The organism is Paenibacillus sp. PvR133 (assembly GCF_017833155.1).
Lineage (GTDB): Bacteria > Bacillota > Bacilli > Paenibacillales > Paenibacillaceae > Paenibacillus > Paenibacillus polymyxa_B.
On sequence record NZ_JAFIBS010000001.1, the window covers coordinates 1,124,043 to 1,354,728 of the forward strand.

222 protein-coding genes, 1 tRNA gene, 3 rRNA genes, 2 pseudogenes and 1 riboswitch (2 of these 229 only partly in view) are annotated in these 230,686 nt (G+C 45.3%); of the genes and pseudogenes, 114 read left to right on the forward strand and 114 right to left on the reverse strand.

The genetic code is table 11. The annotated features are described in order from the left end of the window. From rhaB to JOE49_RS04965, 5 genes are all read left to right on the forward strand, one after another. A protein-coding gene (gene rhaB, locus JOE49_RS04945) for a rhamnulokinase (RefSeq protein ID WP_209940667.1) crosses the window boundary here: on the forward strand, nucleotides 1-1,364 show its 3' portion. It extends 118 nt beyond the left edge of the window; the window shows 1,364 of its 1,482 coding nt (coding positions 119-1,482); its start codon lies off the left edge, out of view; its stop codon occupies nucleotides 1,362-1,364. A 12-nt stretch (nucleotides 1,365-1,376) separates the two neighbouring features. Further along, nucleotides 1,377-2,633, forward strand: a complete 1,257-nt coding sequence (rhaA, locus tag JOE49_RS04950; protein ID WP_053326424.1) for an L-rhamnose isomerase — start codon at nucleotides 1,377-1,379, stop codon at nucleotides 2,631-2,633. 52 nt (nucleotides 2,634-2,685) lie between these two features. After that, nucleotides 2,686-3,531, forward strand: a complete 846-nt coding sequence (rhaD, locus tag JOE49_RS04955) for a rhamnulose-1-phosphate aldolase (RefSeq protein WP_209940668.1) — start codon at nucleotides 2,686-2,688, stop codon at nucleotides 3,529-3,531. Nucleotides 3,532-3,729: 198 nt separating this feature from the next. Then, nucleotides 3,730-4,620, forward strand: a complete 891-nt coding sequence (locus tag JOE49_RS04960; protein WP_075154949.1) for a helix-turn-helix domain-containing protein — start codon at nucleotides 3,730-3,732, stop codon at nucleotides 4,618-4,620. A 138-nt stretch (nucleotides 4,621-4,758) separates the two neighbouring features. Further along, nucleotides 4,759-7,029, forward strand: a complete 2,271-nt coding sequence (locus JOE49_RS04965) for a GDYXXLXY domain-containing protein (RefSeq protein ID WP_209943543.1) — start codon at nucleotides 4,759-4,761, stop codon at nucleotides 7,027-7,029. Nucleotides 7,030-7,139: 110 nt separating this feature from the next. On the opposite strand, the gene mmuM is transcribed toward JOE49_RS04965, so the two are convergent. Continuing rightward, the gene (gene mmuM, locus JOE49_RS04970) at nucleotides 7,140-8,087 is read right to left on the reverse strand and encodes a homocysteine S-methyltransferase (RefSeq protein ID WP_209940669.1); all 948 of its coding nucleotides are present in this window, start codon (nucleotides 8,085-8,087) and stop codon (nucleotides 7,140-7,142) included. 334 nt (nucleotides 8,088-8,421) lie between these two features. Between mmuM and JOE49_RS04975 the strand changes: the two genes are divergently transcribed. Beyond that, a complete protein-coding gene (locus tag JOE49_RS04975; protein ID WP_025720201.1) occupies nucleotides 8,422-9,477 on the forward strand; it encodes an AEC family transporter in 1,056 nt (351 codons plus the stop codon). Between the two features lie 17 nt (nucleotides 9,478-9,494). Continuing rightward, nucleotides 9,495-10,514, forward strand: a complete 1,020-nt coding sequence (locus tag JOE49_RS04980; RefSeq protein ID WP_209940670.1) for a 2-hydroxyacid dehydrogenase — start codon at nucleotides 9,495-9,497, stop codon at nucleotides 10,512-10,514. A 50-nt stretch (nucleotides 10,515-10,564) separates the two neighbouring features. Here the strand turns inward: JOE49_RS04980 and JOE49_RS04985 are convergent, their stop codons facing one another. Together JOE49_RS04985 and JOE49_RS04990 are read right to left on the reverse strand one after the other, a co-directional pair. Continuing rightward, entirely contained in the window at nucleotides 10,565-11,302 is a 738-nt protein-coding gene (locus tag JOE49_RS04985; protein ID WP_023990998.1) for a response regulator, read from the reverse strand. After that, complete coding sequence (locus JOE49_RS04990) at nucleotides 11,299-12,948, reverse strand: ATP-binding protein (protein ID WP_146255830.1); 1,650 nt, start codon at nucleotides 12,946-12,948, stop codon at nucleotides 11,299-11,301. The genes JOE49_RS04985 and JOE49_RS04990 overlap by 4 nt, the downstream gene beginning before the upstream one ends. Nucleotides 12,949-13,176: 228 nt before the next feature. Between JOE49_RS04990 and JOE49_RS04995 the strand changes: the two genes are divergently transcribed. Then, the gene (locus tag JOE49_RS04995; protein ID WP_103744497.1) at nucleotides 13,177-13,359 is read left to right on the forward strand and encodes a DUF2524 domain-containing protein; all 183 of its coding nucleotides are present in this window, start codon (nucleotides 13,177-13,179) and stop codon (nucleotides 13,357-13,359) included. 98 nt (nucleotides 13,360-13,457) lie between these two features. Here JOE49_RS04995 and JOE49_RS05000 read toward each other — a convergent pair whose 3' ends face one another. The 3 genes from JOE49_RS05000 to rlmN form a co-directional block, all read right to left on the reverse strand. After that, on the reverse strand, nucleotides 13,458-14,390 hold the full coding sequence (locus tag JOE49_RS05000; protein ID WP_023991001.1) for a dihydroorotate dehydrogenase: 933 nt from the start codon (nucleotides 14,388-14,390) through the stop codon (nucleotides 13,458-13,460). Continuing rightward, a complete protein-coding gene (locus JOE49_RS05005) occupies nucleotides 14,371-15,072 on the reverse strand; it encodes a dihydroorotate dehydrogenase electron transfer subunit (protein ID WP_023991002.1) in 702 nt (233 codons plus the stop codon). Before JOE49_RS05005 ends, JOE49_RS05000 begins: the two co-directional genes overlap by 20 nt. A 139-nt stretch (nucleotides 15,073-15,211) precedes the next feature. Next, nucleotides 15,212-16,309, reverse strand: a complete 1,098-nt coding sequence (rlmN, locus tag JOE49_RS05010; RefSeq protein WP_023991003.1) for a dual-specificity RNA methyltransferase RlmN — start codon at nucleotides 16,307-16,309, stop codon at nucleotides 15,212-15,214. Between the two features lie 316 nt (nucleotides 16,310-16,625). On the opposite strand from rlmN, the gene JOE49_RS05015 reads away from it, so the two are divergent. Beyond that, complete coding sequence (locus JOE49_RS05015; protein ID WP_209940671.1) at nucleotides 16,626-17,495, forward strand: AraC family transcriptional regulator; 870 nt, start codon at nucleotides 16,626-16,628, stop codon at nucleotides 17,493-17,495. 90 nt (nucleotides 17,496-17,585) lie between these two features. Here JOE49_RS05015 and JOE49_RS05020 read toward each other — a convergent pair whose 3' ends face one another. Next, a complete protein-coding gene (locus JOE49_RS05020) occupies nucleotides 17,586-18,491 on the reverse strand; it encodes a LysR family transcriptional regulator (protein WP_209940672.1) in 906 nt (301 codons plus the stop codon). Between the two features lie 157 nt (nucleotides 18,492-18,648). On the opposite strand from JOE49_RS05020, the gene JOE49_RS05025 reads away from it, so the two are divergent. Beyond that, entirely contained in the window at nucleotides 18,649-19,389 is a 741-nt protein-coding gene (locus tag JOE49_RS05025; RefSeq protein WP_209940673.1) for an SDR family NAD(P)-dependent oxidoreductase, read from the forward strand. Nucleotides 19,390-19,478: 89 nt separating this feature from the next. On the opposite strand, the gene JOE49_RS05030 is transcribed toward JOE49_RS05025, so the two are convergent. After that, on the reverse strand, nucleotides 19,479-19,967 hold the full coding sequence (locus JOE49_RS05030; protein ID WP_209940674.1) for a DUF2798 domain-containing protein: 489 nt from the start codon (nucleotides 19,965-19,967) through the stop codon (nucleotides 19,479-19,481). A gap of 161 nt (nucleotides 19,968-20,128) precedes the next feature. Next, on the reverse strand, nucleotides 20,129-20,479 hold the full coding sequence (locus tag JOE49_RS05035; RefSeq protein WP_103744503.1) for a winged helix-turn-helix transcriptional regulator: 351 nt from the start codon (nucleotides 20,477-20,479) through the stop codon (nucleotides 20,129-20,131). Between the two features lie 163 nt (nucleotides 20,480-20,642). Here JOE49_RS05035 and JOE49_RS05040 point away from each other — a divergent pair, with 163 nt between their 5' ends. Both JOE49_RS05040 and JOE49_RS05045 read left to right on the forward strand, forming a co-directional pair. Then, the gene (locus tag JOE49_RS05040) at nucleotides 20,643-21,194 is read left to right on the forward strand and encodes an NAD(P)H-dependent oxidoreductase (RefSeq protein WP_103744504.1); all 552 of its coding nucleotides are present in this window, start codon (nucleotides 20,643-20,645) and stop codon (nucleotides 21,192-21,194) included. Between the two features lie 32 nt (nucleotides 21,195-21,226). Further along, entirely contained in the window at nucleotides 21,227-21,937 is a 711-nt protein-coding gene (locus JOE49_RS05045) for an SDR family oxidoreductase (protein ID WP_053326432.1), read from the forward strand. Between the two features lie 113 nt (nucleotides 21,938-22,050). Here JOE49_RS05045 and JOE49_RS05050 read toward each other — a convergent pair whose 3' ends face one another. After that, nucleotides 22,051-22,779 (reverse strand): YheC/YheD family protein, encoded by a 729-nt coding sequence (locus JOE49_RS05050; protein WP_023991010.1) that lies wholly within the window; start codon nucleotides 22,777-22,779, stop codon nucleotides 22,051-22,053. A gap of 281 nt (nucleotides 22,780-23,060) precedes the next feature. On the opposite strand from JOE49_RS05050, the gene JOE49_RS05055 reads away from it, so the two are divergent. The 4 genes from JOE49_RS05055 (at nucleotide 23,061) to JOE49_RS05070 (ending at nucleotide 25,661) form a co-directional block, all read left to right on the forward strand. Then, nucleotides 23,061-23,606 (forward strand): glutathione peroxidase, encoded by a 546-nt coding sequence (locus JOE49_RS05055; RefSeq protein ID WP_068939186.1) that lies wholly within the window; start codon nucleotides 23,061-23,063, stop codon nucleotides 23,604-23,606. A gap of 132 nt (nucleotides 23,607-23,738) precedes the next feature. After that, nucleotides 23,739-24,317 carry a TetR/AcrR family transcriptional regulator gene (locus JOE49_RS05060; RefSeq protein ID WP_209940675.1) on the forward strand — a complete coding sequence of 193 codons (579 nt, stop codon included), beginning with the start codon at nucleotides 23,739-23,741 and terminating at the stop codon, nucleotides 24,315-24,317. A gap of 30 nt (nucleotides 24,318-24,347) precedes the next feature. After that, on the forward strand, nucleotides 24,348-25,088 hold the full coding sequence (locus JOE49_RS05065) for an SDR family oxidoreductase (RefSeq protein WP_209940676.1): 741 nt from the start codon (nucleotides 24,348-24,350) through the stop codon (nucleotides 25,086-25,088). 36 nt (nucleotides 25,089-25,124) lie between these two features. Beyond that, nucleotides 25,125-25,661, forward strand: a complete 537-nt coding sequence (locus JOE49_RS05070; protein ID WP_209940677.1) for a Crp/Fnr family transcriptional regulator — start codon at nucleotides 25,125-25,127, stop codon at nucleotides 25,659-25,661. On the opposite strand, the gene JOE49_RS05075 is transcribed toward JOE49_RS05070, so the two are convergent. The 9 genes from JOE49_RS05075 to JOE49_RS05115 form a co-directional block, all read right to left on the reverse strand. After that, nucleotides 25,594-26,115 (reverse strand): DinB family protein, encoded by a 522-nt coding sequence (locus JOE49_RS05075; RefSeq protein WP_209940678.1) that lies wholly within the window; start codon nucleotides 26,113-26,115, stop codon nucleotides 25,594-25,596. The two genes, JOE49_RS05070 and JOE49_RS05075, sit on opposite strands and share 68 nt — an antisense overlap. A 67-nt stretch (nucleotides 26,116-26,182) precedes the next feature. Further along, nucleotides 26,183-27,127, reverse strand: a complete 945-nt coding sequence (locus JOE49_RS05080) for a helix-turn-helix transcriptional regulator (RefSeq protein ID WP_053326435.1) — start codon at nucleotides 27,125-27,127, stop codon at nucleotides 26,183-26,185. A gap of 109 nt (nucleotides 27,128-27,236) precedes the next feature. Then, nucleotides 27,237-27,593: a nucleotide excision repair endonuclease gene (locus tag JOE49_RS05085; protein ID WP_023991017.1), complete on the reverse strand. Its 357-nt coding sequence runs from the start codon at nucleotides 27,591-27,593 to the stop codon at nucleotides 27,237-27,239. 156 nt (nucleotides 27,594-27,749) lie between these two features. Then, a complete protein-coding gene (locus tag JOE49_RS05090) occupies nucleotides 27,750-28,490 on the reverse strand; it encodes a YheC/YheD family protein (protein WP_160788318.1) in 741 nt (246 codons plus the stop codon). 16 nt (nucleotides 28,491-28,506) lie between these two features. After that, the gene (locus tag JOE49_RS05095) at nucleotides 28,507-29,619 is read right to left on the reverse strand and encodes a 2-aminoethylphosphonate aminotransferase (protein WP_160788319.1); all 1,113 of its coding nucleotides are present in this window, start codon (nucleotides 29,617-29,619) and stop codon (nucleotides 28,507-28,509) included. After that, complete coding sequence (gene aepY, locus JOE49_RS05100) at nucleotides 29,616-30,776, reverse strand: phosphonopyruvate decarboxylase (protein WP_160788320.1); 1,161 nt, start codon at nucleotides 30,774-30,776, stop codon at nucleotides 29,616-29,618. Before aepY ends, JOE49_RS05095 begins: the two co-directional genes overlap by 4 nt. Next, on the reverse strand, nucleotides 30,776-31,675 hold the full coding sequence (gene aepX / locus JOE49_RS05105; RefSeq protein ID WP_209940679.1) for a phosphoenolpyruvate mutase: 900 nt from the start codon (nucleotides 31,673-31,675) through the stop codon (nucleotides 30,776-30,778). The genes aepY and aepX overlap by 1 nt, the downstream gene beginning before the upstream one ends. 42 nt (nucleotides 31,676-31,717) lie before the next feature. Then, nucleotides 31,718-32,446 (reverse strand): YheC/YheD family protein, encoded by a 729-nt coding sequence (locus JOE49_RS05110; RefSeq protein WP_160788322.1) that lies wholly within the window; start codon nucleotides 32,444-32,446, stop codon nucleotides 31,718-31,720. Between the two features lie 325 nt (nucleotides 32,447-32,771). Continuing rightward, nucleotides 32,772-33,440: a hypothetical protein gene (locus JOE49_RS05115; RefSeq protein ID WP_028540903.1), complete on the reverse strand. Its 669-nt coding sequence runs from the start codon at nucleotides 33,438-33,440 to the stop codon at nucleotides 32,772-32,774. Between the two features lie 266 nt (nucleotides 33,441-33,706). Here JOE49_RS05115 and JOE49_RS05120 point away from each other — a divergent pair, with 266 nt between their 5' ends. From JOE49_RS05120 to JOE49_RS05150, 7 genes and pseudogenes are all read left to right on the forward strand, one after another. Continuing rightward, nucleotides 33,707-34,330 (forward strand): acetate uptake transporter, encoded by a 624-nt coding sequence (locus JOE49_RS05120; protein ID WP_053326442.1) that lies wholly within the window; start codon nucleotides 33,707-33,709, stop codon nucleotides 34,328-34,330. A gap of 176 nt (nucleotides 34,331-34,506) precedes the next feature. After that, nucleotides 34,507-35,926 (forward strand): annotated as a pseudogene (locus JOE49_RS05125) (FAD-dependent oxidoreductase). Between the two features lie 98 nt (nucleotides 35,927-36,024). Beyond that, nucleotides 36,025-36,276, forward strand: coding sequence for a spore gernimation protein GerQ (locus tag JOE49_RS05130; protein ID WP_160788323.1), 252 nt, complete (start codon nucleotides 36,025-36,027; stop codon nucleotides 36,274-36,276). Between the two features lie 40 nt (nucleotides 36,277-36,316). Next, complete coding sequence (locus JOE49_RS05135; protein WP_160788400.1) at nucleotides 36,317-36,697, forward strand: spore coat protein; 381 nt, start codon at nucleotides 36,317-36,319, stop codon at nucleotides 36,695-36,697. Then, complete coding sequence (locus tag JOE49_RS05140; RefSeq protein WP_160788324.1) at nucleotides 36,694-37,830, forward strand: zinc-dependent alcohol dehydrogenase; 1,137 nt, start codon at nucleotides 36,694-36,696, stop codon at nucleotides 37,828-37,830. Before JOE49_RS05135 ends, JOE49_RS05140 begins: the two co-directional genes overlap by 4 nt. A gap of 32 nt (nucleotides 37,831-37,862) precedes the next feature. Beyond that, nucleotides 37,863-38,072: a hypothetical protein gene (locus tag JOE49_RS05145; RefSeq protein WP_160788325.1), complete on the forward strand. Its 210-nt coding sequence runs from the start codon at nucleotides 37,863-37,865 to the stop codon at nucleotides 38,070-38,072. After that, nucleotides 38,069-38,368, forward strand: a complete 300-nt coding sequence (locus JOE49_RS05150) for a spore coat protein (protein WP_025719163.1) — start codon at nucleotides 38,069-38,071, stop codon at nucleotides 38,366-38,368. The genes JOE49_RS05145 and JOE49_RS05150 overlap by 4 nt, the downstream gene beginning before the upstream one ends. Before the next feature lie 100 nt (nucleotides 38,369-38,468). Here JOE49_RS05150 and JOE49_RS05155 read toward each other — a convergent pair whose 3' ends face one another. After that, the gene (locus JOE49_RS05155) at nucleotides 38,469-39,455 is read right to left on the reverse strand and encodes an aldo/keto reductase (RefSeq protein WP_028540908.1); all 987 of its coding nucleotides are present in this window, start codon (nucleotides 39,453-39,455) and stop codon (nucleotides 38,469-38,471) included. Nucleotides 39,456-39,695: 240 nt separating this feature from the next. On the opposite strand from JOE49_RS05155, the gene JOE49_RS05160 reads away from it, so the two are divergent. Beyond that, entirely contained in the window at nucleotides 39,696-40,403 is a 708-nt protein-coding gene (locus tag JOE49_RS05160; RefSeq protein ID WP_209940680.1) for a phosphodiester glycosidase family protein, read from the forward strand. Between the two features lie 53 nt (nucleotides 40,404-40,456). Here the strand turns inward: JOE49_RS05160 and JOE49_RS26275 are convergent, their stop codons facing one another. After that, on the reverse strand, nucleotides 40,457-40,948 hold the full coding sequence (locus tag JOE49_RS26275) for a hypothetical protein (protein ID WP_237448875.1): 492 nt from the start codon (nucleotides 40,946-40,948) through the stop codon (nucleotides 40,457-40,459). Between the two features lie 116 nt (nucleotides 40,949-41,064). On the opposite strand from JOE49_RS26275, the gene JOE49_RS05170 reads away from it, so the two are divergent. Then, the gene (locus tag JOE49_RS05170; protein WP_076264587.1) at nucleotides 41,065-42,249 is read left to right on the forward strand and encodes an RCC1 domain-containing protein; all 1,185 of its coding nucleotides are present in this window, start codon (nucleotides 41,065-41,067) and stop codon (nucleotides 42,247-42,249) included. A 204-nt stretch (nucleotides 42,250-42,453) separates the two neighbouring features. Here the strand turns inward: JOE49_RS05170 and JOE49_RS05175 are convergent, their stop codons facing one another. Continuing rightward, nucleotides 42,454-43,083, reverse strand: a complete 630-nt coding sequence (locus JOE49_RS05175) for a YfbR-like 5'-deoxynucleotidase (RefSeq protein ID WP_023991029.1) — start codon at nucleotides 43,081-43,083, stop codon at nucleotides 42,454-42,456. Nucleotides 43,084-43,270: 187 nt separating this feature from the next. Between JOE49_RS05175 and JOE49_RS05180 the strand changes: the two genes are divergently transcribed. The 5 genes from JOE49_RS05180 (at nucleotide 43,271) to JOE49_RS05200 (ending at nucleotide 48,341) form a co-directional block, all read left to right on the forward strand. Further along, entirely contained in the window at nucleotides 43,271-43,966 is a 696-nt protein-coding gene (locus tag JOE49_RS05180; protein ID WP_069081196.1) for a response regulator transcription factor, read from the forward strand. Further along, nucleotides 43,959-44,963: a sensor histidine kinase gene (locus tag JOE49_RS05185; protein ID WP_209940681.1), complete on the forward strand. Its 1,005-nt coding sequence runs from the start codon at nucleotides 43,959-43,961 to the stop codon at nucleotides 44,961-44,963. The genes JOE49_RS05180 and JOE49_RS05185 overlap by 8 nt, the downstream gene beginning before the upstream one ends. A gap of 102 nt (nucleotides 44,964-45,065) precedes the next feature. Beyond that, nucleotides 45,066-45,827 (forward strand): ABC transporter ATP-binding protein, encoded by a 762-nt coding sequence (locus tag JOE49_RS05190; RefSeq protein WP_053326448.1) that lies wholly within the window; start codon nucleotides 45,066-45,068, stop codon nucleotides 45,825-45,827. Further along, entirely contained in the window at nucleotides 45,817-47,757 is a 1,941-nt protein-coding gene (locus JOE49_RS05195) for an FtsX-like permease family protein (RefSeq protein WP_028540914.1), read from the forward strand. The genes JOE49_RS05190 and JOE49_RS05195 overlap by 11 nt, the downstream gene beginning before the upstream one ends. 188 nt (nucleotides 47,758-47,945) lie before the next feature. Next, complete coding sequence (locus tag JOE49_RS05200) at nucleotides 47,946-48,341, forward strand: hypothetical protein (protein WP_209940682.1); 396 nt, start codon at nucleotides 47,946-47,948, stop codon at nucleotides 48,339-48,341. 80 nt (nucleotides 48,342-48,421) lie between these two features. Here the strand turns inward: JOE49_RS05200 and JOE49_RS05205 are convergent, their stop codons facing one another. Beyond that, nucleotides 48,422-49,396 carry an aldo/keto reductase family protein gene (locus JOE49_RS05205; protein WP_209940683.1) on the reverse strand — a complete coding sequence of 325 codons (975 nt, stop codon included), beginning with the start codon at nucleotides 49,394-49,396 and terminating at the stop codon, nucleotides 48,422-48,424. A 162-nt stretch (nucleotides 49,397-49,558) separates the two neighbouring features. Further along, nucleotides 49,559-50,521, reverse strand: a complete 963-nt coding sequence (locus JOE49_RS05210; protein WP_103047134.1) for a radical SAM protein — start codon at nucleotides 50,519-50,521, stop codon at nucleotides 49,559-49,561. A 233-nt stretch (nucleotides 50,522-50,754) separates the two neighbouring features. Between JOE49_RS05210 and JOE49_RS05215 the strand changes: the two genes are divergently transcribed. The 5 genes from JOE49_RS05215 to JOE49_RS05235 all read left to right on the forward strand — a co-directional run bounded on the left by JOE49_RS05215 (nucleotide 50,755) and on the right by JOE49_RS05235 (nucleotide 54,921). Then, nucleotides 50,755-51,201, forward strand: a complete 447-nt coding sequence (locus JOE49_RS05215; RefSeq protein ID WP_160788330.1) for a MarR family winged helix-turn-helix transcriptional regulator — start codon at nucleotides 50,755-50,757, stop codon at nucleotides 51,199-51,201. A gap of 69 nt (nucleotides 51,202-51,270) precedes the next feature. Then, nucleotides 51,271-52,086, forward strand: coding sequence for an NAD(P)H-binding protein (locus JOE49_RS05220; protein ID WP_160788331.1), 816 nt, complete (start codon nucleotides 51,271-51,273; stop codon nucleotides 52,084-52,086). A 124-nt stretch (nucleotides 52,087-52,210) separates the two neighbouring features. Next, on the forward strand, nucleotides 52,211-52,687 hold the full coding sequence (locus tag JOE49_RS05225) for a DsrE/DsrF/DrsH-like family protein (protein ID WP_023991039.1): 477 nt from the start codon (nucleotides 52,211-52,213) through the stop codon (nucleotides 52,685-52,687). 135 nt (nucleotides 52,688-52,822) lie between these two features. Then, on the forward strand, nucleotides 52,823-54,331 hold the full coding sequence (locus tag JOE49_RS05230) for an aminotransferase class V-fold PLP-dependent enzyme (RefSeq protein WP_209940684.1): 1,509 nt from the start codon (nucleotides 52,823-52,825) through the stop codon (nucleotides 54,329-54,331). Nucleotides 54,332-54,411: 80 nt separating this feature from the next. Further along, on the forward strand, nucleotides 54,412-54,921 hold the full coding sequence (locus JOE49_RS05235) for a DUF1036 domain-containing protein (RefSeq protein ID WP_160788402.1): 510 nt from the start codon (nucleotides 54,412-54,414) through the stop codon (nucleotides 54,919-54,921). Nucleotides 54,922-55,023: 102 nt separating this feature from the next. Here the strand turns inward: JOE49_RS05235 and JOE49_RS05240 are convergent, their stop codons facing one another. After that, nucleotides 55,024-56,076, reverse strand: a complete 1,053-nt coding sequence (locus JOE49_RS05240) for an LLM class flavin-dependent oxidoreductase (RefSeq protein ID WP_209940685.1) — start codon at nucleotides 56,074-56,076, stop codon at nucleotides 55,024-55,026. Between the two features lie 250 nt (nucleotides 56,077-56,326). Here JOE49_RS05240 and JOE49_RS05245 point away from each other — a divergent pair, with 250 nt between their 5' ends. Then, entirely contained in the window at nucleotides 56,327-57,082 is a 756-nt protein-coding gene (locus JOE49_RS05245; protein ID WP_068939217.1) for an AIM24 family protein, read from the forward strand. A 42-nt stretch (nucleotides 57,083-57,124) separates the two neighbouring features. On the opposite strand, the gene JOE49_RS05250 is transcribed toward JOE49_RS05245, so the two are convergent. Both JOE49_RS05250 and JOE49_RS05255 read right to left on the reverse strand, forming a co-directional pair. Further along, the gene (locus JOE49_RS05250; RefSeq protein WP_013312677.1) at nucleotides 57,125-57,463 is read right to left on the reverse strand and encodes a zinc ribbon domain-containing protein YjdM; all 339 of its coding nucleotides are present in this window, start codon (nucleotides 57,461-57,463) and stop codon (nucleotides 57,125-57,127) included. A 293-nt stretch (nucleotides 57,464-57,756) separates the two neighbouring features. Then, a complete protein-coding gene (locus tag JOE49_RS05255; protein ID WP_209940686.1) occupies nucleotides 57,757-58,623 on the reverse strand; it encodes an SDR family oxidoreductase in 867 nt (288 codons plus the stop codon). Between the two features lie 138 nt (nucleotides 58,624-58,761). Here JOE49_RS05255 and JOE49_RS05260 point away from each other — a divergent pair, with 138 nt between their 5' ends. Continuing rightward, on the forward strand, nucleotides 58,762-59,652 hold the full coding sequence (locus JOE49_RS05260) for a diacylglycerol/lipid kinase family protein (RefSeq protein WP_209940687.1): 891 nt from the start codon (nucleotides 58,762-58,764) through the stop codon (nucleotides 59,650-59,652). 18 nt (nucleotides 59,653-59,670) lie between these two features. Here JOE49_RS05260 and JOE49_RS05265 read toward each other — a convergent pair whose 3' ends face one another. Beyond that, nucleotides 59,671-60,213 carry a hypothetical protein gene (locus JOE49_RS05265; protein ID WP_023991046.1) on the reverse strand — a complete coding sequence of 181 codons (543 nt, stop codon included), beginning with the start codon at nucleotides 60,211-60,213 and terminating at the stop codon, nucleotides 59,671-59,673. A 95-nt stretch (nucleotides 60,214-60,308) separates the two neighbouring features. Here JOE49_RS05265 and JOE49_RS05270 point away from each other — a divergent pair, with 95 nt between their 5' ends. Next, a complete protein-coding gene (locus JOE49_RS05270) occupies nucleotides 60,309-61,223 on the forward strand; it encodes a phosphatidate cytidylyltransferase (protein ID WP_025719205.1) in 915 nt (304 codons plus the stop codon). 106 nt (nucleotides 61,224-61,329) lie between these two features. Here JOE49_RS05270 and pdxR read toward each other — a convergent pair whose 3' ends face one another. Beyond that, entirely contained in the window at nucleotides 61,330-62,703 is a 1,374-nt protein-coding gene (pdxR, locus tag JOE49_RS05275) for a MocR-like pyridoxine biosynthesis transcription factor PdxR (protein ID WP_209940688.1), read from the reverse strand. A gap of 109 nt (nucleotides 62,704-62,812) precedes the next feature. Here pdxR and JOE49_RS05280 point away from each other — a divergent pair, with 109 nt between their 5' ends. Continuing rightward, the gene (locus tag JOE49_RS05280; protein ID WP_209940689.1) at nucleotides 62,813-63,712 is read left to right on the forward strand and encodes a DMT family transporter; all 900 of its coding nucleotides are present in this window, start codon (nucleotides 62,813-62,815) and stop codon (nucleotides 63,710-63,712) included. 88 nt (nucleotides 63,713-63,800) lie between these two features. Here JOE49_RS05280 and JOE49_RS05285 read toward each other — a convergent pair whose 3' ends face one another. Both JOE49_RS05285 and JOE49_RS05290 read right to left on the reverse strand, forming a co-directional pair. Beyond that, a complete protein-coding gene (locus tag JOE49_RS05285; protein ID WP_209940690.1) occupies nucleotides 63,801-65,807 on the reverse strand; it encodes a PTS fructose transporter subunit IIABC in 2,007 nt (668 codons plus the stop codon). A gap of 169 nt (nucleotides 65,808-65,976) precedes the next feature. Next, the gene (locus tag JOE49_RS05290) at nucleotides 65,977-67,929 is read right to left on the reverse strand and encodes a BglG family transcription antiterminator (RefSeq protein ID WP_160788336.1); all 1,953 of its coding nucleotides are present in this window, start codon (nucleotides 67,927-67,929) and stop codon (nucleotides 65,977-65,979) included. Between the two features lie 149 nt (nucleotides 67,930-68,078). On the opposite strand from JOE49_RS05290, the gene JOE49_RS05295 reads away from it, so the two are divergent. From JOE49_RS05295 to JOE49_RS05315, 5 genes are all read left to right on the forward strand, one after another. Beyond that, nucleotides 68,079-68,807 carry an SDR family oxidoreductase gene (locus tag JOE49_RS05295; RefSeq protein ID WP_160788337.1) on the forward strand — a complete coding sequence of 243 codons (729 nt, stop codon included), beginning with the start codon at nucleotides 68,079-68,081 and terminating at the stop codon, nucleotides 68,805-68,807. 26 nt (nucleotides 68,808-68,833) lie between these two features. Continuing rightward, a complete protein-coding gene (locus JOE49_RS05300; protein WP_160788338.1) occupies nucleotides 68,834-69,271 on the forward strand; it encodes a MerR family transcriptional regulator in 438 nt (145 codons plus the stop codon). Nucleotides 69,272-69,362: 91 nt separating this feature from the next. Beyond that, nucleotides 69,363-70,235 (forward strand): GNAT family N-acetyltransferase, encoded by an 873-nt coding sequence (locus tag JOE49_RS05305; protein WP_160788339.1) that lies wholly within the window; start codon nucleotides 69,363-69,365, stop codon nucleotides 70,233-70,235. A 314-nt stretch (nucleotides 70,236-70,549) separates the two neighbouring features. After that, nucleotides 70,550-71,671: an RDD family protein gene (locus JOE49_RS05310; protein ID WP_209940691.1), complete on the forward strand. Its 1,122-nt coding sequence runs from the start codon at nucleotides 70,550-70,552 to the stop codon at nucleotides 71,669-71,671. Nucleotides 71,672-71,957: 286 nt separating this feature from the next. Beyond that, nucleotides 71,958-72,998: a CdaR family transcriptional regulator gene (locus JOE49_RS05315; RefSeq protein ID WP_028540929.1), complete on the forward strand. Its 1,041-nt coding sequence runs from the start codon at nucleotides 71,958-71,960 to the stop codon at nucleotides 72,996-72,998. Nucleotides 72,999-73,171: 173 nt separating this feature from the next. On the opposite strand, the gene JOE49_RS05320 is transcribed toward JOE49_RS05315, so the two are convergent. Continuing rightward, on the reverse strand, nucleotides 73,172-74,317 hold the full coding sequence (locus JOE49_RS05320) for a glycerate kinase family protein (protein ID WP_160788342.1): 1,146 nt from the start codon (nucleotides 74,315-74,317) through the stop codon (nucleotides 73,172-73,174). A 21-nt stretch (nucleotides 74,318-74,338) separates the two neighbouring features. Continuing rightward, nucleotides 74,339-75,634, reverse strand: a complete 1,296-nt coding sequence (locus JOE49_RS05325) for a GntP family permease (RefSeq protein WP_023991056.1) — start codon at nucleotides 75,632-75,634, stop codon at nucleotides 74,339-74,341. A 316-nt stretch (nucleotides 75,635-75,950) separates the two neighbouring features. Here JOE49_RS05325 and JOE49_RS05330 point away from each other — a divergent pair, with 316 nt between their 5' ends. From JOE49_RS05330 to gnd, 4 genes are all read left to right on the forward strand, one after another. Further along, on the forward strand, nucleotides 75,951-76,682 hold the full coding sequence (locus JOE49_RS05330; RefSeq protein WP_160788344.1) for a GntR family transcriptional regulator: 732 nt from the start codon (nucleotides 75,951-75,953) through the stop codon (nucleotides 76,680-76,682). Beyond that, nucleotides 76,675-78,213, forward strand: a complete 1,539-nt coding sequence (gntK, locus tag JOE49_RS05335) for a gluconokinase (RefSeq protein ID WP_209940692.1) — start codon at nucleotides 76,675-76,677, stop codon at nucleotides 78,211-78,213. Before JOE49_RS05330 ends, gntK begins: the two co-directional genes overlap by 8 nt. A gap of 27 nt (nucleotides 78,214-78,240) precedes the next feature. Then, a complete protein-coding gene (locus JOE49_RS05340; protein ID WP_209940693.1) occupies nucleotides 78,241-79,587 on the forward strand; it encodes a GntP family permease in 1,347 nt (448 codons plus the stop codon). 107 nt (nucleotides 79,588-79,694) lie between these two features. Next, the gene (gene gnd / locus JOE49_RS05345; protein ID WP_209940694.1) at nucleotides 79,695-81,098 is read left to right on the forward strand and encodes a decarboxylating NADP(+)-dependent phosphogluconate dehydrogenase; all 1,404 of its coding nucleotides are present in this window, start codon (nucleotides 79,695-79,697) and stop codon (nucleotides 81,096-81,098) included. Nucleotides 81,099-81,211: 113 nt separating this feature from the next. Here the strand turns inward: gnd and JOE49_RS05350 are convergent, their stop codons facing one another. The 5 genes from JOE49_RS05350 to JOE49_RS05370 all read right to left on the reverse strand — a co-directional run bounded on the left by JOE49_RS05350 (nucleotide 81,212) and on the right by JOE49_RS05370 (nucleotide 85,677). Further along, entirely contained in the window at nucleotides 81,212-81,583 is a 372-nt protein-coding gene (locus JOE49_RS05350) for a DMT family transporter (protein WP_209940695.1), read from the reverse strand. Further along, nucleotides 81,583-82,134: a TetR/AcrR family transcriptional regulator gene (locus JOE49_RS05355; RefSeq protein WP_209940696.1), complete on the reverse strand. Its 552-nt coding sequence runs from the start codon at nucleotides 82,132-82,134 to the stop codon at nucleotides 81,583-81,585. Before JOE49_RS05355 ends, JOE49_RS05350 begins: the two co-directional genes overlap by 1 nt. Before the next feature lie 240 nt (nucleotides 82,135-82,374). Continuing rightward, nucleotides 82,375-83,331, reverse strand: coding sequence for an endo-1,4-beta-xylanase (locus tag JOE49_RS05360; protein WP_160788349.1), 957 nt, complete (start codon nucleotides 83,329-83,331; stop codon nucleotides 82,375-82,377). A gap of 321 nt (nucleotides 83,332-83,652) precedes the next feature. Further along, nucleotides 83,653-84,591, reverse strand: a complete 939-nt coding sequence (locus JOE49_RS05365; RefSeq protein ID WP_209940697.1) for an alpha/beta hydrolase — start codon at nucleotides 84,589-84,591, stop codon at nucleotides 83,653-83,655. Nucleotides 84,592-84,615: 24 nt separating this feature from the next. Further along, nucleotides 84,616-85,677: an LLM class flavin-dependent oxidoreductase gene (locus JOE49_RS05370; protein ID WP_028540938.1), complete on the reverse strand. Its 1,062-nt coding sequence runs from the start codon at nucleotides 85,675-85,677 to the stop codon at nucleotides 84,616-84,618. Between the two features lie 318 nt (nucleotides 85,678-85,995). On the opposite strand from JOE49_RS05370, the gene JOE49_RS05375 reads away from it, so the two are divergent. The 3 genes from JOE49_RS05375 to JOE49_RS05385 all read left to right on the forward strand — a co-directional run bounded on the left by JOE49_RS05375 (nucleotide 85,996) and on the right by JOE49_RS05385 (nucleotide 89,098). Then, a complete protein-coding gene (locus JOE49_RS05375; protein WP_028540939.1) occupies nucleotides 85,996-86,577 on the forward strand; it encodes a TetR/AcrR family transcriptional regulator in 582 nt (193 codons plus the stop codon). 226 nt (nucleotides 86,578-86,803) lie between these two features. Next, a complete protein-coding gene (locus tag JOE49_RS05380; protein WP_076264598.1) occupies nucleotides 86,804-87,250 on the forward strand; it encodes a GNAT family N-acetyltransferase in 447 nt (148 codons plus the stop codon). A gap of 402 nt (nucleotides 87,251-87,652) precedes the next feature. Then, nucleotides 87,653-89,098, forward strand: coding sequence for a DEAD/DEAH box helicase (locus tag JOE49_RS05385; protein ID WP_023991069.1), 1,446 nt, complete (start codon nucleotides 87,653-87,655; stop codon nucleotides 89,096-89,098). 63 nt (nucleotides 89,099-89,161) lie between these two features. Here the strand turns inward: JOE49_RS05385 and JOE49_RS05390 are convergent, their stop codons facing one another. After that, nucleotides 89,162-89,674, reverse strand: a complete 513-nt coding sequence (locus tag JOE49_RS05390; RefSeq protein ID WP_028540941.1) for a HEAT repeat domain-containing protein — start codon at nucleotides 89,672-89,674, stop codon at nucleotides 89,162-89,164. A 254-nt stretch (nucleotides 89,675-89,928) separates the two neighbouring features. Between JOE49_RS05390 and JOE49_RS05395 the strand changes: the two genes are divergently transcribed. Further along, nucleotides 89,929-90,519: an RNA polymerase sigma factor gene (locus tag JOE49_RS05395; protein ID WP_209940698.1), complete on the forward strand. Its 591-nt coding sequence runs from the start codon at nucleotides 89,929-89,931 to the stop codon at nucleotides 90,517-90,519. Beyond that, a complete protein-coding gene (locus tag JOE49_RS05400; RefSeq protein WP_209940699.1) occupies nucleotides 90,480-91,547 on the forward strand; it encodes a DUF4367 domain-containing protein in 1,068 nt (355 codons plus the stop codon). The genes JOE49_RS05395 and JOE49_RS05400 overlap by 40 nt, the downstream gene beginning before the upstream one ends. A gap of 92 nt (nucleotides 91,548-91,639) precedes the next feature. Here JOE49_RS05400 and JOE49_RS05405 read toward each other — a convergent pair whose 3' ends face one another. Next, complete coding sequence (locus JOE49_RS05405; RefSeq protein ID WP_023991073.1) at nucleotides 91,640-92,215, reverse strand: histidine phosphatase family protein; 576 nt, start codon at nucleotides 92,213-92,215, stop codon at nucleotides 91,640-91,642. A gap of 189 nt (nucleotides 92,216-92,404) precedes the next feature. On the opposite strand from JOE49_RS05405, the gene JOE49_RS05410 reads away from it, so the two are divergent. Together JOE49_RS05410 and nudK are read left to right on the forward strand one after the other, a co-directional pair. Then, entirely contained in the window at nucleotides 92,405-93,589 is a 1,185-nt protein-coding gene (locus JOE49_RS05410) for a MerR family transcriptional regulator (protein ID WP_023991074.1), read from the forward strand. Between the two features lies 1 nt (nucleotide 93,590). After that, nucleotides 93,591-94,553, forward strand: coding sequence for a GDP-mannose pyrophosphatase NudK (gene nudK, locus JOE49_RS05415; protein ID WP_076156729.1), 963 nt, complete (start codon nucleotides 93,591-93,593; stop codon nucleotides 94,551-94,553). 69 nt (nucleotides 94,554-94,622) lie between these two features. Here the strand turns inward: nudK and JOE49_RS05420 are convergent. Continuing rightward, nucleotides 94,623-95,544: pseudogene (locus JOE49_RS05420) on the reverse strand (AraC family transcriptional regulator). Between the two features lie 185 nt (nucleotides 95,545-95,729). On the opposite strand from JOE49_RS05420, the gene JOE49_RS05425 reads away from it, so the two are divergent. Further along, complete coding sequence (locus tag JOE49_RS05425; RefSeq protein ID WP_034095129.1) at nucleotides 95,730-96,476, forward strand: SDR family oxidoreductase; 747 nt, start codon at nucleotides 95,730-95,732, stop codon at nucleotides 96,474-96,476. Between the two features lie 10 nt (nucleotides 96,477-96,486). Here JOE49_RS05425 and JOE49_RS05430 read toward each other — a convergent pair whose 3' ends face one another. From JOE49_RS05430 to JOE49_RS05450, 5 genes are all read right to left on the reverse strand, one after another. Beyond that, on the reverse strand, nucleotides 96,487-96,627 hold the full coding sequence (locus JOE49_RS05430) for a hypothetical protein (protein ID WP_233903811.1): 141 nt from the start codon (nucleotides 96,625-96,627) through the stop codon (nucleotides 96,487-96,489). Between the two features lie 271 nt (nucleotides 96,628-96,898). Beyond that, complete coding sequence (locus JOE49_RS05435; RefSeq protein WP_209940700.1) at nucleotides 96,899-98,398, reverse strand: malate:quinone oxidoreductase; 1,500 nt, start codon at nucleotides 98,396-98,398, stop codon at nucleotides 96,899-96,901. An 888-nt stretch (nucleotides 98,399-99,286) separates the two neighbouring features. Next, entirely contained in the window at nucleotides 99,287-100,711 is a 1,425-nt protein-coding gene (gene araA, locus JOE49_RS05440; RefSeq protein ID WP_209943547.1) for an L-arabinose isomerase, read from the reverse strand. A 34-nt stretch (nucleotides 100,712-100,745) separates the two neighbouring features. Further along, entirely contained in the window at nucleotides 100,746-101,441 is a 696-nt protein-coding gene (locus tag JOE49_RS05445; RefSeq protein ID WP_068939259.1) for an L-ribulose-5-phosphate 4-epimerase, read from the reverse strand. Nucleotide 101,442: 1 nt separating this feature from the next. Continuing rightward, nucleotides 101,443-103,056, reverse strand: coding sequence for a xylulokinase (locus tag JOE49_RS05450; RefSeq protein ID WP_209940701.1), 1,614 nt, complete (start codon nucleotides 103,054-103,056; stop codon nucleotides 101,443-101,445). A gap of 290 nt (nucleotides 103,057-103,346) precedes the next feature. Between JOE49_RS05450 and JOE49_RS05455 the strand changes: the two genes are divergently transcribed. From JOE49_RS05455 to JOE49_RS05465, 3 genes are all read left to right on the forward strand, one after another. After that, entirely contained in the window at nucleotides 103,347-104,435 is a 1,089-nt protein-coding gene (locus JOE49_RS05455; RefSeq protein WP_023991084.1) for a GntR family transcriptional regulator, read from the forward strand. A gap of 120 nt (nucleotides 104,436-104,555) precedes the next feature. Further along, nucleotides 104,556-105,443 (forward strand): LysR family transcriptional regulator, encoded by an 888-nt coding sequence (locus JOE49_RS05460; RefSeq protein ID WP_209940702.1) that lies wholly within the window; start codon nucleotides 104,556-104,558, stop codon nucleotides 105,441-105,443. Nucleotides 105,444-105,534: 91 nt separating this feature from the next. Then, nucleotides 105,535-106,476, forward strand: coding sequence for an NmrA family NAD(P)-binding protein (locus JOE49_RS05465; protein WP_209940703.1), 942 nt, complete (start codon nucleotides 105,535-105,537; stop codon nucleotides 106,474-106,476). Nucleotides 106,477-106,552: 76 nt separating this feature from the next. Here JOE49_RS05465 and JOE49_RS05470 read toward each other — a convergent pair whose 3' ends face one another. Continuing rightward, nucleotides 106,553-107,014 (reverse strand): phage tail protein, encoded by a 462-nt coding sequence (locus JOE49_RS05470; RefSeq protein WP_071644079.1) that lies wholly within the window; start codon nucleotides 107,012-107,014, stop codon nucleotides 106,553-106,555. 178 nt (nucleotides 107,015-107,192) lie between these two features. Beyond that, a complete protein-coding gene (locus tag JOE49_RS05475) occupies nucleotides 107,193-108,899 on the reverse strand; it encodes a CocE/NonD family hydrolase (protein WP_209940704.1) in 1,707 nt (568 codons plus the stop codon). 368 nt (nucleotides 108,900-109,267) lie between these two features. Between JOE49_RS05475 and JOE49_RS05480 the strand changes: the two genes are divergently transcribed. Beyond that, entirely contained in the window at nucleotides 109,268-109,945 is a 678-nt protein-coding gene (locus tag JOE49_RS05480) for a TetR/AcrR family transcriptional regulator (RefSeq protein ID WP_209940705.1), read from the forward strand. 77 nt (nucleotides 109,946-110,022) lie between these two features. Here JOE49_RS05480 and JOE49_RS05485 read toward each other — a convergent pair whose 3' ends face one another. From JOE49_RS05485 to JOE49_RS05535, 11 genes are all read right to left on the reverse strand, one after another. Next, entirely contained in the window at nucleotides 110,023-110,559 is a 537-nt protein-coding gene (locus JOE49_RS05485) for a YceI family protein (RefSeq protein ID WP_160788367.1), read from the reverse strand. A gap of 256 nt (nucleotides 110,560-110,815) precedes the next feature. After that, nucleotides 110,816-111,418: a class I SAM-dependent methyltransferase gene (locus tag JOE49_RS05490; RefSeq protein WP_023991092.1), complete on the reverse strand. Its 603-nt coding sequence runs from the start codon at nucleotides 111,416-111,418 to the stop codon at nucleotides 110,816-110,818. A gap of 164 nt (nucleotides 111,419-111,582) precedes the next feature. Next, nucleotides 111,583-112,917, reverse strand: coding sequence for an SMI1/KNR4 family protein (locus tag JOE49_RS05495; RefSeq protein WP_209940706.1), 1,335 nt, complete (start codon nucleotides 112,915-112,917; stop codon nucleotides 111,583-111,585). Nucleotides 112,918-113,257: 340 nt separating this feature from the next. Then, entirely contained in the window at nucleotides 113,258-113,785 is a 528-nt protein-coding gene (locus JOE49_RS05500; protein WP_076295163.1) for a hypothetical protein, read from the reverse strand. Between the two features lie 141 nt (nucleotides 113,786-113,926). Then, complete coding sequence (locus JOE49_RS05505) at nucleotides 113,927-114,394, reverse strand: DUF4303 domain-containing protein (RefSeq protein ID WP_235322478.1); 468 nt, start codon at nucleotides 114,392-114,394, stop codon at nucleotides 113,927-113,929. A gap of 151 nt (nucleotides 114,395-114,545) precedes the next feature. Continuing rightward, nucleotides 114,546-116,510: an elongation factor G gene (locus JOE49_RS05510; RefSeq protein WP_209940707.1), complete on the reverse strand. Its 1,965-nt coding sequence runs from the start codon at nucleotides 116,508-116,510 to the stop codon at nucleotides 114,546-114,548. A gap of 622 nt (nucleotides 116,511-117,132) precedes the next feature. After that, complete coding sequence (locus JOE49_RS05515; RefSeq protein WP_209940708.1) at nucleotides 117,133-117,816, reverse strand: MAE_28990/MAE_18760 family HEPN-like nuclease; 684 nt, start codon at nucleotides 117,814-117,816, stop codon at nucleotides 117,133-117,135. Further along, nucleotides 117,809-118,921 carry a GmrSD restriction endonuclease domain-containing protein gene (locus tag JOE49_RS05520; protein ID WP_209940709.1) on the reverse strand — a complete coding sequence of 371 codons (1,113 nt, stop codon included), beginning with the start codon at nucleotides 118,919-118,921 and terminating at the stop codon, nucleotides 117,809-117,811. Before JOE49_RS05520 ends, JOE49_RS05515 begins: the two co-directional genes overlap by 8 nt. A gap of 18 nt (nucleotides 118,922-118,939) precedes the next feature. Then, nucleotides 118,940-120,496: an Eco57I restriction-modification methylase domain-containing protein gene (locus JOE49_RS05525; protein WP_209940710.1), complete on the reverse strand. Its 1,557-nt coding sequence runs from the start codon at nucleotides 120,494-120,496 to the stop codon at nucleotides 118,940-118,942. A gap of 95 nt (nucleotides 120,497-120,591) precedes the next feature. Next, nucleotides 120,592-121,071, reverse strand: coding sequence for a 23S rRNA (pseudouridine(1915)-N(3))-methyltransferase RlmH (rlmH, locus tag JOE49_RS05530; RefSeq protein ID WP_209940711.1), 480 nt, complete (start codon nucleotides 121,069-121,071; stop codon nucleotides 120,592-120,594). A gap of 161 nt (nucleotides 121,072-121,232) precedes the next feature. Next, a complete protein-coding gene (locus tag JOE49_RS05535; protein WP_209940712.1) occupies nucleotides 121,233-122,084 on the reverse strand; it encodes a DNA-binding protein in 852 nt (283 codons plus the stop codon). 165 nt (nucleotides 122,085-122,249) lie between these two features. Between JOE49_RS05535 and JOE49_RS05540 the strand changes: the two genes are divergently transcribed. Together JOE49_RS05540 and JOE49_RS05545 are read left to right on the forward strand one after the other, a co-directional pair. Beyond that, nucleotides 122,250-122,597, forward strand: coding sequence for a helix-turn-helix domain-containing protein (locus JOE49_RS05540; protein WP_068939283.1), 348 nt, complete (start codon nucleotides 122,250-122,252; stop codon nucleotides 122,595-122,597). 58 nt (nucleotides 122,598-122,655) lie between these two features. Then, entirely contained in the window at nucleotides 122,656-123,000 is a 345-nt protein-coding gene (locus JOE49_RS05545; RefSeq protein WP_209940713.1) for a helix-turn-helix domain-containing protein, read from the forward strand. 82 nt (nucleotides 123,001-123,082) lie between these two features. Here the strand turns inward: JOE49_RS05545 and JOE49_RS05550 are convergent, their stop codons facing one another. The 4 genes from JOE49_RS05550 to JOE49_RS05565 form a co-directional block, all read right to left on the reverse strand. After that, on the reverse strand, nucleotides 123,083-123,571 hold the full coding sequence (locus tag JOE49_RS05550) for a DinB family protein (RefSeq protein WP_209940714.1): 489 nt from the start codon (nucleotides 123,569-123,571) through the stop codon (nucleotides 123,083-123,085). A 28-nt stretch (nucleotides 123,572-123,599) separates the two neighbouring features. Then, nucleotides 123,600-124,535, reverse strand: coding sequence for an AraC family transcriptional regulator (locus tag JOE49_RS05555; protein ID WP_209940715.1), 936 nt, complete (start codon nucleotides 124,533-124,535; stop codon nucleotides 123,600-123,602). A gap of 122 nt (nucleotides 124,536-124,657) precedes the next feature. Next, nucleotides 124,658-124,825 (reverse strand): CxxH/CxxC protein, encoded by a 168-nt coding sequence (locus JOE49_RS05560; RefSeq protein ID WP_007433184.1) that lies wholly within the window; start codon nucleotides 124,823-124,825, stop codon nucleotides 124,658-124,660. Between the two features lie 105 nt (nucleotides 124,826-124,930). After that, complete coding sequence (locus JOE49_RS05565) at nucleotides 124,931-125,695, reverse strand: class I SAM-dependent methyltransferase (protein WP_209940716.1); 765 nt, start codon at nucleotides 125,693-125,695, stop codon at nucleotides 124,931-124,933. Between the two features lie 233 nt (nucleotides 125,696-125,928). Between JOE49_RS05565 and JOE49_RS05570 the strand changes: the two genes are divergently transcribed. Continuing rightward, entirely contained in the window at nucleotides 125,929-127,650 is a 1,722-nt protein-coding gene (locus JOE49_RS05570; protein WP_209940717.1) for a cellulase family glycosylhydrolase, read from the forward strand. A gap of 86 nt (nucleotides 127,651-127,736) precedes the next feature. On the opposite strand, the gene JOE49_RS05575 is transcribed toward JOE49_RS05570, so the two are convergent. Next, complete coding sequence (locus tag JOE49_RS05575; RefSeq protein ID WP_023991119.1) at nucleotides 127,737-128,972, reverse strand: S1C family serine protease; 1,236 nt, start codon at nucleotides 128,970-128,972, stop codon at nucleotides 127,737-127,739. A gap of 503 nt (nucleotides 128,973-129,475) precedes the next feature. Here JOE49_RS05575 and JOE49_RS05580 point away from each other — a divergent pair. Then, nucleotides 129,476-129,682, forward strand: coding sequence for a hypothetical protein (locus JOE49_RS05580; RefSeq protein ID WP_025723164.1), 207 nt, complete (start codon nucleotides 129,476-129,478; stop codon nucleotides 129,680-129,682). Here JOE49_RS05580 and JOE49_RS05585 read toward each other — a convergent pair. The 32 genes from JOE49_RS05585 to rpsF form a co-directional block, all read right to left on the reverse strand. Continuing rightward, nucleotides 129,651-130,457 (reverse strand): MBL fold metallo-hydrolase, encoded by an 807-nt coding sequence (locus JOE49_RS05585; RefSeq protein WP_023991120.1) that lies wholly within the window; start codon nucleotides 130,455-130,457, stop codon nucleotides 129,651-129,653. The genes JOE49_RS05580 and JOE49_RS05585 overlap by 32 nt on opposite strands. Nucleotides 130,458-130,463: 6 nt before the next feature. Continuing rightward, the gene (yycI, locus tag JOE49_RS05590) at nucleotides 130,464-131,228 is read right to left on the reverse strand and encodes a two-component system regulatory protein YycI (protein ID WP_023991121.1); all 765 of its coding nucleotides are present in this window, start codon (nucleotides 131,226-131,228) and stop codon (nucleotides 130,464-130,466) included. Nucleotides 131,229-131,246: 18 nt separating this feature from the next. Continuing rightward, nucleotides 131,247-132,587, reverse strand: a complete 1,341-nt coding sequence (locus JOE49_RS05595) for a two-component system activity regulator YycH (protein ID WP_160788381.1) — start codon at nucleotides 132,585-132,587, stop codon at nucleotides 131,247-131,249. Beyond that, nucleotides 132,584-134,413 carry a cell wall metabolism sensor histidine kinase WalK gene (walK, locus tag JOE49_RS05600; protein WP_160788382.1) on the reverse strand — a complete coding sequence of 610 codons (1,830 nt, stop codon included), beginning with the start codon at nucleotides 134,411-134,413 and terminating at the stop codon, nucleotides 132,584-132,586. Before walK ends, JOE49_RS05595 begins: the two co-directional genes overlap by 4 nt. Then, complete coding sequence (gene yycF / locus JOE49_RS05605) at nucleotides 134,410-135,141, reverse strand: response regulator YycF (RefSeq protein WP_028540971.1); 732 nt, start codon at nucleotides 135,139-135,141, stop codon at nucleotides 134,410-134,412. Before yycF ends, walK begins: the two co-directional genes overlap by 4 nt. Before the next feature lie 232 nt (nucleotides 135,142-135,373). Beyond that, complete coding sequence (locus tag JOE49_RS05610; RefSeq protein ID WP_209940718.1) at nucleotides 135,374-136,897, reverse strand: M23 family metallopeptidase; 1,524 nt, start codon at nucleotides 136,895-136,897, stop codon at nucleotides 135,374-135,376. Nucleotides 136,898-137,220: 323 nt separating this feature from the next. Continuing rightward, on the reverse strand, nucleotides 137,221-137,877 hold the full coding sequence (locus JOE49_RS05615) for a hypothetical protein (RefSeq protein ID WP_160788383.1): 657 nt from the start codon (nucleotides 137,875-137,877) through the stop codon (nucleotides 137,221-137,223). A gap of 147 nt (nucleotides 137,878-138,024) precedes the next feature. Then, a complete protein-coding gene (locus JOE49_RS05620) occupies nucleotides 138,025-138,696 on the reverse strand; it encodes a GntR family transcriptional regulator (RefSeq protein WP_202403923.1) in 672 nt (223 codons plus the stop codon). A gap of 20 nt (nucleotides 138,697-138,716) precedes the next feature. Continuing rightward, entirely contained in the window at nucleotides 138,717-139,775 is a 1,059-nt protein-coding gene (locus JOE49_RS05625) for a CehA/McbA family metallohydrolase (protein ID WP_209940719.1), read from the reverse strand. Further along, complete coding sequence (locus tag JOE49_RS05630) at nucleotides 139,768-140,235, reverse strand: hypothetical protein (RefSeq protein ID WP_076295144.1); 468 nt, start codon at nucleotides 140,233-140,235, stop codon at nucleotides 139,768-139,770. Before JOE49_RS05630 ends, JOE49_RS05625 begins: the two co-directional genes overlap by 8 nt. Further along, entirely contained in the window at nucleotides 140,232-141,746 is a 1,515-nt protein-coding gene (locus tag JOE49_RS05635) for a hypothetical protein (RefSeq protein ID WP_209940720.1), read from the reverse strand. The genes JOE49_RS05630 and JOE49_RS05635 overlap by 4 nt, the downstream gene beginning before the upstream one ends. A 31-nt stretch (nucleotides 141,747-141,777) precedes the next feature. Further along, nucleotides 141,778-142,620 carry an ABC transporter permease gene (locus JOE49_RS05640; protein ID WP_209940721.1) on the reverse strand — a complete coding sequence of 281 codons (843 nt, stop codon included), beginning with the start codon at nucleotides 142,618-142,620 and terminating at the stop codon, nucleotides 141,778-141,780. A 2-nt stretch (nucleotides 142,621-142,622) separates the two neighbouring features. Next, a complete protein-coding gene (locus JOE49_RS05645) occupies nucleotides 142,623-143,792 on the reverse strand; it encodes an extracellular solute-binding protein (protein ID WP_160788387.1) in 1,170 nt (389 codons plus the stop codon). 98 nt (nucleotides 143,793-143,890) lie between these two features. Beyond that, a complete protein-coding gene (locus JOE49_RS05650; RefSeq protein ID WP_034095133.1) occupies nucleotides 143,891-144,922 on the reverse strand; it encodes an ABC transporter ATP-binding protein in 1,032 nt (343 codons plus the stop codon). A gap of 53 nt (nucleotides 144,923-144,975) precedes the next feature. After that, the gene (locus JOE49_RS05655) at nucleotides 144,976-145,800 is read right to left on the reverse strand and encodes an ABC transporter permease (protein ID WP_023991134.1); all 825 of its coding nucleotides are present in this window, start codon (nucleotides 145,798-145,800) and stop codon (nucleotides 144,976-144,978) included. A gap of 203 nt (nucleotides 145,801-146,003) precedes the next feature. Continuing rightward, a complete protein-coding gene (locus tag JOE49_RS05660) occupies nucleotides 146,004-147,290 on the reverse strand; it encodes an adenylosuccinate synthase (protein ID WP_025723148.1) in 1,287 nt (428 codons plus the stop codon). A 377-nt stretch (nucleotides 147,291-147,667) separates the two neighbouring features. Next, entirely contained in the window at nucleotides 147,668-149,026 is a 1,359-nt protein-coding gene (dnaB, locus tag JOE49_RS05665; RefSeq protein WP_023991136.1) for a replicative DNA helicase, read from the reverse strand. A 2-nt stretch (nucleotides 149,027-149,028) separates the two neighbouring features. Beyond that, on the reverse strand, nucleotides 149,029-149,472 hold the full coding sequence (gene rplI / locus JOE49_RS05670) for a 50S ribosomal protein L9 (protein WP_023991137.1): 444 nt from the start codon (nucleotides 149,470-149,472) through the stop codon (nucleotides 149,029-149,031). Continuing rightward, nucleotides 149,469-151,457 carry a DHH family phosphoesterase gene (locus tag JOE49_RS05675; RefSeq protein ID WP_023991138.1) on the reverse strand — a complete coding sequence of 663 codons (1,989 nt, stop codon included), beginning with the start codon at nucleotides 151,455-151,457 and terminating at the stop codon, nucleotides 149,469-149,471. The genes rplI and JOE49_RS05675 overlap by 4 nt, the downstream gene beginning before the upstream one ends. Nucleotides 151,458-151,468: 11 nt before the next feature. Beyond that, nucleotides 151,469-152,386: a DUF2232 domain-containing protein gene (locus tag JOE49_RS05680; RefSeq protein ID WP_068939311.1), complete on the reverse strand. Its 918-nt coding sequence runs from the start codon at nucleotides 152,384-152,386 to the stop codon at nucleotides 151,469-151,471. Nucleotides 152,387-152,391: 5 nt separating this feature from the next. Beyond that, the gene (locus JOE49_RS05685; protein WP_013312791.1) at nucleotides 152,392-152,694 is read right to left on the reverse strand and encodes a MazG-like family protein; all 303 of its coding nucleotides are present in this window, start codon (nucleotides 152,692-152,694) and stop codon (nucleotides 152,392-152,394) included. 121 nt (nucleotides 152,695-152,815) lie between these two features. Next, a complete protein-coding gene (locus JOE49_RS05690; RefSeq protein WP_013312792.1) occupies nucleotides 152,816-153,244 on the reverse strand; it encodes a CBS domain-containing protein in 429 nt (142 codons plus the stop codon). Between the two features lie 45 nt (nucleotides 153,245-153,289). Continuing rightward, complete coding sequence (locus tag JOE49_RS05695) at nucleotides 153,290-154,348, reverse strand: LCP family protein (RefSeq protein ID WP_160788390.1); 1,059 nt, start codon at nucleotides 154,346-154,348, stop codon at nucleotides 153,290-153,292. 236 nt (nucleotides 154,349-154,584) lie between these two features. Further along, nucleotides 154,585-155,526 (reverse strand): D-alanyl-D-alanine carboxypeptidase family protein, encoded by a 942-nt coding sequence (locus tag JOE49_RS05700; RefSeq protein ID WP_160788391.1) that lies wholly within the window; start codon nucleotides 155,524-155,526, stop codon nucleotides 154,585-154,587. A 158-nt stretch (nucleotides 155,527-155,684) separates the two neighbouring features. Further along, on the reverse strand, nucleotides 155,685-156,650 hold the full coding sequence (locus JOE49_RS05705; RefSeq protein ID WP_013312795.1) for an ABC transporter ATP-binding protein: 966 nt from the start codon (nucleotides 156,648-156,650) through the stop codon (nucleotides 155,685-155,687). Further along, on the reverse strand, nucleotides 156,647-157,630 hold the full coding sequence (locus JOE49_RS05710) for an ABC transporter ATP-binding protein (protein WP_023991142.1): 984 nt from the start codon (nucleotides 157,628-157,630) through the stop codon (nucleotides 156,647-156,649). The genes JOE49_RS05705 and JOE49_RS05710 overlap by 4 nt, the downstream gene beginning before the upstream one ends. A gap of 13 nt (nucleotides 157,631-157,643) precedes the next feature. Next, complete coding sequence (opp4C, locus tag JOE49_RS05715) at nucleotides 157,644-158,567, reverse strand: oligopeptide ABC transporter permease (protein ID WP_160788392.1); 924 nt, start codon at nucleotides 158,565-158,567, stop codon at nucleotides 157,644-157,646. 11 nt (nucleotides 158,568-158,578) lie between these two features. Further along, a complete protein-coding gene (locus JOE49_RS05720) occupies nucleotides 158,579-159,541 on the reverse strand; it encodes an ABC transporter permease (RefSeq protein WP_023991143.1) in 963 nt (320 codons plus the stop codon). Nucleotides 159,542-159,609: 68 nt separating this feature from the next. Next, a complete protein-coding gene (locus JOE49_RS05725; RefSeq protein WP_209940722.1) occupies nucleotides 159,610-161,349 on the reverse strand; it encodes an ABC transporter substrate-binding protein in 1,740 nt (579 codons plus the stop codon). Nucleotides 161,350-161,872: 523 nt separating this feature from the next. Further along, complete coding sequence (gene rpsR, locus JOE49_RS05730; protein WP_013312800.1) at nucleotides 161,873-162,145, reverse strand: 30S ribosomal protein S18; 273 nt, start codon at nucleotides 162,143-162,145, stop codon at nucleotides 161,873-161,875. A gap of 21 nt (nucleotides 162,146-162,166) precedes the next feature. Continuing rightward, entirely contained in the window at nucleotides 162,167-162,658 is a 492-nt protein-coding gene (ssb, locus tag JOE49_RS05735) for a single-stranded DNA-binding protein (RefSeq protein WP_013312801.1), read from the reverse strand. 49 nt (nucleotides 162,659-162,707) lie between these two features. Continuing rightward, nucleotides 162,708-162,992 carry a 30S ribosomal protein S6 gene (gene rpsF, locus JOE49_RS05740; protein WP_013312802.1) on the reverse strand — a complete coding sequence of 95 codons (285 nt, stop codon included), beginning with the start codon at nucleotides 162,990-162,992 and terminating at the stop codon, nucleotides 162,708-162,710. A 318-nt stretch (nucleotides 162,993-163,310) separates the two neighbouring features. Here rpsF and JOE49_RS05745 point away from each other — a divergent pair, with 318 nt between their 5' ends. Both JOE49_RS05745 and JOE49_RS05750 read left to right on the forward strand, forming a co-directional pair. Further along, nucleotides 163,311-163,505 (forward strand): YjzC family protein, encoded by a 195-nt coding sequence (locus JOE49_RS05745; protein ID WP_013312803.1) that lies wholly within the window; start codon nucleotides 163,311-163,313, stop codon nucleotides 163,503-163,505. A gap of 366 nt (nucleotides 163,506-163,871) precedes the next feature. Beyond that, a complete protein-coding gene (locus tag JOE49_RS05750) occupies nucleotides 163,872-164,189 on the forward strand; it encodes a hypothetical protein (protein ID WP_013312804.1) in 318 nt (105 codons plus the stop codon). 223 nt (nucleotides 164,190-164,412) lie between these two features. Here JOE49_RS05750 and JOE49_RS05755 read toward each other — a convergent pair. The 3 genes from JOE49_RS05755 to JOE49_RS05765 all read right to left on the reverse strand — a co-directional run bounded on the left by JOE49_RS05755 (nucleotide 164,413) and on the right by JOE49_RS05765 (nucleotide 165,745). Then, nucleotides 164,413-164,503, reverse strand: a tRNA-Ser gene (locus JOE49_RS05755). Nucleotides 164,504-164,598: 95 nt separating this feature from the next. Continuing rightward, complete coding sequence (locus JOE49_RS05760) at nucleotides 164,599-164,805, reverse strand: DUF951 domain-containing protein (protein WP_023991148.1); 207 nt, start codon at nucleotides 164,803-164,805, stop codon at nucleotides 164,599-164,601. Then, on the reverse strand, nucleotides 164,795-165,745 hold the full coding sequence (locus tag JOE49_RS05765; protein ID WP_075155012.1) for a mechanosensitive ion channel family protein: 951 nt from the start codon (nucleotides 165,743-165,745) through the stop codon (nucleotides 164,795-164,797). The genes JOE49_RS05760 and JOE49_RS05765 overlap by 11 nt, the downstream gene beginning before the upstream one ends. Before the next feature lie 251 nt (nucleotides 165,746-165,996). Between JOE49_RS05765 and yyaC the strand changes: the two genes are divergently transcribed. Continuing rightward, nucleotides 165,997-166,602, forward strand: a complete 606-nt coding sequence (yyaC, locus tag JOE49_RS05770; protein ID WP_023991150.1) for a spore protease YyaC — start codon at nucleotides 165,997-165,999, stop codon at nucleotides 166,600-166,602. On the opposite strand, the gene JOE49_RS05775 is transcribed toward yyaC, so the two are convergent. From JOE49_RS05775 to rpmH, 11 genes are all read right to left on the reverse strand, one after another. Beyond that, nucleotides 166,556-167,077 carry a DUF4446 family protein gene (locus JOE49_RS05775; RefSeq protein ID WP_023991151.1) on the reverse strand — a complete coding sequence of 174 codons (522 nt, stop codon included), beginning with the start codon at nucleotides 167,075-167,077 and terminating at the stop codon, nucleotides 166,556-166,558. The genes yyaC and JOE49_RS05775 overlap by 47 nt on opposite strands. A 198-nt stretch (nucleotides 167,078-167,275) precedes the next feature. Continuing rightward, on the reverse strand, nucleotides 167,276-168,118 hold the full coding sequence (locus tag JOE49_RS05780; RefSeq protein WP_013312809.1) for a ParB/RepB/Spo0J family partition protein: 843 nt from the start codon (nucleotides 168,116-168,118) through the stop codon (nucleotides 167,276-167,278). After that, nucleotides 168,111-168,872, reverse strand: coding sequence for a ParA family protein (locus JOE49_RS05785; RefSeq protein WP_023991152.1), 762 nt, complete (start codon nucleotides 168,870-168,872; stop codon nucleotides 168,111-168,113). Before JOE49_RS05785 ends, JOE49_RS05780 begins: the two co-directional genes overlap by 8 nt. Before the next feature lie 186 nt (nucleotides 168,873-169,058). Beyond that, on the reverse strand, nucleotides 169,059-169,877 hold the full coding sequence (noc, locus tag JOE49_RS05790) for a nucleoid occlusion protein (RefSeq protein WP_013312811.1): 819 nt from the start codon (nucleotides 169,875-169,877) through the stop codon (nucleotides 169,059-169,061). A gap of 430 nt (nucleotides 169,878-170,307) precedes the next feature. After that, on the reverse strand, nucleotides 170,308-171,030 hold the full coding sequence (gene rsmG, locus JOE49_RS05795) for a 16S rRNA (guanine(527)-N(7))-methyltransferase RsmG (protein ID WP_028540983.1): 723 nt from the start codon (nucleotides 171,028-171,030) through the stop codon (nucleotides 170,308-170,310). Beyond that, nucleotides 171,030-172,919, reverse strand: a complete 1,890-nt coding sequence (gene mnmG / locus JOE49_RS05800) for a tRNA uridine-5-carboxymethylaminomethyl(34) synthesis enzyme MnmG (protein ID WP_028540984.1) — start codon at nucleotides 172,917-172,919, stop codon at nucleotides 171,030-171,032. Before mnmG ends, rsmG begins: the two co-directional genes overlap by 1 nt. A 95-nt stretch (nucleotides 172,920-173,014) precedes the next feature. Then, nucleotides 173,015-174,391: a tRNA uridine-5-carboxymethylaminomethyl(34) synthesis GTPase MnmE gene (gene mnmE / locus JOE49_RS05805; protein ID WP_013312814.1), complete on the reverse strand. Its 1,377-nt coding sequence runs from the start codon at nucleotides 174,389-174,391 to the stop codon at nucleotides 173,015-173,017. Between the two features lie 128 nt (nucleotides 174,392-174,519). Continuing rightward, a complete protein-coding gene (jag, locus tag JOE49_RS05810; RefSeq protein ID WP_209940723.1) occupies nucleotides 174,520-175,281 on the reverse strand; it encodes an RNA-binding cell elongation regulator Jag/EloR in 762 nt (253 codons plus the stop codon). Next, nucleotides 175,278-176,144 carry a YidC/Oxa1 family membrane protein insertase gene (locus JOE49_RS05815; protein WP_023991157.1) on the reverse strand — a complete coding sequence of 289 codons (867 nt, stop codon included), beginning with the start codon at nucleotides 176,142-176,144 and terminating at the stop codon, nucleotides 175,278-175,280. Before JOE49_RS05815 ends, jag begins: the two co-directional genes overlap by 4 nt. A 71-nt stretch (nucleotides 176,145-176,215) precedes the next feature. After that, nucleotides 176,216-176,566, reverse strand: a complete 351-nt coding sequence (rnpA, locus tag JOE49_RS05820) for a ribonuclease P protein component (RefSeq protein ID WP_013312817.1) — start codon at nucleotides 176,564-176,566, stop codon at nucleotides 176,216-176,218. A 264-nt stretch (nucleotides 176,567-176,830) separates the two neighbouring features. Next, a complete protein-coding gene (gene rpmH, locus JOE49_RS05825) occupies nucleotides 176,831-176,965 on the reverse strand; it encodes a 50S ribosomal protein L34 (protein WP_007433250.1) in 135 nt (44 codons plus the stop codon). A 1,072-nt stretch (nucleotides 176,966-178,037) separates the two neighbouring features. Between rpmH and dnaA the strand changes: the two genes are divergently transcribed. From dnaA to gyrB, 6 genes are all read left to right on the forward strand, one after another. Beyond that, the gene (gene dnaA / locus JOE49_RS05830) at nucleotides 178,038-179,384 is read left to right on the forward strand and encodes a chromosomal replication initiator protein DnaA (protein WP_209940724.1); all 1,347 of its coding nucleotides are present in this window, start codon (nucleotides 178,038-178,040) and stop codon (nucleotides 179,382-179,384) included. A 186-nt stretch (nucleotides 179,385-179,570) separates the two neighbouring features. Beyond that, nucleotides 179,571-180,713 (forward strand): DNA polymerase III subunit beta, encoded by a 1,143-nt coding sequence (gene dnaN, locus JOE49_RS05835; protein ID WP_023986415.1) that lies wholly within the window; start codon nucleotides 179,571-179,573, stop codon nucleotides 180,711-180,713. A 47-nt stretch (nucleotides 180,714-180,760) separates the two neighbouring features. After that, nucleotides 180,761-180,979, forward strand: coding sequence for a S4 domain-containing protein YaaA (yaaA, locus tag JOE49_RS05840; RefSeq protein ID WP_023986416.1), 219 nt, complete (start codon nucleotides 180,761-180,763; stop codon nucleotides 180,977-180,979). 54 nt (nucleotides 180,980-181,033) lie between these two features. Further along, entirely contained in the window at nucleotides 181,034-182,149 is a 1,116-nt protein-coding gene (gene recF / locus JOE49_RS05845) for a DNA replication/repair protein RecF (RefSeq protein WP_013308098.1), read from the forward strand. Between the two features lie 16 nt (nucleotides 182,150-182,165). After that, the gene (gene remB / locus JOE49_RS05850; protein ID WP_007433255.1) at nucleotides 182,166-182,417 is read left to right on the forward strand and encodes an extracellular matrix regulator RemB; all 252 of its coding nucleotides are present in this window, start codon (nucleotides 182,166-182,168) and stop codon (nucleotides 182,415-182,417) included. Nucleotides 182,418-182,447: 30 nt separating this feature from the next. After that, nucleotides 182,448-184,358: a DNA topoisomerase (ATP-hydrolyzing) subunit B gene (gyrB, locus tag JOE49_RS05855; protein ID WP_013308100.1), complete on the forward strand. Its 1,911-nt coding sequence runs from the start codon at nucleotides 182,448-182,450 to the stop codon at nucleotides 184,356-184,358. A gap of 141 nt (nucleotides 184,359-184,499) precedes the next feature. Here gyrB and JOE49_RS05860 read toward each other — a convergent pair whose 3' ends face one another. After that, nucleotides 184,500-185,327 (reverse strand): YheC/YheD family protein, encoded by an 828-nt coding sequence (locus JOE49_RS05860; RefSeq protein ID WP_209940725.1) that lies wholly within the window; start codon nucleotides 185,325-185,327, stop codon nucleotides 184,500-184,502. 466 nt (nucleotides 185,328-185,793) lie between these two features. Between JOE49_RS05860 and gyrA the strand changes: the two genes are divergently transcribed. The 6 genes from gyrA to JOE49_RS05890 all read left to right on the forward strand — a co-directional run bounded on the left by gyrA (nucleotide 185,794) and on the right by JOE49_RS05890 (nucleotide 195,741). Beyond that, nucleotides 185,794-188,358 carry a DNA gyrase subunit A gene (gyrA, locus tag JOE49_RS05865; RefSeq protein ID WP_028540987.1) on the forward strand — a complete coding sequence of 855 codons (2,565 nt, stop codon included), beginning with the start codon at nucleotides 185,794-185,796 and terminating at the stop codon, nucleotides 188,356-188,358. Between the two features lie 215 nt (nucleotides 188,359-188,573). Further along, entirely contained in the window at nucleotides 188,574-189,662 is a 1,089-nt protein-coding gene (locus tag JOE49_RS05870) for an HD-GYP domain-containing protein (RefSeq protein ID WP_028540988.1), read from the forward strand. Between the two features lie 319 nt (nucleotides 189,663-189,981). Next, nucleotides 189,982-191,537 (forward strand): 16S ribosomal RNA (locus tag JOE49_RS05875). Nucleotides 191,538-191,891: 354 nt separating this feature from the next. Next, a 23S ribosomal RNA gene (locus JOE49_RS05880) occupies nucleotides 191,892-194,818 on the forward strand. 152 nt (nucleotides 194,819-194,970) lie between these two features. Further along, nucleotides 194,971-195,087 (forward strand): 5S ribosomal RNA (gene rrf, locus JOE49_RS05885). Together the 16S, 23S and 5S rRNA genes form the textbook arrangement of a ribosomal RNA operon. A 234-nt stretch (nucleotides 195,088-195,321) precedes the next feature. Further along, nucleotides 195,322-195,741 (forward strand): hypothetical protein, encoded by a 420-nt coding sequence (locus tag JOE49_RS05890; RefSeq protein WP_013308104.1) that lies wholly within the window; start codon nucleotides 195,322-195,324, stop codon nucleotides 195,739-195,741. Between the two features lie 373 nt (nucleotides 195,742-196,114). Here JOE49_RS05890 and JOE49_RS05895 read toward each other — a convergent pair whose 3' ends face one another. Further along, nucleotides 196,115-196,642 carry a hypothetical protein gene (locus JOE49_RS05895; RefSeq protein WP_023986421.1) on the reverse strand — a complete coding sequence of 176 codons (528 nt, stop codon included), beginning with the start codon at nucleotides 196,640-196,642 and terminating at the stop codon, nucleotides 196,115-196,117. A 400-nt stretch (nucleotides 196,643-197,042) separates the two neighbouring features. On the opposite strand from JOE49_RS05895, the gene JOE49_RS05900 reads away from it, so the two are divergent. The 10 genes from JOE49_RS05900 to rsmI all read left to right on the forward strand — a co-directional run bounded on the left by JOE49_RS05900 (nucleotide 197,043) and on the right by rsmI (nucleotide 205,059). After that, entirely contained in the window at nucleotides 197,043-197,228 is a 186-nt protein-coding gene (locus JOE49_RS05900) for a sigma factor G inhibitor Gin (RefSeq protein ID WP_023986422.1), read from the forward strand. Nucleotides 197,229-197,372: 144 nt separating this feature from the next. Next, entirely contained in the window at nucleotides 197,373-198,956 is a 1,584-nt protein-coding gene (locus tag JOE49_RS05905; RefSeq protein ID WP_209940726.1) for an aminotransferase class I/II-fold pyridoxal phosphate-dependent enzyme, read from the forward strand. A 103-nt stretch (nucleotides 198,957-199,059) separates the two neighbouring features. Further along, a complete protein-coding gene (gene tmk, locus JOE49_RS05910) occupies nucleotides 199,060-199,707 on the forward strand; it encodes a dTMP kinase (protein ID WP_068938708.1) in 648 nt (215 codons plus the stop codon). A gap of 74 nt (nucleotides 199,708-199,781) precedes the next feature. Next, on the forward strand, nucleotides 199,782-200,111 hold the full coding sequence (locus tag JOE49_RS05915; RefSeq protein WP_007427998.1) for a cyclic-di-AMP receptor: 330 nt from the start codon (nucleotides 199,782-199,784) through the stop codon (nucleotides 200,109-200,111). Between the two features lie 196 nt (nucleotides 200,112-200,307). Beyond that, on the forward strand, nucleotides 200,308-200,751 hold the full coding sequence (locus JOE49_RS05920; RefSeq protein WP_013308108.1) for a YaaR family protein: 444 nt from the start codon (nucleotides 200,308-200,310) through the stop codon (nucleotides 200,749-200,751). 247 nt (nucleotides 200,752-200,998) lie between these two features. Beyond that, nucleotides 200,999-201,994, forward strand: coding sequence for a DNA polymerase III subunit delta' (gene holB / locus JOE49_RS05925; protein ID WP_023986424.1), 996 nt, complete (start codon nucleotides 200,999-201,001; stop codon nucleotides 201,992-201,994). 138 nt (nucleotides 201,995-202,132) lie between these two features. Beyond that, a complete protein-coding gene (locus JOE49_RS05930) occupies nucleotides 202,133-202,933 on the forward strand; it encodes a PSP1 domain-containing protein (protein ID WP_013308110.1) in 801 nt (266 codons plus the stop codon). 27 nt (nucleotides 202,934-202,960) lie between these two features. Next, on the forward strand, nucleotides 202,961-203,335 hold the full coding sequence (gene yabA, locus JOE49_RS05935; protein ID WP_025722558.1) for a DNA replication initiation control protein YabA: 375 nt from the start codon (nucleotides 202,961-202,963) through the stop codon (nucleotides 203,333-203,335). A 90-nt stretch (nucleotides 203,336-203,425) separates the two neighbouring features. Next, nucleotides 203,426-204,181, forward strand: a complete 756-nt coding sequence (locus JOE49_RS05940) for a tRNA1(Val) (adenine(37)-N6)-methyltransferase (RefSeq protein WP_023986426.1) — start codon at nucleotides 203,426-203,428, stop codon at nucleotides 204,179-204,181. Continuing rightward, the gene (gene rsmI, locus JOE49_RS05945; RefSeq protein ID WP_209940727.1) at nucleotides 204,178-205,059 is read left to right on the forward strand and encodes a 16S rRNA (cytidine(1402)-2'-O)-methyltransferase; all 882 of its coding nucleotides are present in this window, start codon (nucleotides 204,178-204,180) and stop codon (nucleotides 205,057-205,059) included. Before JOE49_RS05940 ends, rsmI begins: the two co-directional genes overlap by 4 nt. 124 nt (nucleotides 205,060-205,183) lie before the next feature. On the opposite strand, the gene JOE49_RS05950 is transcribed toward rsmI, so the two are convergent. Beyond that, nucleotides 205,184-205,438 carry an AbrB/MazE/SpoVT family DNA-binding domain-containing protein gene (locus tag JOE49_RS05950; protein WP_007428005.1) on the reverse strand — a complete coding sequence of 85 codons (255 nt, stop codon included), beginning with the start codon at nucleotides 205,436-205,438 and terminating at the stop codon, nucleotides 205,184-205,186. A 331-nt stretch (nucleotides 205,439-205,769) separates the two neighbouring features. Between JOE49_RS05950 and JOE49_RS05955 the strand changes: the two genes are divergently transcribed. The 13 genes from JOE49_RS05955 (at nucleotide 205,770) to JOE49_RS06015 (ending at nucleotide 218,358) form a co-directional block, all read left to right on the forward strand. Then, complete coding sequence (locus JOE49_RS05955; protein ID WP_160788588.1) at nucleotides 205,770-207,053, forward strand: HD domain-containing protein; 1,284 nt, start codon at nucleotides 205,770-205,772, stop codon at nucleotides 207,051-207,053. A 42-nt stretch (nucleotides 207,054-207,095) separates the two neighbouring features. After that, on the forward strand, nucleotides 207,096-207,866 hold the full coding sequence (locus JOE49_RS05960; RefSeq protein WP_013308115.1) for a TatD family hydrolase: 771 nt from the start codon (nucleotides 207,096-207,098) through the stop codon (nucleotides 207,864-207,866). A gap of 201 nt (nucleotides 207,867-208,067) precedes the next feature. Next, nucleotides 208,068-208,350: riboswitch (cyclic di-AMP (ydaO/yuaA leader) on the forward strand. 271 nt (nucleotides 208,351-208,621) lie between these two features. Next, on the forward strand, nucleotides 208,622-209,770 hold the full coding sequence (locus JOE49_RS05965) for a 3D domain-containing protein (protein ID WP_209940728.1): 1,149 nt from the start codon (nucleotides 208,622-208,624) through the stop codon (nucleotides 209,768-209,770). A gap of 146 nt (nucleotides 209,771-209,916) precedes the next feature. Continuing rightward, entirely contained in the window at nucleotides 209,917-210,462 is a 546-nt protein-coding gene (gene rnmV / locus JOE49_RS05970) for a ribonuclease M5 (protein WP_013308117.1), read from the forward strand. A gap of 7 nt (nucleotides 210,463-210,469) precedes the next feature. After that, a complete protein-coding gene (gene rsmA / locus JOE49_RS05975; protein WP_013308118.1) occupies nucleotides 210,470-211,354 on the forward strand; it encodes a 16S rRNA (adenine(1518)-N(6)/adenine(1519)-N(6))-dimethyltransferase RsmA in 885 nt (294 codons plus the stop codon). 55 nt (nucleotides 211,355-211,409) lie between these two features. Continuing rightward, the gene (yabG, locus tag JOE49_RS05980) at nucleotides 211,410-212,306 is read left to right on the forward strand and encodes a sporulation peptidase YabG (RefSeq protein ID WP_023986432.1); all 897 of its coding nucleotides are present in this window, start codon (nucleotides 211,410-211,412) and stop codon (nucleotides 212,304-212,306) included. Between the two features lie 201 nt (nucleotides 212,307-212,507). Further along, a complete protein-coding gene (veg, locus tag JOE49_RS05985) occupies nucleotides 212,508-212,789 on the forward strand; it encodes a biofilm formation stimulator Veg (protein WP_013308120.1) in 282 nt (93 codons plus the stop codon). Nucleotides 212,790-212,951: 162 nt separating this feature from the next. Beyond that, nucleotides 212,952-213,131, forward strand: a complete 180-nt coding sequence (locus tag JOE49_RS05990) for a small, acid-soluble spore protein, alpha/beta type (RefSeq protein WP_007428013.1) — start codon at nucleotides 212,952-212,954, stop codon at nucleotides 213,129-213,131. 144 nt (nucleotides 213,132-213,275) lie between these two features. Beyond that, a complete protein-coding gene (gene ispE, locus JOE49_RS05995) occupies nucleotides 213,276-214,130 on the forward strand; it encodes a 4-(cytidine 5'-diphospho)-2-C-methyl-D-erythritol kinase (protein WP_209940729.1) in 855 nt (284 codons plus the stop codon). A 181-nt stretch (nucleotides 214,131-214,311) separates the two neighbouring features. Beyond that, nucleotides 214,312-215,139 (forward strand): pur operon repressor, encoded by an 828-nt coding sequence (purR, locus tag JOE49_RS06000; RefSeq protein WP_013308122.1) that lies wholly within the window; start codon nucleotides 214,312-214,314, stop codon nucleotides 215,137-215,139. A 175-nt stretch (nucleotides 215,140-215,314) separates the two neighbouring features. After that, a complete protein-coding gene (spoVG, locus tag JOE49_RS06005; protein WP_007428016.1) occupies nucleotides 215,315-215,602 on the forward strand; it encodes a septation regulator SpoVG in 288 nt (95 codons plus the stop codon). 345 nt (nucleotides 215,603-215,947) lie between these two features. Further along, on the forward strand, nucleotides 215,948-217,345 hold the full coding sequence (gene glmU / locus JOE49_RS06010) for a bifunctional UDP-N-acetylglucosamine diphosphorylase/glucosamine-1-phosphate N-acetyltransferase GlmU (RefSeq protein WP_209940730.1): 1,398 nt from the start codon (nucleotides 215,948-215,950) through the stop codon (nucleotides 217,343-217,345). Between the two features lie 59 nt (nucleotides 217,346-217,404). Then, on the forward strand, nucleotides 217,405-218,358 hold the full coding sequence (locus JOE49_RS06015) for a ribose-phosphate diphosphokinase (protein ID WP_013308125.1): 954 nt from the start codon (nucleotides 217,405-217,407) through the stop codon (nucleotides 218,356-218,358). A gap of 68 nt (nucleotides 218,359-218,426) precedes the next feature. Here the strand turns inward: JOE49_RS06015 and JOE49_RS26770 are convergent, their stop codons facing one another. Next, nucleotides 218,427-218,627, reverse strand: coding sequence for a hypothetical protein (locus tag JOE49_RS26770; protein WP_023986434.1), 201 nt, complete (start codon nucleotides 218,625-218,627; stop codon nucleotides 218,427-218,429). A gap of 74 nt (nucleotides 218,628-218,701) precedes the next feature. Here JOE49_RS26770 and pth point away from each other — a divergent pair, with 74 nt between their 5' ends. The 12 genes from pth to JOE49_RS06075 form a co-directional block, all read left to right on the forward strand. Continuing rightward, nucleotides 218,702-219,262, forward strand: coding sequence for an aminoacyl-tRNA hydrolase (gene pth / locus JOE49_RS06020; RefSeq protein WP_023986435.1), 561 nt, complete (start codon nucleotides 218,702-218,704; stop codon nucleotides 219,260-219,262). A gap of 86 nt (nucleotides 219,263-219,348) precedes the next feature. Further along, nucleotides 219,349-219,579 carry an anti-sigma-F factor Fin gene (fin, locus tag JOE49_RS06025; protein ID WP_013308128.1) on the forward strand — a complete coding sequence of 77 codons (231 nt, stop codon included), beginning with the start codon at nucleotides 219,349-219,351 and terminating at the stop codon, nucleotides 219,577-219,579. Between the two features lie 134 nt (nucleotides 219,580-219,713). Then, entirely contained in the window at nucleotides 219,714-223,241 is a 3,528-nt protein-coding gene (mfd, locus tag JOE49_RS06030; protein WP_209940731.1) for a transcription-repair coupling factor, read from the forward strand. After that, entirely contained in the window at nucleotides 223,225-224,343 is a 1,119-nt protein-coding gene (locus tag JOE49_RS06035; RefSeq protein ID WP_023986437.1) for a peptidylprolyl isomerase, read from the forward strand. The genes mfd and JOE49_RS06035 overlap by 17 nt, the downstream gene beginning before the upstream one ends. 167 nt (nucleotides 224,344-224,510) lie before the next feature. Further along, nucleotides 224,511-225,053 (forward strand): stage V sporulation protein T, encoded by a 543-nt coding sequence (gene spoVT, locus JOE49_RS06040; RefSeq protein WP_023986438.1) that lies wholly within the window; start codon nucleotides 224,511-224,513, stop codon nucleotides 225,051-225,053. A gap of 141 nt (nucleotides 225,054-225,194) precedes the next feature. Further along, the gene (locus JOE49_RS06045) at nucleotides 225,195-226,853 is read left to right on the forward strand and encodes a putative polysaccharide biosynthesis protein (RefSeq protein ID WP_209940732.1); all 1,659 of its coding nucleotides are present in this window, start codon (nucleotides 225,195-225,197) and stop codon (nucleotides 226,851-226,853) included. A gap of 159 nt (nucleotides 226,854-227,012) precedes the next feature. After that, the gene (yabN, locus tag JOE49_RS06050) at nucleotides 227,013-228,512 is read left to right on the forward strand and encodes a bifunctional methyltransferase/pyrophosphohydrolase YabN (RefSeq protein ID WP_209940733.1); all 1,500 of its coding nucleotides are present in this window, start codon (nucleotides 227,013-227,015) and stop codon (nucleotides 228,510-228,512) included. Between the two features lie 333 nt (nucleotides 228,513-228,845). Next, complete coding sequence (locus tag JOE49_RS06055; protein WP_007428028.1) at nucleotides 228,846-229,118, forward strand: HU family DNA-binding protein; 273 nt, start codon at nucleotides 228,846-228,848, stop codon at nucleotides 229,116-229,118. Next, the gene (locus tag JOE49_RS06060) at nucleotides 229,118-229,396 is read left to right on the forward strand and encodes an RNA-binding S4 domain-containing protein (protein ID WP_016818913.1); all 279 of its coding nucleotides are present in this window, start codon (nucleotides 229,118-229,120) and stop codon (nucleotides 229,394-229,396) included. Before JOE49_RS06055 ends, JOE49_RS06060 begins: the two co-directional genes overlap by 1 nt. 179 nt (nucleotides 229,397-229,575) lie before the next feature. Continuing rightward, nucleotides 229,576-229,860: a sporulation protein YabP gene (gene yabP / locus JOE49_RS06065; RefSeq protein ID WP_013368685.1), complete on the forward strand. Its 285-nt coding sequence runs from the start codon at nucleotides 229,576-229,578 to the stop codon at nucleotides 229,858-229,860. After that, nucleotides 229,857-230,435, forward strand: a complete 579-nt coding sequence (gene yabQ / locus JOE49_RS06070) for a spore cortex biosynthesis protein YabQ (protein ID WP_023986441.1) — start codon at nucleotides 229,857-229,859, stop codon at nucleotides 230,433-230,435. Before yabP ends, yabQ begins: the two co-directional genes overlap by 4 nt. Before the next feature lie 4 nt (nucleotides 230,436-230,439). After that, a protein-coding gene (locus JOE49_RS06075; protein WP_013308137.1) for an FtsB family cell division protein crosses the window boundary here: on the forward strand, nucleotides 230,440-230,686 show its 5' portion. Its footprint extends 83 nt past the window's final position; the window shows 247 of its 330 coding nt (coding positions 1-247); the start codon lies at nucleotides 230,440-230,442; its stop codon lies off the right edge, out of view.

The window sequence follows — 230,686 nt, forward strand, 5'->3', positions numbered from 1 at the left end:
AAAAAAACGGACACGATTACTGGAATATCGACGAACTATTGAATGAGATTATTCAGGGCTTGAAAAAAGCTAAACAAAATGGGATTCATTCCTGTACGCTCGGCATTGATACATGGGCTGTAGATTACGTACTGCTTGATCAGAAAGGAAACCGCATTCATGAGGTATACGCTTACCGGGATGCACGTACCCTCCATGCGCCCGACAGGCTGCACCAGCTCATCAGTCGAGAGGCTGTGTATGAGAAAACAGGCATTCAGGAACTAAACTTTAATACCCTATATCAACTGTTCGTCCATGATCGGGAACAGCTTGCCCGTGCGGATAAAATATTGATGGTCCCCGATTATCTGTACTATCGCCTGACAGGCATCATGATCAATGAAATGACGAATGCGTCCACGATGCAGCTTCTCAACGTGAACACCCGAGAGTTTGATGAAGACCTGCTGTCCCTGCTCCAACTGCGACGCAATCAGTTTTCAGAGCTTGCCGAGCCTGGACGGGTTCTGGGTTCTCTTTTGCCGGAACTTGTTCAAAAATATGATCTTCCGGACTGTCAGATCATTCTTGCTCCTACTCACGATACTGCATCGGCTGTTGCAGGTGTTCCGTCACAGCGGGAAGAATCTTGGGCCTATATTAGCAGCGGAACGTGGTCACTACCGGGAATGGAACGTTCCAAAGCCTTGAATACCAAGGCAGCCATGCAGGCGAACTACACGAATGAGTGGGGTGCTTACGGTACGTACCGTTTTCTGAAAAATATTATGGGATTGTGGATGATTCAGGAGGTTAGGAGAGAGGGCGGTTCCGCACATAGCTTTGCTGAATTGGCCGAACTGGCTTCAGCAGAGACACCGTTTGTCAGTCTCGTCCTCTGTAACCAGTCATCCTTCTTAAACCCGGATAGTATGACCCTTGAAATCCAGCGATTCTGTGAAGAAACAGGCCAGCCCAGCCCCAGAACGCCGGGTTCGCTCGCCCGCTGTATTTTCGACAGTCTGGCCTTAAGCTACCGCGATGCCTTACACGAACTGCAACGTTTAACAGACGAAACGATTACCAGATTGTACATTGTCGGCGGAGGCGCTAACAACGAATTACTATGTCAGCTTACAGCCGATCTCTTGGGAATTGAGGTTCAGGCAGGTCCTTCCGAATCTACGGCCATCGGCAATATTGTCGTGCAATTAATCAGCTCTGGTGTTCTTGAGGATCTCAAAGCTGCTGGCCGAACCATCGCCCGCTCCTTTCCGACTCGGCTATATGAACCGAAATCGGTGGAAGGCTTGCAAGAACTTCTGGATCGCTGGGAGCGCCTCAAGATACAAGCAACATCCTCTATTCAGATATCTCAATAAAGGAGTAAAGCCATGAATGAAGCTATTGAAGCCAGTTATAACGAAGCGAAAAAGCTGTATGCCCGCCACGGTATTCAAGTTGACGACATTTTACGGAAGCTTTCACAAATCAAAATATCACTGCACTGCTGGCAGGGAGATGATGTTCAGGGATTTCTGTTCAAAGACAAACAGCTTAGCGGGGGGATTGCCGTAACGGGCAGCTACCCGGGCAGAGCAGGCACGCCGCATGAGTTGCGTCAGGATTTAGAAAAAGCTCTATCGCTTATTCCGGGTAAACACAAGGTCAATCTGCACGCAATCTATGCGGACACCACAGAACAAGTGGATCTGGATCAACTGGAGCCACGCCATTTTCAGAACTGGGTAGACTGGGCCAAACAGCAAGGGCTCGGGCTTGATTTTAATCCAACTTTGTTCTCCCATCCCAAAGCGGAAGACGGCTTCACACTGAGTCACAAGGATTCGGAAATCCGCGATTTCTGGATCACACACTGCAAAAAATCACGCAGGATTGCAGAGCATTTTGGCAAAGAACTCGGTCAGCCCTGTGTCACAAACCACTGGATGCCGGATGGCTATAAAGATACTCCGGTTGATCGGTTGGCTCCAAGAGAACGTCTGCGTGATGCGCTGGACGAAATTTTCAGCGAGGAAATCAGTGAGGAATACAACATCGATGCGGTTGAAAGCAAGCTGTTCGGCATCGGCTCAGAAAGCTATGTCGTGGGCTCACATGAATTCTATATGGGTTACGCCCTGACACGCGGTAAATCTATCTGTCTCGACGCTGGTCACTTCCATCCAACTGAAGTCATTTCGAACAAACTGTCCTCTGTGCTGATGTTCACCGATCAATTATTGCTCCATGTCAGCAGACCGGTTCGTTGGGACAGTGATCATGTCGTGACGATGGACGACGAATTGCTGGACATTGCCCGTGAGCTGGTTCGCGGTGAATTGCTTTCCCGAACCCATATCGGTCTTGATTTCTTTGATGGCAGTATCAATCATGTAGCAGCATGGGTCATCGGAACACGCAACACGATCAAAGCGCTGCTTCGCGCTATGCTCGAACCGATTGAAGCATTAAAGCAGGCGGAAGAGGAACGGGATTTCACCACTCGTCTTGCTCTGGTCGAAGAGTTTAAATCGTATCCGTTTGGTGCCATATGGGATTACTATTGCGCTCAAAACGGCGTTCCTGTTCGTGAGGAATGGCTGGCCGAAGTAAAAAACTATGAACAACAGGTACTGCTGAAACGGTAACTACTGCACTGATAATGCTTATATTCATATCATACAAAGGGAGAGATTATCCATGACTACTGTGCTGGAGAATCAAAAAGAACGCAAATCGGGACTGGATATCCCATTTGTTCGCGAGATGGCGGAAATTACACAAAACATGTGGAAATTCGGCTGGGATGAACGCAATGGAGGTAATGTAAGCTATATTCTGGATGAAGCTGAGGTTGCAAAATATATAGATATTCATCAGGTCATTCGGACGATTAAACCTGCTTTCCCAGTGAATGAACTGGCTGGTAAATATTTTATCGTCACCGGATCGGGAAAATATTTCAAAAACGTAATTGCCGATCCGGAAGCCAATTTAGGAGTTCTTCGTGTCTCGCAGGATGGCGAGCAATTGGAAGTCTTGTGGGGCCTCGAGCATGACGCGGTACCTACCAGCGAATTGCCTTCGCATTTTATGAGTCACATTGAGCGTTTGAAGGTTGATCCTAACCACCGTGTCGTGATTCATAATCATGCCACCCATGTCATTGCCATGACCTTCATTCATAGTCTGGACGAAAACCAATTCACCAAAACGCTGTGGGAAATGTGTACCGAATGTATTGTCGTCTTTCCAGACGGTATCGGTGTAATCCCTTGGATGGTACCGGGCTCCAGCGAAATCGGCCGCGAAACGGCTAAAAAAATGAAGGATCATCATGCTGTATTATGGCCTCATCATGGCATTTTCGGAACGGGCAGCTCCATTGATGAAGCGTTTGGCCTGATTGAAACGATTGAAAAAGCGGCGCAAATTTATATGCTCATTGCTCACCATGATATTCAGCAACGGATTACAGATCAGGAATTGGCCGATTTGGCCAAAGCCTTCAACGTTACTCCAAAAGAAGGAATCCTGAACGTATAAATGTAGGCTAATCTTCATCTCATAATACAGAACTTAAAAGGCTTCATGGCTCGTCTCAAACCGGCCATGGAGCCTTTGGCATACCTAGCTTTAATTATATAACCCTAAATTCCAATGAATTAACTTGTAATTATGCTTTCCTTTATATACAATAAAATCAAAATTCCCTTATCTCCACCAAAGGAGAGGTGACAAGTTATGAAAAGAGCAAAAAATGAAGATCACTTCGACATCGTGGAAGACCATTATTTCACAGCTACCGAACTGGAAAAATCCAGCGCCATTTGGCCAGTCAGACTGGGTATGGATATTTCGAAAACAAGCTGCCATGTCGGTCCCAAGGCTGTTCCTTATTTTTATTTGATTTTTGTACTTGAAGGTCAGGCTGAGTTTATTTATAAGCAGCAGAAGTACCGTGTCCAAAAGTCTGATTTATTCTGTTTTTTTCCGCATCTTGCCCATGAATATTACACCGATCAGGAGCACCCGTTGCAAAAGGTATGGATTGCCTTTGAGGGACCTAAATCCCTCGCGCTACTGGAGCGGATCGGAATTAATCCCTCTACGCCATTTATGGCTAACGCAGTGAGCGAGGAAATCCTTGAGCTTATCTCCAACCTGTTTTCCATCGTAAACGACAACAGACAGGGTAGCGATCTGGCCCGCTTGATTACACTGCATCAGATCTTCGAGGAGTTATCCCGCAACACATCTGACGTACTGCGCAACTTTGTATGCTCTGATTATTGGCTCCAGCAGGGGAAAGATTACATTGAAATGCATTATTGTGACCGTGTTACGATTGAGCAAATTGCCGAGCATGTAGGTGTGGATCGTGCGCATTTTTCACGTAAGTTCCATTCCACCTTCCTCATCTCTCCCGCCAAGTATTTGCAAAACCTCAAGATTAACGAAGCCAAAAGATTACTGGAGCAGACAACTTACAATTTGTCGATCATAGCCCAGTCCATCGGCTATACCGATATGTCCACCTTTTCCAAGGCATTTAAGAAAACAGCAGGGATTCCACCGCGTGAGTATCGCTTCCGACATCAGTCCCGGCAAGAGATTCGTACCGTCAACGCTTAGTCGGAATCCAGTAACGTTAAAGAGAGCCGCCGTATACGGTGGCTCTCTTTTTATGACCTGATCCTAATTTACACTTGGTTCTGAACCCTTTCAACGATATAATAGGCTTCAAACCAACAGGAAAGGTACGTGAAATCCATGCTGCGATTCAATGCGATACGTACGGGCTATCTGCTGGGCATCTCACTGATACTGGCCGCAATTATTTATTTTTTCGCCTCCAATTGGGGCGGACTGGATCGGACATCCAAGATTGTACTTGCTGCTGCTCTTATTGTTCTGTTCTATGGCTTGTCTTTTGTATTTGCACGGATACGTGCTGTTCCCGGCCAACAAGCTTTTCTGTCTAATATGTTTTTGGTGGCTGGCTGTATAGCCTTTGGCGTTTCCGTGGCATTGCTCGGTCAAATTTACAATTCCCATGCGGACAGCTACGGATTGTTTTTCATTTGGTCGGTGCCGGCTCTGCTACTTAGCTGGATTACTCGCTACAATCCCTTTTATATGCTGTCTTATGTACTGATTCAACTTGGTTTGTGGCTTTATTTTTACCCTACGATGCAAAGTGTGCCTTATAGCGAACTTCGATCATTGTCGATTGCCGGAGTGTTCGCACTGGTCAATCTGGTGTTGTTTCTATTGGCGTTCCTTCATCGTATACGCTCTGCTCCACTACAATATATGAGCTTTACTGTTTTTCATATAGCCATGTTAGCGATGACCAACTCTTTTGCATTTGATGGGTATGGCCTGATCATGAATATACCGTATATCGCTGTGATTGCTTTAGGATTTTATATATTTATCAAGGTACGACTGAATAAAACGCTACTGACCTTGAATGCATTGGCGCTCTCAGCGTTTGCTGTCTTTAAATTTATAGAGCTGGCAGAGGCGTACTCCTCATCTCTGTTTTTTGTGTTTGGTTTGATTTTTGTGGCGCTGCTGCTGACGGGTAACGTGTGGTTTTTCCGTTATTTGAATCGTTTGGGAAAAACACCGCCGGAAGCAGGGATAACGGACATTAGTACATCAAAGACTGAGACGACCGTTCCCGAGGAACATGGCAGTGAATGGATCAGCAAAACCGTATCCCGTGTAATCAAAGTGGTTGGAGTGCTGATCGGTAGTATATCTCTCATCGGATTGATTATGATTAGCACGAATGTAAACCACACCGAATATGTACTGTTGGTTGTGTCGTTGCTGCTTATGATTTCGATGATTGTCATACCGGAATCCAAGCTGGATTCGGTAATACGTTATACACTGCTGACCATCAGCTATATAACAGGCTTGGCGGCCATTCTATGGTCAGATCAGTCGTTGCTTTCGGTATTATTTCTGATCGTTTCCATCGCTGGATGGTTTCGCTCCAAGGGGAAAAGGCAGTTGTTTTTTGCCTACACCTTTGTAAACCTGAATCTGGCGACCATTTTATTTCAGCAGTATCAGGAGTGGGATGGTTGGAACTGGACCTATAAGTTCATCATCTTCTCTCTTTTCATCGTCAATGCCGTGTTATATGGGGTAAGTTACTTTAAATTCAAGACGGAGTTAAAAGAACATCTGCGGAATAGCTCATTATTTTTCAGCTTGTTGTTCCTTTTTTGGGGAACGTTTTTCGAGGATGTCATTCCACACTCTTATATGTTCATTAACATTTTTTATTTTGTTATCGTTACCGGGATGATCTTTGCCTTTGCCCGTCTGAAACAAAAATCGGAGACCCTCATGAGCGTTGTCTTCTGGTTTATTTTTATCGGCTTCAAATACTATGATTTATTGTGGACGCTACTGTATAAGTCTTTTACGTTGGCGCTTCTAGGGATCATTGCACTCGGCTTGACCTGGTGGGCGGATCGGCGAATGGCCCATAGCGGCAAAGCAGCATTTGATGCCGACCACCGCAGCTTTAGCTTTATGCGCTTAAGCCCGTTACTCATTGCTATTGTCATCGTGCTACAGCTGGGGATCATCGGCTATCAGACGGCGAGAAGTGAAACCCTGCTCGCCACAGGGGCTTCCATTAAGCTCAAACTGGCTCCTATAGACCCGCGCTCCCTGCTGCAAGGCGATTATGTGGCACTGAATTACGACATATCTACCCCGCCTTCCAAGACCCCTCTTCAGGAGGAGGAATGGAGCCGAGGCAAGGTCAAAGTCGTTCTCACACCAGATAGCCAAGGAGTATACGTCGCGGATCGCCTATATCAAGATGGTGAAAAACTTGCCAGTCATGAGGTCGTTCTAAATGGACAATGGTATGGTTCTCGTATTCTGTACGGTATTGAGAATTATTTCATCCCTGAGGGAACCGGACGTACTGTAGAACAGAACGCACATTTTGCCCATATTCGGGTGAGCCGCAATGGGGACGCGCTGCTGGAACGTTTGGCAGAAAGTTGACCGGATCGGCGCAGGTAGTTAACAAAGCAGGCTGAACCAAGCTGCTCCATTGCTGGAGCACAACTTGGTTCAGCCTGCTTGTTTTTTTTCGGACCATCGTTTATCTCCGTTTATACATCTCTCGTCCATGATGCTATTTCCTCAATATCCTGCGGCTGAGTCCGGCAACAGCCGCCAATCAGACGAGCTCCCGCTTCATACCATTGGCGGGCACTTTGTCCGAATGTCTCTGTACAAGTGCTGCCATGCCATGTCTTGGTGACCGGGTCATATTCCTCCCCCAGATTGGGATATACCACCACAGGCTTATCCGTGTGGCTGTGTATTTCGTGAATAAGCGATGGAACGAATTTCGGCAAAGTGCAATTGATTCCTACAGCAGCCACTTGCTCATGTCCATTCAGCCACTCAGCACATGCAGCGGCAGACTCACCATTGCTGATATGCTGTCCATCCTTTGCGCTAAAGCTGATCCAGGCATACGTGCCAGGGAATTCCTTCAGCAATCGGGCGATGGCCTTGGCTTCAACCAGACAGGGTATCGTTTCACAAGCTAAAATATCTGCACCCGCCTCGATCAGAGCTTTCATACGTGGCCTGTGAAACTCCACTAGCTGTTCCTCGCTCAGCTTGTAATCGCCGCGATACTCTGACCCATCTGCCAAAAACGCCCCGTAAGGGCCAACAGAGGCAGCGACTAGCGGCTTGGGACGATGTCGCTGACTAGCAGTAGCCGTCACGTCAGCCCAAAACTCATCGCGTGCCTGCACAGCAATCCGCACCGATGATTGAATCAGTTCCAGCGCCTCATTTTCGCTTAGGCCTCGTTTAACATAGCCTTCAACGGTAGCCTGATAGCTCGCAGTAATCGCACAGTCTGCCCCAGCCTCAAAATAATCCCTATGTACACGCTTGATCGACTCCGGATGCTCATGGAGGATTTTAGCTGACCATAAGCTATCGTTCAGATCATGTCCATGACGCTCCAGCTCGGTCGCCATGGCGCCGTCCAGCACGATCAGTTGAAATTCGTCCAGTATATGTTGTATCGGATTCATGTGGCCCCTCCTGCTCGTCTTTTCTATTTAACCCACTAATCAAGTAGGGTTTAATGATTTACATTATAGCACGGAAGTTGATGAGCACTCACAAAGCCAAGAAATAATCATTCCGTGAAGACGTCCCCTCTCGTTTCATCTGCCATCTGATGTAACGTATAAATTTTTTAAATTAGTTTCATAAGTTAAATTAATTAGATATTGTTCTTTTTTTCACAAAGTCATTTTACTATAAAAGTGCAAACCAACACTTTGGCCAAAAGATCAGGGAATTGCATCGTCACATTCTGCATCGTCATTTATGTGAAAAAAGGTACAAGAGAGGGTTTTATCTATGTCTTTACTAGAAATGATTACAGCGACCTTAACAGATAACAAAATTCTCAGTTCTATCGCTTCCACCGTTTTTATTATCCTTCTTGGTTTCTTTTGCCGGAAGAAGGGGATTTTTAACGCAGCAGTAGGAAAGATGTTATCCAAGGTTGTTCTAACCGTGGCTCTACCTGCACTAGCCTTTAATTCTTTCATGCAGGATATTAATCCTACAATGTTAAAACAAGGCATGAATGTTTTAATATGGGGAGTTCTAATTTATATTATTCTCATCTTTATTTCTAAACCGTTCTTCCTGAGCTACAACAAGGATAAACAGGATGTTTTGCGGGTGTTAACCATTTTCGGTTCTACTACTTTTTTCGGAATTCCAATTGTCGGAGCCATTTACGGTCCTACCGGAGTGATGTACAGTTCCATTTTTAACATAGGGTACCGCATTTTCTTATACTCCTATGGCTATATCAAAATGAGCGGCTTGAAAATGGAGCTTAAAAATCTCAAAACCATGTTTTTGAATCCCATCGTTATCGCCACGTTTCTAGGCTTGTTTGTTTGGTTGTTTCAAGGTTATTTGCCACAGATGAGTGTAGCTACAGAGGATGGGGCCATTCAGCAGTTCGCCTTTCTAAGAATTGATCAAACCGCTGTTTGGCTGTTCAAGCCCATGACCTACCTAGCTGGACTAGCTTCTCCATTAGCCTGGTTATCGATTGGCTCGACATTGGGGGAGATCAGCTTCAAGTCGGCAGCTACTGATAAGACCTCTTGGTATTACAGCATAGTTAAGGTTTGGCTTGTTCCTATTGTTAACATCGTCTTGCTGGCTTTGTTGACTGTATCCCATATTCTGTCAGTCGATTCTGTCGCTTTAGCTACTATTGTCATCATGATGGCTACTCCTACAGCTACCGTAGCCGCAGCCTATGCCATCAGTTTTGATAAGGAAGCCATATTAACTTCTAATGCATCGCTTCTATCTACTATCACTTCTGTCGTCATGATTCCAGTGTGGATCATTACGCTCAATGTCATTGATAAAATTGGAATTTTCTAAATCAGGGGGAAAACAACATGTTAAAAATCATTTGCTATGGTGTCCGTTCTTATGAGAAACCCTATTTCCAGGATCTCAATAAATATAACTTCCAACTAACGCTAGTAGAAGAGTTGTTAACCACCAGCAATGCAGAATTGGCACAGCATCACGATGCCGTTTTGCTAAGAGGAAACTGTGCTGCCAATCGGGAAAATATCACAAAATTCAATGAATACGGCATTCAATATGTTTTCACCAGAACAGTCGGAATCAACCACATTGATTTGGATGCCTGCAGCGAATTCGGAATGAAGGTGGCACGCGTGCCATCCTACTCTCCGAATGCCATCGCCGAGCTCTCCCTAACTTTAGCAATGATGCTGTTCCGACACACCGCTTATATGACTACCAAAAGCTCGTTCAAAAATTTTATTGTGGATGAGCATACATTCAGCAAAGAGATCCATAACTGTAAAGTTGGGATTATCGGGGTTGGTCGCATTGGTCTGACGGAGGCCAAATTGTTTAAAGGATTGGGAGCCTCTGTTATTGGTTATGATGTGTACCAATCAGATGCGGCCAAGGAAGTCATTCCATTCACAACCTTGGATGAATTACTGGCAGAGAGTGATGTCGTTAGTGTGCACGTTCCTTATCTGCCGGGACAGAACGACAAAATGATTAACGCCAGCTTTTTAGCAAAAATGAAAAAGGGATCTATTCTCATCAATACATCACGTGGAGAATTACAAGATAACCAAGCCATTTTGGACGCTTTGCTCAGTAACCATCTGGAGGGCTTCGCTACGGATGTCTTCCCTAAAGAAGATGAATTATTCTTTAGAGCATTTGAACCATGGCAAATGCTCCCAGACCCAACAATCCAGAAGCTTGTGGAGCTGTATCCAAGAGTTTTGGTAACACCTCATGCTGGCTCGAATACCGTTACGGCGTTATCCAACATGATTGAAACTAGCTACGACAACTTCCATGATATCGTTACAAGTCATTCTTCGGATAACCTAGTCCCACTTCCTGTTCTCTCTATGAAATAATTAGGAAGCTCGGTACTCTTGTTGAACAAAAAAGAACCGCTATTTCCAGATTACATCGGAAATGGCGGTTCTTTTATATCAGGATTCAACTGATAGAGCATTAGCGGCCTGCCAACCTTGTGGTATTCTATCGATTCAACTAGAAAGCCATCGTCCACCAGGAACTGAATATATTTTTTTACCGTGATACGGGACAAGTCCACTTCTCTGGCTAATGTTTCAACCGAGAATGGTCCGTCCAGCTCTTGAATATTCTTCAGTATCGTGGTCATGGTTAGTTTGGACAAATTTTTAGATAGGTTTTTCGGTAGATTATGCGATGGATGTTCAACAGGTTTTTTCTTTTCCACACCCGCATGCTCTTCTTTATTAAAATAATGGTCAATAACAGCTTGATTAATTCCGTTCCCTTCCTCCATCACCGTGGCCAGACGCTGGATTTTCTCAACAGCCAGTCTAAAGCGTTCGAATGTAAAGGGCTTAATTAAATAGTCTGCAACACCATAAAAAACAGCTTCCTTCACCGTCTGAATATCTTTTGCAGCCGTAATTAAAATAACTGAAGCATGATACTGATGCTCCTGCATATGTGATAATAAAGTTAATCCGCTTTTTCCAGGTAAATAAACGTCCAGTAATACCAGATCCGGTGACCATTTTTGAAGGCAGTCCTGTGCTTTCTTGACGGTATCTGCCTTACATACAACATCCAAATTGTCCATGCGCTCGATAAACTGTTGATTGAGCTCAGCAACCATCGGATCATCCTCAACAATTAGAACTTTCATTCATTTGTCACCTCCAATGTACAGGGCAACTCTACATATATACTTGTTCCGAGACCCGGTTGGCTATCAAGCTCAATGATTCCTTGATGATTTTCCACCATGGTTTTAACCAGATTCAAGCCGTAGCCTCTGTCTTCTCCTTTGGTCGAAAAGCCATGCTCGAATATTCTTTTTTGCATCTCAAAATCAATCCCCATACCATTATCTTTCACTTTCAAAATGAATACATTTCCCTCACACTCATAGTTCAATTTCAGTTCAATTTTGCCGGGTTCTTTTTTTTGTAAGATGGAATCTATGGCGTTGTCAAAAAAATTGCCCAGGATGTGTATGACATCATGAACGATATCCTGCATCTCCACATTAGAGACATCCGAGCTTTCTGCAAGAAGAACCGAAATATTCTGTTCGCGTGCTTCATTGATTTTACCCATAATAAAACCTGCTAATGCCGGAACTTTAATTCTCTCAGTCAAAAAGCCTACCTCATCTTGATACCGGTGATTTAGCTGCTGAATATATTGACTGACCTCCGCATATTTCCTCATTTCAATCAGGCCGGATATTACGTGCATTTTGTTCATAAATTCATGGGTCTGTCCGCGAAGGGAGTTAATATAATATTTTGTACCACTTAACTGGTTGCTGAGATGGATCATCTCGGATTGGTCGCGCAGCGTTGCAACTGCCCCAAAAAACTCATTTTCAATATATATAGGGGTTACTGTCGCAATGACTTCTATACCATTCACATAAAATGAGCGATCCTTGATTTTCTTTTTATCATCAAACACTCTCTTGAAGAGCACGTTATAAAAGTTGGTATCTAGCTGCTCGCCAATCGGGGCTTTCATCTCTTGGTTCGCCAGTTGATACTTGGCCTGAGCTTCTTTGTTCATGAGCATAATTTTCTTGTCAGCCGAAATGGCTATAATTCCTTCAGCGACCTCATTTTCAATAATTTCTTTTTCGCGCAATCGTGTCGCTATCTCTTGCGGCTCAAGCCCAAATAAAATCGTTTTGATTTTCTGAGCCAGAATGATCGCGCCCAGAACTCCACTAAAGAGCCCAAGCATCAGCCCCCCAAAAATGGTATACTGCGCCTGCATCAAATCATGATTTAGGGTTCTCATGGTCAGCCCTACACATACAATGCCAATGACCTCATGCTGTTGATTAAATATCGGCGTAAAATATCGGTAACCTTTGCCCAAAATACCTATATTCTCAGAAAAATGTCCCTGACCGGATAGCGCTCTTCTGGCATCATTCAAATCAGAGAACGGTTTGCCAACCATCGTTGCATTCGGATGAGATAGCCGAATTAAATCGTGGTTCAAAATGACAACAAAATCCACATTAACGTTGTGCATGACTCCAAGCGAGTAGTCTTGGATCTGCTTCACAGGAACTCCCTGCTCAACATTACGAATAACATCGTTGTCACTGGCAACCATCTTGGCAATACCCGAAAGTTTTTCCTTCGTATTATCAAAATGTTGGTTAATCACGAAATTACGAATGAGAAGCAAGGATATAATTAAAGAAATAATGATAACTAAAACAACCAAAATAATAATCATGAATTGTAGCGAAACTTTGAATTGTCGTCTCGGTTTCGACTTACTTTTTAACCGCAACCCCATCACCTAGCTTCTTTGTTAAGCTCTCCATTAGGAAGAAGAGCTTATCTCTGACCCTATATTCCCTTGATATTCGACATCGTTTGACAATTTCCTTCTTATTCTGCAAGCTCTGCGCGCTCCACTGACAACCAAACGTATCCTTTTATCTGAAATAAAACGATATGCTGAATAAGGAAAGATCAATTCTCCATAATAAGGACGTATACCTAATGAAATGGAGGATATCGGATGATTGACAATCTCGAAAGCAATTACAACTGCGCTAATGCAGGACAAGACCTTCATCAGCTCAAGCAGGAACTCACTGCGCTTCAGGAACAAGGTGCAAACGACCAGGCGTCCGAGGAAGCCATTCATCGGCTGGAAAATCAAATTTCGTTCATCTTGAACAAGTGCGATATTAACCACTAGTTGATGCTTGGCTATTTCAGTAAAATAAATAAAACCGACTTGTCTTTTAAAGACAAGCCGGTTCTATATGAATTAGTGTATGCAAAAAGGTTCCAAATTCACAAAATTCCCCGTATCTCATCCAATGACTGCACCTTTTCCCGCTGCATCCATTGTTCAAGGCCATGTACCAGCTCAGCCCCTGCATGTAAATGAACAAAATTGTACGTTCCCACCTGAATGGCAGCGGCCCCTGCCATGGTGAATTCAATAATATCCTCCACCGAGCTAATCCCGCCCATCCCGATCACCGGAATCGACACCGCCTGTGCCACCTGGTGAACCATGCGCAAGGCAATCGGTTTAATTGCCGGGCCGGAAAGACCAGCATACGTGTTGGCGAAGACACTGCGACGCCGGCGTATATCTATTTTCATTGCAGAAAATGTATTGATCAGCGAAACTCCGTCTGCGCCTTCTTCCTCGCACATAACCGCCATCTGTGTGATGTTCTCTGCGTTTGGAGACAGCTTGACGACCAACGGAAGCGCCGTCACATTGCGCACCTGACGCACAACCTCCCGCGCTACCTCCGTCTGGATACCAAATTGCATTCCACCCTGCTTCACATTGGGACATGAAATGTTCAATTCCAGCATATCAACGCCTCTGCGGTTCATCGTGCGACGCTTTTGTGCGTTTTCCGTAATCATCGCTACGGCCTGAACGTATTCCTCCAGATTGGAGCCGCCCACGTTGGCAATAACAGCCGTGTTCCAGCGTGTCATGTCATCCAGCTCATCCTTCAAAAAGGCGGCAACACCCGGATTCTCCAGCCCCACACTATTGAGCATGCCCGATGCTGTCTCATGTATTCGTGATCCCGTATTACCAGCCTTCGGATGCAGGGTCAGTCCCTTGCCGACGATACCACCCAATAATTCAGGAGAATAAAATTCCGCATACTCACGTCCGAATCCAAACGTACCGGAAGCCATGATGATCGGGTTCTTGAATGGTACACCCGCAATATTACACACCATGGAGATCATCAAACTCCACCTCCTCCACCGGGAATACAGGCCCTTCTTTACATACCCTTCGATTGCCTCCACGGGTACGCATCGTACAGCCCAAACATGCGCCAATACCACAGGCCATGTGTCTTTCAGTTGAAATATATAAACGGGATGACGTATCCACCGTTTTCATGGCGAGTGCTTGCAACATCGGAGTTGGCCCGCAGGAGAACATATTTGCATAAAGCGTCGGATCAACCTGTTCGACGATGCTTCCCCCTACCTTGACCTGCACAGATGCCGCCACAGCTTCGAACGCTTCAACCCCGAAGGCTTGCTGTGCAAACCCCAAATAAACGTGCGCATGCGGGTAATACTTTGCAGCCAACAGCAACGGAGCTGTACCCATGCCACCGCCGATCAAAGCCAAACTACCCTCTACCTGCGGAAAACCGTTTCCGAAAGGTCCTTCTAAATGAATCTCCTGACCAGGCTGTAATTGGGAAAACAAATTTGTCCCCTCTCCAACAACCCGGTACAAAAAGGAAATACTCTCTTCCCCGATATCATAAATGCTGATGGGTCTGGGCAGCAGTGGGTAACCTGTCCCGCTGCGCAGCATGTAAAACTGCCCCATGTTCCCTTTAAACTTTCCCTCTATTTTCATCACATAAATGCCCGGAACGAGCGCCACATTCGAAATTACGTTAGCCATATAACCCCTCCACTAACCACTCACTATAACGTAAAAGCAGCAACTATTACGTGACTATTTTCACATTTTTGGGTAACGTTTCGCCCTGCGGCTCGTGATATAAAAAAGCGTACTCCTGTTAGAGAGTACGCTTGTGTATTTAACTAATGGCTTCGCGCTCCGCATTGCGGCTACCCTTGGCATCCTTGCGGATTTGCTTGCTGCGTAGCTGCCCGCAGGCCGCGTCAATATCGACTCCATGCTCCAGCCGAACACTACAGCTAATGCCTTGTTTTTTCAGAACATCATAGAAGCCAGTAATCGACTCCGACTCACTCCGCTGGTATTGGCTATGCTCATCCACCGGATTGTACGGAATCAGGTTTACATTGGCCAGATTACGGCGATGGCCCACCAGCTCAGCCAGTTCGAGCGCGTGCTCCTTACCGTCATTAACATCCTTCAGCAAGATGTACTCCAGCGTAATCCGACGATTTGTTTTGTCCAAATAATAATCAATCGCCTGCATGAGTTTCTCAATCGGAATCGCCCGGTTGATCTTCATAATGCGAGTACGAATCTCATTATTCGGAGCGTGGAGGGAGATCGCCAAATTGACATGCAGGTCGGAATCTGCAAATTCAATGATTTTATCAGCCAGTCCACTTGTGGAAACGGTAATATGCCGTGGCCCAATCGCTAGCCCTTTGTGATCCTTAATGACCCGAATGAAATCGGACAGGTTCACGAAGTTATCAAACGGTTCGCCAATTCCCATCACAACAACATGACTGACCTGATCGCCCGGTCGTTCCTGATCCAGATACAGCTGGACCTTCATAATTTGCTCTACAATTTCACCGCTGGACAGGTCACGGCTCTTTTTCAACAATCCGCTCGCACAGAAGCTGCACCCAATGTTACACCCTACCTGCGTAGTCACACATACGGATAAGCCAAACTTATGCCGCATCAATACTGTCTCAATCAAATTACCATCCTGAAGCCGGAACAAGAACTTAACCGTCCCGTCTGCTGACTGTTGCTTCACGTGTTCTTCAAGTGTTTCAATGGAAAAGTGCTCGGCCAACAGGCGAGTACAATCCTCATGAACCTCTGCCATCGCTGCAAAATCAGTAACCCGCTTCCGGTACAATGCGTCCCATACCTGCAATGCCCGGGATTTCTTATGTCCATGCTCGATGAGCCATGCTGTCAATTGATCTAGCGTTAATCCATAAATGGATTCTTTTTTCATGTTCGATCCTCTTTTCAAAACATTCAAATTCGTCTTCCTCTATATGAAACTAAGCACGCACCATTCGTCTCAACCATCATTGCATCATAGCATGTTTAAGCAATCTGCGCTATTTAAACGCCTCTTCCATTGTCCCAAATTTTAATTATGAACACAAGGGGGCAGGCACATGGTTTCTCCAAAATTTTAGCGTGAAATTATATCTTGAAACAAAGTACAAGCCACATTAAACTAGGCGACAGAACCTGTTCGATAAGAGCACGCAAAGACAGGATTACAGATACTCCTAATGATATGATTACAACTAAGGAAGGTGATGCGGTTGGAATGGTTGCTTCGGATCAAGAACGCACTGGATCTGATGGAAGAGAGAATGCAGCAGTCACTCGATATCGATGAAATTGCAAAGGCAGCCTACTCGTCTCCTTTCCATTTTCAGCGTATGTTTCATATGCTAACCGGCGTTACGGTTGCAGAATATGTGCGCAAACGTCGATTGACCTTGGCTGCTCAGGAATTGAGTCTTTCTTCCGCCAAGGTGCTGGATGTAGCGTTCAAATACGGATATGATTCCCCCGAATCTTTTTCTAAAGCGTTCCGAAGGGTACACGGTATTTCGCCCTCTGAGGCCAGAAGCCCTGGGGTAAACCTGAAAGCCTTTCCACGTATCACCTTCCATTTATCGTTGAAGGGAGATCAGGAAATGGATTACAAAATTATAGAGAAGGCGGCCTTTACGGTCATTGGCAAGTCCATTCAAGTCACCACTAAGAACGGCGATAATCTTCGAGAAATCCCAAAATTCTGGAACGAACTGGATGCGGATGGTACATCGGATCAGATTCATGCCTTGGGAACAGGCGACGATATCCTCGGTATTTGTTTGGATTTCAAGCATGGGGAAGAGAAATTCACGTACCTGATTGCCGCAGAAGGCAGCGAGGACGTAGCCGCTTCCAGCGGATTAGAAGCCAGAACCATTCCAGCTGCAACGTGGGCTGTGTTTACATCCATCGGCCCTATGCCTCACTCGATCCAAAAGGTATGGCAAAGAATTTTTCAGGAATGGTTCCCTGCCAGTAATTATGAGCATTCAGGCGGCCCGGAACTGGAAGTGTATACTATGGGAGATTCACATGCTGAAGACTACCGAAGTGAAGTTTGGATTCCGATTAAGAAAAAGTAAACAACGAACCGACTGCCTGTTGCAGTCGGTTTTATACCGTACTGCATTTACATCATAAGGTGGCAGAAAACACAATTCCCTGCATACTCGCTACTCTAGCTTAATGCTCCCAGGCAACTCCCCAAGCTCCTGCTTCAACACAGAGTATAGCCTTGAACCTGCCGGCTTTAGCGGATAGTCTGTTGCTTTGCAAAGAAGGCCGAAGGTCATATCGATCAGGCTGCCGCTTAATTCCCTCACCGCTGTTCCTGCTGGGACAGAACTGACCAGAACTTGTGGCACAAGTGCAATACCTAAATCGCTCTCCACATAAAATTTCAGAGCCGTCATGCTGCCAATTTCCATCGTGTTTAATATGGTTATTCCATATTCCTTCATGACCATTTCAAGTTTGCGACGATATGGACAGGTGGCCGACGTAATAAGCAACCGCTGCCCCTGTAAATCCTCCGGCCCAATCTTTTCTTTTTGCGCAAGCGGGTGATTTTCAGGCATCAATACTACAAATCTCTCCCTAAATAAAGGTTCAAAATATAGCTCTGTGCCCAAATCCGGTGCTGAACACAGCGCTAAATCAATATCCCCCTTGAGAACACGCTCGCTTAGAGTAGGGGTATTCCCAAACTCAACAGAAACCCGAATGTTCGGATAATGGGTTAAGAATCGTTTTAAAATTTCTGGTAGTCGGTAACTGGCAGTCGGTTCGGTCACTCCTATACGAAGGTCGCCTGCGGTTCCTCTTTGCAGATTGTCCATATTTTCCTGCAATTGCTCCATATCCTTTACAATATGTAGACTTTGCTCGTAAAACATCCTGCCCGCTTCAGTTAACTTTATTTTCTTGCCCCGTTCGATCAGTTGAATTCCCATATCGGACTCCAGCTTCTGTATTTGCATCGTCACGGTAGATTGTGCATAATTCAACTCTTCCGCTGCACGAATAAAACTCCCGTAATTCACAATCATTTGAAATGTTTTGAGTGTTTTAATGTCCATTCTCAAACTCCTATATGCACAATTAATTCAATTTTATTGAATTATAAATTCAGTTAATTCAATTATACAGAACACAATACATCTTCTACAATGATACATATCAGATCATATTATTTTTCAGACGCAAAATGAACTGGATGGGAAGGAGCGAATATATATGGATTTACATCAAAAAGTAGCACTGGTTACAGGTGGAGGTACAGGAATTGGGAGAGCCGTATGTATGGCCTTGGAAGATCGAAAAGCTACGGTAGTCGTAAACTATTCCCGCTCTAAAAACGATGCTGAGGAAACTGTACGTATGATCCTTGAAAAGGGCGGACGTGCTATCGCATTACAGGCAGATGTTTCCCGAGATCAGGAAGTTCGAACTATGGTTGATCAGATTGTCCATCAATTCGGTACGATTGATATACTCGTGAATAACGCTAGCATTACACATCACATTCCTATGGATGATCTGGAGGCAGCCACGGAAGAGGTATGGGATGATCTATTTGATGTAAATGTAAAAGGCATGTTTTACTGCGCCAGAGCCGTAGCTCCTTTTATGAAGCGTAGTAAACAAGGAGCTATCGTCAATCTGGGAAGTATAGCAGGGCAAACAGGGCTAGGTTCCTCTCTTCCCTATGCGGTATCCAAAGCGGCCGTCCACGGGCTGACCAAATCTTTAGCACGAGCACTGGCACCGGATATTCGCGTCAATTGCATCGTGCCGGGAGCCGTAGCGACAAGATGGTGGGCAGGCAGGGAAGAACAAATGAAGCAACTGTTTCCTCATTTGCTCCTACAGCGCATTTCTACGCCCGAGGATATTGCTAGCATGATCTGCTCTGCTTTGGAACAGGAAGCCATGACAGGCCAGACTATTACGGTGGACAGCGGACAAACGCTGTAAAAATACTGGGATTTCTGCGTAAAAACAAGCCGCCTTCTCAGACAGAAGGCGGCTTTTGAGCTATCGTATACCGTCGTTGACTACGTTTTTTAGCTTAGAGATACCGCAATTCGTGTACCTTTCACGAATTTAACAAATAAGTACCGAACAAGCGGCCCTACAATTAAGAGCTGCAGAGGGAAAGCAAAAATAAAATTCTTAAAAACTAAAGACAAGTAATTTTTAAATAATAAGTCTCCCGAAAGACCATTAAAAAAGTAAGCTGTCCCCAATCCATAAAGTGACATACAGAGAACCATTCCAATGACCATACAGCATGAGAGGGACAGAATCACAAATACCTTTTTAGATTTGTCGTATGGTAATGAGAAGGCTATTTTCTTTGCTAGTGGGCCGACAATAAATAATTCCAATACGAAAGCAATGATAAAACATAAAATAAATTGAAGAAACATTACTTTTAGAGATATTGTGCCAATCAAGTCATTTGTATATAGATTATAAAATGTCATGAATACGACCATCCCCAAGCACATCATTAAACCAAAATAAAAATCTTCTTTCTTCGTTGTTGGCAATTCCATCATCCCTTCTGTGTACCTTGGTAATTATATAAATAGTCAAAACCTCCACATAAGTGAACTTTCTGTGAACTTTATAGTAAGCGCTTCCTTTTTTTGTATATAAGAAATAGGCATCGTTCATCTCAACGATACCTTGGAATACTGCGTCATGTCCCTCAATGATCTGCTTTTAAATCTAAGCCAAATCTCTTCAGCTCAATAAAAACACCTTCCAGTCGCTTCCCTTTTTCCGTTAACGAATATTCAACACGCGGGGGAACCTCGGCATATACCTTTCTTTCTAACAGGCCGTTATCTTCAAGTTCCTTCAGGCGTAGGGAAAGCGTTTTGGGGCTAATCCCCTTCATGGATTTTTGAAGTTGGCTGAATCTCAGTGTTCCTTCGATAAGAAGGTCGCGGATGATTAAAAAAGTCCATTTCGTTCCGATCAAATCAAGTGTTTGGGCAATAGGACACGGCTTGCCTGGTACTCCTTTGGTCAATTCAATAGGTTCTTGGGCGTGCATAGGAACTCCTCCAAAAAAAATATCTGTTAAACCCAATGGTATCACAATAGTTCCTTTTAAGAAACTATATGAATTAAATATCACTACTTCCCTATATGAACTTACTACATATACAATATCGCTGTAGCAAGTCATGTTTTCTCTAATACGAGGAGGTGAAGAGATGAAAAATATACTAATCATTAACGGTCATCAAAAATATGATTCGTCTGAAGGGAAATTGAACCAAACATTGATGGACAATATGGTGCGTCTCTTAAGTGAAGAGAACAAAATCAAAACAACGTCTGTTCAAAATGGCTATACCCTCAGCGAAGAACAAGAAAAATTTTTATGGGCGGATGTAGTCATTTACCAAACCCCTATCTATTGGTTCAGCGTTCCTGGATTATTAAAGACTTATATGGATGAAGTCTATGCTTACGGTGTATTCTTCACGGGTGCTCATGAATATGGTAGCGGAGGTTTATTAACCGACAAGAAATATATGTTCTCCACGACTTGGAACGCTCCAGAAAAAGCTTTTAATGATCCAAATCAATTTTTTAATGGCGCTAGTCTAGAAGCCGCACTCAGGCATTTGCATTCTGCACATACATTTCTCGGCATGGAGCCTTTGAAAAGCTTTGCGTGCTACGATGTTATTAAAAATCCAAATATACCTAAATTTATTACTGATCTTGATATACATCTACAAGCCGTATTACATGATTAACAAATCCAGAGGAACACTAGGAGGGAATCCATTTGCAAAACCAAAAGATTGTCATTATTGGCGGAAGCTCAGGTATTGGTTTAGAAACAGCTAAGCAAGTCATTTCGCTTGGAGCGGAAGTGGTAATCGCCAGCCGCTCGGAGGATAAATTGCACAAGGCCAAAGAAATGCTGGGCCCTCGTGCTGCAATATATGTGCTGGACACGTCAGATGAGCAGCAGGTAAAATCCTTCTTCGGAAAAGTCGGCCCCTATGATCATCTTATCGTTAGCGCGGCAGAAACATCAGGTGGGTCATTCCTTCAGTTGGAGACGGATCAAGCCCGCAAGCTATTCGAAAACAAATTTTGGGGCCAGTATTATGCAGCTAAATACGGTGCTTCCCAACTTTCAACCGAGGGTTCCATTACCTTATTTTCAGGAGTGGTGGCATACAAACCGATGATTGGCTCCTCTGCGCTCGGTGCTGTGAATGCAGCGGTTTCGAATCTTGGTCAAACCTTGGCGTTAGAGCTTGCTCCCATCCGCGTGAATGTCGTCTCACCCGGCATTATTGATACACCTTCACGCAGCAAAATGCCTGAAAATACGCGCAATCAATTCTATGATACGATCGCGCATAAGCTTCCTGTGAAGCGAGTTGGACTTGCCGAGGATGTTGCACGAGGTGTAATTTATTTGATTCAAAATCAGTTTGTGACCGGAACAGTCCTTCATGTGGATGGCGGACACATTTTAACATAAAAGCTTCGTCTTAAATCCGTCAGTCATTTAACAAAAAAACGAAGAACGCTCCCGCATCTTTGCTTGGGCGTTCTCCTCTTTTCTTATCAATGAATGATTTCACAAACTTTATCCTAGTGATGAATACGACGTTTGTTTCTCAAAATGTTGCGAATCATCTTGTGATTGGGGAGCTGCCTGAACAACATATGTCCGGGATGCGGATTGGCCTCGATAATCCAGATTTGACCGCTCTTTTCAATAGCAAGATCGATGCCCAGCTCGCGAACCGGATGATTTGTATCTATCGTGTCGGCAATGATTCTAGAAAGCTCGGTGATCTGGTCCAGAATCTCTTTCATTTTTGTTCTGTCATTTTTAAAGACCCTTAAAAGCACTTTGGACAACGGCGCCGCATGTCCTCCCTTCCGATAGTTGGTAACGACTTTTCGAGGTGCAGCGACACGGCCGGTTATTCCTGAAATGACCCATTCCGATTCCGGCTTCTGCATATACACTCTGGCATCAAAAATGGAACCTTTGTACTTGGCTAACTTAAGTCCTTGCTGTACCAAATAACGGCGATGAGGTCTCCGATAGGTTCTAACTGCTCTTCTTACGGCGTGGGATCTAACGACTCTGCGACTGGAGCCACAACGAATCTCATATTTCCTCCCCAGCTTTTTCGCACGTATGATGCCAGTTCCTCCACTCCCATAATTTGGCTTGATGAAGACTGTGCGATAGGTATCCAGCATCCGTAAAGTCCTTGCATTACTGATCCAGCGGGTTTCGGGCAAGTGAGAACGTAAAATGGGATGTTGTCGCATTTCCTTGTATTGAATCATCTTTCCAATGGGCACGAATATCCCTCGATTCTGTTGGGTTTTTGCACACATTACATGAATATGCATCTATATTCTATCTTGGTAACGGCGAATGCCACAGTTTGCTATGAAAGAGGCAAATCTCCTACTTTCTTTAAGGCGAGTCTTCTTTGATTTCAAGAGAGAAATGAACAATGTGTTCTTTGCATGACGAAGTTATTGCAAATACCTATAAAGTTGATTCCAATAATATATTAGACCAATAATAATTCTGGATATATGATGTATTAAAAAATAACGTGAGGAGGAACGTTAATATGTCTATTTATGATTTTCAGGCAACCTCAATTAACGGGAAACCGATTGAATTCTCAGACTACAGAGGAAAGGTTCTCCTCATTGTAAACACAGCCAGCAAGTGTAGCTTCTCCAGTCAATTCGCTGATCTGCAGAGGCTCTACGAGAAACGGAGGGAACAAGGTTTTGAAATCCTTGCGTTTCCTTGTAACCAATTCAATGAAAAAGAGCCGGGTAGCCATTCGGAGGTTCAGGGAATCTGTCAAATGAACCATGGAGTAACCTTCCCGCTATTTGAGAAGACGGATGTAAGAGGCTTATCTCCTCATCCTTTATTTCAATATCTGACCCAACAGGCACCGTTTCAAGGCTTCGATACCCAGACCAAAGACGGTCAATGGATGGAGGATTTCCTGCGGGATAAGTATCCAGAAATATACGCTGGCGACGGTATCAAGTGGAACTTTTCTAAATTCTTGGTCGATCGCGATGGCCATGTAAAAGGAAGGTTTGAAGTAACAACCGAGCCCTGTGCCATTGATCCTGTCATCGAATCGCTATTGTAATTTTTCCGTTCACTTCTTTGAATTCTTTAAAAAAAGAGTATCAAATGACAAAAATGAATATTTGTCATTTGATACTCTTTGTGTTATCCTGACTTCAAGGAGGTGACTCACACGGCACTTGACCGTGTCCCTATGGAAAAATCCTCAGATGTGCTAACCAAGGAACAGATTCTCATCGCTACAGAAGACACCCTTAGACGTTTTGGTGTAGCCAAAACTTCCGTGACCGATGTTGCCAAAGTACTGGGAGTAAGTCATGGCACCATTTACCGACACTTTAAAAGTAAGGCCGAGCTTCTTGAAGGCGTGACCGAAAAATGGCTGAATGAAAAGATTATTGGCCCGTTAACGGAGGTCTGTCAGAATTCATCTATACTGGGAGCGCCACAATTAAAACGATATATACAGACCTTGGTCGAACTTAAGCAGCATTATGCCCGCGACGACGAGGAAATGTTTGAGATGTATACGAGGGTCACCGAGCAAGCCGCTGATTTAATCGACCTGCATATCACACACATTGTGGATCAGCTCGCTGATATCATTGCACGCGGGGACATCACATCGGATCAGCCAGCCCAACTGGCGCGTACCCTTTTCTATGCCACAGCCCGTTTTCATCATCCCGCTCATGCTTACGAATGGAAGAGTCCAGTGATTAATCAGGAGTTTTCGGATGTGTGGATGCTTTTAGAAAAAGGAATCACTTAAAATAGATATGGAAAGAAGGACAAAACACATATGAAGCATTTGGACGGAAAAACAGCAATTGTCACCGGGTCCTCCAGAGGGATTGGACGTGCCATTGCCGAGCAACTGGCTGATCTGGGCGCTAATGTAGTCATCAATTATGCTAGCAGTCCGGACAAAGCCCAAGAAGTCGTGAAGAGCATTCTTCAAAAAGGCGGCAAAGCCATAGCACTTCACGCTGATCTGGGCAAAATGAGTGATATTGAAGCATTATTTACAAATACGATTGCTGAATTCGGTAAAGTGGATATTCTGGTTAACAACGCTGGGCTGATGATCACCCAACCTCTGGCTGAGGTGACCGAAGCTGATTTTGACAAACAATTCGCACTCAATGTAAAAGGCACTTTCTTTGCATGTCAGCAAGCCATGAAATATATGGAGAACTACGGAAGAATCGTGAACCTGTCTACATCCGTGATCGGACAAATGTTCCCGGCCTATAGCGTATATGCAGGTACCAAGGGCGCAGTGGAGCAATTTACCCGTCAGCTAGCCAAAGAGTTCGGAAGCAAGCAAATTACGATCAACGCTGTGGCTCCCGGTCCTGTGAACACCGAGCTTTTCCAAGCAGGAAAAACCGAGCAGCAAATCGAAGGCATGAAAAAAATGAATGCTATGGGGCGGCTCGGCGAACCGGAAGATATCGCTGATGTGATTGAGTTTCTGGTCAGCGCCAAATCACAGTGGGTTACCGGGCAAACGATCCGCGTCAATGGCGGGTTCATCTAAAAGCTGGAATACATGGAATGGAGGCTGTTTACGTTCATGATATTAAACAAAGGCGAGACCTTATTTCGACAAGGAGAATCCGGCCCTTTATATCACTTAAAGAGCGGCTTGTTAAAAATTGTCCGAGTCCATGAAGACGGCTCGCAAATTTTAGTTAATGTGATTGTGCCCGATGAAATCATCCCACACCACTCCTTAATCAGCCCCAATCCTTATTATGGTACAGCGGTGGCTTTGGTAACCTCTGAGGTCGAGGTTTTGTCGCAAAAAGAATGGTATCAGGCGCTGGAGCAAGATCCGGCTCAATGTCGGGCTATCGCTTTGCAGCTACAGGACAAGTTGCGCATGATGCAGCAAAGAATTGACCAACTCACCGAGGTGTCACCTGCCGAGAAGCTGCGGAAGCTCCAACGCTGGTTCCACTCCTACATCGCACCCGCCACGTTAACGGACGTGCTGACGCAGGAGGAAATCGGCCAGTTTATTGGGCTGCGTCGGGAGACGATTAATCGGCTATTGCGTGCTTCAAGCGCTCCTTCTGCAAAAGATGATGACGATAATGCATCTCGATGAGCGAAAACCACTCTCCAGCATTCAGCGCGCCGAATCTGGGATGAGAGACGGTAGACGGCCCTGTTGATTTCCCAACGGTCGGCTCAATCTCTCTCATCTTGCGGATCACGACGTTTAATCCCTCCACAATTTCTTCTTTGCTAGTGGGTTGTTGGGGAGTGTACTGAGGGGATGGTGGAACTTGGATACGCATTGGCGGAAAGCTCCCCAGATTAAAAATGGCCGTGCCTGCCTCCGTTTTAACTCCTGTCTCCCCATTAGGCTGTAGACAAAGATCAATGTTCTTAAGATGCATATACAGTGCAGAGTTCACCAAATGAAGATACATTTGTCCAAGCGACCATTGACCCTCCTGAGGTGTGTATTGCAGTTCCTCCAAGCTAAAGCTGTCCAATTCAAGAAGATAGTGTTGTGCCGTTTCTTCGAAACGCTGCAATGTTTCAGTTGTATTCATATATTAATAATTGCCCCTCTCTATCAAAGTAGCTTTACTATACAAAAATGCTACTGACAGCATTATGTCAGTAGCATTTCAACATTTTTTCCACTTCCACACGTATCCGCTCCCTGAGCGACTCAGGCTCCAGCACAACCATATCCGCGCCCCATCCAAGTATCCATTGCAGTAGTTCCTCTGGCTGTCTGACGCGGAAGAGTACATGCAGTCCATCTGCACGCTCCTCTATGGCCTCCATATAAAAGTTGTTCGCTTCCTTCACCTTATCTGCGATATCTGAACGTGCTAATATGCGAACAGTTACATGACGGTCATCGGTTTGCTTGTAATCCTGCAAATGAAAATCGACAGGCAACTCAAACCTGTCCTCCAGCACGATAAGCTTGTCCATACGCGACAGACGGAAATGGCGAAGCTGCTGCCGCAATTCGCATTGCCCAATTAACACCCAAGAACCACGGAGCAGTACAAGACCATAAGGAGCGACCACGCGCACACTTTGACGATTCCCGTCAGCCTCTGGCATTCTTTTGGAGTAGCCAAACTGTACTTTCCGTTTTTCCAATACAGCGAGACGCAGCGTTTCCAAACAGGTTTTCTCGCTATGGTTTGCCCCTTCACCCACCGCGAGCAATCTGATGGTCGTACGCACCCGGGAAACTTCCCTGCGAACGCTCTCCGGTAATATGGCTTCAATCTTCCTGCGGGAGGTTTGCGCCTTGATACCGTAATCTGTATCAAATTTTTGTTCGACAAAATCCGTTCCGATTAGCAACGCCACAGCCTCTTCTGCGGTAAAGCTCAGGGGGGGCAGGAAGTACCCCTCCATCAAGGAATATCCAATGCCCGGTGCTCCTACAATCGGTACACCCGATTCACTTAGAGCCTGAATATCCCGATAGATGGTCCTCACACTCGTTTCGAATATGGCTGCCAAATCCTCGGCTCGTAAAATATCCTTACGCTGCAACTCTAGCAAGATCGCTAGCAAACGATCTGTTTTGTTCATACCACGGCCCCTCTCTGGAAGGATCTAAAATGCAGAAATACAAAAAAGCAATAAGGGCAGTACAGTCACTGCGACTTATTGCTCTTTTTTTCATACGGAAGTTACTTCATTATTTAAAAAACACTTTTTCGACGTTATATTTAGCCTTTTGTGAATTGATGATGTAGGTTTCATAGATTTCTCGCTCTACAGCATCTTCCACAATACAAACCTCAATAATCGCTACTTCGTTCCGCTTGTCCTTGATCGGCGATACGGTATCTTCAAAATGCTTTTTGATTCTTTGTCTCAGCTTTCTTGCTTTACCAACGAACAGCAATTCCTCCTGTGTGTTGTAGAACATAAAGATACCAGCCTTATCTCTAGGGATCAGGTGAAAGTCGGTAAATCCGTAAATATGGCTGAGCTCAGGGTTAACCTGTTTGGTAATTGTGATATCCGGAGTTGGAATTGTTATATTAATCACTATGTCACTTCCTCATTCTATATAGGTGTAAATATTATCACAAATCCCGTGGTAACACCATTTAATAATCCTTGTCCCATGACTAAAACTCCCGACTTAGAAACTGTATGAGAAAAAGATGACTCTGTTGAATACAGAGCCACCTTTTTATTTATGTTATCCATTTTTGTAATCCGTAATGCGGTAATACATCGTTTTATCCTTCAACTTACGGAAATGGGACCTTGCCGGATAAAGATTAGCCTCAATAATCCCGATACGTCCTTTCCGGTCTATTCCAATGTCCAGTCCATATATACGATGTCCCGGAAAAAAATTACTTAATCTCTTCGCGGAACGGATGGAAACACGATTAATATGGGACTCTAGGGCACTGGCAGACAGGTGCCGAACAGAAGATTGTTTTATGCCGGATTTAAAACTGAGTAAAGTTCCCTTACTCCGTGTATTGTTGGAAACAATATAACCTTTGCCTGCAACTTTGATAACCTTCCCTGTGACTACCCATACAGGTGAGCCGGTTCTCCGTTGAATGATGACTCTCATATCAAAAGGGCGTTTGTTGATGGTCGGACGGGTAATTCTGCGTTGAACCATATAACTGGCGTTCCCGATTTTTCTTCTAATATAATGATACGTATTGGTTCTACCCCTTACTAAAACTCTTTTATTCTCGTAATGTACGATGTACTTATGGTTTCCTAACCAGGAGACCTGGAAGATCCCCCGTCCACGACTCCCCCACACCGGTTTCACAATAACATGCACGTACTTGGAGAGAAGTTTCGAGAAATTATACCTATCCAGGAGCCTCGTTTCGGGGACATAAGACCTCAGAGACGCATACCTTCTCAATAACAAATATTTGTACCACTTATCTTTTGCTCCTGATGCCATGGGGACTCCACCTTTCTCATCCGCATTTTATGCTACTGAGATAGCCTTCAAGCAATTCCAAAAATAACTCCATTTCCTTATACGTAATATCACCTATATTGGCAATCCGGAACGTATTTAGCTTCTCTAGCTTGCCGGGATAAATCATCATGCCTTTGCTATAAAAATAATCATGCATAGATTGAAAATCATAACCTGCACAATGAGGCTCAAGAATGGAAGTAATGATCTTGGAATGATGCTCTTCGGGAATGATATAGGTTAGGCCTAACCGGGCTAACCCGTTAATTAAGGTTTTCCAGGATGTCGCGTACCTTTCGTACCTTTTATCCACCCCTTCTTGCTTTAATTCCTCAATCGCTTGTCTAAGCGCATATAAGGTTTGGACTGGGGGAGTAAACCGCATCTGCCCATGTTCCACAAAATAGTTATATTGAGCATACAAATTCAAATAATAGCTTCTTGGTTTCTGGCCTTTCAAATTCTCCAATTTGCTTTTTTCGGCGATCACAAACGAAACCCCGGCCATTCCCTGTAAGTTTTTGTTGGAGCTTGCCGCCAGGTAGGCAATGTTCATTTCCTTCAATTGAATTGGAACGGCCGCAAATGAGCTCATGGCATCCACGATCATGTCGATTTGATAGCTTTTGCACAATTCTCCGATATCCTTCACCTTGTTAAGCAGGCCAGTTGTCGTCTCATGATGTACGACGGCCAGATGGGAGACAGTGCGTTCGGAAGATTGGATAAACCTTTCTAATTCAGCCAAATCAATCGCATCATCGGGGGGACTTTTGAATTCAAAATAATCCACTCCATAAACCTTCGCTATCTCGCACATCCGTTTTCCATAGGCCCCATTGCTGACAATGATTACTGCATCGTGATTCGGGACCGAACTGATGATGGATTCCACCGCTGCAGTACCTGATCCGCCAAACAATACGGTCGCATAATCATCCGGGTCAGCAACCAACCGGGTCAGTTCTGTAGAAATGTACTCCATGATTTGACCAAACTCGGCTTCACGAGGACAAATATCCGGAACCACCTGTGAACATTTCACACTTTCTGTAGTCGTTGCCGGCCCAGGTGTTAGCAAAATGTTTTTCTTGACGACAGAACTCATGAACCGCCCACTTCCTTGCCCTTCAAAGGATCGTTATGAATAAAACGCTGCAGACGTTCTTTTACTTCGTGAGGCTTCATATGCGGACGAGCAAGCTGATCCTTAGAATCTTTGGATATTTTCAGACACAAAAACGTAAGTTCTCTATTCATTTTCCATTCTTGTAAAAAGACTTTTAGTTCCTCGAGACTGTGAACAAGAATCGACTTTGTATACCCACAGGAAGCAGCAATATCTATAAAATCAATATTATGCGATACCGTACTTTGCCCGCCTGTTGATTCATGGGCATTATTATCTAGCATGATATGAATCATATTGGCCGTATGGTAGTACCCGTTGGTTGCCAGGCTCCCCATACGCATCAACAGAGATCCGTCTCCGTCAATCACGACAATATTTTTGCTTGGTTGGCTCAGAGCTAACCCCAGTCCAAAAGAACCGATGCACCCCATAGAACCTACCATGTACAGGTTGTTATCTGCATCTTCAATTTCATATAGTTCGCGCCCAGTTTTACCAGTTGTTGCGAGCTGGACGGTATGGCTGTCTTTCATGGAGTTAATCGCACATAATGCATCATAGCGCGTAGGCATTTGATGATTCGCACGACCATGCTGCCGGATCTGATTTAAATGGATGGAGGTTTGCTGTTTTTTCAATGGCTCTTTGTCGAACGTGCCTTTTTTAACGACAAAAAAGAACGGGCGATTCCGGACGATTTGCTCATTAGCCTGGATCAATTGATTTTTTACCTCCTCTAAATCCTTGGAGAGATACTGCCATTCCACATCCATCAAATCCAGCATTTGCGTTGTAATCTGGCCCATCAGTTCATGCTGAGGCTCGTCAGGTATCCCCGGTTCTCCGCGCAGACTGACAAATCCAAGCAGAGGAATACGAAAAGGGTAAGTAAGGGAGGTCAATGGCGAAACAGCGTTGGTCAGCCCCGAATTTTGCATAAGGACTACCGATTTCTTCCCCCCTATATAAGCTCCGGATGCAATGGCGACCGCATCCCCTTCGTTAGCCGCTGCAACATAATCGCATTCGTTTATGGCATAATTGATCAAGCTTTTCAAGAAGGAGCATGGAACACCGCTGAAAAAGGTAAATCCTAATTTTTTCAGCTCTTCTCCTAACAATTTCGTGTCCATTATACGCGCTCACCCGAATCCGGTTCTGACGATGGGAGGTATTTTCGTTCCGCAGCTTGCAGCTCCTCTACCCCTTGAAGCCGGAATACTTCTTCGAGGGTTGCGACGCTCTTTTCGATATGGACAAGGCTTTCATCCCGATAAATTCGGTCAGATAATTGTTTCATGGCTTGAATGGATGCTCTCAAATTATGGTTTGCCCAAATCACAAGGCTAATCCCCATCTCCTGAAACCTGACGGTTGGGGTTGTATAGTATTTGGTAGGTACGATCACTACCGGCAATCTTCCGGCCCATTCCTTCATGAACGCTTCAATCTCTGTGACATCCGATCTTTTACTGTGTATAAATACGGCATCGGCTCCTGCCTTCCGGTACGCCTCTGCCCGCTGCAGCGCCACTTTAAGCCCTTTCCCGGCAATAAATGCCTCTACTCTGGCCACCACCGTAAAATCCGCGTCCGTTTGCGTATCTTTCATTGCTTTAATTTTCCCGGAAAACTCTTCGATATCAGCCAAGGTCTGCCCTTGACCGTTAATGAAAGAATTCATTTTGGGGAACCGCTTATCTTCGATGCATACCCCAGCAATATGACGCTGTTCCAGCTTCTTTACCAGCCGCCTTGCATTATTGAAATTGCCGTACCCCGTATCTCCGTCCAACAAAATCGGGATGGAGGTAGCGTCACTCATGAATTCCAAAACATCCAATACCTGCGTCCAGGAGGCCTCATTGTTGTCTCTGACTCCCATCGCTGCAGAGATGGATAACCCACTGGCCCAAATTCCTTTAAACCCCGCCTCCTCCACAATTTTGGCTGACAGACCATTATGAGCTTCCATGATAAACTCCAGTTTTTGAGAATTGACCAACTCTCTTAGCTGCTTTGTTTTTTTCATTGAGACTTTCTCCTTCTCCCCTAAAAATAACGTGCAAGGAATCTACTTCCAAATAATACTCTTGTTTCTCATGATCGTGTTGATCATAGTAGGATCGGGAAGCTGAGTAAATAGCATATGTCCAGGGTGTGAATTGGCCTCTATAATCCAAATATGGCCTTTTTTATCTATGGCAATATCGACCCCCAATTCGCGAACCGGATGCCGTTTATTAATCGTTTTGGCAATGCTGACGGATAGCTTAGAGATTCTATGATAGTAGGCATCTGCTTTCGTACGGTTGTGCTTAAAAAGGCTGAATAGCACTCGTTGCAAAGATACTGCATGCCCTCCTTTAAGATAATTGGTAACATATTTATGAGGTGCCGCAACACGGGCGGCCGCTCCGGAAATTACCCATTTTCTCCCTGGTTTCTGTAAATATATCCTGGTGTCAAAAATCGACCCGTGGTACTTAGCCAACCGAAGTCCTTTCTGTACCAAATACCGGTGTCTGGATTTCCGGTATGACTTAATTGCTTTTAAGACAGAACGAGATCCAACAAACTTTCGACTTGAACCGCTACGAACCTCATATCCTTTCTTCAATCTCTTGACCCGGATGATCCCGCTGCCACCACTCCCGTGATTGGGTTTTATGAAGACCGATGAATAAGTATTCAGCATCCGCGAGGTCCTTGAATCCGTAAACCAGTGGGTTTCAGGTAAATGCGAACGCAAAACGGGATGTTGCAACATTTCTTTATGCTTTTTCATTTTTCCAATAGGCACTTGTCATCCCTCTTATCTTTTTGGGTTTCTGCGCATACAGTATGCATATGCATCCAGATCCCCTTCTGCGTGGGCCGCTACCTCTGCTAGAAACCAAGATTTATGTTACAAAAAGGCATGTCCCAGCTGTTATAAATACCACCCCCCCTAGGAGACACCCTTTTGGACAGACTCGGGGTTCGGACCACAGAAAATAGGCTGTCACCAAATAATAAAAGCTCCGCAACCTCTTTCGGTAGCGGAGCTTTTATTTCCAGCAAGCGCTGGTGACACAGCCTGCTATTGTGCCAGGTGATATATGACTTTTAGCCGAATAGCTGCTTGGCTAATTATCGATCCCCCGGGACGGTTCCGCCGTTTTTCCCACCATTTTTTCCAGCACCCAGACAAGTCCCCCCACTGCAAGGCTAGCGATGACCGCCATAATCGCCGATCCGCCAGCATGCAGCAGCAGCACGGGAACCCACAGCAGCCCGAGCGAACGATGCACAGTCCGCATCCACTTGTTACGAACTTTGTTAATGAAGAAGCCATACCCGGCGATCGCCAGCAGAATGACAAATCCCGCAATCCCGGTATAGGTTTTGTTATCTTGAAGCTTGGTAATCAAAAAATAAATACCATGAACGGCAATCAGGATCAAGGTCGCCCAACCCAGCAGTTTATGCATAGAATGTAACAATTTCCCAGTCTTTCTAACCAACATCGATGGCGATCTCAACTTCTTCTTAAACCAGAACCAAGAGAAGGTCGCAGCCCCAAGGAACACGGAGATAGTACCCGAAGTCTTGAATAATTCCCCGTTGCCTCCACCTCCTTTTTCACCGGGACGTCCGCCCATGTGCCCTGGCACATTGCTTACCTCGCCTCCCGGCGGTCGCAGGCCAGGTCCGCCCCCGGAAACCGAAGGCATGTAGTAATAGTAGATTACGAGCAGAGCTGCTACCGTAACTGCGATGATTGCCGGAATCCAAACGGTCTTTTTCGTTTTCATTAGTTATGCATCCTCTCCGGGAAAATTGCCTTGATTGTACCCGGTCAAGCTGAAAACAGGATTAAAGCTAGCTGAAAGTATTCCTTTTACCTCAGTCAGTATCGAGGGTGGTTGCAATAACGTTAATACAGGCAACCGTAACAGATAGAAAATCTATGAATTCCCTACTATGCGAGCACGCCGGTTTCCGTTACAATATGTCAGTGTGATTCTGGCATCGGCAGATTGACGCGTACTTGAATATTATTGGAGGCTTCTATTTTTTCATGCAAAATGAATCTCATTCTAACGTAAAAATCATAACGGCCGATCCGAGTGCGATCGGCCTGTTTGGCTTGGCTATTGTAACGCTTGTGGCTTCATCCCAAAAGCTTGGTCTCACCGAAGGCTTAAGCTTCATCATCCCTTGGGCTATATTTCTCGGTGCTTTTGCGCAGCTGTTTGCCTCCATTCAGGATGCAAAACATAACAATACCTTCGGCATGACGGCATTTGGTGCTTACGCCTTCTTCTGGTTAGCCGTAGCTAGTAGCTGGATGATTAAAATGGGCGTATTCGGCCCTGAGCTGGCGTCTGCTGTAGACGGCAAGCAGCTCGGCTTTGCCTTTGCGGGCTATCTCATCTTTACGCTCTTTATGACCATTGGAGCGATGGAGACGCATAAGGTTCTATTCTTTATTTTTGTGTTGATTGATTTTCTGTTCCTCGGTCTTAGCTTCGATGCATTCGGCGTTGCACCAGAGATATTCCATACCATCGCCGCTTATGCTGAAATGGGCATTGGTCTACTCTCACTGTACGGTACAGGAGCTGCCGTTCTAAATGCTCATTTTGGCCGTACATTCCTGCCCGTTGGACGTCCTTTCGGCATTTTCAAGCCACGTCCTTAACTGTATATGTAAACCCACAAAGCCGCCTTTCGCGCCGATCCGCGTAAAGGACGGCTTTATTCCTTTTCCATCACTCCCTCCGTATCAAAAAATACTAAAGAGAGTCGTTTAGTGAATATAAAAGCCCACAATGATAACAATATACATAAATTGCAATCAAAGGGATATTTTAAAAAATGACACAAGACGAATCTCGTACCACATTTCCGCAATTTCCCGAATCGTATTGGTTAGCTTCAACAACTGACATCCCCAATTTCCCCAAACTTAGTGAAGATATTCAGGTGGATGTTGCCATTGTAGGTGCGGGGATTACTGGCATTACCACTGCTTATTTACTTTCTAAAAAAGGACTAAACGTTGCAGTCGTCGACACAGGGCGGATACTTCATGGGACAACGGGCCATACTACCGCCAAAATTACCGCACAGCATGATTTGATCTACAGCGAGTCTCTTTCACATTTTGGCAAGGAAAAAACCCGGCTTTATTACGAAGCGAACCACAACGCTCTTCAATTTATCAAGCAAACGGTAGAAGAGTTTAATATCAATTGTCAATTTACAGAAGAAGATGCCTACGTTTATACATGTGCAGATACGTATGTGGAAAAAATATCTGCTGAATATAAAGCCTAGAGGAACTTGGCATCCCGGGAAGTTATATCGAACAAACGCCTCTGCCGTTTTCAACTAAAGCAGCTATTAAGATGAAAAACCAAGCCCAGTTTAATCCGGTACCTTTCTTAAGATATTTGGCAAACCAAGTCATCCGTCAGGGCGAGAAAATTTATGAACAAACCACCGTTGTAGGTGTGGAAAAAGGAAACCCCGCAATCATGTCGTATCCTCCTCGCATTTTCCATTCAATGATCCAAACGGTCTTTATTTTGCGCGATTGCATGCCGAACGGTCTTATGTACTAGCAGTCAAAACCGATAAAATCTATCCGGGTGGTATGTACCTAAGTGCGGAAACCCCGAAACGTTCGCTTCGCTCCGTAATGGTTAACGGAGAACCGATGGTTATCGTCGGTGGGGAAGGCCATAAAACGGGACAAGGAATCTGTACTTTCCAGTACTATGAAGCTTTACAAAAGTTCGCAGAGCAAACATTTGGATTAAAGGAGATCGTTTATCGCTGGTCGGCTCAAGACTTGTATACGCTAGACAAACTCCCTTATATTGGGCAGGAACTATCTAACACTTCTAACATCCTCGTTGCTACGGGGTATAGAAAATGGGGGATGACCACAAGTGTAGCGGCAGCTTTATTAAATACGAAGCTGATTACCAGAGAGGAAAGCCCGTATCAGGATCTTTTCTCCCCTTCAAGATTTCATATGGACCCTGACATTAAAACATTTGTGACTCAAAATGCGAATGTGGCTAAACATTTGATTGCTGGGAAATTGGGGATCAACTACAAAAAAGCCGAAGAACTGCAGCACGACGAAGGGGCGGTCATTCGGGTAAACGGCAAAAGAGCGGGCGCATGCCCTTGTCATGGCTCACGCTTTTCATATCAAGGCGAAGTCATTGAAGGACCGGCCAAAAAATCGCTTGGCAAGATTGAAGTCGGCAAGAGCCCTACATGAAGAGCTACACCCCGATAACCTAACCTTTTCGTAGCTCTGAATAAACATAGTTACGCTGGACAACATACCTTTGAGAATCATAAAAGAAAGGTGATCCTATGATAAGCCAACAGCCTACATTAGCGGCGCATGAGTCCCTAGAGATCCACGAAGCGCTTAATTTTAAAACGTTATGCTTAGCCAAGTCCAAATTAATGCAGGGCTTAGTATTCGATCAAGAGCTAAAGGATTTAATGGAAAAAGATGTTCAGCAATCTATACAAGCTATTGCCGATTTGCAAGCATTGTATGTTAAAGCACCGTTTCAGGCACCTGTTCCAGAATTCCGACCAACACCAATTTTAAATTGAGGTGAATGATGTGACATTAAATCAGACCCAGTCCGCAAGAATGGATTATGTGGATCCAAAAAACTCATTAAATATGCCGGAAATGGCAGACATGACCTTAGCGATGGACTTTCTGATTCGCGTCAAGGAAGGGGTTCGAAATACAGCCATAGCCTTGACGGAAACCGTCTCCCCAGATGCTAGAACTCTGTTGCGCAATCAATTGCATCAAGGCATCGCGTTTCATCAGGAAATCACTGATCTTATGGTACGAAAAAAATGGTTTCATCCCTATGATCTGCAAAAGCAGTATCAATTGGATCAACTATCAGCCAACAAGACGGTGGACATCAGTAAAATGAAACTGTTCCCAGACGATACCACCCGCAAGGGTATGTTTGATCGCACGCCGGACGAACATATGGGAGGAAACCAGGCATGAAAGCAGTGACCTACCAAGGTATCAAAAACGTTGTGGTTAAAGATGTTCCGGACCCGAGTATTCAAAAAGCCGATGATGCGATTATCAGACTGACAACAACCGCTATTTGTGGTTCAGATCTGCATCTCATTCATGGAATGATTCCGAATCTACAAGAGGATTATGTAATTGGGCATGAGCCGATGGGGGTTGTAGAAGAAGTCGGCAGCGGCGTAACCAACTTGAAAAAGGGAGACCGCGTGATCATTCCGTTCAACATAGCGTGCGGTGAATGCTTTTATTGTAAAAACCAATTGGAAAGTCAATGTGATCATTCTAATGAGCATGGAGATATGGGCGGTTTTTTCGGCTATTCAGGAACAACTGGTGGATATCCGGGTGGACAAGCTGAATATTTACGTGTGCCTTTTGCCAACTTCACTCACTTCAAAATTCCGGAGAGTTGTGAACATCCTGACGAGAAGCTTTGCCTGATTGCTGATGCCATGACTACTGCATTTTGGAGCGTCGATAATGCCGGAGTGAAGAAGGGAGATACTGTCATTGTTATTGGCTGTGGGCCGGTAGGTCTGTTAGCGCAAAAGTTCGCCTGGTTCAAAGGGGCAAAACGAGTCATTGCGGCAGACTATCTGGATTATCGTCTGCAACACGCGAAGCGCACCAATCACGTGGAGATCGTTAATGTGGAATCGCAAGAAAACGTTGGCAACTACCTGAAGGAGATGACCAAAGGAGGCGCGGACGTAGTTATTGATTGCTCCGGCATGAGTGGTAAAATGTCTCCGCTGGAATCCTTGGCTTCTGGTCTCAAACTTCACGGTGGAGCTTTAGGAGGGTTGGTCATAGCCACACAGGCTGTCCGCAAAGGCGGGACCATTCAAGTTACAGGTGTATACGGCGGACGATATAACGGTTTTCCTTTGGGAGACATTTTTCAGCGAAATGTTAATTTACGTACGGGACAGGCTCCCGTTATTCACTATATGCCATATATGTATGAGCTGATTGATACGGGAAAGGTGGACCCAGGAGACGTTGTTACACACGTCATTCCGTTAAGCGACGCCAAACGTGGATATGAAATTTTCGATACCAGACAAGACAATTGCATCAAAGTTGTGCTTAAACCTTAACTATATATTGGAGTATTGGAGGTAAACGTCATATGGTGTATGGCCTGCACGAAACCCTTGAAGTCCATGAACTGTCAGCGTTCAAAACAGTATGTCTTACCAATTCCAAAACAATGCAAGCATTGATCTCTGATCCGACTCTCAAAGCTATATTACAGCAGGATGTTGACTTATCGACCCGCCAATTACAAGAACTCGGCACCCTCTTAGATCAAGCCATTTCACAGGAGGTTAAGCCATGAATACACTGTTGGAGCATTTGACCGGACTGCATACCTTAACGGACCAAGTCATTGCAGCCGATTTTCTGAACGCGGCCAAAAGCGGTGTGAGAAATTACGCTATGGCCGTAACAGAAGCGGGAACTCCAGAAATTAAGGCAATTCTTACAAAGCAACTGGATGAAGCTATTGATACGCATGAACAAATTTCCACATACATGATTGAACGCGGCTGGTATCACCCTTGGAACGTAAAAGAGCAGCTTTCGATGGATCTGCAAAATATCAATACTGCATTGCAAGCTCCCGTTTTGTAAAGAGATAAAGTACGTTCTTGCTTATCTATGAAACCCGCAAAGTCTTCTTTCACGCCGATCCGCGTGAAAGAAGGCTTTTGGGTTTATCTCATTATCTTCATTATTCAGCTTGCCAATTCGGCATCCGCTCTGCAGGATAGCGAAGGCCTGCTGCCATTCCTTTGGGGATGATTGCGTTAATAGTCTCCATTTCTTCTGCGGACAAAACCACATCAACTGCTCCTGCATTTTCCTCTAGATACGTAACCCGCTTGGTTCCTGGAATCGGTACAATTCCCTCCTGCGCAAGCAGCCATGCCAACGCCAGTTGAGAAGGTTTGACCCCTTTTTGGGCAGCAAGGTCCTTAACATGCTGCACGAGATCCAGATTTTTCTGGAAATTCTCAGGTTGAAAACGTGGCACAGAGCGACGGAAATCATCTTCTGCAAAATCATCAAACTTCTGAATTTGCCCGCTCAAAAATCCGCGTCCAAGTGGACTGTAGGCCACAAATTCGATACCCAACTCCTTACACGTCGGTATAACTTCATCTTCCGCTTCCCGGCTCCATAAAGAATATTCCGTTTGCAGCGCTGTAATCGGATGTACCTTGTGAGCGCGTCGAATGAGCCCAGGAGAAGCTTCGGACAGCCCCAAATAGCGGACTTTTCCCGCCTGAACCAAGTCACTCATCGCGCCAACCGTTTCCTCGATAGGTACATTCGGATCGACACGGTGCTGGTAGTACAAATCAATCACATCTACTCCTAGTCTTTGCAGACTGCGGTCACATGCCTCTTTTACATATTCGGGACGGCCACTTACACCCATAAATGCGCCATCTTCCCCACGCATAATGGAAAATTTAGTAGCCAATACGACTTCGTCACGGTGGCTCCGCAGGACTTGGCTAATCAGTTTTTCATTTTTCCCCACACCGTAGACATCAGCAGTATCCCAGAAGTTTATCCCTAGCTCCAGCGCACGATGAAGAGTTTTGATCGACTCCTGATCATTCAACTCACCGTAATATTCGGACATACCCATGCAGCCCAGACCCAGTGCAGATACTTGAAGGTCGCTGTTACCCAGTTGTTTCTTTTTCAATTTTTATCACTCCTAAATTATCAGAATAGTCATCGCATTTCCTAATCACTACGTCACATTCCGTATGTTACTACTTAAAGTTAACTTGAAGTCAAGCATTGTCTTGTATATGCTATTTCAAAATTTTTTAGAAAAATTTGATTTCCGGGTTGTAAGAGGCAGCTGTAAATTTCCTATATATATGAGAAACGAATTATCGCGCGAGGTTCGGTTTCAAAATAATCCAATTGGAGGTTTAACATGCCAGCAAACTACTCTTACACCAAAACGTCCGATGGTTTCCATGTTATCATCACGCCAGCTTCGAATATTCAAAATAAAAATATTCGAAGCCGGATCACACAGCAAACCGATTACGGGATTAATGGGGGCTTCTTTAACCCAATCAGCACAGCAAAGGCGCCGACCGAGTGTTTGTCTATCGCGGTCACACCTAATAATACCCATGATACTAAGGCGAATGCCAAAGGGAATAGCCGTGGTACAGCATTTGTATACACGGAGAGCAACAAAACGAAAATAGGGATTACCCGTGCTTCAAGTGTGACGGATCTCAAAAAACAAATGGGGACTTCGATTACGTATAAGTCTATTATTAGCGGCGGTAGCCTGTCGCTGAAGAAAGAGGAAGAAGCATGGCTTGAGGATTTAAAAGATATTGAAAAATTTGATTTGAACGGAACGTTGCGATACACCGATTCCACCGGGCGAACTGGCCTGGGCTTCAAGGTCGTAAATAATGTTTGGCAGGTCTACCTGGTTGTTCATGAAAATGCGACACTGAAACAACTTCGCAATTATTTTATTAAACAGGATTGCTTTGAAGCCATTCTTCTTGATGGTGGAGGCTCGTCCGGTATTCAAGTTAAGAACTCTGCAGGCACTATGGTTAAGTATGAGCAAACACGTTATATCTACAACATGGTAAAACTCATTAATATCACCTAAGCCCTATGATATAACGTGCTTGTATAGGAGTAAGGAGGCCTTATCGGCCTCCTCTATAAATCATCCAGCACAACGATTTCCAATGCCAGGAAAACAGGTGTTACAGGGTACAGATAAGAAACTTCAATCGGTTGCCCCGCTTGTAATTCTGCTGGATTGATTAATTGCCTCCGCTGACCATCCATCTGCTTATAAATATGTGTATCTGGGACAGATATATAGACCGCTTGGATAGGTTTTTCCGTTGGATCATCACTTTGGGGTAGTTCTTTAGCAAATTGAACAGGCTGTTCAAATCGGACCAAATAGTCCATGGTGGGGGCTGCTAAGGGTTGTTCTACTTCTTTTTCAATTCTTTCAATACTTTCGATTTTGGCACGCCCTGTGTATACCGTTGTGCTTTCCAGACGGACTAAGTCAAAAATAGATTGAGCCACCGCTCCATTAGATTCGTTAACCGGCGTAGCCGATTCTGTTGTAGAACATGCAGGCAGTAATGCTGCCGCAAGCAAGACAAGGACAAGGGCAGAAACTCTATTTTTCATAAGTGATCCTCCCTAATCTGGTTTAAAGAATACGTTCACTATTAAGACGCGGACAGGAACAATTTGGTTGCTTTAGTCTGTATTTATCCATTACATTTTGAAAGGTGTGCAATTATATGTTAAAAAAACTCAGTTTGGTAGCTCTCGCTGCATCAACACTTTTAGTAGGAAGCTCTATTACGGCAAGCGCTGATTCTACTGTAAATTACGATCATTTGCTCTCGGCAGGGACCACTAACGCTTTCCTGGCCATGGAAGATGGATCTTCATTTTATGCAACGGGAAGTAACAGTGATGGCAAGCTCGGCGTAGGCGCTGGCGGAGGGAATAATAAAACAAGCCCAATGCAAGCAGATGTATCCGACATCGCAATGATTGATGCTGGTGATTTGCATTCAACTTTGCTCAAAAAAGACGGAACCATCTGGTCTTGGGGGTTTGCAAGTTACGGCGAACTAGGGACAGGGAATAAGAGGGACACGGCAAGAGTACCTGTTAAAAACAAATATATTGATAATGTTAAGGAAGTGAGAGCAGGAGGTCAATTTACGCTTGCGCTCAAAAATGACGGCACAGTGTGGGCTTATGGAGAAAACAACTTTGGACAGCTGGGGATTGGCACAAAAGGAGTTTCCGCCTTTTCCGTTAAGCCTGTTCAGGTACAAGGTTTAGAAGATATTGTATCCATTGATGCTGGTGACAGTTTTGGCGCAGCCCTGGACAAAAATAATCAGCTATGGGTATGGGGACGTGGTTATGACGGCGCACTGGGGCAGGATGACAAAGAAAACCAGCTTACCCCTGTTCAATATCGAATTGATGATATCAAAACTTTTACTGCCGGAGCTGACCGCATTTATGTACTAACGAACAGCGGAGAAGTATATGCTTCCGGGAGTAACACTTCTGGAAAGCTTGGGGATGGAACCTCTACTTTTAGAAGATCACCCGTATTGATCAATGTTTCCAATGTAAGTAGACTGAAAGCAGGCAAAACTCAAACTTTTGCACTTAAAAATGATGGAACTCTTTGGGGCTGGGGAACCAATAATGAGGGACAGGTAGGTGACGGGACCGATGTATTTTCTGTTAAAGTCCCATCCCAAGTTGTAGATGACACAAACACGCCACTAACCGATGTAGTAGCATTCAGTGCAGCAGGAACCCACTCCCATGCTTTGACAGCCGATGGGACGGTTTGGTCCTGGGGATATAACAAAAACGGCGAACTGGGAATCGGCAACACCAAGGAACAATATGCTGCCACGAAAACGAATTTCCCAAATCCTTTTTCGGAATAACTAATATTCTTATACCTTAATAAATTGTTTAAGGAATACGCTTAGCCCTCCGTTTTTCCAACCCCAAAAAAGCAATAAGGGCAGTTCAATCAACTGCCCTTATTGCTCTTTATTTTCATATAGAAGCTACTTTATTACAAATAAAACTATGATTATGTATGAACAGAAGCGCTTCAGTAGCTTCTGGACGGTAGAGAAATTCATTTACAGAGCTAAGGCTTCTTCCGTAATCTTTTTGATATCAATGGATGAAGGCGTTTCTTCCTTGACCATATCGGGCAGGATATTTTCCAAAAAATAATCAACACAGTGTAACTGAATATTCTTGATTTTCACAAGCGCATTACGATACATGACTATAAATTCTTTTTCAGTATTTCCCCGCTGTAGTTCGGCAAATGCTTCGTACACCTGATCCATCTTGTCAGCAACTTCAAGGATCAAACCTTCTACTGAATTATCTTTGCCTTCACGTAACTGTTTGCGAAAAATAGCTTTAAAATCCTCGGGAATATTCTCTTCAATAAAATACTCAATCATACCTTCTTCGACCTGCTGGATTAACAATCGTAGTTCCTTAGAGGAATGCTTAACAGGCGTTTTGATGTCCCCAATAAAAATTTCCCCGTAATCGTGACTGCTCGTAATCTCGTATAGCTTTTTCCAGTCAATACTGACACCATTTCTCTCTTCAATATCAGCCAGCGTTTTAGCGTATTGTACTACTTTCCAAGAATGTGCCGATACGCTGTGTTCCTCGAATTTAAACTTACCCGGACAACGGATGATTCTTTCCAGCTCATTTAGCGACCGAAAATACGTGTGAATCCCCATCATTGCATCCATCCTTTAATATATATGAGATAGTCAATATAAACCCCACTATAAACCTCAACTATTAACAGCAGATTATCGCAATATCAAGTTGAATCCACACATGTAGCACATATACAATTTTTGCTATACACTTTATAAAAGGGGAGTTGCAAAATCCTAAAAAAAGGTTAAAGTGGTGAAATCGTTGTTCAAAATCCTACTAATTGAAGATGATGAAACTTTGTTCCATGAAATGAAGGATCGGTTAACTCAATGGAACTATGATGTGTATGGCATCCAGGATTTTAATAAAGTCATTCAGGAATTCACAACGATAAAGCCTGACCTGGTCGTGATAGATATTCAATTGCCGAAATTTGATGGGTTTCATTGGTGTCGAATGATTCGATCCCACTCTAACGTGCCCATCCTTTTCTTATCATCACGGGATCATCCTACGGATATGGTGATGTCGATGCAGCTTGGCGCGGATGATTTTATCCAAAAACCGTTTCATTTTGATGTACTCATCGCAAAATTACAGGCGACACTCCGCCGCGTATATAATTACAATACAGAACCTGTCTCTCTGAGAACATGGCGTGGAGCGACGGTCGATTATGAAAAAAATGTAGTAGCCAATGAGGCTGGCTCCATCGAATTAACCAAGAACGAGATTTTTATTTTGAAGCTGCTGATCGAACAAAAAAATAAAATTGTCGCACGAGAGGAATTAATTAAAAGCCTCTGGGATGATGAACGTTTTGTCAGCGACAATACCCTGACCGTCAACTTGAACCGCCTGCGTAAAAAATTAGACGAGCTGGATTTGGGCCGTTTCATTGAAACGAAAGTCGGGCAAGGCTATATGGCTACAGAAGAGGCACCTGCCTATGATTAAAAAATACCTTATAGAGAGGCGGAGCTGGATTCTATTGTTTGTGTGTCAGCAATTCCTGATCCTGTTCATTGCTTATGTGGATGCAGCAATTCCGTTAATGCCGATTCTTTATATCGTCTTCTTATCTATGATGATTTTCTTGGTTTTTTTAATCATTCGCTATCCCAAGGAAACCAAATTCTATACCACACTAGAAGAATGGGAGAGCCCTCTTGAACTAACGGGTATAGGCGAACCGGAGAGTCCGTTTGAGCAAATCATTGAACAAAAAATCACTGACCAGACCGTACGGTTACAACAGATCATCTCGCAAAATCAATTGACATTTGAACATGAAAAAGATGAATTATTATCCTGGATTCATGAGGTAAAAACACCTTTGACCACCATGCATTTGATGATTGAGCGGTTGGACGATAAGCCCCTAAAAGCTCAGTTAACCTATGAATGGCTACGAATTCACTTACTGCTGGATCAACAGCTCCATCACAAACGCATATCCTTTATTGAAAATGATCTGTATGTCGAGCAAGTGGATTTAAAATCTCTTGTTTTTAAAGAGATCAAAGCACTACAGTCATGGTGCATCCAAAAAGGGATCGGTTTTGACATCCAATTGGAGCACATGGAAGTGCTGAGTGATGCCAAATGGCTGGCTTTTATCATCAGACAGCTCTTAACCAATGCCATCAAATATAGCGATGCCAGTGATATTATCATTCACAGCTATGTACAAAGGGATCGAATACAGCTTGAGGTCCAAGACTTTGGGCGCGGTATTGATCCGAAGGATATACCCCGTATTTTCGAGAAAGGTTTTACCTCCACAACCCAACATTCTGATCATACTTCAACGGGTATGGGGTTATATTTAACGAAAAAGGCAGCACAGTCCTTGCTCATACATATAGATGTGCACTCCAAACCGAACGTGGGTACAACCTTCACTTTAATTTTCCCCAAACGAAATGATTTCGTGAGCATGGTGAGCATGTGACAGAGATGTCACATGCTTTTATGTATTGTTCGCCCAATCAAAGGAAAAACATCGGCTCTATTTTTATAATAAGGCTACAAGAACAATAAGGAGTGCATCGAAGTGAATATTTTAGAAGCCCATAAAATTCATAAAAGTTACGGTAATAAGTTAAATATGCAGGAGGTTTTGAAGGGAATAGATATCGTCATTGAAGAAGGAGAATTTGTCAGTATTATGGGAGCCTCCGGTTCAGGTAAAACCACACTGCTGAATGTTCTTTCCTCCATTGATAAAGTGAGCCAAGGCTCCATTAAAATCAATGATATCGAAATGACGAAAATGAAAGAAAAGCAACTGGCTGAATTTCGCAAAAAGCATTTAGGCTTTATTTTTCAAGAGTATAATCTGCTGGATACGCTAACTGTGAAGGAAAACATCCTCTTACCGTTATCCATCACCAAAACCCCTAAAAAAGAAGCCAACCAAAAATTTCAGGAAGTAGCTACAGAACTGGGAATTTATGAGCTCAAGGACAAATACCCCAATGAAATTTCGGGTGGACAGAAGCAGCGTACATCTGCGGCCAGAGCGTTTATTCATGAGCCCAGTATTATTTTTGCCGATGAACCTACGGGTGCGCTAGATTCCAAATCGGCTTCCGATTTACTAAATAAGCTGGGCCAGTTAAATCAAAAACGCAAGGCCACCATTATTATGGTCACGCATGATCCTGTCGCAGCCAGTCATTGCAGTCGAGTCATTTTTATTAAAGATGGGCAAATGTATACGCAGCTTCACAAAGGCGAGCAGGAAAGACAAAGCTTTTTCCAGGATATCATGAAAACCCAAGGGGTCTTAGGCGGGGTCCAATATGAACATTAATCTGCTCATTCTAAAAAATTTGAAAAAAAACCTTAAAAATTATTACCTTTATGTTTTTGCTCTCATTTTTAGTGTTGCGCTCTATTTCGCTTTTGTCACATTACAATACGATCCCTCCATGGACGAAGTGAAGGGTTCTGTTAAAGGTGCAGCTTCCATACGGGCAGCATCCGTTTTACTGGTCGCCATTGTCTGCATCTTCCTTTTGTATGCTAATAATATCTTTATAAAAAGACGCAGCAAAGAAATTGGCCTATTTCAATTGATCGGAATGACTAAAAATAAAATTTTTCGCATCCTGAGTGCTGAAAACTTAATTCTATACTTCAGTTCACTATTCATCGGAATTGGGGTTGGATTTTCCTTTTCCAAATTAGTGATCATGATTTTATTTAAGACGACGGGCGTCGAAGCCATTGCCACTCTATATTTCTCTAACCAAGCACTGACTCAAACACTCATCGTTTTTGGTATCATCTACCTATTGATCATGCTCATGAATTATTCTTTTATCAAAAGACAGAGTATTTTGTCTTTGTTCAGAGTAACCTCAACCACCGAAGGGAAAATCAAGAAAATAACGATCTATGAGATGATCATCGGGATCATTGGAGTTTCATTCATCGCTTTAGGATACTATGTTTCTTCCAAATTGTTTGGTGGAGACTTTACATCCATGAATGAGTTATTTATGGCTATGGTGTTTATTTTGGGCTCTGTCATCATCGGAACACTCCTTTTTTATAAAGGATCTATCCGCTTTATTTCCAATATCATCAGAAAAAGTAAAGGCGGCTATTTGAACATTAATGAGGTGCTGTCTCTCTCATCCATTATGTTCCGCATGAAATCCAATGCTTTATTGTTGACCATTATTACGACGGTATCGGCACTTGCCATCGGTTTACTCTCCTTAAGCTATATCGCCTATTATTCTGCGGATCAAGCAGCTGAGGACAATGTGCCTTCCCATTTTGCAATGACGAATGTACCGGATGCTGAGAAATTCAAAACGTTACTTCAGGAGCATGACATAAAGTATCTAGAAAAGAAAATTGAAGTTATTCAAGTCAGCGTGAACACAGCGCAAATTATGGACACTCCTCTGGAAGGATTAAATATCGGTGCGAATTCCATGACGTTGCCTGTCATAAGCGATCAATCTGTGAAGGGTACGGATGTATCTCCAGGCCAAACGATTTTAACAGGCTATAATGATTTGTTACAGAAATTCATGTCCTTGAAAAACTCAGGTCCATTGGATTTGAAGGGAAAAAAAGAAGTCATACATCAACAATATTTGGGTCTAAAAAAGGAGTACGTGATTCCCTACTATTTCACAGCCGGTGGATTACCCACTGTCATTGTAGACGAAAGTATCTTTGAGCGGCTAAAGAAAGATGCAAATCCTGAGATTCAAAAGAAGTCATCCTTATATATTGGAATTGATATGATAAATACAGAACAGATCAAAGAAGCCGATCGTCTCTTTGCAGCTGCGAATTTTAATGATCAACAAACATCACGCCTTGAAATGAGCAGCAATCAGAAGCGGAACATGGGAGTGATCATGTTTGTAGTTGGCTTTTTAGGACTGACCTTTCTCATTACATCAGGCTGCATCCTTTATTTTAAGCAAATGGATGAGAGTGAAGACGAAAAAGCCAATTACACCGTGTTAAGAAAGTTAGGGTTCACTCAAAGTGACCTGCTTAGAGGCATTAAAATAAAACAACTCTTTAACTTCGGCATTCCACTAGTAATTGGCCTTTCACATAGCTATTTCGCCGTTCAATCTGGCTGGTTCTTGTTTGGAACTGAAATTTGGATGCCTATGATCATCGTTATGGTGCTGTACACCGCCTTATATTCCATTTTCGGGATACTATCCATCCTGTATTATAAAAAGGTCATTAAATCAGCATTGTAATCGGCAAAAAGCAAAAAAAAGCCCCAGGCGAAAGCGCTGGGGCTTTTCCAAATATTTGAGCATTTTCGTTCCTATGTGTACAATAAAATAACTATCATCGTAACCCCAAAGGGGGAGAGCTTATTTTATTATTAATCATCAATGGCATCGGCATCGTAGCCAATATCATACTCGGTTCCTCTGTAGGCGTGGCTATTATCGTAGGAATCGTCTTTTTCCTGATTGGCTTGCCTGAGTTTAAAAGATCGCCGAAACTCACGAAAAAGGCTAAAAAAGATATCACCTATATTATGTCAACCCTATTAACTCTCCTTATATTCGTAGTTATTGTTTCTTGGAATCTCCACACTTCAGGTGACCAGTTTCTTGAAGGTCCGCTAACACCACAAATGAAGTTTCACTGGGGACAAAAGGTGTTGCTGCTAGGTCTACTGGAGGGCTTATGGGCTGTCATCAGCCTAAAATGGCTGTTGCCTATCTTTTTTGATCCGCTGGATCTCAGTAAGAAGCAAATCCTTGTTTTAGTAAGCGGGATTGTATTTAGTGTGGTTTCAGGTATTTATGCCATGCTTGAAGCAAGTTAAAAAGTCTCGCTCTTCTCTGTTAAGGACAGGAAGAGCGAGACTTTTTTATTAATGGTTCCCCTCTACAGAGGCTAGAATGCTTAACGCAAAGGTTCAAAACCTTCTGCTTGCTTGAGAATCCGCTCAATTTCCACGCATGTCTCCGGTTGCAGCGTCACTTCGACTGCTTTTACATTTTCTTCGATTTGTGCCGGTTTAGTGGCCCCAATGAGTGCAGCGCTGATATCCGGTTCTCTCAGAATCCAGGCAAGCGCGAGCTGTGACAGGGTAATACCCAAGTCCTTCGCCAGCTTATCCAGCTCCTGGACACAGTTTAGAACGGTATCGTTCATGTAACTGCTGATGACATTATTGACAGAGGCATCAGCCCCGCGGCTGCCTGTCGGTAAAGGTTGTCCTGGCTTGTATTTACCCGTGAGGATACCTTGGGCTAGAGGCGAAAATACAATTTGGCCGATACCTATCTGCCCGGATACAGGAAGTACCTCATGTTCGATATAACGTTCGAACATATTATAGATCGGCTGATTGGCAATCAGCGGGCGCAAATTCAGCCTTTTTCCAATCCCATGGGCATCCGTGAGCTGGGCAGCACTCCATTCACTGACAGCAGCGTACAGGATCTTACCCTGAGCCTGAAGGTCATCGAGCGCTCGCAACGTCTCTTCCAAAGGAGTATCCGAATCATAACGATGACAGAAGTACATGTCGATATAATCCGTACCGAGACGCTTCAGACTCGCTTCGCATTGCTCCATAATATGCTTGCGTGACAGTCCCCTGTCATTGGGACCGGAGTCCATAGGGAAGTACACCTTGGTAGATAACACATAGCTCTCTCTTCGATAAGGCTTCAAGGCAGCTCCCATAGCCTTCTCGCCTTCTCCCCGGTTATACGCGTTCGCGGTATCAAAGAAATTAATCCCGAGTTCAAAGGCTTTGGCAATACAGGTATGAGCTGCTTCCTGCTCGGCAGCTGTACCGTAGGTTAACCAGCTACCCAGACCGATTTCACTAATTTTAAGACCACTGTTGCCTACATTTCTATATTTCATATCTACTCCTTCTTTCATAAGAAGATCATATTTTTATATTTTAACATGTAAACCCTTTCATTAAAATCATTGATAAAGGACTCATGGAGTTATATGAAGGATATCTACCACCCTAACTGTTAGGGTGGTAGATGCTTATAGTCTCACAATCTCAAATCATATTTACTTGCTTCCTACAGGAAAAAGCGCATCATATGCGGGACAAGGCAGTTTGTCGAGAAACTCCTGAAGCTGCTTCGGTTTATTTTTGTAAATATCCTTTAGGGATGTTCCATTATAAATATTGCCGATGACCACAGGATGGCATAGCTCACAGATCAGGATGTCCCCGTTCCCGTGAAGATGGAGCTGTTTTTTACCATCAACACAGTTGGAAAAATAAACACCAGGCTGTTCCTTGAAGCCCAGCGCTTCTGCAAAACGGTCCATACAGGTGAAATACAACACAGTATCGTCCTTTTTATGTGCAATCAGGTCATGAACGGAACGGACGAGCGCTTCCTTGGTGGAAATAGCATTCCAGTTGGTATGATCCATTACGATGCTGTTTTGGATTTCATGGATGCGCACACCGAGTTCATATACCTTTTCGCTAATCGCTGGCATGTTGTTCTGCGTCTCGGCAAACAGCAACGTCTCCAGCACCGTTTCCAGCTTGGCTTCGGTACATAACCGGATATTTTGAACGATTTTCTCATACATGCGAGGATGAACATGATAATAGGTTGCATATTTATCGGCATCCGTGAAGTTGAAGGAGATATGAATATTGGAAAGTCCTGCATCACGCAGTTTCTCAATTCGTTCAGGGCTGAGCAAGCTGGCATTGGTATTGAGCTGGGTAGCGATGCCCTTGCTTGAGCAGTGAGCCACAATGTCCAGACAATCCTCATACTTCAAGGTCACTTCTCCCCCGGACAGTCGCACACGTTTTAACGTTGGAATGTCATCAATAATATCAATGACCTCTTTGCTGCTAATGCATTGCCCATCGTTCCGCTGATACGCGCAGCAGTAATCACACTTGAAGTTGCAATTAGAGGTGACCCCGACTTCCAGTCCCTCCAGCTCGTAGATGCCCGGCGTTTCCAGTTCAAGTGCTTTATATTTGTTGTCTATACTCACTTTCTCATGATCCTCCCGATCTCAGGCTTATGTCTTGAATTCCCTTGAGATTATACAGAATAGGAGCGGTTTGTAGATATGACATTGGTAACGGTGGGGCCAAACAGATACCATAGCGGTAACGGCCTTGGAATCCTCCTATCAGCGCTAAAAAAATTAATTTGACAAGTACTGCCGAACTTTAGTAAATTCATATTAGTTAAGCCCTTAACTACATTTATGGTGGTGATCGTTTGAAAGACCTACAGGATTATGTACTTGATTTGCCGCTGCATTCTCTGGTTTTCTTTTCACTGGTGGAAACGACAGCCGGATTAGTTGATGTCTCAGAAAAATACTGGCATTCGAAGGGAACCAATGGAGCCAGAATTCGAATTCTAGTTGAAATCATGAAGGAAGGAGGCACAATTCTCCCATCTGTGCTCGCCCAAAGGATCGGAGTCACCAAATCAAATATTAGCCTGCTGCTCACCCCGCTCGAAAACGAAGGGTTCATTCGTCGGGAAGGCCATCCCATGGACGGCAGAAAATCGGTAATTTCTATAACAAGTGAAGGGCAAAGCCTCCTGTTGCGTAATTTACCCGAAAACCGGCAGAGGATTGAGGAAAAAATGCAAGTGTTGAATGATCAGGAATTGAAGCAGCTCCTTTCCCTGCTCAACAAATTAAAGAGGACGTAATGCAGCTTTTTTACTCAATTGGTTAAGTCCTAAACTAAAATCCCATTTGTATAAAAAGGATGATATTCCATGTCAATTGTTATTACTGGAGCCAATGGTCAATTGGGGAGCCTAATCATACAACAGCTCCTTCAAAAAGTCTCACCTCATGAAATTACCGCTTGTGTTCGCCACCTTGAAACCGGAAAACACTATGAGGCACAGGGAATTACAGTACGATTGGGTGACTACGATCAACCCGATTCACTTGAGCAAGCATTCGCGGGTGCTTCCCAACTGTTGTTGATTTCAAGTTCACATCCCGACGATACGATTCGTATTCGTCAACATACCCATATCATAGAAGCAGCTAAAAAATGTGAAGTAGAACACATTTTATACACCAGCTTTGCCTTTTCTGAAGCCAGCTCTATCCCCCTTTCCAATCTGCATTTGGCTACAGAACACGCCATTTGTACCACTGGAATTCCTTACACTTTTCTACGGAATGCATTATATACTGATTTTGTCAAAACTCTTGACCTGAACGCCGCCATAGCGAAGGGCGCACTCGATATTTACCCTGGAGAGTGGAAATTTAACACCGTCACGCGTTGGGATCTTGCCAGAGGGATCGCAGCAGTGCTATCCGATCCAGACCGCCATAAGAACAAGAAATATGAATTTGTCTCCTCCAGTCCCTGGACCTTTTCAGACTTGACAGCAGCTTTGACCGAGCTTACAGGCAGATCCGTCTCCCTCCGTCATGACCCCCAAATCAAAAATTGGATATTTGGGTTCTTGAGCAAAATAGATACGCGCTCCACGTCGGATGATTTGGAACAGTTGATCGGTGGTCCGCTCACTTCACTGAAAGAAAGCATCCGGCCCTTTATCTCCATATGAAAAGCAACGCTAAAAATTTCTTGGCAACACCCACTCCATAAATTGTGAGCAATATGTGAACTGGGCATACTTCTCATTCCCAAATCCATACTGAATATATCTGTTGGTAATGGAGGCGGGAATTATGGATAAAAGGATGAATCTGCTTATGTTCAGCGGCGATTATGATAAGGCAATGGCTGGACTGATTCTGGCAAATACGGCACGGGAATTGGACGTGGACGTGACGATGTTTTTTGCGTTCTGGGGACTATTTCTGGTTCGTGACCCTGACAAGATGACGTTTGAGGACAAGACGATTTATGAAAAAATCATGGGCTGGATGACTCCAAAAGGACCCGAAGAGCTGCCATTATCCAAAATGAATTTTAGCGGCCTTGGCAAGCTGATGCTGACGGAAATGATCGAAGATAATGAAGCCCCGAAGCTCATTCATTTCTTGAAAGGAGCGCGAAAGAAAAATGTAAAATTTTATGCCTGTAAGCTATCGGTCGATATTATGGGTTTTAAACCGGAAGAATTTATACCTGAACTGGAAATTATCGAGGCCAAAACGTATCTAAAAGATGCGCTCGAATCCGATATGCAGTTGTTTATATAAGATAGACCTACTGCCTTATCCCGCTTTTGGATGAGGCTTTTATTGTGACTAAATGATGACACTCGCCTATTTTTTTTAACCCATTCGGGCCTACCTACGTACCCTAAGAAGACAGAACGACTTGGGAGGCGCCGTATGCTCATGGCTCGAATTGGAAGCAGTAATTGTAGGTATCAGCCTTCTAACGAGGCTTATTTTCAAAGGTATCGTGAAAGTACAATCGGATATCACCAGACCTTTGAATCTCCATATGGGCAAAAAAAGCTGATTTATGCGGATTGGGCAGCCAGCGGCCGTCTGTATGGACCCATCGAGTCGAAAATAGCAAATGAATTAGGTCCTTTCGTGGCGAACACACATACGGAGTCTAATTTGACAGGAACTCTGATGACCCAAGCCTATGAAGAAGCGAAACAAATCATTAAAAACCACGTTCATGCCAATGAACATGATATCATCCTGTTCGCCGGGTCTGGTATGACAGGTGCAGTGAATAAGCTTCAGCGACTGTTAGGATTGAAAATACATGAAAATTTAAAGCCCCTCTACCCCATCGCCGAAAAAGAACGTCCCGTTATTTTCGTTACACACATGGAGCACCACTCCAATCATATTTCCTGGGCAGAAACCATTGGAGACGTTGTGTGTCTTCCTCCAGGTCCTGGCGGGATGGTCGATCCAACTCATCTCGAACGACTGCTGCTTCAATTCCGGCATCGCCCTATCAAAATCGGCGCCTTTACCGCCTGCTCCAATGTTACAGGGTTCGAAGTGCCGATTTACCAGCTAGCCCGCAAAATGCACGAACATGGCGGCGTTTGTTTCGTTGATTTTTCGGCAAGCGCACCTTATACCGAGATCAACATGCACCGCACAGATCCCCTTGAGAAGCTGGATGGGATTGTATTTTCACCCCACAAATTTCTTGGGGGTCCCGGTACAAGCGGCGTTTTAATTATGGATTCGAGGCTGTGCCTCAATTGTGCTCCAGATCAGCCAGGAGGGGGCACAGTTAGCTGGACCAATCCTTGGGGTGGATACGAGTATAAAGATAATACTGAAGCCCGCGAGGATGGAGGGACGCCTGCCTTTCTACAGGCCGTTCGAACGGCGCTCTGCATTCGGCTGAAGGAGCAAATGGGATACAACCGCATGTTGGAGCGCAAAAAGGAAGTAACATCATTATTACTAAAAAGCTTGAATACCATACCAGGGCTACACATTTTAGGAGGAAGCAGCCAAGAACGAATGGGAATCGTTTCTTTCGTTGTCGGCCATATTCACTATAACCTGATTGTAAAACTATTGAATGATCGGTTTGGCATTCAGGTCCGGGGCGGCTGCTCTTGTGCAGGCCCCTACGGACATTATTTGCTGGGCATCGACCAGCAAACATCTAAACAAATGACAGACCTGATCCATGCGGGAGACTTATCTCGAAAACCCGGCTGGGTGCGTCTGTCGCTCCATCCCATGATGACGAATCAGGAAGTCTCCTATATCGCCTCTTCCTTACGAGCAATCGTGGAAAACATCACGACCTGGCAAAAAGATTATATCTATCAACCAGATACGAATGAATGGCGATCTATGAATGAACATCACAAAATAGACATCAGCAAATGGTTTAATTTTAGTGATTAAGAGACTCCTGTCCGTTCCCTTCTTTCAAAACTCTCATAGGATACACTGTAAATTACTATATGAGGAAAGAAGTGACGACAATGGGTCTCAATTTTCGCAACAGTACTAGTGCGGCTATCTTTGTGGTCTTCGCCTACCCGGACTTCAGCTGTAGTCCTGTTAACTACTCTAAAACAGGCTGGTACCGCGTTAACCCCGGACAGACTGTTCAGTTGTGGAGCGGCTTCGCAGGAGGTAATACGTTCTTTTATTACGCTGAAGATGATTTTGGACGCGAATGGCGGGGTTCATATTTCACTCAAGTTCCTGAGAATGCCTTCAATTGGTGCTGGGATACAGGCTGTACCACTTGTAGAAGCGTGGGACTGCGGAGAATCGCAGTTAGCCCGTTCGTCTTCGACTATACTATCAACTTTGTAACGAGCAGCAGTCAAAGAAAACCTGCATCTTCCACACTCCGCATGACATTGCCTTCCAAAGCAACCCAAGAGAAACCTATTTTGCGCAGAGTTCCTGCAACACCTAAGAGACTAAAACAAGGGAAGCCTCAATTACAGAAACGCATCACGCATAAAAAACGGACAAAATAAACAACGATCTATCAGCTCACATATAGTTTTTTAGAACCCAAAAAAGGAGCGACCTCACCCCCATGGCCTGCTCCTTTCTCTTTTATCTATGAGGTAACCCGCTTATTTACTCTCGGATTCCCACTTGGATATCTCTTCACGCACCCGTGGTGCTACCTCTGTTCCCAATAGCTCAATAGCTCTCATGACATCATCATGCGGCATCGTCCCGACGGGTACGTGGAGCAGAAAACGTGTAATGCCTACCTGTTTACGCAGATGGATGATTTTCTTGGCAACCGTGTCGGAATCTCCTACATACAACGCTCCTTCAAAGCTGCGTGCGGCATCGAAGCTGGAGCGAGTGTAAGGACCCCAACCCCGTTCACGCCCAAGCACATTCATGCTCTGCTGGGTGGAAGGGAAGAACTTATCCGCTGCCAGCTCAGTCGTCTCTGCGATAAAACCATGTGAGTGTGATGCAACCGGAAGCAGCGATGCTTCATGACCGGCATGCCTAGCGGCTTTTTTATACAGTTCCACCAACGGGGCAAACTGTACAGGACTACCCCCAATAATCGCCAGAACCAACGGCAATCCGAGCAAGCCTGCACGAACCACAGATTCCTGATTACCCCCACTCCCAATCCATACGGGCAACGGATTTTGAACTGGACGCGGGTACACACCCAAATTGTTGATTGCCGGCCGATGTCCGCCTTTCCAGGTAACTTTCTCGGATTCTCGGATTTTCAATAACAGCTCCAGCTTTTCATCGAATAACTCATCGTAGTTATCCAAATCATACCCAAATAACGGGAACGATTCGATAAAAGAACCCCGGCCTGCCATAATCTCAGCTCGTCCATTCGAAATGCCGTCCAATGTAGCAAAATCCTGAAACACACGTACGGGATCATCCGATGAAAGCACCGTAACTGCACTGGTTAACCGAATTCGTTGGGTCTGCGCAGCAGCAGCAGCGAGGATAACAGCCGGAGCAGATGCTGCATAATCTTTACGATGATGCTCCCCCACGCCGTACACATCCAGCCCTACCTGATCTGCAAGCACAATCTCCTCGACAACTTCACGTATTCGTTGTGCATGACTGATGACCTCACCCGTTTGGGGATCCGGCGTTGTTTCTACAAACGTGCTTATCCCTATCTCCACTTGTTCTACCCCCTATTTTCATGCCCTATTCTCATACGGCTGCTTTCGAAGTCAATCATTTTAAAAACCGATATCTTTATATTGAACCTTTTTTGCATCTTTTTCAAGCTCTCTTTTTCTGAGTCTGAAAACCAGCCAAGGGAAGTGTCTAGATTCGCCGCAGGAAAAGAAGTCTCTTTGTCGAATATTGTATGGAATAAAGAAGATTCCCATCCCACAACATGAATACAACAAGGAGGCACATACATTTATGGCTTTTGTCATTAACAATTTAAAGGATAACAGCAATGTTGCCATCACTGACCAATTAGGCGGATTTACGGTACTGGAATACATAACAGATTTGAGTTCCACCTCGGTGGAGGCTGCGAAAAACAATTACTATATGAGCAAAAGTAATATGCGCCGCAAACAACTCATGATCGAAATCAACAATAGTGAGATTATGATGAAGGCGGGAGCCATGCAATATACTGTGGGTAGCATGGAAATGACTACCGGTGTAAAAGGCGTTGGAGGCTTAATGCGAAACTTGGTGTCCGGTGCTGTAACCGGGACAGGTGCCATTAAACCACACTATAAAGGCACGGGTACCATCATGCTGGAGCCTACCTACCAATATATTTGGCTTATTGATGTGGACAATGATGATATTGCCATCGAAGACGGCTTGTTTTTGGCTTGTGACACGACGCTGGACATTTCCGTCGTTGCACGTAGTAATCTTTCCTCTGCTGCACTGGGTGGAGAAGGGTTATTTAATTTAAGCGCCCGCGGAAAAGGAGTTCTGGCACTTCAAGCTCCAATCCCTTCTGAGGAAGCGGTCGTTATAGAATTGCAAAATGATGTGCTGAAGGTGGATGGTAACTTTGCCCTCATGTGGTCCAATACCTTACAGTTCACCGTCGAAAAATCCGGGAAAACCAAAATGGGCTCGGCTGCTTCCGGCGAAGGGCTAGTAAATGTGTACAGGGGAACAGGAACCGTATGGTTAGCACCATTATAAACATAAAAAAGGAGAAGCCCTCGGCTTCTCCTTTCTTACATTTTAATTCTTTTTTACAAACTCCGATTTTAGCTTCATTGCTCCAAAACCATCAATTTTGCAGTCAATATCGTGATCGCCATCCACCAGACGGATGTTTTTTACTTTGGTGCCGATTTTCAAGACGGATGAGCTTCCCTTCACTTTAAGGTCTTTAATGACAGTTACAGAGTCACCATCCTGCAGGATGTTACCATTCGCATCTTTAACAACCTTTACGTCTTCACTGCTTGCTTCTGACTCGGTAGACCACTCATGAGCGCATTCCGGGCAAATGAAAAGACTGCGATCCTCATAAGTGTATTCTGAATTACATTCAGGACAATTTGGTAAATTAGACATGGTATTATGTACTCCATTCATTTTCAAATTCTACTGCTATGCTAAACTTCCTTGATAGACCAAGCCTGCTCCAAGTCTCCCTTGGAGTTCCCTACAAGTATATTGGATAAACAGTCACGATTCCACTCATGGATAAAATTAATCTGAGTTTTGTACCGATACGTAAGCGCCCTGCCTCTGAAAATACCCAGAGGGTGAACATGTAACTAAAACGGATGCTGGCCTCTCTAGGCAGCATCCGTTTTAGTCATAAGCAGTATCATATGTTGAAATTGTACTCTACGGTACGTTTATTATGCTTGGGTTTGCTTGATCAGTTCACTAATTCCTTGGCTAAGCGGCGTAAGGGGGCGTTTCAACAGCTTCTCGAAATCGTTGCTTACGACATCCAAGGCTCCTTCACGAATCGCTTGTTGAATACCGACCACAATAGGGATTGCACCTTCCGGGACTCCCGCACCGAGCATAACCTCGGCATACGTAGCATCATCCACCTGCTGTACAGGAACGTCTTTGCCCAGAACCTCAGCAAGTACCGCTGCAAACTCTTCTTGGGTAATCGGCTTACCGGAGAGCTCGTATATTGTATTCTCATGCCCTTCGCCAGACAAAACGGTTGCAGCTGCTTGCGCATAATCTGCGCGGGTAGCCCAACCTACTTTACCGGACCCTGCCGAGGTTAGCCAAGGAGCCCCCGCGAGTACGGATTGGATCGTGCCTGCCTCATTCTCCAGATACCAATTATTACGCAGGAAGGAGTAAGGAATGCCTGACTCACGAATGAACTCCTCCGTGATGCGATGTACGGGGGCAAGGAATAGAGTGCTGTCAGCGGCATTGGCAGCGCTAGTATAGGCGATGAAGCCTACTCCAGCACGTACAGCAGCATCAACAGCCGCTTTATGCTGACGGATTCTAGTATCATTATCCCCGTCTGCGGATATAATCAGCAATCGGTCTACTCCAGCAAACGCCTGATCCAGCGTCTCCGGTTTATCAAAGTCGCCATGACGAACCTCAACGCCACGAGACCGTAAGTTCTCTGCTTTTTCTGGATTTCTTACACTAACAATAAGATCGTTTGTGGAGACAGATGTAAGCAACGTATCTACCACGATGGAACCCAATTGCCCCGTTGCTCCTGTTAATGCGATTTTCATATGAAATCCTCCATTCAGATTGTATTTACTTTTATATAGTAACTAAAAATATAACGCATGTCTAATCTAGAGTCTAAAGGTCTGCTTTTCGGGTAAGAGTTGGTACAACAAACTCTCCCCAGAGAAAGGAACATGTATATGAAAAAAGCTATGGTCATTGTAAATCCCTCTTCCGGCAAAGAGGAATCTCTCCAACATGTCAGAAACGTAGAAGAAATTCTACGTGACCAAGGATACGTTGTTACGGTTAAAGAAACGGCAAAGGAACTGGACGCCACCCGTTTTTGCGTTAATGCGTGTGAGGAAGCTTGTGACCTAGTCGTATCCATCGGTGGGGATGGCACACTTCACGAAACCATCAACGGCTTCATTGATCAAGACCACCGTCCAAGACTGGGTGTCATCCCCCTTGGGACAGTCAATGATTTTGCCCGTGCCTTACACATTCCGCTAAGTCCTGAGCTGGCGATCCGTACACTGACTTCTGCCCGCGTGAAAAACGTAGATATGGGCCTCTTAAACGGCCGAATGTTTGCCAATGTGGTTGCCACAGGTTCGCTTGCTGAATCGCTCTCAGCTGTATCATCAGACGATAAATCCATGTTTGGCACGTTTGCCTACTTCAAAGAAGGCATGAAAGAGCTTATCAGCCATCCTGCCCACTCACTTATCGTCCGCTATGATGACAAGACCTGGGAAGGCAAATCCCCACTCCTTTTGGCTACGTTAACCAACTCAGTTGGCGGATTCGAGAAACTGGCGCCCGATGCGGCTGTTGACGATGGTCTGCTTCACTGCTTTATTTTCAAAAACCTCAATATATTGAACACCGTGACGGCCAGCATATCCTTATTTTTAGGCAACCTGAAGGATCATAGTGATATCGTTTACTTTACCGCAAAGCATGTAAGTGTCAGCTCCGCTGAACCGGTCAGTACGAATGTAGATGGTGAGGAAGGGCCGTCTTTGCCTATCGAGCTTGGTATTTTACCACGTCATATTGAGGTAATTGTGCCGGAAGAGGTTTAAGTAATGCGGTGCTGGTCCTCAAGCTTGAGGATCATACTCGCTCAATTTCCCCTCGTAGATCAAATGGAATCGATCACTTTGCCGAAAATCGTCTGGCGTAACAAGAGCGGGCAGCTTGTTCCATATTTTTATGCCGGATCGCTGTAAAATTTCTGCGACGAATTGCGAACAAAAATAAGAATTGCTGAACTCGACTGGTTCTTTGAGTGCAATACCAATCAAACCCAGTAAGTTATACATATATTTTTGACGACTTCGGATAAATACATGTAAAACTCGCTTCATTTTTTCAACTTCACGGTCGGTTACTTGAAGCTCGTAGATAACACATGTTGTATTCGGAAATCTGCTGTATGTACCTGTCTTAATATCCTCTTTCACGAAACCACCATCCAGAGGGTTATTAGGGGTCTTTCTCCCGAAGCTGTATAACTCCGAAAGTTCCCGGTTGAAGGAAATGGAGGCGTGATTGTATGGCGCTCTCGTATAGCTTTTAATGACTCTCGTAAGAAACGTTCCCGTATTCGTAAGCAAGATAAAGACGGATTGATCTGCTACCATTTACGAAATTTCCCCTTATCAAGTTTGAATTATTCCTTCATAATAACATAGGAACCTTAATGGAATCCTATTTCGCGATAAGTTGGTGAGTGGTAATGGACAGTTCGCTATTAACGTTAATCCTTATTTTCGCAGCCTTATTGGTCATCCATCTGATTTATATAGTGGTAGTCAAAACACAGCCAGACAAAGACTATGCAGCTATTGGGCTTCGCATCAAGACATGGTGGGGTATGTTCTTTATCTTTTGCTTGGCAACTCTTTTCAATCCGATCGTTTCACTGCTTTCCTTGATGGCACTCACCTTTTTTGCGCTAAAAGAATACTTTTCCATGATTAGATCCAGAAAAGCTGATCGCAGATTGTTTCTATGGGCGTACTTAGCGATTCCCGTACAATTTTATTGGATTTATATCGGGTGGTACGGAATGTTTATTGTCTTTATCCCTATCTATGTATTCTTACTGCTACCGCTCCCGCGATTGATCAACAAAGGAACGGTTGGTTTTTTGCGCAGTGTCAGTTCGACCCAATGGGGGCTCATGCTGATGGTTTTCGGGTTGAGTCATCTGGCCTATTTTCAGTTTGCTACGCCGCAATACGGAGCAAAACTTGTACTTTTTCTAGTGGTACTGACGCAGCTCAATGATGTCGTACACTATCTAGCATCACTCTATTTCGGAAAGCGGAAAATCGTCCCGACATCCAATCCCAATATAACTTGGGAAGGCTTTGCATTCGCTTTTCCCGTAACCATAGCGGCTTCCTATCTTATCTATCCCTATCTGACGCCGTTTGACCTGAAATTTGGAATTATTTTCGGCATGCTGATCAGCTTGAGCGGTTTCTTCGGTAGCTTAACGGTTTCTGTGCTGAAGCGGGATTTATTAATCGGCGATGATGATAAGTTCGATGCTTTGAAAAAAAGCTATTTAAGTCGGGTGGATAGCTTGACCTACACCTCGCCCGTCTTTTTTCACGTGATCCGTTATTTTTTTGACTTTATGTAGCGATTACATGGCTCAAACCTCGTATGAATAGTGATCATGGAACACGATATCTTGTTATGAAAAGGGCAGCCTATCCTCACCCAAGGATAGGCTGCTTTTGCGTGTACTACCGTTGCAGGGCATTCCTAATCCTGCTAACCCCTTCACGAATTTCGTTTTCCCTTAGATGCCCGTAGCCCATTAGCAGTCGATTCCCTTCGAGCTGTGCCGCAAATACATTTTCGCTACGGAGATGTTCTAGCAAATTCTCTCGGAGTGGGAACTGAAACTCTGCTACCAAATGTAAACCAGCCGATCGGCCACATACCCGGTATTGCCCTGTAAATTGCTGCTCCAGGCTATCAAGCAGGACCTGACGACGCTTGGCGTACACTTTTTTCATCTTATGTACATGCTTATGAAGGAGTCGCTTCCTGATATACCGACTCAACACAATTTGCTCCAGGCTCGCTGTCTGGTAATCCGCCAGTTGCTTTAAACGGATAAAATCAGCGACTCGTGACGGGGGAAGAACAATATAGCCGATCCGCAGTGCGGGGAACAGAATTTTGCTAAACGTCCCGACATATAGCACCCGTTCTGAATTCAGACTCTGCAAGGAGTGGACGGGCGCCCCATCATACCGGAACTCACTGTCATAATCATCTTCGAGCAGCAGGCATCCTGTCCGGGCTGCATACTGGATAAGCTCGATCCGCCTTTGGATCGGCAAGATACCTCCCAGCGGGAACTGGTGCGAGGGTGTCAGATATGCCAGCTTGGGGTGTCTCTTTTGCGGCAGATCGGCTGTTATAACTCCCGAATCATCAACAGGCATGCTCCGCAGTGTGGCCCCTGTAGCCGACAGAATGCTTTTTAAATCTTCATTTGTCGGTTCCTCTACCAGAACTTCGTCTCCAGCTGACAGTAACAGACGGGTGACAAGCTGAATCGCTTGTACTGCTCCGCTTGTGATTACAATATGTTCCGGTCTGGCTTTCACTCCTCTGGTGTGAACCAAATAGTCGGCCAGCTCCCTTCGTAACTCAGGCTCTCCAGCAGGGTCGCCATAACCCAGTGCCAGATCAGGAGCCTCTTTGCATACGCTCTGAAGCAAGTCGGCCCATGATTTGCGCGGGAACAATTCCAATGCGGGGAGGCCTGTCCGGAAGGATATTACCGACTCCTCATTTGAATATGAAGTATTCATTGCAGACGCAGACGCCTCGATAGGCGGTGCGGATACATAACCTGGAAGAACGGCCCCCTCGGCTACATAGGTACCTGAACCCGAGCGCGCAATGGCTAAGCCTTCGGCTAGCAGCATTTCATAAGCTTCGAGGATAACATTCCGGGAAACATTCAACTGTAAGGCCAGCACCCGGGTCGAAGGAAGTTTATATCCTGCATGCAGTTCTCCGGCTAAAATACGGTCCCGTATCGCTTGATACACCTGACGCAGCATCGGAACTGTCACATTCTTATCGATAGATAACCACATAGGTTGCCCCCTCAAGCGGTACTGTCAAAAACCTCTTCAACTGGACCTACAAGTGCCCAGTTTCTATTGCTACAGTATATATCAATATCTGTACAAGAGGTGAGATGAAATGAACAAACCAACCTTTTCGACTTACATGGAATTAGTGATCGCAACCTCCATTGTCGGCAGTTCTGTAGTAGTCGGTAAACTGGTCGTGATGCGGCTGCCTGTTTTTTTATCGCAATCTGCCAGTCTGGCCGTTGCCCTTCTGTTCTTGGTACCCATTGTATTCATCAAGAAATATTCACTAAGGATCAGCAAACGGGATGCCTTAATCCTGTTCATTCAGGCCCTGATCGGCATGTTTCTCTTCCGCGTCCTAATGCTGTACGGGCTGGCCTACGCCTCTGCTTCCGAAAGCGGAATTTTAACAAGCTTGACCCCAGCTATCGTTGCACTTCTTTCGTATATACTGCTGAGAGAAAAGATCACGCTACGCCCCGGTCTCGGGATTGCCTGTTCTCTGCTCGGTGTTTTGGCGTTGCAAGTGCCTCACATATCGGCGCTCTGGTTCAATGCTCCCAACGCAACCTCGTTCATTGGCATGCTGCTTGTTCTGTCTGCTGTGTTCGGAGAAGCGGCACTAACGGTATTACGCAAGATGCTATCCAGCGATGTCTCTTCCCTGCTTGGGACTATGTATATAACACTCTTTTCATTCCTTATGTTTCTGGGTTGTTCCTTCGGGGAGGCCCAACAGTTCAACTTTAACCACGTTGGGGCAGGGGATATTGGGCTTGTCTTATATTATGGTATCTTTGTCACCGCATTAGCCTACGTATTATGGTTCCGGGGCGTGTCAAGGGTATCGGCTAGTACAGCAGCTGTATACACGGGTTGTATTCCCGTCAGCACACTACTGCTGTCCTATATCATCCTCCGTGAATCCTTCTCATTGGCTCATCTGGCTGGTGCAGGTTTTGTATTTCTCGGCATCATACTTATATCACGCGGTGAACGCCGCTGACTTACGCAAAGACCTTCTCAAAAAAAGAGGCTCCCGGCTGAAACTTCGGGAGCCTCTTTTCTTTGATTCAAGTTCTTATCGCATTGAATTAATGCACCTGATCCAGCAATTGATATGCTTCTTCCTTCGTTGCAGCTGCTAGAAGCGCCTCTCTGAAATGATCGTCCATCAGCTTACGTGATAACATTTGCAGCACTTTTAAATGCGCATTTTCCTTGCTGTTGCGCGGTACGGCAATCATGAAGATCAGTTTTGCTTCACTTCCGTCTGCACTATTCCAGTCAACACCACCCTGCTTGATGCCGAAGACCACGCTTGGCTTCAGGACAGCTTCCGATTTGCCATGAGGAATGGCAATATTCATTCCAATGCCTGTGGAGCCTTCTTCCTCTCTGGCTAATATTGCCTGTTTGAAATCACTCGCAGAGCTTACGGCTCCAGTTCTCTCAAGTGCTCCGATCATTTCATCAACTACAGCATCTCGTGTCGTTCCTTCCAGATCCAAATTAATCAGATCCATTGTTACAATATCCGTCAGTTTCTCAATGTGAATGGCCTGCGAAGACACGGCTGGCCCGTTATTTGTGACAGTTGTTGAGGCAGATGACTCCGCAGCGGCCATTGTAGTAATCGCAGATTGTCCAGCTCCTGCGGTAGAATGTCCAGGCATCGCTTCCCCAGCAACATCCGAAGTTACAGTTGCTGCAATATCCTTTTTCAGCAAGCTCACCAAGACAACCGATACGGCTACACCGACAATAACGGCGATGAAGAACATAAGCACATGGTCCACTGCACCAAGTACAGCTACAATCGGTCCACCGTGAGCTACCTTATCACCTACATTTCCCAACATGGCGATGACAGAGCCGACCATGGACCCTACCATGATACTGGGAATAACACGCAGTGGATCTTGCGCCGCGAATGGAATCGCACCTTCGGTAATACCGAACAACCCCATCGTGAATGTTGCCTTCCCAGCCTCGCGTTCTTCAGGTGCAAATTTACGTTTGTTGATCATCGCTGCAAGTCCCATCCCAATTGGCGGGATACAAATCGCAACGGCGATTGGCCCCATAATTTCATAATTCCCTTCGCCGATCATAGCCGAACCGAATAAGAAAGCGACTTTGTTCACAGGTCCACCCATATCGAAGGAGATCATCGCACCTAGAATCAATGCCAATAGAATTGAACTTGTACCTTGCATACCTGCAAGCCAACCTGTTAAAGCTTCAAACAATTGTGCGACTGGAGCACCAATCACAAAGACAAAGATTAATCCTACAATTAAAGATGCCAATACAGGGATAATTATAATAGGCATGATCGGCTGTAATGCTCGGCCAACTTTAATTTTCCGAATCCCAAGTGCAACATAACCCGCCAGGAAACCGGCGATAATACCGCCGATAAATCCAGCCCCCGCCTCACTTCCATAAAAGCTGCCGTTCGCAGCAATGAATCCGCCAATCATACCTGGTGCAAGCCCCGGTCTATCCGCAATACTCATCGCGATAAATCCGGCGAGGATCGGTATCATAAAGGTAAACGAAGCTGAGCCGATATCCTGAACCGTCTTCCAGAATGAACCGTCCGGTATAACCAAACCGCCTGGTGTCTTCTCACCGCCAATCGTCAACGCAATGGCAATAAGCAATCCTCCAATGACGATGAAGGGTACCATATAGGACACACCGTTCATCAAGTGGCGGTAGATGGGATTTTGTTTCGGCTTGTTCTCCTGTGAGCTACTTTCGGCAGAACGCGACTCTGCCTGGTATACAGGCACATTCCCCTTCATCACCCGCTGGATCAATTCTTCCGGACGGCGAATCCCATCCTGTACACCAACGACCAGCAGTTTTTTGCCGACGAAGCGGTCTTTAACTACCGTTTTATCCGCTGCAATAATAATGCCATCTGCCTCACGGATCTCCTGCTCGGTCAGTTGATTTTCGACTCCAATGGAGCCTTGTGTCTCAACCTTCATCTCGATGCCCAGCTTTGCTGCTGCCTTTTGCAGATTCTCAGCTGCCATATACGTATGTGCAATTCCATTAGGACATGAGGTAATCGCTAATATCTTCATAGTCATTCCCCTTCTCTCTGTTGTTTCCGCTTACATTGATAGTATAAACGCCTATCTTGCTGTTATCGGACGAACTTTTTACCGGAACTTTCGGAAAAACGGAATTAAACCGACAAAAAACAGGACTTATCTATAAGTCCTGTTCCAGAGCACAGCTTTTGATTTTAGTTTATCCCTTCATTCTCCCTAATAATCTCATCGCATCGGTCTCTTTAGATAAGGCATGAACCAAAGCAGGCTGCTCACTGATCAGGGATAATTCCTTAAATAACTGCCGCATCTCTTCCCGCCCATCCTGTTTGACCGCAAGGAGGAACACAAGCTCTACTTTCTCGGTTCCCCAGGTAAGCGGCTGCTTCAAGGTAGCGATTACAATGGAGGACTGCCTTATCCACTCAGAACCGCCATGCGGGATGGCTATGCCTCCCCCAATCGTCGTAGCCGACATTTTTTCTCGCGCCAGTACGCTGTCCACATAACCGGGCTCCACATATCCTTTGTCCTCCAGTATTTGCGCCAGCTTGGAGATCAATTGTTCCGGATGCTGCACTTCCTGCTGGGGAAAGACCAAAAAAGGTGTTGTATATTTAAAAAATACAGATTCGTCTGCCGCCCTCTGTTCCGGCTCATCTAGTCGTCGGATCACTTGCTCCAGCCGACGCTCGTCCTTGGCATCCAGCAAGGGAGAGACGAGAATATGCGGAACGTTCATCTCTGGGAGATCTACAGTGGTAATGACGAGATCCACCTCCTGGGCTGCCAGATAGTCCTGGACTTCTGCTTTGGAAAGGGTTGTCTCCACATGTACAGCCGGAAATTTACGTTCCACCTTGGTGCGCAGCAGTTGGGACATACCGATGCCCATGTGACACACGATGATGGCTCTCTGGGGGTGACTCTCTTTCTGATGCAATCGCTCCACAGAAGCCTGAAAATGCAGCGTTAAATACGCCGCTTCCTCCTCGGGGAAGGATAGCCGGATCCATTTTCCTACCTCTTCCAGTGTAATAATAACTCGGTCGAACATGTAGGGGTACATCTTCTTGATCTCGGCCAGCATAGGATTGGACACGGTCAACCCATATTGAAGACGGTTCAGGGTCGTATATAAATGGACATTCAACCCTTTCAGCAACATCTTGTCCTTGGAAAAGGCAATCATATTCAGCTCGGACATCCGCCGGACTAACTGCTCAATCAACTCAGGCAAAAGCGGGTGGCTATCTGCCAGCTCACCTTGTTTTCCCCTTCTTTCTTCCTGCTGGTAACGGAACTTCCCGCTAAGCAGATGCAGAGTTAAATACGCCGTCTCTTCCTTGGAAAAAGGCACGGCAAACAACTTTTGCAACTGCTGCAAAAAAGACGTAGCCCATGTAAATTCGCGTCTCTCCTGTAAAAAGGCAATGTCCTGCTTGGAGAGCGAAATGGGTTGTCCCATCTTGGTTCGTTTGACCATTAAGAGAATATGCAGCATTAGAGCTTCGAAAGCTTCGTCAGTAAAGCTGAGCTCATGGCGTTTTTGAAATGCTTTTAATTCATGATTTATGGTTGTAATCTCGTGCGATTCAAACTGTTTGCGCATCATCTGTCCTGTTAACTCAGGACTATCAATCAGCTGGTTCATCCGCGCCAAAGCGATTCGCTTATTTTTCTCAGAGCCTTGAATGGTCAAGCCTACGCGCTGCTTGGTAATTAAGGCTAGATCAAAGCTGTGCAGCCAGCCATCAATCTTCTCCATATCTCTACGGATCACCGTCTTGTTCACATAATACTGTGAAGCTAGATCCTGGATGGTCACAGGCTTGGCATTCATCAAGAGCCGATAGGCGAGATGCAGCACCCTTTCCTCATCAGACTCGTGTTGGGCTGTACTCTCATCCGCATACAGTCGATGGAACAATTCATTCTGATCCGCTTTACCCATCTCCAGATAAATGCCGCGTCCCGGCCTTCTCACCAGATTGGCATCAGAATGTTTAACGATATAATCTTCAATTACTTTCAGATCGTTGCGGATCGTCTTTTCAGAGCAGTCGGTCAGATCCGCCAGATCCTGCGCTAACCACAACCGGTCCGGTTCAGTTAACAACATGCGTAAAATTTCCATTTGCCTTTTATTCATTCCATTCTCCCATCTTCCAAAATAAAGAATGTCTAGGGCACTTCGAGCTATAATTTGCTGGTTTTGTGTTGACTTTAAGTATACTCCAAGTAGTACATTTAAAGCATGGTGGCCGCCAAATTCAAGAATAATGAAAAGAGGAATCGCTCATGACCATTGGGAAAACAGTTCTTATTACTGGGGCCAACAAAGGCATCGGGTATGAAACAGCCAGACAATTGGGGGGTATGGGTTATACAATCCTGATTGGCTCACGGAATGAGCAGAGCGGCCGGGAAGCGGTGGCTAAGTTGGCTAATGAGGGAGTAGAAGCCCGATTGATTTTGTTAGACTTGACGAATCAAAGTACGATTGATTCCGCAATCCATCAGATCAAACAAAAATCTGGTTCCCTTGATGTACTAATCAACAATGCCGGCATATCTTTAGGAGGAGCCACTCCTCCAAGTCAGTTCTCTTTGGACGTTTTAAGAGAAACGTATGAAACAAACTTTTTCGGTTTGGTCGCGGTGACGCAAGCCATGCTGCCTTTACTGCAAGAATCTCCTTGTGGTAGAATCGTTAACTTGTCGAGTGGCCTTGGTTCGTTAACCTATAATAGCGATCCTGAGCATGAGCATGCACAATTTAATTTGCTTGCCTACAATAGCAGCAAAGCAGCGGTTAATATGTTCACCGTCACCCTTGCCAAAGAATTCAAAGACTCACCTCTCAAAATTAATTCGGCTGACCCTGGCTTTACCGCCACTGACTTAAATGGCTTTACAGGACCGGGTTCGGTACAACAAGCTGCTGCTGTCGTTGTTCGTTTAGCCACTTTAAATAATGATGGTCCGTCAGGAGGGTTTTTTGACTCGAATGGAGAAGTGCCTTGGTAATCGTTACAATTAAGGAGTGAGATACTTTGCAGGAAATTCCGGAGACCATAACCTCGATTAGTCAAGCTGCAGAACTAACAGGTTTGACAGAGGATACCATACGCTATTATGAGCGAATTGGCTTGCTGCCTTATGCAGAACGAAAGGCTAACGGACACAGGTTCTACAGTAGAGATCAGATTCTGGGGATTATCTTTTTAACCCGATTAAAAGCCACTGGAATGACCATAGAGGAAATGAAGCATTATCGAGAACTTTCGATGCAAGGCAACAGCACCATTCCCATCAGACACTCCTTACTTGAGAAACATAATCAGAAGATTCAACAAGAAATTTCCAGACTGATGGAAACCCAAAAAATTATTGAATATAAGCTCAACCATTATCGTGACCTCTCTACCAATCCTGATCTTAGCGACACGAATTGCACCCCTACAACACCCAGCACCAATCCCCTTTTTTAAGGGGTTATTTTCATTTTCAGTGGGAGATTGATGGAGCTCCCTTAATTCCCTATAATCCAAATATAGCATGAATTTCTAGGGGGGAATAACGGTGATCACCTATATGAGATGCAATGACGTCAGCATGGAACACATTTTTCAAGCATTTTCGCTTGGGTTCTCAGATTATTCCATTCGCCTGACCATGGATCAGGACGATTTCGTAGCACGGTTTTTTGGTCCAGAGGGGAATACACGGAATCACTCTTTCCTTGCCATGGATGAGAATCAACCGATCGGCTTAATTCTCGGCGGTGTCCGACAGTTCGACGGGTACAAGACGATGCGTTGCGGTACGCTATGCGTCGCTCCGGCTTACCGTGGTCAGGGGATTAGCAACAAGTTGCTGGAATTACATAAACAAACAGCCATCTCCGCGGACTGCCAGCAGCTATGGCTCGAAGTCATCAAGGATAATCATCGGGCCGTCAAATTATATGAAAAGCAAGGCTATCAGCCACGCTATACGCTGAAATACTACAACGGCACTCTGCCCTCCGCCCCACCCGCTGCCCTCTCATCTTCGTATATTCTTAAGGAAGTTACATTTGATGACGTCGCAGCTTTTCGTAAGACCCTCACCGACTGCCACATCCATTGGCAAAGTGACACGCCTTATTACGCCACCAGTACACAAGAAGCTTTTCTCGGCATCTACGAAGTGAATCAAACGTGTCTTGGCATGGTGAGCATGAGTGCTCAGGGTAAAATCAACTTTCTTTGGGTCGATCCTAAGCACCGCAACCAAGGATTAGGACGCGCCCTCCTTCATAGAGCAGCAGAGATCCAAAAGATTGAGAAGGTGTACATTTGTCTGTCCGACAATGACTCTCTTGAAGGCTTTATCCAAAAAATAGGTCTCTCGAAAGACCCCATTGAGCAATATGAAATGTGTATGCCGCTGAATCCAAGCTCCCCCGCTTGATCCACCTATACCTATCATTTCTGAGAACGATTGATATACTCTGATTTGACCAATGCGCACATGTAAAGATCATCATATTTCCCGGACGTAAATTCATATTGGGAGAGGAGCCCTTCTTGCCGAAAGCCCGCTTTTTCAAGCAAACGCAAGGATTGTGCCTTCTCTGGCTCTACTAGCGCCTGAATGCGGTTCAATGAGAGGAAGGGATATTTATAATAATTTCTTTGTTTATAGAATGTTTTCCTAAACATGGATTGTAAAATGACCGTTAATATAAGGAGTGTGTTTTCAATTATTAAGAAGAGGTGTATTTTTTGGACGAACAGCACATATCACACAATCCGCAGGAAACTGCAAGACAGATGTACATTCGGCATGGTCAAAATTATGGGGTAGACACCAACAGGATGGCCGAAATATCAAAAACGTACGGGAATTCCACTCTGTTTAGACGGTGGGGAGCAACGGTTTTTGATTGCATATTTTTTGTAATCGGGTATATTTGTTTTTTTATTTCTGTCATTCAAATAACGGATAGATGGTTTTTGCCTTTAGCGATTGCATCCCGTTGTATTCTGCTTATTGCTTTCTTCAGCTATTATTTGCTTTTGGAAGGTTATACAGGCTATACGCTGGGTAAGTTCGTTTTTCGTATTAAGGTAGTTAACGGGGAAGGAAAGCCTCCTGGTTTTCTTAAATCACTCATTCGTACGCTGCTCAGGCTAATAGACACCAATCCGTTGCTAATGGGTGGTATACCTGCTGGTATCAGCGTGTTAGTAACTGCATCAAGACAACGAATTGGGGATTTAGCTGCAGGTACATATGTTGTAAAGGTACGGGATTTAGAGCCGATTAGCAAAAAGACAATGAAACGTTCGCTCTTTATATTTTTTACCGCAATGGTGATCTTGGGAGCCTCGTTTGTAAATGCTATTTTTATACTTGCAAACAATTACGTGCCTCCTGAAGCTCCGGTGAACAAGAAAGAACAAAGCTATGTAAGTAAAGATGGACGATTTCAAATCACGGCCCCGCTGGACTGGTCAACAGACCCGGACCGTGAAGGAAAAACAGAGATTGCGATATTTAATCCGTACATTCAAAAGTCCGTTGCGGTAGTATCCAATTCGAAAAAGGAATTGGGCAATGTAACTCTCCAGCACTACACAAAGAAAATTCAATACAACATGACCAAAGAGTTTAATCTCTCTACTGTAGGACCTTCATCTAACACAACGATTCATGGATATCCTGCCATTGAGTTTACGATTAAAGGACAAAAAGATGTGAACCATTATGTCACCCATGTGGCGATTATTGAGACCGAAAATGATTATTATCAGGTGCTCGGATATACGCCCGCATCTAAATATAGTCGTTTTAAGAAAGAGCTACATGATATTATCTACAGCTTCCGCGAGGTCCGTCATTAGACAGCGTGGCTGGCAATAAAAAGGATAGACAAAAAGCAGGTGCTCCTATGAGCCCTGTTTTTTTGCGTACAACTATACTCTAGATTACACTCAATACAAAAATATATAACATCGTTTAATGGATTATCATAATACGCTGCAATTTCACACCTATGATAAAATTGACTGACATGCTCGGCGACCTGCCTTATCATATTGTTCAGATGCACAATAAATTGGAAACCCTTTCACAAAGGTAGTACATTAAAACACACTATATCACTATAGATAAAGGAGGAATCCTGATTTGTTTCAGCTCTCCGAAAAACAAGCCCAAGACATCGTAGACAAAATGATGAAGGATATTCCATACAATATCAATATTATGAATGAACGAGGCATCATCATTGGCAGCGGCGAGAGTGAACGAATCGGAACCATTCACCAAGGAGCTGTTCAGGCGCTCGAAACTGGGAAAATGGTTGAAGTGTGGCAGGACGGCCACTATGAGAAAAAGGGAACCAATGAACCGATTGTCATTCATCATGAGTTAGTTGGTGTCATTGGTATTTCAGGCAATCCCGATGAAGTACGTCCTTTTTGCAATATTGTTAAAACTACGGTGTCTCTCCTGATTGAACAGCGGATCTCCTTGGAGCATCTGGCCCACGAAGCCAACCGCAAAAAATCTGTGCTGGAAATGCTGTTAAATCATCAGGGAGCCTACACGCAAAAAATAAAAAAAGAAGCAGCCCAATATCACATTGATTTGCTTCTAAAAACTTCGGCTGTATATGTAAAGTACCTGCCTACTGATCCAGCTCATTTAGCCGAGTTGTCCAATATATTTATGCAGCATCCATCCTTTCGTATGGAGGAAGACTGCTATCTCATCCTAATACAAAATCAGGAGCCGACAGACAAACTGCTAGAGCCACTTGTGCGCAGCCATCCCGATGTGCTGGTTACGGTCAGCAGACAAGAGATCAACATTGCGGATGTTTATATGCAGGCCAAGTCAGCTATGAATGTTTTACTGGCTTTGCGCCCGCCTGTGCAAAAAATTTCTTTTGCGGAAGTCGAATTTCTGGTCAAATTGAGTCAAACGAACCTGACGAACACGATCTATCTGGTTAGCAAGTTGGAAGATACTGTGGATTTGCTGGATACGCTGCGAAGCTTTATTAACCATAACGGCAGTGTCTCCTTTACCGCAGATGAATTAAATATTCACCGAAATACGCTGCAATACCGCCTGAAGCGCATCCATACCTTAACCGGTAAAGATCCCCGGAATCTCCTTCAGCTTTTTGAGCTTACGCACGGCTTATTGGCACTGTATCAATGAACTGCTGTATCACGCCAGACCATGCGCCAGTAACACCATATTTTCGCTCGCCGTCACTCCCAAATTTCTTAGTCAATCCTGCTTTGGCTAAGTTCGGGATTACAGGCGAGCGCTCGTATTATATCGTATTTGTATGATGCCGTTTTATATTTATAGCCCGCTTCTCCATCTGTTCATTTCTCGCTGAATTGAAGTACTCTTGCGATATTCTCGCACGTACGCTCTACGTTTTGCGGCCCTTCGGCCAGCAGCTTACCGAGCTCCGAGGCTCCCGGTACGATGCCGAACACCGCATCTATTCCTTCCTTGTACAACGTGTCGATCCCTTCCCCGATATAACCTGCGACCGCAATGACCTTTTTACCAGACTGCTTTGCCGCCTGGGCTACTCCATAAGGAGTTTTACCGAATTTGGTCTGAAAATCAATACCGCCTTCCCCCGTCAAAACGATATCGGCAGTGGCGAGCTTTTGTTTTAAACCGGTGTATTCAATCACAATTTCAATGCCTTTTTGCAGCGTCGCCTGAGTGAAAATTAATAAGCCCGCACCCAATCCACCTGCTGCGCCTGCGCCTGGGAGATCGCGCACATCCTTGCCCAGCTGCTGCTTCACCACATCGGCGTAATGAGCAAGATTGGCATCCAATTGCTGCACCATTTCCGGGGTTGCCCCTTTTTGTGGCCCGAATACTTGGGATGCCCCATGCTCACCGCACAGCGGATTTGTCACATCACAGGCTACAATTAGTTGTACCTGCTGCAAGCGGTCATCCAGTGATGAAATATCAACACTGGCCAGCTCGCCCAGACTACCGCCGCCGCGCGGAAGAGTATTGCCTTTTGTATCCAGAAATCTGGCGCCCAGCGCTTCCGCCATTCCTGTACCGCCATCATTCGTCGCGCTTCCACCAATGCCGATGATAATTTTTCGAATTCCCTGGTTCAGACATTCACGGATTAACTCCCCTGTTCCGTAGGTTGTTGTCTTTAACGGGTTTTTGTTATCCTTGTTCACCAAATGGATTCCACTGGCGGATGCCATCTCGATTGCCGCTGTGGTGCCGTCTCCCAGCAGGCCGTATGCAGCAGTTACAGGTTCTCCAAGCGGTCCTGTCACCTCGATATAACGAATCTGTCCGCCTGTCGCATCCACCAGTGACTGCACCGTTCCTTCACCGCCGTCCGCCATCGGTACGTGGACATAATTCGCCGCCGGATAGACCTTGCGCAGTCCTTTCTCCATCGCGATACACACTTCTTTAGCCGTCATGCTTTCTTTAAAAGAATCTGGTGCCAGCACAAATGTTTTCTCTCTCATCTTCTCACCCCATCGTGAATATTAAAGTAAAAATCCATACATGATTGTCGCTACAATTGCCATCGTTCCACCCACAATAGCTTCGTAAGGAATCAAGCCCATCCGTTGTTTAATGCTCATTTTCATGCTGTCTGCCGTGACGTGGAAATAGTTGCCCTGCGGCAAGGAATCAATGACTGTAGCTCCTGTATGCACCATCACAGCTGCAGCGAGCGGGGCCGTTCCCATGTTCAGAATGGCTTCCCCAAACGAGCCTGTCGCCAAAATAACTCCCGTCGAGGTGGACGCCGTGGCAGCTGCCATCAGAATGCCTGCAAGCGGTGCCAAAAATGTACCGGAAACTCCTGAAGCTTCAATCAGGCCAACCACCTGAGCAGACAAGTTGGAGGCAGAGATCAGACCCGCAATCCCGCCTGCACCGATCAAAATCAGCACAGTCGCCGTCATTTTATTTAAACCGGAGGCCGAATACTTTAAGATATTACGCCCTTGCCCCATGGCCAGCATACCCACAATCCCAGCGATCGGCAAAATGTACATCGCATCTACCTTGAAACTCGAAAGTGCTTCAATACCGGAAATAGAACCAATCGGGTTAATCATCAGCAAAATAACAGCTACCAGCGGGGCTACAATTGCCCGTCCCAACGCTGGATATTTCGATGTATCGACGTCACTGTCCATGATATCCTGGTCGGACACCTTCACACCTTTGGTTTTCAACATAGATGCCACCAAAACAGTCATGATTAAACCGCATATCGCAGGAACCACTCCTGCCAACATCACGTGGCTTAAATCCAGATTAAATCCGCGCGCCGCTGCAATCGTATTAGGATTGGGAGAGATGATGTTCCCCGCTTTTCCGCCTCCAGACAAAGCCAACAGGAGCGCCAGCTTGGAAATCCCCATTTTGTTACCGACCGACAATGCAATAGGTGCCACAATCAACACGGCAACGGGAATAAATACACCTACCGCCGTAATAATCATCGTCGCCAAGGCTAGTGCGAGTATCGCTTTACTGCCGCCGAACTTCTTTACAATAGCCTGCGCAATCGTCTCCGCTGCCCCGGATTCCATCATTACACCTGCCAATACACCTGCGGCAAGCACACGAATGACCGTCCCCATCACACTTTGCGTACCGCTTATTAACACGCTGATCGTCTGTTCCAAATTGGCTCCGCCCAATAAAGCGCCTACAATAGCTCCCAAAAATAAAGCGTAAACCGGATTCAGCTTTCTTAATATCAGAATAATTGCAATAGCCAGCCCTGCCAGAGCTCCTATCCAACTGATCGTCAATCCTTCCATCTGTCTAACCCCCCGGGTAATTTTTGATTACGCTTTCATTATATCGATTGCCGCACGTTAAAAATATTGAAGAACAGACGAAATTGATTGTGCATTTGAACAAAAAATCCGAACTTCAATTGGAACCTATAGATGAAATCAGTATTGAGTCTAGCATTATATATGAGAAGATCCAAACAGGATCTATGTCTTAATATGAAATTTCATTTTATGTATCGAGGAGTTACAAAACAAATTTAATGTATACGCTTGCAAATTTAAAATTTCAGATTATAATACCTGTATACAAGTATACTTGATTAATTGAGAAGGTGAAATGATGGTCGAATCAGAATTCCTATATCCCTCCAAATGGCTTTTAAAAGCCTCTGCTGGTGATCGCGTAACATCCGAGCTTAGAATGCGCATTATTTCTGGCGTGATTGAAAGCGGTACCATATTATCTGAAAATAAACTTGCTGCTGATTTCACTGTAAGTCGCTCACCCATTCGTGAAGCATTAAAAATACTGGCATCCGAAAATATTATTCGATTAGAAAGAATGGGAGCCGTTGTTAATGGCCTATCAGAAAAAGAAATAGAAGAAATTTATGATGTCCGTCTGCTCATAGAATCCTTCGTATTTGAACGTCTTGTAAAGATGGATACTAATGATTTGGCGAAGGAACTTAGTAAAATACTCGAAATGATGAAAGTCGCCGTTAAATATAGTGATGCTGATGAGTTTTCATATCAAGATGTCTTGTTCCATGAAACGATTATTCGTGCAGTCAATCATTCGCATATTCTGATGATCTGGAATAATTTAAAGCCTGTTATGGAAAGTCTCATTCTTTTGTCGATGCGTATGCGTTTCACTGAAAAGTATGAAGACTTTACACGGATTATAAACAATCACGAACTTTATATTGAAGCAATCAAAGCAAAAGATAGAGACCTCATGATCAAGTCTTTACATGAAAACTTTGATGATGTTCAAGGTAAAGTAGAAGACCTATGGATGTCACAACAAATGCTATCTAAAGGAGTCGTGCAACAAAATGACTAACTATATGTTAGGTGTAGATATCGGAACGACAAGTACGAAAGCCGTTCTATTTAGCGAAAAAGGCGAAGTCATCCAACAAGAGAATATTGGATACCCGCTTTATACACCGGATATAGCAACAGCTGAACAAAACCCAGAAGAGATTTTTCAGGCTGTTCTGCAAGCCACTTCAAATATAATGAAACATCACTCACAAAAAAAGCTATCGTTTGTTTCATTTAGCAGTGCCATGCATAGTGTCATTGCGATGGATGAAAATGACCGCCCACTGACGCCTTGTATTACATGGGCAGATAATCGCAGTGAAGCGTGGGCACATAAAATAAAAGATGAGCTGAATGGCCATGAAGTCTATAAACGAACAGGAACACCCATTCACCCCATGTCACCATTAACAAAAATAGCTTGGATTGTGAATGACCTTCCTGAAACCGCTGTCAAGGTTAAAAAGTATATCGGAATTAAAGAATATATTTTTAAAAAGTTCTTTGATCAATATGTAGTGGATTATTCCCTAGCTTCTGCCATGGGCATGATGAATCTAGAAAAATTAGATTGGGATGAAGAAGCATTAAAAATTGCTGGTATAACCCCTTCTCAATTATCTGAGCTCGTGCCAACAACCAGAATATTTACCAACTGTGATTCAGATTTAGCAAAAAAGATGGGGATCGATCCACAAACATCGTTTGTCATTGGAGCTAGCGATGGAGTCCTTTCTAATCTAGGTGTAAATGCGATACGAAAAGGCGAAGTTGCCGTCACAATCGGGACAAGCGGAGCTATTCGAACCATTATAGACAAGCCTCAAACAGACGAAAAGGGAAGAATATTTTGTTATGCCTTAACAGAAAAGCACTGGGTTATTGGGGGGCCGGTGAACAATGGCGGGATGGTCCTTCGCTGGATCCGTGACGAACTTGCCTCATCAGAAGTCGAAACAGCGAAAAGGCTAGGAATTGATCCATATGATGTACTAACCAAGATTGCTGAACGTGTAAGACCAGGATCTGACGGATTGTTATTCCATCCATACCTGGCTGGTGAACGTGCGCCATTATGGAACCCAGACGTACGTGGCTCATTCTTCGGTTTAACGATGTCACATAAGAAAGAACATATGATTCGCGCAGCCCTAGAAGGAGTCATTTACAATCTGTACACCGTATTTTTAGCATTAACCGAATGTATGGACAGTCCTGTGACCCGAATCCAAGCTACTGGAGGCTTCGCAAGGTCAGCTGTTTGGCGGCAAATGATGTCCGATATATTCGCATCTGAAGTCGTCGTTCCAGAAAGCTACGAAAGTTCTTGTCTAGGAGCTTGTATTTTAGGCTTGTATGCCACTGGACAAATCCAGTCCTTTGAAGTCGTTTCTGAAATGGTTGGCAGTACCAACAAACATACACCAAAAGAAGAAGCGACCAAGGAATATAGGAAATTGCTGCCGATTTTCATTAATCTATCCAGAGTATTAGAAGACGATTATACACGGATTTCCAATTATCAAAGAAGCTTAATTAAACACTAAAAAGATAAAAAGCAGGGGGTAATTACAATGCCATTAGTTATCGTAGCGATTGGAATTTTAGCATTATTAGTTTTAATCATGGGCTTCAAATTGAACACCTTTATTTCATTAATCATTGTATCGTTCGGCGTCGCTTTAGCACTTGGAATGCCATTAGAGGAAATTGTCAAAACCATCGAAGCCGGATTAGGCGGAACCCTTGGTCACTTAGCGTTAATCTTTGGACTTGGAGCGATGTTAGGTAAGTTGATCGCTGATTCTGGCGGTGCTCAACGAATTGCCATGACCCTCGTAGACAAATTTGGTGAAAAAAATATCCAATGGGCAGTCGTAGCTGCTTCATTCATTATCGGTGTGGCGTTATTTTTTGAAGTAGGATTAGTATTGTTAATTCCAATCATATTTGCCATTTCAAAAGAATTAAAGGTTTCTATCTTATATCTCGGTATTCCGATGGTTGCAGCTTTATCCGTAACACATGGCTTCTTACCTCCACATCCAGGGCCAACAGTTATTGCTGGTGAATATGGCGCGAACCTTGGTGAGGTTTTACTTTACGGTTTCATTATTGCCATTCCAACTGTTATTTTAGCTGGACCTGTGTTTACTAAGCTTGCCAAAAAACTCGTACCTGCATCATTTACGAAAACGGGTAATATTGCCTCTTTAGGTGAACAAAAAGTATTTAAATCCGAGGAAACTCCGGGATTTGGTATCAGTGTATTTACTGCAATGCTTCCTGTTATTTTAATGTCTATTGCTACGGTTATTACTTTGCTTCAAAAAACAATGGGCTTTGAAGATAGTAGTTTACTAACAGCGATCCGTTTTATTGGTGATGCATCAACTTCCATGTTAATTTCCTTACTGGTAGCTGTCTACACCATGGGAATAGCAAGGAAAATTCCAATTAAAAATGTAATGGCATCTTGTACAACGGCTATTACTCATATTGGGATGATGCTCTTAATCATTGGGGGTGGCGGCGCCTTCAAACAAGTACTGATTAATGGCGGCGTAGGTGACTATGTAGCTGAATTATTCAATGGAACTACATTATCACCCATCTTGCTTGCCTGGATCATCGCTGCAATATTACGTATTTCCTTAGGTTCTGCAACTGTTGCAGCTTTAACAACCGCTGGTTTAGTTATTCCGATGTTAGGACAATCCGACGTTAATCTTGCTTTAGTTGTGCTTGCAACGGGAGCGGGTAGTTTAATAGCTTCACATGTTAACGATGCTGGTTTCTGGATGTTTAAAGAATATTTTGGTTTAAGTATGAAAGAAACATTTGCAACATGGACATTGCTTGAGACCATCATTTCTGTAGCTGGATTAGGATTTATTTTAGTACTAAGTTTATTCGTTTAAACCATGATTCCTGGGCGGTAGATCCCCCACTTATTTCCCTTAGAATTTTCTAAGCCTATAAGTGAGGATCTACGGCCTATTCATTTCAAATAAAAGGAGCAGAAAAAATGTCCAACACAATTGGTGTCATTGGTTTAGGGGTAATGGGCCGTAATATCGCCTTAAACATGGCTGGTAAGGGTGAGCAAGTCGCTGTCTATAACTATACGAGGGATTTAACGGATGATCTTGTTAAAAAAAGTGAAGGTCACTCTATCCATCCCTACTACGAAATTCAAGATTTTGTTTACTCCTTAAAAACTCCAAGAAAAATCTTCCTTATGGTAACAGCGGGCAAACCGGTCGATTCGGTAATAGGTACATTAGTACCCTTCCTTGAAGCAGGCGATGTGATTATGGACGGTGGTAACTCCCATTACAAAGATACGGAACGTAGATATGATGAATTGAAGTCAAAAGGAATCGGTTATTTAGGAATCGGTATTTCCGGCGGAGCAGTCGGGGCTTTAAATGGACCTTCGATCATGCCTGGTGGAGATAAAAACGTATATGAAAAGGCAGCTTCTATTCTAACAAAAATAGCAGCCCACATGGACGGAGACCCTTGCTGTGTTTATATGGGTCCAAAAGGGTCCGGTCACTTTGTAAAAATGGTACATAACGGAATCGAGTACGCAGATATGCAATTAATCGCAGAAACCTATACATTTTTAAGAAAAAGGTTACGTTTATCTGTGAATGAAATTGCTGATATCTTTGAAATATGGAATCAAGGGGAACTGAAAAGTTATTTAATCCAAATCACAGCAGAGATTTTACGGAAAAAGGATGATGTAACAGGCTTACCACTATTCGATGTGATTCTTGATAAAACAGGGCAAAAGGGCACTGGTAAATGGACAAGCATTCAAGCAATTGACAATGGGATCCCATCATCCATTATTACAGAGTCATTGTTTGCCCGTTACATCTCCTCTTTAAAAGAAGAACGAGTTTATGCAGAAAATATTCTAACAGGACCAGGGATTGACCAGCGAAGTTTAGATAAAGATGTGTGGATTGGGTACATTAGACAAGCTTTTTATATGGGTAAAATTTGTGCCTACGCGCAAGGATTTATACAATATAAAATGACTTCTGAACTTTACGGATGGAATTTACCTTTAAAGGATATTGCCCTTATTTTCCGTGGTGGTTGCATCATTCGTGCCGAATTCTTAAACGTAATAAGCGAAACATATCAAGAACAGCCGAATTTGGCTAATCTATTAATCGCCCCGTATTTTGCTGAAAAGGTTAAAGAGTATCAAAAAGGATTACGAAAAGTTGTCTGTGAGGGTATTAATTCTGGCACTTCGTTTCCATGTTTAAGTGCTTCACTTACTTATTATGATAGTTACCGGACAGGCATTTCGAATGCTAACCTTTTGCAAGCACAAAGGGATTATTTTGGTGCCCATACTTATGAACGAAGTGATGCAGCAGGGTCCTTTCACACAAACTGGCAGTGATCGATAGTGGTAGTAAATCTCCAGTGCCCTAATGAAGTGGTTTTTCCCTTCATTAGGGCACTCCTTTGGAATACATTTTCTCTACGATGTTCTTGTGTCTATACTATTTCATCTCATTTTTGAACGATTGAACTCGTTGCTTCTGTTGTAGCTTTTGCCTCACCATGTCCTGCACCAAATAGGTTCAGTACCACCACGCCAATAACAATTAAAGCAATACCTGCGATACTTCCTGTATTAATTTTTTCTTTCCAAATCAATACTGAAATAAGCGTTGTAGCAACGGCTCCTACACCTGACCAGATGGCATAAGTCATATTTAAGGGGAGCGTCTTAAGGGATAAGGAGATAAAGAAGAAAGAGATCACGAACGCCACAATTGTGAATAGAGTCGGATACAGTCTGGTGAAACCTTCTGAAGCTTTAAGCATTGAAGTTCCAACAAGTTCACCAACAATAGAGATTGCCAAGAAAAGATAAGCCATTATTCATTCTCCTTTATATATGTTTTCAATTCTTCCATCATTTTTTGCCTCATTTCTACATTGGGAGGAGCAAGCCCAAACATTTCAGAAAACCACAAACCGTCTATAGCTAATCGGACTATCGTGGAACGAACGGGGTCCAATTCGTCGTTTTCAATTTTATTTTGGATATTCTCATACTCGTCCTGAAGTAATTTTAGCATGTGAGGGTTCGTAAACTGTGCTGCTGAAAGAGCGGTATACAGGTCACTTGCATTCCGATCGCCAGAAAATGATGTATTCATATACGCGCGAGTCCATCTTCCTTTGGAATGCATATCGTTTTCTGCTCTCTCATTAAATTCGGAGACAAAGCTGGTCGATAGTTGCTCAACCATTCCCAAAACCAATTCATCCTTATTCGGAAAATGGTAAAGCAATCCTCCTTTACTTATTCCCGCTTTCTTAGCCACCGCTTCTAACGTTAACTTCTCTACTCCTTCTTCGTGCACAATCATGGAGGCCGCTTTAAGAATTAATTCTCTTTTTAATGTTTTTTTAGTTGTATTCATATTGATCACCCCTCTTTACTATACCGTCCAGACGGTTTTATTTCAAGTGGGTTAGAGTTATGGATTGGGTATGTAAGCCTAATTGAGTTGGATTAGGTTTTGATACGTTAGGTTTAAGCTAAATAAAAAGAAGCCTTGGGCGTATAACATTTCAGCCAAGACTTCGTCAAATAAACATCTACCCAGCCCAGACATTTGGCAAAAGTTAGCATCTGTTGGGTTTTAAGTGCCACCTATAGTTTAACTCTGCACATATTGTCTCAGCCATTGGAGCGCGGGACGTTCCGTGCCGTTAGAATTCAGCAGATGTGTGTTCGGCTTCCAAGTTTGTCCCTGGATATACCCCCAGAGCGTAACTCCCTTCACCGCAGAATGCTTCCATAATACCGGAAATTTCTCCTTGTATCTGGCAAGCTGGGTGTTGTCGTCACCAGTTATATCCAGTTCCGACACATAGATTGGCAATCCTGTTGCCGCCAGCTTGTTCAGTACAGTGTTCATCGTGTTAACTGAAACAGTGTCCATGCTAAACTGGTGGCATTGAATACCAATTCCGTCAATCAGGCCTCTGCTCTTGAGCTGATTAATAATATTGACATATTGGTCGGTTAACGAGGGATCGTTGATAATTCCATATTCATTAATCATCAGCTTGGCATTGGGAAAAGCTTGTCTTGCCTGTTGGAACGACCATATGACCCAATCCCATCCGGTCGATCCGTCACCGCCTATGGCATTGCGGAAGGATGGCTTCTGATGCAGGGGCTCATTCACCACATCTATAAACTCCGCATTCGGATAGCGTTGACCTGCTGCTTTAATCCACTGGGTTACTTCCGCCTTCTGATCAGCAGCCGACAGTCCGCTAATCCAACCTGGCTCCTGAGCACCCCATACCAATGTATGGAACTTGAACGGGAAGCCATTGTTACGGGCATAATTGTAGGCGGTATCCGCCTGCGACCAGTTCATGTTGTTACGGCTGCCTTCAACTGACCCCCATTTGGTCGAATTCTCTGGCGTCACCTGGTTCCAGTATGTTCCGAAACTTGCAGGGACACTTCCAGCAATGATATTCCCGAGGAATTTACCACCGTTCGCCATACTGGCACTAGCCGGGTTTATCAGAACTGATGATAACAACACACCCGCCAACGCCAAGCTGCTTACCAACTTGCCCACTTTAAATTTCGACATACAATCTCCTCCTCATACATATAGTTTTTAATATTCCTACCTCTAAATAAATCGCTTACATTTCCAATTATAAGAATGAAAGGTTATTGTCCGCTACATGTAAAAGTAAAGATTTTACCCGAAAAACTTTACATCATTGCGGGGCGACTGAACACCTCGTGCTCCTTTAACACATCGTTTCGATTAGAATCTAGTCTCGTATCAAACGACAAAAAGATTACTGCAAAAAGTGATATACTCCCCTTACAGTAGCAAGTTTTATTATTTAACCTGTCTACTTTTTTGGAAGCATATCACTTTGGAGACTGCCCATTTAATAGTTTAAGAATTAAGGGCTCGTGCAATTGCATCTACATAACTTTGGCTAGCACGTTGGCTTACTTCTGCTTGCGGAACCATCCCCTCAAAGTTGTGGAATGTGCCGGGATACAGATGGAATTCAACGTCTACCCCAGCTTGGGCAAGGCGTGCTACATATTCGATCGTCTCATCTCGGAACAGATCGAGCTGGCCTATGCACGTATAGGTCGGCGGTAGCCCAGCCAAGCATTCCGCTCTCGACGGCACAGCGTATAGGGACACCTCGGTGTCTTCAGTACGATCCCCCAAGTACATGTTCCAAGCCGCCAAGTTGTTCTTCCGGTTCCATGGTGCGTTATCGGCCGTAATCTCATGACTTGACGCCGTAATACTACGGTCATCGATCATCGGATACAGCGGCATTTGGAAAATGAGGGCTGGCCCGCCTTTGTCACGGGCCATTAAAGCAAGTGCTGCGGTCAGACCGCCGCCCCCACTTGCTCCGGCAATTGCGACTCGATCTAAGTCGATGCCCAGCAGCTCAGCTTCATCGGTCATCCACGTCAAAGCGGCATAACAGTCATCGATGGCAGCTGGGTAGGGATGCTCGGGAGCAAGTCGGTAATCGACCGATACGACGACGCATTTGGCCGCCTGCACGAAGCGTTCGCACAAAGCATCGTCCATATCAGGATGCCCCATCACATAGCCTCCCCCGTGAATCCACAGCATGGCCGGAAGCCTAACGTCAGTTCGCTGGGCAGGTTCGTAGATTTTAACTAATATCTCGCCTGCTACGCTCGGAATCATCCGGCTTGTCGTGTGTACGTGCTTCGACTGCTCAATGGGAGGACTCGACAAATAGCTTCTACTCAGTTCTAAATTTTCTTCCAATTGAAATCCAGGAAATTGTGCAATTACCGACCTAAATTCTGGGTACAAACGATTTTCAAAATCCATGTGAATCACTCCTATGTTTGGTTTTTATAATCTTTTTTCCGTCTCCGCTTCCCACTGGGCTATTTCCTTCCGAACTCGGGGTGCTACCTCTGTTCCCATCAGTTCAATGGCTCTCATCACCTCGGCATGCGGCATTGTACTTAACGGAACATACAGCATAAAGCGTGTAACACCTACATGTTTGCGAAGGTGAATGATCTTCTGGGCAATAGTCTCAGGATCGCCAACATACAGCGCACCTTCAAAGCTGCGCGCGGCATCGTAGCTAGAACGATCATAATGCGCCCAGCCCCGCTCCCTGCCTAATCTATTCATACCTGCCATCGTAGAAGGGAAATATGTATCTGCAGCTCGTTCATTATTCTCTCCAACAAATCCTATCGAGTGCGATCCAACCTTAAGCTGCGATTCGTCATGACCAGCGTGCGCTGCTGCCTTCTTATAAAGCTGTACAAGCGGTGCAAAATTCATCGGATTTCCACCAATGATCGCCAACATCAAGGGCAGTCCTAACAGACCTGCACGGATAGCAGAATCCTGCCTGCCCCCGCTGCCAACCCATATCGGTAAAGGATTCTGAACCGGCCGTGGATACACACCCAAATTGTTAATCGCTGGCCGATGTCCGCCTTTCCAGGTTACTTTTTCGGACTCCCGTATTTTAAGGAGCAATTCCAAATGTTGTTCAAACAGCTCATCATAGTCTTCCAAGTCATAGCCAAACAGTGGAAAAGATTCAATAAAGGAACCTCGGCCCGCCATAATCTCCGCACGTCCATTCGAAATACCATCCAGCGTAGCAAAATCCTGAAAAACGCGAACGGGATCAGCTGAAGAAAGCACTGTGACTGCACTGGTCAGCCGAATCCGTTTCGTCTGCGCTGCAGCCGCTGACAGCACAATTGCTGGTGAAGATGCCGAATAATCCTTCCGATGATGCTCACCTACCCCAAACACATCAAGTCCCACTTGATCAGCAAGGATAATTTCCTCGACAACTTCGCGCAATCGCTGTGCGTGACTTATCACTTCACCTGTCTGAACGTCAGGCTTTGTTTCTACAAACGAAGTAATACCTATCTCCATGGTCCATCTCTCCTATTCTAATAGCTTTCTTTGTATGACAATCAAATACCGATAAAATATCATACCGATCGGTAATATATTTTTCCCAGTAAATATAACTCATTAAAAAGAATACTGTCAATAAATATAGTAAAAATACTTTGTTTTATCCTCATACTGATATCTCCTTGGTGCGATAAACCAATCTGCATTTGACAATATAACGGGCTAATTATAAGATAATAACATACTAATTGGTACGCAAATAAAAAACCCTGACAATTATAATCAGAGTTATTGAGTTAAGAATAAAATTACGAGCAATGAGAGGTATTGATTATGGGACGAATCCGCGAATTTGACGAAGATAAAGTATTAGATGCAGCAATGCAAATATTTTGGGAGAAGGGATATGAAGCTACCTCGCTGAGTGATTTAACTTCCAGAATGGAAATTCAACGACCTAGTATATACTCCACTTTTGGAGGCAAAAAAGAATTGTTCGAAGCTGCGCTGCGCAAATACATGATGTCCCGTGCTTCTCTGATCCGAGCCAAGCTTCAAAGCAAACCATCTGTAAAAGAAGCATTTCGAGCTTTTTTTGAAGGTGTGGTAGATGAGGAATATACAGAAAACCCTAGAAAAGGATGCTTTTGCATCAATACAATGGTTGAACTTGCACCTCATGATGAGAAATTTGAAATTCTTACAAGGGAACATCAAATGTACCTATCGGTTATATTTCAAGAAACCATTGAACGAGGTATACAATCAGGTGAGCTTGAGATCGGGCTCAATGCGAAGGCTGTATCACAGGCGCTAGTCGTATCGTTAATTGGACTGACCGTAATGATAAAATCTCGTCCAGAACGATCATTTATTAATAACACGATAGAGGTGACACTTACACTTCTTAAGTAATTCGGAGTAAATTCAATTTTAACGAATGGGTGTATTCTCGATGCACATGTCCCTCAGCGCAACAAAGACTGCCGGATACATTTCCTCGGCAGCCTTTGTTGCGCTCATATTACATACTTCTTCGCATTTGCATGAGTTCAAAAGATTCTTTCACTGATCTTAATTTTGCATATATATACTTTACGATGTATATTAATTCAAAACTAATGAAAAGGGAGTACATCTAATGTCATTTTTAATAAGAAACGCTAAGCCTGATGATTTAAACAATTTAACCGAGTTAATGTATGAATACATCGTTGGTTTTTATCAAAACCCTAGGCCACCTATCGAAAAAATTCATAATTTGATTCAAACCCTTTTTGAGCAGCAAAACGGTATACAATTTGTGGCGGAACAAAATGGAGAATTAATCGGCTTTGCTACATTATTCTTTACCTTTAGCACGATGAAAGCAGACAAAATCACCGTTATGAACGACCTATTTGTATTGGAACCATTTAGAGATACAGAAGTAGAATCACAGCTTTTTTTAGAATGTCAAAAGTACTCACAAAATTATGGATATGCTCATATGACCTGGATAACTTCTACTGAGAATAAACGCGCTCAAATTTTCTTTAAAGAAATGGATGCTGTCCAAGGGAGAGATTGGGTTCACTTTTCATCGTAACAATACTTTTGATACGGTTTTCCGCGCTAACGGCAGTTCAAAGGGCACCTAATTGGTGCCCTTTATGCGTAACACATGTTTTCACGCATGCGGATATGGAAATGCCGATACAATTGAAGATAAGTAATTCTCCATGAAATTGTTCAACGTAGATCCATATGGGGTAAAGTTTGTTGGTCGTTAAATTGCGAAATAGCTCAGTCGACCAACACATCAGATACCATACACGAGAAAATGGACGAGCCCTTCGTTAAACGCTCCAAGGATACGATTAGACAAACAGTAACATGGATATGTATTAGAGTAAGCCTGGATATAGAGTATACTAGATGAGTATAAGTTCGATACACGATGACATTATATATGTATTGGTATTCAAATACAGCGCAGAAGAGGTTGAAAATGAGTCAGAAGCATTTTACAGATTACGCATTAAGTGAAGAAATTGTAAGAGCGCTCAATAGCTTGGGCTATGAGACGCCAACAGAGATTCAAACGGAAGTTATTCCTGTTGCGCTTGAGAAGAAGGATCTTGTCGCCAAATCGCAAACAGGTAGCGGCAAAACAGCAGCATATGGTATTCCAATTTGTGAGCTAGTAGATTGGAATGAGAATAAGCCCCAAGCTTTAATCCTGACGCCAACCCGTGAACTCGCGTTACAGGTCACCGAAGACATCACGAATATTGGACGCTTTAAGCGGATAAAAGCAACACCCCTTTATGGAAAACATCCTTTTCATATCCAAAAAGCTGAGTTAAAACAAAGGACGCATGTGGCTGTAGGTACGCCAGGACGTGTACTGGACCATATCGAACGAGGCACGCTATCGTTAGATCGGATTGCCTACCTCGTGATTGATGAAGCTGACGAGATGCTGAATATGGGCTTTATCGAGCAAGTCCAGTCGATTATTCAAGCGCTGCCTAGTGACCGGGTTACCATGTTATTCTCCGCTACCTTCCCTGAGGATGTAGCCACACTGTCACGTAAATATATGAAAGATCCTGTTAGAATTGAGATTAAAGCAACTGGTATAACGACCGCCACAATTGATCACTCTCTTATTCAGGTGAAGGAGTCAGACAAGCTGGCACTACTGCAAGATCTGCTCATTGTTGAGAATCCTGACAGCTGCATTATTTTCTGTCGTACGCAGGAGAATGTAGATACATTATTCAGAGCATTGGCTGATCTCGAATATCCATGTGATCGCATTCATGGTGGCATGGAGCAAGACGAGCGATTTGAGGTAATGAATGCATTCAGAAGGGGTCAATTCCGTTACTTGATTGCGACAGATGTTGCCGCCAGAGGGATTGATATCACGAATATCACCCATGTCATTAACTACGATATTCCCCTTGAGAAGGAAAGCTATGTTCACCGTACAGGACGTACGGGACGTGCTGGCAAAACGGGGAAAGCCATTTCCCTCATCACTCCTAAGGATGGCAGAAGATTAGCTGATATTGAAGCATATATTGGATTCGCGATTCCGCAGGTAAAGGCCCCCTCAGAAGAGGCTGTTGATCTCCGTAGAGAAGATTTTGAGCAGAAACTGCATGTAAAAACCGCACTCAAAAAAGATAAGCGCGAGCAACTAAACCAACAGATTATGAAGCTGAATTTTAACGGCGGTAAGAAGAAAAAACTTAGAGCTGTCGACTTCGTGGGGACCATCGCTAAGCTTGACGGAGTCACCGCAGATGATATCGGGATCATTACGATTCTGGATTATGCGACAGATGTTGAGATTCTGAATGGTAAAGGTCCACTGGTGCTTGAGATTATGAAGAATACGACCGTAAAGGGTAAGCTGTTAAAGGTACGCAAAGGGAATAAGTAGAAGATACGCTGCATAAAAGAGAGTGAGGCAATCCCGCCCAGCATAGCCGATGGTTATCGTTAGCTATACGGGCGGGATTGCCGAGTTTATCTCTTGATCATTTAATTCATCTTTCCATTTTTTCTGCAATGCAATTAATGCCCTTCTTCTGACATATTCGTGCTCATCATTCGAGAGCTTAGACAAAAGACTATTTACTTCATCCCTCATTCCTTTTACTTCACCTAATCCATAGGCTATTTGCCATCTGGCTTCGTAATCAGAGTATGTAATTGCACTGTAGGCTAAAGACAAAAATATTTTGGGTTGTACAATTAACAACTGCAATACATTCTCAACTTCATTATCCCTTGCCAGTGTATATAAGATCAGTTCATAAACTTCTGTCTGCCATTCAGCTAATGAAGTATGTTCTAACACTTCCTCAACAGCATTATAAAGCTTATCCCAATAAAGATAATTCGTTTCCCATTCTCCATGTTTTTCAGCTATGCTAGCTCCCCATTGTTTGAATGTTATGACTTGCTCTTGAAGAGTGCGGAATAAAGCATTTTCTCTATTATCATAAAACCCCATTTCCCATCTCCTTTTTTCTTTACAATCTATTTCCACTTTTTTGATAGGTATATTTTATCATTCTATTTATTTCCACAATAAAAATTCAAGCTCTATGAAATCAACAACGTTGGTGATAATTGTTCTGCTTTATCGTATTCTCTTAGAGAGTTGATTACTACTTAAAAAAATTTTAGAAAAGGTGTCCCTTTCGGTCCTCTTCATTTGTTATACAGACATAGTTTTCTTTTTAATCAGAGGGGGTGCCTAAATCTTTGAATGAGGAAATCGAATATAGAATTAAACGGGTCCAAGCTGGCGAGATCCATGATTACGCCTACATTGTAAAGGAGTATCAGCGTCAGATTTTTGTGTACTGCTGGCGACTACTAGGCAGTGAGCAGGAAGCGGAAGAGGCTGTACAGGATATTTTCGTTAGTGCTTTCGAGAAAATCAGTATGTACAAGCCCACAGTGGGCTTCTCCTCCTGGCTGTATAAAATGGCTTATCATCACTGCCTGAACCTGATTCGCAGGAAGAAATTACAGCGCAAATTTAAAATGACCCTGTTCACCTCAACTAACATGACTTCAGACAGTGCTGCGCAGGTTATGGAACGTCAGCTTTTCAGTGAACCGCTGAGCCGGGCATTGGACCAACTGAATGCAGAGGAGCGAAACCTGTTGGTGCTGCGCATCTTTGAAGAAAAATCGTTTGGAGAAATCGGGGAAATTATGAACAAAAGCGAGGAAGCGATCAAGAAAAAATACGGCAGAACAAAAACAAAGCTCAAAAAAATGATGGAGCCCATAGAGGAGGACCCAAAATGCGTGAATTACAAGACAGAACTCAGGAACAAGGCCTGAAATACACCGATCTAAAAGACAGAGGCTTAAAAAACATGGACATGCTGACAGAACCAGAGAGTGTCCTAAAAATCCAAGCTTTTGACGTCTCTGATAAAGTGATGGAACAGGTCTACCAAAAGGCGAAATCCAAAAAGGGACTCATTGTAAAAATGCGTCTTCAGCCGCGCATCACCGCTCCTATCATGATCTTGCTTTTTGTATTGAGCGCCTCTGTGACTGGATACGCCGCTTCGCAATATCTGGAATTCCGTAACAGTAAAGGCGATGTCGTATTAAATACCGCCAAAACACCAGCCGAAACGGACGCTTCCAAAACGTATACAACCACCTACACACAGTGGAATGAAGAGGTGACAGACCGTCTACAGCCTGGAGAGTATGCCGCCTATTACGTTAAGGACGATTCTATGAATCAACAAAATTCGTCTAATCCCGTCCTGTTTGCCTACAAACCGACTGAACTTTCTAGCTTCAGCAGTCTGCAGGATGAAATCAAGCGGACAGAAGCTCCGCTGTTGCATAGTCCCACTCATCTGCCGAATGGCTACCGGTTTGATATCGGATACGTCTACCCAGTCGCTGCATATCCTGGGATGATGAACAAAGAGGAATATCGGGCTTTAACGGATAAACTGACGCAACAGGCTAAAGCTGCACCGAAAGGTGAAAATCTGTTTATTCAAAAGCTGAGCTGGGACAAGTCAGACTTCACCCTCGCCCGGTATGCGAGAGGAAATGACTATGTAAATATCGCCGTCACCAAATACGCTCCCGAAGTCACAAAGACGACCGTGATGCAAAATGAACAGGATTCGGCTGAGGAACTGATGATTAAAGGAACCAAGGCCTATTACATCAGAGCAAGCGAAACAAGCAAGCCCTTGGAGGTAGGAAAAAATCGACTGGGATGGCTCGATGAAAAAAGACGGTTACACTACAACATATCTGATAACCAGGACAGCCCGCTGAGCAAAGAAGACCTGGTAAAAATAGCTGAAGATTTGCTTAACGGTTCACCGCAATAGCTATAAAAGAAAAATTTTGAAGAGAGACCATCCCTTTTTTAAGGGTGGTCTCTCTTTGAAGAATAGTCCTTATACCTTTTCCTCACAAACTATTACGGCATGTTCCACAATCTTTTTACCTCAACTAATTCCTGATCATTGAATTCCATTCTGTATACGTCTGGTTTGGATGTGTGTAGTAAAAAATTCAAATCATACTGCTTGTCATAATACTCCATCATTAAAGTCATTACAGCTCCATGAGTGCCTAATGCGACTTTCTGTCCTCGGTAGATTTTTAGCAATTCCTTTAAGACTGTTATACTTCGGTTCTGACAAACTGCATTAGACTCTCCTCCCGTTAAAGCAAAGTTGGGATCAGAAAATGACTTATCTAACAAAGGGAATAATTCATCATCGGGGATTCGGTTATCTTCACTAGAAAAAATTCTTTCTTTAAGATCCTCGAATATTAAAACTTCTTGTCCTGAGCATTGAGCTAATTCTTGAATGGTTAGGATTGCCCGTTGATATGGACTTGAAACGAAAACCTCGATCCCCTCTCCTCTCAATAATTCAGTTATTTGAAAAGCATCTGACTTGCCTTTATCAGTCAAACCTCTTGTTCTTTCATTTCCTTCCGTCTTCGGTGATTCGCCATGTCTCACCATGTAAATGAAAGTTTTCATAGTAGCCTCCATGAAGAGCTGATGAATTTTTATTACATGATATTCGTGACTAACTACCAAGTTACCTTTTGCTAGGGTGGTTTTCTCTTGTTTCTTATTGCATAAATTTTTCTTGAAGGTGACGTTACGTCATTTGCTATACTGACTGAGAACGACATGCTAGAGCAATCAATTGGATGTGAGCAATGGATGGACAAAGAGAACTATCTGACGACAGGACAGCTTGCCAAACGTACAGGGATAACGGTCAGGACATTGCGATATTACGACCAAATTGGACTTCTGAGTCCAGGAGGTCATCGCACTGGATCCATAAGACTGTACAACATGAAAGATATGGAAAGACTACAGCGAATTCAGATGTTGAAGTATCTAGGGTTATCGCTTCAAACAATAATGGACATTTTAGATGCAGAGTCGCCATCCAACGGAGAGATCAGACACTCGTTGCAAGCACAACTCGATGTTTTACAAAAGAAAATTGCTCATACAGAGCACGTAGTACATGCAATACGAGATGCTATGGAAATGTCGGCTTATGGCTCCGATTGGAACCATTTGGCGGATGTTATTCAAACCGTGCAGAGTGAGCAAAATTGGGGGGAGCAATATCGGACGGCGAACCGCCTGCAAACGCGGATACATCTTTACGACAAGTACAGTACAAATCCCCAAGGCTGGCATCGTTGGATCTTTGAACAACTGGAGGTCCAACCGGGAGCCCACATTCTCGAGTTGGGCTGCGGCGACGGGACCTTTTGGATAAGAAACGCCGAACGAATTCCAAGCAGCTGGCGTATCACGCTTACCGATATGTCAAGCGGGATGGTGGAAGAAGCACGTTGTCGCTTGGGAAGCAACAATCCGCAGTTTAAGTTTTTATCTGTTGACGCGCAACAGATCCCATTCCATGAAGAGCAATTCGATATGGTTATCGCTAACAACATGCTGTACCACGTGCCGGACATCCCTAGAGCAATCCGCGAGATGCACCGTATCTTAAAGCAAGGAGGTATAGTATGCACCTCTACAATGAGCACTCAACACCTACAAGAGGTCGAACATTTGGCGGTTTCGTTCGATCCTGAGCTTCATGTGTTGGATCATGCTATTAAACGGTTCCACCTGGATAACGGAGGGGACTTGCTGTCTTCTTGCTTTTCCGATCTTCGGTTGCTTCGATACGAGGACTGTTTGTTGGTCGACGAAGCGGAACCCCTGATCGAATATATAATCTCGACTCCGATGAACGCAAGAGAGCGACTTGTCGGAGCGGCTATTGACAAGTTTCGAGACCACGTCAATCGGCTTCTGCAGCAGAACGGAACTCTCGAAATGACTAAAGAGAACGGAATCTTTCTAGGGAGGAAATGAGATGAAGTCACAACAGTATCACCCAAGAGTACGGATTGTAAAAGAGGAGCTTCTATCGGATAACTGGTACATCTTAAATAAGGTCACATTCGAGTTCGAAAAAAATAATGGACAATGGGAGACACAATCCCGTGAAGTGTACGATCGCGGCAACGGCGCAACGATCCTGCTCTATAATCAGCACAAACAAACCGTTGTACTGACCAGACAGTTCCGGATGCCTACTTATCGGAACGGCAATGAAACTGGGATGCTTATCGAAACCTGTGCAGGACTACTCGATAAAGAAACACCGGAAGAAGGTATTCTTCGGGAGACGGAGGAGGAGACGGGATACCGTATCGACCGTGTGCAGAAAGTTGGCGAGGCCTATATGTCACCGGGCTCCGTTACCGAAATCCTGCACTTCTATGTAGCCGAGTATAGTGAAGATATGACAACGGGTGGCGGTGGTGGCCTTGAGGAGGAGCAGGAAAACATTGAAGTGATGGAACTCCCGTTTGCTCAAGTGCTAAACATGGTCGAAAGCGGTGAGATTCGTGACGCCAAGACGATAATGCTGCTCCAATACGCTCAGATCCAAGGTCTCTTGAAAGTGAAATCGAAACCGCTTCATATCCTTATCGCAGGCCCGTATCGATCTGGAACGAATGATGATCATGTATTAATTGAGAAGAACGTCAACTACATGAATGAAATTGCTCTTCAAGTTTACGAGGCTGGTCATATGCCGGTGCTGGGGGAGTGGTATGCTTTGCCCCTTATCGCGACAGCTGGTTCCACTGCTTTAGGAGACGAGACTTTTAACAGAATCTTTCATCCGTCTTCCATTCGCCTGCTTGATTGCTGTAACGCCGTGCTTCGAGTTGGAGGACCTTCTCAGGGTGCCGATGAAATGGTAAGGGTGGCGAAAGAGAAAGGATTGTTGATTTACGAACGGCTCGACGAACTTCCGTTGGTGTGATATATCCTCTTTGACCAGACCAAAGACAACTTGCTCTGGGCCTCCTCCACGGATCACCCGAAGAATCTCTCAATCAACTGAGACACTAAGGGAATTGCGCAAATGTTTAACATCACTCATCGGTGGACGCCCAAACATGCGTCCATATTCCCGGCTGAACTGCGAAGGGCTCTCATAGCCAACGCGAAAGCCTGCATTGGCGGCCTCCACTCCCTCCGAGAGCAGCAAGCGGCGTGCAGTCTGCAGTCGAATGGCCTTCTGATACTGCAGAGGACTTATAGCCGTTACCTTTTTAAAATGCTTGTGTAAGGAAGAAGGGCTCATATTTACTTCCTTCGCCAATTCTTCAATCACAAGAGGCTTAGAGTAATCGCGGGTTATCAGATGGATCGCTTTGGAGATGCTATGTGCATAGCTACCAACTACGGCAAATTGCCTGATTAAAGCCCCCTGCTCACCTTGTAATACACGATAAAGGATCTCGTGCGTGATAAGCGGCGCAAGAAACTGAATATCCGCAGGCGTATCCGAAAGTCTGACAAGCCGAAGCAGCGCATCAAGCAGCAGAGGGTCAAATTGGCTCACCAGTATGCCGCGTAGTCTTTACGTTACATTGAGGAGGACTCTTCTTGATAATATCCAAAATGACGTCTGGACTAATGGATAATTGAAGACTTAGATAAGGGAGCTCCGACGAGGCCTGAGTTATTTTACCAGTTACGGGAAGCTGAACTGATGTGACCATGTAAGTTGTTGGATCGTACACATAGTTTTCTCCAGCCAGCATTGCTGTCTTTGAGCCTTGTGCAACCACGTACAGGGAGGGCATATGGACCGTATGATTTAGCTCCGACACATCGCTTGCACGTCTGAAATAAAGTCCTGGCACAGACGAGACAAACGTACCATCCGAAGACGCATGTTGATGAATTAAATGAATCAGTTCTTGTAGATTCGTAGAAATATCAGAGGGGGGAGGAGACGAAATCATTCATGCTTCACCGTCCTTTCCGTTGAACGCTAATATTGATGTGCTAATTATATGCACGCCGAATAGGATTAGGCAAGAATTGGACTTGATCGGTCTACCTGTCTCAATCGAATTCTACTTAAAATTTACTTGCAAGGCCAACAAAGGGCCTAAGGCAAATAGATTAGAGGAAGAGGGATTGGGCTATGCATTTGGAAGGAAGAATAGAGAACAAAGTCGTCGTGATTACAGGTGCAAGCAGCGGAATTGGAGAAGCAACAGCACTGTTGCTTGCCGAGCGTGGGGCAAAAGTCGTGCTTGGAGCGCGCGGAGCGGATCGCCTTGAAGCGCTGGCGACACGCATTTCAAATGGAGGTGGCGAAGCTGTTTATGCACGCACTGACGTGAGACGGCGCGAGGATCTGTGCAACCTCGTTAATTTGGCTTGCGAACGGTACGGGAAGCTGGATGTTCTCGTCAGCAACGCTGGCGTTATGCCCATTTCCCCTCTCGAAGATCTGTGTGTCGAGGACTGGGAGGACATGATTGACGTCAACATTAAAGGCGTTTTGTACGGTATAGCCGCAGCGTTGCCTATCTTTCATAAGCAGGGTTCCGGACACTTCGTGAACATCGCTTCTGTAGCAGGACATAAGACTGTGCCGAACCAGTCGGTCTACTCCGGTACGAAGTTCGCTGTGCGCGCCATCTCAGAAGGGTTGCGCCAGGAGGCTGGTGACAAGCTGCGCGTGACCATCATTTCGCCTGGTATTGTGCAGACGAATTTCACGGAGGGTATGACCAATCCCGCATTGAGAGATCAACTCGCTGCCATCCGGGATAAACTAGCCATGACACCGGACGCGGTAGCCCGCGCAATTGGATTCGCAATTGAACAACCGGATGATATTGATGTGAACGAAATCGTGATCCGCCCAACCGCACAAATGTAACATAAGTGCTTTACCCTGGAAGCTGATCATCCATGTAATAGAATCTGCCCGTTGGACCATCCTCCGGCAGGGTCGCCAGTCGGACCGCCATTTTCGCTACATCCTCCACCGACAGCTCTGTCTTTTCTCCGCCCATCTGCGTTTTAACCAAGCCGGGGTAGCAATCCGCTGCACCAGTTTATTGGACAACTGGAACTGAATAGAGCCTATAGCGGTCTACATAATTACTGTGATCACTGTAGCAGACACCGAAAATGCAGAAGGATTGCAAAATTTTGTATTGTTAAGCAAGCATTTTAGCGGTGGGGAATTCCTTCCCACCGCTTGGTGTTGTTATTTATTCAACTTTAAAATATATCGTAAGATTACTGCACATTTTATTAAAGAGTAGTGGGATGATCCAGTTACCAGCCATGCAAAAATTAACGATGAAGCGGTTCTTTTTCGCCCAGTCCCAGCACCTCCGTTGTGGAATCGTAAATTTCTTGGTAAAGCTCTGGGTTTTCCGCTAGTGACACCCCATAAGAAGGAATCATCTCTTTTATTTTTGTTTCCCACTCTTCCATATGTTGTGGGAAGCATTTTTCCAATACTTCCAGCATAACGTGAACAGCAGTAGAAGCACCCGGAGAAGCGCCGAGCAGTGCAGCTACCGAACCATCAGCGGCACTAACCACCTCCGTACCAAATTGAAGTGTTCCTTTACCGCCCTCCGTATCTTTGATCACCTGCACACGTTGACCCGCTACCACAATCCCCCAGTCCTCGATTTTGGCGTTCGGAATAAACTCGCGTAATTCTTCCAGACGCTTTTCATTCGATAACATTACTTGCTGGATCAGATATTTGGTCAATGCCATCTCTTTTGCGCCTGCGGCCAACATCGTGATGAGATTATTGGGTTTTACAGAACCGATCAAATCCAAATTTGAGCCCGTTTTCAAGAACTTCGGTGAGAAGCCAGCAAACGGCCCAAATAGCAGTGCTTTTTGGTTACCGATGTATCTTGTATCCAGATGCGGAACAGACATGGGAGGAGCACCAACCTTAGCTTTACCGTATACTTTTGCATGATGCTGGGCGACAATCTTAGGATTGTTACATACCATAAATAGTCCACTTACCGGGAATCCCCCGATATATTTGGACTCAGGAATACCAGTTCGTTGTAGCAAAGGTAGACTTCCACCCCCACCACCGATAAAGACAAATTTGGCATTATGGTATTCGATTTTACCGTTGTCCAGATTATGGACTTTGACTTTCCACGAGCCGTCGCTCGCACGTTTAATATCCTTTACACTATGCTTGTATTTGATGTCGACGTTTTTACTTTTTAAATGCTCAAACAACATGCGTGTTAAAGCACCAAAGTTGACATCTGTTCCTGAGTCGATTTTGGTTGCCGCGATTGGTTCATTCAATGTACGGCCTTCCATAATCAACGGAATCCATTCCTTCAGCTTTTCAGGGTCATCAGAAAATTCCATGCCTTGAAACAGAGAAATAGTTGAAAGCGCTTTAAACCTTTTTTTCAAAAAAGATACATTTTTCTCTCCTGTTACCAAACTCATATGAGGTATTGGTTTGATAAAGTCCTGTGGATTACGAATCAAATTGCTGTTTACAAGAAAAGACCAAAACTGTCTTGAAAGCTGAAACTGCTCATTAATGTCTACAGCTTTACGAATATCTATAGATCCGTCAGCTTTCTCGGATGTATAGTTCAGTTCGCACAGTGCAGCATGGCCTGTACCTGCATTATTCCATTCGTTAGAGCTTTCTTCTCCCGCGTTTGCGAGTTTCTCAAACACTTGAATTTCCCACTCCGGTGCTAACTCTTTCAGCAATGATCCCAGAGTCGCGCTCATGACTCCGGCACCAATTAAGATAATGTCTGTTTTTTTCTGAATGCTATTCATAAAAACCTTCCTTATCTCTTATATTTGCAAAAAAGAGCAGGCCCTCCTGCTTAGATGATACAAGAAGCAAGGCTCCACTCAGGAACATATCTTTTCTGTCTCTATTATAACTAAAATATAATCTTTTAAAAATTATATTGTCTATTATCTGATAATTATAAATCATTTCTGCTAAAAAGTGAGAATTTTCTTTGCAGAAATAATAAGAATTGATCTCAACACGCTGTATTATTTGAGCTTCACTTACTAGCAATAATAACAGACACCAAAAAAGCGTTTAGAAGCAAATGATGTAGAGTACAGATTTCCAATGATCGAATCAACAGTCCATGTATATGAATAATTCGGTAAAATATGTCTTTACGGGATAGGCCCTTTCTAATTGCACTAACGTTTTCTGGAATGAGCTTCACGGTTTATAAATGCTTCATCATAATATTCAAAACGGTCTGTTGTTGATTCTCCCAAGCATAATCGGAGTTATCCATAATAAATGATTGAAAAGGGAGTTGCTCAATGATTTGCAATTCTAGCTCACGTCGATGTTCAAGGAACTGAATATATCCTTCGTACCCGTGCAAGCCCTTCCTCTTTCCATAATCTTGCTCCGTATGGTACCAAATCGCGAAATCTAACCATTCTTGAGATCTCGTTGTTTTAACTCGCTCAATCGTCTCACGCACATTTGGTTGCTTCAAATAGAACAAAATTGGACATAGTATCACATCCTTATGAATTAAATGATTACCTTAAGGAGAAACCAATTATCCCGTTATAATGCCAGATAGCTTAGGAACCTTCCCATATCTATACATTCTTAGAAAACTAATAAAAAGCACTGGGTCCTGAGGACTGACCCAATGCTTTTAGTAGATGACTATCTTCTAGTTACTTAATAATCACGTATTCCAGGTTAACCAGTTTTGCATAAGTAACAATTTGGTCTGTGGTTAGATTCAAGGAAACCACGGTATGGTGACCGCCGCCGTTCTCAATCCATGCTTTAACCCCATCTTGGAAGTTTGGCTTCACGTTCCACAGTACACGGGCCACTGGAAGATTTGGAGCAGGAACTGTCGGTTCAAATGCAGTAACCTCATTGATCAGCAGTTTATAATGCGTGCCAAAGTCAGCCATGGAAACAACTACACCGTCTCCTGCCTTGCCGTCAAACACCAGACGGGCTGGATCTTCACGATCGCCGATACCTAATGGAGAAACGATGATTTTAGGCTTGTTGCTTGCCAACGTTGGGTCAACTTCAAGCATATGGGATTGAAGGATCGATTCCTGACCAGCCGCCAATTCATAGGTGTAGTCTTCCATAAAGCCAGTGGATTGGTTATGGCTCATTACTTTAAGCAGGCGATCGAGCGCTGCCGTCTTCCAGTCCCCTTCACCGGCGAAGCCGTATCCTTGTGCCATCAAACGTTGAACGGCAAGACCAGGAAGCTGTTTCATACCATAGAGGTCTTCGAAGTTCGTAGTGAAGGCAGTATAGCCGCCATTATCCAGGAACCGTTTAAGGGCAATTTCATAGCTTGCTTGCACTCTTACGCTGGCTTCCCAAGCTTCCTTGCTGTAAGTACCATAATCAAATTCATAAAGTTCGGAGTATTCCGCGAACAAAGCATCAATTTCTTCTTCTTTCACAGCATTGACGTACTGAACGAGGTCGCCAATTCCGAAGTAGTCAACGGTCCATCCAAATTGAATTTGGGCTTCGACCTTATCGCCTTCCGTAACGCCAACGTTACGCATGTTGTCGCCAAAGCGGGCAACTTTGATATTGAAGCTTTCGTTATAGGCAACCGCTACATCCATCCACTCTGCGATTTGCTTCTGCACTTCCGCACGTTCCCAGTACCCTACGACCACTTTATTCTGTTTCTTCAGACGGGCATTGATGAATCCATATTCACGGTCACCATGAGCTGCCTGATTGAGGTTCATGAAGTCCATGTCAATCGTAGCCCAAGGAATGCTTTCATTGAACTGTGTGGCAAGATGAAGCAGCGGCTTCTGCAGCAATTTAGTACCGCGAATCCACATTTTTGCAGGCGAGAAGGTATGCATCCAAGTGATGACACCGGCAACCTCGTCACGATAGTTGACTTCTTTCATGAGGTTGGTGATTTTGTCCGCACTAACCGCCAGATCCTGCAATACAAGCGGATAAGGCAGAATGCCACTCTTATTTAAGGCATCGGTCATTTCTTGTGCGTGTGCTTTAACTTCTGCTAATGCTTCTTCGCCATACAGATGTTGTGAACCTACGACAAACCAGAACTGTTTTGTACCTACTGTTGACATCATTCATCCTCTTTTCATAATTTTTTAGTTTATATTACTTTTGCCCGTAGTACGCGTCTTTCCCATGTTTGCGTAAATAGTGTTTATCTAGAATGCGTTGCGGCAATTCTTCAGCAAAATGATTCAATTCTCGTGCGAATAAATTCATTTTCGAAACTTCTTCCAACACGACGCTATTCATGACTGCCGATTTCGCATCTTTGCCCCAAGTAAAAGGAGCATGACCCTTAAGCAGAACACCCGGCACTGCTAAAATATCCAGCCCGCGCTGCTCAAAAGTTTCGATAATGACACGGCCAGTTTCCGCTTCGTAACCACGATCAATCTCCTCTTGTGTCAAGAAACGGGCGCAAGGAACAGAACCATAGAAGGTGTCTGCATGAGTAGTCCCCATTACAGGTACATCCAAACCTGCTTGAGCCCAAATGGTCGCCCAAGTTGAATGCGTGTGTACAATACCGCCGATCTCTGCATAATGCTTATAAAGCACGGCGTGAGTCGGTGTATCTGATGAAGGTCTCATTTCTCCTTCAACAACATTGCCATCAAAATCAACAACCACCATATCGCTAGGTTTCATCGTGTCATAACTAACACCACTAGGTTTGATAACGAATAAGCGGCTCTCACGATCAACAGCGCTTACGTTACCCCAGGTGTATTTCACGAGTCCATGTTTAGGCAAATCCAGATTGGCTTGATATACTTCTTCTTTCAGTTGCTCTAACACGTCAATCCCTCCAGTTTTCCACTAGATTATCTACAGCAGCCTGTTCAATCGCTAGACCTTGTGTATAGCGTTCCATGAATGCTTCGAATCCCTTAACGTCGGAACTGTCAGGAGAAATTTCTTGCCCCTCAGCATCTCTAAATACTTTTTGGTCGAGGAAGTCTTCCAGACTTTCTTGTTGATCCTTGTTCATCATGTAAGAAGCCAGAATGGCAATACCCCACGCCCCGCCTTCTCCAGCTGTTGACATCACTGATACTGGGACATTCATGGCAGCCGCAACAATTTTTTGTCCGACGATAGGGGTTTTAAATAAACCACCGTGAGCCAGTATGCTATCAATTGCGACATTTTCTTTCTTTGTCAAAATATCCATTCCGATTTTCAAAGCAGCAAACGCAGTGAAAAGATGAGTCCGCATGAAATTGGGCAAATTGAAACGGCTCTCAGGGGAGCGGACAAACAATGGCCGGCCTTTCTCTATTCCGGTGATATTCTCTCCTGACAAATATCCGTAGCTAAGTAAGCCGCCGCCATCTGGATCTGCTTCCAAAGCCTTGTTCAGCAACACACTGAATAATTGGTTTGGATCGGCCTTTTGCCCCATTGCCTCATAGAACTCACGAAACAATCCCAGCCAAGCATTGAGATCACTTGAACAGTTGTTGGCATGAACCATTCCGACCGGATTACCATTCGGTGTAGTCACCAGATCAATTTCCGGATATACCGCTGAAAGATCCTTCTCTAATACAAGCATGGCAAAAACCGAGGTTCCCACAGAGACGTTGCCAGTCCGTTTCCTCACACTATTCGTAGCGACCATCCCTGTTCCCGCATCACCTTCTGGAGGACAAAGCGGAATACCTGGTTGTAAATCTTCGGATTTATCTAAGATTTTGGCTCCCGCGGCGGTTAGTACACCTGCCTGCTCGCCTGAAATATAAACTTTAGGGAGAATTCCTTCTAACTTCCAATCGTAACCTTTGGCTGCAATGAGTTCATCGAACTGCTTAACCATCGATTCGTTATAATCATGTGTAGTCTCATCAATTGGGAATATGCCCGAAGCATCTCCGATGCCAATGGACTTATTGCCAGTCAGCAGCCAGTGAATATATCCAGCTAACGTCGTCATAAAATCAATCTGAGGGACATGTTGCTCTTCGTTCAATATAGCTTGATACAGGTGAGCAATACTCCATCGCTCAGGGATGTTGAATTGGAATTTATCAGTTAACACTTTTGCCGCAACACCGGTTGTCGCATTCCGCCAAGTTCGGAACGGAACAAGCAACTCACCTTTGCTGTCAAAAGCCATATATCCGTGCATCATTGCAGAGAATCCTATAGAACCAACGGTACGAAGAGTGATTCCATATTTTCGCTCAACTTCTTGCTTCATTTCACTATAAGCCTCTTGTAGACCCGTAATAATACTCTCTAAGTTGTACGTCCAATATCCGTCTACCAAGAGATTTTCCCACTCATAGCTTCCAGATGCGATTGTTTCAAAATGATGATCAATCAGCACTGCCTTGATACGTGTGGATCCAAATTCGATACCAAGTGAGGTTTCTCCCTTAGTAATCGCTTGTTTAATGTCTTGATCCATGCTCACGTGACTCCTCTCTCTGAACAACTGTTATAATCGCAATAATTGAAAGAAGGCGCTTTCTTTAATTTACAACCTTAGTATATTTTTTGTTCGTACATTTGTCAACACGAATACGTAGTTATACCTACAAATATTCTTAAGAATTGAATGTTTCTCTATTTTTCCTTTAGTATTACTGCATGTTGGGCAATGGATTATAATAAGTTCATAATTATGCTAAAATATGTACATACAAATATTATGGATAGGTAAATTGGTATTAGGACAACCAGGAAAGAAGGAATAAAGTGAAACCAAAGTATCAGGTCATCCTTGAGGATATAAAAAGCAACATTCTATCAGGAGCATACAGCGTAGGAGAACAAATTCCAACGGAATCGGCTTTGCAGGATATGTATAAAGTTAGTCGCCAGACGGTACGAAAGGCTATTTTAGAACTATCCAACGAGGGTTTTTTAAGAAGTGAAAAAGGATCGGGCACTTACGTCAGCAACCAATTCCGATCAAAAACCGGCGGGAATTCCAGTAATAAAACCATCGGAGTCATCACGACCTATATTTCTGATTACATCTTCCCTTCTATTATTCGCGGGATTGAAGCTAGATTGAATGAAGATAATTATTCATTGCTATTAGCTAGTACAAATAATGATGTCGCACAGGAAAAGAAAGCTTTGGAGATGATGTTGTCCTTTGGTGTGGATGGCTTGATCATTGAGCCTACGAAGAGCAATCTATATAATCCCAATATCTCTTACTATTTGACGTTCAAGGAGCAGGATGTTCCGTTCATCATGATTAATGCTTATTATGAAGAGTTGGAAGTTCCCTTCTTTTGTCTCGATGACGTACAATCCAGCTATCTGGCAACAAAAGAATTGATTGCTAACGGACACACACACATTGGTATCATTGCCAAAATGGATGATTTACAAGGAAAGCATCGAATGAAGGGCTATATCAAAGCGCTTGGAGAAGCCAAATTACGGTTTCACCCAGAGCAAGTGCTCTCATTCTATACAGAGACGAAGCAGGACCTGTCCGCCAACTTAAAAAAATTCCTTACCGAACAAAGAGACGGGTTAACCGCAATTGTCTGCTATAACGACGAGGTAGGATTAGAAGTTGTACATGTATGCAGACAACTTGGGATATCTGTTCCCGAAGACATATCCATTATTGGTCAAGATAATTCCTATATTTCCAAAAATGCAAACATCAAGCTAACCACATTAACACACCCACAGGAACAAATGGGACGTGATGCCGCCGATTGGGTTATTAAGAAACTGCAAGGGAAGAAGGATCTACGCAACCACACCTATTATCAGCCCGTGTTGATTGAAGGGGAGACGGTAAAGAAGAAACTGAAGTAGATGGTGCTCACATTACCTCCAATTATGAACCGCCAGTTTGCCATTAACATTAGGGTATGCTGGCTTGAATTTATGGCGGGAACGTAAGTTTTAATAAATTTCATACAATTGGAGGTAAACATGAATCTAAAAAGGATAAAATATTTTATAGATCTCGTTGAATGTAGAAACTTCACAGAAACAGCAAAAAAGAATTTTGTATCGCAAACTACGATTAGCCAACAAATTGCCTCACTTGAGAATGAGTTCAACATTCAGTTAATTGATAGAAAACAAATTCCGATTGAGCCCACCAAAGCGGGATGGCTGTTTTATGCAGAGGCCGTCGTGCTCTGGAAGCAATATAATCATATGAAAACAAGCATGGAAAATTTTCAAAAATATAATACCCAACTATTGAGTATCGAATATGCTGCAATCACAGATATCCAAAGCTTGTTAAAATTTATCCCTTCATTTAAAGAAAATCATCCAAAGATTAAACTTGAATTAAATAAAGTATTGCTAAAGGATATCGCTGAGTATCTGCAAAAAGGAATACATGACATAGCCATTGCCTTTGACTCAGAGTTTAAAGGGAAAGAGGAAATCCTAACCCATACATTATATAGCGGACGATACTGCGCGGCTGTAAGTAAACAACATCCCCTCTTCAGTTTTGATTCCATCTCAAAGGAAGAATTATATAAGTATCCGCTTGTCATGCTGAATCCAATGGTTATTGGAGACTCCTATTATTTAATGATTCAACATGCCATGGAAGATGGTTACCAGCCCAACATCCTTAGAACCGCAGACGATGTCGAAACAAAGTTGTTTTATATCATCACAGAGAATTTAATTGGCTTTTTCCCAGATAACTATGATCTTGCTGACCTGAAAGAAGAGGTCCGACTCATTCCCATACAGGGTTCACACCATACTTTTAAAATCGAAATAGGCTACTTAAAAAATAATTCTAATCCAGCATTATACTCATTCCTGCAACAAATACAAAATTCGTTTTAGCAATAGCCCATAAGTTTTTTGTATTATACTTTGTTATTTTTTTCACATAATATATAAGTATAGTTCATTTCAGCAAGGAGTGACGACAAACATGGGTAAGTTATTATTAACGGGTGTGGATGGCAATCTGGGCAGACAAGCGGCTGAATTTTTATTGAAATTAGTAGAAAAAGACCAAATTATTTTTTGTGCATATGATCCGGCATCTTTACAAGGGTATGCAGAACAAGGTATTGAAACGCATGTGACCAATTTCAATAAAATAGACGGCCTTGCAGAAGCCTTTGCTAATGCAGATAAAATTGCTTTAATCTCCATGCCTTTTGTGGGGGTAAAACGCCAAAATGCGCACAAAAACGTGGTCGATGCGGCGAAAGAAGCTGGAGTAAAACAAATCATCTATACTTCATTGGTTAACGCGGCGGATGAATCCAATCCAAGTGTTGAAAAACTGGACCATGTCTATACGGAAGATTATATCAAAAGTGTCGGGTTAGATTATATTTTCCTGCGTAATTCGCAATATGCGGAGGCTATGGTTACCAATTACTTCACCTATGTGAAGTCTGACGGCGTGTTGAAAAATAACCAGGGTGACGGCAAGATGGCCTATATCTCACGGAAGGATTGTGCAAAAGCTGTCGCTTATGCATTAGCAGCAAGCAATTATCATGAGGCGATATTAAATATAAATGGTCCTGAATTAATAACAATGTCCGACTTTATCGAGATTGGAAATAAAGTAACGGGTCATCATATTACCTACAAGCAGATCACGGATGAAGAAAACTACGCCATATTTGATGCCATGGGTGTTCCCAGAACAACGGATGGCAAATTTGCAGAGGACTCCGAAGCCCCCTTCTCTTCTGAAGGTATGGTTACCTTTGGACAAGCTATTCGCTTAGGAAAAATGGATATATTTACGGACGACTTTAAGAAGCTGACGGGCCAAGATCCCGTAACAGTGAAATATATGTTTGAACATGCGAATGAGTACCAAGTGGGTGAACGACACTCCAAAGATAATTAATCCAAGTCATAATCATGTTACGGAGAGATCGGAAGCTGATTTACATCCGATTTCTCCAATTGCGCTTTTGCCTACTTTAGTATTCTCCTTTAATTACAAAAAACGAACCCCGAATTGTTCCAGCTAGTTTTGACTTCTGCCTAGCAAACTTAAACTTCCCTTCTAGCTCCTTTGGTACCTCCATCCCCTCAGAAAGCTTAAACCCAACGGCCCGCTTCTTAGTGTCATCAACCGTATACATGACGTTGACCTCAAGACCATCCTCATAAAAGACATAAGCAAATTTAATATTTTCCACTTGAAAACGTGACGTTTCTAAAGGTTTGGCCGCAAACTCAATATCACGCTCTTTCAGAATTCGGTTCACATAATCAAGGGTCTCCTGACTTTCACTAGCTGACACAACCGTAAATTCATGCTTGTATTTGTTCATAAAGTAACGGGCTTCATTAGCACGCAAACCAGCAAGCGCTTCTACTACAGGTGAAGACTCTAAACCAACCGTAGACACATTATTAAAATCAACGATATAGGACATTTCCACATCTCCTTTTATCTCATTATTCCCCAAAAAACTTGCTGCTATTTATGTTACGGTTCTGGCGCTCACAACTTACTGTACACATAAATCGTCACCGATCCAAAGGAATATTCTTTCCAACTTCCTTCTGTCTGAGGGAACATGGGCGTTGGGAAGCATGTCAACTTGAACTCAGTTAGGGTATGATCGGCAGCAACAAATAAGAATCAAATTCATCCCCTGTATATAGAGTAATGTCTGCATCCCAAACCCTGTCATCCCCCGTCTGAGTCAGCAGTGCGCAGCCACTTTGATTCTGGCTTCCAATTTCCAGGAGCAATCGGTTCCCTTTAGCTACAACAATTGCGCTATCCCATATCTCAATATCCAAGCAATAGACTTCTCCTGGAACCAGCTTTTGAAACTCATCGAAGGTGTAATAAGGCTTACACTCCGTGGATAATTCATCATCAGTTTTACGTAAGGAAGCGCGCAACCACCCCTGGCTAATTGGAAATTTCTCTGTTAGTGCTCCTGAGTTAACGACCTCATTGCCTAGTGAGTCAATATTTCGCAAAGATACGAAAATGTCCATATCATCTGTAGTTGACGATGCCCACAAACGGAGTTTGATAGGCCCGAGAATTTCTGTTTCGTTATCAAACGGATCGGTTTCAAACAGAACACGCTTTGAATTGTTTTCCTCTCTCGAGAATTCTTTCACCATAAAAGGCTTCGCCCAGTGCTTTGACTCGCACTCCTTATCGCCTTCATAGCAAAGCTGGGCCTTGGCTTGCGGAGGCTCTTGCGAAAGCAAATTCGAGCTTGCATCAAGGTAAAAGCGGGTCCATTGGGTGCGCTTAAGCGGATACTCGTTCTCGTAGCGCCATGTGTAGTTATTGCCTCCGCGAGGAATGGCAAGCTTCACTTTCGGTTCTCTCATTATGCCAGTATCGATTCCTTTAAGCCAATAATCCAGAAATTTTTTCTGCAGTTCCCGACCCTGAGCGGTGTAAAATGCACCAACATGGCTCCCGATATGTACTTCAAGCCACTTGTGCTCTGATACCGCATTCTGAAAACCCAGAAAATTTCCACGGGTATGCATTCCGGCGCTAAACCAGTTGCTTGCGGATAATAAAGGCACCTCTACTTTACTCAAATCAGAAAATCGATTCGTCCACGATTGATCACGTAATGGATTGTTTTTTACCATCTCCGGGAAATCAGTGCGATTGGCTTGCAATTGTTCTTCCGAGAATTTTCCATCGGGATTGTATTGATGCGCCAAAACTCCGTTCTTCCACCAGAATGAAAGAAAACCGTTCGCCTGGATTCCGCCCGGATAACAGAATTCTGCATAATAATCTACTGTACCTTCCCAAGGTATGATACAAGCTAAATGAGGAGGTTGTTCGGATGCTACGGCCCATTGACTCATAGCCAAATAGGAGATGCCCAGCAGTCCTATCTTTCCATTGCTCCATGGTTGCGTTCCAGCCCATTCGATTGCATCATAATAATCCTTCTTCAAAGAATTTGATAATATATCCAGCTTTCCTGGAGAATTACCGATACCACGTTCATCTACTCGCAAGACAGTATAGCCTTGCGGCACCCAAAATTCAGGATTTGGTGTTTCCCAACTAATTAAGGGCCCTTTATCCTGCGAGTGTGTATATTCTATTGCGATTGTTGGATTAGCAGGAGCAAATTGAGAGAAATGAAGATCCTTTCCATACGGACACATCGTCATGATTACTGGAAAACTCCCATCCACATTAGGCTGATAAAGATTTGCGGCGAGATAATTCCCGTCTCTCATAGGAATCTGTACTTCTTTCCAAGTAAGTTCATAAAAGTGATTACTTCTTTCGTTAATGTCGATAGGTAATGGATTCATAGCTTGCCTCCATTTGATAGTTTTTCTTCAAACCAGTCAATCAATAAGCAGCGTGCTTCTGTATCCTGTTCAATCGCATTGTGAACTTTAGGTCTCTTTCTGATTTCTTGCAAGGGGTTCACTCCCTTCAATAATTATTCAGAAAAGTTTTAGTACACGTGTACTAAAATCAGTATATTCCTGCAAATACAGCAACTCAACTCTGGTCTTTATTGGGAATGGCACTCTTGGCTGAGGATTTTCGCAAATTATCTCTCGAATTCTTCCGTATTCTTAATCAAGCTACTTATTTCGGCTTGAAGGAACAATTTATGATATAATGCTTTTGATTTCAAGTGCATAGCACAAACGCTCTAAAGGAGATAGAAATGGATATTAATTTAAGGGATAAGATCCTTGAGACTTCAATTGAATTATTTAATAAAAAAGGATATGCATATGTAACATTGAGGGATATTTCCGATGCGTTAAATATAAGTCCTGGTAATTTGACATACTATTTCAAAAAAAAACATGATCTTATGATTGGTGTTATGGCAATGCAGTATGAAGAATACCAAAACTTAAATTTCTCAGCGGAGGTTTCTATCGAAGGGCTGAATCAGCAGTTTTTAATTCTTAATGAATTCCGTAAAAAATATTTCTTTTATTTCTCCAGTTTTACAGAATTGCCTAAGTTATATCCGGAGATAGCTAAAATGCAAATTAAGGTTGTTAATGATTTCTATACGCTTTTTACCAACATATTTAAGGGGTTTGTTAATAAAGGATTTATGAAAGAAGAATTATATGCCGGGCAATATGAAGATTTGTCTATTTCTTTACTATCGATAAATATGTATGGCACACAGGAAATAATTCTTCTCCAAAAGTTTCTTCCAAATCCCAAAAACATCTTGTCCATCCTATGGAGCCTTATACTGCCTCATCTAACCAAAGAAGGAATGGCCCTGTATTGTCGGATAACGCAGGTTGATAAAACTATCCCCCCCAAGCTATGCTACAAGCCAGATCAATCGGATGGAAGCTTGGAAGGCTCAACATGAGGCCGCCAAGGCATCTACTTGTAGCGGCAAGTTTTTGAATAAGGACCATCCCGATAAAAGGATGGCCTTTAGGACCGCTAATCTACTATTTTAATTGCCTCGATATAAAGTTCGATTCTCACTTCATTCCCGACAACAATCCCGCCTTTTTCCAGATGCGAGTTGAATGTCAAGCCAAATTCATTGCGTTCGATACTGGCTGTTGAATGAAATCCTACACGTTCCCGGCCACGAGGGTCTTTATTTAGTCCTTCAAAAACGGTATGAAAAGTGATGGGTTTTGTTACTCCATGCAAAGTTAGATTGCCCGTAAGCTCATATTGCCTTTCGCCAGCAAGGACGCAGCTGGTGCTTTGAAACGTAATGGTTGGATACTTGGCTGCATGAAGGAAGTCGTCGCTCTTCAGGTGCTCATCTCGTTGCGATTGGCGAGTTGTGATACTATTTGCGTCTATGGAAGCCTGAATACCCATGGTTGTTAAATCGTTGGGGTCAAAACTCAAGATCGCTTGGAAATGCTCGAATACTCCTTTGATTCTATTAATCATTAAATGCGTCACCGAAAACTCGACGGAGCTGTGGTCCCGATCCACTTCCCAATTGATATTGCTCATAATAAATTCCACCTCTATGGTAAGATTTGAGAAAGGTCACCCTATCTCCAAAACACTGCGCTATTCGCATGCTCCTAATATACAAAAACGCTACTGACAACGGGATGTCAGTAGCGTTTTAGCATTTTTTCGGCTTCCTCGTAAATCCGATTTCGGACTGTACAAGAAGCATGGGGCTGTCTCATAAGGGGCGGCCTTTTATTTCGTTGTATTTTAGAATCCCGACTATAACGAGAGCTGATTTCTGCCTAAAAGTTTATTTTCGAGAATCAAGAATAAACATAGATGCATCTTGTCCCATGAATATTTTACTTCCATTATAAAAAGTTTTGGATTGAATATCTCTATACCCTATTTTAGTCATAATGTCAGCCAGCTCTTCTTGATTAAATCCGTTATGAACTAAATCTGAAACTACTTTTTCATTTTTATTAAAGTCTACAATTAGTAAATGTCCTCCTTCATTTAGAACATCCAATAATCTGGATAAAACGAATTCAACATCATGAATATGGAGCAGAACCTGAGCCATAAAAATATAGTCAGCATGAAGATCCGATAGACCTTCCTTTTCAAAATCAAAGCATATTGTATCTGCATTATGAATATGAAGATCAGTAATTTTTTGTTTTATTTGATTAATCATGTTTTGTGAAGTATCCAGAAAAAGCATAGAATTAAAATCGTTTAACAAGTTCATTCCGACAAGACCCGTTCCACACCCAAAATCAATAGCATTCTTACTATTAGCGTCAACTACATATTCACGAATGGCATCAGATGATGCCTTTGCAATTTGAATTCTTTCCGAAGTGTCATATATATTCGCTATCATTTCAAACTTATCCGTATTTCCCATAATTACCTCCCCAATCCGCCTTAATAAAATCCTGAATACAACAATATAGAATGATATTCTATCAAGCATTAGCATTTAGTCCACATTCTTATTCATGCTTATGGAAAACAAAACCTCTGTATGAATGGAGGAGACAACCTTGGGGTGGTTCATGTACACCTTCATTACGATTCGTCTTTGTCGAAATAATCATCTGGCAAATGCAGTTCTCGCAAACAACCGATAAATTTTTCTCTGAAATTCGGATTGCTTTTGTATTCCGGCCATACCACCTTATAGTAAGGCAGCAACTTCTCATGTGGAATAATGTCCCAGTATAAAATCAAGTTATTCAGAACCTGCGGGCCGCCCCCCATCAGCATCTGTTCAATGATCTGCCAGCTTCCCAGCTTGTTTTCGCAATTGCGCGCGGCATAGATGGCAGTAGTTTGCATTTTCGGGTCAGCGTGACACAAGAAAGGCGCAAAGTTCTGGAGAGTAATCGCACCGTAATCCTCCAAGATATACCCTGCATAACGCAACGTTTCCGGGTCGTGAATCCTGTCAAGCCTTTGCAAGATCACTGGAATAAACTCTGTTAAATTCACAGTTTTACTGGAAGCATGCAGAATCTGTAAAGCTTGCAGAAAATCCTCATGTTCATCCGATTGCAACAGCTCCAGAAGATATTTTCTACCCGTGTCAAAGGAAGTTTTGCAGATGAGCCAAATGGCTGTGGTCCGATTTTTGGGGCTTTGCTCCGCAATATTTTTCAAAAAAGCAAGGGTTAGCTGAGAGACCTTCTTAAACTTGAACATTCCATCAAGCGCTTTGACTTGGATTTCTTCGTTTGGAGCGCTCTGATAAATCTGGATCAGTGCATTCTCATCACCCGGCATTCGACTGCCAAACCACCCGATATCATAATCCAGAATAATTTCATCCAGCCAGCGCTCGTACCAATCCAGAAAGCTGCCTTCATAGACAAAGAAAAAAGGATGATCGGGATGAAAATCGGAGGTGTACACAATCCTCCCCCTATATTTCCCTTCAAGTACGAGATACATGTCGTATTCGCAGCCTTGGGTACCTATGCACAACATGCCGCCCAACACCTGATTACAGGTATCGTCGTATTCCTCATCGGGAATGTGCTCGTCCCTGGTCAGGGGCTCAATCAGATGGTTCCATTCCTCTTTGGTCATCCCGGGATGCAGAACGGATTTGGCAAGGAGTGCCTGGCGCTCGGTGTAGGAAGTTGCCTTTCCAATTGAATAAATTCCATAGTAGGGTCCGGCGCCTCCGTTGCCGATTTTCGTTAAAAACAGCGCGTAAGGCTCAGGAAGTGTGACCTGATTGAGGGTTTGCCAGTCCTCCAGCTCTTTTGCTGTAAGCTTCTCTTTAACCCTATATTGATGTGAGGATGCTCCAAACACCGAGAAATCCGCGTCTTTGCGCATAGCTTGACTCAGTTTGTTTTTTATTCGATCCAGTTGCGTTTCTTTCTTCCCAAACCACATATTTGAACCCTCCTGTTGACCATAGCCAGGTTTCCTTTGTTTGCTTATCCAGCAATTTTATTATTTTTTCTATGGGTCGTACCTCTTTAAAATGATATGTATCTTTAATTAATCTTTCATTGTAGCTTCTATTAAGGTCCCCTGGACCACCTTAGATTACCATACAAAAAATGCATATGAAAGGAATCCATATGGGGGCCAACACGAATTTGTTAGGATACGGAAACTTGGCAAATTTAATGACAAAGAACGTGATCATTTTTATTCTTGTTAGAAAGTGATGGTGTGGGCTAGCCCCCTTTGACCACTCAATGGGGGCTTAAAGTTCACAGGGACACGATTATTCGTTATCCGGCGTGGCCGGACTGGCCGGGGGCATCAAACCTTTAACGGCGCCGAGAAACGGGCGAATGGACTTGATCATGCCGTAGCCCATCTTCACGACCGGGACAAATTTCTGGATCATGCCGAACAGCCGCAAGCCGCCGCCGAGCATACCGCCAAGCCCTCCTGCGCCCGCAGTGGAGCCGCCCAGGCCGCCTAATAGCGAGCCCATCATCGGCAGGAATGCCGACACCTTGGCGTCCGGCTTGCGGGAGCGCGAACGGCCAGACGGCTTACGCGCGCCGCCTTTCCGGTTGCCGAGACGGACGCCCGGGGCATGCGCACCAGCTCTGCGTTTGAGAGATCGGGAGTCTTGCTTCCCGGAAGAAGCGCGTGGAGGAGCTCCAGCACTGGCAAGTACCAACCCGCCGTAATTAGCGTCGGTGATGTAGCCGACGTAAGTCTCTCCGCTGTGCAGGGTGACACAGACCGGACGGCCCTGAAACTTCTTAGCCCGTGCACGCATCTCTTTCGATTGTGCCATGGAAGTTCACCTCGCTCACTGATTATAATTCAGTTTACGCCAGGGGCGGGCTGCGTGCTTGTGCGAATGGGACATACGCACGCCAAAAACCGCTTGATGATTAGGCATTTTACAACTCTCCCTCAAGAAACGCGAATGCCCTTACTCCGCCGCTTCTGCCAGCCATGCTTGCATAGCCGGAGACTCCACCCGATTCAAACGTAGGGCGATTTCCGTATTGATCTCATCCGGCGGCATAACCTCGACAAGGACACATACAGCCTCTCGCGGTTGATTCAAGGCAAACACGCCTTCATCATCGAGCGTTTTCATCGCCAGCTCCATTGCCTTCAGCCTCGAATCAAACTCACGATTCCTTTCGTCAGCCTCAAGCTCCGCAATAGAAGGACGCTCCATAAACAATTGTTTAACCTCATCGAAGTTTTCATCCCTGAAACAACAATAGGGTGAATCGGCATAGGACCATTTAATGAGTTCCGCAATCGTTGATCCCGGCGTGTCGCTTTCGTCTCCTTGCCTGACCGCTTCCCTCTCCAGTAGTAAATAGCGTGCAGTAATAGTAACGTTCACCATTTTCAAAAAGAGTACGAAAGGACGTCCTAGCCACATCGGCAATCTCTGCCGCCAGCGCCTCTATTCCTTGCGTCGGTTTCATGACATTCGCCCCTTAGCCCTATAAAATATACATCTTATTTCCATTATAAAAATTGTTTGTCCTAAATCTACCTACTTTCTACCTGAATCCTGGAAATATGGGCGATTAAGGTTCTAATTCAAGGTGCATCTTGGCTTCCGCCTCATCCCATGGCACCGAGTAACCCGCCCCCTTGGCGCAAAAGATGGAGGAGGATGTATACAGCGGGTCCGCCCCTTTGCGGTAGCCCATCCGCTCTATGACTTCCTCCGAATTATGGCAGCGGTCGTAGCCGCTGAACACGCAGCGGATACTGCCTCGTCCATGCGTAAAGGATGCAAATTCGGCACTGTAGTTCATGAAAGTCGACACAGGCACCCTGCCCGTGACCACCGCTTGCGTTCCGGTTGTCTGCGGTGGATTAAAAATACCTGAAGCACGCTGAATATCGGACAGCACCCTGCCCATTTCATCGATAGCGACCTTAATTTTAAAATCGTAAAAAGGCTCCAGCAGCACGTTGTCCGCCTTCTCCAGACCCTGCCGTAGTGCTCGAAAGGCAGCCTCACGAAAATCGCCACCATGGGTATGTTCTTTATGCGCGCGGCCCCTCAGCAGCGTAATGTTTACGTCGGTGACTGGCATGCCGGTCAGCAGTCCGTGATGCTCCCGTTCATAGAGATGATTCCGAATCAGATTCTGATAGCTGACATTCAGATCATCAGCATGACATCTGCTATCGAACAGGATGCCGTTGCCCCTTTCTCCCGGTTCGATCAGCAAATGCACTTCCGCATAATGCCTGAGCGGTTCGAAGTGGCCGTACCCTTTCACAGCCGATTGAATCGTTTCCTTATACAAGATTTCCGGTTGTCCAAAAGAGATAGCAAAGCCAAACCGCTCTCTAACAAGCTGCTCCAGCACTTCCAGTTGAATCAATCCCATGACGCGGATAGAAATCTCCTGCAATTTCTCATCCCAAACGACGTTCAGAGAAGGCTCCTCCGCCTCCAGCGTGCGAAAAGCACCGAGCACCTTCTGTACATGTATCGAATTGTCGAATAATACCTTCGATTGTAACGTCGGCTCCGAGTCGTAAGCTAACTTGTCTGATATCGACCCAAGGCCTTGTCCAGCTTCGGCGGCGGACAAGCCGGCAACCGCAAACAAATCGCCGGCTTCCACCTGTTCCACCGGGTGCGATTTAAGGCCGTTAAACAAGAAGATCCGCGTAATTTTTTCGTCATATTGAACCCCGCCGCTCTCGTAACTAAGCTGTTCTCTCACCTTCAGCCGACCACCCAGCGCCTTAATGAACGTGAGTCTCGCTCCGCCTGCATCGTGCCGAATTTTATAAACCCGCCCCTGGAACGAAGCATTCTCGTCATAAGTGGTTGTCGTCAGCAGATGCAGCTGATCCAGAAATTCAATGACGCCTGTATCTTGAAGCGCAGAGCCGTAAGCACAAGGGAAGAGAAGACCCGCCGCTATCATCCTCTGCAAGGCCTCCAGCCAGAAGCCGGAATCCTCTCTCCCCTCCAGGAATGCTTCCAGCAAGGCTTCGTCCCGCTCCGCCATGGCCTCCCGCAGCGGCTCACCGACTATGCCGTCAGCGAAGCTCTGTGTAATGCAGCATACTTCCCCCGTCAACTGCTGACGGATATCCGCCTCGGTTCTGCCTGCATCCGCACCGATCCGATCCGTCTTGTTGATAAAGAAGAACGTCGGAATCCGATGCTTGCGCAGTAGCTGCCACACCGTCTCCGTATGGCCCTGGACACCTTCAACTGCGCTTACAATCAGGATGGCATAATCAATGACCTGAATCGCACGCTCCATCTCCGGGGAGAAATCGACGTGTCCGGGCGTGTCTATTATATAATAACTGTCTCCTTTATATTCTATTACCGCCTGATCTGCGAACACCGTAATGCCCCTTGCCCGCTCGATGTCGTGGCTGTCCAGAAACGCATCCTGATGATCCACCCGCCCCCGCGACCGGATACTGTTCGTATGGTACAGCAGCTGTTCCGCAAAAGTTGTCTTACCTGCATCCACATGGGCGAACAGGCCAATCGTTAGTCGCTTCATAGAATCCCACTTTCAACGCTTCTTGTTAATACTGCTCATTTTATTAAAGCATACAAATCGGGAGAGTTGGTTTGAGCTCACAACTTGCTGGTAAGCCAATATAACTTCAACTTGGTAGTGGCATGCATCATATTAGAGATAGCAAACATAAGGATATCGGAAAGTAAAATAACTTTTCGATTAATATATAAAGCAATTATTGTAATAAATGGGTCTGAAATCCGAATTGGGGTGTTTCTCGGGTACCGCATAGAAACAAATTTCCTTCCCGATCCTCCCGGGCTCCGGGGTTATCCAGAATCATCATAAGCGTGGCCTTCGGATTTCCTTCAACACAGATGACACGATTCCGCTGCTTGGATAGTTCGCAAATTTCACAATGCTCTATACCATTAGGCGCTTGTTCTTCAGGTAAGATTACATAGGGATGATCTATTCCCTTGTCGTGTCGTGCAGCTCCTTCCCTTCACACACAATGAATCTATTATGCCAACCCAAAACAAAAACTTGCCGTCACTTATGATACGGTTCACCGTAACATCTATAGAGAGAAAATAAAGGTCATCCTACTGGGTGACCTTTTTTTAAAAATCTGTATTATTTTTATGATTTAAGTTTGGAACTATTTTAGATATTGTTTCTTAAAAGCTGCATCAAATACTAATTCTTTAAATTTCTCCATAAGTTTAAGAATCTCATGATATAGATTTTCAAATTCTTCTTTTGCCCGTTTTTCTTCATCGGTTTTATCTTTTTTTGGGTCTACGATTAACACATATTCACCATGGGCAATTTTGTTTCGTTCTAATACTAAATTTTCTTTTACAAAATTATCCTTCATCTCAAAATATTCACAATCCAAGCCCAAACTGAATAATATGTCTTCTAAAATTTCATAAGTTAAGTTTGAATTAGTATCTACAATAAGTTTATCCATTTCATCAACATTAAATATTTTATCGGACTCATACAGTAACTCACTTATTATTTCTGAATGCGATAAGGATTTATTAGATTGCCTCGAATTTACTATCGTTTTCTTCATTGATAGAGTAATGAAATTATCTTTCATATCAGTACATTTTATATTTTGACAGTTTAAATATTTTAAATATTCTCGAGCAGCTGTTTTAATAAATCCTTCCCAATGACCATACAATAGTGTTATTCCTGCTCTTATTGAAGTTACCAATAAATTTTCCTCTGATCCATCAACATTATTTTTTAGTATAGTGAGCTCACGTTTTCTCCAAGAAATATTTTTATCAAGCTTTGTTTGGAACTTCTCGAGCGAGTACTCAGCCATTCATAAATACTCCCTTGCTTAATGTAGCTAGATCTTTCAATCTTGTGATAGGGCGAGCCCCCCCTCTAGTTGTAACACTTAAATATTGAGGAGATTTATATATGTTCTTAATTGTCTGAATTGTTTCCTCTGGGGGCTTGGTAGTAATTTCATTTATATTCTCACTTACACCTGCAATAATTACTTCAAATGCTGGCATTGAAAATGCACCTTTAAATTTCATCTTTTCATCATCAAACTTTCGAAAAGCATCATCAGAAAGAATTCTATCAAGGTAATCAAAGGTTTTGTGGAATATTGTTGTTTCTTTTTGTAGATCTATTGATTTATTTTCAGCTATACCGATAATTTCCTCCGATATAAACTCTCCAATGTCTTCATTACCTTTAATCTTATTTAAATCTGCATGTCGAATAACTAAATAACGCATCAAAATTTCCATATTGAACTGTTCTAATTGTTGTTTTTCTGAAAGAGGAATACAGTTAATAAATGATTGATGCTTCACTAGTTCTGCTGCCCATAAATAAAAGCTCCTATTCACCATTATTAATAGACAATTTCTAATTTCTTGGTCTGATAATTTTGAACCACCTGTATTAATTCTTTGAAAAAGCTCGTACTTTGCATCTTTATCACTAGTTTTTTTTATTATTTTAATATCAAATTTGGATCTTTTAAAATCAATTCTTAATTCTTGGGTAAAAGAATTTTCTAAATCATCAGGGTTATCCCACATTTTATTTTCTAATGATGGTAAAAACTTTGTACCTAATAATTTACTAGCTGGCTTCAACGTATCCTCTGGAGATTTCAATAAACCCATAAATTCAAATATTGTCGATAATCTCTGTAGACCATCAATAACATCCCATATTCCCTTTTCACCATGTGATACAAATATTGGTGGTATTGGTATTCCCAAAAGTATTGATTCAATTAATTTAGTTTTTTGGGAGTCTGACCATCTAAAAAACCTTTGAAATTCAGGGTTAACTTGTAATTCTCCATCCCTATACATATTTGCCAGTTCTCCAATTGACATTGGATAACCGTCAGCTTGAATTTCTTTTGCCTTATTATCTATCTCTTCTTGTAATGACATGAGCTATTCCTCCAATTATTAATAATTACATTCACCATTTTCGAATAATTCATTTATCATTAAATCAATTTTATATTGTTCAGGCAATTGGCTACCTACTCTTTTACCTAATTCCTCTAATTGTTCTATTCGAGGATATTTAAGATTTCTTAAATCAGTTGCATTTACTTGAGTATGACCATTGAATTGACGAAAATATGAGTCAATTAATGAGGAATTCAAAAATACAGTTAGTCCCTTAGCTATACTCTCAGTTAATCCTTCTCCCTCAATGTGATAGAAATTCACATGATTTTCAAATCCAACTTTTGATAACATCACTTTTTCAGGGTCATAGATAGCTGCAACAACTCTTTTAAGTTCTTCTTTTGAGGAAAAGCGCTTTACTACAACATAAAATCCAGAGGGTAATAAAAGTTTTTCTGTGATATCATTCTGAAGAATAAAATCTGCTTTCTTACTATTGAGTTTAGGCCATTTTACAAATCCATCCTCAAAATGAAAAGGGTAAATTAACGGCACTGTTCCATGTAATGGCTGGTTATACAGGTACTCCTTAAATCTAAAGTCAACTACTCTACCCGTAGATACTGAAATCCCTAGATCTTGTATGGAATTCCCCAACCTATCTATTTTATCTGAGATTTTATATCCTGAATCATTTTTTAATATTCTTATAAACAATTCTTTGTCATTAGGATGTACAAATTGATCATAGCGTATAGTGTATTTAACGATCTCATCTGTATTTGCGAAACTAGACGAAATAATTACATTATAATTATTTTTTAATTTTTCCTTTATTAATTTAAAAATTACGTTTTCCTGTTGTACACCATCGTCACTGAATATGCTCCTTCGCGATTCAAAAGTATGAATTTGGAAAAATGTTGTTTCATTTAACATTTCTTTTCGAAAAGATTTAAAATACGGTCCATTGCAAAAACTTCTAGGTGTAATTGCTACCAACTCACCATTGCTCTTTAAAAGGCGTATTGCTAAGATGACAAAGGCAGAATATAAATTAGAAGTTTCAATTGAGATTCTTCTTAAAAATTTCCGTTCCAAAGAACTACTATGGATCTTACGATAGGGTGGGTTCAAAATTGCGCAATCAAATCGTTCAAATTCCCTCCCTTCCAATTTTTCTTTTTCCAAGAGAGTTATGCTTTCATTAATGAAATCGTGGTTCAATATTTCCCAATTTAATTTTATCCCTAATTGCTTGCAGGTATTATTGCAAATATCTCTGGTTTTAAATAAATACGGTAACAGCACTGGGTCTTTTTCATATGCAACAATTGAAATCTCTTTAGGTCTATCTCCTCTACAACACATTTCTGCGATGAATGCTGCGCTTAAGGAACCCACTCCAGCTCCTGCATCAAGTAATCTAATTTCACTTCTACCATCGTTAAACATAGATGCCATAAGAGATGCGATTTTAGTGTTAGTAAAGTACTGTCCTAGTTCAATTTGTTTACTATTCTCTATTGAAACACTCGACTCTCTACGAATTTTATCAACCAACTCAAGAAATTCATTTTTATCAAAAGTGTTATTTTCCAAATGCATAATTTACAATCTCCTTATAGACAAAACAACCAATTTTATTATACATTAAAAATTTTGAGAATTGTAAATTCAACTTGACAAAATGAAATTCCCTCCTACTTGTGGTACGGTTCCCCCCGATTAATCTTCACCGCCCGATAAATCTGTTCCACCAGCACCAATCGCATCAGCTGATGTGGCAAAGTCATCCTTCCGAAGCTCAGCTTCTGTTGGGCGCGGCGGAGGACTTCGTCAGAGAGACCATGACTGCCGCCAATGACGAAGACAACATGGCTTGTACCGTAGGTGCCGAGCTTGTCCAGTTCCCCTGCGAGTTCTTCCGAGCTCCACAGTTTGCCGTCGATGGCGAGTACAATGACGTGTGCTTCGCTTTTCACATGAGCAAGGATGCGCTCGCCCTCTCGTTCCTTGACCTGTCGAACCTCCGCTTCGCTCAGTGTGTCAGGAGCCTTTTCATCGGCTACTTCGATCATTTGAAACTTGATGTATGGCCCAAGCCGTTTAGCGTATTCCTGAATGCCCATGACCAAATACTTCTCTTTTAACTTGCCCACACCTATAAGCTGAATAAACAAATTCCATACCCCTATCTATGTCGAATGATAATGTAAAATCGTATTTACGATCCCTAACTTAAAAACATACCTTTAACATAGTTATTTTAGCACCTGAAACGTCTCTTACCTATCTATTTCCTCTCCACTACGAGCCTATTCCCTGTTCAGGTTATAGCGGATCATTCATTTACGCTCTTCACAATGAAATGCCTATCCGTTTCGTATTCATCAAGACACTGCATTAGCATCTGTCGATATTCTCTGATTTGTTCCGCTGTCGCTGACTCCCGTAATGATTCAAACAATGCCGTACATTTCTTGAAATTACGATCGTTACCCGACTGATCGGCTAGTTGCATCGCCTGCACAGTAAGTCCCACTGCATCCTGTAATCTATTGTACTTCCGATAGTACAAAGCCAAGTGATAGCAGTAGCTATAATAGTAAGATATGTTCTCTGCGTCTTCATAACTCCCGAATTCATCAATCTGCTCTGCAAACGTATGTAAAATATCCCCTACATCCAAATGATACATAAGCGCTGCCTGTAATATGGTATTCAGCCCCGGTAATATTTCCTCTAGATTATCCTGCAAAAAGGCTACGTATTCCTCGACAAGCTCTATATTTCCAGACAAAATATCTACTGCATATAAATTAGTTTTGGCTAAAAACCTGAATTCCTCGACAACCTGAATGTCTTCTTCCTCTAAATCCTCCATCCACCCCAGCTCAGCATACTTATAGATGCACTCCCTTGCCTGCTCATATGCACCCTGGTTCTGGTGAGCCATTCCACACATCAGGTGACTGAAACCAAAATAGTATACCAACGGACGTTCTAAATTGACATGCGGGATGGATAATTTCATTGCTTTATGATACTGCCGTTCTTCATAGATACGCTGTACACATTGGTACAAAATATCCGCCGTCTCCATCACCTTTTTCCAATTTTCAAAAGCCACAGCCATCTCTAACATTTCAACAATGATGTCCGGTTTAAGTGATTTCAGGATAGAAGTTCTCAAGAGTAGCCCCTCCTTGTATTTCCATTCATAACCAATTGTATAGAAAGTGAAAAAGGAGGTCAATATAAATAGTACTTAAAAGTACAGTTTTATATGTGTTTATTTTGTATAAGATGGTCTGTAACGATATTCTCTCCTCTTCTAACCTTAAGTGGAGGTGATTACATGAGTTTACCAGAAAGTGTCGGAAACCGAATACGAGAACTAAGAAAAGCTAAAGGATGGACACAGGAACAATTGGCAGAAGCAGCAGGACTTCATTACAGTTATATGGGTGGAGTAGAACGTGGAGATCGAAATATTTCATTGGAGACGTTGGAAAAAATAATTCTAGCATTAAACGTTCCAGCCTTTGAACTTTTTCAATTCGATGAAAATACGGATCGAAAACAGATCATAAATGAACTTATGTTACTCATAAATTCAAGAGAAACAACAGAGCTCGAAATTCTTACTACTATAACAAAAAATATTGTTGCTTTAGTTGAGTTACAACAAAAAAGAATTGAATAATTCTTTTCTACCTGACTTTTACACTTCATCTTCCATAAGCTTGTTATGAGGTGGTTATATGACAGAATTACGCAAGCAAATGGGTACAAGAATCCGGGCTATTCGAAATGCAAAGGGACTTACACAGCAAAAACTGGCTGACATCGCAAGCTTGGACTATCGATATATTGGTGCATTAGAGCGTGGCGAAAGAAACTTTTCGATTGATACCTTGGAGAAAGTGTTAACTGCCTTAAACGTGTCTATCAGTGAATTAATGTCTTCCAAAGAACATATGACTGAAGACGAAACTATTCGGCAAGAGGCGATAGATGAGTTTGTTGCGTTGACCAGCAGATTGAATGAGGAGCAAATCGGCATTCTCAGACGGGTTAGTAAAGAAGTTTCACGTGCGTTTGAGTAAGGCCATATCATCTCAGAAAAGCTTAATTACAACCAAAAAAGAGCACCGCACAGGTGCCCTCCATAAATCTTCACAAAAATACTCAAGCGTACAGCATAAAAAAGCTCACTTCATGTCCCAGTTGCTTTAGATAATTATAAATCTGCGAACGGTGATGGAACACATGGGTCACGGTCTCAATCTGCCATTGAACCTGCAAATGTCCATGCTCCATATAAAAGGCCTTCGTTGAACGGTTCAGATAATCGTCTTCGCTAAGCGAAAGAATGTAAGCCTTATAAGCCTCAAAATTCTGTCTGAAAGTTGTAGCCAAGCGCTCGGGATCTTCCACCCCGGACAGGCTGGTTTCAATGCTTCCCACTTCACCCTCAGACTTCTCCTGCATTATCGCAAGATCCGAAGCAGGAATAAGTACAAAGTGATGCACTAACTCCAGCAGCGAACGGAAATTATCCTGTGGACGAAAGCTCCAGTCCTCTGGACGAATTTTACGGATTAAGGCTTCCCCCGTCCGTACTCCGGTCTCCAGCTCATTCAGCAAATGATCGCGAACTTGCAGTGTTCCACTCATATTCACATCTCTCCTTTGCCATTCTTGTTCATATTTTGAGTATAGCCGAAGCCTCTGGGCGTGTATTGTAAAAATCGGACAACTTCCGTAAATCCTTAGCCGCAGTAAGCGGAGAATCTCCATAAAACCTGCGGAAATCGCGGATTAAATGCGCCTGGTCGAAAAAGCTGTGCTTCAATGCCAGCTCCGTCCAATCCAGACCCCCTCCGCTTTGAATACTGTGTAGAACGCTCTGGAAGCGGACGACTTCACTGAACTTTTTGGGGCTGATTCCGATCCACTGCCCAAACTTGCGGTTAAGTTGTCTTTCACTGATCGCCTCACACTCCGCAAGCTCCTTAACCCCCACACTCCCGCCGCTCACAAAGATGCGATGCAGCAAGTTTTTCATCAGGTTACAATCGTTCGTGCGTTGGCGCAGCAGAAGCTGGTTAAGATACTCATCCATTATGCGCACCCGTTCATTGAAATTCTGCGCTTCCATAATGCGCTCACCTATCACAGCGATGCTTTCGGGCCAGAGATCTTCCAAGCGATAATTACCACCTGTAAACAAATGAGTCGGCATACCGTGAAAATAGTGTGCCCCACCGGGAAAAAATCGCACCGCAAAAATGCGTGTCTCGGACCCTGCTTGTCTGGCAGACACAAACGGTTGCGTAAATGTCCCACAGTACGAGAGTTCCTGACGCTTACTCACCGGGTCGTATTCAAATAGAATATCCGTACAGCCGTCAGGTAATACCCGCTCCATGGTTTCTTCATGCGGCAAGCTTAACAAAGCGGTGTCTTCGCACGAAGCTGCTAGATTCTCTTCTACCACCCTATTAGCCGGACCGGACTCCCAATAACAGGCCACGTAAGCTTTCAGCGCAGCAGACGGCTTTTGTTCGATATAATACGTGGAGAGATCACTTCCATTGACTTGAAGCGGACGAAATAGTGAATGCAGCAAAGGGTCCATCCATCGTTCACTCCTGTCTCAGCACGTGATGGGAATAAATATAGCTCTATGTATGGGGTATTTTTGCAAAAATTCTGGTATACAAAAAGGACGTTTCTGCCCGAAACGCCCGTGCTTGTTTTTTAGACGACCAAAAACTCTGCTTTGTTCTCACATTCCTTGCACTTCACTGGAGGGTCCCAATCCGAAAATTTCGTTTCCTTGAGATCGACGACATCCGGTGCATCCTCGTATTCATCGACGAACATATCAATTGCCAGTTCCACATGCTCTTTACATACCACGTACATTCCAGTTGCATCCCTTTCCGTTTGAAGCTCTTCCTGTTGTAGGTGTGCCAAAACCGCCTTCTTTTGTTCTACCACACTTGACGCGGAAAGAAAAGGGCTTGCTTTTTACCCCAGACGTCTGGTTGTAAAAATGAGAAAATTACTGACGTTCAGGTCTTCACGGAAATGGGGATATTTCTCCAGCATGTCAGCAGACGGCTTGGGTTCGATCATCCCTTCCAACAGCAAACCCGCCTCAATAATGGTCTGTACATAGCTGCCCAGCGTACGGTGAAAGTACAAAAACTTTTCTTCCTGATCATAAGGGATCGCTTGCTCCAATGGGCCTTCGTTGAAATATTGATCCACTTTCCAATACAGCTTTTTTCCAGTCTCATCCTTCACCCAACCACTCTGCGGCGTCTGAAAGCACGGATGCAGAATAGAAAAAATAAAGCGGCCCCCTGGAACTAATAATCGCTGCATTTCGGCAATCGCCTGCTCATAATGGGCCAAGTCCTGTATGACCATATTGGACACGATCAGATCAAAGCTCTGGTCCCCGAACATCTCCAGCTTTTCCAGATTGCCATGGTGATATGTAATTCCCAACGCTGACGGCGTCCGCTCTTTGGCTAGCCTCAGCATCTCTGTCGAGTAATCGACAGCCTCTACCAACGCACCCGCCCTGGCCATTTTACGGCTTAGATAGCCTTCGCCACAGCCGGCATCCAGCACTTTTTTGCCCCCGAGAGGTCCCATACAGGCTTGTAATGCCGGGTTTAGCAGTACTTCGCGAGATCGATCTCCTTCCTCCGTGTACTTGGCAGTAAAGTTTCCTGCATGCATATCCCAGCGTCGAATGGCCTCTTCCGTGTCCCACTTATTCATATTCATCTCCTTCTTTCTTTTGTATTTACAAATCCGATGCTATACTACAATCCACGTAGGGCCATAGATTCTACACTCATTTCTGTATTTTTTCAATAATAACGCTTACAAAATTAAAATATCTAATTAACACATGATTTTTACATGAATTATACAGGTATTCCATATTCAAATAGTGTGGTAGTGTTTTATTGGAAAGCGCTTTCAAAAATAACTTTGTAAAGGGGCCTGTTATGTTAAAACGAAGACCCGTTTCATTGCTGTCGTTGACGCTTGCCATTACCCTGTTGTTATCTACGTTCGCATCCGTTGCCGCTGCTGCCGAATCTGACGGACAAGCACCACAAGCTGCGGCTGCGAGCAGCATGCAATCGTATGTGGAAGCCATGCAGCCTGGATGGAATTTAGGAAATTCTCTGGATGCTGTGGGGGCGGATGAAACAGCCTGGGGCAATCCGCGCATTACCCAGGCGTTGATCCAGCAAATTGCTGCCCAAGGGTACAAAAGCATACGCATCCCGGTCACCTGGGATAAGCACATTGGAGCAGCACCGAACTATACCGTTGAGTCTGCCTACATGAACCGTGTGGAAGAGGTTGTTCGCTGGGCACTGGATGCTAATCTGTACGTCATGATCAATGTCCATCATGATTCATGGACGTGGGTAAGCAGTATGGAGCCCAAACATGATGAGGTGCTGGCTCGCTATAAGGCATTATGGACACAAATTGCCCAACGCTTTAAAGATCAACCTAACAAGCTGATGTTCGAAAGTATTAACGAACCCCGTTTCTCTGAAGGAGGGACTACGGATGAAGCGAAAATGAATCAGATGCTCCAAGAACTGAATGTATCCTTCCACAAAATTGTCCGCGCCTCTGGCGGTAAGAATGCCACTCGTCCCCTTGTTCTGCCTGGCTTGGATACTTCACCTGCTCAGGCCAAAATCAACGAGCTGTATAACACGATAACCAAGCTGAATGATCCCAATCTGATTGCCACCGTCCACTATTATGGTTATTGGCCTTTCAGTGTAAATATTGCGGGCCATACTACTTTTGATAAAGATACTAAAAACGATATCATCCAAACCTTTGATAACGTCTATAACACCTTTGTAGCCAAAGGTATTCCGGTTATTGTAGGTGAATTCGGTCTACTCGGCTTCGATAAAAATACAGGCGTTATTGAACAAGGCGAAAAGCTGAAATTCTTCGAGTATTTAACCTATTACATGAAAGAGAAGAAAATAACAGGTATGCTCTGGGATAACGGCCAGCATTTTAACCGCACAACGTACAAATGGTCTGATCCCGAGCTCTTTAATGTTATTAAAGCCAGTCTAAAAGGGCGTTCCTCCAATGCAGCCAGTGACCTCATTCACTTGAAGAAGGGCACTCCTGCTCAGGATGCCAAGGTCACCTTAAACCTGAATGGCAATCAGCTGAAAACACTCAGTGTCAACAACAGGCAACTGACACAGGGCACCGACTATACGCTGAGCGGAGATACATTAACCTTAAAAGCCAGCTTGCTCACCAGCCTGACCACTTCCGGTAAATATGGGGAGAATGCCGTCATTACCGCTAAGTTTAACAAGGGGGCAGACTGGAATTTCAAAGTAGTCGTGTATGATACTCCAAAATTAAGTGCTGTCGAAGGGACTACACAAGCCTTTACCATTCCAACGGAATTCCGCGGTAGCCAGCTCGCCACGATGGAAGCCGTTTATACCAATGGTGGCAATGCCGGTCCACAGGATTGGACGCCTTATAAAGAGTTTGGCAATACTTTTGCCCCTGCCTATGATGCCAATGGCATCAAGCTGCTACCTGAATTTTTTAATAGTGTAAAAGATGGTGAAGTCACGCTGAAGTTCCATTTTTGGAGCGGCGATGTGGTGACATACAAAATCACCAAGAGCGGAACCCGTGTAACGGGAACGACATCCTAATCTAAGGCTCAGCAGAAGATCGAAAAAGGCGTTCCCGGAAATGAGCCGGTGAACGCCTTTTTTTATAGTTAAGCCTATAAGTTACCTTAGCCTTCCGGCTTATCTGTTAATTTTAACATCACCGTTTCTTCCTTGCCTGCCCGGTAAAAAGTAACTTTCAGCTCATCGCCAATCTTCTTGTTATCGTACAAGTAGCGACGTAAATCAAGGGTAGAGTTAATCGGTTCGCTATCAAACGCTGTAATGACATCGTTCAGCTTCAAGCCACCCTCCTTGGCAGGACCATGGGCCTCCAGAACGACTGCCCCATTTTTCACGCTGTCCGGCAACTTGAGCTCCTTGCGCTGAGTTTCATCCAGCGGTGCATATTCATTGTTGAGGTCCACCGTGTATACCCCCAGATAAGGGCGGGTGATCTTGCCGTCCTCAACCAGTTCATTCACCGTCTTCATTACCTCATTGGCGGGAATGGCAAAACCAAGTCCCTCAACACCAGTATCAGCGATTTTCATCGTATTGATGCCGATCACACGTCCGTCCAGATCGACCAGCGCTCCGCCGCTGTTTCCCTCATTAATCGCCGCATCAGTCTGGATCACATGCTGCTCCCAGTCATATACGCCATCCTGGTTAATGGAAATCGGAATGATGCGATTCGTATAACTCACAATACCGGAGGTAAGCGTGTCTCCCAGGCCAAGCGGATTGCCAATAGCAATGACCGTCTCACCCAGACGAAGTTTACTGGAGTCGCCGATATCCGCTACCGTGCTAATGCCTTTATCGTCAACTGCGAGTACAGCGATATCACTAATGCGATCCTTTCCGATCAGCTTTGCCTCTTTTCTGACGCCGTCTACCGTTACAATATCCAGATCATCTGATCCTTCGACCACATGGTTATTTGTCATAATGAAGGCTTTGCCTGAACTCACTCGGAAAATGACACCCGATCCAAGCGCGGATTGTTCCGTGCTTTTACCATCTTCCTCTTTCAGATTCACGATGCTGACGACGGCTGGGCGCACCTTGGCTGCCGCCTGCACAATCCGATCATACGGATCACCCGCTGCTTGCCGCAAGGGATAGTGACTGGCTCCCGTTACCGCCGTAGTGGAGGGCAGGCCTGTAATAAAGCTGAACAGAAGCACAGCAACCACTGCACTGACTGCACCGCTAATGACAGCAGCTTGCACCGGACTTACTCCACGCTTCCTGTGTGGCCAACGTCCACGTCCTCCACGGCGCGCCTTAAATGCCATTTTTTTAGCCGCACGTGTGGATACCTTTGTTGAATAAAAATCGTCCTCAAACAAGCCCATGCTAATCCTCTCCCCTTCGTTGTCATGCACCGACACTCACTAAAAAATTAGGGCTATTCGGGCTTGCGCCAACCTATGCTACAGAGAACCTGCTCCGTTGAACATCTCAAATGGATTGAATATCCCTTATCATCGGAATCCAGCAACCAATCGTTCCGGCCTACTTATTAATCACCACAAATGGTGCCTTCCTAAGCAACCGAATCTCATAAATTAGCATACACGCCGAATCTGACCCCGAATAGAGGAAAAAAGAGGAATGATTTCCAAACCAATGGACTACAATAGTAACAAGTCTTCTATTCTATTACAAAATGATCGTCTCATAGAGACGTTCTGGCCTGTTCCCGTCCGCTTAAAGCTGCCTATACTTTCGATGAGAGCCTTCCTTCAGAAAGCTTTCCGTTGTTAGCTTTATTGTATCACAGCACCCAACAAAACCACAGGCAGAACCAAGCTCATTGTACGCCATTTCTAAAATATTTTTACAGGAGGAATATATGATGAATTCACATCGTTCGGCTATGGATGAAGTTCGCATGGCTGCCAAGCTTGCGGATTTGAAAGACGAGCATTACCGCAATACACTGGCGCTAAGTACATTGATTGAACTACTGGTGGACAAAGGCGTAGTGACCCGTGAAGAGGTAGAACGCAAAGCCGCCGAGCTGGACAGCTTTATGGCTCACTTACCTTATCCCAAGGTGTAGGACGATCATAGTACGTATCGCACAATCGAAATTCACTGTCCTTGTAAAAACAGCCGCGGTCTTCCATCGCCCCACGTACAGTCAACTTCGCAAGTTCCATCATATTGTGGTCGCGGCTCAAATGTGCCAAATACGTTCGCTTCGTACGTCCTGTCAATAGCTCGCTAAGAATCGCGCCCGCCATCTCATTGGATAAATGACCGATATCACTGAGAATACGGCGCTTGATGTTCCACGGATAACGACCCATACGCAGCATTTCCACATCATGATTAGACTCCAGCACCAATACATCCGCGTCTGATATCGCCTGTTTCACTTTGTCGCTGACATAGCCAAGATCGGTCGCTACACTGAGCTTCTCTGCCCCATCATAAAAGCTATATCCTACAGGCTCAGCCGCATCATGGGATATGCCAAAAGACTCCACGCGTAATGACTCAAATTCCCGCGTTGCGCCTGTCTCCAATATTCTGCGGTTATCGTCTGCAATTTGCCCAACAGCATTGCTGATGGCAAACCATGTCTTCTCGTTAGCATATATAGGTAAATTATATTTACGCGCCATGGCGCCTAGTCCTTTAACATGATCGGAATGCTCATGCGTGACCAAAATACCATCCAACTCTTCTCCGCTCAGATCGCGTTCTTTCAGCAATTCGTCAATACGCTTCGCGCTGAGACCTGCGTCGATGAGCAATGTCGTGTCTTCGTTCCGCACAACGGTAGCGTTGCCGGTCGAACCGCTCGACAGCACGGTAAATGAAATCCCCATATCTGTTCAAGACCCTTCTGTATGTTCTGTCTTTGGACTAATGACATCTCCGTTCATCTGCACATAGTACACACCTTTCCCGTTATCCATCATAAACCGCCACACGGGGGCAGCCACCTGGCTATCGGAGTTAAAGGTCTGTCCGTAATAACCGAGCCGGATATCCTTCACAATCGAGTCGCGTGGCAAATAGCCATCAATCAGCCTTGCCAGTGCTTTGGACGCAGGCAGCATTTTCTTTGCCTCATCCGAAGGCTGGAGATCGACCTTAATTTTGCGATACCCTGTAATCTTCTGATTGCTGTAAAACAGAGCCAGCTTCACATTAAATAGCGGCCACTTGCCCTGAACCAGCGGATGAAGTACAAAAGCATCTGCTTGTCCGGATGCCAACTCCTCCTGAACATCCAGCGGATCATACTGGAAGTTATCGATATCCTTGATTTGTGGCTCCAATGCCTCAACTAACGCGTCATGGGTGAATACCAGTTTGCTGTCCACCGGCTTCACCAGCTGCACACGATCATCCTTTTCTCCACTATGAACGTATGTGTAAGAAAGTTTAGGCAGCTGCGGGGTATCCCCGGGAATCGGAGCCAGCACCTGAATGCTTTTCTCTTCCATTAAACGCTGCGTATTTTCATCCAATGAAGTAAAATCCAAATTCGGCCCTACCGTTTCCTGCGCGTCATGCCACAGTTGATAACTCAATACCACATTGAGCAGCAAAAATGTACAGATCAGTACGTTTTTGGCGCGGCTCCAATCCATTCCCGTTCCCCCTTCCTGTCACCTCTTTGTCTCCTGGTCTGGCTGTGTTTGTGTTGTATTCGATGCTGTCGTTACAGGGACAGCATGAATCTCAGCAACAGAACCGTCACTGAGCGTAACGCGCCACTCAGGAGAAAGCTTCAATCCATCATTAATCAGCTCCGGCTGATATACGGGAGTCAGATCTCGAATCGTCTTCCCTTTGCCTACAGTCTCCAGTTGCTTCTTCAAGGGCTCGCCACCCGGCAGCATAACCTTCTTCGAGGATTGCTCTCCTCCCTTGAGATACAGTAGCGAACGTTCATAGACAGAAGCCGTTTCTTGCTGGATTTGCAGCGAAATTGTACCAAAGCGGAACGATGGTGTGTCCAGCACCGGATAAGCACCATAATACTGCTGAAACAACACAGTCGTTCGATTTTCATCGCTGCTTCTTAATTTCATTTGGTACGAAGCATCCCAACCGCCATGCTGATTCACAAAATCAACTGCGGCCAGCACATCCCTAATTGGACTGCTTCCACTTGCCCCTGGCGCACTGGGATCGGTATAGCTCATCCATCGTTGCTCCTGCTTGATTTGCAGACTACGCTTGCTGTCCGTGTAAATTTGTGAGCCGTCCTTCTCCTGAATATTGCGCGTAATCCCCGGATCGAAGAACAAGTTCCGCTGCATTTGCTCTGTCGTAAACAACCCGGCATACACCACAGGCTGCACCGTTTCCAGGTCATTCACGGGAATGTAGTACTGATTATCCACCAGCTCGTACAACGGGGCATTTTTACCGAAATTCACATGCTGCCGAATGTCCTCTACCGTCATGTCGAACTGGTTCGCCTCATACACCACATCGCCTCTAGCACTGAAAAAGAGCGCATGCGGCTTGGCATTCTTTTCGTCTATATAAATCCAAATGCGGTTAATCGTCTCTCCCTGAAACACCGAATCCGGCGTCAGACGCATGACCCGCTCCAATAATGAAACCGGGACCCCGCCTGAAAAAGATAATTCAATGCCCTCATTTTCGCTGCGAATCTGCGCCCAGTCTGCCGATTGGATACTTCGACGTTGAAAGTTGTTAAAGCTCCGGCTTTCCAGCCGTGTATAAATTAAATCGTAAAAAGTAACACCCGGATAAAAAACGGTATGCTTCTTCTCACCTTGGTGAATGAGCATTTTATCAGGAAACACAAGGTTCTCAATCTTTTTCTCCTGCCCCATGCTTTCGGTTTTGACATAGTTCGTTTCTGAAGTGAGTACAGAATCACTGCCTGGAAGGCGGTAAATCAAAAAATAAGTCTGTACCAGGCTGGAAGCAACCAGCAAAATAAGCGTCCAGGACTTCAAACGTTCCTTCACTGTGCTTCCCTCCCTTCACTCGACATGGGTAGCGTAAAGGTCGTGCAGGTTCCCTGACCGTATTCCGACTCCAGAAAAATCTGGCCCCCATGCGCCTTTACAATTTCCCGGGCAATCGACAGCCCCAGTCCCGTGCCACCCATATTGCGCGATCTCGCCTTGTCTACACGATAAAACCGTTCAAAAATCCGGTCCAGATCTTTTTTGGGAATACCAATTCCGGTGTCTTGTACCGAAATGGACAGCATTCCCTCACTGTTGCGGCGAGCTTCAATCCGAATACTCCCGCCATCTGGCGTATATTTCAACGCATTGGACATCAGGTTATCCAGCACCTGCTCAATTTGGTCCCGGTCGATCACGACTTTACCGATTCCCTGCTCTACGAACATCCCTGAGCGAATGTGCTTTTGCTTCATTTGAAAAGAAAACCGATCTGCGACCTCGTCCAGCATCTCCATCACATCTGCAGGCTGCATCCGCAAAGGTGCCTCATTGGAATCGAGCCGTGACAGATGCAGCAAATCCGTAACCAACCGGATCATACGCTCTGTCTCGTTGCGGATCACGCCCACGAAACGCTCCGCGAGCTGCGGTTCAGCCATCGCGCCGTCATCCAGCGCCTCAGCATAGCTGCGGATGGTCGTCAACGGAGTGCGCAGCTCATGTGATACATTCGCTACGAATTCCCGCCGTGTCGTCTCCATCTCCTCCTGCTCCGTCACGTCCTGGAGCACGGCAATCGTTCCCGTAATGCCAAATTCCCGCCGATGAATCGGCGTGAATGTCACACGGATGACGATGGGTTCATCCTGACCGGCTGGCTCCAGCTGCAAGAGCGTGGAGGCCGAAGAGCCGCTATACAGGGCCTCGGTTTCCTCCGGGTCGATCCCCAGCAGTACCGCGATATGCCTGCCGGTCATTTCGTTCTCGTTTACGCCCAGCATGGCGCTGGCCCGACGGTTGACCAGAATGACCCGGCCATTGTCATCAGTAGCGACCACACCGTCGCTCATATTGGTCAAGATGGAGGAGAGCTTCTCCTTCTCCTCTTCATTTTGGGACAGCGCCTCACGCAGACGGCCTGTCATATAGTTAAAGGCCACGCTGAGCCTGCCGATCTCGTCATCACCAAATACAGGCATCTGCTGGTCGAATTTGCCCTCGGCAACCTCCGTTGCATGACGTGTCATCACCTTAATCGGGTGCGTAATCGTGTGGGCCAATACCACGCCCAGCACAGCCGTCAACGCGAGCGCAATGAGCATACCTGAGAGAAACACATTGTTAATGCGTTTCATCGTATCGTAGAGCTCGGTCATCGAAGCGGCGATGTACACCGCACCGACAATCTTGCCTTGGCTGATAACAGGTTTGGCGACGACCTTCTTGCGGACATTATCCTCGTCCACCATGTATTCCTCGTTATCACGGATACCTTGGAGTGCGCGGCTGACCACTGTCTGCGTATTTTTGCGTCCGACATAATCGGCGTGTGAACCCTGAGAAGTAATTAATACTTTGCCGCTGGCATCCAGCACCTGAATTTCCGCGCCGCTGAAATCAAACAAATTATTCACGCGTGCACGCAGGCTTTCCACGCTGTCTTCTTCCATTTTGCCGTCACTGCCACTCAGATCCTGCTCCGCCAGCACGGACAGCATCTCCGCCCGTGCTTGCAAATCCTGCGTAAAATTACTCGTGAGAGAGTTCTTCATCGAGCTGACAAAGTAGACCCCAATCAGCTGCATGGCCACCAAGATAAGCAGCACATAGATAATAATCAGCTTTGCATGAATGGTACGAAAGAAAGACAGCCATCTCATGCCCGCAGGCCACCTTTGCCCCCGCTCACGATATATCCAAGGCCACGGCGTGTCAGGATGGTCTCCGGCTTGCTCGGGTTCTCCTCAATCTTCTCGCGCAACCTCCGAATGGTCACATCCACTGTCCGCACATCCCCGTAGTATTCGAAGCCCCACACCGCCTGGAGTAAATGCTCCCGCGTCATGACTTTTCCGGCATTCTTCGCCATGTAGTGCAATAGCTCATACTCACGGTGCGTCAGGTCAAGCGGTGTTCCGTTTTTGTAAGCTGTATACATATCCGTATCAAAAAAGAGGTCGCCCACGCGCAGCCCCTGCTTATCCTCCTGCGGCCGGCTTTCCGAAGCGCTTGCCCCGCCGCGTTGCTGTCTGCGCATCTGTGCCTTCACCCGTGCCAGCAATTCCCGTGTGCTGAACGGCTTTGTCACATAATCGTCCGCGCCCAGCTCCAACCCCAGCACTTTGTCGATTTCGCCGTCCTTAGCGGTCAGCATAATAATCGGCGTCTGGAGCTGATGCCCGCGCACCTCGCGGCATACATCCATGCCGTCCATGCCTGGCAGCATCAGATCCAGCAGAATCAGGTCAGGCTGCTGCTTGACCGCGATATCCACCGCGCTGATTCCATCGAAGGCGCAAATCACCTGGTAGCCCTCTTTTTCCAAATTAAATTTTAAAATATCAGCGATTGGCTGTTCATCATCCACTACCAGAATCGTTCCCTGCATATAGCGTTCACCTCTCTTCACGGATCATAATTTATAATTAACTTACGTTTGTCAGTACCTATAAGATGTTTATTCTATTCTATCATACCCGTGAGCCATTCCATTACTTCTCTAGACCCTTTTCTTTACGCAGAAAAAAACCATGCCTGCACCTAATGTTAAGCATGCAGAAAAACATGGCCTTTCCCTTTGATTCTGATAAATCATGTAACTCTCGATATAAACATCCAATCTATCTTAAATACGTCATTGGATTGCGTGGCGTATTATCTTTACGAATTTCAAAATGCAGATGCGTTCCGGTTGAGCGTCCTGTGTTCCCCATGACCCCAATCGATTCGCCTTGCTGAACCACCTGTCCTACATGAACGCCAATGCTGCTCAAATGCCCGTACACGGTTTGGTAGCCGTTGCCATGATCAATCATAATGACATTGCCGTATCCATTCTGCTGACCTGCAAATGATACCACGCCTTCATCTGATGCGTGAATATCAGCACTACCGACCAAGTCCACACCCTCATGCATACGTCCCCAACGTGCGCCAAAGCTACTCGACATCGATGCGCCGGACACCGGCCAAGCGAACTGTCCTGAGCCTTCTCCCACGACCTTCGTCCCTCTAAGAACCACCTCAGTAACAGACGGCTGCAGCACCTTTTGACCGAGCCATTCCTCTTGCACGACCTCGCCGTTCTCCTTGGTCAAACGATAGTCCATCTCTTTAAGACCTGCTTGTCCCGGTCTGACCACTTTGGTAACTCCTGCCTTCAGTTCATCGCTCTGGCGAATCTCAACCTCAGGCTCGATGGCAATCTGTTCGACGACCTTCTCTACTGTTCGGACCGTAACCGGAACCTTTGGAGCAGTAAGCTTCAATTCGTCTCCAATTTGCAAATACAGCTCACGCGAACCGGGATTGTTCTGCTTAATCTCCCAAGCGGTCATATTAAATTTAGTTGCAATCGAAGACAAAGAATCGCCTTCTTGCACTGTATACGTGATAGGAGCCTCGCGCCCCTCAGTCAACACTTTGACTGCTTCAGCCTCCGTCAGCACCTTGTTCGGGTCTGCTTTCACAGGCTCGTACGCGATTTTTTCACGGATACTGGCAGACTCCAGCCATGCTTTAGGGGTTTTAGTACTAGCACTCGCATGGCTGCTGCCCACGGATGTTTTGCGAACCAGCCCCTTGATGCCTGTAGATGTACCCTCACCCACAGGTGTGTACTTCTTCTGTACTTGTTTTAAAGCCGCTTGTGCAGTCGCTTTGTCCTTTACAATGCCAACCGTCTGACCGTTGACCTTCACTTCTACCCCTTTGGCATACGCTGTCAGCATACCGTCCAGCTTCTTCAGCGTGGCCGCGCTGTCGATATCCGCTTTATATGCCTTCTCAATGCCTGTCGTTACCGCGCTCGTATTGAGCACCATATCGACGCCGGGATACTTGTCCTTATATTGTTTGCTCTTCGTTGCGTACAGCTGTTTAAGTTGTTGCTCATTCAAGATATTCCCGACCTCGACGCCTTTTACATACACTTTATAATAAGGAACTGTGTTAGCCCCGACATACTGATTACTCGCAAAAATAAGACTGCCTGCAATCACCACACCGCCTGCCGTCCAGCTCAACCACTTTCTCCGACCGCTCCACCACTTTGCTATTTTCCCCGCTTCCACAGCAGGCTTGTCTGCAACGTTTGAGTCTGCATTCCTGCTGTCTGGTGAATCCTGCTCCCTCAAAACCTTCATGACTCTCTCCTTTTCAGCATATCTTATCTCTATATAAATGCGTTCGTTATTGGTCTTTCACATTATGAACCTAGCCTGTATTCACAAGCATCTATGATATTAGTCGCTATCTACCATTGCATAGTTGCGTAAAAGGTTTCAAAAATTTAACCTTTTCACAACACTGTTTACTTTAACATAGCCTTTACAAAGAATTCAACTACACTCCAATTCCTTCCTGACACGCAAAAAAATCCGCGCATGGCGCGGATTCTACAGTCCTATTTTGAGCATAAACATTTCCCATGAATTCATCGTTTATTATTCAAGATTTTGCAAAATACTCATTTAAGCAAATCCATCAACTTGTTATATTCCTCTTTGGTCAAATACTTCGCAAGCACCTGCTGAATATCCTGAAGCTCCTGCTCGGTGAGACCGCCTTCCATCGCAGCTGATATTTTCTGCATCTCCTCCGGCGGTAGCTTATTCATCAGAATCGCAAAAATTTCCTGCTTCTGTGCAGCCGGTAAGTTGTTCTTCTTCTCCGTCAAATGGTCGGGCGTAATCACTAAATCATGGCCTTCAATACTCGTTTCGGGTGTAGCTGTACCTTCTGCCTGCTTCCGTGACTCGTTGCCTGATGTTCCGGCCGACGTGGCCCCCTCCTGAGATACCTTGCCATTGGCTACGCCACCAGCCTCACTCCCGCTTTCCTCTAAGCCCTGTCCCATGACAGGCAACGCATCATCAGGCGGTGTTACACTTCCCGAGCCACTTCCTGTCGTCTTGTTCTTCCCCGTGTCTGTGCTTTGGTCCGTACCCGCGCTGCCTTTTAGCCAACCCAATCCCCATATGGGCTGATGATCAAGCTGAATGTTAAACTGCCGCAGCAGCGATTGAACATAAGCATTAACGACTACACCTGTCACTGCCAGCGTTAGTGCGCTAACCAACACCACCGTCATTCCTTTTTTGAGCAGCCATCCAAGCCACCTCATATCCCGTTACCTCCTTATACGCATCCTGCCATGTGTGTATCATCATGAAGTGCATATAGATCAGTATTGACGAGATATGACGATTTTTAACCCATGGAATATGTAAAACTAGCACAATTCAATAGGAGATGCCACATTCTGATTGAATCAGCGCGTACGACGCACCCAGAAACGGAAAATGTCACTGCGGACATAATCCAGAGAATACAGCACCTGCCTGTTCATTTCATCATAGTGAAGCTGCTTCAATAGTAATACCGTAGCCTGCGGATGCTTCAGCAGACGTGTCATATGTGCGTCGTCATAGTTGGGAACGGTAAGCTCGGAATATGCTCCGACGATTCGCACCCCCGCCTTGAACTCAAGACTCTGAAAAAGCGAGCCTGAAAAAGAGTCATCTTCCAGAATGGGTCCGGCTAATTTCTCTGGCATCCAGTTTATAGAGTGGGCTACAGCCTCTCCGTTGGCAGTGCGTGTACGCTCTAGAGCAATCATGGGCTCATTCTCGGAAAGTCTCATCTGTTCGGCAATATCAGGAGGACAAACCGAAATTCTCTGAATGGATTCCAGCTGCTCGTCTTCCCGTAGCCCTGCCGAACGAATCATGTCCCCGATGCTATACAGGCGATCCAGTGAGCTTGGAATACTCGGCAGCGGGCAAGTAGCAAACGTGCCACTCCCGTGTTTTACAAGCAGCTTACCTTCCGATTCCAGTTGGCGGATAGCTCCCCGTAGCGTCGTACGTGAGACACGAAACGATTGGGAAAGTGCAGTTTCCGACGGCAGCCGATCCCCCGGACCCATTTGATTAACCTTCATATATTCTTCTATAAGCTGCTTTATGTTCTCTTGTTTTGTTGACACCGTCCGAAGCCCAGCCTTTCTATTGTGTAAGCCATATAAATCGGATTCGTAAAAGCAATCATCATCACGCAGTCTTCCATGCAGCCGTAAAGCTCGGCTCTTATCCAGCCCTTTCCTAGCGGATCTTGCAATGACAGCGTATATTCTCCTGTTTGAGCAGGGATCTGAATCTCGGAGCATATTCCATGACTACTTGTCAGCAGAAGACGAAGATTCTGAGGCTTGAGGTTATAATGGGATGCTCTTGCTTCCACATCCAATTGAACCGTCACCGATAGTGAATCCTCTACAGTCAGCTCTATACATTCGCCGATGTGATAACGATTTTCTCTGCCCTTAATCTGTGCCCACATCGTCAGTAACGGTCCCATCGTAACTGACACTGAACCGTGGCGAATCGCCTCAACTGCCCGGCCTGCTAAACCTTCTCGCTCTTCTGCTTCATCATGAACACCCAGATACGTAACAGCCGGAAGCGCATCATCTGGTTTAGATACATGCCAGTCCCGACCGCTTACCGCAGTGATGCGATACCCCTGATTCAACAAATCGGTCCACATGGCAAACGCCCGCTGGCTATCCCGCTTAATAGATGGCATAAGCGTTGACCAGACTTCTATATAATCCACCTCATGCCAATCCTGAATCGTGTACTCCCAAAAGCACCCCGTACAGATCGGACTTCCAATCCTGAACGGATGGGCAATCCCTGCAATGCCTCCCTGCTCATGCACCTGCCGAATCCCCTCATGGATGTCATCTGGTCCCAGCACACGCCAGTCGATAAAGCGGTCAACCCCAAGCGTCAGCATGTGCCCGTAAAAGGTCGTCCACTCCATCCCTGAAATGATCGGGAGACCGAACTGCCGCTGAACCCGTTCCTGATCCGCAAGTGCCGATTGCGTGTTGTGATCCGTCATAGCGATGCATTCAAGTCCCAAATCCACTGCGCTTTGAACAAGCTCCTCCAGTGTTTGCTTGCCGTCGCTGTGAAGCGTATGGGTGTGAAGCTCAGCCGGAATCCATTTAAGCATATGCTGCTTCCTCCCCCAATACATGAATTTGGTAGGCAAGCGTCTCGGTCACAACGGCATGCAGACTGACCGTAATCCGCCACATGCCTGGCGGATGATCTCCTGCAAGGAATCCCGGGGAAGCCGCAGACGAACCGAGCCAATGCTCCTGCTGCATCTCGGGACGGTGCGCATTTCCGCGGTGACGGAGAGGATCATCGACAGACAGCGTTAATAAATTTTGCAGCGGTATATACTTCTTCCATAGATCGGATGAATGCCCCGGCTCGTCGTATCCGTATTTGCTCATGCTTTCCTCAATGATTTCTCGTGCTTGCTCTTGATCCTCCAATAACTTGGGCGTGTAAGAGAAGTGAATACGGATCGTTTCAGTCGGCTGTGGAATATGAAAAGAGTACGTAATATGGCTCTGGGTGCAGGTTCTGTCGACCGTTCCTTCCACATACAGTAGTCTGCTCATGACTCCCCATCCTGGCTAGACGGTTCATCCACAACATGTTTCACCATATCATTCACAGTATGTTCTTCATCACCCGACATGTCTTTGTCTGCCGCCCACAAAACACCCACGGGTTGAAGCCGCGTCAGCTCAATCACCCGGTCTGTACGAATACCTGGAAACTGCGGGAGATTATCTTCGTTTAACGTAAAAGCACACAGTCCGACCACTTCCATGCTGTCCGCACCGCCTTCCAGCAATACGGCTCTGATTTCAGCTATATCCTCAAGCACAGCTTCTCCAGACAGCTTGACCGTGGTAGAAAAATGTGACTCTGCACCCTCATAAGCGGCTCTAAATTCCCCGAGTCTCAGATCATGATGGCAGGACGAATACCACTGCTCCGAGCCGTGAAGGCGAAGCTGGACATCGACACAGGCATCTTCCTCGCGCCGATTGAAGCCAGGCTTGAACCCTGGAGACAATTCTCTGCCTGAATCCCGCAAGGGACGTTTTGAAGTCTGGATAAACACATAGCTACGCTGGTGTGCAAGTGTAATGGAAGACGCTTGTGATGGCATTTCCAGCTCCTGCTGACGTTCCATCTCCCACCCAGTGACCTGATAGGCAAAAGGAAAACGGCTCATGACAGCCTCACGCGGCTCTTCCTCTGGTTTCCAATGGAAAGCAGGCGGCAGCATAAAACGATAGTCCGATGAAATGTCATCCTTAAAGTTTCCGTTGGTTGTTGCGGATTGGAGAACAGGATGCCCGCCCAGATCATAATTCCCATTAAACGCAGTCGTAATATGATGTGCCCCCTGGAAAACAGCTTCCAGAACATTGTCCTCTGCATCTAGCTCTACGCGGTACATCCATTCGATATCGGTGGTTCTTCCCCATTTGCTCATAAGCAGCGGCGCGGGCGTTCCCTCATCTTCATGGCTGAACATCATCTGGTATTCGATGACCGTCTTCCCCTCGTTCACTTCTATGGAATAGAACAAAACAAGCGGTGTATCCGTAAAGCGATTCTCATAAGGATGTGACAGATTACGGCCATATAAAAGCGGGGTATGGCGATAAATCAGCGATCTTGGAGAGGAATCAGCCACGCAGCGCAGTTCAACCCCGTCGATCCATGCTCGAGATACAAGCGGAGCCGATTCCAGTTCGCGGAATTCGGCATAGACCTCATAATCGCCTTCTTTTAGATATCCCAACAAACGGGTGTACACTCCCTGACTGCTACCATAGTACAAAATGACATCTTGATTATAGGCTTCATTCAGGTAGAGACGTACGAAGGCAGATTCTCGATCTGTCGCAGCCCAGTCACTGTCTGATCTGGCGAACAGATCAAGCTCCGCGTATCCGTCTTCTGGCATGGAGAACCTAAACCGAAATCCGTTTCCCGGACTGAGCTCAACCTCCGCCTTGTGTAAGGCAATCCGATAACCACAATCCAGCAGATCCTTTTCCCACGCTCGCCCACTAAACCCGGTAATTTGCACCTCTGCTTGGCTGTTCATCCCTGTAACCTCCTTAGTGTATAACGGCGGTCTAGCTGGCATCCGCATCCTTCACCATTGTCCGAATATAAAAGTAGCCCATAAAAGAACACAGTAAAAACATAAACACTGCCATTGCGCTGGCCGTATGCGTCTCCTGATAGCTGGAAAACACCTGCTGCATCGCAACACCCAGCACTTGTGGCGAGTTGGCACCGATCAGGAAAGGAGCCGTAAAGCTGCCCATGATTCCCATAAAAATGAAGGTCACCGCAACCCACATCGTTTTGTAGGAAAGGGGTAAAATAAAGCGCCCAAACAGCTGCATCGTGCTGGCTCCGGCATCTCTGGCACTTTCGACGACAGCGTTTGGAATGCTGGCAAGTGCCGAGCTGAGCAGCATGGTTGCGAACGGAATGTTGAACCACAAATTAGCCAGCACCAGCCCTTTGTAGTCATAAATAATCCTCGGAATCGTCTCAATGCCAAGCGGCAGCAAAAGACGTGCAGCCCAACCGTGATTACCATACATGGTAATGATCGCATACGTTGCAATTACACCGGGAACAAACATCGGAATAAAATACAACCGACCTATCCACTTCACGACAACCCCTTTACCGAATCTCAGATAAACCGCCAAAGCATAGCTGATGACCAGAGTAAGGGCCGTCGAGGCTAACGTGACATTAATGGTATACATGATATTTGTACGCATGGCAGGTTCCGTGAACAACCGAATATAGTTGGCCAGTCCGTAGCCCGTTCCATATTGATCAATCAAGCTTTCCTTCACGGCATAGAGAATCGGAATAATAACGACGACCAGCAAAATGAGAAAAGACGGGATGACCAGGGCAAGCCCCAGCATCCCCCTTTTGGACAATGAACTCATGATCAACCGCCCGCTACTTCACTTTGCCAGCGTTTGTAGATTTCCTGCTGAAGCTCTCCGCTGTTAAAGCTGCGGTATCCAGAAGATACACTGTTAAATTTCTCTTGCAGCTCCGTTGGCATCAGATTCCACTTAATCCCCGGATAGCCGTACATTTTATTAATAACCACCGTTTGCGCTTCGGGCGTCAGTATATAATTCAAGAATTCCTGAGTTGCTTCTTTTTTGGAGGAAAGCGAAGGAACCATCAGATAAGAGGGTCCACCTGTAAAAGCAGGGTCGACCTGTGTCAGCTTCACTGTGTCTGGAAGCAGCCCTTTAGCCAGTTGTTCGAGCGCCATATCAGACCAGGCTGGAACCATGTCTACCTCTCCACTTGCCAAAATATCAAGCGTACCTTGGTTCTTCTTAGGATAGACTCCTTTTTGGTACATTGAAGGGCCCAGTTCCTTGAGCAGTGAGAAGCCTTGATCCCATTTCTTCATATTTGCCGGATCATCACTGTTCATCGCCTCTGGCGGAAGGAAATTATAGATAACCGTGTTCACAAACGAGCTGCCTGATCCACCTGTGGACGGATCATTATAGGCAAACTTGCCCGGATGCTGGCGAATCCACGTGTACAGCTCGTCGGCTGTTTTCGGAGGTGTCGCTACTTTTGCACTGTTATAGGCAAGGACAACCGAAGAGGCACGGTATGGAATGGCCTGATTGTTGACTTGCTTGAGATATGTTTCATCAACATTCTTCAAATTTGGAACCTTGGCAGCATCCACCGTTTCCCACAGTTTCTCGCCTACCCCTTTGGTGATGTCATCCAGACTGCCTTCGTACAGGTCGATATCAGTATCGGTTTGTCCGCTTTTCTTGGCTGCGATCAGACGATCCAGTGTAGATGCGCCTCCGGTCCCTGCTGGCAAATACACCAGTTTGACCTTAACGTGATCATTTTTAGCTTCAAAGTCCTTGATTAACGTTTCCCACAGCTCTTTGACGTTCAGTGACCCTCCAGTGTACAAGGAAATTTCCGTCGTTCCCGTAGCGGCTCCCGCTTCTGTAGACTTGGCTTCCCCTGTAGCCGTGGCGGCATTACCGCCGTTTCCACAGCCAGCCAACAACGATAAACTAAGTACCCCTGCCAAAACCAGACCCATATTCTTTTTCCCAAACACGTTGTTGCCTCCTTTAGATAGTTGCACAAGTTCGCAGCATCACCAGATGATGCGTTCGTGATGGACATTGATGCGATATAGAGGTTGATCGTGAATCTTCACTGTGCTGATGGAAAAGTAACAATTTTACTGAAGCTGAAGCTGATGTGCTCTCCACTGCGCAGCTCGGCCGCTCGTTCACGCGGCACAAACATTTTCAGATGATGGGTACCGCTATCCAGCGAAACTTCCGCATAATGCCCGAGAATCATCACTTGTCTGATCGTTCCGGCTAGAGAGCCATTTTCTTCCGTCGTCAGAACAATATCCTCTGGTCTTACACCAACCATGGATTCACCTGTGTATTCATGCTCTTGTGCAAACGGTATTCCGCTCACAGAGACACTGCGACCTGTGCTCACCCCCTTTAATAAATTAATACGGCCAATAAAACCCGCTACAAAAAGTGACTGTGGCTTGTCATAAATCTCCTGCGGTGAAGAGAGCTGCTCAATTCGGCCCGCATTCATAACGACGATTCGGTCGGAAATGGACAGCGCCTCCTCCTGATCATGGGTGACGAACACCATCGTCATCCCTGTCTGGGTCTGGATATCGCGCAGCTCCTCTCTCATCTCCATGCGCAATTTGGCATCAAGCGCGGAAAAAGGCTCGTCCAGCAGCAATACATCAGGCTTTAGCAGCAAAGCCCGAGCGAGTGCTACCCGCTGCTGCTGACCGCCCGAGAGCTGTCCCGGCGTTTTACGCTCTGCGCTCTCTAGCCGAACCAGCGCTAGCGCTTCCTTCACCTGACGGTCAATTTCTGTCTTCTTCACCTTTCGAATCTTCAACCCGAAAGCCAGGTTGTCATACACGGTCATATGCGGCCACAAATTATAACTTTGGAACACCATAGCCGTCGGACGCTTTTCGGGCGGCAGCTTGAGTACGCTTTTACCCTGAATCTGAATGTCGCCACTGTCCGGGTCCAAAAAGCCGCCAATGGAGCGAAGCACGGTTGTTTTACCACAGCCGGAAGGTCCCAGCAGTGTCACCAGCTCTCCCTTCATCACGTCAAGTGAAATGCCTTTGACTCCGTCTCCTGTCTTGAAGCGCTTGGTTAACTCTTGAATGGATAATTGAATGGGCATTAGCTTAGGCTCCTTTTTCAGGATTTTGCAAACTCCTCTTTTGACCAATTACGTTATTTCACCTGAAATCCGCCTGCCAGTACATCCGCACTTACAAAACGCTTGGCTGCCAATAGCAGAATGATCGTTGGCAGGGTAAGAATGACAGAGAAAACAGCGCCCGTTGTGCTCGGATAATCAGCAATGATGGAATACATGATGACTGGCATTGTTTTATAGTCCGGTGTTCCGACAAGGAGTGTCCCCTGTGCTTCATCTAGTGAAGCAAGAAAGGTAAAGATGGAGGCGACCACAATGCCGGGCAACGCCATAGGAAAGGTGATTTTCCAAAACACCCGAAATGGCCCGGCTCCGGCATCCCGCGCTGACTCCTCCTGTGCACGATGTACGCTGCGGAAGGCAGAGGAAGGAATCCAGGTCATATACATGAGCGTGTTTACCATATGGATAAGCACAATACCTGCAAAGGTGTTCATCAACCCGAATTGGTAGAATAGTACGGCAATGGACACATACAAACCCATTTTCGGAAAAGCATGCGTAAGCAGGAATGAGAAAAGAAACCACTTACTGAGCGGGAAAGAAATTCGTGCAAAGGCATAAGCAGCAGGAATACATACGATAATGGAGCAGACCGTAACGGTAATCGCAATCAGGAAGGATAGGGAAATCGAGCTGAGTACATCATCCTGGGTAAGTACAAACTTCCACCATTCCAGTGACAAGCTCTGCGGGAGCGGTGCAGGATACTGCCATTTTCCCGAAACCGCCAAAAGGAGAAGGTTGGTCAGAGGTCCCAGGAAAAAAATGACGAAAATGACAAGCACGATGAATTCCACAATTTTGCGTGTGCCGAGTGAGCGAAGATACCAGTTCATAATTCATCCCTCTCAAGACGTCTAGACGTCCGAATCTCTTTTCTATTTGGATTATAGAGAGGGTTTGTTATCACAAATCGACAAGGAAGATAAGATTATGTAAAGGGGGAGGAACCATTTAACACTTCACAGAATAAAAAAAGAGAGAGGCTGCTAACAGCCTCTCTCTTTGAACATGTATCAATAGCTATATCATTCTTGTCCTACAAATAAATCGGAAGCACCTGATTTGTTTGATCGCGATTACGCCCAACCGAGAAAATAGCAATTGGGATACCTGTCAGATCAGACACGCGTTGTACGTAATTGCGTGTAGTCTCAGGCAGTTCCTCCAGCGTTTTCACGCCAGTGATGTCTTCGCTCCAACCTGGCATTTCTTCATATACCGCTTCGCATTCCGCTAGCATTTTCAGGCTAGCCGGATAATGCGTAATCACCTCGCCGCGGTACTTGTAACCTGTGCAAATTTTCACCGTTTTCAGGCCAGTCAATACGTCCAGTGAGTTCAGGGAAAGACCCGTTAACCCACTGACACGACGGGCATGACGCACAACGACGCTGTCAAACCAGCCAACACGACGAGCACGACCTGTAACCGTACCGTACTCATGACCTGTTTCACGAATGTAATCGCCGACTTCATCGTTCAGCTCAGTTGGGAAGGGTCCATCACCTACACGAGTTGTGTACGATTTAGCTACACCGATGACTTGTTGAATCTTGGACGGTCCCACACCGGAACCAATACATACGCCGCCAGCCGACGGGTTGGAGGATGTAACGTACGGATACGTACCTTGGTCGATATCGAGCATAACGCCTTGCGCACCCTCGAACAGTACCTTTTGATTTGCGTCAATCGCATCATTCAACACGACAGACGTATCTCCTACATAAGGACGGATAAATTCAGCATACTCCAGATACTGTTTCAGTATTTCTTCTACGTCCAGCGGCTCGCCGCCGTATACTTGTTCAATCACTTGATTTTTTTCTTTCGTTTGATGGCGCAGCTTCTTTTCGAATTCCTCTGCATCCAGCAAATCAGCAATACGAATACCGTTACGTGCAGCTTTATCCATATAAGCAGGGCCGATCCCTTTACGGGTAGTACCAATTTTGTTAGGACCTTTGCGGTCTTCTTCCAGCACATCCAGCGTCATATGGTACGGCATAATCACATGTGCACGGTCACTAATGACCAGATTTTTTGTGGAAAAGCCATTATCATGAATGTAAGTAATTTCTTCAATAAGAGCGGCTGGATTTACTACCATGCCGTTGCCAATAACACACTTTTTATCTTCATAAAAAACGCCGGATGGAATCAGGCTCAGCTTGTACTTTTTACCGTCAATGAGAATCGTATGACCAGCATTGTTTCCGCCTTGGTAACGGGCTACCACTTCAGCGCTTTCCGCCAGATAGTCCGTGATTTTACCTTTGCCTTCGTCTCCCCATTGTGTTCCCACAACGACTACAGTTGACATGTTTCATTCCTCCGTGGAGTGCCCACAGACACTCTGATTTTGAGCTGACACACTACGCATATCCGACTTCAACCGCCTGAGCGAGCAGATATGGAGCGTTCTCGGACAGCAGGAAAAAACGTCCGTCGCAGACATTCCGTAGGTTCGGAAAGCCCCGGGCGTAATGTTCTCCCCACTGCGTTGAAGCAGCACTATAAGTGTAACAGCACCATTTTTTAAAGTCAAATAAAAAGCGAACATTATATTACATGAAAATAGTATTGTTCGTAATTGAGAGTTTCATTCCTTATATGAAAATACGTGAACCCTATAAAAAAGGACCCTTTCGAGATCGCGAAATCCGCGTCGAAAGAGCCTTTTCTAATGATACTAATATGTTATCCGGCGAACGCATCCGAATGGGCACGCTCGTAATTAGCGAATTTATTATAATTTTTGAGAAAGACCAATTCTACCGTACCGACCGGGCCGTTACGCTGCTTGGCAATGATAATCTCAATAATATTCTTCTTTTCTGTTTCCTGATTATAGTAATCATCCCGGTACAGAAACGCCACGATATCAGCATCCTGCTCGATAGAACCTGATTCCCGCAAGTCACTCATCATCGGCCGCTTGTCTTGACGCTGCTCCACACCCCGACTCAGCTGGGAAAGGGCAATTACAGGCACTTCAAGCTCACGGGCGATTTGCTTCAATGTCCGTGAAATTTCGGATACCTCCTGTTGCCGGTTCTCGCCTGCTTTGCCTCGTCCGTGAATAAGCTGCAAGTAGTCGATTACGATCATGCCCAGTCCCTTTTCCGTCTTGAGACGGCGGCACTTGGCACGGATATCAGCTACAGTGATGCCGGGCGTATCATCGATATAGATTTCCGCCTCTGACAAGGCTGCAATGCCCATCGTCAGCTTCGCCCAATCGTCGTCGCCTTTAAATTCACCTGTCCGCATGACGTTCGCGTCCAGATTGGCCTCGGCGCAAATCATCCGCTGCACGAGCTGAGCGGCCGACATCTCCAGACTGAAGATGGCTACTGTCTCTTTTGCCCGAACTGCAACGTTTTGCGCAATATTCAGAGCGAACGCTGTTTTACCTACGGATGGACGGGCGGCCACAATGATCAAGTCATTGCGCTGGAAACCCGCCGTCATCTTGTCCAAATCAACAAACCCGGACGGAATCCCGGTCGTATTGCCCTTGTTCTGATGCAGCAATTCAACGCGGTCAAACACTTCCATCACGACATCGCGGATGGCAATAAAGCCACTACCTGAGCGCCCGTTGGATATCTCCATAATCTTGCGCTCAGCATCGCTCAGCATACCAGCGACATCCTCGCCACTGCTATAGCCTTCGCTCACAATCTGTGTAGCTGCACGAATCAAGCGACGAAGCATCGCTTTTTCTTCAATGATCTGGGCATAGTAATCCACGTTAGCCGCTGTTGGCACCCCGTGAGCCAGCTTCGCCAGATAACTGACACCGCCGATATCCTCTAGCTGTCCCTTGTCCTGAATTTTCGAGGTCAGCGTAACCAAGTCAATCGGCTGTCCGGATTCACCCAGCTCAATCATTGCTTCGTAAATCATCTGATGAGCCTTATCATAAAAGTCCTCGGTTTGCACCCGCTCCATTGCGGTAATCAGTGCTTCAGACTGGAGCAAAATAGACCCGATAACCGCCTGTTCAGCCTCCAGATTTTGCGGAGGAATCCGATCAAAAAATTCGCCGCCCATAATTATTCTTCAGTCACCTGTACTTTCAGCGTAGCTTTGACCTCAGGATGAAGCTTAACGGTCATTTGAGTCACGCCCAACGTACGAATCGGTTCTTCCAGCTCAATTTTGCGTTTGTCCAGCTTGATGCCAGTTTTAGCTACTGCCTCCGCGATTTGCTTGCTTGTAATCGCGCCGAACAGCCGTCCACCTTCACCAGCCTTCGCCTTGAGCTGAATCGTTGTCTCTTCCAGCTTTTTGCCGAGCGCTTGAGCCTCTTCCTTTTCCTCTTGCTTGCGCTTTTCCTCAGCAGCATTCTGATTTTCCAGCGTCTTCATATTTCCTTCTGTCGCTGGACGGGCAACACCACGCGGCAACAGGAAATTCGCTGCATAACCGTCCGACACTTCCTTAATCTGCCCCTTCTTGCCTTGGCCCTTCATATCTTTAATGAATATCACTTTCATTCAAATAACCCCTCTTCCCCATCAATTTCGGCCAGCACGTCGACCACTCTGCGCTTAGCTTCCTCCAGCGGGCAATCCAGCTGAACCGCCGCATTCGTCAGATGTCCTCCGCCGCCTAGCCGTTCCATGACGACCTGTACGTTCATGCGTCCGAGTGAACGGGCGCTGATCCCCACCAGGCCGTCAGGACGTTCACTGACCACAAAGGAGGCCAGTACATCCGTCATATTGAGTAATGAATCCGCCACCTGAGCAATCAGGAGCTGCGGTATTTTCTGTCCGGGCTCAGTTACCGCAATTGCGATATGCCCATATATCATTTTAGCATGCTTAATAATTTCCGCCTTAGCAATATATTCATCCAGGTCCTCTTTTAACATGCGCTGGATCATTACTGTATCTGCCCCACTACGCCGTAAAAAGCCGGCTGCCTCGAATGTACGCGAGCCTGTATGCAGGGAAAAATGCTTGGTATCCACCGTAATCCCCGCCAGCAGTGATGTTGCCTCCAGCGGTGTCAGTTGGACCTTCTCATGGATATATTGCAGCAGCTCGGTCACCAGCTCACAGGCCGATGACGCATATGGCTCCAAGTAGATCAGAACCGAATCGTTAATAAATTCCTCGCCCCGACGATGATGGTCGACAACCACCACCCGGCTGGCCGTTTGCACCAGACGCGGCTCAATCGTCATTGAGGCCTTATGCGTGTCCACCACGACCAGCAGACTGTGCTCAGTCATCAGCTGGAGCGACTGCTCTGGCGTCATGAGCGCTTGCGATAACTTCTCATCCTTGTTTACCTGCTCCATCATTCGGTCGATAGACGGATTGGATTTATCCAGTACGATATGTGCCTCTACATTGTAAAGTGCCGCAGCCTTCCACACACCGATGGCCGCTCCCAATGCATCCATGTCCGGTATTTTGTGTCCCATGATCAGGACGCGGTCGCTCTCCTGCATCAGGTCACGCAGCGCATGTGCAATGACTCGGGCACGCACCCTGGTACGCTTCTCGACAGCATTGGACTTGCCTCCATAAAAGGACAGGCGCTGTCCCGCCTTCACTGCTGCCTGATCGCCCCCACGTCCAAGCGCCATATCTAGACTGGATTGGGCCAGCTCGCCTAGCTCCTTGATGCTCTCTGCACCGAAGGACAAGCCAATACTCAGTGTCATCGGTACTTTCAAATCCGCCGTCATTTCCCTTACGGTATCCAGAATGACGAATCGACTTTGCTCCAGCTCCTGAAGCGCTTTATGATTTAGCATAATGAGATAACGCTCAGAAGATAATCGACGCAAATAAATATTGTACTGATTAGCCCAAGATGTAATCTCGCTCGACACCTTTGCAATAAGCGCGGTGCGTTGCTGATCGTCCATTCCCTGAGCAGCCTCGTCCATATTATCGAGCATGACGATACCGAGCGCCAACCGCTCGTTTTCATACTGCTTGCGTAGCACCGCCAACTCCGTTACTTCATACAAATATATCAGACGCTCATCGGGCACGATCAGAAACTGATAATGACGCTCATCATGCTGTAGCTCCACCTTCAGCTCACGAGCAGGCTCCTTTGTTTCCTTCTTGGTGCTTAGAGCACCTGCGAGTTGAGGAAACAAATCTTGAAGAGACTCACCAATCAGCGATTGCTCCTCGAACATCTCCCCGGCAAACCGATTGTGCCATTCTACCGTTCGATTTTCACTGTATAAAATGATGCCGAACGGCAATGTACTAATCGCTTCCCCTTCCACCCGCTTGATCCGGAAGGAAAGACCGCTGATATATTGATTCAGTTCCCGACGAAAATCCAATTCCGTCTTCAGCATCAGTCCGCCGAGCAAGAATGACAGCAGCAGTCCTATCACACCCAGTTCCCAGTTGTACATGGAAATACATATGACAAGCACCAGCAGCAGTAAAAACGCCCAGACCGTCTGATAGCCGTGCCAGCGTTTTTGTAGAAATTTAGGCATGACTGTTCACCCTATTTCTTTGATCTTGTAATAGCTTCACGCAGCGGAAAGGCCAAATCAATAATACCTATAATGCGGAGCGGCTGGAACACCAGAACGACGAGCGACAGCAGCAACGCAATCACCGGGCTCATTTTACGGCTATGCGTCCAGAAGTATACAAAACCAATCGTCTGGATAATAAAACATGCATGAATCAGCGGTAGCATACTAATGGAAACCATTTGAATCCAGCTGCTATCGGAAGACCCTGCTATCCATTCAATTACAATTGCCAGCAGATAATACCAGATCAGCGCGCGCGGTAACCTCCACTCGCGAGCAGGCTTCATTTTGCGTACCGGTACGTCGAGACTGCTCAATGCCGGACGTGCCAAAGCATGCGTAATCATCGCCAATATGAACGAGGTCATGATCAGCACATACGGAATTTTTCCAATCAGCATTGTACCGAGTTTCTGCGTATCCTCCGCTGTCCAATTCATGTTCGAAAACATCGGATTAGCACTCAAAACCTGCTGTACTATACTTGCCGATATCGCGGCCTGATCACGAAGGTACTGCGAAAGATCAAACCCAAAAGAATACGTAGCGATAAACAGAACAACCAACAACTCGGCTAAAATAATGCCCATTCCGGTCATCAACGCCTGAAAAGCAGGTCCTCCCTTTTTATAAATCCGTCCCATCATTATTGAAGGAATCAGAAAATAAATCGCAGGGAGCAGCGAATACACATCGAGTAGCGCTATAATTAACAGCACCGGTATGACGTGGACCAGAAATCCTTTGAAAGGCAGCGATGAAAACAATACAGCGCCAGGCACAATCAGCAAAAATACGGTAATGATTCTTAATGGTGTCAATAGAGTCAGCAGCAGAAGCAAATAAATGACGCTCCATGCTACAGTTGCCAAGCGGAATTTCAACGTTTTCACCTCTTACGCATATGTTCTTCCAGTGCGGAAATGTCCTGATACCAATCCTCCAGCTGGTGTCCTTCTTTTCTGTGCTTTCTTAGCTTGTCGATGAGTAGATCATCCAATTCACGGTAAGACACTCCAAGGCGCCTCCCCAAAATATAACTGCTCATCACCAAACTCGCCAAACAATCACCAATGCGGGCTGTACTGCCTTCCCACATCGCCTTAAACAGACGGGAGACTTGGTCAAGCACCTCTGTTTTAAGCCATTCAATAACCTTGGCTCGTTTAACTACATCCATTTCTTTAGGCATATGATGAAGAGTCACACCCCTCTGAAAAAGCTTTATTCTCCATTATAGCATATCCTATTCTGAAAATAACTGTTACCCCATAAGGTAAATCGTTATTTTCGGACCAGCTTTGCTGCTTATTTTAGCTTGAAGTATTAAGCGATTCCCTGGACACAAATTTTTCACAATACTCAATAATCTGGCTGCGACGTACAATGCCAATAAACCGTTCCATATCATCTACGACGGGCACAAAATTCTGTACCTTCGCCAAATTAATTAAATCCTCCATGTTCGCGTCAATGGATACGGGCTTCATCGTAACCCGCAACGGAACGTCCTTAAGCATAAACTTAGAAGCGTTTTCAAAGGTGATTTTCCCCTCGGACTCTTTCATATGCCACAACAGATCACCTTCTGTAACTGTACCTGTATATCTACCTTCTTTATCCAAAATAGGAACCGCTGTAAAACGGTGATATTCCATCCGTTCCAACGTTTGCCGTAAAGTAGCATCCGCCGTTACACAAGCAACTTCCTGTTTGGGAAGCAAGAAAAAAGCGATGTTCATGAGAAACGAATCCCCCTCAAAATCAAATATAAATCAATTGATTATTCACTGAATGTCCTGCTTGTCGGGAAGCCTCAGCGTCTGCGGGGTTGTATCGGAATCTAGCCAGTTCGCAATCATAAGTCTGGCATATTCAAGTTCCTGTTCATTAGCCCGGTCATAATACAGGCCCTTCTTCTTGAACCCTTCCCCCGTAATCGTAAAACTTGAAATTTGTGGATTCCCCTGCGAAATAGCCTGCTTGCCAAGCCCAGTAATAAAAGTAGGTTCCATATCGGTTTTGAAATTGGCTCCCATAATATCGAGCAGCTCCGGGATTTTGGTAATTCCGTTGATATTCAGCAGCTTATCGGCCATAGCGTTCAAGAAAATTTGCTGCCGTTTTGTACGGTTGAAGTCGCTATCTTCCCGATATCTAACATAATACATGGCTTCCTCACCATTATAAAGCGGCTTGCCCGCCTCAATACGGAACTTGATATGCAGCGGATTCTTATTCTCAATGGGCTTGTCGATGGGAAGCACAACTCCACCCACTGCGTTCACCGCCTCCTGAATACCCTGGAAATTAATCGTAGCATAATAATCGGCCTTATGCTCCATCAACTTCTCTACTGTAGCCATGGACATATCTGCGCCTCCGAACGCATAAGCATGCCCCAACTTATCAAAATCATCCTCGCCATCGCGATTCGGATCATGTCCGACAATCTGTACGTACGTATCCCTTGGAATGGAAATCAAAAGCAGACGCGATTCTGCGGGCCGTACTACTGCATACATAACCGTATCCGAACGACCACGCGCCTTTTCATTTGGCCTTTCATCTGTACCCAGTAACAGCACCGAAAAGGGCTCCTTACGGTAAGCTACTGTCTCTTGCTGCTGCTGTTCACCGGATTGTCGCGGCTGATAGGATTTCTCCAGCTTGCTCTCCAACGTCGGTGATACAAACCAATCAAAAGCCACCAGTGTCAGCTGTTTGCGGAATAGGTAGCCTCCCACTGCAATCAAAAATAAAACAATACATGAAATATATAGAGCGGTAAACCTCTTTTTCTTTTTGGGCTTTCCACTGGTCCTTCTCTTATGTCTTCTCTCCATAACAGGTACCTTCCTTCTTTCCGTCACAAATCCCATCTCTTCATTAAACCGAATTGGTCCCACATGAAGCGAAAACTTCCCCTCAAAGCATAAAAGGTCTGCTACCCTGTTGTCAAAAGTATCATGGCGTGGTCAGCTTCTCAAATTCATGCCAAAAAAGGCTTCGACCTCACGGTCAAAGCCCCAATTCATGTTTGTATTCGTATCCTATGTAGCTTTCAAAATCATTTTCCCCCTTAATGCGGGGCCAGTTTCACCAAATTTTGCAGTCGCACCGGGAAAGAAGTCGACAGGGCAAAACCATAATCGAACAACCTCCGTGTCTGCTCAAAACGCTCCTCCTTGCTCGGTGCACCCAACACCACAGCAACTAGCCGTCTTCCATGCTGCTCAGCTGTGCCCGTGAAGCAGTATCCAGCATCGCTTGTGTACCCTGCTTTCAGTCCGTCCGTTCCCGCGTAAGAGTACGGTCCAGCCAAGGAAGGCAGCATCCAGTTCGTATTACTAATGTAGATGCCTTTATCCTTCAACTCCATTTGCGTACGACTGGACGTTCTCAAAATCTCCGGGTGTGACGTAATCAAATAGGAGGCCAACTTTGCCGTGTCGCTTGCTGTCATTTTCGTTTCTCCCTGAATATCCTCAGGGTGATTCGGCCCCAGTTCACTCTGACCTGCCCCAGACGCATTGCTAAAACGACTATCGGATGACAACCCAATTTGGGCGGCTTTTCCATTCATACGCTTCACAAAAGCTGATTCATTCCCTGCTGAACGCTCCGCTAACGCGACAGCGGCATCATTCGCTGAATACACAACCATACTCTGGAACAATTCGGATACGGTCATCCTTTCACCATACCGGAGGGAGAGATTTACACCGCCCACCGTACTCGCGTAACGGCTAATTCGCACTTCATCATTCCAGCCTAACCGTCCGGCCCGAATATCCTCCAGCACCAATAGCTCAGTCATGAGCTTGGACATATTTGCGGAAGGCATAGGCGTATCGCCGTTCACATCCATCAGTAATTCCCCAGTATGCATGTCCATCAGCACCGCAGCCTCTGCATCCACATTCGGCTTTCCGATCAACAGGCGGGGTCCAAGCGTAATAAAAATCAATATAATAAGTACCGGGACGACAATAGCCCAACGTAACCAATGTTTTTTCATCATCGTAATAACCTCCATACTTTATTAGACGATGAAAAATCCATTTTGTCTGCAATTTTTCGAAAAAAAGATACAATTTTTTTACCTTTTGTATTCCACGCCAAAATATCCGTCAATTCTGCTTTCAGGATGACGGATATTTTGCTTCCTAATTATATATTTTAGGCAAAGTGACAGGCTACAAAATGCTGATCGCCCGCATCGCGGTATACCGGAATCTCTGTTTTACAACGTGCTTCTGCCATAGGACAACGTGTATGAAACTTGCATCCTGAAGGCGGATTGGCCGGAGATGGGATGTCTCCTTTCAACACAATCCGTTGTCTCTTGATCGTGGGATCGGGAATCGGTACTGCCGATAGTAGCGCCTTTGTGTACGGATGAAGCGGATTACTGAACAGTTCCTCCTTGGAGGAAAGCTCTACCATTGAACCCAGATACATCACACCAATCCGGCTACACAGATGCTCGACTACACTTAGATCATGCGAGATGAACAGATAGGTCAATTGGCGTTCCTGCTGCAAATCACTTAACAAGTTAATAATCTGGGCCTGAATAGACACATCTAGAGCAGATACCGGCTCATCAGCCACAATAAAATCAGGATTCAAAATCAAAGCCCTTGCAATCCCGATCCGCTGACGCTGGCCGCCAGAGAACTCATGCGGATACCGATCATAATGATAAGAGGACAGCCCACAAATATTCAGCGTTTCATTGACCTTCTTCCGCAGCTCACTACGATCAATCAACCCGTGATCCAGCAACGCCTCACCAATGGCTTCACCGACCTTAATTCTCGGATTCAGTGAGCTAAAAGGGTCCTGAAAGACGATTTGCAACTTCGGACGAAGCGCACGAATCTGCTCTTTGTTTAACGCGTGCAAGTCTTCGCCTTTGTATCGTACCGATCCCTCTGTCTTATCCATCAATCTAAGAATCGTGCGTCCAATCGTACTTTTGCCACAACCCGATTCTCCTACCAGACCGAAGGATTCACCCTTATGAATGTTAAAGGATACATCATCGACTGCTTTCACATGTCCGACAGTACGCTGAAAAATCCCGCCTGTGATCGGGAAATACTTTTTCAGCCCTTCCACTTGAATCAAAGGCTCGCTCATATCCGTTGCCCTCCTTCTTTCTCATATAGCCAGCAGGCAACCTTATGACCATTCTCCTTTTCATTCAAAGGAGGAGCCTGATCCTTGCAAATTTGCATACAATGGGAGCACCGATCATGAAAATGACAATTTTCTCCCAGCTCAATTGGGTTTGGAACCTGTCCTGGGATGGAATAGAGTCGGTCCATTTTCTGATTAATGACGGGCTTCGCCTTTAATAAGCCTTGAGTATATGGATGTTGCGGATTTTTAAACAGCTCAATGACAGGCGCCTCTTCAATGACGTTTCCAGCGTACATAACAACTACATAATCAGCCATTTCTGCCACGACGCCCAAGTCGTGCGTGATGAGCATAATGGACGTTTTAAGCTTATCCTTCAAATCCCGCATTAAATCCAGAATCTGAGCTTGAATCGTAACATCCAGTGCCGTTGTTGGTTCATCCGCAATCAATAGCTTCGGATTACAGCTTAATGCGATGGCAATCATGATCCGCTGGCGCATACCGCCACTCAATTCATGAGGATAGGAATGGAATATTTCTTCCGACCGCGAAATCCCCACCAAATTAATTAGCTCAATTGCCCGAGCATGTGCTTCTTTTTTACTCATTAATGTGTGCATCAGCAACGGCTCCGTGATCTGTTCCCCAATCGTAAGCACGGGATTCAGAGAAGACATGGGCTCCTGAAAAATAATCGAGATGTCATTGCCGCGAATCTGCTGCATTTGACCTTTATTGAGTTTTAGGAGGTCCTTGCCCTCAAACCAGATTTGTCCGTCTGAGGTGTGGGGAGAATCAATCAACCGCATCATCGTCATCGCTGTTACACTCTTACCGCAGCCTGATTCTCCTACCACACAGAGCGTTTCACCCTCACGAATTTTAAAACTGACGTCATTGACCGCTTTGACAGTTCCGTTAGAGGTATGAAAGTGGGTTTTCAGGTTACGAAATTCAATCAAAGCATTTTCCATAAACGTTCGTCTCCTACTTTTTCATTTTAGGGTCCAGTGCGTCACGCAAACCATCGCCAATCAGGTTAATCGCTACAACTGTAATGAGAATACACATTCCCGGTGGAACCCATATCCAAGGCCGTTTGCGGAAGTCAATTAGGTTATTCGCAGCCGATATCATGTTTCCCCACGAAGGTGTGGGCGGCACAACGCCAATCCCCAAGTAACTGAGCGCAGATTCTGTAATAATCGCACCCGCCACTCCAAGCGTAGCCGTAACAATAATGGTAGGAATCGTGTTCGGCAGCAAATGTCGGAATATTTTGCGGCGGTCTCTCAAGCCTAGCGCTTCCGTCGCCTGCATGAACTCCTGTTCACGCAGCGTAAGAATCTGCCCCCTGACCAGACGGGACAAGCTAGTCCAGCTCAAGACCCCGATAATGAGCATCAGAAAATAAATGCGATTCGACGGATCGACTTTCAAATCCGACAGAACAGCACCTAAAATAATAAGCAGCGGTAATGTAGGGAGTGCCATGAAAATATCGGCAATCCGCATAATAACCGTATCCACGCCTTTACGATAAAACCCTGCTAGCGCACCCAACGTCGCTCCGATCATGACCGAAATAAACGTGGCGACCAGCCCTACCGTCAAGGAAATACGGCCGGCCAGCATTGTACGCAGCAAAATATCTCTACCAAACTTATCTGTACCAAGCCAGTACTTAGCATTAGGCGATAAATTTTTGTCAGCTAGCTTGTAATCATCTAAATGATAAGGTGAAATCATCGGTCCAAAACTACAAATGACAACCATCAGAATTAATATAACGAGACCAGCCAAAGCCAGACGGTTTTGGTTAAAACGGCGAACGGCGATTCTCCATGGAGACGCTTCAGGACGGATCGCCGCCTTTTGATTCGTTTCAATCGTGACTGTTTCTGCGGACAATAGTATCCCTCCTACTTCAAGCGAATTCTTGGATCTGCCATGCCATACAATACATCAGAGAGCAAATTACCGATAAGCGTAAGCAACGCTAAGAAAATCGTGAAGCCCAACATAAACGGATAATCTCGCATACTAATCGACTCCAGATAGACCTGACCCACACCCGGCCACACAAATACCTTCTCCAGAATCATCGCCCCACCAAATAAGGCCGGAAGCTCGAAGCCGAGTAGTGTGATGGCTGGAATCAGTGCATTGCGCAGTGCGTGCTTGAAGATAACCGTACGTTCCTTCAAGCCTTTGGCGCGTGCGGTACGAATATAATCCTGACGAATGACCTCCAACATGCCTGTACGGAAATACCGGGTCAGACTTCCTGTGCTCAGCATCGTAAGTACGAGTGTCGGCAGGAACATATGCTTGAGAACATCCACCATATAAGCCCACGAGCCTGGCTCCATCCCTGCTGTGGTCATGCCCCCAACCGGGAGAATTCCCCACTCCAGGGCAAATATTTTGATGACCAATAGACCAATAAAAAATGAAGGCAGCGACATACATAAGAAAATGAATAATGTGACAAACTTATCGAATAACGAATATTGAAACTTGGCTGAAAATACTCCTGCAATAACCGCAATCAACCAGCTAAATATAAGACTAAAAAAAGCGATAATAAATGAGTTCCATACATAATTGCCAATGACCTTCGTTACTGGCTGCTTATGCTGTAATGAATCCCCCATATTCCCCTTTAACATATTACCGGCCCATATAAAATAGCGTTGGTATTCCGGTTTATCCAGCCCGTAGATATGTCGTAGCTGCTGCGCCTTTTCGGCCGTCATATTCGGGTTCTGCTTGGCTGTAATATAATCACCCGGCACCATGGCTGAAATCGCAAATACGATAATGGATATGCCAATAAGTGTGGGGATGAGTTGCAGCAGTCTTCGAATAATGTACTGCTTCATATTCATTCCTCCAGACGAATAAAGTGATATGCTCAGCTCGTGAGAGCTGAGCATACGATTGGCAACCCTTATTGAGCGATCTGAGCGTTATGCAGGGTGAACTCAAAATCTTTGTATGGTGTAATTTCCAAGCCGGATACACGTCCATTAACTGGCCACATATCTCTGCGTTGGTACATAAAAATAGTTGGTAGATCCTTATTCAGCTCTTGATAGAGCTGTTTGTAAATCAATTTGCGTTTCTCTTGATCCAGCTCATGCTTACCAGCAAGCGTTAGTTCATCGACCTTCTTATTGGAATAGCCGATATCATTTTGTGCACCATTCGTAATAAAAGTCGTTGTATCCGGGTCTGGAGTTAAGCCCCAAGCCGCGAAGAACATATCAAACTTGCCTGTGTCCTTTTTATCCATAATGGCGTTAAAATCTAAAGTTTCGGAAGTCAGCTTGATGCCTAGCTCCTTATAGTTATTGGACATGATCGGTAGCAAGGCCTCTACTACTGGATTATCAGCAGTCGCAGAGAAGTTAATGGTCAGCTTTTCTCCGTCCTTTTCGCGAATTCCGTCAGCACCAACCTTCCAGCCTGCCTCATCCAGCAAAGCCTTCGCCTTAGCTGTATCAAATTCATATTTGTTGATACCTTCATCCGTATAAGACCAAGATTCTGTAGATTGTGGAATGTTAATAACATTCGCATATGGACCATACACGCCCTGCACAATCTCCTTACGGTTTAAGCCAATCGTTAGAGCCTGACGTACTTTAGGGTCCTTAAATTTCTTTTCCTTATGATTAAACGCAATATATCCATAGCCGTTTGTCGGCATAATATTCACGTCCAAGAAGCCCAACGCCTTTAATTCCTCTACATTGTCTTCAGTAACTGTGATGTTGTCCATGTCCGTTTCACCTGTTTGCAGCATAGACAGGTTTGTTTCTTCTGTTGTTGTTTTGAAAATAACAGACTTCACTTTTGGTGCGCCTTTGAAGTAGTTTGGATTCGCATCAAATACGACTTGTTGACCCGGGGAGAAGCTCTTCAGTACATACTGACCAGAGCCGATTGGCTTATTATTAAGCGCCTTGATGCTGTCCAGGTTACCCTTTTTGAATCCTTTTCCATAATAAGCTTCTGGCATGAAGTATTGCTCACCCAGAAAATCCTTTGTATACGCTGTTGCTTCTGTAACGGTTACCTCTACTGTGTTATCATCAATGACTTTGATACCAGAGATATCATTCGCCTTGCCATCGTGATACTCTTTACCGCCTTTAATCTTAAAAGATAATACATCTGTTTCTCCGTCATAATTTGGATCATGCAGTACCTTGAGGACAAAAGCATAATCCTTCACTGTTACTGGGGTACCGTCACTATACTTCACGCCTGGTTTCAGATGGAATGTATATTTTAGACCATCCGGCGATACATCAACCTTGTCAGCCAAACTATTTTCATATGTACCATCCGCCTTCACCTGTAAGAAGGAATCAAATACTGTTCTGACTACATAAAAATCGTAAGTCGTTTGCCAGAATAGCGGGTTAAATACCCCTTTAGGTGATGTCATACCTACTACAATGTTATCTTTCCGATTAGTCGCTCCCGGAGGATTTTGCGACAGATCAGTTGCTTTAATAACGCCCTCCGTAACAGGTGCACTTCCTTCATTTCCCTCTGTTTTTTTGTCCGCATTGCCTTGCTGTGGCTGTGCCTCATTAGCACCTCCGCTACATCCTGCAAACAGAACACCAACGATCGTAAGCATCATAAGCAAAGAAACCCATTTCTTCGTCTGCATCATCCTGTTAATCCCCCTTAGTCGGTTCTTTATTTAACAGCCTGTCTCATTCCTGCGGTGATTCATTAAAGCTTGAGGTTTGAAAATGAAGTTGCACATCCTCCTTACTGTCTTAATAGCGTAAACACGTGTTTTAGACCTCTGGTCAATTTCGTGCGCTAACAACCATTACATTTTTATTAAGGTTTATCTTAAGTGTAAAATAATATCACGTCAATATCTTTTTTATGTAATATAAAAATGCAAAATATCTATTTATGTAAAGTTTATGAATTTTAATTGTGGAAAATGACAAAAAAACAGGATTTCATGTAATATAAAATAACATTTCAGAAGGCCGAAATGTTTACTCTGGCGAGTTGGGGAGCTTGCAATTTCACAAGCCATTAAAAGGTATACTATGGTTTATGGGTAAACATGGATTGTATTATTAGTAAGTTACAATAGATGGCACTTGTTGTCAATATAAAAAATCACGAAAAAAGACGCTCCCGGGATCGGGAACGTCTCTTTTTTCCACCTACTACTATTCAGTAGTGTAAGGAAGCAATGCGATTTGACGGGAACGTTTAACAGCGATTGTCAACATACGTTGATATTTCGCACTTGTTCCAGTCACACGACGAGGAAGAATTTTTCCACGTTCGCTGATGAATTTTTTAAGCAGGTCTGTATCTTTATAGTCAATGTGAGTAATTTTGTTCACAGTGAAGAAACATACTTTACGACGTTTGTTGCGACCACCACGACGAGCTGGTCTTTTGTTATCGTCTCCGCCTTCTCTTTGTCTGAAGCCCATTCTTTGTCAGTCCTTTCCCAATTAAAATGGTAAATCATCATCCGAAATATCGATCGGTTTTCCGTCATCGGAAAAAGGATCCTGATTGTTTCGCGAGTTATTATTCCCGCGTCCACTATTGCTGTTACCGCCTCCGAAAGGAGACTCCTCACGCGCAGCTCCACCGCTATTGCCGCCACCGTTACCGCCATCGCGGTTAGATTCCAAGAAACGCACATTATCAGCTACAATTTCAGTCACGTATACACGTTTTCCTTCATTGTTCTCATAATTACGCACCTGAACACGGCCTTCAACAGCCGTTAAACGACCTTTGCGAAGATAGTTAGCGCATGTTTCAGCAAGCTGACGCCAGGTTACGATCGGCAAGAAATCCGCTTCCCGTTCGCCGCCTTGACTCGTAAACGGACGGTCTACAGCCAGGGTGAACTGGGTTACTGCTACACCAGATGGTGTATAGCGCAGCTCTGGATCTTTGGTCAAACGACCGATCAGAATGACACGGTTCAACAATCCAATCCCCTCCTTTGAGCGTTGTTCATTACATAATCACGTACAATAATTAAGCTACGTCGTTCGTAATGAGATAACGAATTACTTCGTCAGAAATTTTCATGATACGCTCAAGCTCAGTAACAACAGCAGGTTCTGCTGTGAAGTTTACCAGAACGAAAGAACCATCACGGAATTTCTTGATCTCATACGCAAGACGGCGTTTAGTTACATCGTGACTCGTAATTTCGCCACCGCCGTTAGAGATGATACCTTGGAATTTATCGACTGTCGCTTGAACAGCTTCTTGTTCAATGTCAGGACGAATAATATACATCGCTTCATATTTGCGCATTCTTTACACCTCCTTATGGACATAAGGCCCTCAATCTCAGTTGAGAGCAAGGAACGAGCCTAAACTCGCACTAAAACAGTTTACCAAATCTAACAACTGAATGCAACCTACAAATTCAATACACAAGCCTAAAACGGCTAAAAACACTGCATATCATTAGCTTTATACAATTTTATAGCATATCAAAAATTTCGCATATATAAAGGAAATCATTTGATTCACTCAGTATCTGTATACCCGGTTTCGCATGTTTCTGTTCAAGACAGCGCACAATAACCGTTGCAGTCCAAATTCATTTATCTAAGGAGGCACAATCGCATGGGTGAAAAGACTGAGTTCGAACCAGGGGATAAGGTCCCAAACGACGGCGTATACATGGAGGTCGGAGAAAAGAGCTTCCATACTGAAATCCAAAACCCGCAGCAAGTAACGCTGGAAAGAGGCGATTCTTTTCCGGAGACCGCCAACCATAATCGCAAATGGAAGAAAAAAACGAAAGCTCGTGTCCACTAATGTATATTTCCTCGGAATCCTGGCCATATTATGATTAGGCGATACAACAGAGAGGTGTGGTTCCGTTGGACGACGTAGCCGGACAAACTGTTAGGAGATCCATTCCGGGCATTAGAAGCGTTAGGTTTGTGTAAAAGGACACTGTCTTTTCAACACGGTATTGCTGGTCAGTACACCGAGTTTCATGATGTGATTGGACAGATCGTATCCTGTTAAAAATGTATCGCCTACGATGGAGGACCTTTGTGGTCCTCCTTTGTTGCATTATCGGACTTTTTGCATATCCTGGTAAAATGCAGATTAATTCAGCTCCTTCTGCTAGAATATATCCAAGTACAAAGACCTACTATCTACGGAGGTTTAAAGATGAGCTATTCTCGAATATTAAAGTGGATATCAGGTATATTCGAATTGGTGCTTGCCGTACCGATTGTGGGGGGAGCTATTGTCATGGGGACCGGCTACTCGGCTCTGGGATTTATGCTTGTCCTGCATGCAGTAACACTTATCCTGTCGTTACGCAATCAGGAGGCGATCTACGGCTCCGTATGGGGAGTACTCACTTCTTTGCTGGCCTGGATACCCTTTGTAGGCTGGGCTCTCCATTTGATTGCAGCGATCCTTCTGATGATCTCTGGCTCAAAAAAAACAAAACGCTATCATTACCCGCCTAACCAGCTATAACAAAAGAGTGCTCCTAACGGCAATGTTTCTCTGCTGTCAGGAGCATTTTTTTGTTATCACACCTTATTCATCCCCCAATAGATTCTTAATCATTTCTTCCGTCTTACCTTCATGGTTTATCTTAGTGCTTTTCACTTTATCACAGTCTGTTGAGCTTTTATTCCACAAACAAAAAATCCCCTACGTCACAGACGTAAGAGATTGGTTTATTTAATGAAGTTAGTGGCGGAAAGAGTGGGAGTCGAACCCACGCACGCCTTGCGACGCCTAACTGATTTCGAGTCAGCCCCCTTAGACCTCTTGGGTACCTTTCCGCAGCAAGGATAATTATATCATCATTGCAACTGTGACGCAAGCTGATTCTGGTTCATCGCCATTCATCTTTCTTGGCTCAATTCGCTTCCGTGTTTTAATCGTCGGCGTTGGCCTTTGAGCGCAGCACTTTCTTCATATTCTTTTCGAACTTGGCACGCGGAATCAGCACACTATGCTGGCAACCGACACATTTGATTCGAATATCCATCCCCATGCGGATAATTTCCATTTCATTCGTTCCACACGGATGAGGCTTCTTCATCTGTACAATGTCCCCTAGTTCAAATGACTTACGCTCCACCCTTCTCTCCCCCTTTTATTCCTTGCTCATCTTCTTTTTCTAGGGTTATCGCCGTCTCCAAGGCTGCCTGACGATGTTCCTCATCCTCTAGGGCCTTCTTGATGTTATTCTGAATATCACGCTCTACCACGGCCCCTGTATTTGGCATACATTCTGCCACAACACGCACAATATACTCTGAGGTAGTCATGGACTGAACCCCTAACACATCTGGTATATTAAGTATCTGTACATTGGACTCTTCAATGCCTTGGATTGCCTGTTTTACCAAACCAACTGCTTCCTCCAGACTACGCTCGGCCTTCATTGGCACATCCACTACCGCCAACGCGTTGGACATGGAGAAGTTTGTTACCGTTGTAATTGAGCCGTTCGGTAAAATGTAAACCTCACCTTTCCAGCTCACCAGTCTGGTTGTGCGCAGCCCGATCATTTCCACCGTACCCTTGAAAGTACCTGTCTGAATGACGTCTCCTACGGCAAATTGATCTTCAAAAATAATGAAGAATCCAGTAATTACATCCTTAACCAGGCTCTGTGCCCCAAAACCAACGGCCAATCCAAGCACTCCAGCTCCAGCAATCAGAGGACCAAGATTAATGCCCATTTGAGAAAGCACCAGCATAACCAAGATGAAATTGAATACAATATTGGTTACATTTTTTAGCAATTCCCCAACGGTTGTTAACCGCCTTGTATTCAATCGGAATCTGCCGTTATCTCCCTTTTGTTGCATTGACTTATCTATAATTTTATTAATAACTCGAATAAAGATACGTGTAATAATGAAAATAATTGCAATTTTCAAAATCACAAACAAAAAGGTCGACCACATCTCACCATCTGTAATGAATTTCCATACGATATCCTTCAAGTGGATAGCACCCTTCACTACCTCTTCTGTGCCTGAATCGCCCTCCAGCCAATGCATAAAGGTCATCCTGTACTCCTCCTTAAAAAAGGGAACTACTCTTCCTGCTTCCCGAATTCTATTTCCTACTATATAAGCTTATCTACTGACTTCAAACATATGGCTATGAATAATCTACTTCCTTCGAGTATAAAAGCACAAGTTTATCCATATACTAGCTACTATCTTGAGAATAAATGTTACCCGCAGGCTAATTGTTATTCTCCAAGGTACAGCGAGCGCAACCTTCACACTCCATTACAGAGCGAAAGGAAGATTCCATGACTCATCCATCTGACTTCATTCCGGAGCAAGAACCCCTAAGCTTAAAAATATCACACACAGACCCCGGGATCCAATCAGCCATCATCCATCGTCTGCTGTTCCATCTGCATCAGGCGCCGAGTCTGCAAAATATCGTCATTATTTGCATCGGCACCGACCGTTCTACTGGAGATTGCCTGGGTCCGCTCGTAGGTACGCATTTATCACGCTACAAAAGCCCTCTGTTTAACCTATACGGTACATTAGAGGAGCCTGTACATGCTATGAACCTGCAAACGACGCTGAATGGCATACAAGCCCGATATGAACAGCCTTATATCATTGGTATAGATGCATGTCTTGGACAAACCTCCAGCGTTGGATGCATTCAGGTTTCAGATGGTCCTCTCAAGCCTGGAGCAGGTGTAAATAAAGAATTACCGCCGGTCGGCGATATCCATTTAACTGGTATCGTTAACGTCGGCGGCTTCATGGAATACTTCGTGCTGCAAAATACGAGACTAAATTTGGTAATGAAATTATCAGATATCATTGCTGGCAGCCTATACTCCGCAATTAAGGAGTGGCATTACCGTTCTGTCCTGCTTGCTGCGCAAGAGTAACGGCTTCTTTTTCTTCAGGTGATAAGGAATAGGTGGATTGTCCCGCTTCTAGTGGCTTGGCATACACATATGAGCCATCTCGGTTATAAATGCCGGTTAATACCATACCATCCTGATTGTCGTCTACAATAGCCAGGGAAAAGCTTAAATCGCTTCCTCTCTCACCAAAGGCATTATAACGTTTGATACCTATATGTCCCTTCAAGCCAGCCAGTTTACTACGTAATGATTTCATACTTGCACGATGGGTTTCCTGCTCATCCTCAATCGTATCCATCTGTACCTTCAAATCAATCAGCAGCGTTTCCAAATTCTCGACACCGCTGCCTGCCATCATGGTTTCATACTTTCGCCGCATCTTCTTCAGCTTTGCACCCTGCACGATAATAACAATCAACAGGATGAGCAAAATAAGCACGATCCCTGCAACGATTCCGGCAAGCTGTTCCATGATTAGTCCATTCAATTCAGCCATATGCTTGCTTCTACTCCTCTACCTCAAAAATCATGTTACTGCATACTTATATTTTATACGTTTGAGAACAGCGAAACAAATAACACAAGGCTATTAGTTTATCCATCAAAACCATTCTAATTCCTGCAATTCCAGACAAAGCAAAGACATATCTCACTTTCCATTTTGCTCAAGGAGACATGTCCATATTTCAACAAACTACTGTAATAGCTCCAGTAATCTTTCCAAATCCTGCTGGCTGTAATAATTCAATTCAATTTTGCCTTTATCCTTATTGTGCTTGATCTTTACAGTTGTTTTAAAGCGTTCACGCAGGGACTCTTCCATATGGTCAATATAGGGGTCCTTTTTTCGTACCTTTGTTTTGGCTTTCGCCTCACCAGGCTTATGATCCAACTGCTGTACAGCTTCCTCCAGTTCGCGAACACTCCACTGCTGTTCAATACATTGCTGTGCTAACTGTTTCACCATGTCTGGATCTTTGAGCCCAACAATAGCTCTAGCATGTCCCATAGACAATGTTCCACGTGAAACATGATCTTTAACTTCTTCAGGCAATGCGAGCAAGCGAAGGAAATTGGCAATATGAGAACGTGATTTTCCCACTTTCATGGACAACTCTTCCTGAGTTAAAGAAAACTGATCCATTAATCCCTGATAAGCTACTGCCACTTCCATTGCATTCAAATTCTCACGCTGTAAATTCTCAATCAGGGCAATCTCCATCACCTGCTGATCCGTAAAATTGCGAACAACTACAGGTATAGTCGGATTCCCACAAAATTGAGAAGCCCGAAAACGTCTTTCCCCGGCTATGATTTCATATCCTCGCAATACACTACGTGCAATAATAGGTTGGATAACACCGTGCTGACGAATGGATTCGGCTAATTCCTTAATGGACTCTTCATCAAACGTTTTTCGAGGCTGGTACGGATTCGCACGCAACTGGCTGAGCGGAATGTCAACAACCTTATCCTCTTCATTGACTGTAAGGGAGGGAATGAGTGCATCAAGTCCTTTTCCCAACCGTTTACTCATAAGATACCACTTCCTTTGCCAACTCAATATATACCTCTGCCCCACGGGAACGGGGATCATACGTAATAATGGACTGGCCATGTGATGGTGCTTCGCTGAGTCTCACATTGCGTGGAATAATCGTCTGATAAACCTTGCTTTGAAAATACTTTTTCACTTCTTCAATCACCTGAATACCCAAGTTCGTGCGGGCATCAAACATGGTTAACAACACACCTTCAATTTGCAATGAGGTGTTCAGATGTTTTTGCACTAATCGCACGGTATTCAACAATTGACTTAATCCTTCCAATGCGTAATATTCACACTGGATTGGAATAATGACTGAATCGGAAGCCGTCAATGAATTGAGCGTCAAAATACCCAGCGATGGCGGGCAATCAATTAATATATAATCATAATTATGCTTAACGAGTTGAAGCGATCTTTTTAATCTCAATTCACGAGAAATGGTCGGTACCAGTTCAATTTCCGCGCCTGCTAACTGAATGGTTGCCGGAATAATATCTAATCCTTCAACCTGTGTACTGACAATAGCTTCGCTAGGATCAACCTCGTTAATGAGTACATCATAAATGCAATTTGCCACATCCGCCTTATTGATACCCACACCGCTGGTTGTATTACCTTGCGGGTCGATATCCACGAGCAATACCCTTTTGCCGAGGGAAGCAAGTCCGGCGCCCAAATTAACGGAAGTAGTTGTTTTGCCTACTCCGCCCTTTTGATTGGCTACGGCTATTATTTTTGACACTTCATTCACCTCATAATTTAATCGGAATCCTGCTACACTCCATGATTGCAAAATGCTCTATGGAGACGTTACTTAGTCCTTAACTTACGGATAACGGCAATTTCAGAATAGAATTGAGTATGCTGCGGTTTTATTCGGCGTTAGACAGAAAAAGCGGCAATTGCTGCCGCCTGTACGCTTCATCCCTTACTTACGTTTGGGAATTTGAATGACAATCTCATAGTGATCCTCATGATCAGATTCCTTGGTTTTGATATCCAAGCCTGAGCCAGACACCATATCAATGGATTGACGTATCGTATTCAGCGCAAGCCGGACATCCTTGGTAAAGGAAATCCGCTTCGATTTCTTATTGGTGGATACTTGTTTATAAAAGGCAACTCGTGCCTCTGTCTGCTTCACATTGAGTTCTTTGGCAATGACTTCATCTAAAACCTTGTACTGTAGTTCTTCGGTCTCTAATGACAATAATGCACGAGCATGACGCTCGGACACCTTCCGTTCCATTAGAGCCTCTTTCACTCTCTCCGGCAGATGAAGCAGCCGTATCTTGTTAGCAATAGTGGATTGGCTTTTACCAAGTCGTTGAGCGAGGCTTTCCTGGGTGAGCTGATGTAGATCAATCAGCTTTTGGTAAGCTACAGCCTCTTCAATCGCAGTTAACCCTTCCCGTTGAAGATTCTCAATCAACGCGATGGATGCAGCTTGTGAATCATTAAACTCACGAACAATGGCTGGAATAGTTTCCATACCCAGCTTGGTGACAGCTCTCCAACGACGTTCCCCTGCTATAATCTCATATTGTCCATTACGGAAACGAACGACAATCGGTTGAATTACACCATGCGTCTTAATGGTCTGGCATAGCTCATCAATCTTCTCGTCGTCAAATATGGTACGGGGCTGATAAGGACTGCTGACAATATCCCGAACTGGAATTTGTTTTATTTCGTCCCCAGTAGATCGCTCCGTCAAACCAAATAGCTTGGAAAATTGTTCTTTCATTCCGTATAATACCACCTAATTTCATAATAGCACCATACTAACAGCGCTTCGTGAAAAACAGTTCCTTACGCGGATCGTAGACCCTTTTATATGAAACAGCGCCGTAAGCGGGTACACTCCACGTACTCCCCTGACATTTGTTGTCCCACTCCCCTATATGTATATCTGAATTCATGGGTACAGGAGCAGTCAACTTACATTAAAACGATTATCTCTATTCTATCACTTTTCCAGCCATAATCCTATCGTCTCTACCAGCTTTTCGGAAGGATAAGAGAATAAATTGTGCATCCTCTTTGATAACTATCATCCATCTTCCTCCCCAAATGTAAACAAGGACGCAGTTAGCAAAGAGTCTTTTATGGAAAGAGTCTATCAGCCATAAAAAAAGTGAATGTTTCACGTGAAACATTCACTTTCTTTCAAACATTTACACTAACGGCGTCTTCAAAGGAGTACCCGGCTTACGTGGATATTTTCGTGGTGTCGCCGCTCTTTTTTCAATAATAATCATATGTCTGGCTGCATCTTCAACAGGTAGCTGGAAGGCCTGAACATGTTTGATTTTTCCCTTTAGCTCTTTCAAGCTGTAGGAAGCTTCCTTGATTTCCTCTGTAGGATCACTGCCCTTCATCGCGGCAAAGTGTCCTCCTTCACGGACAAACGGCAAACAAAATTCATTCAATACTGCGAGACGAGCAACAGCTCTGGCTGTCACTAGATCATAACTATCGCGGTATCCTGGTTTACGCCCCAATTCCTCTGCCCTGCTATGAATCAGTTCAACATTTTCCAGACCCAACTGTTCTACCACATGTGCCAAGAATTGTATACGTTTATTCAACGAGTCTACAATAGTCAACTGAATCTGCGGAAAGCATATTTTCAAAGGAATGCCCGGAAAACCTGCACCTGATCCAATATCAGCTAGGCTTTCCACATCTTTTAACGGTACATAAAAGGCCAGGGAAAGAGAATCATAAAAATGCTTGGTGTACACTGCATCACGCTCAGTAATTCCCGTCAGGTTCATTTTTTCATTCCACTCAACCAGCACACGGTAATATGTTTCAAACTGCTCTAACTGACTGTCATTAATCACAATACTATGCTCTGCCAGCCGCTGCTTAAATTGCTGTTGTATCGCGTCCATTATGATCCCCTTGCTGCCGTTACGCGGTTATAATGCTCCAGATAAACCAGCAAAATGGAAATATCCGCAGGAGTTACACCCGAAATACGGGATGCTTGGCCAATCGACATCGGACGGATCTTTTCAAGTTTCTGCTTGGCTTCAATGGCCAGTCCTTGAACTTCACTGTATACAATATCCTCTGGGAGCTTCTTCTTCTCCATCTTTTGCAGACGCTCAACATGCATCAATTGCTTTTCAATGTAGCCCGCATACTTAATTTGGATTTCCACCTGCTCCTGTTCTTCCTCAGTTAGAGCTATAGGTGAAGGTGAGATTTGTGCTACTTGCGCATAACTGATCTCTGGTCGACGCAGCACCGTTAACAGATTACTGCCATCCTGTATTGGTGCAGATCCGCCTTGCTCCAGCATCTCATTTATATCAACCGGACGAACCTTCGCCAAACGTAAACGTTCAATCTCTTGCTCTACCTTTTGCTTTTTATCCAAAAAGCGCTCGTATCGTTCATCCGTAATTAGGCCAATATCATGCCCGATCGGAGTCAATCGCAGGTCGGCGTTATCATGACGCAACAACAGACGATATTCTGCACGTGACGTCAGCAAGCGATACGGCTCATTCGTACCCTTCGTCACGAGATCGTCAATCAGAACCCCAATGTAGCCTTGCGAACGGTCCAATACGACAGGCTCTTTGCCCTGCACCTTGCGAGCTGCGTTAATCCCTGCCATAATCCCTTGACCTGCAGCTTCTTCGTAACCGGAGGTACCGTTAATCTGACCTGCTGTGAACAAGCCCGGGACTTTCTTCGTTTCCAAAGTAGGCCATAACTGCGTAGGTACCATTGCATCATACTCAATAGCATAGCCATTGCGCATCATCTCTACCTTTTCCATCCCCGGAATCGAACGAAGCACAGCTAATTGCACATCCTCTGGCAAGCTGGTGGACAAGCCCTGAACATAGTATTCAGATGTGTTTTTACCTTCAGGCTCCAAAAAGATTTGGTGCTTAGGCTTATCACTGAAACGTACCACCTTATCTTCAATAGATGGGCAATAACGTGGTCCCGTTCCTTCAATCAGACCAGAGAACATGGGTGCACGGTGCAAATTATCATTAATAATCTGATGCGTTTCTATTGAAGTATATGTCAGCCAGCAAGGAAGCTGTTCATTATCTGAAGACTTCGTTTCATAGGAAAAGAACTTCGGTTGATCATCACCCGGTTGTATTTCCGTTTTGCTAAAATCAATCGTGTCCTTATGCACACGTGGCGGCGTTCCTGTCTTAAATCGAACCAGATCAAAACCCAGCTCTCTCAAATGCTCAGACAATCTCAACGAAGGCTGTTGATTGTTCGGACCACTCTCATACATCAGCTCGCCCATAATGATTTTTCCGCGCAGATAAGTGCCTGTGGTCAGGACAACTGCTTTACTTCGATACTCTGTGCCCGTCTTCGTAATTACACCTACGCAATGACCGTCTTCCATAATCAGCTCTTCAACCATACCTTGGCGTAAGGTCAGATTCGGTTCCTTTTCCATCGTTTCCTTCATCGTATGCTGATAAGAGAACTTGTCTGCTTGTGCACGCAATGCATGAACCGCGGGACCTTTACCAGTATTCAACATTCTCATTTGGATAAACGTCTTATCGATATTCCGACCCATTTCGCCGCCCAGTGCATCAATTTCTCGCACCACATGCCCTTTTGCAGGACCGCCAATAGACGGGTTGCAGGGCATGAAAGCGACCATATCCAGGTTAATTGTGATCATCAACGTGCGACAGCCCATCCGTGCTGCTGCCAAGGCTGATTCTACGCCCGCATGGCCCGCGCCTACGACAATTACGTCATAGTCGCCTCCTTGGTAACCCATACCTTTCTTACCTCCTTATACATTCCGGTCTTCACGCCGAATATGCTCTTGTATATATAACGATAGTAGGCTTATATCAGCCATGCTTGAAAGTTCTATTTGCCCAGACAAAATTGTGAAAATATTTGATCTATTAGCGCATCATGCGCAGTATCGCCTACAATCTCACCCAAATGCTCCCATGCCAGCCTTACATCAATCTGGATCATGTCGATCGGAACAAATTGATCAGCGGCTTCATAGGCATCTACCAGCGATTGCCGCGCCTTCTTCAACAAAGCAATATGCCGTACGTTGCTGACATATGTCATATCCGCTGATTCCAGCTTGCCGCTAAAGAATAAATTCGATATAGCCTGCTCCAGTCGGTCCGCTCCCTCATTTTCCTTCACAGACATCGGTACGATAAGCTCTTCGGGAACATAACGCAGCAACAAATCCCGGTCTACTTGGGCCGGTAAGTCCATTTTATTCATAATGACAATCGCTTGTCTACCGCGGATTTGTTCCATTAATGCCATTTCATCCTCATGCAGTGGTTCGTTGGCGTTAATGACGATGAGCAGCAGATCCGCTTCACTAACCGCCGTTCTCGAACGTTCTACTCCGATCCGTTCCACTACGTCCATCGTTTCACGAATCCCGGCTGTATCCAGCAGCTTGAGCGGAATACTATTAATCGTCACATATTCCTCAATAACGTCACGGGTTGTGCCCGGAATATCGGTCACAATTGCCCGCTCGCCCTGAGCCAATGTGTTCAGCAGTGACGATTTGCCCACATTTGGTCTTCCAACAATCGCTGTGGTCAGCCCTTCACGTAAAATCTTTCCCTGCTCCGCCGTATGCAACAGCCGATCAATTTCCGTCATGACCTGACTGCTTTTATCCTTGATTAAGTCAGATGTAAAAGATTCAACATCATGCTCAGGATAATCAATGTTCACTTCAATATGAGCAAGTGTCTCCACCAAAACATGACGCAAGCGACGAATATTCTGGGACAGTTGTCCATCCACCTGCTTCAAAGCCACCGAAAAAGCTTTATCTGATTTGGAACGAATCAAGTCAATGACACCCTCCGCCTGACTCAGGTCAATACGACCATTCAAAAAAGCACGTTTCGTAAATTCACCTGGCTCAGCCAGACGTATATTTTGCAGCAATAGTAAATCCATCACCCGTTTGACGGCTACGACCCCGCCATGCGTGCTGATTTCTACGACATCTTCTGTCGTAAAAGAGCGTGGAGCCCGCATCACTGTAACTAAAACTTCCTCCACCTTTTCCTGGCTTTGAGGATCTATTATATGTCCATAATGTACCGTGTGAGTTGGAGCCTTGCTTAGAGGCGTTTTACTACGGAACAAAGCCTCCACTTCCGTGACCGCTTCTGGACCGCTGATCCGTACAACCGCAATGCCGCCCTCGCCGACAGCCGTTGCAATGGCAGCTATAGTATCGCTCAGCATAAAGTTTCTACCTCCTATCAAGTAGAAACGACATTGCCGTCCTTCATCAAGGACGGCAGCCGTTTCAGCGAGAAATATAAGAAAAAAAGCAATGGCTTCTGCATCTTGCAGAGAGCCATTGCGTCGGATTATTTTTTAGCAATGACGACGCGCCGATTGGGCTCGTCCCCCTTGCTGTATGTTCTAACCAGCGCATGCTGTTGGAGCTTGGCGTGAATCAGCTTCCGCTCCTGTGACGGCATTGGCTCCAGTACCACTTCCTTGCCATAACGAATAGCCTGGTTCGCCAACCGATCTGCCAAATCCTCCAGCGTTTTTTGCCGACGTGCACGAAATTGCTCGGCATCCAGCACAATTCGGATGAATTTGTCAGAATGACGGTTGGCAACGATATTCGTCAGGTACTGTAATGCATCCAATGTCTGTCCTCTGCGGCCGATCAACATACCGAGCGACGGACCGGAGATATCCAGTGTACTTTCATCCTTGCGGTGGCGGACATCAACTTTAACGTCCAATCCCATTCCTGCTGCTGTTTCACGGATGAAACGCACCGCCTCTTCATAAGGATCTATATGTCCCGAAGGTGCTCCCATGTTCATCTGTGCTTCCTGTGCAACAGGCCCAGTTTCTTCTGATAAAGCCAGTCCCACGCTAGAAGGTGCTTGAGCCGATACATGAGGTTCAGCCGCGTGTGTGGTTTCAGGAGACGGCTCAGAGAGCAGCGTAAGCTCCACCTTCGCCTTCTTGACCCCGAGCCACCCCAGGAATCCTTTTGACGGCTGTTCCAACACGCTTACGGTTACCCGTTCACGGCTTACTCCCAGCTGGGAGAGTCCTTGTCTTACAGCATCTTCAACGGTTTTTCCTGATGTCACGACTTTGGTCATCTCGACTTTTTAGCCCCCTTCGTGTTTTTGCCACTTTTTTTCTTACTATTGGAGGAACCTGTTTTCGCGAGACTGGCTGTTTTCACATTCGCCAGTGCTGCTTCTTTATCCTTATTCCGATAAAGGAAATAGTTTTGAATGATCGTGTAAATATTACTGTAGAACCAGTACAACGGCAAAGCGGATGGGAAGTTGTACGACATGAACAGAATCAGCACCGGATAGACGTACAGCAAAAATTGCATTGGTCCCTGCTGCGGCGTCGGATTCATTTTCATCATCATCCAGGTTTGGACAAAAGTCGTAATCGCTGCCAAAATCGGCAGGATAAACAAGTGATCCGGTTTACCTAACTGGAGCCACAAGAAGTCATGATCCCGCAATGCCGAGTTATAATAAATGGCATTATAAAGCGCGATGAAAATTGGCATCTGTACTACCAAAGGAAGACAGCCAGCCATCGGGTTGACCTTATTTTCCTGGAACAACTTCATCGTCTCTTGCTGGACTTTTTCAGGCGTATCCTTGTACTTCGCTTGAATTTCTTTTAATTGCGGCTGAATGGCCTGCATAGCTTTGGAACTACGTACTTGCTTGAGTGTAAGCGGCAAAATAATGGTTCGCACGATAATCACCAGAATCAGTACGGCCAGGCCATACTCTCCAGAGAACCATTGGGCAAATGTATCTAACGCATACGAAAACCAGTAAACGACATATCTTTGCCAAAACGATCCATTGGCCAAGTCTGCCGTCGTGTAAGAATTGTGGGCCGTCTGAGCACATCCGGACAGCACAGCAACAAGTGCCAATAAGGCAATCAGGAGGAACCATTTTCCTCGTTGAGTCTTCAAACGCGACACTTCATAACCCCTTTCTTAACCAATCCATTCCAACGTAAATCATACCATATCCTGTAGGACAAAGATACTGACTATCGGCGTGAAGACTTGAGCAGCGAGGCTTTGCGTAGAACGTGCAGCACGCTTTTCTCCAGCTCTTGATACGACATTGTAACCGCACCCTTACGAACGATAAAAATCAGGTCAATCTGCTCCACCAATTCATGCTCATGATGGCGCACAATTTCCTTAACGATTCTGCGCATCCGGTTGCGAACTACTGCGTTGCCGATCTTCTTGCTGGCCGAAATTCCGACGCGGAACTGCTCTACCTCTCTGCGGCGGAACCAGTACACCACAAACTGATGGTTGGCAAAAGATTTGCCATGGCGGTATACGCGCCCAAAGTCCGCCCGGTTTCGTAGACGCAATTTTTTTTGCACGGCGCTTCTCCTTGCTCATCTCTTTTACACATGTCGGTAAGCTAACCTTTACCTTTTATATAGTAAGAAGTATGGACAACATTCCAACATGGTAATCTCGCTTATTTTATATCCGTTTTCAAAAGCTTCATCTAATATAGGACAGGATGCTGGACTTCTCCCTCTTCTTTCACTACATTTTTTACAACAATAAAAGAAGGAATCCGATCCCTGAATACCTCAATTACGAAAAAAAAGACCACCGTAGTGGTCTTTATGCACGCATTACGCACTCAATACTTTTCTACCTTTTTGGCGACGAGCTGCCAAAACTTTACGGCCATTCTTCGTGCTCATTCTTTTACGGAAGCCGTGAACTTTTTTACGTTTGCTGACATTCGGTCTGAAAGTCGGTCTCATTGTGCTGCACCTCCTTACAAGGAATACGTTTTATATGGAATATACCTAACGTAGCAATCTCCACAAAAAACACCTTTGTACATTTAACCACAAATAGCGGCCAAAGTCAATGTACTTGTGAATCCTCTCCCTCTTTTTCGCATTCAGGAAGCCTCCTCCCCTTCCTCCCGCTCACTCACTTCACTCTTTTATCCCCTTACTTCATAAAACTTCTTTCACCTCTCCCTCCATCATCAGCATTCTATTTGTCGTTTTCGCTCCTCCAAAAACGGTTTTTTACATTTATTCATTCTGTAACTTGAATCCATCCTATTTTCAGATCGACGTTATCAGGTTCGTTCAAAAATAATGTCGGAAACGTTACCGGAAATTTTCAACAGAAAAATAAGCCTCTGTGACCAAAAGGCAACGGCTGTTATACACAGATCCACAAAAAGAACTGAATTGTGATTTAAATGGTCATAACCTGTGCATAACATTTTAGAGTAAAAAAGAGTTATTGTCGAAAACTGAACAAATTATAAACAATATCTTGTGTTGTGAATAAAAATTGTACACAACAGATTGAATTTGTGGATAAATAACCACCAGTCATTGAAATACAAGGCTTCTTTTGCTATGATGATATTACTTTTGAATGTGAATATGTTGTTTTACCCTCCATATTATCAACACCCTGTGGATAAAGTTGTGAACAAGTTCAATTTATCCATCTTTTTATTTTTGTGCGGATTCGGGATTCTGGGGATATATTCTACATTTTTCATTTGATTTCGACATATTGCAGTCCCGTTTTGGCCTGCGGGATCAAGAGAACGGATCGTGCCGCACATTCCCTCCTGAGAAATATCGCCTTTCTTCTGCTGATCAGCAGCGGAATTTCCATTAGCTATTTTTCAGGGTCATTTTGTGCTGCGTTCTCTCACCACACTGCCGCATGATTTAGGCGGCGGTATGTCTTTTTATGGCCTTCAACAACATTTTTGGGATTTAGGCGTTTTGCCGAAGCGCCGAGAGCAGCTCTCTGCAGCTTAATTCGGTAAAATGTCAGGATTTAAAAGGAGTGACGTCTGTGGACAGCCATACCTCTGAACTATGGCAGCAAATTCTATCCATCATACAAACCAAGCTGAGTAAGCCGAGTTACGACACTTGGTTTAAGGCTACCAAGGCAGCGAAACTAAATGACCACTCCATTGTGATTTCTGCACCGACAACTTTTGCCGTGGAATGGCTTGAAAGCCGCTATACCAAGCTAGTCGGAGCAACGGTTTATGAAATTTTGGGCAAACAACTAGAGGTCAAGTTCGTTATTGAAGAGAACAAGCCCGCCGAGGTCGACCTTCAGCAACAACCTCAGCAGCAGCCGGTCGTTCATGAAGAAGCTGTGTCCCATATGCTGAATCCCAAATATACATTCGATACATTCGTCATCGGATCGGGGAACCGTTTTGCCCATGCGGCATCGCTGGCCGTCGCCGAGGCGCCGGCAAAAGCTTACAATCCGCTGTTTTTATACGGTGGTGTGGGGCTGGGGAAAACGCATCTGATGCACGCTATCGGACACTATATTTTGGAGCACAATCCGACCAGCAAGGTCGTTTATTTATCGTCGGAGAAGTTTACGAATGAATTCATTAATGCCATCCGGGACAACCGCGGGGAAAGTTTCCGGAATAAATATCGCAACATTGATATTTTGCTCATTGATGATATTCAATTCATTGCGGGCAAGGAATCGACGCAGGAGGAATTTTTCCACACGTTCAACGCCCTTCATGAGGAACGCAAGCAGATTATAATCTCAAGCGATCGGCCGCCTAAAGAAATTCCAACGCTGGAAGAACGGCTGCGCTCTCGCTTTGAGTGGGGACTTATTACGGATATTCAACCGCCGGATCTGGAGACGAGAATTGCTATTCTTCGGAAAAAGGCGCGGGCGGAGAACCTGGATATTCCTAATGAGGCCATGATGTATATCGCTAATCAAATTGATACAAACATCCGTGAGCTGGAAGGGGCGCTTATTCGCGTTGTCGCTTATTCCTCCTTAACCAATCAGGATGTCACAAGTCATCTCGCGGCTGAGGCGTTGAAAGATATTATCCCGTCCAGTCGTCCAAAAATGATCACGATTCAGGATATACAGCATCAAGTCGGGGAATTTTACAATCTACGGCTGGAGGATTTTAAAGCGCGTAAGCGGACGAAGGCTGTAGCTTTTCCACGACAGATTGCCATGTACCTGTCTCGTGAGCTAACCGACTATTCTTTGCCAAAAATCGGCGAAGCCTTCGGTGGGCGTGATCATACGACTGTCATTCATGCGCACGAAAAAATCTCCAAAGCCATTCAAGTGGATCAGGATCTGTTTAAAGTTATCAACAGCCTAATAGAAAAAATCAAAAATCCAACCTGAATAAGTTCAGAGCCTATACACAATTTATACACATGTGGATAGGCTTCATTTTATTAGGGTTACAGTGACTTATCCACATATTCAGTGCGCCTATTACTATTACTAATATATTTTAAAGATATACATCACCTAAATAAGGCCCGCGTCAACGCGTGCTTGAAGGATTAAAACCCGTAGGAGGAACTTATGAAGATCAGCATTCTGAAAAACGTTTTGAACGAGGCTATACAACATGTATCCAAAGCGATATCAAGTCGGACTACGATTCCAATTCTGAGTGGTATTAAGCTGGATGTGAATCACCAGGGAGTAACGCTGACCGCCAGCGATACAGACATCTCCATTCAATCCTTTATTCCGATGGAGGATGGTGACCAAACTGTTGTTCAGGTCGAACAACCCGGCAGTGTTGTGCTGCCTGCCAAATTCTTTGTCGAAATTATCAAAAAGTTGCCGTCGCAGGAGATCCATATGGAGGTAAAAGACCAATTCCAAACCTTTATCTCGTCCGGCGCAACTGAAATTCAGATTGTTGGCTTGGACCCTGAAGAATTCCCAGTGCTTCCCAACATTGAAGAAAATCAAGTCATCTCTGTACCAGGAGATTTACTTAAAAATATGATTAAACAGACGGTATTCTCCATCTCCACCCACGAAACGACACCGATTTTAACTGGCGTGTTGTGGAATCTGGCTGAGGGTGAATTGAAGTTTGTGGCAACGGACCGCCACCGCCTTGCCACCCGTAGCGCTCATTTGGAGACGTCTGAAGGCTTGCGTTTTAGCAATGTTGTCATTGCGGGCAAAACGCTGAATGAGCTGAGCAGAATTATTCCAGATCAAAATATGCTTGTGGATATCGTAGTAGCGGACAATCAGGTATTATTCAAAGTAGATCGGGTGCTATTTTATTCCCGCATCTTGGACGGCACCTATCCTGATACTTCTAGAATTATTCCGACCTCCTACAAAACAGAACTGATTGTGGATACAAAAAGTTTAAGTGAGTCAATTGACCGTGCTTATTTGCTGTCCCGTGAGGAAAAAACGAATATTGTAAAAATGCAGTCGCTGGAAAATGGCGGTTTGGAGATTTCCTCTAGTTCCTCTGAGCTTGGCAAAGTGCGTGAGGAAGTAACTGTGTCCAAATTTGAGGGAGAGCCGCTCAAAATTTCGTTCAACTCTAAATACATGCTCGACGTGCTCAAGGTGATTGACAGCGAGCAGCTGACGATTGCTTTTACCGGCATTATGAGTCCCATTATTTTAAAACCGGCAGATTCCAGCAATGCGCTGTATATCATCCTGCCATATCGCACAACCAACTGACGTTTAGCTTTAACCCACCCGAGGACAAGCGAAAGGATGAACAAGCCTTGAAACAGATATCTATACAAACCGAATACATTAAGCTCGATCAATTTTTAAAATTAGCCGATTGTGTATCCACAGGAGGCATGGCTAAAGCCCTGCTGCAAGAGGGACAAGTCCGTGTTAATGGTGAACCGGAAGAACGTCGTGGAAGAAAACTGTACCCGGGTGATACGGTAGAAGTAGAGGACAACGGAAGTTTCGAAGTTACAGCAGGAGCATGATCGCCTGGGTAGCAAGGACTCCTTTTAGGTACGGAGTAACAAGGGGGACCCTATGTGTTTGTGAACAACATTGTTTTGCAGCAGTACCGGAACTATGAACAGCTGGAGCTGAATGAATTTGGGCCCGTTAATTTGCTGATCGGACAAAATGCGCAGGGCAAAACGAATCTGGTAGAGGCGATTTTTGTACTGGCTTTAACCAAAAGTCATCGAACGTCCCGCGACAAGGAGTTAATCTCTTTCGGGGCTACTTCCACTCACCTAGCTGCGGATGTGGATAAAAAATACGGGAAAATCAGACTGGATCTCGCGTTATCCACACAAGGCAAAAAAGCAAAGATCAACGGACTGGAGCAGCGAAAACTGAGCGATTTTATCGGTTCGTTAAATGTGGTCATGTTTGCACCTGAGGATCTGGAAATTGTGAAAGGGACACCGGGGGTTCGCCGCCGGTTTCTTGACATGGAAATCGGACAGGTTGCGCCAGGATATCTGTATCATTTGCAGCAATATCAGAAAGTATTGGTTCAGCGAAACAACTTGCTCAAGCAAGCTTGGGGTAAGGATATGGCGTCAGTGCAGCTGATGCTGGAGGTATGGAATGAGCAACTTGTTGAGCATGGTGTTAAAATTGTTAAAAAGCGGAAACAATTTATAACAAAGCTACAAAAGTGGGCTCAGGCCATTCATGAAGGGATCGCAGGTGGGACAGAAGAGTTAAAATTAACCTATGTTCCCTCCTTCAGTGAGCCAGAGGAAGAAGATGAAGCTGTCTTATTGGAGCGATTTATGATAAAGTTATCCCAAATGAGGGAACAGGAAATCCGCCGTGGCATGACTTTGGCGGGACCCCATCGTGACGATTTGGCCTTTGCCATTAACGGCAGAGAAGTGCATACGTATGGCTCTCAGGGGCAGCAGCGGACGACGGCCCTGTCCTTGAAGTTGGCCGAAATAGAGTTAATCCATGAGGAAATTGGTGAATATCCTGTCTTGCTGCTGGATGATGTTTTGTCCGAGCTGGACCCCTATCGTCAGACCCAGCTGATCGAGACTTTCCAAAGCAAGGTACAGACCTTTATCACGGCAACCGGGGTTGAGACTTTGAACGCAGAACGACTCAAGGATGCCAATATTTATCACGTCCACGACGGGCATGTGGAACACTAAGGAGTGAGTGACCGCTATGTATATTCATCTGGGTGGAGAAAAAATCATCCGCTCGTCAGAGCTTGTGGCTATTTTCGATATCTCGATTGAAAAATCCTCTAAAATCTCCAAGCAATACGTGAACCACGCCCAACAGCAAAAGCATGTCGAGATGATTGGCGAAGAGGAAGCCAAGTCCATCGTAGTGACTCAGAATACGGTGTATTATTCCCCCATCTCCTCAACAACACTCAAAAAGCGGGCAAACCAGTTTGTTGCCAATGCTTAACCATAGAATCTATAGAAGTAGGTGAAAGGCATGTCTATGAATCAACCGTCTTATGATGCGGGCGAGATTCAGGTCCTCGAGGGCCTGGAAGCGGTTCGGAAACGTCCCGGGATGTATATTGGCTCCACGAGCGCCAAAGGTCTCCATCATCTGGTCTGGGAAGTTGTGGACAACAGCATTGACGAAGCGCTGGCGGGTTATTGTGACAGCATTCAAGTTGTGGTTCACGAAGATAACAGCGTTACCGTTACAGATAACGGACGCGGTATTCCGGTAAGCGAACACGCCAAAATGAAAAAATCTGCGCTGGAAGTCGTTATGACTGTACTTCACGCAGGTGGTAAATTCGGAGGCGGAGGGTACAAGGTATCCGGTGGTCTGCACGGGGTTGGTGTATCGGTAGTGAACGCTCTCTCCAGCAAAATGATTGTTCATGTTAAACGGGACGGACATCTGTATGAGCAGGAATACCACCGTGGTGCTCCGCAGTATGATGTCAGAGTCATCGGTGATACAGATGAGACGGGTACCCAAACGACCTTCTATCCGGACGATCAAATCTTTACAGAAACGACTGTATACGATTATGATACGCTCCAAACGCGGATTCGTGAGTTGGCTTTCCTGAACAAAGGCATTGCAATCAGCTTGACTGATGAACGGACGGGCGCCAGCGATACATTCCATTACGAGGGCGGAATCAGTGAATATGTGCAATTCTTGAATCAAAAAAGAGAAGCGTTACATGAACAGCCGATTTATGTCGAAGGCTCGCGTGATATGATTCAAGTCGAAGTTGCTTTGCAATATAACGACAGCTATACCGAGAATATTTATTCTTTTGCTAACAACATCAATACCCATGAGGGCGGAACTCACGAATCAGGCTTCAAGAGTGCATTAACCCGGATTATTAACGATTATGCACGTAAAAATGGCTTGATTAAGGACAACAATGCCAACTTGACCGGTGATGATGTGCGTGAAGGATTGACGGCGATTATCTCCGTCAAAATTCCAGAACCACAGTTTGAGGGTCAGACCAAGACAAAGCTGGGGAACAGTGAGGTGCGAGGGATTGTCGAATCCCTATTCGCAGAGAAACTCCAGGAATTCCTAGAGGAAAATCCGTCTGTTTCCCGCCGTGTGGTTGATAAATCATTACAAGCAGCACGTGCCCGGGAAGCAGCACGCAAAGCGCGTGAGCTTACACGTCGTAAAAGCGCGCTGGAAATCAGTTCGCTCCCAGGCAAGCTGGCAGATTGCTCCTCTAAGGATGCTTCGATTAGTGAACTGTACATCGTCGAAGGTGACTCAGCAGGGGGTTCGGCCAAGCAGGGTCGTGATCGTCACTTTCAAGCTATTTTGCCGATTCGCGGTAAAATCCTGAATGTCGAAAAGGCACGCTTGGACCGTATTTTGTCCAGTGATGAAATCCGGTCGATGGTAACAGCAATGGGCACAGGGATCGGAGACGACTTTGACATCGCCAAAGCCCGTTATCACAAGGTCATTATCATGACAGATGCGGATGTCGATGGTGCCCATATTCGTACGTTGTTGCTGACGTTCTTCTATCGGTACATGCGTAAAATCATTGATGCAGGCTATATTTATATTGCTCAGCCACCACTATTCAAAGTAGAGCGTAACAAAGTTGTACGTTATGCGAACTCCGAGGCGGAACGTGATGAGATCATCAGGGAATTTGGAGAAAACGCGAAGTACAATGTACAGCGCTATAAAGGTTTGGGTGAGATGAATGCGACCCAACTTTGGGAAACTACGATGGACCCTGAGAGTCGTACTATGCTTCAGGTAACTGTCAGTGACGCGATGCTGGCTGATACACTGTTCAATACCTTGATGGGTGATAATGTAGAACCTCGTCGTGACTTTATCCAAGAACATGCGAAGTACGTGAAAAATCTTGATTTTTAATGTGTGATGTTCTTTCCTAGTGGCTGTATTACGTGCTCATTAGGTAGTATTTTGTAGGAGTTCACAAGGGGCGCCCAAAGGGGCGTCCCTTTTCTTGTCATTAACCAGCCCGGGTGCATTTGAATATTTAATCTCATTGTTTTAGGCTTTTTTCTTAGAGCGTATGGCTTTACCCGTGGATGAAGAGTACCGGCCGTAGCCTACTGCATATCTGAATATTTTATGATAGAGGCTTTTGTTTGGAAGGGAAGAGAACACCTTGATTGCTGGTCTCGTGTTAACCTCCAGAATCCACGGATAATTTTGCTGATCCAGTCCTACATCTAATCCTATTTCCCTTAAACGTGGGTATCTTTTTTGCAACTGCCATGCTACCCGTTCGCCCATTTTTGATAATTTTTGCTCCAGTCGTACAGCTTCCTTTACATCCATGTATGGAGCGACCAGCTCATTGAAAAAGCGCATTGTCCCACCGCTGTGATGATTGGTGACGACTTTGTCAGGAGCAGCTACGCGTCCTACAATAAGCGTTGTTTCCCATTGGTGTCTTAAGTTCATCTGGGTTAATACCCTCAGATCGAAAGGGCGTGCTTCATGCTGAAGAAGTGGAATTCCACGCTGGATCAGATATGGACGTTTTCGTATGCGGGAAGAAACCACTCTATGCAGATCTTCTAGACTTTCGAAGGTGAAGGTATCTACTTCATAGCGAAGCACATACCAAGTTCTCTCTTCGATGATTCCTTCTTCTGTCGGCGGAAGCGGTTCTGCCAGCCTCTCTGCCCGCATAACCCCTTTTCCATAAGTACCGTTATCAGGCTTAATATAGACAGTACCATACACGGCCAACATTTCGTTCAAGTGATCAAATGTGTACAACCGTGTTTCCGGTACATAAGCGGCCAATGTCGGATTGGGGAGAATGGCATTTGTTTTGGTCCACTTACTGGATACTCGCTGAATAGACAAGTAATCTCATCCCTTTCTTTTCGAAATATGAGTCATGTACTTGGAATCCGCAACACTTTGACAAAACAAGGGAAACTAAAGGACAAGTGCGTAAAACAATGATATAATAGAGAAATACGGCGTTTTTCGGAATTTTGCTAAGTGAACCCTGACCGTATACGTATTGTATGTGGAAAAGGCCCTTAGGGTGGGGGCTAATCCCCAGCTCTGAGGAATTTGTTATAATCAGGGCTTGTGAGTTGTACAAGAGAATAGCGATCTGCTACAGGCAGAGAGAGAATGACGAGGGATTTACGCTGTAAAGAGGACAGATGTGTTTAATTGTGCTCTTTTTGTGAAAGTAATATAATTATACAGATGAGGATTTCAGCCAAAATCCTGCGCAGAGAGCGGAGTGTATAGGCAGTATCTTGTTAGGCTTTTCACATAGAGAGCATTGTATTGAAGGATAAGAAGGAGGACCAGCATGGCGGATCAAAATAACTCGCAAATCATCAATAGGGATATCGGAGTGGAAATGCGCGAATCCTTTATGGATTATGCCATGAGTATTATTGTTAGCCGTGCCTTGCCCGATGTGCGGGACGGACTGAAGCCGGTACACCGTCGTATTTTGTACGCGATGTCCGAGCTGGGCATGTCGCCAGACAAGCCTTACAAAAAATCGGCAAGAATCGTCGGCGAAGTTATCGGTAAATATCACCCTCATGGTGATACGGCTGTATATGATACGATGGTGCGGATGGCGCAGGATTTTTCTTTGCGTTATATGTTGGTGGATGGACACGGTAACTTTGGCTCCGTGGATGGAGATATGGCGGCTGCGATGCGTTACACCGAAGCACGGTTGTCCAAGATTGCCATGGAAATGCTACGTGATTTGAACAAAGAGACCGTTGATTTTATGCCGAACTACGATGGTGAAGAGAGCGAGCCCGTCGTATTACCTGCACGTTATCCTAACTTGCTGGTGAATGGCGTCGGCGGAATTGCAGTCGGGATGGCTACCAATATTCCTCCGCATAACTTGGGAGAGGTTATCGATGGTGTACAAGCATTGATCGAAAACCCCGACATTACGCCGATGGAACTTATGGATTATATTCAAGGGCCCGATTTCCCGACAGCAGGTTATATTTTAGGACGCTCTGGTATTCGTCAGGCGTACCAGACTGGCCGCGGATCTGTGACCATGCGTGCGAAGACCACCATAGAAGAGATTGGCAATAAAGCACGGATTATCGTGCATGAGCTGCCTTACCAAGTGAATAAGGCTCGTCTGGTTGAGAAAATTGCCGAATTAGTACGTGACAAACGTATTGAAGGCATTACGGATCTTCGGGATGAATCGGACCGTACAGGTATGCGTGTCGTTATCGAGTTGCGTAGGGACGTGAACCCGAACGTCGTTCTGAATAATTTGTTTAAACATACGGCTATGCAGTCGAATTTCGGTATTAATATGCTTGCCATTGTAAACAACGAACCGAAGATTTTGAACCTGAAGGATGTCTTGTATCATTATCTCAAACATCAGGTCGAGGTTATTCGTCGCCGGACAGAATTTGATCTGAAAAAAGCCGAAGCCAGAGCACACATTCTGGAAGGCTTGCGCATTGCCCTTGACCATCTGGACGAAGTTATTGCCTTGATTCGTTCTTCCCAAACTGCAGAAGCAGCTCGTGAAGGACTGATTGAGCGTTTCTCGCTCACTCTTGAGCAGTCTCAGGCTATTCTTGATATGCGTCTGCAACGCTTAACCGGTTTGGAACGTGAGAAGATCGAGAACGAATATAACGAGCTAATACAAAAGATTGCGGAATACCGTGAGATTTTGGCGAACGAGCATCTGGTACTCAACATCATTAGCGAAGAGCTGAATGAACTTAAGGAACGTTTCGCTGATGACCGTCGCACTGAAATTACAGTGGGTGAAGAGAGTATTCTGGATGAGGATCTCATTCCGCGTGAAGATGTTATTATTACTGTAACCCATACGGGATATATCAAACGCCTTCCTGTTACTACCTATCGCAGTCAAAAACGCGGTGGTCGTGGTGTAGTGGGTATGGATACCAAAGATGAGGATTTCGTAGAGCATCTGTTCATTACGAATTCACATCATCATTTGTTATTCTTTACCGACAAGGGCAAGGTATATCGGATTAAGGCCTATGAGATTCCTGACCTTAGCCGGACAGCCCGGGGGACACCGATTATTAACCTGATTCAGATTGAACAGGGTGAGTCGATCAATGCGGTAATTCCAATCGAGGAATTTGTGGAGGATAGCTATCTATTCTTTGCGACCCAGCATGGAATCATAAAGAAGACACCACTTGATGACTATGCAAATATCCGCAAAGGTGGCTTGATTGCCATTAACTTGCGTGAAGATGACGCCCTGATCGAAGTGAAGCTGACGGACGGACAGCAGGAAATGATTATTGGTACAGCACAAGGCATGTCTATCCGTTTCCCTGAAAGTGATGTACGGTCTATGGGCCGTAGCGCTACAGGGGTTAAAGGGATCAACCTTGATGAGAGTGATGCTGTAATTGGTATGGACATCGTAGATACCAGCCTGGATATCCTGATTGTAACGGCCAAAGGTTATGGCAAGCGTACCCCTGTTGTGGATTATCGTATCCAAAGCCGTGGAGGTAAGGGGATCAAGACGATTAATGTTACGGATAAAAATGGTCCGGTTGTCGGTCTCAAGGTTGTAAAAACCGAAGAGGATCTGATGATCATTACAGCTAGTGGCACCTTGATTCGGACTAGCATGGGGGAAATCTCCACGATGGGTCGGAATACACAAGGGGTAAGGCTGATTAATATTCGCGATGATGATTCGGTTGCAACTGTTTGTCGAGCGAACAAGAATGAGGAGCAGGATGAACTGCTTGAAGAATTATTAGAGGGTGAGGAAGCTGGAGAGGGCTCATCTCTATCATCTGTTGAACCATCTCTCGAAACGAATACAGAAGGTGCGGAAGGTAACGACCCAGAATCTTCTGAGGGCGAATAAGAGCCTGAATATGGAAACAACAGTAGTTATTAAATTTCAGATGGAACAGACTCTCTGACTATTTGGTCGGGGAGTCTTTTTCTTTTTCTGGCTAACGAATTCAGACAAGTATGCTTTAAATGGCATAAAATGAATGTACAGGATCATTCCCAAGTAATATAATGACATCATAACTGGCAGCTGGAGCAGCTGTTGTGAGAACAGAGAGGTTGACCATGACAACTGTACCCGTATCCGAATTAAAAGCAGGACTTAGATTGCAAAGCGATGTATTTACAGAAATGGGAAGCTTGCTGCTACCGAAAGGGCGCATTCTGCTACCGCGTGACTTGGAGATTTTACAGGCGTTCCTGATCCAGCAAGTTGAGGTAGGGACGGATGATCTTACAAAATCCAGTAGCGAGTCTACGACTGTTCGATCTGGAACATCTGAATCGCAAGGACCTTCGTTAGATGGACGAGATGAATCTGAACAATTTCAGGATGAGTATGACAAAATGGTGATGCTCGTTAAGAATGCATTTCAATCGGTGCTCGTCTCTAATTTATCTATATATGAACTGCGAGGACAATTGGAGTCCTTACTGGTGCACATTCAGCGCTATAATGTAATGACCTATACTCCGCCCGCCATGATCGAAGTGGACTATATTTTTCACAACGCTGTGCTAACCTCCCTTACTTCCTATTCCATTGCACAATGGATCGGATTACCTCAAAAGGATTGGATGCAAGTGGCTTTTGCTGGATTGCTTCATGACATAGGGAACGCTAAAATGGACCCGGTCATTCTGTATAAGCCCTCCAAACTAACGTGGGAAGAGCAAGAAGAAATACGTCGCCATACATCACTAGGATACCAGTTGCTTAAAAATGTGAAAGCTATTAACGAAGGTGTGCGTTTGGCAGCTCTTCAGCATCATGAGAAAGTGGACGGTACTGGATATCCACTGCGTCTTAAAGGGGAACAAATCCACATCTACGCTAAAATCGTTGGAGTGGCTGATGTATTCCATGCTATGACTCTAGAGAAAACATACCGACCTGCCCAATCACCGTATCTGGTTCTAGAGCAAATCAAGTCAGAATCATTTGGAAAGCTGGACCCAAGTGTCGTACAAGTTTTTATTCATAAGTTAACCCAATTCAATAATGGAACCAAGGTGCGCCTCAATGATAACCGTACAGGGGAAATTATTTTTGCTGATCGAGATCATCCGACTCGGCCGTTGATTCAAGTAGATGGGGAAATTATTAACTTAATGCTGCAAAGAGAGCTTTATATCGAGTGTATTGTTACTTAACTAAGTATTTTAAAAAAGAGTTGCATAATGCAAGAAAAGTATGATATATTATTTCTTGTCGCTTCAAGTGTTATCAAGAAGAGCGAAAAACACTTTCGAAAAAAAAGTGTTGACATAACTCTAGGGAATATGATACACTATAAAAGTTGCTGAGGGGTTGAAAGAAACGCCGAGGCGGACATTGAATGTTTGATCTTTGAAAACTGAACAACGAGTGAGTAAAACGGTTTTGCTTGCAAAATCAAACAAGAGATATTTTTATCTCGTCAGTTTCAAAATGAGCTTATCGCTCTTTCTATAAACCAACTTCGGTTGGTCTTTAATGGAGAGTTTGATCCTGGCTCAGGACGAACGCTGGCGGCGTGCCTAATACATGCAAGTCGAGCGGGGTTGATTAGAAGCTTGCTTCTAAACAACCTAGCGGCGGACGGGTGAGTAACACGTAGGCAACCTGCCCACAAGACAGGGATAACTACCGGAAACGGTAGCTAATACCCGATACATCCTTTTCCTGCATGGGAGAAGGAGGAAAGACGGAGCAATCTGTCACTTGTGGATGGGCCTGCGGCGCATTAGCTAGTTGGTGGGGTAAAGGCCTACCAAGGCGACGATGCGTAGCCGACCTGAGAGGGTGATCGGCCACACTGGGACTGAGACACGGCCCAGACTCCTACGGGAGGCAGCAGTAGGGAATCTTCCGCAATGGGCGAAAGCCTGACGGAGCAACGCCGCGTGAGTGATGAAGGTTTTCGGATCGTAAAGCTCTGTTGCCAGGGAAGAACGTCTTGTAGAGTAACTGCTACAAGAGTGACGGTACCTGAGAAGAAAGCCCCGGCTAACTACGTGCCAGCAGCCGCGGTAATACGTAGGGGGCAAGCGTTGTCCGGAATTATTGGGCGTAAAGCGCGCGCAGGCGGCTCTTTAAGTCTGGTGTTTAATCCCGAGGCTCAACTTCGGGTCGCACTGGAAACTGGGGAGCTTGAGTGCAGAAGAGGAGAGTGGAATTCCACGTGTAGCGGTGAAATGCGTAGATATGTGGAGGAACACCAGTGGCGAAGGCGACTCTCTGGGCTGTAACTGACGCTGAGGCGCGAAAGCGTGGGGAGCAAACAGGATTAGATACCCTGGTAGTCCACGCCGTAAACGATGAATGCTAGGTGTTAGGGGTTTCGATACCCTTGGTGCCGAAGTTAACACATTAAGCATTCCGCCTGGGGAGTACGGTCGCAAGACTGAAACTCAAAGGAATTGACGGGGACCCGCACAAGCAGTGGAGTATGTGGTTTAATTCGAAGCAACGCGAAGAACCTTACCAGGTCTTGACATCCCTCTGACCGGTCTAGAGATAGGCCTTTCCTTCGGGACAGAGGAGACAGGTGGTGCATGGTTGTCGTCAGCTCGTGTCGTGAGATGTTGGGTTAAGTCCCGCAACGAGCGCAACCCTTATGCTTAGTTGCCAGCAGGTCAAGCTGGGCACTCTAAGCAGACTGCCGGTGACAAACCGGAGGAAGGTGGGGATGACGTCAAATCATCATGCCCCTTATGACCTGGGCTACACACGTACTACAATGGTCGGTACAACGGGAAGCGAAATCGCGAGGTGGAGCCAATCCTAGAAAAGCCGGTCTCAGTTCGGATTGTAGGCTGCAACTCGCCTACATGAAGTCGGAATTGCTAGTAATCGCGGATCAGCATGCCGCGGTGAATACGTTCCCGGGTCTTGTACACACCGCCCGTCACACCACGAGAGTTTACAACACCCGAAGTCGGTGGGGTAACCCGCAAGGGAGCCAGCCGCCGAAGGTGGGGTAGATGATTGGGGTGAAGTCGTAACAAGGTAGCCGTATCGGAAGGTGCGGCTGGATCACCTCCTTTCTATGGAGAATCGTTTCCTGCAACGGAAACATTCAAATATGAAGCGTAAGCTTCAAAACTCAGGTTTAGGCCTGTTACTCACTCGTTGCTCAGTTTTGAGAGCTCAAACTCTCAACATACTGCATGAATATCATCTACTCGGTTGAGTTAGACCGATATTCACACAGGCTACAGTTTCGATGAAACTGTATTGCACCTTGAAAACTGGATACCGAAACGAAATTGCGTTTTAGAATATTCCTTTAAGCTGATCTTGTGTAAACAAGTGAAATAAAGGTAGCTGCCTTGAATTTCATTCACACGTAAGTGTTGAACCGAAATTCAAAGCGAATCGTATTTACGATGTAAATACTAGGTTAAGCTACAAAGAGCACACGGAGGATGCCTAGGCGCCAGGAGCCGACGAAGGACGTGGCGAACAACGATAAGGCCTCGGGGAGCTGTAAGCAAGCTTTGATCCGGGGATGTCCGAATGGGGAAACCCGGCTGTCTTCATCGACAGTCACTTTCTGCTGAATACATAGGCAGAATAGAGGCAGACCAGGGGAACTGAAACATCTAAGTACCCTGAGGAAGAGAAAACAATAGTGATTCCGTCAGTAGCGGCGAGCGAACGCGGATTAGCCCAAACCAAGGAGCTTGCTCCTTGGGGTTGTGGGACGTCTCACATGGAGTTACAAAGGAACCGGTTAGATGAAGAGGTCTGGAAAGGCCCGCCAGAGAAGGTAAAAGCCCTGTAGTTCAAAACTTGTTCTCTCCGAGACGGATCCCGAGTAGTGCGGGGCACGTGAAACCCCGTATGAATCCGGCAGGACCATCTGCCAAGGCTAAATACTCCCTGGCGACCGATAGTGAAGCAGTACCGTGAGGGAAAGGTGAAAAGCACCCCGGAAGGGGAGTGAAATAGATCCTGAAACCGTGTGCTTACAAGAAGTCAGAGCCCGATCTATGGGTGATGGCGTGCCTTTTGTAGAATGAACCGGCGAGTTACGTTCCCGTGCAAGGTTAAGGTGAAGAGCTGAAGCCGCAGCGAAAGCGAGTCTGAATAGGGCGATCTTGAGTACGTGGACGTAGACCCGAAACCGGGTGATCTACCCCTGTCCAGGGTGAAGGTGCGGTAACACGCACTGGAGGCCCGAACCCACGCATGTTGAAAAATGCGGGGATGAGGTGGGGGTAGCGGAGAAATTCCAATCGAACCCGGAGATAGCTGGTTCTCCCCGAAATAGCTTTAGGGCTAGCCTCGGAAAAAAGAATCGTGGAGGTAGAGCACTGATTGGGTGCGGGGCCCGCAAGGGTTACCAAGCTCAGTCAAACTCCGAATGCCATAGATTTAGTTCCGGGAGTCAGACAGTGAGTGCTAAGATCCATTGTCGAAAGGGAAACAGCCCAGACCATCAGCTAAGGTCCCCAAGTGTGTGTTAAGTGGGAAAGGATGTGGAGTTGCACAGACAACCAGGATGTTGGCTTAGAAGCAGCCACCATTGAAAGAGTGCGTAATAGCTCACTGGTCGAGTGACTCTGCGCCGAAAATGTAACGGGGCTAAACACACCACCGAAGCTATGGCTTGATGCTTGCATCAGGGGTAGGGGAGCGTTGAATGCGGGTTGAAGGTGTACCGTAAGGAGCGCTGGACTGCATTCAAGTGAGAATGCCGGTATGAGTAACGAAAAGATCTGTGAGAATCAGATCCGCCGAAAGCCTAAGGGTTCCTGAGGAAGGTTCGTCCGCTCAGGGTAAGTCGGGACCTAAGGCGAGGCCGATAGGCGTAGTCGAAGGACAACAGGTCGAAATTCCTGTACCACCGTAATCCGTTATGAGCAATGGGGTGACGCAGTAGGGTAGTGACGCGGACTGATGGATGTCCGTCTAAGCAGTGAGGCTGGTGTGTAGGCAAATCCGCACATCGTAAGGCTGGGCTGTGATGGGGAGCGAAAATTATAGTAGCGAAGGTCATGATCTCAGACTGCCAAGAAAAGCCTCTAGCCAGGAGAAGGTGCCCGTACCGCAAACCGACACAGGTAGGCGAGAAGAGAATTCTAAGGCGCGCGGAAGAACTCTCGTTAAGGAACTCGGCAAAATGACCCCGTAACTTCGGGAGAAGGGGTGCCTCGGTAGGGTGAATAGCCCGAGGGGGCCGCAGTGAAAAGGCCCAAGCGACTGTTTAGCAAAAACACAGGTCTGTGCGAAGCCGCAAGGCGAAGTATACGGGCTGACGCCTGCCCGGTGCTGGAAGGTTAAGGGGAGTGGTAAGCCTTCGGGCGAAGCTATGAACCGAAGCCCCAGTAAACGGCGGCCGTAACTATAACGGTCCTAAGGTAGCGAAATTCCTTGTCAGGTAAATTCTGACCCGCACGAATGGCGTAACGACTTGGGCGCTGTCTCAACGAGAGATCCGGTGAAATTTTAATACCTGTGAAGATGCAGGTTACCCGCGACAAGACGGAAAGACCCCATGGAGCTTTACTGCAGCTTGATATTGAATTTGGGTACGATCTGTACAGGATAGGTGGGAGCCGTAGAACTTTGAGCGCCAGCTTGAAGGGAGGCATCCTTGGGATACCACCCTGATCGTATCTAGGTTCTAACTTGGTACCGTGATCCGGTGCGAGGACAGTGTCAGGTGGGCAGTTTGACTGGGGCGGTCGCCTCCTAAAGAGTAACGGAGGCGCCCCAAGGTTCCCTCAGAATGGTTGGAAATCATTCGAAGAGTGCAAAGGCAGAAGGGAGCTTGACTGCGAGACCTACAAGTCGAGCAGGGACGAAAGTCGGGCTTAGTGATCCGGTGGTACCGCATGGAAGGGCCATCGCTCAACGGATAAAAGCTACCCTGGGGATAACAGGCTTATCTCCCCCAAGAGTCCACATCGACGGGGAGGTTTGGCACCTCGATGTCGGCTCATCGCATCCTGGGGCTGAAGTAGGTCCCAAGGGTTGGGCTGTTCGCCCATTAAAGCGGTACGCGAGCTGGGTTCAGAACGTCGTGAGACAGTTCGGTCCCTATCTGTCGTGGGCGTAGGAAATTTGAGAGGAGCTGTCCTTAGTACGAGAGGACCGGGATGGACGTACCGCTGGTGTACCAGTTGTTCCGCCAGGAGCACCGCTGGGTAGCTATGTACGGAAGGGATAAGCGCTGAAAGCATCTAAGCGTGAAGCCCCCCTCAAGATGAGATTTCCCAATTAGTAAGACCCCTTGAAGACGACGAGGTAGATAGGTTGGGGGTGGAAGTGCAGTAATGCATGGAGCTGACCAATACTAATCGGTCGAGGGCTTATCCTAAGAATAAAACGCAAATGAGTTTCGGATCCAGTTTTCAGGGTGTAACCTTGAAAGTATGTACAAGTGACATACGACAAGCGCATGGCTATTCATTCACACGATAAGTGATGAAGCGAATAACCGTACGATAGAATTTGCATAGCAAATTCATGTTTGGTGGCGATAGCGGAGGGGTTCCACACGTACCCATCCCGAACACGACCGTTAAGCCCTCCAGCGCCGATGGTACTTGGACCGCAGGGTCCTGGGAGAGTAGGACGTCGCCAAGCAACAAGTAAAGAGGACCATGATCTCATTGAGATTATGGTTCTTTTTTTGCATATACGTATACTTTAGAAATATCCTTACAAAAGGAAGGTAACATTTTTGTTACGGAATGTAAGAGTAAACCCTGTATAATATAGGTATTGAATCCCATACACACACGCTGCATTATTGCAGAATTATGCAAACTCCATCATAGGATTTTGTATAGTCAATCAGGCTGGTAAGGAGGGAAGATCATGCGGCGAAATAAATGGCTTGCTCTATTGGTGCTATTCAGTGTCGCTGTCGCGATTCTTACCGGGTGCGTGGAGGAGGAGCCTTCTTGGACATCGTTTGAGGGTGCTGCCAATGAGAAGACGTTTCCGGTTCCCAAAGAAGCTAGTAAAACCGATCGGGCCAGCAGTAATTCGGACATGGACTATGTTCGCTATGCACTGCCAGCATTGAAGGAAAGTGATAGTCTACCTGCTCCTTATCTAGAGGAGATTGCAGCTTGGGGCTGGACTGAGGAACCGAATTTATCCACCTCGAATCAGAAGGTGTTTCAGAAAAATAAACACATGGTGCATTTATCTGTGCATGATGGTTCTTTTACTGTATTGGTTCCAAAAGACAGAAAGGCTGTTGTGAAGAGCAAAAGCGTGGATCTTAATTAGGAACACGGTTTTCAACCGAGTAAGCAGCATAGGATTTATTGTAGATCATATTTTTAGTAAACTCATAGCGTATTGTATGCTGTGTATAATGATGAATGAAGAGATCGGATATGGGGAAGCACTCAGAACTGCCGTTGAGTAGGGAGTGGCTTCCTTTTATATATTTGCATGTTGATCAAATGCTCTACATGAATAACGAGGATAATGATGAGGAAAAGTTTACTTGATAAGCGAATATAACGATTATAGTTGTTAAGTCACAAAAAAAGGAGTAACCGGTTGAGGTTGCTCCTTTTTTATTGCTTCGGTCTATATGGGTGTAGGTTAGTTCAGACCTGAATTTTCTATCTGTACAGATAATGAGTGGTTAAATTTACTGTTGATAATATGAGGCATCTTCATCGGTAAACTTCAACATGCCATCTTTTCTCTCGCCTGTAAGCCGACTGAGGATGTATAGACGCGGTGCAATAAGCCATAGATGCCAGAAGAGTAAGGATACAGTAAAAGCTGGTGGAGACCAGAGAATGAATACGGCTGATAAGCAGATACCGATCCAGAGGGTATGTATGTGCACACGACGAAAGATGCTATAGCCTATATACTGGTCTGTCATATAGCCTAGCCAAGGTAATTTACGATGGAATGCCCAGCGTTTGCGGAAGGATGTTCCGCCACCGATGTATAGGACAGATCGTGAGATTACGAAGTGTACCCATAAGGTTAGGAAAAAGGCAAGAGCAAACAAAAACACGCTAGTCCAGGAAAAGGCAAGAAGCAGAAAGAGAAGCATAATAATAGGTAATGTGATGTGACTCCATATTAGTTGACGCGGTATACTGATTTTTTTAATGAGCTTGTAGTGATAGTAGGTAGCTTTGGTTCCGGTTTCCTCTGTCATGCGAACAGTCCTTTCATTAATCTACTGCATCACAAGTGGCTTCCCGTCCACAGCCGGAAAAAGGGACGGTACTTCGCTCATGCCGCTTTAAATAAGCATTTAATCGTTTTTGTAGAAATACAGAATGATCAACATCCAGTGTTAGCTAGCCTACTCTATAATTACTGGAAAAGCTATCACTGATGAAGTGTTCAAGAGCTCCGATGAAAGGGTATCCATACATAAGAGCTTTTCTTATTATATCGGCATAGACGGCTGTTTTTTAAACATACGGGGTACAAACACCATAATGGCCCAGAAGGAATATATATAGAGTATATCGTCGAACTGGGCTATGAAAAGGTTTAAAATAGTAGAAAGTGCCCCATACTAATAGTAAAAGAAACAAGGTGGGATGGATATGCATGATCAAGGCGGCCACCGCTGCATTATATGCGGGCAGCACAAGCATGAAGGCATTTTTATCGTTTCCGAGTTTATCTGTGATACGTGTGAAGCTGAAATGGTGCACACAGATGCAACTGATGCCAAATATCATTTTTTTATTGATCAATTAAAGCAAATCTGGGTACAGAAAAATGCATAATATCCTTTGCTAATTAGTCTTTGAAGGATTGGCATTCCAAGGTCTGTCGATACGGGCCTTTTTTTCTGTGAGTAAAAGTAGGATTCCGCTTGATTTTACGATAAAATAAGGTAGATATAAAGCTTTGTTTGGAAGGATTGCAGAATGATGGGGAAAAAGGCGGTACATGCACCATTAATGGAAGCTCTAATACGTTACCGGACTCAGGGCAATGCTTCTTTCCATGTACCCGGTCATAAAAATGGACAAGTATATGAGCATGAAAATATTGCGTCTCTGTTGCAAGAAGTGATGTCTATTGATGCGACAGAAATTTCTGGACTGGATGATTTGCATCACCCAGAAGATGTGATTCGTGAAGGGCAGGGACTGGCTGCAAAGTGCTTTGGTGCTGAGGAGAGCTTTTGGCTAATTGGAGGAAGCACGGTCGGTAATTTGGCTATGATTTTAACTGTATGTACGGAGCCGGGAGATCTACTGCTGGTACAGAGGAATGTACACAAATCTGTCCTGAACGGTCTCATGCTGTCAGGGGCTAACGCGGTATTCCTGGATCCGGAAATAGATACACTAAGCGGACTGGCGGTTGCCCCAACGACGGATACAATAAAGGCTGCACTGAAGGCCTATCCTTCGGCTAAAGGGGTGTTACTTACACTACCTAATTACTATGGAATGGGGCATGACCTGACGGCAACGGCTAAGGCCTGTCATGCAGCCCATGTGCCGCTATTGGTAGATGAGGCACACGGTGCCCATTATGGGCTGCATCCTCGTTTGCCAGCCTCTGCGCTATCCTGCGGGGCTGATGTAGTCGTCCAGTCGACACATAAAATGCTTCCAGCCATGACCATGGGGGCCATGTTACATGTGCAGGGAGAGAGAATCCATCGGGAACTGCTTCGTCAGCGGTTGGCGATGGTGCAGAGCTCTAGCCCTTCTTATCCGTTAATGGCTTCACTGGATTTGGCAAGATGGTATATAGAGGCGTATGGAGCGGATGCTTTTACAGTGGGCTTAGCGGCGGCAGATGCTTTTAGAAAGGGCCTGGAGCAGCTCCCACGCTTTCGCTTGCTAGAACCTACACAGCAGGTACTAGAGAGGAAAGGCGCTCACAGGGGAATCTCTGAGGTCCTAGAAAGGGCTGAGGAGGGAATAAGCGGATATTCAACCCAGGACCCTTTTAAATTGGTGCTGTATGATACATGGGGGATACTGGATGGGTTTGGACTCAAGCATGAGTTGGAGACTTATGGATGTACTCCAGAGATGAGCGACGAAAAACATGTTGTTTTATTGTTTACGTTAGGCTCTACGCCTAAGGATGCGAGTCACCTGTTGCAGGCTCTTGTGCATATAGATAATGATATAAGATTTAAGGAGACGGCTGGTGAGCCGGGGGCAACGGAAAAAGAGCTGCAAAGACTCGAATTAGATTTTTCCACGTGGAACAATGATAGAATGAAGGGATACTCTAGTCCGGTGCCGTTTGGACTTCGACCGATTAGCCCGGATCAGATAGAGAACGTGTCTGTAGAGGATTCCGCTGGCAGGGTAGCGGCTGAAATGATTATCCCGTATCCTCCAGGTATTCCGCTGTTATATACAGGAGAAACGATCACAGAAGCGATTGCACTGCGGATGAGTCGTCTACGTGAACTGGGAGCCAAGTGGCACGGGATAGCAGATGAAGGTATGCTTACAATTCGGGTATTCCGTTTACAATAAAGATTAGATACTAGAGACTTAACAAATACAGAAGACTGAATAAAAGAAGCATACGTAGCCTGTGGGTGACTTTTATTTTTCAGGCAGGAAAGCAGGGAATAACATGAATCGCAAAGGCATTTTTATCACACTGGAGGGGGGAGACGGCTCCGGTAAAACAACTATGATTCAACGGCTGGCGAAGTTTATGGAGGAAGAAGGCTATCCAGTCATCACGACGAGGGAGCCGGGAGGCATCGAAATTTCCGAAAAGATTCGCTCTATCATTTTGGACCCTGCTCATACCAGTATGGATGCTCGAACAGAGGCACTTTTATACGCGGCGGCGCGGCGTCAGCATTTGGTGGAGAAGGTAAAGCCGGCTATTGAACAGGGAGCTATCGTATTATGTGATCGTTTTGTGGATAGTAGCTTGGTCTATCAAGGATTTGCAAGAGGGATCGGAATTGAAGAGGTAGCTTCAATTAATCGCTTCGCGGTTGATGATTGGGAGCCGGATGCCACATTTTATCTGGATATTGAGCCCGAATTGGGATTGGCAAGAATTAATGCGTCACGAGGAGCAGAAATGGACCGTCTCGACATGGAGAGTATATCGTTTCACCATAAGGTGCGAGAGGCATATTTGGAGTTGGCTCGCAAATTTCCGGAGCGAATTACAATTGTTGATGCATCTCCGGCGCCAGAGCAGGTGGAGCAAGTATTGAGGGATTTGCTGAAAAAGCGGTTTGTTCAGAATTTTAGCATATAATTGTCGAAGGATATACGGTAAAATTGAGCTAGGGACAAGGTTGTCTCTAATATGACTTGAAGGAGGAATACAGGATGAAGCTGATTATTGCGATTGTACAGGATAAGGACAGTAATAGATTATCCAGCGGACTGGTGAAAGCTAATTTCCGTGCTACCAAATTGGCGAGCACAGGAGGATTTCTGCGTGCAGGTAATACGACATTTATGATCGGTGTTGATGACAATCAGGTGGACTCATTAATGAACGTCATTCGCAGCAGTTGCAAGGTTCGTGAACAGCTGGTCACACCCGTTACCCCTATGAGCGGGACGACGGATTCCTATTTACCGTTACCTGTTGAAGTGCAGGTGGGTGGAGCGACGGTATTCGTGATGCCTGTAGACCGTTTCGAGCATTTCTGAATCTACACAATAGGGCCTATTCTGCCGATATGATAGGGGAATCGCCTGTATCTTCTCACATGATGGGAGTGAGGGCAGATCACTAAAACGGCAGCGCTACAGCGCAGTCCCCGGAAAGCCGAAGAAACCCTGAGTTCTAGTTTGAACTGTTCATGAAGGGGGCAAGTGGAAGCATCCGGGGAGAAAGCAGGTTTATATGAAAATAAATCCGGGCTATCGCCCTTTACAAAGTACATTGTCTACAAATGAAATGAGTGCAAAGCCAATTCAGCCCAAGAGCTTCTCCGACGTTATGCAGCAAAATGGGGAGCAGGCTTCGCAGGAGGAATTGAATCGGCGCTTTAAGGAAATACAAATGCAGGGAGATCGTCTTGCACGTTCAATGACGATTCGTGAGCTGAAGGCTTATAAGATGCTGGTTAAACGGTTTTTGGAAGATACAGTTCGGCGAGGCGTGTCCATGAAGGACACAAAGGGTTGGGATCGCCGGGGACGCAGCAAACGTTATAAGCTGATTGATGAAGTGGATGAGCTCTTGCTCAAAATGGCGGATGAGCTGCTTGAAACTGAACAAGGCAAGATTGAGCTTTTGCAAGGGGTCGGTGAGATCAGAGGATTGCTGATTAATCTCTCATTTTAATGCAGACTTATGTTATAAATGAATACAGACGGGCTGTTGCCACGAAGAAATAATCTGCTTGCTGATCATGCTGGCAGATTATTTTTGACTATGTATATGTGGGCAGACGTGATACGGAAATAGCAGCAGTTGCCCCGAAAAACGAGGATTTGAAGTTGGAATCATGAAAATAGCAACAAAGTTTGCCCGGAAGAACAACGGTTTGCTGAGGGATCACAGTTGTTTTCAGTGGAGAAAGTGAGGAAATATGTCTTTTCAACATATAATGGGCCAGGATGTAGCCAAAAAAATGCTGCAAAGTGCACTACGGAATCATACGGTCAACCATGCCTATGTTTTTAGCGGGCCGCCGGGAAGCGGGCAGATGAACATGGCGCAGATCTTTGCTAAGGCTTTATTTTGTGAGCGACAGACGGATGATGCATGTGGGGAGTGCTTGTCGTGCCGTAAGGTAGAGCACGGGAATCATCCAGATTTGCACATTGTAGAGCCGGATGGAGCTACGATTAAAATTGATCAGATTCGCGGGCTTCAACGTATATTTTCTTACAAATCTGAAAGCTCCAATCCGAAGGTATATATTATTCGACAGGCGGATACCATGACAGTGCAAGCTGCTAATAGCCTACTTAAATTTCTAGAGGAGCCCCAGATTCCAGTGGTCGGCATACTCATTTCTGAAAATGGACAGGCGTTGCTGCCTACGATTCAATCACGGACGCAGCAGGTTCCTTTCCACGCTTTACAGCCAGAAGTGATGATGCAGGCGTTAATTGGGGAAGGCTATACGGCAGGGCTTGTCCGGTCGGTCGTTCATATTGCTTCAGGACTGGAATCATGTAGAGAAATTCTCCAGCAGAATTGGTTTGCAGAAATTAGAAACGTAGTGTTACAATTAGTGAAGGAGTCCATGAGTCGGGGGAGCTCGTCTATTATTCTGGCTCAACAGAAGATTTTTAAAACTGGACTTTCTGAACACCTGGATATTCTGTTTCATCTGTTTCATTTGTGGTTTAAGGATATGCTTCATTTCCGTTACGGAAGGCACGAAAGCATTGTTTTCATAGATCATTTGGAGTCCGTCTCCAAATTGGCAATCACCCGCAGCACGGAACAATGGGTCTCTTATATGGATTTGGCCGCGAATTGCAGGAAGAAGCTCCGTTTTCACGTCAACGGGCAATTATGCGTGGAGCAGCTTCTGATTGGGTTGTCCGATACAAGCGGTTCTATCACCGGCTAACAGGAAGGCGCGCTTGTTCCACTCTGCACAATCCGCGACGCCAGGTTCCCGGTTTGTGCGACAGTGAGACTTCAATTGCGGCCATTCGTACAATGTCGGCTTCAAATGAGGTTTAGTGGCATACAAGGGGGTTAATTTTTGTATAGTGTAGTGGGTGTCCGTTTCAAGAAGGCGGGCAAGACTTATTATTTTGATCCGCTGGACCTTCCAGTGGAGAAAGAAAACTGTGTCATTGTAGAGACCGCGCGCGGTATTGAATATGGCAAGGTTGTAGTGGGCAAAAAAGAGGTAAATGATTCGGATGTTGTCCTGCCCTTAAAAAAAGTCATTCGTATTGCTGGGGATGATGACGCTCTTGTTGTAGAAGAGAATAAATTGGCGGCCAAGGATGCATTCGGCACGTGTTTAAATAAAATTAAAGACCATGGCCTTAAAATGAAGCTGGTAGATGTGGAATTTACATTTGACCGCAATAAGATCATTTTTTATTTTACGGCAGAGGGTCGGGTGGATTTTCGAGAGCTTGTAAAGGACTTGGCCAGTATTTTTCGTACACGGATCGAGCTGCGGCAGATCGGCGTACGGGATGAGGCTAAAATGCTTGGCGGAATCGGACCTTGTGGACGTATTCTGTGTTGCTCCTCATGGCTGGGGGATTTTGAGCCGGTATCTATTAAGATGGCGAAGGATCAGAGTTTGTCGCTGAATCCGACGAAGATTTCCGGGTTGTGCGGGAGATTGATGTGCTGCCTCAAGTTTGAACATGATAACTACGAAAGCATGCGAGAAGAGCTACCTCAGGTGGGTAAGATGGTTATCACCTCTTTGGGAGAAGGTAAAGTCGTAGGTGTGAATGCAGGTCATCGCACGGTGCATGTTCAACTGTTTGAGATCAGTAAGGTCAAGGAACTTCCAATGGACGATGTAGTCGTCAAGTAAACCATTAGGTTGCTTCGGGGTGGAAACTTGGATAAATTAAATGTTTTTGCGCGTATTCACGAAATGGAAACCCAAATGGGACAGTTGCATAGCGATCTGGGTGAATTGAAACTGGCAGTAAAAGAGCTGCTGGAGGAAAATCAACGACTAACGATTGAAAACGAACAGGTGCGCAAGATGCTCAAACGTGAAACCTCTGGAGAAGAAAAGACGGCAAACAAGCCGAAGCTTCCTCCTCCGATCGTCATTAAGGATGAAGGGCAAACGGGTGAGGTCGTGGGTGAAGGCTACGACAATCTAGCAAGGCTGTATCATGAAGGATTTCATATATGCAACGTGTATTACGGACATTTGCGAACGGAAGGCGATTGCCTCTTCTGTCTGTCATTTTTGAATAAATAAAAACAAGCCGTAGGAGTAAGATGCCTACGGCTTTTTTGTAAGGAAGTATGAGTGAAAAGCGATTTTGGTTATAAAAGATGGGAGAGCACTATGGACGAAAATGAAAAGAAGTCTGAACGAATTGATGATTTACTTTCACATAATTTGCGCATTATCCAAAGTGATGAAGTATTCAGCTTCTCGATGGACGCGGTCTTGCTGGCACGTTTTGCCGGTATTCCGCAGCGTGGAAAGATTCTGGATCTGTGTACTGGCAATGGGGTTGTCCCGTTGTTGCTAACGACACGAACAAAAGCATCTATTGAAGGAATTGAGATTCAACCACGCTTGGCAGATATGGCTAGACGTAGTGTCAGCTTGAATGGATTAGAAGCAGCAATTCAGATTCGGGAAGGGGACCTACGTGAGCTGGTTCACATCACGGGACATGGTGTTTATGATGCGATTACCGTGAATCCCCCCTATATGCCGCTAAATGGTAGCGATATCAAGCTGAATCCTCACCAGGCAATTGCCCGTCATGAAGTGAACTGTACACTGGAAGAAGTCATTCAGGCATCCACCCGGCTTGTCCGTAATGGGGGCAAAGTATCCATGGTTCATCGCCCGCAGCGATTGGGTGAGATTATAACATTGATGCGTAATCATAGTTTGGAACCCAAACGAATACGTTTTGTTCACCCACGAGTTCATATGGAAGCCAATATGGTACTGGTTGAAGCATTACGTGACGGCAAACCGGAGGTTCGTCTGTTGCCTCCGCTCATTGTATATCAGGAAAATGGGAATTATACTCAGGAAATAAGAGATATCTATGGAGAAGTAAGCAAGGGGGATTCTGTGTGAAAGCAGCTGTACAAAAAAGCTTTAGTAACAGCGAAGAAGAACGGGGAAAGTTGTATCTTGTTGCAACACCCATTGGGAATCTGGACGATATGACCTTTAGGGCGATTAACACCTTAAAATCATGTAGTATTATTGCTGCCGAAGATACGCGGCAGACACGCAAACTGCTCACCCATTTCGAAATTACACCGGATATGCTCTTCAGTTATCATGAACATAATAAGGCTGCCAGTGGGCCTGAACTGATACGTTATATAATAGAAGGAAAAAATTTGGCACTGGTTAGTGATGCAGGTCTACCGGCCATTTCTGACCCTGGTTCGGATCTGGTCAAGCTGGCACTGGAAGCGGAAATTAGCGTCATTCCTATCCCAGGAGCAAATGCAGCACTATCGGCTTTAATTGCCTCAGGACTGGATACAGAAAGGTTCACCTTCGCTGGCTTTCCACCACGGGAGAAAAAGGACCTAGAGAAGCTGTTGCTATCGTTTCAGGTATCTCACGGCACAATTATTTTTTATGAATCGCCTCACCGCATTGTGAAGACATTGATGGTGTTGAAGGAAACATTAGGTTCACGCAAAGTGGTGCTTGCGCGTGAGCTAACCAAGCTGCATGAGGAATGGGTGCGAGGAACCGTGGAGCAATGCCTTGCTAAACTAGAGGAGAATCCGCCAATTGGTGAATATTGCCTGGTGGTTGAAGGAAAAGACGAAGAGGAAGAGGAACAGGAACGTCAGGCGTGGTGGCAGTCCTTATCTTTGGAGTCCCACGTCGCACATTACGAGGCAGAGGGACTTACACGCAAGGATGCAATGAAGCGTACAGCCACAGATCGTTCAATCTCCAAGAGGGATGTTTACAACGCACTCTTATGAATATCTGTCTGAACAAAAAAGGGCCTTCCAACGGTTGGGTTCAAACCGTGGAAGGCAACAAGGAGTATATATGAAAAAGGTTAGAATTAACAATATCTGATAAGTCTATTATATACTAAAATTCTCAGTTTGTCACAGGTGTTGGGATTTCAGAAATGCAATCTTGGCAAACAATTTTCCCTTTGAAGTAAATTACGTTCTCAGCATTGCCGCAGAAGATACAAGCAGGCTCGTATTTTTTAAGCATGATGCGTTCGCCATCAACATAAATTTCCAAAGCGTCTTTCTCTCCGATTCCCAGGGTACGACGCAATTCGATTGGAATAACAACACGTCCGAGCTCGTCAACTTTTCTTACAATACCAGTGGATTTCATCATAATAAATCAGGCTCCTCTCGCCGTTTAAAATAATATAAGTGTCATGATTCGACAAAATTTTCTCTTTTCTGATATTTACTATACCAACGATTCCCAAAACAGTCAACCTTAAAAATGTAGTAACAGTCTGATTATGCAAAAGTATTTAGATTAAAGACCTTTACTCATGTGTATTGCCTTATCTTATTGATGATTTATTCAGTTTGTCGATTTGGAAATGTCGAAAAACTATAATTCGACATATTACGACAAATAATGTCGAATGAAGGAAATCATTTAGGATTTTATTGTATTTTAATCCATTATTCCGAATATTAAAGGAGCTGATATCTTGCACCAGCCACTCAGTGAAGAAAAAGTTTTTAAAGACCCGGTACATAATTACATCCATGTTCAGGATACTGTGATATGGCGGTTGATCAATACGCCGGAGTTCCAACGTTTACGGCGCATACGGCAGTTAGGCACATCGTATCTTACGTTTCATGGAGCGGAGCATAGCCGTTTTTCACATTCATTGGGCGTATATGAGATTACGAGACGTATTATTTCTCAATTTGAACGTGGAGATTTCCCAGATTGGCCGAAGGAGGAAAGGCTGGTTGCTCTATGTGCAGCTTTATTGCATGATGTGGGGCATGGCCCATTTTCTCATTCAATTGAGGAAGCCTTTCATATGAACCATGAGGATTGGACATGCCGCATTGTACTGGGAGACACGAAGATCAACGCTGTGCTACGGCAAGTCGACGAAAAGCTTCCACAAAAGGTGGCTGCGGTTATAGCCAAAACGTATGATAAGCCAATCGTTGTCAACTTGGTAACCAGTCCGCTAGATGCTGACCGTATGGATTATTTGTTGCGGGATGCTCATTCGACAGGTGTCAACTACGGCACAATTGATTTGGATCGTATTTTACGACTGCTACGTCCTCATAATGGGAGAATTGTTGTGAAGGAATCAGGCATGCATGCAGTAGAAGATTATTTAATGTCACGCTACCAGATGTATTGGCAAATTTATTTTCATCCTGTAACACGCAGCTCGGAAATCCTTTTACGTAAAATTTTCAAGCGAGCAAAGGAATTGTTTAAAAACGGATATGAGTTTGGTTTTCTGCTGGACCCGCTGCCGGATCTGTTGAAAGGAGAGCTTACAGTAGAGCAATATCTGATGCTCGACGAGTCATTAATCCAGACCGTATTTAGCCAGTGGAAACGAGAAAAGGACGAAATTTTAAGCGATTTGAGCAGCCGTTTTATGGACCGTAGATTGTATAAATATGTAGAGATTGAAAATATGGATACAGATACCATTGACAGTATTAGAGAAGCTTTGAAAGAGGCTGGTTTGCACCCTGAATATGATTTTGAAATTGATTTTCCGACAGATCTTCCTTATGATGTGTTTCGGCAGGGTGGCTCGACGGACAACCAGATTTTACTGCTTGGACGTCAGGGCGAGGTGAGTGAAATATCCGAAGTTTCGGAAATTGTGCGCTCAATAAGTGGTATTCACCGAGGAAAATATCATATGTATTTTCCCCAGAATAAATTGAACGCGGTAAAAGACAGGCTTCCTGCCGAAATAAGGAATTATTTTGTCAAAGAATAGACAACTATATAGAAATGTAAGTAAAAAAAGGAGATGTAAACCTTGGATTTATTCGACACTCATACTCACTTGGATGCGCCACAATTTGACGAAGATCGTGAAGAAGTTATAGCACGTGCTGTCGAATCAGGAGTAACACGGATGATCAATATCGGATTTAATCGTGAGACCATTCCATCCACTATGAAATTGGCCGAGACGTATGATTTTATTTATGCGGCAGTTGGATGGCATCCGCAGGATGCTATTACAATGCAGGAGGGCGATCTAGAATGGATTGCATCGTTATGCAGTCATAAAAAGGTTGTAGCCATCGGAGAGATCGGTCTGGATTATTATTGGGATACATCACCGAAGGATGTGCAGCATCGGGTGTTTCGAAATCAAATTGGTCTGGCTCGTGAGCTCAAAATGCCCATTGTTATCCATAACCGGGATGCACATGAAGATATTGTTAAGATTTTGCGCGAGGAAAAAGCGAGTGAGATTGGCGGAGTCATGCACTCCTTTTCGGGTAGCTGGGAAACTGCCAAAATGGTGCTGGATATGGGATTTCACCTTTCCTTCGGTGGTCCAATAACGTTCAAAAATGCCAAGCAGCCAAAAGAGGTGCTCGCACAGGTGCCGCTGGACCGTCTGCTCATTGAAACTGATGCTCCCTATCTGACGCCTCATCCGTTTCGTGGGAAGCGAAATGAGTCTGCACATGTGAGACTGGTAGCAGAGGCTGCAGCCCAAATCAAAGGGATTACAGTGGAGGAATTAGTGTCAATAACGACCCGAAATGCCCTGGAACGATTTGACATTCAATGAAAAAGTGAAGAAATCGATCAAAATAAAGAGATAGACGAAGCTAATCATGAATTTGTTGCAGGAAACTCGAGAATATTACAATATTTTAACCGAATATTTTAAAAAATGTACTTGAAACCTGCTTTACAACATGCATAGAAACAGGATATCATCTTTTCAGTGAATTGTTGTTTGAATGTAAACATCAACAAGTCATTTCATGAACCAGTCTCGCTGAGTCCCTTTTACAGGGAACGGGGGAACCGATATGGCTTACAGTACGTCCGGCATATGTGCAAGAAGGGAACGTCTCTTCCGCCAGCCGGCTCGACCTAAATTCTTTCCCCGGATGGGATTGAATAGGTGGAGGAGCCGTATTTCGATTTCTTTCTGGGTCTTCGGGGTGAATGTGAAGGCGACCGCCATGAGCGGTTGACCCAAGCTAGGGCGACTCTCTACGTCCGAACCCGACAGCTAACCCCGTAAGCGTAACAAGAGAGAAGCCATCTCGTGCATGAGTTTTCCCGCATATTCACACATGCCGGAAGCCACGAAAGAGCTCTCTAGTCTCTTTCTCTGGCTTTTTTTGTTGTGAATAAAAGAAAATCTGTCATCATACTGTGGTTAAACAGGGGAGGACAGCATGCCGCGAAGACGGGTACATGGTGCAGGACAGTCGCAGTTTGGGCTTGTCTTGTAGAAAATCTGTTATAGTCACGTCAAATCTCAACTATGTCTTACTCCAGACGGCGGGCTATGTAAGGAGGACGGAGGAAATGGGCATTTTCCAAAAAAAGGATACCCATGAGTCACGCTCATCCAGCATGTCTTACGTATTGCGTTGGAAGCAAGAGAATGTGCGCCAGGCTGCTTTGGTTGCTATTTTTCTAATCGCGCTAACGATTATGATTTCAATTCTGATGTACACGCAATCTAAAAAACAAGTCTTTTTTGTCATCGATGGCAAGGCGTCTGCGGTAGAAACCCGGGAATCCAAGCTTCAAGATTTGCTGAGCGAGCATTCCATTTCACTTCAGCCGCATGATACAGTTTCCATGCCGCTAAATGGAGCAATACAGGATGGCGATCGCGTAGTCATTAAACGTGCCAATCAAGTCAAAGTATCTTCAGGCAATGAGACGAAAAAGCTGTACACAACAGAAAATACAGTAGAAGGTGCCATTCGTACCTCGGGCTATAAATTATCATCAACGGATAAAGTTTATCCTGCGTTGGATGCCTCTGTTTCGTCTAACATGGACATAAAAATCGTCCGTGTGAAGAAACAGCAGGTCGAACAGAAAAAACAGGTGCCTTATCAGGTCATCAAAACGGCCGATCCGAGTCTTTATAAAGGCGATAATCGGGTCATTCAAAGCGGCAAATCGGGTGTGGTCGTCCAGCACGTTCAAAAGGTATATCATGATGGAAAGTTGGTATCCAAACAGCTGGTTAACAAGGAAGTTGCACAGAACCGTGTGGATAAAGTCATTGCAGTAGGAACGAAGAAAAAACCGGTCGTTCTGGCTGCTTCCGTCGGTCCCAATGATGCGGTTAAGGCAACAACGGTTAGTTCGGGCAGTGCTGTCCGTAAAGCAGGCATCAATTTTAAATATAGCAAAGTTTTACAAAATGTCTCCATGACGGCGTATTCCTCACAGGAGCCAGGTATCGGTACACGTACTGCATCCGGCGCACGTGTCACGGAAGGACGCACCATCGCGGTCGATCCGAGTGTAATTCCAATCGGCTGGTGGGTATATATCGAAGGGGTGGGCTTCCGCCGTGCGGAGGATACCGGTGGCGCGATTAAAGGCCACAAAATCGATGTGTATTATGAGAGTTTGAGCCGAGCCAACCAATTTGGTCGTAAGCACGGTAAAACCGTTTATGTTATCGGACCGATAAAGCCTGAAATCAACTAAAACAGGTTGTGTATGTTGAGGGCAATGCGATAGTATTAACAACATAGTTATGCCATGCTAAGAAGAGGATATCCTCTTCTTATTTTGTTTTCAAAAGCAGGGAAAGATAAATATAGCTTGCTGTGTAGCAGTGGAGGGAAACGCAAATGATCAAGGAAGTGATCGTGGTAGAGGGCCGGGATGATACGGTGGCCATTCGCCGCGCTGTTGAAGCGGATACGATAGAAACTGGCGGCTCAGCCATTAATAAAATGACGCTGCGTAAAATTGCATTGGCGCAGGAGCGGCGGGGGGTCATCATTTTAACCGATCCCGATCATGCAGGGGAGCGCATCCGTAAGATTATCGCTTCCAAGGTACCCGGCTGCAAGCAGGCCTTTATACCCGAGGCAGAAGCGACGCGTAAAGGAGATATTGGCGTGGAGAATGCCTCACCGGAAGCGATCAGACACGCTCTTGCACGGGTCCATACGACAGTGGAAGGCGCCGACCCGCTGATTGAGTGGGCGGACCTGATTGATGCTGGACTCATCACCCATCCTAATGCTGCTGCACGCCGTATGGCCTTAGGGAATGTGCTGGGTATTGGTTATTGTAACGGAAAGCAGCTACATAAACGGCTCTCTGTATTTCAGATCAGCCGCGAGGAATTTGCCGGGGCGCTGGCACAAATTGAAAGTGAAGGATTGTGATATCCGTATGACAGGGATTCAAGATATAGCAACACCGCGGCGTACGAAGGACATTATTCAACGGCACGGTTTTTCGTTCAAAAAGAGTTTGGGACAAAATTTCCTGATTGATCAGAATATTCTCAATAAGATTGTAAATGCTGCCGGATTGGATGAGACGAAGGGCGCACTTGAGATCGGTCCTGGGATTGGTGCTTTGACCGAGAAGCTGGCCCAATCGGCCAAGGCAGTTACCGCTGTCGAGATTGACCAGCGGCTGCTGCCAATTCTCGAAGAAGTGTTGGCCCCTTACGAGCATGTGAAGGTACGTCATGGAGATGTGTTGAAGCTGGATTTGCGCGAGGTGTTCGCAGCCGATTTTGCAGACGTGAGCAAAGTAAGTGTCGTGGCTAATCTGCCGTACTACGTTACTACACCGATTCTGATGAGGCTGCTGGAGGACAAGCTCCCTTTGGAGAATATCGTCGTTATGATCCAAAAAGAAGTGGCTGAGCGTATGGCTGCGTCTCCTGGAACGAAGGATTACGGCAGCCTGAGCATTGCGGTGCAATATTACAGCGAACCTGAATTAGTCTGTATTGTGCCGAATACAGTATTTATTCCCCAGCCGAATGTTGAGTCTGCAGTCATCCGGTTGCGTGTACGGGAAGCCCCTCCAGTGGAAGTGGTGGATGAGAAGCATTTCTTTGAAGTGGTTCATGCTGCTTTTGCCCAGCGTCGTAAAACCATTTCCAATAACTTAAAAAGCCGTTTCTTCACCAAAGAGAACAGGGACACGCTGGAGCCGTTGTTGCAACAAGCTGGTATTGAACCCTCCCGTCGAGGAGAAACGCTAAGTATTGAGGAATTTGCGCGTCTCAGCGCTGTGCTGTTGGAGGCAGGTATATCCTAAGCTGGAACCAAACTGTGCATTCACCCATACGATATAGGAGGGGTGATACAGTGTGATGAGTTTAGGAGACTTGGTCGTTCGGAAATCGTACGGCGGAGATGTCACGTTTCGTGTTGAGGACATCCAGCGGGATAAAGCGATCATTAAGGGAATAGAATTTCGGCTGCTGGCCGATTCCCCAGTGAACGATCTGGTCAGAGTGCCTGCAGACCAGATTAGCGGTAAGACTCAGCAGGCCCATATTAAGGCTGGTGAGTCTCTTAATCTGTTGCAACGGGCACGCCAGCAGCAAGCTGCTCGTAGTCAGGCAGCTCTGGTTGGGGACTGGAGTGATCCGGTCGAGTCAACGTATTTTGAAATGCCGGGAAAGGTTCTTCATCTGGATGGAGATCCCGGCTATTTGAAAAAATGTCTCAGTTTATATGAACAGCTCCGTGTTCCTGCAGAGGGACATCACGTTCACGAATCGGCAATGGCGGACACGTTGTACCGACTGCTTCCCCGTATCCGTCCGGATATCGTAGTCATTACCGGACATGACGGTGTGCTGAAGCAGCCACAGCCTTACGATTTGTACAGCTTGAAAAGTTATAAAAATTCGCAAAATTTTGTGGCGGCGATTCAGGTAGCAAGACAATATGAACGTCATCTGGATTCGCTGACGATTGTAGCGGGGGCGTGCCAGTCCCATTTTGAGGCGCTGCTACGTGCGGGAGCGAACTTCGCCAGCTCACCAGGGCGTATCCTGATTCACGCGCTGGACCCCGTTTACGTGGCTGCCAAGGCGGCCTTTACTTCGATCCGTGATACGGTCAACATGGGGGACCTGTTTCACCAGACAATCAGTGGCAGCCGCGGAGTGGGTGGAATTGAAACTAGGGGAAGCTATCGCATCGGCCTGCCGAAGCTTGAAAATTTGTCTACGCTTAAAGTAACGCCTTCCGCAATCTAGGATTCAAATGTGCCAATAGGGTTAATCTGAACAAAAAGCCTCTGCTTTCAGAGGCTTTTTGTCATTTTTTATATAAATTATTCCTGTTCGCAAAAAATTAAATTGACAACTTATTTTTCGTGTTGTTATAATATTTAGCTTGATTTGACAATCCCTCTAAAATTCGTTATAATGGACAAGGAAAGAGGTGGTCGTTAGGCAATGGCTAAAAATACGCTGTTGGAAATCAAACGCAGTCTCGACGCACATGTAGGGCAAAAAATTTTGCTGCGGGCTAACGGCGGACGCCGTAAGACCGTCGAACGAACTGGTGTCTTGGAAGAAACGTACCCTTCTGTTTTTATCGTCAAGCTGGATCAGGAGCAACAGACGTTTAAACGTGTCTCCTACAGCTATGCTGACATTCTTACCGAGTCGGTGGAAGTCAGCGTATATGATCCCGACTCCCATACAAGTGTAGTCGAATATTTTGAAACACCTTAATTAATTTCGTGATTTATACCAGCTTCGCAGGTTTAACGACGGCTTCGTCATTTCAAATGACGGGGCCGTTTTGTATATACAGAGCAGGATGAAGCATGACATCTCTGCACATACTAAGCCGGGAATGATCTTCCTTATTCCATTGCCGAAGGAGGCGTATGTATGAGCCGAAGAAGACGGAGTGTCATGTCGGAGGAGCTAAAGTACGAGCTGGCCAAAGATCTTGGATTTTACGACACGGTCAAGGAAGAAGGCTGGGGAGGCATTAAAGCCAAGGATGCGGGCAATATGGTCAAGCGGGCTATCCAACTTGCCGAGCAGGCAGCTTCCCGCAAATCGTAGCCATCGGTGGTGCTGATGAAAAGCGGGGATATCCGGGATTAGACCGGGTCATCTCCGCTTTTTTGAACCTCATGACTTGACACGCTGAGTCTGATATAATATGTTAAGCTGTCTTGAGGGAAAAGTTGAAGGTGGGTGAACGCCTTGAAAATATATGAAAAAGCACCGGCGAAAATCAATTTAATGCTTGATGTTCTACGTAAGCGGGACGATGGTTATCACGAGGTCGAAATGATTATGACCATGGTCGATCTGTCTGACCGATTGACGATGTCTGAGTTACCGCGTGATACCATTATTATTTCAAGTCAAGCCGGGTACATACCATTGGATGAAAAGAACTTGGCTTTTCAGGCTGCGCGTCTGATCAAAGAACGTTATAACGTGTCTACGGGCGTCCACATCCATCTGGATAAGCATATCCCAGTGGCGGCAGGGTTGGCAGGTGGAAGTAGTGATGCTGCCGCAGCGCTGCGTGGACTGAACAAGCTATGGAAGCTTGGCATCTCGGATGCAGAGTTAAGGGTGCTGGGTGCTGAGCTGGGCTCAGATGTACCTTTCTGTATTACAGGGGGTACAGCTTTAGCGAGCGGACGCGGAGAACTGCTCAAGCCACTTCCGAATCCGCCACAATGCTGGGTGATCCTTGCGAAGCCGCCGATTAATGTGTCGACGGCTGAAGTGTATGATCGTGTCAAAGCAGACCAGATTACGCACCACCCGTCTGCCCGCCAGATGGAGCATGCGATCCGTAACGCCTCTTTTACCGATGTATGCAACGCGCTGGGGAATGTACTGGAGGATGTAACACTAAAGCTGTATCCAGAGGTAGAGCATCTTAAAAGCTCCATGATCCGCTTAGGAGCAGATGGTGTGCTGATGTCAGGTAGTGGACCTACAGTGTTCGGACTGGTATCGAAGGAAGCCAAAGTGCCACGGATTTACAACGGACTAAGAGGGTTTTGTAAAGATGTGTATGCAGTACGACTTTTGACCTGATTTTAGATATTTTTTTCTTATTATAGTGGTAATTGTTGTACAAATACGTACGAAGATGATATATTTACTATTAAATATTCGGATTTTACTATATCACTTACATTCCGCCAGCAACCGGCCAGTCCGCCGGTGCTTTACTGTACAAAGCGGGCGGCAGGAGAATAGATCGCGAGGAATTGTTGTGAAAAAACTTAAAAGAAGCTCACGATTGGTGGAAATGACGCAATTTTTGTTGTCACGGCCGCATACGCTGGTGCCTCTTACTCATTTTGCGGATCGCTACGGGGCAGCTAAGTCGTCCATAAGCGAGGATCTGGCCATCATCAAGGAAGTATTTGAGGATGAGGGCACTGGCGAGCTTCTGACGCTGGCGGGAGCGGCAGGGGGCGTCAAACTGATCCCAAGGCTTTCCAAGCAGCATGCGCTTGCGTTTGCGAACGACCTGTGTGCACAACTGGAGCAGCCTGACCGCATATTACCGGGAGGATACCTGTATTTGTCCGATTTGCTGGGCCAACCTGCGATGATGAACGAAGCTGGTAAAATATTCGCGACCGCTTTTGCCAATCGTCAGATTGATGTGGTTATGACGGTGGAGACCAAGGGTATTCCACTTGCCTATGCAACCGGAGCACAGCTGAATTTGCCAGTCGTTCTCGTACGGCGTGATCATCAGGTGACAGAAGGTTCGGCTGTAAGTATTAATTATGTTTCAGGATCACAAAAGAGCCTGCATACGATGTCTTTATCCAGACGTGCGATGCGTGAGAAATCGCGTGTGCTCATCGTAGATGATTTTATGAAGGCCGGTGGCACCATTCAGGGGATGGTCGATTTGTTGGCTGAGTTTGATGCTGAGGTGGCCGGTGTAGGTGTGCTGGTAGAATCAGGCGAGGTGGAGAACGAAGAGCGCCTGCTGCACGATTATATTTCACTGGCGAATCTGACCGCAGTCGATTCTCGAAGCAAGCAAATTACAGTCAAGCTGGGCAATTATTTTGATGAGTGAACAGGGCAGTAAATTGTCACAATCCATCATAAAATACCTAAATATGTCGAAAAGAAATCTTTTCAAAAAAATTACCTGAATTTAGGATACGAATTGCCGAAAAAAAGAAGGATTTCGAACTGCTGTGTGGAATGTATACACCAAGTCCTATTTGGAAAAAGGTGGTGAAACACACATGCAGATTACGGATGTTAGACTCCGCCGAGTGAACTCAGAAGGAAGAATGAAGGCGATTGCATCCATTACGATTGATAACGAGTTTGTTGTTCATGACATCCGAGTTATCGACGGTAATAACGGGATGTTCGTAGCTATGCCAAGCAAACGAACTCCAGACGGAGAGTTTCGCGATATCGCTCACCCGATATCTTCAGGAACCCGTGAGAAGATCCAAGCTGCTGTATTGACTGAGTACGAACGTGCAGCTGTGGATGAAGAAGTTGCTATTGAAGAAGGCGCTTAATTCGCCTAAAGCAGGATTGGGGTACAAAAGAAAAAGAGAGCCACTAACTGTGGCTCTCTTTTCTTTTTGTCTGGAATGAGATATATTCTTTAGTGAGTTAACAGTCAGTTTTAAGGCAACTTGGAGCCATCCGGGCTGCCGAAGCGGCTTTTTCATAAGACAGGGACTAGGCAGCGATGCGTCCCGGGGATGAATGTCCAGCACAAGCTGGCCTGAAAAAATAGCCATTAACCAAAGGTTCGCCGTTATTTTTCAGGAGGATTGTGAAAAGTTAAGCAAAATCTGATCTGGGAATTAACGTTTTAGCCAAGGGGTAACTGTTATTTTCAGGATAGGAGGTTGGACTTGTTGGAAAGGTTGGCAGTCATTCTTGCCGCAGGGCAGGGAAAACGTATGAAATCCAAATTATATAAAGTTCTGCATCCGGTGTGCGGAAAACCGATGGTCGGGCATGTGCTCAACACGGTTCGTGAAATCGGTGTGTCCCGAAGTGTAGTCGTCGTGGGTCATGGAGCAGAGGCGGTACAGTCTTATTTGGGACCGTCGGCAGAATATGCGCTTCAGGCAGAGCAGTTGGGAACGGGCCATGCTGTCAAGCAAGCCAAGGACTTGCTCGGTCAGGAAAAAGGTACAACCATTGTCATTTGTGGGGATACTCCTTTGATCACAGCGGAAACGCTAGAGGGCTTGGTGCAACTGCACGAGAGCCGTGGGGCGGCTGCGACGATTCTGACCGCTGAGTTGGACGACCCGAAAGGATATGGACGAGTTATCCGTGATGCTTCCGGGGCCGTGCTCAAGATCGTGGAACAGAAAGATTGTTCACCTGAGGAAGATGCTGTCCGGGAGATCAATACGGGAACGTACTGCTTTGACAATGCCAAGCTGTTTGCAGCGCTGGACAAGGTAACGAACACCAATGCACAGCAGGAATATTATCTGACAGATGTCATTGGTATTTTGCATGGTGAAGGTGAGCAGGTTGAGGCGTATTTGACAGATGATGTGTCTGAATCCATCGGTGTTAACGACAGAGTCGCTTTGTCGGTAGCTGAGGGCTATATGCGTGAGCGCATCGTCCGCAAGCATATGCTGAATGGTGTCACTGTCATTGATCCGTCTTCTACCTATATCGGGAGCGAGGTTGTTATTGGTTCCGATACGGTACTGTACCCGAACACATGGCTGCATGGTCAAACACAAATCGGAGAAGATTGTGTGATTGGTCCGCAGGCTGAGATTCAGAATACGATTATCCATTCAGGCGCAACGGTAAAACATTCGGTGTTGAACGAAGCAGAAGTGGGAAGCAGTACCTCTGTGGGGCCGTTTGCTTATCTGCGTCCAGGCGCGAAGCTTGGCGAGCATGTGAAAATTGGTGATTTTGTTGAGGTGAAAAATGCGACCATTGGAGATCATTCCAAGGTGTCTCATTTGAGCTATGTCGGTGATGCCAAGGTGGGTACAAACGTAAATATTGGCTGCGGGGCAATAACGGTCAATTATGATGGATATAATAAATCTATTACAGAAATTGAAGACGATGCCTTTATTGGCAGCAACGTGAATCTGATCGCCCCGATTAAGATTGGAAAAGGTGCTTATGTTGTAGCAGGCTCCACTGTAACACATGCTGTCCCTGATAACGATCTGGCCATTGCCAGACCACGTCAAGAGAACAAAGCCGGATATGCGGACAAAATCCGCGCACGTGCCAAAGCGAAGAAGAAAAGATCGGAATGACCTTAATCAGCAAGCTGTTGAATCTGTAATGAATGAACCAGCACGGAGGGTTTCTATTAATGACTTATTGCGATTCCAAACTCAAAATATTTACTTGTAACTCCAATCCGAAGTTAGCCCACCAGATTGCGGACTACATCGGCATCCCAATGGGGGAATCCCATACCACATCGTTTAGTGACGGTGAAATCCAGGTTAAGCTGTCGGAAAGCGTACGCGGCTGCCATGTGTATATTGTGCAGTCAACTTGTCTGCCGGTTAACGACAACTTGATGGAGTTATTGGTTATGATTGATGCACTTAAACGCGCTTCTGCCAAAAGTATCAATGTCGTTATGCCATATTACGGTTACGCTCGTCAGGATCGTAAAGCTCGTTCACGCGATCCGATTACAGCGAAACTTGTCGCTAACTTGATTGAAAAGGCGGGGGCTCACCGCGTGATCAGCATGGATTTGCATGCGATGCAGATTCAGGGATTCTTTGATATTCCAGTGGATCATATGCTGGGAGCGCCAATTTTGGCCCAATATTTCCGTTCCAAGCAAATTGAGAACCCGATTGTCGTCTCACCCGATCATGGCGGGGTTGTTCGTGCGCGTAAGCTGGCGGACTTCCTGAGTGCGCCGCTCGCTATTATTGATAAGCGTCGTCCAGAGCCAAATGTCAGTGAAGTGATGAATATCATCGGGAACATTGAGGGTAAAACGGCTATTTTAATTGATGATATCATTGATACAGCCGGAACGATTGTATTAGGTGCAAATGCGCTTAAAGAAGGCGGCGTAAAAGATGTGTATGCATGTTGTACACATGCTGTGCTTTCTGGTCCTGCTATGGAAAGACTGGAGAATTCGCCATTAAAAGAGGTGGTTGTGACGGATACGATCCCGATCGTTCACCCGAATCCGACAAGCAAGCTGAAGGTATTGTCTGTGGCTCCATTAATGGGAGAAGCTATCATCCGTGTGCATGAAGAATTGTCGATCAGCAAACTGTTTGAAATCGAATAAGCGCTGGCTCATTAAAAAAGGGGTTGCCTTTTCCATATGGAAGAGGTAACCCCTATCAGCATGTCAGGCTAAAAGCCTGGGCGAGATATGAATGTGAAGCGTTGACGATTGTATAGTGTGTCCTCTATTTCGACGAAATGCTCATTAAAACGCGCAACGATGCCAATCTGAATATGTACATTCCCGTCATATATCTGGACAGGAACGGAATGTTTTAAATGATATAGAAAATGGCTGTCATATAAGAGGATATCACCTTGATTGAGCATACCGGCACGCACCTTCCTATTCAATACAACTATTTTACCAAAAAATACAGACTGCGAAAGAGGGTGTCAAGGTTATGAAGTGGATTGTAGGATTGGGCAACCCCGGTCCCCAATACGAGAAAACGAGACATAATGTCGGATTTATGGCATTGGATGCTCTTGCCTCGCGTCATAACATCCAGATTAACCAAAGCAAATGCAAGGCGTTGATTGGAGAAGGCCACATTGGTGGCGTAAAAACCGTACTGATTAAGCCAATGACCTATATGAATCTATCAGGCGAGTCTCTACGTGCTTATATGGACTACTATAAGGCCGATATGGAAGATCTGGTTGTCGTGTACGATGATCTGGATACTGAAGTCGGTAAAATAAGATTGCGTTATCAAGGTAGCGCAGGCGGTCATAACGGCATTAAATCGATCATTCAGCATACCGGCACGCAGTCCTTCAATCGGATACGTATGGGCATTTCCCGCCCGGAACCTGGACATGCTATTGTCGATTATGTTCTGGGTACCTTTCCCAAGAAGGAAAAAGAATTACTGGCCGGAATGATCGAGGACACGTGCAACGCCTTAGAGCATAGCTTGAGTCATCCGTTTGAACGGACGATGGCTGAATTCAACAAGTAAGTTCAGACGCAGGCAGACGGGCTTAAATGGAAGATTGTTGGACATACTGAAAGGTATAGAAAACTTTCAGGAGGCATATACATTACATGATTGTTAATTATGTATGCAGACATTGTCGAACTTTCTTGGGACGAATTGATTCCGCGGCAATAACCGAAGAAAGGTTGGGCTTCCATTCCTTGACCCCTGCCGAACGTAGAGATATAATAGCGTATAATTCGGGTGGTGAAGTGACCGTCAAAGTCATTTGCGAGCATTGCAGTCAGGCATTGGAGAATAATCCTGAGCTGAGTCTGCTCGTTAATCCGCTCCAATAACAGGTATTCAACTGGTAGGATGTACCAGCTTGAGAGGTGAAGCGGCAATTCCGCTTATGGAGCCTTGGCAGCATTGCTGAGGCTTCTTTTTCGGTTTACATGTAACTATTTATAAGCATAAAGGGGTGCCTTTTTTGTTACAAGCACTTATTCAGGCTTTTACGAAGGATGCTGATTATGCATCCATTGCAGCAGGTATATCATCAGGAATGAAGGAACAACTGATATCAGGTTTATCAGGCTCTTCCCGACAGGTACTGATGGCCGCGCTTGCCGAAGATACCGGACGACCGTTAATGGTCATGACGCACAATATGTTTGCCGCTCAAAAAATAGCAGATGACTTACAGGAAGCGCTTTCTCCTGATCAGGTTTTATTGTATCCTGCTAATGAGCTGGTAGCTGCTGAAGCAGCAATATCCAGTCCAGAGACATTGTCCCAACGAATTGATGTATTGATACGCTGCGCCCAGGGTTTTCGTGGGATTGTTGTCGTGCCGTTTTCTGGTGTCCGACGTTTACTGCCGATCCCGGAAACATGGCGTGAGGCTCGTATTGAGCTGAAAGAAGGCGAAACGATTCAGCTGGAAGCGTTTTTGCTACATATGGTCGAGATGGGCTACCAGCGTGTAGAGCGTGTGGAATCACGTGGAGAGATGAGCGTACGCGGAGGAATTATTGATTTTTATCCCATGACAACCCGTTGGGGCTATCGTGTGGAGCTGTTTGACGATGAAATTGATTCGATCCGTAAGTTTGATCCGCAAGATCAGCGTTCGGTGGAAAAGGTTCAGGACGTTACTGTAACACCGTGTAAGGAAGTTATTGCGAATAACCAGCGTATGGACCAGGCGGCGGATGCCGCTGCTATTTTGTTGGAGGAGCAGCTGGGCAAAATGACGGATCGTCAAGCTAAGCAGCATCTGAAAGAAGAGATCCATCGTGAAATTGAGTTGCTGCGAGAGCATGTGTATTTTGACGAAATCTATAAATATATCTCCCTGCTGTATCTTGAACGTAAAACCCTAGCAGACTATATGCCGGAAGATACGATTCTGATTATTGATGAACCGGCACGTATGCTGGAAACAGCCAAGCAACTGGAACGAGATGAGTCAGAATGGAATCTGCATTTGCTTCAAAACGGTAAAACGTTACCGCAGCTAGAACTGTCAGATGACGCGGACAATCTGCTGTACAACCGGAGATTTCAGACGTTGTTTCTGTCGATTTTCCTCCGTCAGGTTCCTCATACCCAGCCACAAAATATTTTGAACTTCATCTGCCGAGGCATGCAGGATTTCCATGGCCAAATGAATGTGCTCAAGGCGGAGATGGATCGTTGGCGCAAAGCCGGCACACAGGTTATGATGCTGGCGAGTGGAGATGAACGTCTGGACCGGATGCGCCGAGTGCTTGAAGATTACGGTATTGATGAGCCGACGATGGCTATCGGCAATCTGCAAAGCGGTTTTGAAATGCCGTCTATTCATCTGGCAGTCATAACCGAGGGAGAAATGTTTTCCCAGAAGCAGCGGAAAGCTCGTAAGCAGGGCCGGCATGTGGACAATGCAGAACGGATTAAGAGCTATAGCGAGCTGAAGGTGGGCGACTACGTCGTACACCAAAATCACGGGATCGGGAAGTACATGGGGATCGGCACGCTGGAGGTTGGCGGTATCCATAAGGATTACATGCATGTCCTCTATGCGGGTGGAGATAAGCTGTCAGTGCCGATTGAACAAATTGATCTGATTCAGAAATATGTCGGCTCAGAGGACAAGGAACCCAAGATTTATAAACTGGGTGGCAATGAGTGGACACGGGTTAAAAGTAAGGTGCGCAGCTCGGTTCAGGATATTGCGGATGACTTGATCAAGCTATATGCAGAACGACAGTCGGCACCAGGGTTTGCTTTTGAAAAGGATTCACCGGAGCAACAAGAGTTTGAGGATATGTTCCCATATGATGAGACACGTGACCAGATTCGGGCCATTGAAGAGATTAAGAAGGACATGGAGCAGAGTCGCCCGATGGATCGTTTGCTATGCGGTGATGTAGGTTACGGCAAAACTGAAGTTGCTATTCGTGCTGCTTTTAAGTCTGCTATTGAAGGTAAACAAGTAGCGGTGCTGGTACCGACGACAATTTTGGCACAACAACACTATGAGACGTTCCGTGAACGTTTTTCAGGGTATCCGTTCAATATTCAGGTATTGAGCCGTTTCCGCTCGCGCAAAGAGCAGAATGAGACGATTAAAGGAGTCCGGCAAGGCACGGTCGATATTGTCATTGGTACCCATCGTCTGTTGTCGCAGGATCTGGTGTTTAAGGACCTCGGAATGCTGATTGTCGATGAAGAACAGCGATTTGGCGTAACCCACAAGGAAAAGCTGAAGAAGCTGAAAACGAACGTAGATGTGCTGACGTTAACGGCAACACCTATTCCGCGTACGTTGCATATGTCCATGCTGGGTGTACGTGACTTGTCAGTCATTGAGACGCCACCGGAAAACCGTTTTCCAGTGCAAACCTATGTGGTTGAGCACAGCCAGACTCTAGTTCGTGAGGCCATTGAACGCGAGATGGCACGCGGAGGGCAGGTGTACTATCTGTATAATCGCGTGCAGGGAATTCAGGAGATGGCTGCAGAGATCAATGCGCTCGTACCGGAGGCCAAGGTGGGCGTGGGTCACGGACAGATGTCCGAAACCGAACTGGAGAAAACTATTTTGGATTTCCTGGATGGCGAATATGATGTACTGGTCAGCACGAGCATAATCGAAACCGGTGTGGATATTCCAAATGTGAATACACTCATTGTGCATGATGCCGATAAAATGGGGCTATCCCAGCTTTATCAGCTACGTGGGCGTGTAGGTCGTTCCAATCGGATTGCCTATGCTTACTTTACGTACCAGCGGGATAAGGTGCTCACGGAAGTGGCAGAGAAGCGCCTTCAGTCGATTAAAGAATTTACGGAGCTGGGCTCCGGGTTCAAGATTGCAATGCGCGATTTGTCCATCCGTGGAGCGGGTAACTTGCTTGGCGCTGAGCAGCATGGATTCATCGCATCCGTCGGTTTTGATCTTTACTCGCAGATGCTGGCTGAGGAAATTAATAAACGTAAAGTCAGCGTACTTGGAGAAGAGGATCAGTCCAATCGGAATTGGAGTACGTCGATTGATTTAGGCGTCGATGCTTACCTGCCGGGAGACTATATTTATGACAGCATCCAGAAGATTGAGATTTATAAAAAGGTTGCAGCGGTCAGCACTTTTGACGAGGCTTCCGAACTGGAGGATGAACTGGTCGACCGATTTGGCGATCTGCCAGAGGCTGTGCGTCATTTGCTAGCCGTGGCTCGCCTCAAGGTATATGGACGCATGTATGGCATCGAGTCCATGGTGCAACGGGATGACAATATAGTGCTGAAATTCCATGAAGGACGCCAGCAGGCGGTACAGACTGCTAAACTTGCCGAGATTGGCAATCGCTTTGAAAGACGTGTACAATTTGAACAGGGCACTTCTATGAGCGCACGCATAAAGGGCAAAGGTCTAAATGATCCACAGTTGCTAGAACTGCTGGAACAATTTTTGAGTGCATTGAAAGAAGCATTCACATTGAAGGAGGAACTGCAAAATGCCACAACTAAATAAAAGAAAACCTTGGAGAATGCTCTCCTTGGGAATGGCAGCGCTGCTAGCTATATCCGTGCTGGCAGCATGTACGAAGCAAGCGGATGAGAACAAGGTCAAGGATGAACCGAAGGACAACAGCAAGGTTGTCGTGACCTATAAGGGTGGAACCATTACCGAAAATGAGTTCAACCAAGAAATCAGCATGATGAAATTCCTTTACCCGGAATATGAGGCTGCGTTAGCTTCGGATCAGGTACGGGAGCAAATTGTAAAGCAGGAAGTGGTGTACAAGCTTCTGGCGGCCAAAGCGGACGACAAAGCCAAGGAGCAGGGTGCCAAAGAAGGGAACGAACAGCTGGAGCAGTATAAAAAGTCAGTCGGAGAAGATAAGTTCAAGACATTTCTGAGTGATAAAAAACTGACCGAACAAGGTGTGAAAGATTACTTCACGCGTGTAATGACGGTAATCAACAGCGAAACCAACAAAGTAACAGATGATCAGCTAAAACAGGAATTTGAGAAAAATAAAGATCAATTCACAACAGCAACCGTGCGTCATGTATTGATTAACTTCGAAGATCCTAAAACGAAGAAACAGCGCAAAAAAGAGGATACCCTCAAGCTGGCTAAAGAAGTGAAGGCGAAGCTGGACGGAGGAGCGGATTTTGCGACGATTGCCAAGAAGTATTCAGAAGACCCAGGTTCTGCGTCTAACGGAGGCCTGTATGAGAATGCATCCGTAGCGCAATGGGTACCTGCATTTAAAGAGGCCGCTGAGACTCAGCCGATTAACAAAATCGGTGAGCCAGTGGAAACGGAATACGGATATCACGTGATCAAAGTGGAGTCCCGCAATGAGCCAACGTTTGATAAATTGAAAGACAACGAAAAGGCTGCCCTGAAAAATAAATTGGCCGGGGAAAGTATCCAAAACTTTACCGAAAATGATTTGACGAAGCTTGATTTGAAAATCAATCTGCCGAAGGTACCAGCTACGCAAGAGAAAAGCGGTGCAACTTCCGGTGCTGGTAGCACAACTACACCGGGCGCAGCAACAAACGGTACGGGCGATACCAATGCAGGAACAGCCAAAGATGGAGCTACAAACGAAGGTAAATAACTGAACATGCATAAGGAATTGGGAACAGATGAATACTATGGTCAGATATCACCATAAACACCATGACCGTGACGTTCTTCGTGACCGCTTCTGGGGGAGTGGAAGCGTCTTTCGATACCGTCAGTAGTTTACTAAATTCTTCTTGAGAAAGTGGGGCAACATGTGAAATGAAAGCTACTGGTATAGTTCGCCGTATTGATGACCTTGGGCGGGTAGTTATTCCAAAGGAAATTCGCCGCACCTTGAGAATTCGTGAAGGAGATCCGCTTGAGATTTTTGTGGATCGTGACGGAGAAGTCATTTTGAAAAAGTATTCACCTATTGGTGAACTTGGTGATTTCGCCAAAGAATATGCTGAGTCCCTGTTTGAAAGCACGGGCCATATTACAATGATTACCGATCGGGACACCATTATTACGGTGGCTGGAGGCTCTAAAAAAGAGTTTCTGGACAAGCCAATCGGTAGCATTATCGAAGGTAGTATGGATAATCGCAAAACTGTGCTGGAGACAGCCAGCGGCTCCTATGAGCTAACGCGAGACCACGAAGAAACACTCTCGTCCTTTGTGGCGGCTCCCATTGTTTCCGGTGGTGATCCCATTGGTTCCGTTGTATTGTTGAACAAGGACGAAAATGTAAAAATGTCCGAAATGGAGATCAAAATGGCTGAAACAGCCGCTGGCTTCCTGGGCAAACAAATGGAACAGTAACATCCCGTTTCACCCCTGTATGACGTACAGAATGGCGAAAGCCGTCCTGCGTTGTACAGGGTTTTTTTTCTTTCCGGGAGAAGAGGCGGTATAATAGGACTCGTGAAAGATGCATATTTCAGGTGGGAGTGGAGACGGAGAATGCAGGAAAATCGCGCCGCTTCGCGGCTGCTACGAGGTGCTGTCATTTTGACACTGGCAGCAGTAGCGAGCAAGCTGATCGGCACAGTGCAAAAAATCCCGCTGCAGAATATCGGCGGCGACGGCGTGTTTGGCATTTATAATACGGTTTATCCTTTTTATACGCTGTTCATTACCATTGCAGCTGCTGGATTTCCGGCTGCAATATCCAAATTTGTAGCTGAGTTTGAGGCAGTGGGAAACCGGGCAGCGGGGCAACGTGTTGCTCGGCTATCTTCGCTTGTCTTGGGTGTCTTTGGATTGATCTTGGGCGTGCTGATGTATACGTGCGCGCCGCTCATTGGTCAATGGATCGACAATGCTCACGTTATTCCGTCGGTGAGGGCGGCGGCGTTTGCCTTTTTGTTCGTACCGGTTATGGCGGGATTGAGAGGATATTTTCAAGGTTTGCAAAATATGCTTCCGACTGCTATCTCCCAAGTGACGGAGCAGGCGATACGGGTAAGCGTGATGATTATGCTGTTGCTGCTCATGCTGTCGCAAGGAGCGGGGGCGGATATGATTGCCGCCGGAGCAGTGTTTGGTTCAGCAGCAGGTGGAGCAGCGGGATTGGTCGTCATGTTGCTATATTGGCGAAATCACAGGAAGAGGCTTAGAAGGCAAGGGACGGTCATGGCGACAGTGCAAGCACAAACTGGAGAGCTACACCCGGCGGAAAGCAACGGTGCCTTGCTAAAGGCGCTGCTGCGTTATGCCTTGCCTGTTTGCCTTGGAGCGCTAGCCGTTCCGTTAATTAGCCTGGTAGACACTTTTACCGTACCTCGCTTGTTAAAGCAGGAGGGTTTGGACGATACTGCGGTTATGGTGGCCTTTGGCGTGTATAACCGAGGTCTGCCGCTGGTACAGTTAGTCATGATGTTTGCTACCACACTGTCGGCATTATTCATTCCATCGCTGGCTGAGGCGCGGGTGACCGGCGGTACGGAGCTGGCACGTCGCCAGTGCGAGCAATCGCTGCGCTGGTTTTGGTTGCTGGGACTAGCCGCTGCGACAGGCTTGATCGTGCTGGCTGTGCCCGTCAATGTGATGCTGTATGCGGACGACACCGGCAGCGAGGTCATGCGCTGGATGGCGCTAACCGCCGTAGGCGGCACGCTCAGCATCATCTCGGCTGCGCTGCTGCAAGGGCTTGGCGCGGTTCGCGCGCCGGCTTTGGCAATGCTCGCGGCCGCAGTAGCCAAGGCGCTGCTAAACTGGCTGCTCGTGCCGCAGCTAGGCACGGCTGGAGCCGCCATTGCGGGGGCTGTCGCCTATCTGCTGGCGGCGGTGATCAACATCGTGCTGCTGGCTCGCTTGGTAGGCATGCGTGGGAGCTGGTCCGCCAGCGTGCTCAAGCCGGCGGCACTGCTTATCGCCCTGGCTGGTGCGGCCGGGGCGGCGATGTGGGGCACCAGCGCTGTGCTGGGTGCCTTGGGATGGGCTGCCGGAGGTCGCGCCACGGCAGCCGCGGAGAGCCTGCTGGGCGTAGCAGCAGGCGCCGTTGTGTTCGTGATCGGCCTCGCACGCTTGAGGCTGATCACGGAAGCCGAGCTTGTGGCGGTGCCCAAGCTCGGACGCCCGCTGGCAGCCGTGCTGCGCAGGCTGCGCGTACTGGCTTAGCCCAGGCATAGGGCTTAGGGCGTGAAAGCGGCACAGCCATTTTATGAGCCTATACAACTTTGTGGTATAGTAAATCCCAAAGCAAAGGAAGCGGAAGCGGGGGTAGGCCGTATATTTTTTCGAGCACGAACCTTGTTTCTGCGAAACGGAGGATTGGATATGAGCGTAACATTAACGGTCGTAGGTTTGGGCTCGGGAGATCCGGATCAGCTTACGATAGGGATATTGAACAAAATGCGGGGCGCTTCAGCGCTCTATCTGCGGACCAAGGAGCATCCTGCGGTTCAAGTGCTGAATGAGTTTGAAGTGGCTTTTGAGTCGTTTGACGAGTTATATGAGACAAAGGAGTCTTTTCCAGAGGTATACGAGGAAATTACCAGCCAATTGATTACGATGGCTGCTAAGGCGGTAGACGGAAGCGAAATCGTATATGCGGTTCCCGGTCATCCGATGGTGGCAGAAGCAGCGGTGCAGTTGCTTAAGGAGCGTTGTCCTGCGCAAGGGATTGAACTGAACATTCTGGGTGGCGAAAGTTTCCTGGATGAAGCTTTTGTGCGTCTTGGTTTTGATCCGATCGAGGGTTTCCAACTGTTGGACGCAGGTACACTGGATGCCAGCTGGCTCCAGCCTCAGTTGCATACGCTGATCGGACAGGTGTATGACACCTTCACGGCTTCTGATGTGAAGCTGTGCCTGATGGAGCGGTATCCTGACGATTATGAGGTGTACGTCGGTCACGCTCTTGGGGTGGAAGGCGAGGAAGCGGTGCGCAAGGTGCCGCTGTACGAGCTAGATCGAGTAGAGGGCTACGGGAACCTATCCTTGGTATACATACCTCGCAGTGAAGATGAGGCACTGAAACGGCGTTCTTTTGACCGTTTACACGAGATTGTCGATATTTTACGCAGTCCGGAAGGCTGTCCATGGGATCGTGAACAGACACATCAGTCGATCCGCAAAAATCTGATCGAAGAAACGTATGAAGTCATTGAAACGATAGATGAGGACGACCCTGAGCATATGAAGGAAGAGCTGGGCGATCTGTTGTTGCAAATTTTACTGCATGCCCAAATGGAAGAGGAAGTCGGAACCTTCAATGTGTATGATGTTATCCAGGGGCTGAATGATAAGCTTATTTTCCGTCATCCACATGTATTTGGTGACAATCAAGCGAATGATGCGGAAGAAGCGCTGCAAAACTGGGAGCAGATGAAGGCTGAGGAAAAACGGCTTAAAGGCACGACGGCAGCAGACCCTTCCGTACTGGATGGGGTTCCACGTGATCTGCCTGCTCTTATGAAATCGTACAAGCTCCAGAAGAAAGCAGCTAAAGTAGGCTTTAACTGGGATAGCATTGAGGGTGTATTCGATAAATTGGACGAAGAAGTGGCTGAGCTGAAGGAAGCGGTTCGTGAAGGGCATGCCGTGGAAGCCCAGTTGCTGGAGTTAGGCGATGTATTATTTGTTGCAGTGAATGCAGCCCGGTTCATGGGAGTAGATCCGGAAGAGGCATTGTCCGCCACCAATCGCAAATTTGTCGACCGTTTCCAGTATATTGAGCAGAAATTACGCGAGCAAGGGCGTCGTCCCGAAGAAAGCAGCGTAGATGAAATGGAGACTTACTGGCAGGAAGCGAAAAAGCTCCTTGGCAAAGCGTGATTCCACATATTCGCTTTTGGCTGCACAGAACAGTAAAATGAGACATATGCAGGGTTGAAAGAAGGCCCAGTTTGTGAAGACTTGCCAATGGACAGAGTTTTGTAGTAGGATGTTGGCTTAACTGGGGTCGAATAAAAAAACGCCTGTCATTGCAGGATTTTTACGGACAAGCCAGAATAACTTGTAGTAATTCTGAAAATAACTGTAGCTTATAGTTAAGCGTGTTACAGTGACATTCAGGAGGGCTTCGGCCACAGTTGGACCTCACGTCTGCTCCATAAATGGACATGCAGCGTGATGATTATTTTTTGACATTTGGGAGGCTTTTATCTTATGAACAAGACAGATCTGATCAACAATATTTCCAGCAAAAGCGGTTTGAGCAAACGTGACGTTGAAGCTGTATTGAATGGCGTTCTTGGTGAAATTACAGATGCACTTGCTAGCGGTGACAAAGTGCAACTGATCGGCTTTGGTACTTTCGAAACACGCAAGCGTTCCAGCCGTACAGGCCGCAATCCACAAACCGGTAACACGATTGAAATTCCAGAATCGACCGTTCCTGCTTTTAAAGCCGGTAATAAGCTTAAAGAAGCCGTTAACTAATGCGTCTTGATAAATTCTTGAAAGTCTCGCGGCTGATTAAGCGGCGTACGGTAGCCAAGGACGTCTCCGAACAAGGGAGAGTGCTGGTGAACGGACGCGAAGCCAAGCCGAGCAGTGCGGTCAAAGTAGGCGATGAAATTACCGTCCAGTTTGGCCAGAAGCTGGTGACCGTGCGAGTGGAACGGCTCGCCGACACTACACGCAAGGACGAGGCTGCAAGTATGTACACTTTGGTAAAGGAAGAGCCTATTGCCAGGGACAATGGTTTGAACTGGTAAGCAGACATCTGATTTTCTCACAACTGTACATGAAAGCATTCCTTCATTATTTTATGAAGGAGTGCTTTTTTTTCTTTAGATGACGAGGTTTCGTCCATCATATGCTGATTAACAGCAAAAGCGGTTCTAAATCATACGGCCCCCTTCATAAGCTAAGAACAGAAGGAGGGGTACATGCCATGATTGAACAAGGGAAGTCCAAGCACCATGATCTGCGCATGCAAAGCCGCAAGCAACTCGATATTTCAGGCGTCAGCAATGTGGAGAGCTTTGACAGTGAAGAATTTTTGCTTCAGACCGAGCTGGGCCATCTCACCATTCGCGGACAACATTTACATATCAAAAACCTCAGTCTAGAAGAGGGGCTGTTGTCCATTGAAGGTTTGATTACTTCCCTCGTCTACCTGGAGCCCGGGGCCCCGGCCAAAAACGGAAAAAGCCTATTCGGCAAGCTCTTCAAATGAACCCTTACACACAATGGCTGACATTGACATGGATGCTGTTGTCGGGCATAGCCATGGGAGTGGTGTTTGACAGCTACCGGGTGCTGTCCATCCGCTTTCATTTTGCCCGCTGGAGCGTTCATATGTTGGACGTGCTGTACTGGGTGGCCTCGGCTTTGTTTATTTTCCGTGTGCTATACGCGAGTAATCGCGGTGAGCTGCGGTTTTATGTCTTTTTAGGACTACTTTTGGGGGTTTGGCTCTATTTTTGGGCCTTTAGTGTTACAACCCAACGTTTTGTGGTAATGTTATTAGAGATAGTTCGCAGACTGACGTTGATCGTGAACAGCATACTGCGCATCCTGATTGTTCTTCCGGTGTTAGCGCTGTATCGGCTGTTACGCAAGCTGGTCGGATGGACATGGACACTTATTGTGTTCCTGGGAAGGATGCTGATATACATCCTGATGCCGGTTTGGAAGCCGATCCTATGGCTGATCGGTCCGCTTAAAGCGCGCTGGAAGACTCCAGAGTTGCTCGTAAAGCTGGGTATCAGACTGAAAAACACAGCGAAAAGATGGTTTGGAAGGAGGTAGTATCATGCGTAATTCGTCTGTAGATCGCCATTCATCTTCTACGTCCAAGTCCAACGCGGGCGGGCGCAGGCGAATCATGATTTGGTTGCTATCGCTTGCCGCCTTTGGTAGTTGGGCAATTTTTACCTTTTTTTCTCAAGGCATGATTATGGCCGATCGAAGTGAACAGCTCACCCAGAAGGAAAAGCAGAAGCAAGCTGCTACACAAACGGAACAACAGCTTCAAACCGAAGTGAATCGTCTCAAGGACC

Excerpts from the sequence above, each read along its gene's own strand:
- rhaA (WP_053326424.1), top strand. The coding sequence starts at position 1,377 with ATGAATGAAGCTATTGAAGCCAGTTATAACGAAGCGAAAAAGCTGTAT.
- rhaD (WP_209940668.1), top strand. The coding sequence starts at position 2,686 with ATGACTACTGTGCTGGAGAATCAAAAAGAACGCAAATCGGGACTGGAT.
- JOE49_RS04960 (WP_075154949.1), top strand. The coding sequence starts at position 3,730 with ATGAAAAGAGCAAAAAATGAAGATCACTTCGACATCGTGGAAGACCAT.
- JOE49_RS04965 (WP_209943543.1), top strand. The coding sequence starts at position 4,759 with ATGCTGCGATTCAATGCGATACGTACGGGCTATCTGCTGGGCATCTCA.
- mmuM (WP_209940669.1), bottom strand. The coding sequence starts at position 8,087 with ATGAATCCGATACAACATATACTGGACGAATTTCAACTGATCGTGCTG.
- JOE49_RS04975 (WP_025720201.1), top strand. The coding sequence starts at position 8,422 with ATGTCTTTACTAGAAATGATTACAGCGACCTTAACAGATAACAAAATT.
- JOE49_RS04980 (WP_209940670.1), top strand. The coding sequence starts at position 9,495 with ATGTTAAAAATCATTTGCTATGGTGTCCGTTCTTATGAGAAACCCTAT.
- JOE49_RS04985 (WP_023990998.1), bottom strand. The coding sequence starts at position 11,302 with ATGAAAGTTCTAATTGTTGAGGATGATCCGATGGTTGCTGAGCTCAAT.
- JOE49_RS04990 (WP_146255830.1), bottom strand. The coding sequence starts at position 12,948 with ATGGGGTTGCGGTTAAAAAGTAAGTCGAAACCGAGACGACAATTCAAA.
- JOE49_RS04995 (WP_103744497.1), top strand. The coding sequence starts at position 13,177 with ATGATTGACAATCTCGAAAGCAATTACAACTGCGCTAATGCAGGACAA.
- JOE49_RS05000 (WP_023991001.1), bottom strand. The coding sequence starts at position 14,390 with ATGATCTCCATGGTGTGTAATATTGCGGGTGTACCATTCAAGAACCCG.
- JOE49_RS05005 (WP_023991002.1), bottom strand. The coding sequence starts at position 15,072 with ATGGCTAACGTAATTTCGAATGTGGCGCTCGTTCCGGGCATTTATGTG.
- rlmN (WP_023991003.1), bottom strand. The coding sequence starts at position 16,309 with ATGAAAAAAGAATCCATTTATGGATTAACGCTAGATCAATTGACAGCA.
- JOE49_RS05015 (WP_209940671.1), top strand. The coding sequence starts at position 16,626 with ATGCGGTTGGAATGGTTGCTTCGGATCAAGAACGCACTGGATCTGATG.
- JOE49_RS05020 (WP_209940672.1), bottom strand. The coding sequence starts at position 18,491 with ATGGACATTAAAACACTCAAAACATTTCAAATGATTGTGAATTACGGG.
- JOE49_RS05025 (WP_209940673.1), top strand. The coding sequence starts at position 18,649 with ATGGATTTACATCAAAAAGTAGCACTGGTTACAGGTGGAGGTACAGGA.
- JOE49_RS05035 (WP_103744503.1), bottom strand. The coding sequence starts at position 20,479 with ATGCACGCCCAAGAACCTATTGAATTGACCAAAGGAGTACCAGGCAAG.
- JOE49_RS05040 (WP_103744504.1), top strand. The coding sequence starts at position 20,643 with ATGAAAAATATACTAATCATTAACGGTCATCAAAAATATGATTCGTCT.
- JOE49_RS05055 (WP_068939186.1), top strand. The coding sequence starts at position 23,061 with ATGTCTATTTATGATTTTCAGGCAACCTCAATTAACGGGAAACCGATT.
- JOE49_RS05060 (WP_209940675.1), top strand. The coding sequence starts at position 23,739 with ATGGAAAAATCCTCAGATGTGCTAACCAAGGAACAGATTCTCATCGCT.
- JOE49_RS05065 (WP_209940676.1), top strand. The coding sequence starts at position 24,348 with ATGAAGCATTTGGACGGAAAAACAGCAATTGTCACCGGGTCCTCCAGA.
- JOE49_RS05070 (WP_209940677.1), top strand. The coding sequence starts at position 25,125 with ATGATATTAAACAAAGGCGAGACCTTATTTCGACAAGGAGAATCCGGC.
- JOE49_RS05075 (WP_209940678.1), bottom strand. The coding sequence starts at position 26,115 with ATGAATACAACTGAAACATTGCAGCGTTTCGAAGAAACGGCACAACAC.
- JOE49_RS05080 (WP_053326435.1), bottom strand. The coding sequence starts at position 27,127 with ATGAACAAAACAGATCGTTTGCTAGCGATCTTGCTAGAGTTGCAGCGT.
- JOE49_RS05090 (WP_160788318.1), bottom strand. The coding sequence starts at position 28,490 with ATGGCATCAGGAGCAAAAGATAAGTGGTACAAATATTTGTTATTGAGA.
- JOE49_RS05095 (WP_160788319.1), bottom strand. The coding sequence starts at position 29,619 with ATGAGTTCTGTCGTCAAGAAAAACATTTTGCTAACACCTGGGCCGGCA.
- aepY (WP_160788320.1), bottom strand. The coding sequence starts at position 30,776 with ATGGACACGAAATTGTTAGGAGAAGAGCTGAAAAAATTAGGATTTACC.
- aepX (WP_209940679.1), bottom strand. The coding sequence starts at position 31,675 with ATGAAAAAAACAAAGCAGCTAAGAGAGTTGGTCAATTCTCAAAAACTG.
- JOE49_RS05115 (WP_028540903.1), bottom strand. The coding sequence starts at position 33,440 with ATGAAAACGAAAAAGACCGTTTGGATTCCGGCAATCATCGCAGTTACG.
- JOE49_RS05120 (WP_053326442.1), top strand. The coding sequence starts at position 33,707 with ATGCAAAATGAATCTCATTCTAACGTAAAAATCATAACGGCCGATCCG.
- JOE49_RS05130 (WP_160788323.1), top strand. The coding sequence starts at position 36,025 with ATGATAAGCCAACAGCCTACATTAGCGGCGCATGAGTCCCTAGAGATC.
- JOE49_RS05135 (WP_160788400.1), top strand. The coding sequence starts at position 36,317 with ATGGATTATGTGGATCCAAAAAACTCATTAAATATGCCGGAAATGGCA.
- JOE49_RS05140 (WP_160788324.1), top strand. The coding sequence starts at position 36,694 with ATGAAAGCAGTGACCTACCAAGGTATCAAAAACGTTGTGGTTAAAGAT.
- JOE49_RS05145 (WP_160788325.1), top strand. The coding sequence starts at position 37,863 with ATGGTGTATGGCCTGCACGAAACCCTTGAAGTCCATGAACTGTCAGCG.
- JOE49_RS05150 (WP_025719163.1), top strand. The coding sequence starts at position 38,069 with ATGAATACACTGTTGGAGCATTTGACCGGACTGCATACCTTAACGGAC.
- JOE49_RS05160 (WP_209940680.1), top strand. The coding sequence starts at position 39,696 with ATGCCAGCAAACTACTCTTACACCAAAACGTCCGATGGTTTCCATGTT.
- JOE49_RS26275 (WP_237448875.1), bottom strand. The coding sequence starts at position 40,948 with ATGAAAAATAGAGTTTCTGCCCTTGTCCTTGTCTTGCTTGCGGCAGCA.
- JOE49_RS05170 (WP_076264587.1), top strand. The coding sequence starts at position 41,065 with ATGTTAAAAAAACTCAGTTTGGTAGCTCTCGCTGCATCAACACTTTTA.
- JOE49_RS05175 (WP_023991029.1), bottom strand. The coding sequence starts at position 43,083 with ATGGGGATTCACACGTATTTTCGGTCGCTAAATGAGCTGGAAAGAATC.
- JOE49_RS05185 (WP_209940681.1), top strand. The coding sequence starts at position 43,959 with ATGATTAAAAAATACCTTATAGAGAGGCGGAGCTGGATTCTATTGTTT.
- JOE49_RS05195 (WP_028540914.1), top strand. The coding sequence starts at position 45,817 with ATGAACATTAATCTGCTCATTCTAAAAAATTTGAAAAAAAACCTTAAA.
- JOE49_RS05205 (WP_209940683.1), bottom strand. The coding sequence starts at position 49,396 with ATGAAATATAGAAATGTAGGCAACAGTGGTCTTAAAATTAGTGAAATC.
- JOE49_RS05220 (WP_160788331.1), top strand. The coding sequence starts at position 51,271 with ATGTCAATTGTTATTACTGGAGCCAATGGTCAATTGGGGAGCCTAATC.
- JOE49_RS05225 (WP_023991039.1), top strand. The coding sequence starts at position 52,211 with ATGGATAAAAGGATGAATCTGCTTATGTTCAGCGGCGATTATGATAAG.
- JOE49_RS05230 (WP_209940684.1), top strand. The coding sequence starts at position 52,823 with ATGCTCATGGCTCGAATTGGAAGCAGTAATTGTAGGTATCAGCCTTCT.
- JOE49_RS05235 (WP_160788402.1), top strand. The coding sequence starts at position 54,412 with ATGGGTCTCAATTTTCGCAACAGTACTAGTGCGGCTATCTTTGTGGTC.
- JOE49_RS05245 (WP_068939217.1), top strand. The coding sequence starts at position 56,327 with ATGGCTTTTGTCATTAACAATTTAAAGGATAACAGCAATGTTGCCATC.
- JOE49_RS05250 (WP_013312677.1), bottom strand. The coding sequence starts at position 57,463 with ATGTCTAATTTACCAAATTGTCCTGAATGTAATTCAGAATACACTTAT.
- JOE49_RS05255 (WP_209940686.1), bottom strand. The coding sequence starts at position 58,623 with ATGAAAATCGCATTAACAGGAGCAACGGGGCAATTGGGTTCCATCGTG.
- JOE49_RS05260 (WP_209940687.1), top strand. The coding sequence starts at position 58,762 with ATGAAAAAAGCTATGGTCATTGTAAATCCCTCTTCCGGCAAAGAGGAA.
- JOE49_RS05265 (WP_023991046.1), bottom strand. The coding sequence starts at position 60,213 with ATGGTAGCAGATCAATCCGTCTTTATCTTGCTTACGAATACGGGAACG.
- JOE49_RS05270 (WP_025719205.1), top strand. The coding sequence starts at position 60,309 with ATGGACAGTTCGCTATTAACGTTAATCCTTATTTTCGCAGCCTTATTG.
- pdxR (WP_209940688.1), bottom strand. The coding sequence starts at position 62,703 with ATGTGGTTATCTATCGATAAGAATGTGACAGTTCCGATGCTGCGTCAG.
- JOE49_RS05280 (WP_209940689.1), top strand. The coding sequence starts at position 62,813 with ATGAACAAACCAACCTTTTCGACTTACATGGAATTAGTGATCGCAACC.
- JOE49_RS05285 (WP_209940690.1), bottom strand. The coding sequence starts at position 65,807 with ATGAAGATATTAGCGATTACCTCATGTCCTAATGGAATTGCACATACG.
- JOE49_RS05290 (WP_160788336.1), bottom strand. The coding sequence starts at position 67,929 with ATGAATAAAAGGCAAATGGAAATTTTACGCATGTTGTTAACTGAACCG.
- JOE49_RS05295 (WP_160788337.1), top strand. The coding sequence starts at position 68,079 with ATGACCATTGGGAAAACAGTTCTTATTACTGGGGCCAACAAAGGCATC.
- JOE49_RS05320 (WP_160788342.1), bottom strand. The coding sequence starts at position 74,317 with ATGAGAGAGAAAACATTTGTGCTGGCACCAGATTCTTTTAAAGAAAGC.
- JOE49_RS05325 (WP_023991056.1), bottom strand. The coding sequence starts at position 75,634 with ATGGAAGGATTGACGATCAGTTGGATAGGAGCTCTGGCAGGGCTGGCT.
- JOE49_RS05330 (WP_160788344.1), top strand. The coding sequence starts at position 75,951 with ATGATGGTCGAATCAGAATTCCTATATCCCTCCAAATGGCTTTTAAAA.
- gntK (WP_209940692.1), top strand. The coding sequence starts at position 76,675 with ATGACTAACTATATGTTAGGTGTAGATATCGGAACGACAAGTACGAAA.
- JOE49_RS05340 (WP_209940693.1), top strand. The coding sequence starts at position 78,241 with ATGCCATTAGTTATCGTAGCGATTGGAATTTTAGCATTATTAGTTTTA.
- gnd (WP_209940694.1), top strand. The coding sequence starts at position 79,695 with ATGTCCAACACAATTGGTGTCATTGGTTTAGGGGTAATGGGCCGTAAT.
- JOE49_RS05350 (WP_209940695.1), bottom strand. The coding sequence starts at position 81,583 with ATGGCTTATCTTTTCTTGGCAATCTCTATTGTTGGTGAACTTGTTGGA.
- JOE49_RS05355 (WP_209940696.1), bottom strand. The coding sequence starts at position 82,134 with ATGAATACAACTAAAAAAACATTAAAAAGAGAATTAATTCTTAAAGCG.
- JOE49_RS05360 (WP_160788349.1), bottom strand. The coding sequence starts at position 83,331 with ATGTCGAAATTTAAAGTGGGCAAGTTGGTAAGCAGCTTGGCGTTGGCG.
- JOE49_RS05365 (WP_209940697.1), bottom strand. The coding sequence starts at position 84,591 with ATGGATTTTGAAAATCGTTTGTACCCAGAATTTAGGTCGGTAATTGCA.
- JOE49_RS05370 (WP_028540938.1), bottom strand. The coding sequence starts at position 85,677 with ATGGAGATAGGTATTACTTCGTTTGTAGAAACAAAGCCTGACGTTCAG.
- JOE49_RS05375 (WP_028540939.1), top strand. The coding sequence starts at position 85,996 with ATGGGACGAATCCGCGAATTTGACGAAGATAAAGTATTAGATGCAGCA.
- JOE49_RS05380 (WP_076264598.1), top strand. The coding sequence starts at position 86,804 with ATGTCATTTTTAATAAGAAACGCTAAGCCTGATGATTTAAACAATTTA.
- JOE49_RS05385 (WP_023991069.1), top strand. The coding sequence starts at position 87,653 with ATGAGTCAGAAGCATTTTACAGATTACGCATTAAGTGAAGAAATTGTA.
- JOE49_RS05390 (WP_028540941.1), bottom strand. The coding sequence starts at position 89,674 with ATGGGGTTTTATGATAATAGAGAAAATGCTTTATTCCGCACTCTTCAA.
- JOE49_RS05400 (WP_209940699.1), top strand. The coding sequence starts at position 90,480 with ATGCGTGAATTACAAGACAGAACTCAGGAACAAGGCCTGAAATACACC.
- JOE49_RS05405 (WP_023991073.1), bottom strand. The coding sequence starts at position 92,215 with ATGAAAACTTTCATTTACATGGTGAGACATGGCGAATCACCGAAGACG.
- JOE49_RS05410 (WP_023991074.1), top strand. The coding sequence starts at position 92,405 with ATGGACAAAGAGAACTATCTGACGACAGGACAGCTTGCCAAACGTACA.
- nudK (WP_076156729.1), top strand. The coding sequence starts at position 93,591 with ATGAAGTCACAACAGTATCACCCAAGAGTACGGATTGTAAAAGAGGAG.
- JOE49_RS05425 (WP_034095129.1), top strand. The coding sequence starts at position 95,730 with ATGCATTTGGAAGGAAGAATAGAGAACAAAGTCGTCGTGATTACAGGT.
- JOE49_RS05435 (WP_209940700.1), bottom strand. The coding sequence starts at position 98,398 with ATGAATAGCATTCAGAAAAAAACAGACATTATCTTAATTGGTGCCGGA.
- araA (WP_209943547.1), bottom strand. The coding sequence starts at position 100,711 with ATGTCAACAGTAGGTACAAAACAGTTCTGGTTTGTCGTAGGTTCACAA.
- JOE49_RS05450 (WP_209940701.1), bottom strand. The coding sequence starts at position 103,056 with ATGGATCAAGACATTAAACAAGCGATTACTAAGGGAGAAACCTCACTT.
- JOE49_RS05460 (WP_209940702.1), top strand. The coding sequence starts at position 104,556 with ATGAATCTAAAAAGGATAAAATATTTTATAGATCTCGTTGAATGTAGA.
- JOE49_RS05465 (WP_209940703.1), top strand. The coding sequence starts at position 105,535 with ATGGGTAAGTTATTATTAACGGGTGTGGATGGCAATCTGGGCAGACAA.
- JOE49_RS05470 (WP_071644079.1), bottom strand. The coding sequence starts at position 107,014 with ATGTCCTATATCGTTGATTTTAATAATGTGTCTACGGTTGGTTTAGAG.
- JOE49_RS05475 (WP_209940704.1), bottom strand. The coding sequence starts at position 108,899 with ATGAATCCATTACCTATCGACATTAACGAAAGAAGTAATCACTTTTAT.
- JOE49_RS05480 (WP_209940705.1), top strand. The coding sequence starts at position 109,268 with ATGGATATTAATTTAAGGGATAAGATCCTTGAGACTTCAATTGAATTA.
- JOE49_RS05485 (WP_160788367.1), bottom strand. The coding sequence starts at position 110,559 with ATGAGCAATATCAATTGGGAAGTGGATCGGGACCACAGCTCCGTCGAG.
- JOE49_RS05490 (WP_023991092.1), bottom strand. The coding sequence starts at position 111,418 with ATGGGAAATACGGATAAGTTTGAAATGATAGCGAATATATATGACACT.
- JOE49_RS05495 (WP_209940706.1), bottom strand. The coding sequence starts at position 112,917 with ATGTGGTTTGGGAAGAAAGAAACGCAACTGGATCGAATAAAAAACAAA.
- JOE49_RS05500 (WP_076295163.1), bottom strand. The coding sequence starts at position 113,785 with ATGGCACAATCGAAAGAGATGCGTGCACGGGCTAAGAAGTTTCAGGGC.
- JOE49_RS05505 (WP_235322478.1), bottom strand. The coding sequence starts at position 114,394 with ATGTGGCTAGGACGTCCTTTCGTACTCTTTTTGAAAATGGTGAACGTT.
- JOE49_RS05510 (WP_209940707.1), bottom strand. The coding sequence starts at position 116,510 with ATGAAGCGACTAACGATTGGCCTGTTCGCCCATGTGGATGCAGGTAAG.
- JOE49_RS05515 (WP_209940708.1), bottom strand. The coding sequence starts at position 117,816 with ATGGCTGAGTACTCGCTCGAGAAGTTCCAAACAAAGCTTGATAAAAAT.
- JOE49_RS05520 (WP_209940709.1), bottom strand. The coding sequence starts at position 118,921 with ATGTCATTACAAGAAGAGATAGATAATAAGGCAAAAGAAATTCAAGCT.
- JOE49_RS05525 (WP_209940710.1), bottom strand. The coding sequence starts at position 120,496 with ATGCATTTGGAAAATAACACTTTTGATAAAAATGAATTTCTTGAGTTG.
- JOE49_RS05540 (WP_068939283.1), top strand. The coding sequence starts at position 122,250 with ATGAGTTTACCAGAAAGTGTCGGAAACCGAATACGAGAACTAAGAAAA.
- JOE49_RS05545 (WP_209940713.1), top strand. The coding sequence starts at position 122,656 with ATGACAGAATTACGCAAGCAAATGGGTACAAGAATCCGGGCTATTCGA.
- JOE49_RS05550 (WP_209940714.1), bottom strand. The coding sequence starts at position 123,571 with ATGAGTGGAACACTGCAAGTTCGCGATCATTTGCTGAATGAGCTGGAG.
- JOE49_RS05555 (WP_209940715.1), bottom strand. The coding sequence starts at position 124,535 with ATGGACCCTTTGCTGCATTCACTATTTCGTCCGCTTCAAGTCAATGGA.
- JOE49_RS05560 (WP_007433184.1), bottom strand. The coding sequence starts at position 124,825 with ATGTACGTGGTATGTAAAGAGCATGTGGAACTGGCAATTGATATGTTC.
- JOE49_RS05565 (WP_209940716.1), bottom strand. The coding sequence starts at position 125,695 with ATGAATAAGTGGGACACGGAAGAGGCCATTCGACGCTGGGATATGCAT.
- JOE49_RS05570 (WP_209940717.1), top strand. The coding sequence starts at position 125,929 with ATGTTAAAACGAAGACCCGTTTCATTGCTGTCGTTGACGCTTGCCATT.
- JOE49_RS05575 (WP_023991119.1), bottom strand. The coding sequence starts at position 128,972 with ATGGGCTTGTTTGAGGACGATTTTTATTCAACAAAGGTATCCACACGT.
- JOE49_RS05580 (WP_025723164.1), top strand. The coding sequence starts at position 129,476 with ATGAATTCACATCGTTCGGCTATGGATGAAGTTCGCATGGCTGCCAAG.
- JOE49_RS05585 (WP_023991120.1), bottom strand. The coding sequence starts at position 130,457 with ATGGGGATTTCATTTACCGTGCTGTCGAGCGGTTCGACCGGCAACGCT.
- yycI (WP_023991121.1), bottom strand. The coding sequence starts at position 131,228 with ATGGATTGGAGCCGCGCCAAAAACGTACTGATCTGTACATTTTTGCTG.
- walK (WP_160788382.1), bottom strand. The coding sequence starts at position 134,413 with ATGAGATGGCTGTCTTTCTTTCGTACCATTCATGCAAAGCTGATTATT.
- yycF (WP_028540971.1), bottom strand. The coding sequence starts at position 135,141 with ATGCAGGGAACGATTCTGGTAGTGGATGATGAACAGCCAATCGCTGAT.
- JOE49_RS05610 (WP_209940718.1), bottom strand. The coding sequence starts at position 136,897 with ATGAAGGTTTTGAGGGAGCAGGATTCACCAGACAGCAGGAATGCAGAC.
- JOE49_RS05615 (WP_160788383.1), bottom strand. The coding sequence starts at position 137,877 with ATGAGGTGGCTTGGATGGCTGCTCAAAAAAGGAATGACGGTGGTGTTG.
- JOE49_RS05620 (WP_202403923.1), bottom strand. The coding sequence starts at position 138,696 with ATGAAGGTTAATCAAATGGGTCCGGGGGATCGGCTGCCGTCGGAAACT.
- JOE49_RS05625 (WP_209940719.1), bottom strand. The coding sequence starts at position 139,775 with ATGCTTAAATGGATTCCGGCTGAGCTTCACACCCATACGCTTCACAGC.
- JOE49_RS05630 (WP_076295144.1), bottom strand. The coding sequence starts at position 140,235 with ATGAGCAGACTACTGTATGTGGAAGGAACGGTCGACAGAACCTGCACC.
- JOE49_RS05635 (WP_209940720.1), bottom strand. The coding sequence starts at position 141,746 with ATGAACAGCCAAGCAGAGGTGCAAATTACCGGGTTTAGTGGGCGAGCG.
- JOE49_RS05640 (WP_209940721.1), bottom strand. The coding sequence starts at position 142,620 with ATGAGTTCATTGTCCAAAAGGGGGATGCTGGGGCTTGCCCTGGTCATC.
- JOE49_RS05650 (WP_034095133.1), bottom strand. The coding sequence starts at position 144,922 with ATGCCCATTCAATTATCCATTCAAGAGTTAACCAAGCGCTTCAAGACA.
- JOE49_RS05655 (WP_023991134.1), bottom strand. The coding sequence starts at position 145,800 with ATGAACTGGTATCTTCGCTCACTCGGCACACGCAAAATTGTGGAATTC.
- JOE49_RS05660 (WP_025723148.1), bottom strand. The coding sequence starts at position 147,290 with ATGTCAACTGTAGTCGTTGTGGGAACACAATGGGGAGACGAAGGCAAA.
- dnaB (WP_023991136.1), bottom strand. The coding sequence starts at position 149,026 with ATGGGCGGCGAATTTTTTGATCGGATTCCTCCGCAAAATCTGGAGGCT.
- rplI (WP_023991137.1), bottom strand. The coding sequence starts at position 149,472 with ATGAAAGTGATATTCATTAAAGATATGAAGGGCCAAGGCAAGAAGGGG.
- JOE49_RS05675 (WP_023991138.1), bottom strand. The coding sequence starts at position 151,457 with ATGCCTAAATTTCTACAAAAACGCTGGCACGGCTATCAGACGGTCTGG.
- JOE49_RS05685 (WP_013312791.1), bottom strand. The coding sequence starts at position 152,694 with ATGCCTAAAGAAATGGATGTAGTTAAACGAGCCAAGGTTATTGAATGG.
- JOE49_RS05690 (WP_013312792.1), bottom strand. The coding sequence starts at position 153,244 with ATGAACATCGCTTTTTTCTTGCTTCCCAAACAGGAAGTTGCTTGTGTA.
- JOE49_RS05695 (WP_160788390.1), bottom strand. The coding sequence starts at position 154,348 with ATGGAGAGAAGACATAAGAGAAGGACCAGTGGAAAGCCCAAAAAGAAA.
- JOE49_RS05700 (WP_160788391.1), bottom strand. The coding sequence starts at position 155,526 with ATGATGAAAAAACATTGGTTACGTTGGGCTATTGTCGTCCCGGTACTT.
- JOE49_RS05705 (WP_013312795.1), bottom strand. The coding sequence starts at position 156,650 with ATGAGCGAGCCTTTGATTCAAGTGGAAGGGCTGAAAAAGTATTTCCCG.
- JOE49_RS05710 (WP_023991142.1), bottom strand. The coding sequence starts at position 157,630 with ATGGAAAATGCTTTGATTGAATTTCGTAACCTGAAAACCCACTTTCAT.
- JOE49_RS05720 (WP_023991143.1), bottom strand. The coding sequence starts at position 159,541 with ATGAAGCAGTACATTATTCGAAGACTGCTGCAACTCATCCCCACACTT.
- JOE49_RS05725 (WP_209940722.1), bottom strand. The coding sequence starts at position 161,349 with ATGATGCAGACGAAGAAATGGGTTTCTTTGCTTATGATGCTTACGATC.
- rpsR (WP_013312800.1), bottom strand. The coding sequence starts at position 162,145 with ATGGGCTTCAGACAAAGAGAAGGCGGAGACGATAACAAAAGACCAGCT.
- rpsF (WP_013312802.1), bottom strand. The coding sequence starts at position 162,992 with ATGCGCAAATATGAAGCGATGTATATTATTCGTCCTGACATTGAACAA.
- JOE49_RS05745 (WP_013312803.1), top strand. The coding sequence starts at position 163,311 with ATGGGTGAAAAGACTGAGTTCGAACCAGGGGATAAGGTCCCAAACGAC.
- JOE49_RS05750 (WP_013312804.1), top strand. The coding sequence starts at position 163,872 with ATGAGCTATTCTCGAATATTAAAGTGGATATCAGGTATATTCGAATTG.
- JOE49_RS05765 (WP_075155012.1), bottom strand. The coding sequence starts at position 165,745 with ATGACCTTTATGCATTGGCTGGAGGGCGATTCAGGCACAGAAGAGGTA.
- yyaC (WP_023991150.1), top strand. The coding sequence starts at position 165,997 with ATGACTCATCCATCTGACTTCATTCCGGAGCAAGAACCCCTAAGCTTA.
- JOE49_RS05775 (WP_023991151.1), bottom strand. The coding sequence starts at position 167,077 with ATGGCTGAATTGAATGGACTAATCATGGAACAGCTTGCCGGAATCGTT.
- JOE49_RS05780 (WP_013312809.1), bottom strand. The coding sequence starts at position 168,118 with ATGAGTAAACGGTTGGGAAAAGGACTTGATGCACTCATTCCCTCCCTT.
- noc (WP_013312811.1), bottom strand. The coding sequence starts at position 169,877 with ATGAAAGAACAATTTTCCAAGCTATTTGGTTTGACGGAGCGATCTACT.
- rsmG (WP_028540983.1), bottom strand. The coding sequence starts at position 171,030 with ATGGACGCGATACAACAGCAATTTAAGCAGCGGCTGGCAGAGCATAGT.
- mnmG (WP_028540984.1), bottom strand. The coding sequence starts at position 172,919 with ATGGGTTACCAAGGAGGCGACTATGACGTAATTGTCGTAGGCGCGGGC.
- mnmE (WP_013312814.1), bottom strand. The coding sequence starts at position 174,391 with ATGCTGAGCGATACTATAGCTGCCATTGCAACGGCTGTCGGCGAGGGC.
- jag (WP_209940723.1), bottom strand. The coding sequence starts at position 175,281 with ATGACCAAAGTCGTGACATCAGGAAAAACCGTTGAAGATGCTGTAAGA.
- rpmH (WP_007433250.1), bottom strand. The coding sequence starts at position 176,965 with ATGAGACCGACTTTCAGACCGAATGTCAGCAAACGTAAAAAAGTTCAC.
- dnaN (WP_023986415.1), top strand. The coding sequence starts at position 179,571 with ATGAAGATCAGCATTCTGAAAAACGTTTTGAACGAGGCTATACAACAT.
- remB (WP_007433255.1), top strand. The coding sequence starts at position 182,166 with ATGTATATTCATCTGGGTGGAGAAAAAATCATCCGCTCGTCAGAGCTT.
- gyrB (WP_013308100.1), top strand. The coding sequence starts at position 182,448 with ATGTCTATGAATCAACCGTCTTATGATGCGGGCGAGATTCAGGTCCTC.
- gyrA (WP_028540987.1), top strand. The coding sequence starts at position 185,794 with ATGGCGGATCAAAATAACTCGCAAATCATCAATAGGGATATCGGAGTG.
- JOE49_RS05870 (WP_028540988.1), top strand. The coding sequence starts at position 188,574 with ATGACAACTGTACCCGTATCCGAATTAAAAGCAGGACTTAGATTGCAA.
- JOE49_RS05890 (WP_013308104.1), top strand. The coding sequence starts at position 195,322 with ATGCGGCGAAATAAATGGCTTGCTCTATTGGTGCTATTCAGTGTCGCT.
- JOE49_RS05895 (WP_023986421.1), bottom strand. The coding sequence starts at position 196,642 with ATGACAGAGGAAACCGGAACCAAAGCTACCTACTATCACTACAAGCTC.
- JOE49_RS05900 (WP_023986422.1), top strand. The coding sequence starts at position 197,043 with ATGCATGATCAAGGCGGCCACCGCTGCATTATATGCGGGCAGCACAAG.
- JOE49_RS05905 (WP_209940726.1), top strand. The coding sequence starts at position 197,373 with ATGATGGGGAAAAAGGCGGTACATGCACCATTAATGGAAGCTCTAATA.
- tmk (WP_068938708.1), top strand. The coding sequence starts at position 199,060 with ATGAATCGCAAAGGCATTTTTATCACACTGGAGGGGGGAGACGGCTCC.
- JOE49_RS05915 (WP_007427998.1), top strand. The coding sequence starts at position 199,782 with ATGAAGCTGATTATTGCGATTGTACAGGATAAGGACAGTAATAGATTA.
- JOE49_RS05920 (WP_013308108.1), top strand. The coding sequence starts at position 200,308 with ATGAAAATAAATCCGGGCTATCGCCCTTTACAAAGTACATTGTCTACA.
- holB (WP_023986424.1), top strand. The coding sequence starts at position 200,999 with ATGTCTTTTCAACATATAATGGGCCAGGATGTAGCCAAAAAAATGCTG.
- JOE49_RS05940 (WP_023986426.1), top strand. The coding sequence starts at position 203,426 with ATGGACGAAAATGAAAAGAAGTCTGAACGAATTGATGATTTACTTTCA.
- JOE49_RS05950 (WP_007428005.1), bottom strand. The coding sequence starts at position 205,438 with ATGATGAAATCCACTGGTATTGTAAGAAAAGTTGACGAGCTCGGACGT.
- JOE49_RS05965 (WP_209940728.1), top strand. The coding sequence starts at position 208,622 with ATGGGCATTTTCCAAAAAAAGGATACCCATGAGTCACGCTCATCCAGC.
- rnmV (WP_013308117.1), top strand. The coding sequence starts at position 209,917 with ATGATCAAGGAAGTGATCGTGGTAGAGGGCCGGGATGATACGGTGGCC.
- rsmA (WP_013308118.1), top strand. The coding sequence starts at position 210,470 with ATGACAGGGATTCAAGATATAGCAACACCGCGGCGTACGAAGGACATT.
- yabG (WP_023986432.1), top strand. The coding sequence starts at position 211,410 with ATGAGTTTAGGAGACTTGGTCGTTCGGAAATCGTACGGCGGAGATGTC.
- veg (WP_013308120.1), top strand. The coding sequence starts at position 212,508 with ATGGCTAAAAATACGCTGTTGGAAATCAAACGCAGTCTCGACGCACAT.
- JOE49_RS05990 (WP_007428013.1), top strand. The coding sequence starts at position 212,952 with ATGAGCCGAAGAAGACGGAGTGTCATGTCGGAGGAGCTAAAGTACGAG.
- spoVG (WP_007428016.1), top strand. The coding sequence starts at position 215,315 with ATGCAGATTACGGATGTTAGACTCCGCCGAGTGAACTCAGAAGGAAGA.
- JOE49_RS06015 (WP_013308125.1), top strand. The coding sequence starts at position 217,405 with ATGACTTATTGCGATTCCAAACTCAAAATATTTACTTGTAACTCCAAT.
- JOE49_RS26770 (WP_023986434.1), bottom strand. The coding sequence starts at position 218,627 with ATGCTCAATCAAGGTGATATCCTCTTATATGACAGCCATTTTCTATAT.
- pth (WP_023986435.1), top strand. The coding sequence starts at position 218,702 with ATGAAGTGGATTGTAGGATTGGGCAACCCCGGTCCCCAATACGAGAAA.
- fin (WP_013308128.1), top strand. The coding sequence starts at position 219,349 with ATGATTGTTAATTATGTATGCAGACATTGTCGAACTTTCTTGGGACGA.
- JOE49_RS06035 (WP_023986437.1), top strand. The coding sequence starts at position 223,225 with ATGCCACAACTAAATAAAAGAAAACCTTGGAGAATGCTCTCCTTGGGA.
- spoVT (WP_023986438.1), top strand. The coding sequence starts at position 224,511 with ATGAAAGCTACTGGTATAGTTCGCCGTATTGATGACCTTGGGCGGGTA.
- JOE49_RS06045 (WP_209940732.1), top strand. The coding sequence starts at position 225,195 with ATGCAGGAAAATCGCGCCGCTTCGCGGCTGCTACGAGGTGCTGTCATT.
- yabN (WP_209940733.1), top strand. The coding sequence starts at position 227,013 with ATGAGCGTAACATTAACGGTCGTAGGTTTGGGCTCGGGAGATCCGGAT.
- JOE49_RS06055 (WP_007428028.1), top strand. The coding sequence starts at position 228,846 with ATGAACAAGACAGATCTGATCAACAATATTTCCAGCAAAAGCGGTTTG.
- JOE49_RS06060 (WP_016818913.1), top strand. The coding sequence starts at position 229,118 with ATGCGTCTTGATAAATTCTTGAAAGTCTCGCGGCTGATTAAGCGGCGT.
- yabP (WP_013368685.1), top strand. The coding sequence starts at position 229,576 with ATGATTGAACAAGGGAAGTCCAAGCACCATGATCTGCGCATGCAAAGC.
- yabQ (WP_023986441.1), top strand. The coding sequence starts at position 229,857 with ATGAACCCTTACACACAATGGCTGACATTGACATGGATGCTGTTGTCG.